The organism is Sphingomonas sp. BL-S-30 (genome assembly GCF_055521475.1).
In genome coordinates this window covers 1,134,485-1,356,728 of the sequence record NZ_CM145481.1, presented here as the reverse complement: position 1 = coordinate 1,356,728, position 222,244 = coordinate 1,134,485, and the positions used below count along the sequence as shown (strand labels likewise).

The following is a 222,244-nucleotide window of genomic DNA, read 5'->3' as shown; positions in this document are numbered from 1 at the left end:
TCGCCACCGCTGCGCTGCCGGCGCCGGTGCGCGCGGTCGATACGGCCGAGATCGCGCTCACGCCCGTCCTGGCCGAGGGCCGCTATGGCGAGATGGTCGCGCGCGCCAAGGACTATATCGTCGCCGGCGACATCTTCCAGGTCGTGCTCGCCCAGCGCTTCACCGCGCCCTTCGCGCTGCCCGCGTTCGAGCTCTACCGCGCGCTGCGCCGGATCAATCCGTCGCCCTTCCTCTATCATCTCGACCTGCCCGGCTTCGCGCTGACCGGCTCGAGTCCCGAGATCCTGGTGCGCGTGCGCGACGGCGAAGTCACCATCCGCCCGATCGCCGGCACCCGCCCGCGTGGACGTACGGCAGTCGAGGACGAGGCCAACCGCCAGAGCCTGCTCGCCGACCCCAAGGAGCGCGCCGAGCATCTCATGCTGCTCGACCTCGGCCGCAACGATGTCGGCCGGGTGGCGGAGGCAGGCTCGGTCAAGGTGACGGCGAGCTACACCACCGAGCTGTACAGCCATGTCATGCACATCGTGTCGAACGTGGTTGGGCGGCTCGACCAGAGCCACGACGCGCTCGACGCACTGTTCGCCGGCTTCCCCGCGGGCACGGTCAGCGGCGCGCCCAAGGTGCGCGCCTGCGGCGTGATCGCCGAACTGGAGCAGGAAGTGCGCGGCGCCTATGCCGGCGGCGTCGGCTATTTCTCGCCTGATGGATCGATGGACAGCTGCATCGTGCTGCGCACCGCGGTGGTCAAGGACGGCGTCATGCACGTCCAGGCCGGCGCCGGCATCGTCGCCGACAGCGACCCGGCCTATGAACAAAGGGAGTGCGAGGCCAAGGCCGGCGCGCTACTCGCGGCGGCACGCGAAGCGGTCGCGCAGGCATCGTCAGTGGGGTTCGGCCAATAACTCTTTTCATCCCTCCCCTTCAGGGGAGGGGCAAGGGGTGGGGCAGCCTTGATCGGGGCTCGACGCCCCGATCAAGGCTTCGGGCTTGGCGGGACGAGTTTTTCGGAGCGCGCAGACACGCGCACCTACCCCTTAACCCCTCCTTTTCGGCGAGGGGGAGGCTCAGGGAATTACGCTCTCCTGGCGCTTCTTCTCCGCGCGCTCGGCGGCGAATTGCTGATTCATCTTCAGCGCGCAGCCGGTCTGGCCACCCGATCCGACTGGCGAGCAGGTGTCGGGCAGACCGCCCGCCTCGCGCCCGACCTCATCGAGCGTCGCCGCGCGGTTGACCCAGCTGTTGGTCGCGGCGCTCTTCTTGGTCTCGCGCAGCGCCTTGGGGATTCGGTACGGCTCCTCCAGCGTGCTGCACACCACGACTTCGCCATCGACCGGCTTGGGGCAGGATTCGGCGCCGGTCAGCGTCACGTTGCGGATGCGCTCGGGCGGCTTGCCGGATTCGGCCTGCTGGTCCTGCGCATGCGCAACGCCCGAGAGCGACAGCAGAGCGGCGACGGCAATCATACGAAACATAAACGCGACCTCCTGGGCGGGCATCACTTCCACGCCTCGCTATTGCTCCGCCCTGAATGAAGCGGGAGCCGGCCCAAACCATGTCGGTATCGTGGCGTGGTTGCGCAAGCGCGCGCATCCTATATGGCGACGCGCATGATCCTCGTCATCGACAATTACGACAGCTTCACCTGGAACCTGGTCCATTATCTGATGGAGCTTGGCGCCGAAGTGAAAGTCGTGCGCAACGATTCCCTCACCGCCCGCGAGGCGATCGAGAGCAACGCGCAGGGCTTCCTGATCTCGCCCGGGCCCTGCACGCCGAACGAGGCGGGCATCAGCCTGGAACTCGTCGCGGCCTGCGCACAGGCCGAAAAGCCGTTGCTCGGCGTCTGCCTCGGCCATCAGGCGATCGGCCAGCATTTCGGCGGCCAGGTCGTGCGCGGCGGATTGATGCACGGCAAGACCTCGCCGGTGGTGCATGACGGCACTGGCCTGTTCGAAGGCCTGCCCTCGCCCTTCACCGCGACGCGCTATCACTCGCTGATCGTCGAGGACATTCCCGCCGACCTGATCGTCAACGCGACCGCCGACGACGGATCGGTGATGGGCTTCCGCCACGCGACCCTGCCGATCCACGGTGTGCAGTTCCACCCGGAAAGCATCGCGACCGAGCACGGCCATGCGCTGCTGGCGAATTTCGTGCGGCTCGCCGGTATCGATGTGAAGGCGCTGGCGTGAAGGCTGGAGGCGCTATCGCTCGCGGCGAAACTCTCCCCTCCCGCTTGCGGGAGGGGTCGGGGGAGAGCCTGTCCAATTCAGGGCGGCTTTCGGGGACATGCCCTCCCCTAACCCCTCCCGCAAGCGGGAGGGGAATATGACCCCTCTCCCCGATCCCACCACCCCTCTCTCCCACGAAAGCGCGGCACAAGCGTTCGCCGACATTCTCGACGCGAAGACCTCGGAAGAGGCCATCGCCGAATTCCTCATCGCGCTCAGCGACCGGGGCGAGACCAGTATTGAGATCGCCGAGGCCGCCAGGGCGCTCCGCGCCCGCATGATCCCGATCGACGCGCCGCACGGGGCGATCGACGTGTGCGGCACCGGCGGCGACGGCCACCACACGCTCAACGTCTCCACCGCCGTCTCGATCATCGTCGCGGCCTGCGGCGTACCCGTCGCCAAGCACGGCAACCGCGCCGCCTCGAGCAAGGCCGGCGCCGCCGATACGCTCGAGGCGCTTGGCCTCGACATGGAGCGCGCCGGCCTGAACGCCGAGGCGAGCTTGCGCGATATCGGTATCGCTTTCCTGTTCGCGGCGAACCATCATCCGGTGATGAAGCGCATCACCCCGATCCGTCGCCATATCGGCCGCCGCACCATCTTCAACCTGATGGGCCCGCTCTCCAATCCGGCACGCGTCACCCGCCAGCTGATCGGCATCGCCCGCCCCGATTACGCCGCGCCCTATGCCCAGGCGCTCGAACAGCTCGGTATCGAAGCTGCTCTGGTCGTCTCGGGCGAGGAAGGGCTGGACGAAGTCTCGGGCGCCGGTCCGACCGTCACGGTCAGCATCGGCAGCCTCTCGATGCCGGCCCGCATCGCCCCCGAGGACGCCGGCCTGCCCCGCCATGCCATCGCGGCGATCCGCGGCGGCGATCCCGAATACAACGCCGCGGCGCTGCGCCGCCTGCTCACCGGCGAGCAGGGCGGATATCGCGACGCCGTCCTCCTCAACGCGGCCGCCGCGCTGATGGTCGCGGACAAGGCCGCCGACCTGACCGAAGGCGCCGGCCTGGCCGCCGAAGCGATCGATTCCGGCGCGGCCCGGACCCTGCTCGATCGCTGGATCGCTTACCCATGACTGACATCCTCGAACGCATTCTCGAAACCAAGCGCGCCGAAGTCGCCGCGCGCAAGGCGACCATGCCGCTGTCGGAAATCGACGCGTGCATCGAGCGCCAGACCAAGCCGCGCGGCTTCCGCGCCGCGCTCGACGCCAGGGCGAAGACCGGCCACGCGCTGATCGCCGAAGTCAAGAAGGCCAGCCCCTCGAAAGGCCTGATCCGCGCCGATTTCGATCCTCCCGCCCATGCCCGTGCCTATGAGGCCGGTGGCGCGGTCTGCCTGTCGGTGCTGACCGACGAACCCTGGTTCCAGGGCGCGGATTCCTATCTTACCGCCGCGCGCGATGCGTGCAGCCTGCCGGTGCTGCGCAAGGACTTCATGGTCGATCCCTGGCAGGTCCCCGAATCCCGCGCGATCGGCGCGGACGCGATCTTGCTGATCATGGCCGCGCTCGACGACAGCCTGCTCGCCGAGATCGAGGCGAGCGCGCTCGAATGCGGCATGGACGTGCTGATCGAGGTGCACGATGCGAAAGAGCTCGAACGCGCGCTGAAACTCAAGTCGCGGCTGATCGGGGTCAACAACCGCAACCTGCGCGATTTCAGCGTTGATTTCGACAACACCTATCGCCTGATCGGCAAGGCGCCCGCCGACTGCACCTTCGTCGCCGAAAGCGGCCTCACCATCCGCGCCGATCTCGACCAGATGGCGGAGCACGGCGTGCACTGCTTCCTGATCGGCGAGGCGCTGATGCGCCAGCATGACGTCGAGGCAGCGACACGGGCGCTGGTGGGGTAACCTTACCTCCGTCATGCCGGACTTGTTCCGGCATCCATGTCTCCGCAAGAGCTGCGTTCGGTGCGTGTGCGGCACGATGGACCCCGGAACAAGTCCGGGGTGACGGTCAGTTTATAGGGCGAAGTGGGTGCATCAGGGCGAAAAGACCCGATTTTCCTTCCGTTCGTTTCGAGCGTAGTCGAGAAACAGGCGCTAGAAGGATTGGGACAGACAATCCCTCCCCCGTTCGGGCTGAGCTTGTCGAAGCCCTGTCCTTCCTTCCGTGGAAGAGAAGAGCAGCCCTTCGACAGGCTCAGGGCGAACGGGGAAGTGGGGCGCTCGCACGAAAAACGAAGGCCGGCCGTATGACGCTCACCCATCTCGATGAAACCGGCGCCGCCCATATGGTCGATGTCTCAGGCAAGCCCATCACCGCCCGCGAAGCCAGGGCCACCGGCCGCATCGACATGTCCCAGGAAGCCGCCAGCGCGATCCGCGACGGCACCGCGCTGAAGGGCGACGTCCTCGCTGTCGCCCGCGTCGCCGGTATCATGGCCGCCAAGCGCACCAGCGAGTTGATCCCGCTCTGCCACCCCCTGCCCCTCACCCGCGTCGCCATCGACCTCGCCGTGGACGAAACCGGCGTGACCGCCACCGCCACCGCCGCGACCGAAGGCAAGACCGGGGTGGAGATGGAAGCGCTCACCGCCGTCTCGGTCACGCTGCTGACGGTCTACGACATGGCCAAGGCGATCGACAAAGGCATGACGATCGGCGGCGTCCGCCTGCTGACCAAGACCGGCGGCAAATCGGGCGAGTGGAAAGCCTGACCTCTCCATCCGCGGCAAACACTAAAGCAATTGCCTAACTATCGACGCCGCGTTAGTTAGGCATATGCTTAACCAACACGATTCGCTCGATCTCGCCTTCAGCGCGCTCGCCGACCGCACCCGCCGGTCGATCGTCGAGCGGCTGTCGCGCGGTGAGGCCTCGGTCAGTGAGCTGGCCCGCCCGCTCGCCATGTCGCTGCCCGCGGTCATGCAGCATATCGCCCTGCTCGAAAGCTCTGGGCTGGTCAGGTCGGAGAAGATCGGCCGGGTGCGCACCTGCAGCCTCGATACCGCCGCGCTCGGCCACGCGGAGCAGTGGATCCAGCAGCGTCGCGCCGAATGGGATCACCGTCTCGATCGGCTTGGCGACTATCTCGGCACGCTCATGAACAAAGGAGAAGACCATGGCACAAAAGGCTGAAACGCTTGAGCCCCTGCGAATCTCGCGCGTCTATCCGGTGCCGCGCGCGCTCGCCTTCGAGGCGTGGAGCACGGCCGAGCATGTGAAGCAATGGTTCGCGCCGGCGGTGTTCATGGTCCCCGAGGCGACCGTCGACATGCGGGTCGGCGGCACCTTCGATGTCTGCATGCGCGGCCCCGACGGCACGGAGCATTGGTCGCGCGGCAGCGTTGCCGAACTCGTGCCAAACGAGCGGCTGGTGCTCGACATGCGCGCCGAGGGCGGGGACGGGAAGCTGCTGTTCAACGCCTGGACCGAGGTGACTTTCTCGGACGAGGCCGGCGGCACGCGGATCGACGTCGTGCAGACCTATGTCTTCGCCGACATGACCTTGGCGCCGATGATGGTCCAGGGCGCGCCGATGGGCTGGAGCCAGACGCTCGACAAGCTGGGCGAGGAACTCGCCCGCATGGCCGGCTGAGTAATTCCTGAGCCGCTGCCCGTCAGCCAAGGCCTGACGGCAGCTATTGGCCACCCTCCGTTCGTCCTGAGTAGGGGCTGAGTAGCCGAAGGCGTAGCGAAGACCCGTATCGAAGGACATGGCGTGAGGCCTGTCCTTCGATACGCCATTTCGACAAGCTCAATGGTTACTCAGGACGAACGGAAGATATAAAGGTGCTTAGCGGAACTTGCCGCTCACCGAGATACCGATGACGCGCGGTTCGTTGAACACCGCCGCCATATAATTCTCGATCACACCCTTCAGGTTCTTCTCGTTGGTGATGTTGCGCCCGAACAGCGCAACCTCATAGGCACCGCCCGGCGCGGAGTATCCGAGCTTCAGGCCGCCCTCGAACGTGCCGTCCGAATAGAACTCCTTGGTCTTGTAGAGCACGAAGTTCGTATAGCCCTGCAGGTTCCAGTCGGTCGCCACGAACACCTTGCCGCCATTGCCCAGCGGCACGTCGTAACGGCCGTTGAAGTTGACGGTATATTCCGGCGCGTTCGGCAGCGGCTGGCCGTCGATCTGGGCGAACACCGCCGGCGATCCGAACACCGGCACCGTGATCGTCGGGTTCTGCACGGTGCAGACCACCACGCCGTTCAGCGCGCAGACCTGCGCATAGACGCGCTTGTCCTTGATCTCGCTGTGCAGCAGGCTGAGGCCCAGGCCGAGGCTCAGGTTGGACGTGGGGCGGAACTCCGCCTCGGCTTCCAGGCCGTACGCCTTGGCCTTGTCCGCGTTGAACAGCACGCCATTGCCGTTGGAGTCGTTGCCGTTCAGCTGGATGTCGTCGACGGTGTAGGTGAAGGCCGTCGCGTTCAGGCTCAGCATGTTGTTGAACAGCCGGCTCTTGAAGCCAGCTTCCCAGGACAGGATCGTCTCGGAATTCGCCGTGGTGAAGTCCGAATTGAACACCGCCGAACGACCCTGGATGGTCGGGCCGCGGAAACCGCGCGCGACGCGGGCATAGAGGCTCACGTCCGGATTGACCTGGTAGAGCGCGCTGAAATCCCAGCTCGGCTGCGTGTCCTTCAACTCGACGAAGCGGCGGCCGGTATAGGTCACCGCGTTCGTCGCGCTGTTGGCGGTCTTCAGCAGCTGGGTGGTCTTCTTGTCCTCCGTCACGCGGCCGCCGGCGGTGAGGGTGAGGCTCGGCAGGATCTCGTAGCTGAGCTGGCCGAACGCCGCCCAGGAGGTGTTCACGTCATGCAACCGCACCCAGTTGTTCGGGTTGCGCGCGGCAGTGGTGAGGAAATAGGCGCGCTGGTAGAAATCGGTGATGTCGCGAGAATCGAAATACATGCCGCCGATCTGCCACTTGAAGCGGCTGTCGCCGTCGCTGGCGAGCCGGACTTCCTGGGTGAACTGATCGAGATTGCGCACATTGCCCTGCGACTCGCCGAAGCCGGTGCCGCCGAAATTGGCCGCTGCGCCGCCGTCCGTGTCGCCGCGGCTGAAGCCGGAGGTCGTCTCGTACGCGCTGATCGAGGTCAGCACGACGCCGCCGAAATCATAGGCGGCGCGAACCGACTCGCCATAGGTGGTGTAGGCTTGCGGATTGTTCATCGCTTCGTCGAACGCGACCTTGTCGCGCGGCTCGGCGTCGACGCTGTTCGAACCCTTCTTCAGCGCGGCGCGGTGGAACAGGGTGGAGGTGCCGTCATAATCGCGGGCATGCGCGGAGACGTTGACCGAGAAGCGGTCGCCCGGCGTGAACAGCAGCTGGAAACGAATGTCGCGCTCGTCGAAGCCGCCCATCGCGTCCTTCTTCGGCGAGACGGTGCCGTCGGCGCTGGTGCCGGTGAATGTGTTGTCGACCCAGTCGTCACGGTGCTGGTACAGCGCCGAGACACGGAACGCGAGCAGGTCCTTGACGATCGGGCCGCCAACGCCGGCGTCAGCGGTGATCGTGTTGTAGCTGCCATAGGAGAACTGACCGCGGCCCTCGAACTCCTGGGTCGGCTTGATCGTGTCGAACTTGATGATGCCCGCCGTGGTGTTGCGGCCGAACAGCGATCCCTGCGGCCCGCGCAGCACTTCGGTCTGCGCCACGTCGAACACCGGGTTCGACTTCAGCACGACATGCTCGAGCACGACATCGTCCTGGATGATCGATACCGGCTGCGACGCGCCGAGATAGAAATCGATATTGCCGAGGCCGCGGATGTAGAAGCGCGGGAAGATGCGGCCGGTCGTCGTCTCGGCATACAGGCCGGGCACGCGGCCGGAGAGCGAGAGGATGTCGTCGCCGCCGGTCTGGAAGGAGCGCAGCGAGTCACCGGTGAGCGCCGTGACCGACAGCGGCGTGTTCAGCAAGGTCTCGGGGCGCCGTTCCGCCGTCACCACGATGTCGTTCAGCCCGACCTCCGCCGACTCCTGCGCCACCGGCGCGGCGGCCTCCTGGGCGGAGGCCCCGGTCGAACAGAGCAGCGCGCTGATAGCGGCACCGAACAGGAGGGAAGATTTGGCAACGGTGGATCTGGACACGGGAAACCCCTTTTAATCTGAACAAGACGCGCGGCTTTTTCCGAACCGAGACGAACGTCACGGTCCCCCGAATCGTTATCGATTTCGCTGGACGAGCCCCACGGACCGGGCCCCTAGGCGCGGAATAAGACCGTGGAATGACAGAGTCATTTCCTAGATGGAACGATCTGGTCGATTCAATCCGGAAGTGATCCGTGCGAGCGCGGCGCCCCGGGCAGCCGGCGTTCTTTCTCATCGTAACCATGAATGGTGGCGGCTCGGCCTGCGCGGTACAGCGGAAAGCAACCGCTATTTCCCGCGTTTTTTCCGTCAAAATCGACCGATTTTCCGCTGTTATGCCGTAACAGGGAAACGCGACCTAACGCGCTGCGAACAGAGCGAAAAATCGCGCCGAAAATCCAACATTACAGCGGAAGAAAAAAGAAGATCGGAAACGGCGCTAAAATCGCGCGTCGTCGTGGGAATCAGTCGAGCTTGCGACCGGCGATCCAGACCTGCTCCAGGCTGTGCGTGTTGCGGATATCGGCCAGCGGATTGGCCCCGAGCACCAGCAGGTCGGCCTGGCGCCCGGGCCGCAAGGTGCCAACCATGTCGTCGATGTGCATCACCTTGGCCGCCCCGCCTGTCGCGGCGACCAGCACCTTCATCGGCGTCAGGCCGGCCTCGACCATCATCTGCATTTCAAGATGCTCGAAATAGCCCTGCCAGCGGCCGGTGGGGGCGCCGGTATCGGTGCCCATCGCGATCTGCACGCCGGCATCGGACAGCAGCTTGAGGTTGCGCTTGGCCTGTTCCAGCGCCGGCTTGATCGCCTGCGCGCTGGCGCTTGCCTTCACCTTGGCCTGGGCCTCGGGATCGAGCAGCGGGGCGAGCGGCGCGCGATAGGCCGCTTCCTTCGTGAAGAACGGATCGCTCGTGAAATCGGGAGTGGATTCATAGACGAACACGGAGAGGTCGCGCGTCAGGGTCGGGATATAGCCCACGCCGTTCGCCTTGATCGCGGCGATCAGCGCCGGGTCGGCATCGCGGTCGCGGATGCTGTGCGCGAGCAGGTCGGCGCCGGCATCGACCACGCCCTTGGTCTCGTCGGCAGTGAACATATGGACGGCGATGCGCAGCTTCTCTAGATGGGCCTGGTCGATCATCGCGCCATAGACGGCCGGGGTGCGGATCGGCGCATCGGGCGGCCCTTCCAGGCGGATCTTGATGATGTCGACACCGCGCGCGGCATTGGCCGTGACGGTCGCGCGCCCTTCCTCGGGCGTCTTCGCGGTGAGCACCGGCCCGGAGACGTAGAGCCGGGCCATGCCGGGGCCGTACGGCGCCGTGCGCAGCTCGTCGCGCAGCTTCACCGTCTCCACCCCGTCATCGCCCAGGCTGTAGACGGTGGTGACGCCGTAGCGGGCGTAGAGCGCCAACTGGTCGGTGAGCTGGGTGCGCGGCGGCACCGCCGACTTCGCATCGAAGAACAGATGGCCATGCGCGTTGACGATGCCGGGCATGATCGTCTTGCCCGTCACGTCGATCACCGTGGCGCCGGCGGGGACGCGGGTCCCCGCTTTGGTGCCGACCGCGACGATCTTGCCGTCGGTCACCACCACCACGCCGTTCGCGATCGGCGCCTTGCCGGTGCCGTCGATCACCCGGGCACCGGTAAAGGCGATCGTCTCGGCCTGGGCCGGCGCCAGTGCGACCAGCGACAAAACCCAGAGACCAAGCCCGCTCAACAACCGCATGCTCTTACCTCTTCGCAGCCAAAGCCGGAGCATAGCAGCGCGACCGCGCTTGGGTAGCGCGGTTCAGCCCTCCCCGCCGCCGAGCCGGCGTTTCCGCTCGAGGATGCGCACCACGCCGAAGATCATGAACAGCACGACCGGGATCAGCGCCACGACCTGGAAGGACCGCGTCGCCGCATAGGCCAGCACGTCGTTCAGCACCGGCCCCGGCTGAAGCGCGGCGAACGCCGCCTCGCCCCCTGCCCGCTCAAGCTTGGCCTTGTCGTAGATCGCACCGAGCTTGGGCAGCACCAGCTGGATCGCCATCGCGCCGGCAAAACCGACCAGCCCGATCGTCCAGGCCCCGCCGCGCGGATAACGATAGGCCACCGCCGCGATCATCGTCGGCCACATGAAGGCCACACCCACCGCCCATACCGTCGCCGCAACCAGCGCCGTCACCGGCGAGGACGCGACGCTCAGCAGGTACAGGCCCAGGCCGGCCGGTATGGTGCACAGCCACAACAGCCCCATGTCGGACACGCGGTGCGACAGGACGCCAGCGAAATGCCGCATCACGAACATGATCGCCGAGACATAGACGAGTAGCAGGATGCCCTTCATGCCCACCGTGTGCGTGAGCGCGACGTCCACCCAGGAACCCGGCGCCAGCTCGGCCGACGCCGTCAGGAACATGATCGCGAAGAATATCCAGAAGGTCGGGCGCTTGAACGGCACCGCGATCATCTCGCCGAACCCGACACCCAGCGCCGCGCTTTCGGTCGGCGGGAATTTCTGGGTGAGCGTCCACAGGCCGAAGGCGATGCCCGGCACCATGATCAGCGCGATGTCCCAGCGCCAGTCGAGCCCGATCTGCCCCACGCCGATGCTCGCCAGCCCGCCGACGACGATGCCCGCCGGCCACCAGGCGTGCAGCACGTTCAGCCGGTGAGTCTTGTCCGCCGGATAGAGCGCCGCGGTCATCGGGTTGATCGACGCCTCGGTGCAGCCCCAGCCCACGCCCGTCAGCGCCATGCCGAGCGTCACCAGCGTCCCGATGCCCGCGCCGCTGCCCATGCCGGGGGCGAGCACCATCAGCAGCGATCCGGCGACGAAGCTGCACGCCGCCAGCAACAGCACCCGCTTCGCCCCGATCACGTCGAGGAACGGGCTCAGCACCAGCAGCGAAAAGGCGAACCCGCTGAACGCCGCGCCGAGCGCGCCGCCGATCATCCGGCCCGAATTCGCTGGGTCGATCGGATCGAACACGGCCTGGCGGATCGCATCCGACGCGGCGGTGCGCATCGAAAAGGCGACCGCGGCGGTGAACAGCGCCAGCACGCAGATCCAGAACAGGGCAGTACGATTATAGGCGTCAGGCGCCGGTGCTTGCGTCATGCATCTTCCCCCGTGACATGGCCCATGGCCATGCGAAGCACCCCGCCGACTTGATCGCGGCCAGTCTGCTACCGAAGCGATTGCTATAACACTCGTTTGCAAGATGGTAGCGGTAACTGACACGCCTGCCGTCTCGACCCATGGCGCCCCGCCGGATAGGGATGCGGGATGATCTCCGTCACCGAAGCCCAGGCCCGCCTGTTCGCACTTGCCCCTCCCGTCGAGATGGAGACCGTGCCCCTGCGTGAGGCAGCCGGACGCTGGACCGCCCGCAACATACTCGCCCTGCGCACTCAACCTGCCAGCGACCTTTCGGCGATGGACGGCTATGCGATCCGCTTCGCCGACTTGCCCGGCCCCTTCACCCTGGCCGGCGAGAGCGCGGCCGGCCGGCCCTTCGCCGGCGAGGTCGGCACGATGGAGGCGGCGCGTATCTTCACTGGCGCCGCGATGCCCGCCGGCGCTGACACCGTGCTGGTGCAGGAGGAGGCAAGGCAGGAGGGCGACCTGATCCTCCTCACCGGCGAAGGGCCCGGCGCCTGGGGCAAGAACACGCGCCGCAAGGGCCTCGACTTCTCCACCGGCGACCTGCTCATCCCTCAGGGCGCGCGCCTCACCCCGGCCCGGATCGCGGTGGCGGCAACCGGCGGGCACGGCGCTCTCCCCGTCACCCGCCGCCTTCGTGTCGCGATCGTCGCGACCGGCGACGAGCTGGTCGTACCGGGCAGCGCGCTGACGGACGAAGTGCTGCCCGAGTCCAACGGCGCCATGCTGGCCGCGCTGCTCGCCGACCTGCCCGTCGAGGTGATCGACCTCGGCATCCTGCCCGACCGGCTCGATGTAACCACCGCTGCCTTTGCCGCGGTCGATGCCGACATCCTCGTCACCACCGGCGGCGCCTCGGTCGGCGACCACGATCTGGTCCGCCCGGCGCTCGCTGCCGCGGGCGGCAGCATCGATTTCTGGCGGATCGCGCTCCGCCCGGGCAAGCCGATGATGGCGGGCCGGCTCGGCGGCGCGGTGGTGCTCGGCCTGCCGGGCAACCCGGTTTCGGCCTTCGTCACCGCCTTCCTGTTCCTCCGCCCGCTGATCGCTATCATGGCGGGCGCGCCCGATCCGTTCCCGCGCACCGCCACCGCGATCCTCGGCGAGGACCTGCCGGCGAACGACCACCGCCAGGATTATCTGCGCGCCGCGATCCGCGACGGCCATGTCTTCGCCGCCGGCATTCAGGACAGTTCGATGCTGCTGACGCTCGCCCGCGCCGACTGCCTGATCGTCCGCGCGCCCAATGCACCGGCGCTCGGCGCCGGCGAGGTGGTGGAAATCCTTCCATTCGCTTGACACGGCACCGGAACATTGCATAAACGTTCCCAGTCTGTTCCGACGGAGGAATTGGGATGCTTACCCGCAAGCAGCACGAGCTGATCTGCTTCATCAACGACCGGCTCGAGGCGAGCGGCGTTTCGCCCTCGTTCGAGGAAATGAAGGAGGCGCTCGACCTCAAGTCCAAATCGGGCGTCCACCGCCTGATCAGCGCGCTGGAGGAACGCAAGTTCATCCGCCGCCTGCCCAACCGCGCCCGCGCGCTCGAAGTGCTGCGCATGCCGGAACGGCCCGAGGCAGTGCGCAAGGGCGCCGCTGCGGCCGCCGCGCCGACCGGCAATGTGAAGAAGCTCCCCGAGCCGGCGAACGACGTGATCGAGATTCCGCTGCACGGCCGGATCGCGGCCGGCGTGCCGATCGAGGCGTTCGAGGGCCAGTCGATGCTCGCGGTGCCCGCCGCATTGCTCGGCGGCGGCGAACATTATGCGCTCGAGGTCTCGGGTGACTCGATGGTCGATGCCGGCATCCTCGACGGCGATTATGCCCTGATCCGTCGCGCCGACACGGCGCGCGACGGCGAGATCGTCGTGGCGCTGATCGACGACAGCGAAGCGACGCTCAAATATTTCCGGAAGGAAGGCGCGATGATCCGCCTCGATCCGGCGAACCGCGCCTATGATCCGCAGCGTTATTCTCCACATCAGGTGCGCGTGCAGGGTAAGCTCGCCGGCCTGCTCCGCCGCTACGTCTGACCGGGACGGGCGCCGCCACCCGCCAGGGGTGGCGGTCGCCCGGCTGCAACACGGTGGTGACATGGCCGGTACGCAGCGTCACCGCGACACCACCGGTCTTGGCCAGCATGTCGCGGTCTAGCTTTAGCCAGCGCGGGCGGCAGCCATCGGGCAGCCAGCGCTCGCTGACCACGATATCGGCGGTGGCGCATGCCGCGATCAGCTCGCCCGCCGGCACCAGATAGGCGCTCCGCGTCGCGAGGATCCGCCAGCTCCGGCCGCCCGCCTTCTGCTCGACCAGACAGAGATCGCGGCTGCACCGCGCCTCTGGTTGATCGGCGAGGAACAGGGGCTCGCCGTCCACCCCGCTATTCTCCGCCAGCATGTCCGACGTGTAGTCGCCGACCCGATCACGCAGCAGCGCCAGCCCGCCCCGCGCCGTCCGGATCGCGACATGCCGTCCGTCGCCGGTGACGAGCAGGTCGGGCGTCGGCGTCGTCAGCGCCCAGGCAGCGCCCATCGCGAACGGCACGCCGCCGAGCCGCCGCCATCGCGTCCGCCACAAGGCGACCCACAGTCCGCCGAACGCCATCAGCCCGAAAGCCCCACCCGGCATCGCCGGTAGCGCCGCAACCGATCCGGGGATGCTCGCGGTGGCATGCGCGATCCACAGCAGCAGATCGAGCGACCGCGCCGTCAGCCACCACAAGGGCGCGCCAATCCCCGCCAGGTCGAACAATAGCGCCAGCGCTTCGAGCGGCATGACGATGAAGGTGGTCAGCGGGATCGCGACGATATTGGCGACCGCGCCGTAAATGCCCGCCTTGTGAAAATGGAACAGCGCGATCGGGATCAGCGACAGCTCGACCACCACGCCGGTCAGTAGCAGCGACAGAAGCGTGCGCCCGAGCTTCTGCCACCACGCCTGCTCGCGCGGCGCGAACCATGCCTTCACTCGCGGATGCTCGTGCAGCGCGACGATCGCCGCGACCGCCGCGAAGGAGAGCTGGAAACTCGGCCCGGCCAGCGCGTCGGGGAAGAGCAGCAGCACGATGAAGGCGCCGGCCGCGACCAGCCGCAGCGTAATCGCCTCGCGCCCCATCGCCATCGCGATCAGTACCAGCAGCGCCGCGACGCAGGATCGGACCGTCGGCACCTCGGCACCGGTCAGCCAGGTATAACCGATCGCCGCCACTGCACCCGCCCCGGCAGCGATCAGCGGCAGGCGGAAACGCAGCGCCAGCCACGGGCTGAGCGCGAGCAACCGCAACACCAATAGCATCACTGCGCCGACCACCGCAGTGATGTGCAGCCCGCTGACCGATAGGAGATGCGCCAGCCCCGACCGGCGCATCGCTTCGGCATCCTCCTCGGAGATGCCGCCCTGGTCCCCGGTCGCCAGCGCCGCCGCAATCGCCCCGCCGCCGCCCGGCGCGCTCGCCTGGATGTGTTTCGACAGCCTTTCGCGCAGGCCCGCACCGCTGGACGCACCCGGGCCGACGATGCTGACCGGCCCGAAGCCACGCCCGGTAGCGCCTATCCCATCGAACCAGGCGACACGCGCATAATCATACGCCCCCGGCACCGCAGGCTGGGGTGGCGGCATCAGCCGCGCGCCGAGCCGGATCGTCGCGCCCCGCGACAGCCCGGCCGGCACATCCGCCTCGGCGAGGTTGACGCGGACATGCTGCGGCAAGGTCGGCAGCGGCCGCGTGTCCTTGTGTCCGGGACGCGCCGGAACGGCCACGACACGAACCGGCGTCAACCGCAACCGCACCAGATCGCGCGACGGCAGCGGCTCGGCTCGTTCCACCCGCGCTTCGAAGGTCGCGATCACCGGACGGGCCAGCACCTGTCCGTCCGACCTCTCCGCCCGCCACCAGATCAGCGCCAGCCCCGCCGCCGCGAGCAGCGACCCCACCGCCACCACGCGCCCGGCCCGCCCGCCGCGCCCGATGGCGATCGCGAACAACGCCACGCCGGCCAGCGCGAGCAACAGCGTCCACCACCATGCCGGATCAGGCAACACGAGCCACGCGGCGATCCCCGCGCCGAACGACACCGGCACCCACAGGAAAAGCTGGTCGCGCTCGGCTTCGAGCCACAGCTCCAGACCTGCCTTGACCTTGCGCAACCGCTCGCCAGCCCCGATTTGAAGGAGCCGGGGTCGCGTGCTAGGGGCCTCGGCGGCTGTACTGGCCATCGATTTTCAAGTCTGGGAGCAAGCGCGTTTGGGCGCAAGGTCTGATACCGCGGCGGCCGATACCGGCACGCCCGACACATCCGCAGTGGTGACGCGCTTCGCGCCGTCGCCCACCGGCTATCTGCACATTGGCGGCGCGCGCACCGCGTTGTTCAACTGGCTGTTTGCGCGCCATCATGGCGGTAAGTTCCTGTTGCGCATCGAGGACACCGATCGCGCCCGCTCGACCCAGCCGGCGATCGACGCGATCCTCAGCTCGATGACATGGCTCGGTCTCGACTGGGACGGCGACACCGTCTTCCAGTTCGAGCGCGCCAAGCGTCACGCCGAGGTCGCCTATCAGATGGTCGAGCAGGGCAATGCCTATCGCTGCTACGCGACCGCCGACGAACTGACCGCACTGCGCGAGAGCCAGAAGGCCGCCGGCAAGCCGATGCGCTATGACGGCCGCTGGCGCGACCGTGATCCATCCAAGGCACCCGAGGGCGCGCCCTTCGTCGTGCGGCTGAAGGCACCCAAGGAAGGCGCGACGACGATCGTCGACCAGGTCCAGGGATCGGTCACCGTGCAGAATGAGGAGATCGACGATCTCGTCCTGCTGCGGTCCGACGGCACACCGACCTATATGCTCGCGGTCGTGGTCGACGATCACGACATGGGCGTGACTCACGTCATCCGCGGCGACGACCATCTCAACAATGCCTTCCGGCAGCTGCCGATCATCAAGGCGATGGGCTGGCCCGTGCCGGTCTACGCCCATATCCCGATGATCCACGGCAGCGACGGCGGAAAGATGTCGAAGCGCCACGGCGCGGTCGGGGTGGAATATTACCGCGACGAACTCGGCATCCTCCCCGAGGCGCTGAGCAACTACCTGCTCCGGCTCGGCTGGGGGCACGGCGACGACGAGATCATCAGCCGCGAGCAGGCGACCGAGTGGTTCGACCTGGCGGATGTCGGGAAATCACCAAGTCGGTTCGATTTGAAGAAACTCGAGAACCTGAACGGTCATTACATCCGCAGCGCCGACAATGCGCGACTGGCTGAGCTGGTGATCCCGCGACTCGGTTTCGAAATCAGCGAATCGCAGGCCGAATTGCTACAGCGCAGCATGGAGTCGTTGAAGCCCCGCGCGGCCAATCTCAATGAGCTTACGACCGGCACGGCCTTTCTTTTTCGCACGCGCCCACTGGAAATGGACGCGGATGCAGCATCGCTCGTCTCCGGCGACGCACCGGCGCTGCTGGCGCGTCTGCATGCCGCTCTTGACGCGGTTGCCAACTGGGATGCAGAGGCTCTCGAAGACGCGGTCCGCCGGGTCGCGGACGATGCGGGGGTGAAACTTGGGCAGGTCGCGCAGCCGTTGCGGGCAGTGCTGACCGGGCGCAAGACATCACCCGGGATTTTCGACGTGCTCGAGTTGCTCGGGCGCGACGAAAGCCTGGGCCGCATCGCCGACCGGATGACTGCCTGACGGGTCGAGAAAGGACATATCGATGAGCAACACCGCGAAGCTGGACGTGGCAGGAACTGCGCACGACTATGCGGTGATGTCTGGCAGTACCGGGCCCGACGTCATCGATATCCGCCGGCTCTATGCCGATACGGGCATGTTCACTTACGATCCCGGCTTCACCTCGACGGCGAGCTGCGATTCGGCGATCACCTATATCGACGGTGACGAGGGCGTGCTCCTCCACCGCGGTTATCCGATCGGCCAACTCGCCGAGCAGTCGAGCTTCATGGAAGTGTCCTATCTCCTCCTGAACGGCGAACTGCCGAACGCGAAGGAGCTCGAAGGCTTCAGCTATACGATCTCGCGCCACACCATGCTGCACGAACAGCTCGCGACCTTCTATCGCGGCTTCCGTCGCGACGCGCATCCGATGGCGATCATGTGCGGCATCGTCGGCGCGCTGTCCGCCTTCTATCACGATTCGGCCGACATCACCGATCCGCACCAGCGCATAATCGCCAGCCACCGGCTGATCGCGAAGATGCCGACGATCGCGGCGATGGCGTATAAATATTCGGTCGGCCAGCCCTTCCTCTACCCGGACAACAGCCTGTCCTACACCGGCAACTTTCTGCGCATGACCTTCGGCGTCCCGGCCGAGCCCTATGTGGTGAACCCGGTGGTGGAAAAGGCGCTCGACCGCATCTTCATCCTGCACGCCGATCATGAGCAGAACGCGTCGACCTCGACCGTCCGCCTCGCCGGCTCGTCGGGCGCGAACCCGTTCGCCTGCATCGCGGCCGGCATCGCCTGCCTGTGGGGCCCGGCGCATGGCGGCGCCAACGAGGCGGCGCTCAACATGCTGCGCGAGATCGGCACGGTCGATCGCATCCCGCATTATATCGAGCGCGCCAAGGACAAGAACGATCCGTTCCGCCTGATGGGCTTCGGCCACCGCGTCTACAAGAACTACGATCCGCGCGCGACGGTGATGCAGCAGACCGTACGCGAAGTGCTCGGCGCGCTGGGCGTCAACGATCCGGTGTTCGACGTGGCGCTCCACCTCGAGGAAATGGCGCTCAACGATCCATACTTCATCGAGAAGAAGCTGTTCCCGAACGTCGATTTCTATTCGGGCGTGATCCTGTCGGCGATCGGCTTCCCGACGACGATGTTCACCGCGCTCTTCGCCCTTGCCCGCACCGTCGGCTGGGTCGCGCAGTGGAACGAGATGATCTCCGATCCCGCGCAGAAGATCGGTCGCCCGCGTCAGCTCTATACCGGCCCGACGCAGCGCGATTACACGCCGGTCGCGAGCCGGTGATGCGCACCGCAGTCACCATCGGCGGCATCCTCGTGCTGCTGATGGGGCTGCTGTGGATCGGCCAGGGCACCGGCTACATCCAGTGGCCGGCGTCCAGCTTCATGATCGATCAGCGCATCTGGGCGCTGTGGGGCGCGTTGCTGGCGGTTGTCGGCATCGTGCTGATCCGGATCGGGCGGCGGTAGCAGCGACGCCCGATCATTCCCGATAGGGTAGCGTGAAGACGAACCGGGCGCCCTGCCCCGGCGCGCTGTCGACCGTCACGTCACCCCTCATGGCGCGCGCCAGCTTGCGGGCGATGTAGAGCCCCAGCCCGCTACCACCAGCCTCGCGTGAATCGACCCGTTCGAACTTCTCGAAGATGCGGGCCTGGTCCGCGACTGCGATACCCTTGCCCTGGTCCGCCACGCTCACGGCGGCGATGCCGTTCTCGTGCTCGACACGAATCCGCACCATGCCGTCGCGCGGCGAATAGCGCACCGCATTGCCGATAAGGTTGACCAGCACCTGCACCGCCCGGCGGAACTCGCCCGTCGCCGGCAGCATGTCCTGCGGAGCCGGCTTGTCGATGCGCACCTGCGCCGCGGACGCGCGCCCATCGAGCAGGGCCGCCGCCCGACGCGCGACGTCGGCAAGATCGAGGGCTTCCTTCGCGACGGTAAAATCGGGATGTTCGATCGCCCGCAGATCGACCAGGTCGTCGACCAGGCCCATCAGATGTCGGCCCGCGCTCGCGATATCCGCCGCATAAGTCGCATAATCCTGATGCAGCGGCCCATCCGACCGGGCGTTGATGCTGTCGGCATTGGCGATGATGCGGTCAAGCGGACCGCGCAGCGCCCGGTCAAGCCTCGCGGCAAGGGCTTCAGTCAGATCCTCTAATTGCGCGGAGTGCGGGACGGCAGCCGGTGCATCCTTGATCATGTGCGCGGCGCCGACGAAGCCGGCAAAGGCGCCGGCAACGTCCGTGCGCGCCGCCGCCAACAGCCGGACCGGCCGGCCAGTCGCGCGGATCGTCGCACGCTGATCATCGAGACGGCGGCGCATCGCCGGACCGTCCAGAATCGGGAACGCTTCCGCCCGATCATCGTCGAACGCGAACAGGCGGCTCAACGACTGGCCGAGCATCGACGCCGAATCGAAACCGTGCCTTACCCCGGCGCTGACTGGAAGGGAGGTGATGCGCAGCGCCGAATCCGTTTCCCATGTCCACTCGCCCGAACTGCGCAGGAAATCGCCATCGCGCTCGACCTGCATCGTGTCGGGACGCCAGGCGGCCCGGCTGCGCCAGCCAGTGATCCTCAGGCGCATGCCGGCCGCCTCGGGCTCAGCGCGGACCCATAGCTCGACATCGTCGTCACCGTCCGCGACGATTAGGCCACGCGAGACGAGGATGCCGAGACGCTGCGCGAGCCGCGCCAGCGTCGCGATCTGGGGGATCGCGACTGGCTGGCCGATCCCGCCGCCCGCGCGGCTGTTGAGGTCGATCAGCCGCTGGTCGGCCTCGACCAGCCGGCCGGCTCGATCGACCATCCCAAGCACGGGCGCCAGCACCGGATCGCTCACATGCAGGGCCGTGCCCTCCCCGCCGCCAGCGCACGCTGCGCGGCACGATAATCGGGCGGCAGCAACAACGGCGCGAGCGCCGCCAGCGCATGTGCCGATGATGTGGCAGCGATCGCGTCGAGCTGTTCGGCGAAGCGCTCGATATCGCGGCGGGGATCGGCTTCGCTCAGCGCGAGCCCGATCCGCGCAATCGATTCCCGATCGAGCTCCAAGGCACGCAACACCAGCCACAGGCGGTCGGCGCCTGGGTCGAGCAGTATCTCTCGCGCATCGGTGTAATTCAGGCCGAGCGCGTGGCCGATCAGCGCCACGACCAATGACAGGCGGCGGTCCAGCAGGGCGTCGATCAGCAGCCGGGCGCGTTCGTCGGCGCGTGTATCGAGGGCCGCGGCAAGGCGCATTGCCGCCACTTCGAGCCGACCGCCTTCATCATGAGAGGAGATGCTGCGTGTGGCAGCATCCACCAGCGCGCGGTCGAGTATCGCGAGATCGTCACCCGCCGCTTCGGCGAAATGCGCGCGGAGCGCGGCCGCCGTCCACCATGTCAGGCGATGGTGCAGCCCGGCGGGAAGGTCAGCACGCGCCGACGTCGTAACGGCGTCGCCATGACGGCGGTTCTCCGCGGCAAACAGTGCCATGGCCGCGGCGGCGACCACGCCGTCGGGATCCTGGGCCAAGCGGGCGAGCACGCTGAGGCCACCGTGGTTCTCCGGCGCGGTGACGGGCAAGCCGGCGGCAAGCACGTCCTGTCGCGCCCGGCCGACCAGCTCACGCATCAGCTCGGCATCGCGCAACAGGCCCGATGCGCTGAGCCTCTCCAGAACGAACGGATCGCCATGGGCCAACGCCTTGGAAAGCACCGGCGCCCCACGCGCGGCGAGCAGGCGGGCGGCATGATGGCCCACCAATTTCTCGACAGTGGTAACGAGCGCGCCGAGCATACCCGCCAGGGCCGAGCGCAATCGTTCGTCGAGCCGCGCTTCAGCGGGGAGGAAGAAATCGTTGATTGCGACCGCCAATCTTTCATCGGCGCAAAGCTCCACTGCCGCCTCGCGCGCGGCCGGCTGGCCAGCCCCCCAACGGGCGCCATCATCCATGTCGCCAACATCGCTCGACATGCGCCCCTGCTACGAAAACATCCTTAATATGACACTAAGGTTTTTCGCGAAGACCCTCAATGGCGGCGCCCAGTGTCGCAACGGCACAGATTCCCGCGACTAGGAGGGCAGCGAGCGGTTGCCCGATCGCGACCAGGGGAAGCATCAGCATCGGATAAGCGGCCGGGCTCGCCCACCAGCGGCGGCGAAGTCGCGCATTGCCGGCCCGTTCGGCCAGCCCCGCCGCCACGATCGCGCTGCTCGCCGCGATCAGACCGGCGGTCGAGCCCCGGCCCAGCAGCAGGGCAGACAGTGCCGGCACCGCCAGCATCGCGCCTTGCTGAACGCGTAGCTGGATCGCCTCGTCCCGCAAGGCCGAAGCGGTCATCCCCACCGCCAACGCGACCAGGGCGACGATCGACAGCCCCAAACCGGCGATCGACCATCCGAAAAAGAGCGCCGCGAATCCGGCGACCGCCAGAGTTAACGCCAGAGCAGTAACGGCGATGCTGGAAATATTCCGCGCTACCATATGCGGCAGGGCGAAGCGCGCCAGCGGTGCCAGCACGAACCGGTCGGCCCAGCGCGTCGGAGCGGGCGTCAGCGCCGACAGGATCACCTTGCCGCGTTCCGCCAACCGGCGCGAATCGCGTTCGATGCCATGCGCTTCACCTGCGGCACCGGCCGGCAGGCGAATCTGTGCCGGACCAGCCTGTGCCGCGACACGGAGCAGGGTCGACTGGAAATCATAGTCCTTCGGCATCGCCGCGACCTCGGCGATCCGTTTCGCATCGAGCAGCGCCATGCCGGCCCAGGCGGTCAGCGCGCCGACCCGTTCGAACGGTGCGCCACTACCCTGGTCGTCGATGACGAGCAACGCGTCCCCATGTTCGGCAGCCAGCGAAGCCACGACCTCTCCGGTCGTCATCACGCCATCGGCGACGACCAGCACCCGTGACAGAGGGTGCAGCTTCTCCGCCGCCTCGGTGGCGGTGCGAACGGCATCGACCGATGCGCCGCGCCGTCCGATCCGGTTGATCGCACCGAGCAGCTCGGGCGTAAGCCGGGCGATGACGAGGACGAGCTGCGACGCGCCCGCCGCGACGAGCAACCGCGCCTGGAATTCGATCAGGGTCAACCCGCCGAACGGCAAGGTCGCGGCAAGCGTACCGGGCCGGTCAACGGCATCCTCGGTCGCGAAAATCAGCCCGGCCAACATGCTGAGCTGTTAGGCTGAACCATCGCCATTGGCAAAGGTGACGATATTCAGAGGCATTTCGCCGCCTGGCGCAGGCGACGAAGCAGGCCTTCGTCCGGCGCGCGCGCCTCGGTCGCCTCGGACGCGATGTCCATCAGGGCAATGGCGCCGAAGCTCGCGGCGAGGCCCTTGAGACGTGCCGCAGCACGCCGCCATTCGTCATCACCTTCGGCGCTCTGGAGGGTGTCGAGACCGCGCCGGACACCGTCGAGAAAGGCTTCGCGAAGCTCAGCGATCAGCTGGGGCTCGTCGCCCACCGCGGCCGCCAGAGTCGCATCGATTGCACCAGGATCGTACGCCATGCCTGTGTTTCTACGCAGAAGCGCTTAAGACAAGGTTTCGCTATTCTCTTTCCGCAGGCAGAAATCGTGATAAACAGCTGATATGAACGGGGGTTCGCGCATCATCGATCTTCGACCAGGTACCGGTCCCAAAGCGCCTGCTGAAGCTGCGGCGTCACCGGACCCTGCCACGGTCGAAACGGTCGAGCCGCACCAGTATATCGATGACTATGACGACGAGCCGGCGCCGCAGCGCGTACGGTGGATCGTTCCCACGCTCGGCATTCTCGTCTCGCTCGGCTGGATCGCAGGCATGCTGTGGCTGGCGTGGCCGAGCCTGCAGCGCGCATTGCCGATCGAGCTGACCGGTTTCATCGCGGCCTTGTGCGTGCCCCCGGCGCTGATCGGCATCCTGATGTTGCTGGCGCTCCGGACCAGCACCGCCGAGGCGCGGCGCTTCGGCCGTACCGCCGAAGCCATGCGCGCCGAGGCGGCCAGCCTGGAACGCACGGTCGCGGCCTTGTGCAACGCGATCGACGCGAACCGGACCAGGCTCGCCGAGCAATCCTCCAGCCTGATGGCGATCGGCGACGGCGCGGCCGCAAAGCTGACCGGCATCGGGACCGGCATTGCCGAGCAGGTCGATCTGGCTGACGCTCAGGCGCGCAAGCTGGCCGCCGCCGCCGCCGCCGCGGAAAAAAGCCTCGCCATCTTGCTCGCCACCCTGCCCAAGGCGCATGACGAAACCGAGGACCTGACCAGGCTGCTCGAGCAGACGGGAATCTCCGCGGGCCGCCATGCCAGTGCGCTCGACGCCCAACTGGTCGCCCTGGCCGAACGGGGGCGGGAAGCAGACGCCGTCGCGGGCGGCGCGGCGCAGAGGCTTGGCGCACACATCACTCGCATGGAAGCGACCAGCGAGACGGCTGGCGCGCGCCTCGAGGCAGTCACCGGTGACATGTCAGCTGCGGTCGACGGGCTACTCGGCCGCACCGCGGGAGCGGTGGACGAAGCGCGCAAGGGTATTGCCGCGCAGGGCGAGGCGATGCTGGCGATGCTCGGCACCAACCAGGCAGCGCTTGACCGTGCCAGCCGGGACAGTGTCGAGGCGCTCGCGGCGCGCATCGGCACGATCGAACAGATCATCGACCGGATCGCGGCCCGTCTGGGCGAGCAGCGCGTCGCCAGCGAGATGGTGATTGGCGAACTCGACACCGGGCTGACGCGGGTCTCCCGCCAGCTCGACGCGCTTCACGCGCAGGGCGTCGACCGGACCGAGCATCTTTCCGCCTCGATCGGCGCGCTCGGCGGATCGGCCGATGCGATGACCGCTGCGCTGAAGACTGGCGATGCGATCGCGACCACGGCGATCGGCACGACCGAGCGGTTGCTGACGGCGCTCGATGCGGCGGCGCGCGAGATCGACGAGACATTGCCCGGCGCCCTGGCGCGGCTCGATGCGCGGATTTCCGACAGCCGGCGCATGGTCGGCGATGCGACGCCGGAATTGCTGGCGCTCGTCACCGCCGCCGAAAACACGCATGAAGCGGTCGCGGCAATTGCCCAGGCCATCGCCACGCAGCGCGACACGATCGACACGCTGTCCAACACGCTGATCGAGACGCTCGCCAGCGGCCGCGCCAGGGCGAATGCGCTCGGCGAAATGGTCGAGGAGACGATCGGCCAGACCCATCGCTTCGCCGACGAGGCCGCGCCGCGCCTGGTCGAAGCGCTGCTGCGAGTCCGCGACACCGCCAGCGCCGCGGCGGATCGCGCCCGCGAGACGCTCGCTTCGGTCATTCCCGAAGCGGCGATGGCGCTGGAAAATGCCAGCGTCGAGGCAATGCGGCGCGCATCCTCCATGGCCCTGGATCAGCAGATCGCCGCGATCATCGACGCCGGCGACGCGGCAGCCGAGTCGGCCCAACGCACGTCCGAGCGACTGACTCGCCAGATGCTGGCGATCGCCGAGTCGACTGCCACGGTGGAAAGCCGGATCGAGGAAGCTCGGATCGAACGCGAGGATGCCGACAAGGACAGCTTCGCCCGCCGGGTGTCGCTGCTGATCGAATCGCTCAACTCCGCGTCGATAGACATCACCAAGGCCTTCTCCGCCGAAGTGTCGGACAGCGCATGGTCGGCCTATCTCAAGGGCGATCGCGGTATCTTCACGCGGCGGGCGGTGCGGCTGCTCGATAGCGGCGAGACGCGGGAGATCAGCCGTCTCTATGAGGCGGACATGGCCTTTCGCGAGCAGGTGAACCGCTACATTCATGATTTCGAGGCGATGCTGCGCGCGATCCTGGTCCAGCGCGATGGGTCCCCGCTGGGTGTGACCTTGCTGTCGTCCGATATGGGCAAGCTCTATGTCGCCCTTGCCCAGGCGATCGAACGACTGAGAACCTAAGCCGTTACAGCGCGCGGCGGCCGAAGACCGGCCGGCGTGCGACAAGCGGGTTCGATTCGCGCTCGAGCAGTTCGAGGGTCTTGTCGAACAGCGGCCGGAGTTCGACCACCGACTGCAGCGCCTCATCGGGCGTATCGCGATTCTCGACGCAATCGCGCGCGATCGTCTCGATCCTCTCCGCCAGCGCGCCGAGCGGCTCTGCGCCGAACTGCCGGGACTCGCCCTTCAGCGTGTGGGCGGGCAGGACCATCGCGGCGGCGTTGCGAGACCGCATGGCAGTCTCGATCGCTCCGACCGACTTCACGCCGTCTTCCCGAAAATAGCCCAAAATCCGCACGAAGCCGGCACCAAGCTCGTTCCGAGCCCGCGAAAACACCATCCAGTCGACCAGGCGAGGATCGTCGAGCGACACCGCAATCTCCCACTTCGGGCCGCAAGGCCGCGAAGACATGCCCCGCTCTTATGCAAACGGGGTAAAGGATGCGTTGACGGGCGTGCCGGCAGTCGCACCGACACCGTTCAAACGGCCTTTACCGGTCGAACGGATTCTTGGGCGCGCGCAGCGTCAGCCGGACCGGCACCGCACCGAATCCGAGGTCGCGCCGGATGCCGTTGATCAGATACCGCTGATAGCTCGTCGGCAATTGATCGACGCGGGTACCGAACAGGACAAAACCGGGCGGGCGCGTCTTGGCCTGGGTCAGGTAGCGTAGTTTGATGCGCTTGCCGCCCGGCGCGGGCGGCGGATTGGCCTCGATCGCCTTTTCGAACCAGCGGTTGAGCTCGCCCGTGCCGATACGGCGCGACCAGGCTTCCCGCGTCTCGAACGCCACCTTGAGCAAGGTATCGATGCCCTTGCCGGTCGCCGCAGACACCGTCAGCACCGGGATGCCCTTCACCTGCGAAAGCCCTTCCTCCAGGGCGCCGCGGATGCCGTTGAACAGGCTGCTGGCATTTTCCGCCACGTCCCATTTGTTGATCGCGACGACCAGCGCACGCCCCTCCTGCAGCGCCGCGTCGGCGATGCGCAGGTCCTGCGCCTCGAGCCCGCGAGTCGCATCGAGCAGCAGCACGACCACTTCGGCGAAGTCGATCGCGTGAAGCGCGTCGGCGACCGACAGTTTTTCCAGCTTGTCCTGCACATTGGCGCGCTTGCGCATGCCCGCCGTGTCGATCAACCGAACGGCCCGGGCCTCGCCTTCCGGATCGTGCCAGGTCCAGTCGATCGCGATCGAATCGCGGGTGATCCCGGCCTCGGGACCAGTAATCAGCCGCTCCTCGCCGAGCATGCGGTTGATCAGCGTCGATTTGCCGGCATTGGGGCGGCCGATAATGGCGAGCTTCAGCGGCGCGTCGAGGCTCTCCTCATCAATCTCCTCGGCTACCGCTTCCGCGTCCTCCTCGGGCTCGACGTGCGGCAGCAGTGCCTCGAACAACTCGACCATGCCCTCACCATGCTCGGCGGAGAGCGCGACCGGATCCCCGAAGCCGAGCGACAGCGATTCGAGGATACCGTTTTCGCCGGCGCGGCCTTCGGCCTTGTTCGCGACCAGGATGACCGGGGTTTTCGATCCGCGCAGCCAGCGGGCGATCTCTTCGTCGAGCGGGACAAGGCCGACACGGGCGTCGATCAGGAACAGAGCAACATCGGCCTGGGCGACGGCGGCTTCGGTCTGCGCGCGCATGCGGCCGGGCAGCGAAGCGGCGTCCTGGTCCTCATAGCCAGCGGTGTCGATGACACGGAATTCCATGCCGACGAGGGTTGCATCACCCTCCCGGCGGTCGCGGGTCACGCCTGGGCGGTCGTCGACGAGCGCAAGCTTCTTGCCGACGAGACGGTTGAACAGAGTCGATTTGCCGACGTTGGGCCGGCCGATGATCGCGACCACGGGAAGATTGGGCATGGCGCGCCTTAGCGTGCCGCGCCGCATTCGTCACCCCGGAGTCGTACCGGGGTCACGAAGCGGTCGCCGTCGATCAGCGATACGCCGAGATCCGGCCCTTCTGATCGAGCACATAGAGCGTGGAATTCGCCACGATCGGCGGCAGGCTGTAGGATTTGCCGCCCTCGATTACCGCGCCGGGTTCGCCCGTGTCGGGCGAGGCCGACAGGATTTCGCCGCGCGAGTTGGTCAGGATCAGGCGGTTGCCGGCGAGAACCGGGCCATACCAGGTGACCGGATTCTTCTTTTTCTTCTCGCTGCCATAATGGCGGAGCTGCTGGATCCAGCGGACCTTGCCGGTCGCGCGGGCGAGGCAGACCAGCCGGGCATCGTCCGTGACGATGAACAGCCATTCACCCGCGACCCAGGGGGTCGAGATGCCGGCGAAATTCTGTTCCCAGATGCGCTGGCCCGAGACGATTTCCAGCGCGACCATGCGCCCACCCTGGCCGACGGCGAAGACGAGGCCGCGGTCGATGACCGGCGACGCGTCGATATCGGCAAGCGACGACACCGAGGTGGAGATGGTCGAACGCGACAGCGCGTCCTGCCACAGGGTGCGGCCATTCTCGTAGCGATAGGCGTTCAGTTCGCCGGAGGAGAAACCGGCAATGACCGTGCCCTGCCCCATCGCGGGCGCCGCGACGCCGAACACGCCCTGAGTCTCAAGCGAGCCGGACTGAGTCCAGACGACCTTGCCGTCGGTCTTGGTCAGCGCGAACAGCTGATTGTCCTGGCTCAGCACATAGAGATTGTCGTTGTCGATGGTCGGTGAGCCGCGCAGCGGGCCGCCCGGCTTGGCGCGCCACAGCTCGGCGCCGGTCGCGGCGTCGAGTGCCACCACGTCGCCGAGACCATCCGTCGCATAGACCTTGCCGTCATCGAAGCTGACACCGCCGCCGAAACGCGCGCTTTGGGTCTTCTTGTCGGTCTTGGCGATATTGGTGGTCCAGACCTTTGCGCCGGTATCCGCGGTGAAGGCATGGACATTGGCGTCCACGTCCATCGCATAAAGCCGGCCGCCGGCAACGACCGGTGGCGCGGCGAGCCGCTGGCGGTTGGAACCGCCATCGATCGAAGCGCTCCATGCACGCGACAGCGTGGCGCCGAGCGCAAGCTGCCCCATCGACTTGGAGGCATTGCCGCCTGGCTGCGCCCAGCTGTCATTGGCCTCTGGCGCGGGGAGAAGCACCTGCACGTCCGCCAGGCTCTTGTCGGAGGTGACTTCGCTCTCGGACATGAGGATCGGCACGCGATCACCCAGCACCGGAGTCTTCTTGCCGCCGCCCTTGAAAATGCCGCAGCCACTGAGCGCGAGGAGCGCGGCGCCGGCCAGCAGCACCCGGTTCTTGTACATCATTGCGCTTTCTTTTCCTCAACCGGGCCGACCGCGTCGACGCCCATGGTGCCCGCGAGCTGAACCGCGCGTTGACGGATCGTATCTGGCACCGTCTCGTCCCGGGCGATCTGCCCGAAGAGCGGTGCCGCGAGATCGGGCTTGTTCATTTGGAGATAGGCGGCACCGACGAGCTCGCCCGCGCTGCCGAACCAGGGATTACCCTTCACCGCAAGCGGCTTCAGCCGGTTGACGACGACATCGGGCTTCAACGTATCGAATTCAGCGGAGGTCTGGCGGATCAGCGCCAGGTCGCGCAGCGGCTGGCCGATCGAACTGTCGCCCGCGACCGCGGCGAACTTGGCGGCGGCACCCTTCAGGTCTTCCTTCTGCAGCAGCAGGTCGGCCTGGGTGAACAGCGCCATCGCGCGGTAGCCGGCGATCTTCGACCCGGCGAGCTCGACCAGGCCCTTCTCGGCGGTGCCGATCTTCTGCACGGCCAGATCGTCATAGACGGCCTGAAGCTTCTCGCCCTGCTCGCCCGCGACCTCGCCGCTGTGATGCTGCCAATAGAGGAAGCCGCCGAACGCCGCGAGGCCGGCGATGATCGCGACGATCAGCCAGCGGCCAAAGCGCGTCCACATGCTCGCGAGCTGATCGCGGCGAAGTTCCTCATCGACCTCACGCAGGAATGCTTCGTCGGTATTCGGCGTAACGGCCAAGGGATGCTCCATGTGGCGAAGGCTGGAAAGGCGCGGACCTTAGCGATGGCCGCGCACAAACGGAAGGGATCAATCCTTGGGGGCGTAGGTCTGCTCCGGACCCGGAAACGCGCGGGATCGGACGTCCGCCGCATAGGTTTCAACCGCGGCGGAAATACGGCCAGCCATGTCGTCGAACTTCTTCACGAAGCGTGCCGTGCGCTCGAACAGGCCGAGCATGTCCTCCGCCACGAGCACCTGCCCGTCGCATTCGGCCGAGGCGCCGATGCCGATGGTCGGGCAGGCGATTTTCCGGGTGATCTCGATCGCGATCGGCTCGACCACGCCCTCGATGACGATCGAGAAAGCGCCGGCATCGGCCACCGCGACGGCATCGGCAACGATCTTCGCCGCTTCCTCGGGCGTGCGGCCGCGCGCGCCATAGCCGCCGAGCACGTTGACCGCCTGCGGTGTGAGGCCGACATGACCCATCACCGGGATGCCGCGCTCGACGAGGAAGCGGACGGTCGGTGCCATCGCCTCGCCGCCTTCCATCTTCACACCGGCCGCGCCGGTCTGCTTGAGCAGCCAGGCCGCGCTCTCGAACGCCTTTTCGGGCGAGGCCTCATAGCTGCCGAACGGCATGTCGATGATCACGACCGCATGATAGCTGCCCCGCACCACCGCGGCGCCGTGCGCAGCCATCATCTCCAGCGTGACCGGCACCGTCGAGGGCAGGCCGTAGACGACCTGGCCGAGGCTGTCTCCGACCAGCAGCAGATCGCAATGCGGATCGAGCAGCTGCGCGGTGCGGACGGTATAGGCCGTCAGCATCACCAGCGGCGTGCCGCCCTTGGCCTTGCGCAGGGCCGGAATGGTGAGCCGCTTCATCGGCGCCGGCGTGGGATTCGCGCGGCTGGTCGAGGTGTCGATCGTGAAGGTCGTGGACATGGCCCCGCTGTTAGCGCCGCCGCCGATGGGACGCCAGCCACAGCGGGCATCCAGAATGCGGCAATGTTCCCATCACTTGACTCAATGTTAGATATATTTTACATTGAGTCGCATAAAGTTGACGTTGGAGGCCGTTATGGCGTTTCGGGAAAAGATGATGTGGGGGTCGGTCGCGGCGACGATCGTGATCTGGGGCTGGTATTTCCTGGGGTTCGTCCGGGCACTGGAGGGACCGAGTTTCGATGTCGGCGAGGAGGTGGGCCATTTCATCTTCGCGGTGGTCGCGCTGACCGTCGTGCAGATCGTGGCCGCGATCATACTCGCCATCCTGTCGCCAAAGGAAGCGAGCGCGCCGGCGGACGACCGCGAGCGGGAATTCGCGCTGCTCGCCTATCGCCCGGCCTTCGTCACGCTAAGCGCGCTGGTCGCGACACTCACCGTGGTCGCGCCGCTGACCATGGCGACCGCACCGGCCTGGCTGAACGGCAAGCCCGTCACGCTGGTGCCGATCGTGATCAGCAACGCGCTGCTCCTGGCGCTAGTCCTCGCCGAACTGGTGCGCGCCGGCACGCTATTGTTCCTGTATCGCCGGGGGAGCTGAGGCATGGCCAGCACCCCGATCGTGAACCAGATCCGCACGTTGCGCTTCATGGCCGGCGAGATGACTCAGGCCGATCTCGGCGCGCGGATCGGGATGACGCGGCAGACGATCGCCGCGATCGAAGCGGGCAAATATTCTCCGTCGCTCGAGGCGGCGTTCCGCATCGCGCGGGTGTTCGGCAAGCCGCTCGACGAGGTGTTCCAGTGGGAGGAGTGACGTCCTCCCACCGATATTGCCCTCAGGGGCGCAGATATTCCCGCTTCTTCGCGACGCCGGCGAACCAGATCGAGAAGATTCCGATGACGATGATCAGGATCGGGAAGGGCAGCACCGTCCCCGCGCCCTTCACCGCGATGATGTCCGTCGCGAGGAAGAGATAGCCGAACTGGATGACCGCCGCGACGAGCGAGACGATGAAGAGAATGCGCACCGCGCGCGAGCGCATCAGCAGGCCGATCGCGCCGAGCAGGCCGGTGAGCACCGCAAGCGCGAACACGACATTGTACCAGGCGGGCAGGCTTGCGTAGAGCTTGAGATCATAGTCAGTCGCGGGGCCCATCGCTTCAGCCCCGTGAATGAACTGCATATAGCAGGCATAGCAGCCGAGCGCGCTCCACAGCGCCAGCGCGCCGCCAACGACATAGTACCAAACAGGTGGCTGGTCGCCGTCCTCTGTCATGACCTTCTCCCCTCCAATGGTGAGAGGGAGAATCTGCGCCTTTCGAGGGAGAAAGGCAATGTTTAGCGCCGAATCGGACCTAGCTTTTCAGCGGATCTGGACGCCCTTCCAAAAGGCGAAGCGGCCCTTGATTTCAGCGGCGGCGGGCAACGGATCGGGATAGAACCAGACCGCGTCCGGATTGCGCTTTCCGTCCACCACGATCGACTTGTAATGCGCCTGTCCCTTCCATGGGCAGGTGGTGTGCGAAGGGCTGGCCTCGAGCAGATCGGCGTTGACGCTATCGGGCGGGAAATAGTGATTGCCCTCGACCACCACCGTGTCGTCGGATTCAGCGATGACGGCCCCGTTCCAGCATGCGGTCGGCATTGAGTGTCTCCCGGATTATCCAAGCCCTGCCGCATCATAGAGGTCCGGCTTGAAGCCGACCAGGAGCTTGCCACCGGTATCGAGCACGGGCCGCTTGATCATCGAAGGACTGGCCAGCATCAGCGCGATCGCCTTGTTCTCGCCGATATCGGCCTTGTCGGCATCGGGCAGCGCGCGGAAGGTCGTGCCGGCGCGGTTGAGCAGCACTTCCCACCCGACCTGCCCTGCCCAGCCGCGCAGCGTGGCCTCATCGATGCCGGCCTTTTTGTAATCATGGAAGTCATAGGCGATGCCGTGCGCGTCGAGCCAGGTCCAGGCCTTCTTCATCGTGTCACACGCACGGATGCCATAAATGGTTACAGTCATCTTGATCCTTCAGCTCTTGCGCCAATCAAGCGCCAATCGCACTCATCTACGCGCAATGATCGTATAGATGGGCCGAATACGATCTCCGTATTTGAAATTGCTCCACGACACCGAGCAATTCTTAAAACCCAGGATGCCCAGATATTCCTGCACAAGCAGGGGAGGCAACCGGAACCAGCCGTCGCTTATACCCTTTGGCTTCAGGCTGCGCGGCATAAACCGCGGATTTCTTTTGAAGTTGCTGGCGAACCTCCCAAAGGGAGAGAGATCGGCAACTATAATAGTCTCGCGGGTCAGGCTTGCAGCATTCTGCAACGCGAGAAACGGGTCTCTCAAATGGAGAAGTATGCTGCCGAAGACCGACACATCCACAGAGCCGATCGACGCGGGAATATCATAGACGACGCCATTTACCATCCGTGCCTTCGACTCAAAGGCTTCATGGCACAACCAATAGCCATTATTGATTTTACGAAGATGGTTCCGACGCTCGCTACGCGCCGCATCATTGTCATTTTCCGCAAATGGAACAATGTCCCAATCATAATTTTCGGAGAGATCGAACGACACGACCTCAGCACCCTGCTTCTCGATGTGAAAGCTCAGAATGCCCGAAGCGGCACCCACATCCAGGACACGCTTTCCCGAGAAATCAAAATGCCCAAGATAGTCGTCGATCGATCCACGCAGATCCCATTCACCGTTGATGGTGCCATAGCCCGGCACATCCATCGTATGATAAAAATAGCATTCATCCAGGGACTTTATCGATCGAGCATGGGCGTACGGGCCCGCGCCTGCCAGCCCCTCGCCGTGAGCGTTATCGTCAATCATCACACCCCCAAAGGACATCATCTTCATTCCGCCCGGCGGCCAAAGCGAGCACGCACCGCACTCGCCCCGCCCGCCCGTCATCCGAAAGCCGTCCGCCACCTATCCGCCAGAACCGGCATATGCCAGCGGCTCACGACCCTCATGCTCTCGAAAGACCTCAGGGATCGCTCCCGGTCCTCGACCGCGTGGAGCGACGCAACATGTTCAATCCTTCAGGAATTTGCCGAGCGTCACGACCTTTTGCCGTTCGAGCCCGAGCGCTTCGTAGAAACCGAGCGCGTCCTGATTGTCGTCGCGTACCATGAGCTGGATCTTGGGGGCGCCGCGGGCACGAAGCCAGGCCTCTGCGGCACCCATCAGAATGCGGCCGAGACCGTGGCGGCGATGGTCGGGCCCGACCGCGAGATAATAGACCCAGCCGCGATGTCCGTCGAAGCCGATCATCACCGAGCCGGAGAGAGGCCCCTGCCCCGTCACCAGCACGGTAGAGGTGGAACCGCCAAGCGCCTGAGTGAAATCGGCGTGAGGGTCGTTCCAGGGGCGGGTAAGACCACAGGCTTCCCATAAAGCGACGACGGCGGCGGCATCGTCGGGCATGGCCTCGCGCGGCGCGGTTTCGGGCAGATCGGGCATGGACGCGCTCTCGCCCAGCCGCGCGCGCTGCGCAAGATCGGTGGGGCAAGAACCCCGGTGCAACAATGAGAAACAAGCGATGCCCGTACACCGCCACGCCCTGTCTATGAGACTTTGCGCACCGTTTGAATCGAGGAAAACGACGCTCGCGGGCTGCAAAGTAATGGTGTTGGAGTCGGCGCCGGACCGGCAAGTCATCTCCGATTTATGCGACCCACCTGCGAAGGGGTCGGAATCGGACGGTACTTCGGCCCTGCGCGGCGCCGCAACTATAGGATAGAATCGGTGTTGGAGGACCAAGAAACACCCGACGAACATGCCGGCGCGATCATCCTGACGAATTCTCGCCGAATTCCGCGAGGGGTATCGGATTTTGTTGGAGCTGTAGTTGCGAGTACTCACGGTGCGAATCCTGTTCTTTCGTCTCGGTTTCCCGCGGATCGAGGGGTGAACCGTTTGAGTCGACCTCGGTGCGGAGAATCGCGCTGCCTTGAGTCGCTGCCCCTTTTGCCGGGTTCGCCGCGCGCGGGTTTCCGGGATGCCTTTGGCCTTGGTGTCGTATCTCTAAGCCATTCCGCGTTGGATTGAATCGGGGGCCGGACGTTGGAAATGTCAGCAGGGTCGCTGACATTTTCGGGTTGCGGTCATAGTATAAATATTATGTTATTATAGATAGTTAGACTCATGCAGAGTGCCGACCCGCGCGACGCCCGGCACGCTATGCGTGTTCGCCGGTTCCCTGATCTGCTGGCCGCGCCGCTGCTGCGGGAAAAGAAGAACGGATCACGCGAAGGCGCGAAGACGCGAAGCGTATGTCGGGGCGGATCGACATTCTGGAACGCGCCGCTGGAGGCGCGCCTATTTGTTCGCGCGGAGGCGCGGAGGCGCAGAGATCGTCTGACTGGGGCGCACGGGCGGGTAGTGACCACCAGCCTGTCCACGATATCTCCGCGCCTCTCTGCGCGAATCCTCCTTACTGTGCCCCTGCCGATGTGGGCGACGGCCCGCCCAAGTCTACTTCTCTCTTTGCGCCTTCGCGCCTTCGCGTCTTCGCGTCTTCGCGTGAATCCACCTTCGCGGTGTCGGATCGCGACGGCGCCCAGACGCGGAGCCAATCCACCGCTGGATGGTTCAGCAGGTGGCGGGACATCCCGACAGCCTAATTCCCGCCGCCAACCAGCGGTGCGATCTTCGGAGAAACATGGTGGACCTGACCGAGCGACGGGATCTTCGCGGCGGCCGCGCGTGCTGGGCGGCGGACGCCGGCAACACGCTGATTTCCGATGAGCTTCCCTCGGGCGAGATCGATATCGCAATCGTCGGCGCGGGCGTGATGGGGGCGATGCTGGCGGAACGGCTGTCCGGCGAGGGCCGGCGTGTGCTGCTGCTCGATCGCCGCCCGCCAGCGCATGGCAGCACGGCCGCCTCCACCGCGCTGGTGATGTGGGCCGCCGATGTGCCGCTGATCCGGCTGGCCGGGACCATCGGTGCGGCGGAAGCAGCGCGGCGCTGGCGGCGGGTGTTCGCGGCGGTGGAGCGGCTGGCAGCGCATATCGATGATGCGGGGATCGAGTGCGGGCGGATCGACCGGCCGGAGCTGTATCTGGCGGGGACCTTGCTCGACGAAGAAGCACTGAAGGCCGAGGGTGTGGCGCGGCGCGAAGCGGGCTTGCCGTCCGAGTATCTGGACGCAGCGGCGGTGGCGGCCCGGTTCGATATCGCGCCGCGGGCGGCGCTGATTTCGGCGGGGAGCTATGAGGTCGATCCGGTTCGGCTGACGCTCGGGTTGCTCGCGCGAGCCCGGACGCAAGGCGCTATGGCCTGTTTTCCGTTCGACGTGACGCGCATCGAGCAGGCAGGCAACGGATCCGTGTTGCATGAAGCGGACGGGCGGCGGATCGAAGCGCGGCAGGTTATCCTGGCGCCGGGCTATGAACGTGCGAGCTGGTTCCTGCCCGCTGCCTTCACGGTCGGGTCGAGCTACGCCATCGCGACCCCGCCGGGGCATGCACCGCTATGGCGGGAGAATGCGATGATCTGGGAAGCGTCCTCGCCCTATCTCTACACGCGGGCAACGGCCGATGGGCGGGTGATCGCCGGCGGCGAGGACGAGGATTTCGACGATGCGCGCCAACGCGATGCTCTGATCGAGGCCAAGGGCGGTACGATCCGCGCGAAACTGGCGGCGATGATCGCGGTCGAGGACGTAACGGTGGATTGCGTGTGGTCGGCAGCGTTCGGGTCGTCGCCGGACGGGCTGCCGGCGATCGGCGCCGCGCGCAACCATGACGGCCTGTGGCTGGCGAGCGGGTTCGGCGGAAACGGGGTGAGCTTTGCCGCGCTGGGGGCGGAGCTGATCGCGGCGGCGCTTGGCGGGACGGCCGATGCGGATGCCGGGTGTTTTGATCCCTATCGGTTTGGGTAATCGGCAAGATGCACCGCGGTTCGCTGTTTCGCATGTAGCCTTCCCCGGCGGAGGCCGGGGTCCAGTTGGGAATGGAAGAGAACGGGCGAAGCGCCCATTTTAACGGTCCCCCAACTGGACCCCGGCCTCCGCCGGGGAAGAACCATGGTGGGGCCGCCATCTAACCAAGCAATCCCTTCCGAAGGGCTTTCAGCGCTCGCCCGGCTTCGGCGGCATCCCGGCAAACGCCACAAGCGCCGGATCGAGCAGGTCCCAGGCAAGAGCGCGCGCTGCATAGGTCACGGCCTGGGGTTGGAAGCGGCCCGGATCGTCCAGGCCGGTGGCATGGATAGTGAACAGATCGGGCATGGCGCTGAAGGTCAGATACACCGGCGATCCGCAGGTAGCGCAGAAACCGTGCGTCTTCGCATTGCCGCTGTCGGCGACGATGCCCCAATGCGTGGCATCGCCCTTCAAGGCCACGTCAGCGCGCTGCGGGAAGGTGAGATAGGAACCGTGGCCGGTGCCGCTCTTGTGCTGGCAATCCCGGCATTGGCAATGGTTCTGGAAGATCGGTTCGGCGGCGATCTCGTAACGGATGGCGCCGCACGCGCATCCCCCGGTATAGGGCTCGCTCATTTTCTCTCTCTCTCTCTCTCTCTCTCTCTCTCTCTCTCTCGTTCTGCAGAGGGTTGGGGGCGTGATCGCGCCTTTTACGAGTCGAGCTCACCGGCGACCTGAACCATGTTGGGCACGACCTTCTTCCAGCCCTGGCTCATCTTGGAGAAGGCGCTTTCGTTCGTCGGCAGCACGAAGCCCGAATGGACCATGCGGACGCGGGTGCCGCCTTCGGCTGGCGAGAGCGTCCAGGTGACGACCGTGTCGAGCGGCGAACCATAGCCCGTGTTACCTTCGTGCCCGCCCTTCCAGGCGAAGGCGAGGCGCCGGTTCTCCACTACCTCCAGCACCTGACAGCGGATCACGCCGTCCCATTCGCCGGCGGGCGTGGTCTGGAAGGTGAAGCTGGTGCCCTCCACAGGCTGAAACCCGGTCGGCGCCATCAGCCAGCGTCCCATGACCGGGCCGTCGGTCAGCGTCTTCCAGATCGTTTCGGGGGCATGAGGAAACACCTCGTCGACGACGATGTCGCAGGTTTCGGCTGTCGATTCCGGGTTCGTCTGGGCAAGCTGGTTCATGGATCGATTTCCTTGAGCAGGGAGCGGAGGTCGGCGAAGCGGTCGCGCCAGAAGACGCCGTAATGGTCCATCCAGTCGACCAACGGCGCGAGGCCATCGGGTGTGGCGCGGTAATGGACGTTGCGCCCCTCGGGCCGCTCGGCGACGAGACCCGCCTGTTTGAGCGACTTGAGGTGCTGGGAAATGGCGCCCTGGGTGACGCCGCTTCCCCTGGTCAGTTCGGCAACGGTGATCTCTTTGGCGTTGACGACGCGCTCGAAGATGCCGCGCCTTGTGGGGTCGGCAAGGGTACGCATGACGGTGGTGATGGCGGCGGCTTCGAGCATGGGAAAATCATTAGCTTGCACTAATTGATTAGTCAATGCTAATGCATTAGCGCTCAGGGCGCTGGTGTCACCGGGGCGGTTCTCAGCGCCTTGAGCACGCCGTTCGTCACGGCGGCGGCAGGGCCGTCTCCGGTCAGCGCGACAGCGACGATCGTCTTGTCCGCGGGCGACCAGGCGAGCATCGCGCTGACGCCCGGAGCGCCGCCGGCATGGCCGAGCCACATGTCGGCACGGCCGCCATCGGTAACGTCGAGCACCATGACGCCGAGGCCGTACCAGGTGCCGGGATCGAACATCGGATAAAGCTCGCCGAACATCTGCTGCACCGTATCGGCGCGAAGCAGCCTGCCTTGCAGCAGCGCGCTCCAGAAGCGGACCATGTCGGCCGGGTCGCCGGCGATCGGACCACCCGCGCCAGCGCTTGAGGGATCGATCGGATCGCCGCTTGACAGCATCGGCGGGGCGACGTTCGGCGCAGGCTGGCCGGGGCGCAGGGCGATGATCGAGGCGAGACCGAGCGGCTTCACGATGCGTGCATCGATCGCATCAGGCAGTGGGCGGTGATCGACCGCTTCGACGATAACCGCGAGCAGATCATAGCCGCTGTTGGAATAGCGCCAGTTGGCGCCCGGGCAGAACATCGCGCCGTGGCGGCGGAGGATCGTCAGCATTTCTTCCGGCGGCAGATAATGCGGTCTGGCGTGGACGCGCAGATCCTCATTGGCGCTGAACAGGCCGCCGGTGTGAGCGAGCAGGTCGCGCACGGTGACGACATCACCGTTCGGCACGCCCTTGATCCAGCGCGAGGCGGGATCGTCGAGCGAGAGCTTGCCCTCCTCGACAAGCTGGAGGACGACCACCGCGACAAAGGCCTTGCCGGTACTGGCCCACCAGAGTCGCTTTCCGGCGGGCGCCTCGATGCGGGTCCAGAGCCCCTCCCCTGTGCGCCCGACCGCGATGCCGAGCGCCTGGGCCCTGGCGGCGGTGCGCATGGTATCGAACAGGCGGTCGAGTTGCGCGGTGGTGGCGGGCGCGAGCGGGGTTTCGGGAACGGTGCCTTCGAATGCGGGCGTGACAGCCGCGTGAAGAGGGCGGCCCTGCCAGACCTGGTGCGCGGCGCAGGTGACGGGCTCGTAATCCTTGGCGAGCGCGGGGCTCGCTATGATCGCCGCGGCCAGGACGCCCGCACCCCACCACATCAAACGCGCCATCAATCCGCCCCGTGATTCGACCCGGACGCGGGGTATCGGGCCGCTTCTGAACGGCGCCGAAACGGTTAGCGGACCAGTCTGCCGCCCTTCATGACGTGATCGACCTTTTCGAGCGCGCCGATATCGGCGAGCGGATCGGCTGCCACCGCGATCAGATCGGCATAATGGCCGGGCGAGACCGCGCCGACATCGGCCGACTTGCCCATCAGCGCGGCGGCGCTGGTCGTCGCGGACTGGATCGCCTGCATCGGGGTCATGCCGAAGCGGACCATGTAGCGGAATTGCCGTGCGTTCAGGCCGTGCGGATAGACGCCGGCGTCCGTGCCATAGGCGATCTTCACACCGGCGCGGACTGCCTTGCGGAAACCCTCGCGCTGGGCGTCGGTGGTCTCGGTGTTCTTGCGCAAGATCTCGGCGGGCCAGCCGTCGCGCTTGCCGACCTGATCGATAAAGTCGCCATTATAGATGTCCATCACCAGCCAGACGCCCTTCGCCTTGGCCAGCGCGATGCCTTCGTCGTCGATCAGCGAGGCATGTTCGATCGAGCGGACACCGGCGCGGATCGCCAGCTTGATGCCCTCGGCGCCGTGCGCGTGCGCGGTGGCGTAGCTATGGTTGCGGGCGGCCTCGGCGACGGCGGCGCGCATTTCCTCCTCGGTCAGTTCGGGCGCACCGGGCTCGGTACCGGCGGCGAGCACCGCGCCGGTCGCGATCAGCTTCAGGAAATCGGCTCCACCCTGGAACAGGCGGCGGGCCTTGACCGTCATGTCGGCAGGACCGGTGACCACGCCCATGCGCATGATCGCGGGAACCTCGACATCCGGCGCCATGCCGGTGACTTCGCCGCCGCCGCCCGGCACGGTGAGATAGGCGCCGGCCACACTCATGCGCGGGCCGTCCACCAGCCCGGTATCGATCGCGTTGCGCAGCGACACGTCGCCGAACGCGCGGAAAGTGCCGACGTCACGGACGCTGGTGAAGCCGGCGCCGAGCGTGTCGCGCGCATGTTTCGCGCCGAGCAGCGCGATGTCGGCGCCCGAATGGAGCAGCGGCTCGGCGACATTGGCCGATTGTTCGGTGTCGACGAGATGCGTGTGCATGTCGATCAGGCCGGGGAGAACGGTGAACGCGCTCCAGTCAGTCAATGGCGTGCCCGGCGGCGGCGGCGCCCAGGGCGTCACGGCGGTGACGCGGCCATCGTCGATGCGGATCAGCCGGTCAGTGAGGACCACGCTCTTTTCGGTGTCGACCAGTTTTCCGGCGCGAACGTAGAGGGTTTCCGCCAATAGGGGTGACGATGCCGTTATCAGGGCCGCCATCCCTAGGATGCGCGCGATCAGCCTGTACGCCATCATTCCCTCCCGCTCGTCGCCGGCAATTGTCTCTAGTTGTTGGACGCTCGTCAAACAGGAAATGACGAGATGAGCATGGAACTATCGGAGGCTAAACGCTATATGACCATCTAGTTGGTCAGGAGCGACATATGGACTCGATTAGTCTGGCGGATGCCAAGGCGCATTTGAGCGAACTCGTCGATCGCGTCGAAGCGGGGGATTCAATCGATATTACCCGGCGCGGCAGGCCGGTCGCGCGACTTACGGCCATTGTCAGATCGCGCAAACCGATCGACGCCGCGTTGCTGAACGCACTCACGGCGACCATGTCGCCACAGGCCGGGAGTGCGGTCGATCTGGTGCGGTCGATGCGCGACGGCGATCGCTATTGATGCTCTATATCGATACATCGCTGATCGTCGCGGCGCTTTCCAATGAGGCGATGACGCCGCCGGCGCAACGCTGGCTGGCGGAGCAGGATCCAGCGCTGCTCTCGATCAGCGACTGGACCATCACGGAAATATCCTCGGCCATGGCGATCAAACTGCGTACCAGGCAGATCGACCTGGAAGAGCGCGCGGCCGCGATGGCCATGTTCAACAAACTAAGCGCCGAGAGCTTCACGATTCTCGCGGTGACGGGCGGTCATTTCCGCGCGGCAGCCAGATTCGTCGACCAGTACCTGCTTGGCCTTCGCGCGGGTGACGCGCTCCACCTTGCGATTGCGGCGGAGCACGGCGCCACCATGCACACGCTCGACCAGCGGCTCGCCGAGGCTGGCCCCATGCTCGGCGTGCCCACGCAGCTGCTCGACGCCTGACGTCCGGCCTAATGTTTCGCCGGTTTGAGCGAGGCGAGCCCGGCGGCGAGATTCAGCATGTCGGTCTGAGTCATCGGCGCAACGACCGCCTTCATTGGTTCGGCCAGGGGGCCTGAGCGCGCACCGGAATGGAAGTCGTACAGCTGGCGCGCGATATAGCTGGGCGACTTGCCGGCGAGCGACGGGACCGCGTCGGTGCCGCCGAGATCGTCGCCATGACAGGCCGCACAGGCGGGAATGCCCCTGGCCTCGTCGCCCCGCGCCAGCGCCCTGCCGCGGGCGATGCTGCCGGGCGGTACATAAGCGAGGATCGGGACATGGGCATCGCGTTGCTCGAACCGATCGAGATCGGCGGGCGTTTCGACGATGCGGTCGCCCAGCGGCTCGGTGCCGCCACCGGGCACCAGGGTGAACAGCCAGCCCCTGGCGACGGTGCGCGGTACGGTGGCGGTTTCGATGACCGACACATGGGATCGCAAGGGCAGCTTCGCGAAATAGGCGGCGGCGCTGCGCACTTCCTCATCCGTCGCGGCCTTGCCGATATCCGCCATCCAGTCGGTGGGAAGACGATGCGGAACCGAGGACGTGCGTGCGCCACTTTTGAAATCGGCCATCTGCTGGACGATGTAGGATTCGGGCAAGCCGGCAAGCGGGGCGTTTTCGGGCCGGCCGTCGCCGCTCGGCAAGTGACAGAAACCGCAGGCACGCACGCCCGGCGCGCGGCCGTGCACGACCACTTCCGGCATCGCCGGATGATCGCCGGGATGCCAGTCCGGCACGGCGAACAGGTTGCGCAGATCCTTGCGCGCGAACGATATGGCGCTGCCGGGCACGCGCAGTTGCTCGTTCGCATCCTGTGGCGCCCGCGCGGTGGCCGGGACATTGCCGGGATAGGCCCAGTCGGGTGGTCCTTCCGGCGTATCGCTGGCCCCGGAGGTCGCCAGGGCGCAGGCGACCAACGCAAGGAGCAGCAAGACGTCGCGGCTCATATTCTGCATCGAAAGCCCCCTGCCCCAAGGGGACGGAATTAGGGCAAAGCGAGCCCGGCGGCAATCTCAGGTCAGCGCGGCGGCGGGAAGCATGTGCCCCGGTTCGCGGCTGATCCTCGCGAGCCGCGCGGTCCTCCGTGCGATCCTCACTCCTGCAATGAGGCACGCTGGTTTCACGGCCTGCATTTGACGACGAAAAAGATAGCACCGAAGTCCGATGCAATTCAACCGCTCAAAGTAACAATGTTTTATCGATATCCTTAAATTCGGTTGTAATGATTTTTCCAGATTCTCTCCGTCATCAATCGCATGTCATTGCTATTCAAATTGAGAAAATCGCCAATAACTGCTCAAAAGTCCCAAAACCGGAACATTTTGCAATATTGACTCCGAAAGATCGGCAATATTATCTGAAGAAAACTTGAGGAGCGATCCATGATCAGAAACGGCAAGGATATCGCCGACGGCACCGTCGTCTCGACCGAGGTGTGCATCGTCGGAACCGGCCCCGCCGGAATCACGGCGGCGTGGCACCTGCAACAGGCCGGGGTGAAGGTCACCCTGATCGAGGGAAGCCGCGATTATCGCACCGCCGGCATGAAGGCGAGCTGGCCGGACAAGACGCTGCTCTACCAGGGGCTGGCCGACGGCCTGTTCGCGACCAACGAACCCGAATTCCTGATCCAGCCCTATTTCGGGCAGACCAACAGCGCCTGGGAGCGCGAGCGTATCTATGGCGGTACGTCGGCGCATTGGGGCGGCCAGTCCCGCCCGCTCGATCCGATCGACTTCGAGAAGCGTCCCGGTTTCCCCGGCTGGCCGATCAGCCGCGCTGACCTCGATCCTTATTATGCGGAGGCGGCCGCCTTCTGCAAACTGCACAGCGCCGATTTCACGGCCAATTATTGGGCGAAGGTCCTGGGGGCCGATGTTCCCCTGCTCGCCGGTTTCGATACCGACATGTACCAGTTCATCGGCGCGAATTACCTGAATTTCGCGACAAGGACGTTCGACGGAATCACCATCGGGGAGAGCCCGGTCGACGTGATCCTCAACGCGAGCCTGCTCGACATCGATCACGCGCAAGGCAGCGTCAGCGCGCTGAGCGTGGCCAGCATGGACGATCAGATACCGCCGCAAAAGGCGACTCAGTTCACCATCAAGGCCGATGTCTTCGTGCTGGCGTGCGGTGCGGTCGACAATGCCCGCCGGCTGCTGCTTTCCAATGCTGGCAACGAGCATGATCAGGTCGGCCGTTATTTCCTGTGCCACCCGCTATCGGCCAGCAACGTCATCACCATCACCAAGCCCTATCTGACCGAAGCCCAGACCAGGCTGATGAACGGCGATACACTTTCCGGCGCCCGCCCGGTCCGGTGGCAGGACGAGAATGGCGTGACGGTCAATGGGCGATTTTCGCCAAGCGCGGACGAGCAGCGCGCACGGGGAATCGGCAGTTGCTGGTTCTGGGCCGGCAGCAGTCGTTATTATTTCGAAATGGCGCCGAACCCGGACAGCCGGGTCACGCTGGCCGATACCGTCGACCCGGTCTTCGGCCAGCAGCAGACTCATATCACCTGGCTGCTCAGCGACACGGACGAGGCGACCTACACCCAGTCGACCCAGATGTTCAAAGCCGCCGTCAACAGCCTGAACGGCGACGTCTATTTCCCGTCATGGCAAAGCGTGAAGAACCAGCTGATCGTCAACGGGCACCATATCGGCACGACACGCATGTCGTCCGACCCGACCCAGGGTGTGGTCGATGCCAATCTCAAGGTGCATTCGCTCGACAATCTGTATGTCGCCGGGTCGTCGGTGTTCGCATCGTCCGGAATCTCCAATCCCACCTTCTCGATCATCACCTTTTCGATCCGCCTGGCCGAGCATTTGTCCGGCGTGTTGGGCAAATAGGGACGCGACGTCGCGATCGTCAGCCTGTTCCGCCCACCGTCCTGCACGGTATGGCGGTTAAGGCAAAAGCGGTTCAGCCGGGAGACTCCGGAGGCTGTGGCGGAACAGGCGCTCTCCGCCCGGCCTACTCCTCGCACCGCCCGGACCGTCATCAGTCCCTTGCGCGATAGGCCTCCGGGATGACAAAGACCTCGTCGGCACGGGCATAGCCGCCGTCCCTGACCTCCTCGATCAGCACCATGGTGTGCGGCCGCGCTGCCTCGGAGAAATATTCGACGAGCATGGCAGTGGTGCGGTGGACGATCTCCTCCTTCTGCGCGCGGTTGAGCGCGGCTTCGGGTACCTTGAAATTGGCGAAGGGCATGGAATTTCTCCTGGTGATTATTCTCAGATCACGCCGCCATTGGCGCGGAGGATCTGGCCGTTGACCCAGCCGCCATCGGGGCCGGCAAGGAAAGCGACGACATGGGCGATGTCCTCGGGGGTGCCGAGCCGGCCGAATGGATTCGCCCGCGCGATCGTCGCGACCAGCTCGTCCGACTTGCCGGTCAGGAAAAGGTCAGTCGCCACCGGGCCGGGCGCGACGGCGTTCACCGAGATGCCGCGCGGCCCCAATTCCTTGGCGAGGATATGAGTCATCGCCTCGACCGCTGCCTTGGTCGCGGCATAGACGCCGTAGCCGGGCTGATAGAGACCGACCACGCTCGATGAGAAACTGATGATGCGCCCGCCGTCGCGAAGGCGCCGGGCGGCTTCGCGCATGCCGCGAAAGACGCCGGCGAGATTGGTCGCGACATGCCGGTCGAACACATCGTCTCCGGTATCAGCGATCGGCAGCACATCCATCGTGCCGGCATTGTTGACCAAGATATCGACGCCGCCGAATGCCTCGGTGGCGGCGTCGAACAGGGCGCGCGCTGCGGTGGAGTCGGAAATGTCGGCTCTGACGGCGATTGCACGCCCGCCCGCCTGCTCGATGGCGCTGACGACGTCGTCAGCGGCCGCAGCGTTGCTTGCATAATTCACGACGACAGCGGCGCCGTCAGCCGCCAGGCGTCTTGCGATGGCCGCGCCGATGCCTTTGGAGGCGCCGGTCACGATAGCGATCTTGTCCGATTGAGGCATGGAATTTCTCCTTCGGGCGAGAGATAGCGCTCGACATATCGTCGGATAATCCAGCAAATTGCGGAAACACTATCCGCTGAGGACGTACAAACATCATGGACCATCTCGACAGCCTCCGCCTGTTCATGCGCGTGGTCGAACGCGGCAGCTTCAGCGCCGCCGCGGCCGATCTCGGCGTCAAGCGCTCGACCGCGACCGATATGATCCGGCGCCTGGAGACCCGGTTGAACGCGCGGCTGCTCGACCGCACCACCCGGCACGTCGCGCCGACGCATGACGGGCAGGAATTCTACCAGCGCTGCGTCACCATCATCGCCGATATCGAGGATGCCGAGGCCGTGCTGCGCGACGCCGAGCCGCATGGCCTATTGAGGATCGAGGCACCCGCCCTGCTGACGCGCACCTTCCTGTTGCCCGGGCTCCCCGCCTTCCTGGATCGCCATCCGCGGATCGACCTGCAATTCGGCCAGACGGACCGGCTGGTCGACCTTATCCGCGAGGGTGTGGACTGTGCGATCCGCGTGGGAGACCTGGCCGATAGCGGGCTGGTGCGGCGTCGGCTCGGCGCGCTCGAGGAGGTGACGGTCGCCAGCCCCGGCTATCTCGCCCGACACGGCACGCCGCGCACGCTGGAAGATCTGGACGGCCACCAGATGGTCGGCTTCGTCTCGTCGCGAACGGGCGAGGTGATGCCGCTCGAATTCACCAGCGAAGGGCGGGTAAGAACGGTCCTGCTGCCCACTCGCGTGGCGGCCAACCATTCCGACACGACGGCCGACCTCGCGCGCCTGGGGTTCGGCCTGATCCAGGCGCCCCGTTACCGCTTCGCCAGCGACCTGGCGTCGGGAGCGCTCATCGAAGTCCTGCCCGACCATCCGCCGACGCCGACCGCCGTGTCCGCGCTCTTCGCGCAAAACCGGCAACTGTCACCGCGTCTCAGGGTATTTCTCGACTGGATAAGCGGAATCTTCCGCAGCGAGGATTTCCCGAATCACGCTCACTCAACGGTATCTTGACGCTCAATGGCTCGATGAACGAACCTAGAGTAGCTTGCATTAAATCAGAGCCACCACCACCCGTTCGTCCTGAGTAGCCATCGAGTAGCCGCGCAGCGGCGTATCGAGAGGGCGTATCGAAGGACAGGTTCCGCGCGACAACCTGTCCTTCGATACGGGCTCTCGATACGCCTTCGGCTACTCGATCCCTACTCAGGACGAACGGATCAGATTTAACAATCGCCGCTCTATTTTGATCGGTACGGCCCAAACCGCGTCGTGATCTCACGACGCCGATCAGTGTCGCTGAGGACATAGACCTCATATTGCTCGCCACCGGGTGCAACCCGGATCACGACATGGCCGCCATAGCTCTTGTAGATGCTGTCCATGACGGGGCCGATCACCAGGCGACTTTCCGCGCTCATCCCGGTGGAGAAGACATCCCGATCGCCCGGATAGAGGCCCTTCGACGCCATTCTGGTGACCACTTCCTCGCCCGGCTGCGGCGAGAGCCAGTTCTCCTGCACGATAACGCGTGGCGCCAGGTTTCGGAGGATATTCTCGTTCGTCGAATCCCGGTTCCCGTGGTGATCGAGCAACATCACGTCGACCGGTCCGACAACCGCGGATACCGGCGTCTCGATGTCGCGCCACCAGGGTTGGGTGTAGTTCGGTACGCCGGGGATATCGCCGCCCGAATAATAGGTGAACCGGCCATAGGAAAATCTCAGCACGTTGCTGAACGGATTCTCGTCGAAATGGCAATCCGAGACCGCGCCCTTGGGTATATAATGTTGCGTCTCGTCGCGTGCGCCAGTCCAGATAATGCCGTTGGACGCGATATTGCGGATGTGAAAGCTCGGGAATACCGACGCCTGCGCAAGCCGGATCTGGTCGAGCGCGCCCGGTTTCAGACCCGTCACCGCCTGGCCGTGGTCCATCCGATACCCGGTGAAGCTGAGGTAGTTCGCCAGCGACCGCTGATCGGAATCCTGAACGCCATCCACGCCCTTGACGCACTGCCGCAGGTCGACCGGATAGTCATAGGCCGGCGCGGCCCGATCGATGAGCGTGCCGATCGGAATCAGGTCGGCGACCTCGGTAATGCCAGCGAGCCGATAGGCGCCGGTCTTCGACATGGGCTTGCCGGGTGTGATCGTACCCAGATGATCCGTATGGAAATGCGTGATGAGTGCATAATCGAGCTTTGCCGCCTGTCCGGCCGGCGCGAACTGACGAATATAATCCGCGATCCAATAGGCAGCGGAATGTTCCCCGTCCGGGCGGGGCGGGAAGGCTTTCAGCGGGCGTACGCGCTCAACGAACGCCGGATCGGCTTCGCCTGCGTCGATCAGCAATGTCGTCCCGTCCGGGAAGACGAAATAGGTGGCATTGCCTCGCCCGGTGCTGATGTGATGAATGTCGAAATAGCCTTTCGACCACGCCGGAAGCATGTCTACCGCCGCACTGACGGCCGCGGATTTGCTCGACTGAGCGACAGCCGGCAAAGGTGTCAGGCACCCGAGGACAGTCGCCGCCAGCGCAGCGGACGTGCCGCATTCCGCGCCCGGTCGCTTCAGCTGTGCGGCAATGCGACCGAGCGACTTGCGAAGGCTTCGCGACTTCCTCATCCGATCATTCTCCCATCATCGCCTTGCTGTTGACGAAGCGTTCGGCAGCCGTCCTAGGCGAGATCAGCGCCCGCGCTCGCCGGCATCCGACCGCTCGAGCAATTCCAGCGTGACGCCATTGGTCCATCCAAACCCGATCTCGGTGCCGTATTCGCCCCCGCCCCCGGCGGTGCCGCGTTCGACATCGTATTTTTCGAGCAACTGACCGGTCTCGCGGTAATAAGCGTCGATCAGGCGCAGCCACCGCTCTGCGATGGTCCCGGCAAGCGCATCCAGGCCATAGGCGCGGAGGCCGGTTATCGCGACCCATTGCAGCGGCGCCCAGCCGTTCGGGGCATCCCATTGCTGACCTGTCCGTGTATCCGTCGTCACTAAACCGCCTGCCCGCAGCAACCGCCCGAGGGCATCGGCAATCGACGCCGCCCTCGCGGAAGGAGCGACACCGGTGAAGAGCGCGAACCCCAAGGCGGCGGTCAACATGTCATTGCAGGCGCCGAGGTCGAGGTCATAGTCGGCGTAGAAGCCGGTCCGGTCGTTCCAAAGGTGCCGGTCGAATGCGGTGGCGCGGTCGACCGCACGCTCTGCGAACGCTCGTGCGGTCGGAGCATCCCCAAGCGCTTCGGCCTCCGCGGCAATGGCGCGCTCGAGCCCGTAGATCAGGGCGTTCAGGTCGACCGGCAGCAGTCGCGTCGTGCGGATCGTTGCGAGCGTCGCGCGGTCGCCGAGCCAGCGCGAGCTGAAGTCCCACCCGCTTTCGGCCGCGGCGCGCAGATCGCGCCAGAGCTCTGCGGCGTCGCGATCGGGCGCCGCGCGCGCCAGTTCGACATCCTCGCGCCAGGACTCGTCGCGCGGCGCGGCGCGATCGTCCCAATAGCGATTGAGCAGCGCGCCATCGGCGAGCCGGACGATGCGGCGATGCGCGCCGGGTCCCTCCAGCATATCCTCGCCCGCCAGCCAGAAGGAGTGCTCGATCCGCATCCAGCCGAGGCGCTGGCGCCGCCCCTCCTCGCTCCTGTCCTTCGACAGGGCCGCCATCAGGTAGAAGACGGGCGGATGCGAGCGGCTGAGATAATAGCTGCGCGTGCCATTGGGGATGTGGCCGTAGCGGGTGAGCAGATCGCCAAAGATGGCGATCATGTCCTCGACCAGATCCTGGCGGCCCGACCGGGCGAGGCCGAGCATCGTGAAATAGCTGTCCCAATAATAGAGTTCGCGGAATCGCCCCCCTGGCACGACATGACGACGCGGCAGCGGGAGCAGCGATCCACCTTCGTCCGGCCGGTCAGCTTCGCGGGTCAGGCTAGGCCACAGCGCGACGATATGCTCGGCGAGGGGCAGGTCATCGGGAGGCTGCACGCAAGCCTCGATTCCCGGCAGGACGAAATTCGCGCGGACGAATGCGTCGAGCGCCGCATCATCCGGCTGGATTCGCGCCCAGTCCTCCAGGATTGCCTCCGCCGGGCGACGCGGAACCGCGTCGGCGAAGGTCTTGGAGTCGGGGAACAGCCCGCGCTCCTGTACGGCGGCGAACAAGGGTCCCCAGATTTCGGAAGGCGACGGCGTCACGCAGCGACTCCGCTATCCTGTCGGCGGCGGATGATGGGCAGGATCAGCGCGATCAGCCCCAGCGGCACGAGCGTGAAGTAGAAGGCGAGCGTGCCCGGCAGATGCTGGAACACCATACCGGTGATGAACGAGCCGATCGTCCCGCCCAGCGCGGAGAAGATCACGATCAGCCCCATCATCGCGGCGTGCCGGTGGCGAGGAAGCGCACTCAGCGCGACCGAGCAGAGCGTCGGGTAGATCGGCGCCAGGAAAAGGCCCAGCAGCGGAAAGAGATAGGCCGCGAGTGGCGCGTGGAACCAGTCGGTCGCGCCATTCGGGTGCCCGCCATGGGCAAGCGGCAGCGACAGCAGCACGAGCGCCGCAACGCAGGCGAGACATCCCAGCAGCGCAGGCAACCATGCGACACGCCGCAACACCACGCCTGAGGCCAGCCGTCCCACCGCCGAGGCGCCGACGAAGATACTCGCCAGCTGCACGCTCATCGCCGGCGGCAGGTGCAGCACTTCGTTGTTGAAGGTCGGCAGCCAGGTGCCGACGCTTTGTTCGACAAGCACGTAGAAGAACAGCCCGGCGAGGACCGCCACACTGGCGGGCAGGACGGCGAGCCGCGCCATTTCGCCCCAATGCGCACTTTCCGCGCCGGCGGGCGCGGCGGCGGCGCGTTCGTCGATCGGCGTCGCGATCCACACCAGCGACATCACCGCAAACGCCGCGCCCAGCGCCCAATAGATGCGCAGCCAGCCATTGCCGGTGTCGTCGAGCGCAATGAACCAGCCGAACAGCCATACGCCGGCCAGGATTCCGACCATGAACACGCCTTCGATGATGCCGGTGATGCTGGCATGGTCGTTGGAATCGCGCGCGAGCAGGCCGATCGTCGCATAGGTCGCGACCTTGGCGATCGCGAAGCTGAAGCCGATCGCCACGAACAGCGCCTGCATCATGAAGAAGCTGCCCGCGAACGAGACCACGAAGCATGTCAGCGCCATCAGCACCATCATGGCGGTCAGCGCGCGGCGGAAGCCGAACAGCGGCACCCGGGTCGCGACGAGGAAGGAGGCCGCCACCACGGTCAGATCCTTGCACGCCTCCAGCGTGGAGCCCATCGGCTTGGTCGCGTCGAAGTGCCGGATCGATTGCAGGATGACGATGCCCACGCTGTTCATCATCACGCCGAGCAGCGCGTAAGTGAGAGCGAGCGCGACGATGACACGGATGCGGTTCATTTCGGGCTTCCCTGGGCGAGGTGGCGATCGAAGAAGCCGGCGATCAGGCGGAACGCCTCGATGGATTCGGGCATGTCGGGCCACATGAAGAAGGCGTGCGGCAGGCCATCGAAGAGATAAAGCTCGGAGGGCACGCCGGCGGCCGCAAGACGACGATGCGCCAGGGTCAGCGTGCTCGCGGCGAAATCGCGGCCGCCGGCCAGCAGCAGAGTGGGCGGCATGGCGCGGGTCTCTGCATCGGACAGCAGCGGATAGGCGCGCGCGTCGCTCGGCGAAACGCCGGCCAGATAGGGGCTGACCGGCGGCACCATCACTGGCGCCTTGCCGGCAAATGGCCCTGAGAGGACGACGCTGTCGCCCGTATAAGGCGCCCCGGTGCTGCAGAAGGTGCCGATCGCGCCCGGGACGGGAAGCTTCGCCAGATGAAGGGAGGCGGTGGTCTGCGCGACCAGCGCACCGCCGGCCGAGCAGCCATAAAGGCCGATAGCCCCAGGTTGGTAGGTCTTCAGAAGCGCGCGATAGACCGACATCATGTCGTCCGACGCGGCCGGATAAGGATGTTCGGGCGCAAGGCGGTAGTCCACCGTCACCACGCGCACCCGCATCGTCGCCGCGATCGGGATCGCTTCGACCAGCGCGCCGCTGCCCGCGCCCCACAGGAACGCGCCGCCATGCGCATTGACCAGAACGCGGTCGCGATTGGCCGGGCTGATGCCTTCTGCCGGCTCGACCACGTCGACGGCGACGCCGCCGATCGTCTCTTGGCGGACAATCGTCCTGAAGCGCCGCCGCATCTCGGCAAGACGGTCGTCGTTGAAACGCTGGTAGAAAGCGCGCTGCTTCGGGATGTTTCCGGCGATGTCGGCGGGTGCCGTCGCCGCGTCCATGCGCTTGAGGACTGCCAGCGCTTCCGGGCTAAGCTGGTTCGACGGCGGCATGGTAAAGGCGGGCATCGCCACCTGCGCATCGACGATCGATGGTGCCGCGCCGGACGCGGCAACGGCGAACATCAGTCCCAGCCGGACACCTATCATCGACAACCCCTCCCCAGCCTGCGGGAGCGGATGCTCCTCGCGCCTTTCTTCACGCCTAGGTCGCCATGAAATGCATTTCAAGAAAATAGCTGTTCAGGTCTCGCGGATCACCATTTCCGTCGGGAGCAGGGTCGAACGCGCGCGCGCTCCATCGAGCTGCTGCATCAGTTTCTCGACCAGCAGGGCGCCTGCCACATCGGTCTTCTGATTGATCGTCGTTAGCGCCGGCGTGAAATGTGCGGCCGGCGGTATGTCATTGTAACCAACGAGAGAAAAATCGCGCGGCGCGGTCAGGCCGTGCTCGCGAAAGGCACCAATGGCCGCCATGGCCGCGGTGTCCGAAAAGGCGAAGACCGCGTCGGGGCGCGCGCCGCCAACGAGATAGGAGGAGACGGTCTGCGCGGTGGCGGTGAACGCCATCGACACGATCGGCAGGAACTCGACCGTAATGCCCTCGGCCGCGTCCGCCTCCTGGCAAAGTCCCTCATAGCGCAGCCGTAGTTCTTCATGACGAATGTCACCGAGAAACAGCCACCGCTTGCGGGCCCGCTCGCGGAAATATTTGCCCGCCAGCCGGCCGCCACGAATGTTGTCGCTCCCCACCGCGCAATAGCCCGAATCCTTACGCACCGCCCCCCATACGACCATCGGCACGCCACGCTGCGCCATCGTCCGTAGCATGGCGTCGCGCGTTCCCTGACCGAGGATGATGAAGCCGTCGGCGCCGCGGGCGCGGAAAAAATCTTCGAAGGCGCGTGCGTCATCGAGGCCGGGCGGCGACAGCAGCAATTCCTGGTCGCGGATCGACAGCGCCTCGGAAACGCCCGCAAGTAGCTCGAAGATAAAGGGATCGCCGATCGCGCCGTGCCGGTGCGAGGCGAAATCGAGCATCACCGCGACGGTGCCGGTACGCGCGTGGCGCAGCTTCTGCGCGTTGCGGTTGACGACATACCCCTGCTCTCGCGCTACCTGGAGCACGCGCGCGCGGGTTTCTTCGGTGACGAGCGGGCTGTCGCTGAGGACGCGCGAGACGGTCGGCATCGACACATTGGCGAGTCGTGCAATGTCCTGCATCGTCGGGCGTGCGGCGCGCGCGGCGCGCCCCGGCATTCTCGGCAGATCATCACTCATGGGGTAAGACCGTAGGCGAGCGCAGGAGGGTGTGGCAAGCCTGCAACATCTCCTTGCACTGCGCTCTTGAAATGCATTTCATAACGATTTAGCAAGCACCCCTGCCAAGGCAATCATGCCGGTTTATCCGCAAGGGGAGGATTCATGATCCGCACCGCTCTCTATATGCTCAGCGCAGCACCGCTCGCGCTTTCCGCCCAAATCGCTTACGCTCAGTCGGCGCCCGCCGTGCCCGCGGACACGGCAGCGCAGCCGGCGGATGAACCGGAACAGCAGGACATCGTCGTCGTCGGTACCGCCGGCGCCGGGACGCGGCGCCAGGACGCTGCCTTTGCCGTCACCACGCTTAGCAACGCTGCGATCACGCGCGCCGCGCCGACGAGCACGGCGGACCTGCTGCGCACCGTTCCGGGCGTGATGACCGAGAGCTCGGGTGGCCAGAATGGCGCGAACATCTTCGTCCGCGGCTATCCGGCGGGCGGCGACGCGCAGTTCGTGACGTTCCAGGTGGCGGGCGTGCCGATCTTCCCGCCAGCGACATTGTCGTTCCTCGAAAACTCGCAGCTCATCCGCCTCGACGAAACGGTCGAGCGCGTCGAGGCCGTGCGGGGCGGCACCGGGTCGCTCTTCTCGGCGGGACAGCCGGGTCTGACCGTCAACGTCGTGCCGCGCATCGGCGGCGATACGCTGAAGGGCTTCGCGAAATTCTCCATCACGGATTACGGCGACAAGCGCGGCGACGCCTGGGTCTCGGGACCGCTCGGCGGCGACACCAGCTTCATGGTGGGGGGCTATTATGCGCAGGGCCACGGCATCCGCGATCCGCGCTTCGATGCGGAAAAAGGCGGTCAGATCACCGCCAATATCCATCATGATTTCGATGGCCGCGGCTCGGTCGAGATCTATGGCCGTTATCTCAACGATCACGGCCAGTGGCTGCTGACGATCCCGGTCGTGCAGAACGGGAGCGAGATCAGCCAGTATCCGGGCTTCACCGGCAACAGCAACAGCCTGATCGGCCCGGAGACGAAGGTCGTCACCAACGTGGCAGGCCGCCGCATCGATCTGTCGCAGGGCCGCGGCGCCAAGGTTTTCAACACCGGCATCAATTTCGAATATGAGATCGCGGACGGACTGCGCGTGCGCGAGCGTACCGCCTATCTTGGCGGCAACGCCGACACCAACGGCCTCGTTCCCGTGGCGGCGCCTACGACCGCGGCGGCAATGGCGGCGACGTTGGGCGGCACTGGCTCGACTGTCGGCTCGCTGACCTACGCCAACGGTGGCGGCACAGTCTCGACCGGCGCCAGCACGCAGGTGATGCAGGCCGGCGTGTGGAGCGTCAAGAAGAAGATCTCGTCGTTCGTCACCGATTCCGCGCTCGAATGGAAGAGCGGGGGCAACACGCTGACCGGCGGGTTCTACTACGCCAACTACACGACGCGCGATAATTGGGCGCTTGGCAACAATGTCCTGCTGACGGCCACGCCCAATGCCCGCCTGCTCAGCCTGACGCTCGCCGACGGTCGGGTCGCGTCGAGCGCTACCGGCCTCAGCGGTGGCCAGGGCTTTCTCGTGGACGGCAGCTACACCGGCAACGATTACGCCTTCTACGCGGTGGACGAGTTCCAGATCACGCCGGAATTGCGCGTCGATGGCGGCCTCCGCTGGCAGCGCCACGAGGTGAGCGGTCAGGTCCGTACGCCCGGCGGCACCGTCAATGTCGATGGCAATCTGAACACGCTGTACGACAACGCCTCGAACGTGCTGGCGGTGGCGCCGCAGATCATCGACTATAGCGACTCGCAATGGTCCTGGACGGCAGGCGCCAATTACGATTTCTCCCGCAGTCTCGGCGTGTTCGCGCGGTACAGCCGCGGGCACAGCTTCCCCCAGTTCGACAATCTTCGCGGGCTGTCGGCGGCCCAGATCGCCAATCACACCGCCACGGCCGTCACGGCCAAGGTCGACACCTATGAGGGCGGCATCAAATTCTCCAGCCAGATGCTCAACCTGTACCTGACGGTGTTCCACAACAAGTTCGATGGGCTGGCCACCACGGGGATCGTCAACAACGTGCCGACCAGCTCAATCGGTGGCGCCAAGGCCACCGGCGTCGAGCTCGAAGGCATCGTGCGTCCGGTACAATGGTTCAGCGTTTCCGCATCCGGCACCTATCTGGACGGCACCTATCAGGACTTTTTCTCCAACAACGGTCTCAACGACGACACCGGCAACATGGTGCAGCGCCAGCCGCGCTGGGCCTGGCGCGTGACGCCGGCGGTCGACGTGAACGTCGCCGGGCTGAAGCCGTCGCTGTATGCGACGGTGCAATATACCGGCGACCGCTTCTCGGATCCCGACAACAAGCAGTTGCTGCCGCATTATTATCAGCTCGATGCCGGTGTGTCGGTCGAGGTGATGAACCGGGTGACCTTGCAGGTGACGGCCAACAACCTCACCAACGAGTTCGGCCTGACCGAGGGCAACCCGCGCGTCATCGGCTCGCAGGGCTCCGGCGTGGTGCTGGCGCGTCCGATCCTTGGCCGCTCGTTCCGCTTCAGCGCGGCGGTGAAATTCTGACCTGACCGGGCCCGCCTCCGGCCCCGCGCCGGAAGCGGGCTCAGCTCTCGCTTCCTCCTCGAGACGGAGACGCTGATGGACCGTCGCAATGTCCTGAAGGTGATCGCAGGCGCCGCCGCGGTTTCCGCGACACCGCTGCGCGCGACGGTTGCCGCGCCCTCCAGGCGCAACGTGTTGCTGCTGATCTCCGACGACCAGGGGCTGGACGCCGGCTGCTTCGGCGTCGATATCAAGACGCCGCGCATCGACCGGCTCGCGCGCGAAGGGACACGCTTTTCACAGGGCTATGCCACGGTATCGTCCTGCAGCCCCAGCCGGGCGTCGATCTATACCGGCCTCTATACGCATCAGAACGGCATGTACGGTCTGGAGCATGATGTGCATCACCAGTCGCTGTTGCCGGGCATCGAGACGCTGCCGGCGATGCTGAGCCGTGCCGGCTATGCAACCGCCCTGGTCGGCAAGAAGCATGTCGGCCCGGACGCCGCCTTCCCCTATGAGGCGGAACTGGTTCCGGAACGCGGCGGCATCCGCGACGTACACGAATTGTCGGTCGCCGCGGCGAGCTTCATCCGCTCGAGCGACGACCGGCCGTTCTTCGTGACCATCGGCTATAGCGACCCGCATCGTGCCGCGGTGGATTACGGCAACGATCGTCCCTGGCCGGATGTGAAGCCGGTCAGATACGATCCGGGCCGGGTTCCGATCCCGTCACATCTGCCCGATCTTCCCGCGGTCCGGCAGGATCTGGCGGCCTATTACGAGTCGGTCAGCCGTCTCGACAGCGGCATCGGCATGCTGCTCGACGATCTCGCCGCGATGGGCCGCGCCGACGATACGCTGGTGATCTTTCTGAGCGACAATGGCCGCCCCTTCCCTGGCGCCAAGACCAATCTTTACGATCCGGGCCTCCATCTGCCGCTGATCGTCCGCGCACCCGGCACGGACGCTTCGGTCAACGATGCGATGGTGAGCTGGGTCGATATCGCGCCGACCATCCTCGCCTGGACCGGTGCGCAAGGGCCCGGCTACGAACTCTCCGGCCAGTCGCTGCTGCCGCTGCTCGGCAAGTCGGGCGATGCGGCGCGCGACGCGGTGTTCGCCAGCCATGATTTTCACGAGATCAATCAATATTATCCCATGCGCGCGATCCGCACGCGCGATCACAGCTATATCCTCAATCTCGCGCACCCGCTCGATTACCCGATCGCGGGCGATGTCGCCGGATCGCCGAGCTGGCGCGCGATCATTGCCGACCCGTCGATCAGGCTGGGTAAGCGTACCCAGGCGTCGTATCTGAAAAGGCCGGCCGAAGAACTGTACGATCTGAAGCGTGATCCGGACGAACTGACGAACGTCGCGAACGATCCTGGCTACGCCTCGGTGCGGGCACAGCTCGCCGAGCGCCTGCGGGCGCGCCGGGCGGCGACCAAGGACCCCTGGCTCGCCGGCCAGACCGACCCGTACAGCCATGTCGGCAAGCCCGAATGAGCGAAGCGCCAGATCGTCGCGACCCCCCTGCTTTCGGGTAGCCTCGGGACGTTCGGACTCAATAGCTGGGCCGCGACCGCTCGCGACGCTCAAGCGCCAGGCGGGGTAAAGCCCGGACACCGACTATGGTCGCGGTTGGAATGAGCGCTAAAATCTGGAGGCTGGGTCGCAATGCGAGCCGCATGCGCTGCTCGGGAGAGTCCACCATGCTCGTCAGTGCCGTCTCCGTCTTTGCGCTGTTGATTGCCGTGCCGTCCACGGCCCCGGCAGAAACGCCGTCCGCAGTGGCCAGCGGGCCGGCGACGGTTTCGTTATGGCCAGGCGGCGCGCCAGGCTCCGAGCAGCGGTCGAGCGACCCGGAGATCGTCGAGAACACCTATGTGCGAAGCGTCCACAGCCCGTCCCTGACCGTGTTCCCCGCTGACCCGCGTCACGCCAATGGCGCGGCGGTCATCGTCGTGCCCGGCGGCGGGCATCGCATGCTGGTCTTCGTCAATGAGGGTGTCGGGCCGGCCAGGGCTCTCAACCGCTACGGCGTCACGACCTTCGTCCTGAAGTACCGCCTCGCGCGTGAGGCGGGATCGACCTATGCGATCGAGCGCGACGCCGCCGCCGACCTGCGCCGGGCGGTCCGCTGGGTCCGCGCCAACGCCGCTCAGTACGGCGTGGATCCCCGCCGCATCGGGGTGATGGGCTTTTCGGCCGGCGGCGAACTCGTCTCGCTGGTCGCCGACAATCCGGAGCCGCTCCAGCCGCCCTCGGCCGATCCGCTCGACGCGGTCAGCGCCCGACCCGATTTCCAGGTGCTGGTCTATCCGGGACCCTTGGGCATCCCCGCCCGCGCCGCGACCGGCGCCCCGCCAGCGTTCATCACGGCCGGCTCGCTCGACCAATGCTGCGCCGAGCCGGCCATGACGCTCTACGGCCAGCTTCGCAAAGCCGGCGTGTCCGCAGAACTGCATATGTTTGCCGACATGGACCACGGTTTCAACATCGCCGCCCATTCCGAGAGCCTGTCGATCCTGCACTGGCCCGACCGCTTGGCCGATTGGCTGAGTGACGGCGGCTGGCTGCACGAGCGCCCTCTGAAAGACCCGAAACCCTTCAGTCCCTGAATGAAATCATTCCCACTCGATTATTCCGTTCGGCGTAATGCATTGAAATGCCGAAAGAAAATTAATATCGTGCACATCACCGCCGCGAACAAGACCGACAAAATACTTTGGCTTTGATTTTATTGAATAATTTAGCCGAAAAAAATTTTTTGGCCTTCAGCCACATTCGCACGCCGCTTGGCGCCTTAGGAAGTGATCAACCTTGATCCGCTGACCGCTGGACGGAGCCTGAAACAGCGGTCCCCATCGAATATTGCATTGCGCAGAAAGATATCGTCACATTCCTCAGGGTGATGGGCGAGCGCGGCCGTATGCGCCCTCGCGATGGCGCGGCACTGGGCATTGCTGCGTGATCTCGGCGATCCGCTTTTATGGGTCGAGCGCTATCATGTAGCGACCTGGCTCGACTATGTCCGGCACAACCAGCGGTGCACCCACGCCGATGCGGACAACATCGCCCAACTGGCGACGCCGCACGAGGGACCAGTGCCTCCAGTCGTCCACCCCATTATCAAACGGCAAGCCGGATCACTGCCCTTCAGCCGAACGCCCGGATCGAGAGAGATGTCCTGATATGAATTAAGAACCTACTCTTTTTTGGGGACGGGCAACCTGAGCTTTGACGGAACCCGGTGTGGCGCCCAGGGCTGCCCGGAATAAAGACGTTATGCGCCCATCGCGACGATCGGGACGACCGCGCGGGCGATCTAGTTTTGACCGATGGTGACCAACACGGCAAAACCTTCTTCGTCCGGTGGCGGCGCCTAGAGACTGAAGATTTTGCCTGGATTCATCAGGTTTTTCGGATCAAGGGCGCGTTTCAACACACGCATCAGATCGACGGCGTCGCCAAGCTCCGCCACGAGCCAATCCTGCTTGCCGAGCCCTATCCCGTGCTCGCCGGTGCATGTGCCGTCCATGACCAGGGCGCGCTCGACGAGACGTCGATTGACGGCTTCGACCTCCGCGAACTCTCCCGGCTCATTCGGGTCGATCGAGAAGATGACGTGGAAATTGCCATCTCCCACATGACCCAGGATCGTCGCCGGCACAGGGCAGGCGTCGAGATCGGCCCGTGTCGCCAGGATGCAGTCGGGCAGCCGGCTGATCGGCACGCATACATCCGTCGTCCATCCCACGGCGTTGGACCGGACGTTGATCGCCGCATAATAGGCCTCGTGACGCGCCTTCCAGAGCCGGGCGCGCTCTTGCGGCCGGTCGGAGAATGCGAATGCGCCGCCGCCATTCGCTGCAGCGAGGCCGCGCACGATCTCGACCTGCTCGGCCACGCCGCCCGGCGAGCCGTGGAACTCGAAGAACAACGTCGTGACTTCGGGCAACCCGAGCTTCGACCAGGCGTTCACCGCCGCGATCTGCCGATCGTCCAGCAGTTCGACGCGAGCAAGCGGCACGCCGCTCTGGATCGACTGGACCACGGTATCGACCGCGCCCTGCAACGTGGCGAAACCGCACACCGCCGCCGAGATGGTCTCCGGGACGGGATGAAGCCTCAGCGTCACTTCCGTGATGATGCCGAGCGTACCTTCCGACCCCACGAAGAGACGGGTGAGGTCATATCCCGCCGCGGACTTGCGGGCACGACGCGCGGTCCGGATGACCTTGCCGTCCGCGGTGACGACGGTGAGCGACAGCACTGCCTCGCGCATGGTGCCATAACGGACAGCGTTGGTGCCGCTGGCCCGCGTAGCGGCCATTCCCCCGATCGTCGCATTGGCCCCGGGATCGATCGGGAAGAACAGACCGGTGTCACGCAGGTGGGCGTTAAGCTCCTCGCGGCGCACGCCGGCTTCGACCGTGCAGTCGAAATCCTCCGCGTTAACGGCGACGATGCGGTTCATCCGCGACAGGTCGATCGAAACACCGCCGTGGACGGGAAGCGCGTTGCCCTCGATCGAGGTGCCCGCGCCGAACGCGGTTACCGGCACGGCATGCTCAGCGCAGAGCTTTACGCAGTCGACGACATCCCCGGTGGTCCGCGCCACAATGACGACGTCGGGCAGCGCCTCCGCGAAATGCGCCTCGCTCCGCCCATACTGACGGCGCACGCTCTCGGAGAGAAGCGCGTCCTCCCCGAACCGCACCGCAATCGCGGCCAGAAATGACGAAGAAGGCGGCATGCGCGTTGCAACCGGGCTTATCGCGGGCAGCGTCATGGCCGATAATCCGTCGCTACGCTTTTGGCGTCGTGAGCCAGGGCGAAATTCAGGGCCGCGCATATCGCCGCGACCTGCGCCTCCACACACGTCTCAGCTGTCATGCCCGGGGCATCCGGGTAAACTTCGGTCGTCGACGTGAAGCGGGCTTCGGTGATGGATGTGCAAAGACAGAGTTCAGCCAGGGGATAGGCGATTACACCGTGCGCAATGACGGGCGAGCCGATGATCTTCCCTTCCCCATCCGGTGGCGCTATCCGCGTGATCTCCTCGACGGCGGCAATGATCGCGTGTTGAAAGGCGAGTTGCGGTTCGGCGGTGTCGGCGACCAGATAGAATCCATCGGGTATCGCCTCGGCTTCGAACGTCTTGCCGTCGCGCGCACTCAGCGCGGGTCGGAACTCGCTTTCATCGCTATCCGTCGTTTCGTGCAGATCGATGTGCAGAAGATAGTGGTCCGCCGTCGCGTTCACGAGCTTGATCAACGCCGTCGCTTCCCGCGATGGTCCTCCCCTTCGAAAGTTCCGGTTCGGATCGACAGCATCATAGTTCCAGCGGTTGATGCGTTCATAGCCCCAGGGACTGACGCAGGGGATCACCAGCAGATTGACCAAGCCGGAATACGCGCTGGCGTGATGCTCGAGAAATTCGAGTGCGCCCAGAACGCCGCTGGTTTCGTAACCATGGACCCCGCCCGTTACCAAAGCAGTGGGTAACGCGGGGTCGATCGGCTGGCTACGCAGCGCATACAGGTTGTACCTGTCCTCCGCGTAGTCGATCTTCCCATAGGCAATCTTCTTGAAGCGGTCCGCAAGCGCGTCGATGCGCGCCACGACATCTTCGTCATAGCTGCGCCGACGCGTTTGCCGAGCCCGCCACTGGGCACGTTCCTGCTCGCCCCAGGGCCGCCCGGCCGTGCCGATGGGATAGAAATCATTGGCCTTCATGCAGCCACCGCGACCTTCGCGTGAGCAATCCAGTCGTCGATCAGGATCTCAAGCACCGGCAGCGTCACGGCACCGGCCGCCATCAACGCGTCGTGAAAATCGCGGATCCGGAAATCGTCACCGAGAGCCGTCTCGGCGCGAGCCCGAAGTTCGCGAAACTTGAGATTGCCGAGTTGATAGGCGAGCGCCTGCCCGGGCAAACCAATATAACGATCGACCTCGGCCGTCAGCGTCTCCAGCGGCATCGCCATATTCTCCCGGAAGAAGGAAATCGCCTGATCGCGGCCCCATCCCCTGGAATGAATACCAGTGTCCAGCACCAACCGCACCGCGCGCCACATCTCCATCTCGAGACGGCCGTACCGCTTCTCCGGCGTGTCGTAGAAACCCATCTCTTCGCCCAATGCTTCGCAATATAGCGCCCAGCCTTCGAGACAGGCGGCATATTTCATCGCGCCGTAGCGGCGAAAGTCGGGGAGCTGATCCATCTCCTGGATCAGCGCGAGATGCATCAGATGGCCGGGCCAGGCCTCGTGCAGCGCCAATGGCAGATGCATGTAGCGCGGGCACTTGCCGGGAATCGAGGTGATCCAGTGGACACCCGCCGCGCTGCCATCGGCCGGATTGGGTTGGGCATAGGCCGGCGGCATGCGTTCGGCGACGGCGAGCGGAATGCTGCTCACGCCATAGCTGATGCGGGGTATCCGCCCGAAGAATTCGGGAATCCGCGCATCGATGCGTTTCGACAGGATCTCGATCTGCTCGCGCAATGCTTCCGCGCTTTCGGCAAATTGCCGGTTGTCGGTCTGCAGACGGTGACGAAAACCTTCGAGGTCGTCGGCAAAACCTGCATCGGTCGCGACGGCCAGCATCTCGTCTTTGAGACGCTCGACTTCCGCAAGCCCGGTCGCGTGGATGTCCGCCGGCGGCAGATCGATCGTGGTATATTGGTTGATATTGTACCGATAGAAGCGCTCTCCATCCACGTCGTCAGCGCCTGAAATGCTGTCGCGTGACGCCGGCAGCAGCGTCTCTTCGAGAAAGTCGGCATAGTCGAGGAATGCCGGGCGGACCACGTCCTCCACCAATGCACGCCCCTCGCCTGCCAGATCTGCCATCACGCCACCCCTGCCCGCGATGCGTCCGAGCGGACCATAAAAGGGATTCGCCTCCAGGTCGGCCGCCATCTGGCCGCGGACCTGCGCGATGGCGCGCTCCACCACGAGACGGGGATAGGACATTCCTTGCGCTACGCCCCGGGCCAGCGCGACCTGCACGGTCGCGAACGACGCCGGTGTTGCGACAAGCCGCGCCAGATACAGCCGCGCATCGGCTGCGGTGGCCAAGGCAGTGGCGTTGGCCCAGTAGATCAGCGTGAACTCCGGACCGAGCGGATAGATGGCCGGGCGCAGATGCGCCCCGCTTTCGACCAGCTCGACCAGAAGGCGAAGCTCATGGCCGAGCAGCAGATGCGTCGCCCGATCCTCGACTCCCAGCGATGCCGTCTCGATCGCCGCGAGCTCGACAAGGGCTTTCCGCGCCCAGTCGGCGCGCCGTTCATGGTCGATCGGCGCCTCGCGCATCAACTGCGTGGCTTCGGTCGCCACGCCCGCCGCGATCGCGTTGATCGGGAGCTCCTCGCATTGAAACGTCCAATAGCGCGCGGCCAGTCCGGCCAGGGCGGCGTTGATACCCATCTTCACTCTCCTATAAACGGCTAGCATTGCGGCGTGGCATGCGGTTCAAGCCGCCAGGGCAACCCCGGTGCGGCGCGGATCCGCACAGGCGCTGGCGAGCCCGTCCGCGGCGAGATGGACGCCTTCGTAGCTGCCGCTGTGATAATTCCAGGGGTTGACCAGCTCGGTCTTCAGCCCGCGTTTCCTGACCTCCGCCTGGATTTCCGGGGTGCCGCAATCCAGCTCCAGGAAGAACGCGTCCGGTGCCAGGCTGTCGCTGGTGTAGGTCGGTCCGCCGATGCGGGGTTGATGGACCGAGGTTTCGATGTCCATGCCGAAATCCAGGATATTGAGCGCGTTGGTGACGCAGTTCTGGATCAGGCCGACACTTGGCGACCCTGCCGCCAGGACCGGCCTGTCGTCCGCGTCGAAGATGATGTGCGGCGCGACATAGCATGTCCCGCGATCGCCTGGCTTGGGCATGTTGCGGAAGAAATGCACGCCCCCGGCCCACAGGTTCATGCCGTCCACGATCAGCCCGTTCGACCAGCCGTGCGACATCACCGAATGCAGTACCGTGGCGATATTACCCTCGCGATCGACCACGGTCAGATGGTTCGAACCCGGATACGCCTTCTTCGCCGGATCCACGCCCTTGGGATCGCGCATCTTCATCAGCTCGAAGCGCATCGCGGCATAGTCCTTGGAAAGGATGGTCTCCATTGGGAGCGGCCAGCTGTTTGGATCACCTTGCGCTGCGCCCTCGGAGAACACTTCCAGGCAGAAGCGCGCCAGCCAGTACATGGAGTCCGCGCTCTCGGTGGGCATGCCCCACTCCCTGAGCGGAATCTGCTCCACCAGATTCAGGATCTCGATGATGTGCGTGCCGCCCGTGTCGGGCGGAGGCGAGCCGGCGATCTTGTACCCGTGGTAGCGGCCCCAGGCAGGTTCCATCCAGCGCGTCTCGTAGCGATCGAAATCCTCCATCGTCAGGACGCCGCCGGCGCGCCTGACCGTCTCGACCACCTTCTCGGTGAAGGCCGAGCGGTAGAAATAGTCGACGCCGTCCGCGGCCATCCGCTCCAGCGTGTCGGCAAGCGCGTGGTTGACCAGCGGCTCGCCGGGGCCGCGGATCACCTTGTCGCGGAAATAGATATTCCGGCCTTCGTCGCTCAGCCCGATCTTGGGCGCCGCCTCGAACATCATGCCGTACAGGACCGGATAGATCGGGAACCCGTTGCGGGCGAGTTCGATCGCGGGCGCGGCCAACGCCTCCCGCGACTTGTTGGCAAAGCGCGCGCGCGACGCTTCCCAGGCCGACCAGAAGCCGGGGACCGCAACGCTCCGTCCGGTGCCCACGTCGGCAGCCGAGAAGCCGGGCAAGCCCGCGAGCGGCGCGTTCATGGAGCCGTTGACATATTGGGTCGCGCCCGTCGCCGCGTCGTAGTGCATCATGCTCAGCACCCCGAACGCCGTCGTCATATGCGGCTCGACGACGGTCTGGGCGAGCGCAGCCGCGAGAGCCGCATCGACGGCGTTCCCCCCGTCCCCGAGAATGTTCAGCGCGACCTGCGAGACGATCGGGTGCGACGAGACCACGATCCCGTTCCGGCCCGATGCCTTTTGCTTCCGGCCGGCCACCGCGGCCTTGCAAAGCCGCGCAATTTCATCCTGGTCGAACATGATCCTTAACTCCTTTGGGACAGGCCCAGATACTCGGCGAAAAACGCGAGAACTTCGGCGGATTGACGCGTCTGATCCTCCCTGCCGATGGCGCCGTGCCCGGCGCCGCTGCGCACCCGCAACAGGACCGGGAGCGCGCCCGCGCTCGCCTGCTGCATCCGCGCCGCGAGCTTGCGTCCATGCCATGGGGGACAGCGCGGATCGTTCGCGCCGCAATCGATCAGCATCGCGGGATAGCGTGTGCCATCCTCCACATTCTGATAGGGCGACCAGCCGTAGAGGATCTGCGCCATTCCAGGGTCCGACGGGGCGCCATAGTCGAGCGTCGCGGCCATCGAGAACGGATCGCGACACCGCGCCAGCGCGTCGGTGATCGGCGCCTCGGGGGAGCTGGCGCGGAACAGATCCGGCCGCTGGACAGCGGCCACCGCAGCCATCACCCCGCCATTGGATCCGCCGGTGACGCCGAGCTGCGACGGCGTCGTGATGCCCTGGGCGATCAGATCCTCCGCTATGGCATACAGATCGTTGAAACTGTTCTGCTTGTGCTGGAGGCGGCCCTGCTCCCACCAGGCCGATCCGAACTCGCCGCCGCCGCGCAAATGGCTGAGGACGAATATGCCGCCAGCCTCGACCCAGGCGGCCCACCGGTTCCCGAACCAGCCTGGGAGTACGGCCACGTTATAGCCGCCATAGCCAGTGACGATCGTCGGATGCGGCTTCGACAGGTCGAGGTCGCTGCGCGCGATGACGTGGTAGATGACCTCGGCGCCGTCCTGGCTGACCGCCTTGCGATCGACCACCTGCGCGTCGATCGTTCGTTCCGGCTTGCTGATCTGGGTGAGCTCGCGGGTCCTGACATTCGCCGAATACAGCGCCGGCGCCACGGACGGCGTCGCGAACAGGAAATCGATCCGCTCGCCTTGGCCGCGCAAGATCGTGTTGGTGACGTTGAAGAAGGAGAAATAGCTGCCCGTGCAATTGACGAGCCCTTTGCCCGGAAGCGCGATCTCGCCTTCCAGTTCGCCATGCCTGTCGAAGACGCGAAGACGCGAATAGGTATCGACATAATCGAGCACGACCGCGCGATCACCGACTGCGAGCACATTCGCCAGGACATCGGCGGATGGTGGAATGATCTCCTTCCACATCTCACGCTGGGCAGGCGCGGCAAGCGGGATCGACAGCATCCGTCCGCGCGGTGCGCCGTCATCGGTGATCGCGAAAAAGCGATCTCCCACGATATCGCCGCGAAAAATGCCCGGCACATCCTTCAGGAAAGGACGCCATTTACCGTCGCCATGCGTATCGAGGATGAACTCGGGTTTCGGGGCGAGATGGTTGACGAAAAGCAGGACATGACGCTTGTCGGCGGCGACGACGGGCCGGACGTAGAAATGGCTGGGTTCGACAGGTTCCAGCATCGCGTGCTTTGGATTGTCGACCATCACGCGATACAGCGTCTTTCCGGCTGCGATGTCCGCCGGATCCATGCTCATGTAGAAGAAACCGCTGTCGTCCGGCAGCCAGACGAAGGTGCTGAGTCGCTCGCTCGGCAGGCCTTCTGAAACTATCCTCCCGGTTTCGACCTCGACAAGTTGAACGATGGGCTTCTCGCGCCCGCCGGCAGTATGCGCGAAGACCGCCATCCTGCCGTCGTTCGACAGCGCATATCCCGCCATCTGCAGCGGTTCGTCCGCACGCATCGCGTTCAGGTCGACGACGCGCCGACCCGGGCCGACCGGCGAGTCCGAAAGCTCGACGACGGTAAGATCCTGCCCCTCGGGCACGAACCTGCGAACATAGTGACCGCCGGCAAAGGGAAAAATGACGATGTCCTCGCTGTCACCCATTGCATGAAGCGTTTCGAGGAACGCCTGGTAGCTTGGCAGACCCGAGAGATGCGAGCGGGCAAGCGCGTCCTGGGCGCTTTGCCAGTCGAGCACGTCGCGATCCGATTCTTCCAGCCAGCGAAACGGATCGGCATACCGGACCGTCCCCATGCCGAATTCGACCCCTTCCGGACGCGCCTCGGCGGGTGGGTAAACAAGTGTCTCCAAGGTCACTTCGCGGGATTCAGCGTATCCGCCCACACGGCGCGGACGCCTTCGGCGATGATGTCGGCGATCACGGAACTATGGTCCTTGCCGGGAAAGATCCGCGTCGTGACCTTGAGCGACGGATACTGACGCAGCAGCAGCGTCTCGGCCATCAGGACCGGCGCGCTGACGATCCCCCAGGCGGCGAGGCTGAGCTTCCCGATCTCCAGTTCCCCTGCGCCGAAAAAAACGTCTGCCTTCAGGTCCTCGTTGGCGGCGGCATAGTCGGTCTCGAGCCGGAAAGCCGCCCGGTCCGCAGCGTTGCTGGACGGACTGCCAATGATGTAGCGGCGAAACGCGCCGGGCCGCGCGAACAGGGCATAGCTGGCGAACATACCCCCGCCGGAATGGCCCAACAGGCCGTGATCGTCGCTCATGCGGTATGTCTGCGACAAGGAAGGCCTGACCTCGTCGACGAGGAAGGCCAGGAAATCGTCGGCCTGTTGCGCCCCACCTTCGGGCACGCCAAGCTTACGGAAATAGTCGCCACCCGGCCCATCGAACAGGATGGACTTTCCGGGAGGCGCAAAGTCGATCGAGCGCCGGCGGCCGAACTCGCTCGCGCCTGCGTCGCTGGTGCAGCCGACCCCGACAATGATCATCTCGGGGGCCAACCCACCGACCACGAGGGTGTTGAGCAAGCCTACCGCCAGATGGAGCAGGAACGGCCCGTCGGTCAGCCAGAGCACGGGATAGCTTTTTTCAGGCATGACACCATAGCTGGTGGGCAACGCGACCTGGACCTCATAGTCCCAATCGAACGCAGCCGTGCGCATCGCCACCGCGGGTTCGATCGACATGGTGCATCGGGCGCCGGGCCGTTGCCAATCGGGTACGGACACTTCCATGACTATGCCTCCGTTCGAGCGGCCGGTGCTGAAACGTCGAGCGGGTGATTCATTCCCGTGCTCTCACGAGCGGTACTCTCGAAGGGCTTCTCGACAAGCCGCATTAGCACGATGCAGGCAATCCACGCCGGCACGGTTATGCAGAGGCCACCCCAGAACAGGCTCCTTGGTCCAGCGTTGATGACGTCTCCCAAGAACGCGGATCCCGCGATGCCCAGCCCGACCGCTGGCCCGTTCGTCATTGCGCGAAGCGCCATGATCCGCGCCCTAACTTCGGGCGGCGCCAAATCCTGCAACAGGGTAACGCTCGAGGCCCCGGCGATCGTCGAAACGACGACCTGAATGCCGACGCACGCAAAGACTTGCCAAGGCGACGTCGCAAAGGGAACCAGGCTGATCAAGGGAAGCGAAACGAGCAGCGACACCCAGATGGCCCGTGGGGCCGCACGATAGCCAAGTCGCCGCTGCAGCAGACGCAACACGAAGTTGCCGGCGACGACCCCAATGATGCTCGCCACTGCGATGACCGAACCCAGCACCATGCCGATATGAGCGGGACCGAGTCCGAAGATTCGCGTGAGCGATACCGGTGTCCATGCCAGAATGCTCGTCACCCCGAGCGCGAAGAAGGTCATTCCGGCGAAGACGAAGCCAACCGATTTCATGTTGGCCTTCAGAAAAGGCAGGATGGGCGCCGCGACCAGCCTTGTGCGCGCGCTGACACCCTGCACCGGCCCAATCGGCAACAGGAACACCATCGCCACGAAGACCGGGAAAGGCGCCGCGGCCACCAGGAAGGCCAGGCGCCAGTCTTCTAGCCCGCCCAATGGCGCGGGGAGAGGCTTCAGCGCCTCAAGCAGCGCAAGCATTGCGCCGATCAGGATGAGGCCGCCCGCCATGCTCAGCGACACGGCGATATAGTAGATCATCGTCGCGGTTATTCGCGCCTTGCCGCGAAACAATTCCGGCAACATCGACATGAAGATCGGCGCAATGCCAGCCTCGGACACCGCCACCGCCGCGGAGGCGACGAACAAGCCCAAAAATCCTCCGGCGAGGCCGCAGGCGGCCGTTCCAAGGGCCCAACTGAGGATACAGGCCGCGAGTATCCAGCGCCGGTCATACCGGTCGGCCAACCAGGCGATGGGATAGGCGGCGATGACGGTAAACGCCGCGAAGCCAAGGCCCTGGATGAGACCGAGCTGCGTATTGCTGAGGCGCAGCGTGCCGCTCATCTCGGCGGCGACCAGTCCGAATACCTGACGGTCCACGATCGCATACAGCATCGTTGCAACCATGACCGCGAGGGCCAGCCATGCGCGAATATCCGATACTTGCCGAAGGGATGATCGTTGCATTGGCCAGTCCTTACTTCATCAGCAGTCGGTGGTGCGCAATCGCGCGAGCGCGCGCCACCGCTCGCTCCCTATCAGAACCCGGCCTTGAACCGCGCGCCGATGATCTGCGGCGCCGGCTCGATATCCTGGCGGATCGCGCCGACCGGACCCGGGATGATCGGGGTTTTCACGTCCAGCAGATTGCTGGCGAACACCGAGACCTCGAACTTCCCGAAATCCACCCCGAGTTGCGCATTGAGCAGGTCGCGCGAGCCGATCGCCACGTTTAATGCCGAACTGCGATTGATCAACGCGGAGCGTCCCGCATGCTGATAGTCCAGGCGGGCGAAACCCTGCGCGTCTCCGATCACCGGACGGCGATAGTCGATCGATCCCGACCAGCTCTCCCGCACCGCATAATCGACGGGGTCGCCGGGCCGATGCTCAGCGGTCGTGCCCTTATATTCAAGGTTGTTCCAACCATAGGTTGCGCTGAGCGTCAGCCCGGTCGCAGGACGCGCGCTCATCGAGATATCCGCACCCCAACCGTTCACGTCGCCGCCGTTCGTGATGTAACCGAAGGCAGCGCCGGTGGGGACGAACGAGCTCTGAACGTCCGTCCAGTCGGTATAGTAGACCGCCCCTTCCAGCGTCAGGCGACCGTCCAGCAATTGATGCTTGGTGCCGAACTCATAGGTCCACAGCTTGTCGGGATCATAGCTGGGCGGCCCGCCCGTGACCGACAGGTTGAAGCCGCCACTGCGGAAGCCCTTGGCGCCGCTGAGATAGACCATCGATGTGGGCGAGAGATGGTAGCTGATGTTCAGGCGCGGGTTTAAGCTGGAAAAGTCGCCGCTATTGAAGAGCTTCGTATTGGCACCGAAGCTGCGGTTTACGGTATCGAGCGTCCGCGTCTCATGGAAATAGCGAAGGCCGCCGGTGATCGTCAGCGTATCGGTTGCGTTGAAGGTCAATTCGCCGAACGTTGCCCAGGCCTTGGATTTGAAGATCGCGGTGATCGAGGTAATGTCGAGGGGTAGCGTGCCAGGCGTCGTGACGGTTCGCGACGTTCCCGTTCGGTCGAGTTGCCGGCCGTAGACCCCGACCGTCCAGTCGAACCTGCCGCCCGGCGCGGACGTCAGCCGAAGCTCGTCGCTCACCACGTCGATATTCGAGATCGATCCCAGACCGATGCCGGTAACATTGCAGGTGGCACACAAAATCGGCACGAACGGCACATAGGTGAAAGACTGATCCGTCACCGCATTGTTCTGGGCGTTCTGATACCCGAAGCTGTTGGTAAGAGAAGCCACTCCGAGATCCCAGTGGATCACGGCATTCACGAGATCGTAGTTCGGATTGTTCCGTTCCGCGACACGGGAGGAGGTTTTCCTGGCTTTACCGAAATTCTGGTAATCCTGCGTCTGGTCCTGATGGAGCGCCAGGATCGACAGCTCCAGATTGTCGGCGAATTTGGCCAGGAGCTTGCCACGCAGGGTGAAGATCGTGGCGTCGTTCACGTCCTTCCTGCCGGTGAGCGTGCTGTCGATCCAGCCGCCGGTATGTTCATAGCCCGCGACGAGGCGCACACCGAGCTGGTCCTTGGCCAGCGGCAGGTTGAGGACGCCGTTGACCCGCCAGGCGGTGTTGCCATCCTTCACCGATCCAATCTGGCTTTCAACACTTCCGCCGATCTGGTTCAGGTCCGGATCCGCGGTCAGGTAGCGGATCGTTCCGCCCATCGAGCCTTCGCCATAGAGCGTGCCCTGCGGACCGCGCAGCACCTCGACCTGCTTCATGTCGATGAGGCGCAGGTCGAGCGCCTGCGTCTGATCGTCGATGCTGATCGGCATCTCGTCGATATATTGGCCGAACGTCGGCAACCCGTTGGAGTTGGCCACGCCGCGTATCTGGATGCGCTGCTGTCCGGGACCCTGCTCGACGATCGACAGACCGGGGATGGAATATTGAAGGTCCTGCAAGCTGGCGGCCCCGCGCCGCGCGATTTCTTCGCCAGTAACGGCCGAGATCGCCAGCGGAACGTCGAGCAGGCGCTCTTCCCGCTTCTGCGCCGTCACGATGATATCATCCGCCTGGTCGACGCCTGGCGCTTCCTGCGCCTGCGCGCCAGCGGGAAGGAGCATTACTACCGCCGCTCCGAGGAGGAGCCGACTGCGCATCCGCGATAGATATTCGCAACCCCTTGTCATTTGCGTCCCTCCCAATATGAGCGCCGATGTCTGAGCGTATGATCCCCGATTACCGTGTCCGTGTTCGGTTGGTGCCGAGGCCGGTGGATCATGGATACATTCGCAAAGAGCGCCGGAGTGACTGCGGGCGACAGAAGTGCGCCCATAAGCGACATCGAGGGTTAGTCTATACTCGCCGCTAGCGCAGGGTGCGTATTTTGCCGGGCGATATCGCGAAACGCTTCCGGAAGCTGCGCGAGAAATGGCTGGTGCTGGTAAATCCGCAGGCAATGGCGATCATCACTCTCGACAAATCCGTCTCCCGCAGAAGCCGCATCGCCTTGTCGAGCCTGATCCGCAGATAATGCTCCCGGATGGAGGTGCGCATGTGGGTTTTGAACAACCTCTCGAGTTGACGCAGCGAAAGGCCCGCGACCGACGCCAGCGCATCGCGTTCAAGCGGCTCTTCGATATGGGCTTCCATCGCTTCGAGGGCAGTGACCAGTCCTGGATGCGACACCCGATAGCGCTGGCTGATGGCTGCCCTTTGCGCGCCCTCGGCAGGTCGTTTCTGAGTTCGAATGAACCAGTCGCTGACAAGCTGGGCCAGTTCCGGGCCGTGCGCGTCGGCAATCAATTCCGTGACAAGATCGAGGCCGGCGGTTCCGCCGGCACAGGTGATGCGGGTCCTGTCGATGACGAACAAACCACGCTCGAACGCGAGGTTCGGGAATTCTTCGACGAATGCCGGCTCATGTTCCCAATGGATCGTGCAGCGATGCCCGCCCAATATCCCCGCTCGAGCAAGCAGATAGCCCCCCCCAGAGACACCGCCGACGACGACTCCGCGCGCGGCGAGCCGGCGAAGAACGGCAAAGGTAGGGCGATGGTCGAACAACGCCGGATTGCCGCCGGCACAGACGAGCAGCATGTCGACATTCAGAGTGCCGTCGACGATCCCGTCGACCTGCATGGCGACGTCCGTCGAAGGCCGGACGGGCTGGCCGTCGATCGAATAATGCGACCACTCATATAGCGCGCGTCCCGACAGGCGATTTGCTGCGCGAAACGGCTCGATGAGCGACGCATAGGACATCAGCGCGAAGTCCTCGATCAAGAGAAACCCCACACGCATCGGACGATCTCGCTGACCCAAAGTGTCGCCGCTGGACCCGGCTTTGTCGCTGCTGTGCATCACCGGTTCGTCGATAAGATCAAAGATGGGTCAGAAGCAACCAGCGGGGATGAGGAGGGAAATGCGCTATTCTTGGTCGAGCCTGATAACGCAGTCCCTCGGCAGGCATCGTGGCTGGACCCGAGTCTGGGCCGACCGCCCCGTCCAATCCGAGTATGACATCGTCGTGGTGGGTGGCGGCGGGCACGGTCTCGCCACTGCTTATTATCTGGCGAAGAACCACGGCATCAAGCGTATCGCGGTGCTCGAAAAAGGCTGGATCGGCGGCGGCAATGTTGGCCGAAACACGACGATTATCCGGTCCAACTATCTGTTGGATGGCAATATCCCGTTTTACGAATGGTCGCTCCGGCTTTGGGAAAAGCTCGAGCAGGACCTTAACTATAACGTCATGGTAAGCCAGCGCGGCGTCCTGAACCTCTTCCATAATGACTCCCAGCGGGACGAGGCCGTCCGGCGCGGCAATGCGATGCGGTTGCACGGCGTGGATGCGGAATTGCTCGATCGCGATCGGGTCCGCCGAATGGCGCCGTTCCTGGATTTCGAAAATGCGCGTTTTCCCATCATGGGCGGCCTGTTGCAGCCTCGCGGCGGAACGGTCCGCCACGACGCGGTCGCCTGGGGCTATGCCAGGGCTGCTTCGGCGCTCGGAGTCGATATCATCCAGGAGTGCGAAGTGCTCGGGGTCGAACGCGACGCGTCGGGCGCGGCAGTTGCACTGGAAACGAGCCGCGGCCGGATCGGGGCCGGACGCATCGGCCTTGCCGTTGCCGGCAACAGCTCGAGGGTAGCCGCACTGGCCGGCCTGAAGCTCCCGATCGAAAGCCATGTGCTGCAGGCTTTCGTCTCCGAAGGCCTCAAACCCGTCATTCCGGGTGTCATCACCTATGGAGCTGGGCACTTCTATATCAGCCAGTCGGACAAGGGCGGGCTGGTATTCGGCGGCAATCTCGACGGCTATAACAGCTATGCCCAGCGCGGGCAGATGACCACCGTGGAAGATGTCTGCGAGAGCGGCATGGCGCTCATGCCGATGATCGGACGCGCACGCATTCTGCGCAGCTGGGGCGGAATCATGGACATGTCGATGGACGGTTCGCCGATCATCGATACGACGCCGGTGTCCAATCTCTTCCTGAATGCCGGCTGGTGCTATGGCGGGTTCAAGGCGACGCCCGCGAGCGGGTGGTGCTTCGCCCATCTTCTCGCGACCGGTTCGTCCCACGCGCTGGCGTCGGCCTATCGCCTCGACCGCTTCGCGACCGGCGCGCTCATCAACGAAAAGGGCGAAGGCGCCCAACCCAACCTTCACTGAGACGGGCGAAGATATGCGTATCGATTGTCCTTATTGCGGCCCGCGCGATTCCGGCGAGTTCGTCTATCGAGGGGATGCCAGGCCAAGCCGACCCCTCTCGTCGGATACCGAAGCGTTCGTGGATTATGTCTATCTGCGCGACAACGTCGCAGGGTCGATGGACGAGCATTGGTATCATCTCCACGGCTGCCGCCAGTGGCTGAGGGTGCGGCGCAATACGCTCTCGCACGAGATCGAATCGTCCGTTCTTGCACGGGAATGCGGCTGGTGAGCCGTCTTCCCAATGGCGGGCAGCTGGATCGGTCGCGTGCCCTGAACTTCACCTTTGACGGACGCGACCTTTCCGGTTTCGCGGGCGACACGCTGGCTTCGGCATTGGTGGCCAATGGCGTGAAACTGGTAGGCCGGTCTTTCAAATATCACCGGCCGAGAGGATTGCTGTCCGCCGGCTCGGAAGAGCCCAACGCGCTGGTGACCCTGCGTGAAGGGGCGTTCGCCGAGCCCAACACCCGGGCGACGCTGGTCGAATTGTTCGATGGCCTGCAGGCGAAAAGCCAGAACCGCTGGCCCAGCCTCCGCTTCGATATGCTGGCGCTCAACCAGGCGATCGCGCCGCTGCTGGTCGCCGGATTCTACTACAAGACCTTCATGTGGCCGGCCGCCTTCTGGGAGCGTGTCTACGAACCGTTGATCCGACGCGCGGCTGGCCTTGGGCAACTTTCCGCGCTTCCGGATCCCGATCATTATGATCGCGAGCATGGCTTTTGCGATCTGCTGGTTATTGGCGGCGGACCGGCAGGACTGGCCGCCGCGCTGGCCGCGGCGCGATCCGGCATACGCGTGATCCTCGCAAACGAGGACTTTCAGCTTGGCGGCCGCCTGCTGTCGGAGCAGCATCTGATCGCCGACATGCCAGGCAGCTTATGGGCTGGTGAGACTGCCCGTGAACTCGAAGCGATGCCGAACGTCCGGATCCTCAATCGCACCACGATAGTGGGCGCCTATGACGGCCGGGAATATATCGCGGTCGAACGGCTGGCCGATCACCGCGCGCGGCCGGAAGCCGGTCAGCCCCGGCAGCGACTGTGGAAGATCGTCACGCGCGAAGCGGTTCTCGCGTCGGGTGCCATCGAACGGCCGCTCGTCTTCGGGGGAAATGATCGGCCAGGCGTTATGCTGGCCTCCGCGGTATCGACCTATATCAACCGCTTCGCGGCGCTTCCGGGCAAGCGCGCGGTGGTTTTCACGACCGGGGACAGCGGCTGGCGCACGGCTGCCGACCTGATCGCCGCCGGCGCCGAGATCGCGGCGATCGCGGATGCCCGCGACGCGGTTCCGGCGGCAGCGCGCGCGCCGGTGTCCCGACAGGTTCCCACCTATCTCGGGGCACGCATCGGCGATGCCCATGGCGCACCGCTTCGTTCGGTCGATCTGTACGCCGGTAACACGCGGCATCGAATCCGCACCGATCTCCTGGCGATGGCGGGCGGCTGGAATCCGGCCATCGGGCTTGGTTCGAACCTGGGCTCGCGGCCGGTCTGGTCGGAAGCGCTGGACACGTTCGTGCTGGAAAAGGGGCCGCCGGGGCTCCGGGTAGCCGGCGCCGCGAACGGGCGATATTCGCTCGGCGAGGCCGTGCGCGACGGCTGGTCGAGCGGCATCGAAGCAGCCCGTGCGCTGGGCCGCACAATTCCCGCAATGCCCAATCTGGCGGCGAGCGACGATCCATGCTCCGCCCGGCCGCTATGGTACATCCCCGAGCGCCGCGGAAAGGCGTTCGTCGATTTTCAGAACGACGTGACCGACAAGGATCTCGACCTTGCCGTCCAGGAAGGCTTCACCTCCGTCGAGCATCTGAAGCGGTACACCACGCTTGGCATGGCCACCGATCAGGGAAAGACCAGCGGCGTCAACGGCCATGCGCTTCTCGCCCGGGCGACCGGCAGATCGCTGGCCGAGACCGGCACGATCTTGTCCCGCCCTCCGTGGCAGCCGGTCGCCATCGGTGTGCTCGCGGGCCATCACCGCGGTCGCGATTTCAGGCCGGAGCGCCTTACCCCCAGCCATCACTGGGCGACCGAACAAGGCGCCGTCTTCACGGATGCGGCTTTGTGGAAGCGCGCGCAGTGGTTTCCGAAGCCTGGTGACAAGAACTGGCGCGAGACGGTCGATCGCGAGGTACGGCTGACCAGGACCGGCGTTGGGGTTTGCGACGTCTCGACCCTTGGCAAGATCGACATCCACGGACCCGATGCAGGAACGCTTCTCGACCGGCTGTACACCGGCACCTTCTCGACCCTGGCCATCGGGCGCGCGCGTTACGGCCTGATGCTGCGCGAGGACGGGTTCGTCTTCGACGATGGTACGACGACCCGCTTTGCGACGGACCGCTATTATCTGACGACGACGACCGTGAATGCCGGCCGGGTCATGCAGCATATCGACTATGCGCGGCAGGTGCTGTGGCCGGAGCTCGACGTCCAGGTGATCTCGGTGACCGAGCAATGGGCGAGCTTCTCCATCGCCGGGCCCGCGTCACGCGCGCTGGTAGCGGATATGTTGCCCGGGTTCGACGTCTCCAACCAGTCATTCCCGCCGATGGCAGCCGCGGAACTCCTATGGGAAGGAATGGCGGCGCGACTGTTCCGGCTCTCTTTTTCCGGCGAGCTTGCCTACGAACTCTGCGTGCCGGCAAACGCGGGCGATGCCTTGATACGCCGGCTTTTCGAGTTGGGGGAGCGACATGGCATCACGCCCTACGGCACCGAGGCGCTCGGTGTGATGCGGATCGAGAAAGGACATGTGGCGGGCCCCGAGCTGAACGGGCAAACCACGGCCAAGGATCTGGGCGTGGCTCGGATGATGTCCACCAGGAAGGACTATATCGGCCGCCCCCTTTCGGGCCGCCCTGCCCTTGTGGACCCCGAACGCCCCGCGCTGGTCGGACTGATGCCTGTCGATCGAAGCCAGGCTTTCGTCAGTGGCGCGCGCCTGATCCCAGCCGGGCACCTCGCGACGGCTGCGAATGTCGAGGGGCATGTCACCTCAGTCGCCCATTCGCCGACGCTCGGCCACGGCATCGCCCTTGCGCTTCTCGCACGCGGACGGGACCGACATGGCGAACGGATCGTCGCGCACGATCCCTTGCGCAGCATGACCGTGGAAGCGGAGGTCTGCGATCCCGTGTTCTTCGATGCCGGGGGAGCGCGTGCCCGTGGGTGATGCCGTACGAATTACGGAGAAGCGGGACTTCTCCATGGCGGCGATCCTTGCGCGTCGTGGCGCAAGCGCGGCGATGATAAGCGACGTGCTGGCAGCCGATCTGCCGCTCGGCTCGAAGTGGATCGACTGCGGATCGCTGGTGATGATCGGCAGCGGGCCGGGAACCTGGCTGGCGCACCGGGAGCGCGATGGGGAAACTACTGGTTGGGTCGGTGACTTGCAGACGCGTCTCGCCGGCGTCGCCAGCGTATCCGATCAAAGCAGCGCCTATCGCATCTTCCGGATCGAGGGGCCCGGTGCGCGCACATTGTTGCAGCGCGGGGCGTCCGTCGATCTGGATGACTCGGCATTCCCGGCCGGCTCCGTCGCGTTCACCGCCATCGCGTATCTGGACGTCGTCATCCGGCGCCTCGACGAGGCGGATTGCTATGAACTGGCGGTCTTTCGCAGCTCCGCGGAGGGGTTTGTCCGTTGGCTCGAAGCTGCCGTCGACAGGCTCTGAAGGAAGCACTCGTGACGCAGATCGTCCTTGAGAACGCGCGGATTTTCGATGGCGCCTCGGCGGATTGTGCCGAGGGGATGTCCGTCGTGATCGAAAACGACATGATCCGCGAAATAACCGATCGTCCCGTCAAGTCTGAGGACGCGCATCGCATCGACATCGACGGCAAGACCCTGATGCCCGGGCTGATCGACCTGCATATCCATGCCTATTTTTCCGATCTCAACACGCAGGTGGTCGATCGGCGGGACGCGCCCTACCGCACCGCGCATGCTGCCAGGATGCTCGGCCATGCGCTCGACTGCGGCTTCACGACCGTGCGGGATATCGGCGGCGGAGATTACAGCCTCGCGTCCGCGATTGCCGACGGCCTGATCCGGAGCCCGAGATTCTTCTACGCTGGCAAGGTCCTGTCGATGACCGGCGGCCATGCCGACATGCGTTTGCCCGGCGAATCCCGGCACACGCATGGCTATTGCTCATGCGGATCGATGAACTTTGCCGGCGTGATCGTTGACGGCGTCGACGAGTGCCTGAAGGCGACGCGCGAGGAACTGCGCCGCGGCGCCCATTGCATCAAGATCATGGGATCGGGCGGCGTGATGTCCCCCACCGATCCGATCTGGATGAACCAGTTCTGCGAGGACGAAATCCGCACGATCGTCAGGGAATGCACGGAACGGCGCACCTATGTCGCCTCGCACTGCCACCCCGTCAGCGCGATCCGTCGTTCAATCGACTATGGCGTCCGCTGTATCGAGCATGCCACGCTGATCGACGCCGGAACCGCCGACTATGTCGCAACAAAGGGCGCCTATGTCGTGCCGACGATGGCGGTGATCTTCGCGACGATGGAGGTCGGCGCTCGCCTCGGCACGCCGCCGGAGAATCTGGAGAAGTTCAAGGTCGCGCATGAAATGGCCATCGCCGGGCTCGACCACATGCGCAACGCCGGCGTGAAAATGGGATACGGCACCGATCTGATGGGCCCCACCTACGACCAGCAGTGCCGCGAGTTCGAGTTGCGCGCCGAGGTGTTCACGCCGCTCGAAATGCTGCGCCAGGCTACGTCGGTGGGGGCGGAGATTCTCATGGAGGAAGGCAAACTCGGCTGTGTTCGACCCGGCGCGTACGCTGACCTGATCGTGGTCGACGGCGATCCATTGACCGACATAGGCCTCCTCACCGCCAATGGTCGCAACCTGGACCTGATCATGCGCAGCGGCGAGATCATCAAAAACAGGCTAGGCTAACGCACCAGCGGTACACCGGCGCCCAAGGAGCGGGATGCTCGGCCTCGGTCACAGGACGATGGTCTTGTTCCCGTCCTGGAAAGTCCGATGCTTGGTGTGCCGGCGGACCGCGCGCGAGAGGGGCTGTCGTACCCCTGACGGTATCGGCGGTTTTGGGGAGGACTAGCAGGTGGCACCGTCAGCGCGCCCGTCAATGCCGAGCGCTACTCTCGGATTGTCGTCGAATGTCTCTGTGCAGAACTGATTTTTAATCAGGTGCTTAGGTCGCATTCTGGCGTAGTCCCAGGCCCCTCTGGAGGGGCCTAAATCATTCCCACTCGATCGTGCCCGGCGGCTTCGACGTGTAGTCATAGGTCACGCGGTTGATGCCCTTCACTTCGTTCACGATGCGCGTCGCGACACGGGGGAGGAAGTCACCGGGGAACTGGAAGGCGACCGCGGTCATGCCGTCGGTCGAGGTGACCGCCCTGAGCGCCAGCACATTGTCATAGGTGCGGCCGTCGCCCATCACGCCGACGCTGCGCACCGGCAGCAGCACCGCAAAGGCCTGCCAGATCGCGTCATAGAGGCCCGCGTTGCGGATTTCCTCGAGATAGATGGCGTCGGCCTTGCGCAAGATGTCGCAGCGTTCCTTGGTGACCTCGCCGGGGATGCGGATGGCGAGGCCGGGGCCGGGGAACGGGTGCCGCCCGACGAAGATCTCCGGCAGGCCGAGCTCGCGGCCGAGCGCGCGGACTTCGTCCTTGAACAGTTCGCGCAGCGGCTCGACCAGCTTCATGTTCATGCGTTCGGGCAGGCCGCCGACATTGTGGTGGCTCTTGATCGTCACGGAAGGGCCGCCGGTAAAGCTGACGCTTTCGATCACATCGGGATAGAGCGTGCCCTGGGCGAGGAAATCCGCGCCGCCGATCTTGCGCGCTTCCTCCTCGAACAGGTCGATGAACGCGCCGCCGATGAACTTGCGCTTCTTTTCCGGATCAGTGAGGCCGGCAAGACCGCCCAGGAACTGCGCCTCCGCGTTCACATGGACCAGCGGGATGTTGTAATGGTTGCGGAACAGGGTGACGACCTGGTCCGCCTCGCCCGAGCGCATCAGGCCGTGATCGACGAACACGCAGGTCAGCTGCTCGCCGATCGCCTCGTGGATCAGCACCGCGGCGACCGCCGAATCGACGCCGCCGGACAGGCCGCAGATCACCTTGCCCTTGCCGACCTGCGCGCGGATATCGGCGATCTTGGCAGCGCGGAATTCCGCCATGGTCCATTCGCCGGACAGGCCGCAGACATGGCGGGCGAAGTTCGCGATCAGCTTCGCGCCGTCGGGGGTGTGCACCACCTCGGGGTGGAACTGCATCGCGTAATAGTGACGCTCGTCATCGGCGATGATCGCATAGGGCGCGCCCTTGCTGGCGGCGACGGGACGGAAGCCCGGGGCGAGCGCGGTGACCTTGTCGCCATGGCTCATCCAGACCTGGTGGTTCTCGCCCTCGCTCCACAGGCCGTCGAACAGCGCGCAAGCGTCGGTCACCTCGATCACGGCGCTACCGAACTCACCGCTGTCGCCCAGGGTGACGGTGCCGCCGAGCTGCGCCATCAGGACCTGCTGGCCGTAGCAGATGCCCATGATCGGCAAGCCGCTGTCGAGGATCTCCTGCGGGATACGCGGGCTGCCCTCTTCCAGCACGGAGGCCGGGCTGCCCGACAGGATCACGCCCTTGGGCTGCATCCGGGCAAAGGCCTCGGCGGCGGAATTGAAGGGGGCAATCTCGCTATAGACCCCCGCTTCACGCACGCGGCGCGCGATGAGCTGAGTCACCTGGCTGCCGAAATCGACGATGAGGATCGAGTCGCTGGGCTGTGTCATGCGGCCAGATAGCAGATGCGGCCCGGGGGGGAAGCCCCGCCGAGGCAGTAGCGCGGCGTTTAGTTCGCCGCGACCGCCGGGCCGTCGATCGTGACCTGCTCCACGCCGCGCTCGCCGACGCGGCAGGTGAAGTCGCGGTGCTCGGACGCAGTGTCGCGATAATCCTCGCGCAGGCCGAGCGTGCCGCGGATGATCCAGTCGGACGCGACCGCATCGACGATCGTCACCTTGTCGATCTTGGCGACGCGGGCGTAGCGGCGCCCTTCCGATTCGGCCGAGGAGACGCAGGCGTCGACCGCGGCTTCCTCGTCGGAGCGCGCGACCGAGACGGTGCGGTTGCCTTCCTCCGGCCCGATGACGGGCGTCGGCTCGACTTCCTCGGCCGCCTTCTTCTTGCCGACGCCCGACAGGATCGCGAACAGGCCGCCGGCGAGAACCGCGCCGAGCAGCACGTCGCCACCGTCGATCTTGTCGTGATCGCCACGATGCCGCGAACCATGGTGCTCCGCCTGGGCGGGAACTGAAGTGAGGCTCATCGCCACCAGCGCGGTGGCCGCGACTGCCTTGCCGAAAATCGTCATGTCCCGTCCCTTTCGATTCGATGACGTATCGATAGGTGAGTCGTGCTGTCCCGTCGATGAACCGCTTGTTTGGACAGCGGCCCCGCAACGTGCGAGGGGCCGCGGATGACGGATGACGGCAAGCTGGACGATATGGCGCGAGCCGGGTTCGAAGATCGAGTGGCGGCGGCGCAGGGCGACGGGCGGCAACTCGCCGATCTGGCGATGACCGCGAGCCGGATCGGCCTGGGTCCGCGCGTCTATGCACTGGCGCGCGAGGCGCAGGCGCTCGCGCCCGACGATGCCGATGTCGCGAGCAGCACCGGCGAGCTGATCGCGGGCGGCGTGCCCGGATGGCATTTCTACATGGTGCTCGACGAGGCCCGCAACAGAGCGTTCGAGGCAGCGATCAAGCGTGCGGTGACGCCGGAGAGCCGCGTGCTGGATATCGGCGCCGGGACCGGACTGCTCGCCATGATGGCCGCGCGGGCCGGAGCAGCCTCCGTGACGAGCTGCGAGATGAACCCGGCGATCGCCGACGCCGCAACCGAGATCGTGGCGCTGAACGGCTATGCCGACCGGGTGCGCGTCCTGTCGGCGCCATCGACCGCGATCGGACCCGAGGATCTCGGCGGCAAGGCGACGCTGATCGTCTCCGAAATCGTCTCCAACAATCTGCTGTCCGAGGACGTGCTGCCGACCATGGCGGACGCTGTCGAGCGGCTGCTGGCGCCGGGCGGCAAGATGATCCCCGAGGCCGGGCAGATCGTCGTCTCGCTGGCCGACTGGGACGGCTATGGGCGCGACGGGATGGAGGATGTCGCCGGGTTCGACATGCGGCCGTTCAACCGGCTGGAGCAGCGCCCCCTGCGGCTGAAGGTCGGCGATCGCGGAATCGAACTGCGCGGCGAACCCGCCGATCTGTTCGATTTCGATTTCACCACCGGCGGCCCCTGGCCGCACGAGCAGCGCAGCATCGACCTGGTCGCCGACGGCAATTACATCAACGGCGTGATCCAGTGGATCCGCCTGAAGGTGGACGCGAAGAGCAGCTATGAGAACCGGCCGAAGCCGGAGACCATGTCGAACTGGGCCGCGCTGTTCGTGCCGTTCGGCCGCGAGATCGTGCCGCCGGCGGGCACCATCATCCGCGTTTACGGCGCGCACGACCGGCACAGCGTGCGCATCTGGGTCGACGAGCAGATGATCGGAGCGGATCGCTAGAGCGGCGAGCGGTAAATCTGATCCTTTGGGATGGAGCAGCCGAAGGCGTATCGAGAGCCCGTATTGAAGGACAGGTGGTCGCGCGGAGCCTGTCCTTCGATACGCCCTCTCGATACGCCGCTACGCGGCACCTCGATGGCTACTCAGGACGAACGGGTGTTGGTGGCCGCGATTTAATGCAAGCTACTCTAGCCGCTCTCGTCATCTCCAAGCTGCAGCCTGGCAATGGTTCGACAATCGGAAAGAGCGCGCCGATCCAGGTCCGGCGAGGCGTGACATGCCAGATGCTGGATCATGGTTGAATCACTGCCGACGAGAAATGCGGGAGATATGGGACACCTAGGATGTCCCATATCTCCTGCCTGATGGCGTTAGATTTGATAATAATCGTTGTATATCAATAGATTATGGAATAGCCCTCGACGCCGACCAGCGCCTAATATGGGACACGCGAAAGCCGTCGAACGACTGGAAGGTGGCGCAAATGCAACTCCGCGTCCTCCTTTTGCTTCGCCGGTGAAGCGCTCTGCTGTGCTGTGGGAGAGAGGTCGCGCTTCCCGCTTTAGCGCGGCGAGCGTTAAATCTGATCCGTTCGTCCTGAGTAGGGATCGAGTAGCCGAAGGCGTATCGAGAGCCCGTATCGAAGGACAGGTTGTCGCGCGAAACCTGTCCTTCGATACGCCCTCTCGATACGCCGCTGCGCGGCTACTCGATGGCTACTCAGGACGAACGGGTGGTGGTGGCTCTGATTTAATGCAAGCTACTCTAGCGCGTCGCCTTCACCGTCATGCCGGTCCAGGCCGCGGCGAAGGCCCAGCTGTCGGCGGCCTCGGCGATCACCTTGTCGGTCGGTTTGCCGGAACCATGGCCGGCGCGCGTCTCGATGCGGATTAGATGGGGCTTGGGCCCGATCCGCGCGGCCTGGAGCGCGGCGGTGTATTTGAAGCTGTGCCCGGGAACGACGCGGTCGTCGGTGTCGGCGGTCGTCACCATGATCGCCGGGTAATCCTGCCCTTCCCCGATATTGTGATAGGGCGAATAAGCGCGGAGCACGCGGAAATCGGCTTCCTTCGAGGGGTAGCCATAATCGTCGACCCAGTAACGGCCCGCCGTGAAGCGATCGAAGCGCAGCATGTCCATCACGCCGACCTGCGGCAGCGCCGCGGCGAAGAGATCGGGGCGCTGATTGACCACCGCGCCGACCAGCAGGCCACCGTTCGAGCCGCCCTGGATGGCAAGCTTGTCCTTCGAGGTCAGGCCTTGCGCGATCAGGTCCTCGCCGGCCGCAATGAAGTCGTCGAACACATTCTGCTTGTGCGCGAGGCGTCCGCCATCGTGCCATGCCTTGCCGTACTCGCCGCCGCCGCGGATATTGGCGACCGCGAGCACCCCGCCCTGCTCGAGCCAGGCGATCCGGGTCGCGGAAAAGGCCGGGTTCATCGACACGTTGAAGCCGCCATAGGCGTAGAGCAACGTCGGCGCCGGGCCGGCCGGCGAATCCTTGCGGCGGACGATGAACATCGGGACCTTCGTGCCGTCCTTCGATGCGTAGAAGCGCTGTGACACGTCATACAGGCCGGGATCGAACGCCACCTTGGGTTTGGCCCAGGGCGTCGCGGCACCTGTCTTCAGGTCGTAGCGATAGATGGTGGTGGGCGTCGCGAAACTGGTGAAGGCGTAGAACAGCTCGTCATCGTCCGCAGCACCACTGGTGCCGGCAACGCTGCCGATGCCGGGGAGCGCGACGACGCCGTCAGGCGTGCCGTCCAGGGCGTAGCGCCGCAGCTCCGACTTCACATCGACCAGATAGGAGGCGACCAGCTTGCCGCCGACGATCCCGGCACCCTCCAGCACTGCCTTGTCCTCCGGCACCACTTCATGGATCGCGGGCGCGGCCTGGCGCACGTCCATCGAGACGATGCGCAGGCGCGGCGCATTCTTGTCTGTCGTCCAGTAGAAGGTCGCGCCCACATTGCCGGCGAGCGACCATTCATTCTCCAGCCCCTTTACGATCGTGCGCGGCGTCGCTGCCGGATCGGTCAGGTCGAGGATGGTGATCTCGTAACGATTGTCAGTGCCTTCGGTGGTGGTGATGACCAGCCATTTGCCGTCCTCGGTCACCTGGGCACCATGCCCGCGCTTCGGCGCATCGGGCGTGGCGTAGATCAGCCGGTCCGCCGACTGGGCAGCGCCGAGCTTGTGGAAATAGACCTGCTGGTTCTCGTTCAACGCCTGGAACTTGGCGCCCTCCGCCGGCGCGGCGAAGCGCGAATAATAGAAGCCGGAGCCGTCCTTCGCCCAGGACAGGTTGGAGAATTTGACCCATTCGACCGTGTCGACGGCAATGGCGCCGGTCGCGACGTCGAGGATCTTCACCGTGCGCCAGTCGGTCCCGCCGTCCTGCACCGAATAAAGGATGTGCGTGCCATCCTCGGACGGGACCCATTCGCCGAGCGCGGTCGCGCCGTCCTTTGCCCAGGCATTCGGGTCGATCAGGACCCGGCCGGCACCATCGAGGGAGTCGCGGACGTACAGCACCGCCTGGTTCTGCAGGCCGCTGTTGCGCATGTAGAAATAGCGCCCACCCTTCTTCACCGGCACGCCGAACCGCTCATAATCGAGCAGCTGCTTCATGCGTGCAGCGAAGATGTCGCGCCCCGGCAGGCTTGCGAGATAGGCGTTGGTCACCGCATTCTCGTCGGCGACCCATTTGGCCACCGCCGTATCGGTGCGCACGTCATTCTCGAGCCAGCGATAGGGATCGGCGACCTTCACGCCGAACTGCTCGTCCACCGTGTCGCCACGGGTCGTCTGGGGATAGATCATGCTGGGGGCCTTGGTCTGAGCGGCGGCGGGAGTGGCGAGAAGGGACAAGATCAGCGGCAAGGCGCGACGCATCAAGGGCTTCCGGACAAGAAAAAAGGAGCCGCACCGTATCAGGTGCGACTCCTTTCTCAACTGATCCTCCCCGAGCAAGCTCGGGGAGGAATTAAATTTACGCGGCCTGATCGTAATCCTCGTCGGTCTGCACCGGGCCCGAATCCTGGCCCTTGGCGCTGACGTCGCGATCGACGAACTCGATGATCGCCATCGGCGATGCGTCCGAGGCGCGGATGCCGGCCTTGATGATGCGGGTATAGCCACCGTTGCGATCGGCGTAGCGCGACGCCAGGACGTCGAACAGCTTCACCAGCTGCGCATCGTCGAGCAGACGGGCATGCGCCAGGCGGCGGTTCGAAAGGCCGCCCTTCTTGGCGAGCGTGATCAGCTTCTCGACATAGGGGCGAAGTTCCTTCGCCTTGGCGGTCGTGGTCAGGATCTGCTCATGCTTGATGAGCGACGCCGACATGTTGCGGAACAGGGCGGTGCGGTGGGCCGAGGTCCGCTGAAGCTTACGGCCGCCTACGCGATGGCGCATGATATCTTTCCTTCGTTCGTTAAGGGGCCGTTTGACGGAACCCCAGACCAGGCGAGGACGGTACGCTCGCCGATTAAACCGTCTCCCCGGCGAAGGCCGGGGCCGCTGTGTAACAAGGGAACCGGGTGCCACAAACCCAGCGGCCCCGGCCTCCGCCGGGGCGACGCCAGGTTTGTGGCGCGCCGCTTACCCCATGATTTCCTGCTCAAGCTTCTTGGCCATCTCTTCGATGTTCTCGGGCGGCCAGCCCGGGATTTCCATGCCGAGACGGAGACCCATGGACGACAGCACTTCCTTGATTTCGTTCAGCGACTTGCGGCCGAAATTCGGGGTGCGCAGCATCTCTGCTTCGGTCTTCTGGACCAGATCGCCGATATAGATGATGTTGTCGTTCTTGAGGCAGTTGGCCGAACGCACCGACAGTTCGAGCTCGTCGACCTTCTTGAGAAGGTAACGATTGATCTGCTGGGTATCGCCCGAAACCTCGCCGGCCGAAGACGGCGCGGCATGGCCGATCGGGGCCGACGGACGGACCGACGAATCGTCGAAATGGACGAACAGCGCGAGCTGGTCCTGCAGGATGCGGCCGGCATAGCCGACGGCGTCCTCAGGCGTGATCGTGCCGTCGGTCTCGATGGTGAGCGTCAGCTTGTCGTAATCGAGCTCCTGCCCGACGCGGGTGTTCTCGACCTTGTACGACACCTGGCGGACCGGCGAGTAGAGCGCATCGACCGGGATCAGGCCGATCGGGGCATCGGCCGGACGGTTCGCAACCGCCGCGACATAGCCCTTACCCACGTCAGCGGTCAGCTCCATGTTGAGCGTCGCGCCTTCGTCGAGATGGCAGATCACGAGATCGGGGTTCATCACTTCGATATCGCCCGACACCGCGATGTCGCCGGCCTTCACGTCGGCCGGGCCGGTCGCGGAGAGCTGGAGACGCTTCGGGCCTTCGCCCTGCATGCGCAGCGCGATCTGCTTCACGTTCAGGACGATGTCGGTCACGTCTTCACGCACGCCGGCGAGCGACGAGAATTCGTGGAGAACGTTCTCGATCTTGATCGAGGTAACGGCAGCACCCTGAAGCGACGACAGCAGCACGCGGCGCAGCGCGTTGCCGAGCGTCAGGCCGAAGCCACGCTCGAGCGGTTCGGCCACGAAGGTCGCCTTGCGCTTGGGATCGCCACCCGGCTTCTTCTCGAGGCCATTGGGCTTCTTCAGTTCCTGCCAGTTCTTAGCATTGACGGACACGGGCTTCCCCTTGGTTTTGGGCCTGAGCGGGGTAACTCAGACCATGTGGGAATCGTCCGCGCGGCGCGATCAACCGCGCGCGGACGAGACGAAATCAGACGCGGCGGCGCTTGGAGGGCCGGACGCCATTGTGCGGGATCGAGGTCACGTCGCGGATCGAAGTGATCTGGAAGCCGACCGCCTGCAGCGCGCGAAGCGCCGACTCGCGGCCCGAACCCGGACCCTTTACTTCCACTTCGAGCGTGCGGACGCCGTGCTCGGCGGCCTTCTTGCCGGCATCCTCGGCTGCGACCTGGGCCGCATACGGGGTCGACTTGCGGCTTCCCTTGAAGCCCATCATGCCGGCCGACGACCACGAGATCGCGTTGCCCTGGGCATCGGTGATCGTGATCATGGTGTTGTTGAAGCTGGCGTTCACGTGCGCGACGCCAGAGGTGATGTTCTTGCGCTCACGCCGCTTAATGCGCTGAGGTTCGCGTGCCATGTTGAAATCCTAACCCTGTAGCTGGAAGGCGAGCCGCCCCGAAAGGAACGGCTCAGCGCATCACTTCTTCTTGCCGGCGATCGGCTTGGCCTTGCCCTTGCGGGTGCGCGCATTGGTATGCGTGCGCTGGCCGCGGACCGGAAGGCCCTTGCGATGGCGAAGGCCGCGATAGCAGGCCAGATCCATCAGGCGCTTGATGTTCATCGCCGTCTGGCGACGAAGATCACCCTCGACCGTATAGTCGGCGTCGATCGCTTCGCGGATGTGCAGCACTTCCTGATCGGTCAGGTCCTGCACGCGGCGCTCAGGGGCGATGCCCAGCTTGGTGGTGATTTCCTTGGCCTTGGTATCGCCAATGCCGTGAATGTAGGTCAGCGCGATAACAACGCGCTTGTTGGTCGGGATGTTGACACCCGCAATACGAGCCATGAAATTTATTCTCCTGCTCCACAGGGCGTGCATGGCTGCAGCCGCCCCATCTCAACGCGTTAACATCCGAACGCAAGATAACGGCGTGCGCAAACATGCGCCGCCGGGACCCGGTGTTTCGGAATGATCGCCAAATAGGAGAGCGAGTCGCCCATGTCAAGCGCGACGCCCCCGATTCCCCGACTATCGACCGGTTCGTCGCGCGTCCTCCGCGGATCCTTTACGCCGGCAGAACGATCGCCGCAATCAGCCCTGGCGCATTATCGCCCAGCTCGAGCCGCCCGCCATGCAAGCGGGCGACCGCCTCGATCAGCGACAGACCAAGTCCGGCGCCGGGCGTGCTGCGCGCATTGTCCAGCCGGCCGAAGCGGCGCAGCGCCTGCTCGCGGTCCTCCGCGGCGATGCCGGGCCCACGATCCTCGACCTGGATTCGGACCTCACCCCCCTGCCCCGTCAGCCGCAAGGTCACCTCGCCACCCTGGGCGCCGTGGCGCAGCGCATTGTCGACCAGGTTGGCGATCGCCTGGGTCATCAACTCGCGGTGGAGGATCAGGCGCGGCGGATGAGTGTCGAGCACCGTCGCGAAGCGCAGGCCGGCATCCTCGGCCACGGGTGCGTAGAGTTCGGCGATCTCCTCGATCAACGCCGCGGGATCGATGCTGGCGAACCGATCGCGCGACACCGATTCCGACCGGCTGATCTCGATCAGCATGCTCAGCATGCGCATCACCAGATCGGTCTCGGTCAGGAGTCCGCCGAGCGCTGCCTCGCGCTGTGCCGGGTCGGCGAGCAGGACCGCGTTCTCGGTCTTGGTCCTGAGCCTGGCCAGCGGCGAGCGCAGATCATGCGCGAGGCTGTCGGTGACCAGCCGCAATTCGACCATCAGCCGCTCGACCTTGTCGAGCATCGCGTTGAGGCGGGTGGCAAGCCGGTCGAACGCATCCCCGCCGCCCGAGGCGCTGGCGACGCGGCGTGACAGGTCACCGCCGGCCACGCCCTCGATCACGTCGGCGACCCGGTTCAGGCGGCGTCCGACATAACGGGTCACGACCAGGCCACCGACGATGCCGAGCCCAAGCGACAACAGCATCGCAAGCAGCAATGCTCGTTCGATCCCGCGCTGCACCTGTTCCCAGTCGTCGAGCATCCGCCCGCTGATGAGGCGCAGGGCGCCGATCCGCCGCACCGAATAGCCGGCATCGCGCAACGACCAGGGCGGCGACGCGCCGATCCGGCCAATGCGGAAGTCGACCGACTCGGATGGAACGATCGTCGCGATTTCCGGGCCAATGCCCGCCACGCGCTTCCCCCGTCCGTCGATCACCGCGATGATCAGCGAGAGGTCGCCAGGGGCCCGCGCTTCCTCGATCGTCTGGTCGAGCGCGCGCAGCCCGCCCGCCCGCCAGACCGAGACGAGCGCATCGGCCTGTTCGGCGGTATCACGACGCAGCGAATCGATCGCGTCGTCATGTACCTGCCGCCAGATGAAGGTCACCAGGACGAGATTTGAAACAAGGGCCAGCGCGATCGCGAGCAACGCAATGCGCGCCGTGACCGACAGACGCCACATCAGGTGTCGGCCGAGAGCCGGTATCCCGCGCCGCGCACCGTGTGGAGAATCGGGGCGGCGAACCCTTCCTCGATCTTGCGGCGCAGCCGCCCGATATGGACGTCGACCACGTTCGATCCGGGATCGAAATGATAGTTCCAGATCTTTTCGAGCATCATCGTGCGCGTCACCACTTGCCCGGCATGGCGGGCGAGGAATTCGAGCAGGTTGAATTCGCGCGCGCCGAGCGCGATCGGCCGGCCGTCGCGCGCGACCGTGCGGGCGAGCAGGTCGATCTCCAGATCGCCGACGACAAGGCGAGTCGTCTGGTTTTCGCTGGCGACGCGATCGGCGCGGCGGAGCAGCGCCTCGATCCGCGCGGAAAGCTCCGCGAAGGAAAAGGGTTTGACGAGATAATCGTCAGCGCCGGCATGAAGCCCATCGACCCGGTCGTCGACCGTCGCCAGCGCGGACAGGATCAGGACGGGAGTACGGATGCCGGCCGCGCGGATCGCGCCGATCATCGCCAGGCCGTTCAGCCCGGGCAACATGCGGTCGGCAACGATCAGATCGAAAATGCCCTCGCTGGCGAGAAACAGGCCGTCGCGGCCGTCCCCACAGGTTTCGACGGCAAAACCGGCCTCTCCCAGCCCCTTGGCGAGATAGCCGGCCGTCGCGGCGTCGTCTTCGACGATCAGGATCTTGCGGGTCATCGGCGGCATTCCGGTCGGTGCCTTTCTGCCTTTACAGCAAAATTGGCCGGCGGAAAGCGAACCTTCCGCCGGCCACGACGCCCCCGGGAGTGCGGACGCCGATTCAAGGAGTTTGGTGCCCGGCGCGCTGGGCACGGACCCTGAGTAGCGGCCCGCCCCGCACCTGCCGATGACGGCGATGTGAAGAATTCGTCATGAAGCGCCGGCGAAGCGGCAAAGGCGCAAATCGCCCCTCCGTTCGTCCTGAGTAGACATTGAGCTTGTCGAAATGGCGTATCGAAGGAGAAGCCTCTCGCCATGTCCCTCGATACGGGTCTTCGATACGCCTTCGGCTACTCAGCCCCTACTCAGGACGAACGGAAGGGTTCAGCTTTGTCCGGCCCTAGCGCTGCGGGGCCGGCGCGGGCGGCGGTGGGGCCTCGGCGGCGGATTTCAGGTTCAGCACCTGCAGCGCCAGGACCTCGTCGACCTTGGGCGCAAGCGTATCGGCGCCGGCGCGGACATAGCCGCTGACGATATAGCTGAGCGTCAAGCGCGTGGCGTTCGCGCCTTCAGGGGCAAGCTTGAAGGTCAACGTACCGACCACCGCTTCGGCCTGGAGCGGCCCCAGCGCGCCCGACAGGCGGATCATCTGGGGCGGCTGGATATAGAGGATCCGGGCATGTTCGACGCTGCCCCGACGATCGGGGAAACGTTCGCAGAAGCAGCCGGTCGCCTGGCCGTCCATGTAGAGATTGGCCGCATTGTCGCTGTAGGTGTGTTCCTTGCTCCACCAGCGCTGGGGCGAGCGCAGCGTATCCCAGGCCCTGGCAATCGGCGCGTCGATCGTGACGACCTGGCTGATCTCCATCGTGGTCGGGGTGGCGGACACGACTTCGGCCGCGGCCGGGCCGGCAAACGACAGCGCGATGACGACGCCCAAAGGACCGAAAGGCTTCATCGACGCTCTCCCCCTGACCCGGCGCATCATATGCCCTGCGCCGGGAACGGCAAGCGACGCGGGCCTATTTCCCGTCGAGGATGGCCTCGATCGCCTGAGTCACCTGGTCGATATCCCCCATGCCGTCGACGCGCGACACCAGGCCGCGGGCCTCGTAGATCGGCAGGATCGGCGCGGTCTTGGCGCGATATTCGGCCATGCGGGTGCGCACGGTTTCCGCATTGTCGTCGGGACGGCGCTTGAACTCGGTCGAGCCGCACACATCGCAGACGCCCGGAACCCTGGGCTGCTTGTAATGATCGTGATAGCCCTCGCCGCACTTGGCGCAGGTGTAGCGACCGACGATGCGGTCGACGAGCGCCTCCTCATCGACGCTCAGCTCGATCACATGGTCGAGGGTCCGGCCGCGCTCACTCAGCAACGCGTCGAGCTGCTCGGCCTGGGCGGCGGTGCGGGGATAGCCGTCGAAGATCACGCCATTGGCCGTGTCGGGCATGTCGAGCCGTTCACCGATGATGCCCGAGACGATCTCGTCCGAGACGAGTTCCCCCGCCTCCATCACCGATTTGGCCTTGAGGCCAACCGGGCTGCCGGACTTCACCGCGGCGCGCAGCATGTCGCCGGTGGAAAGCTGGACCATGCCCCGATCGGCCATCAACCGGCTCGCCTGGGTGCCCTTGCCCGCGCCCGGCGGACCCAGGAGAATGATATTCAAGGCCGTTCCCCTCATTTCGATGTCACCCCTCTCAACGGAGGCGGCCACCCTTCAACTTGGCCTTCTTGATCAGATCGCCATATTGATGCGCGAGCAAGTGGCTCTGGATCTGAGTCACCGTATCCATCGTCACGTTGACGACGATCAGCAGGCTGGTGCCGCCGAGATAGAACGGGATGCTCAGCGCCGACACCAGATATTCGGGCAACAGGCAGATGATCGTCAGATAGGCAGCGCCGATCACGGTGATGCGCGTCAGCACATAATCGAAATAGGCCTCGGTGTTCTTGCCGGGACGGATGCCCGGAATGAAGCCGCCATAGCGCTTCAGATTGTCGGCGGTCTCCTCGGGATTGAACACCACGGCGGTGTAGAAGAACGAGAAGAAGATGATGCCGGCGCCGTAGAGCAGCATGTACACCAGCGATCCGTGCTGGAGATACTGGTTGAGGGTGATGACGATATCGCCCCAGGCGCTCTCGCCAGCGACGCGATTACCCGCGAACTGGGTGATGGTCAGCGGCATCAGCAGCAGCGACGAGGCGAAGATCGGAGGGATCACGCCCGCGGTGTTGATCTTCAGCGGCAGATGGCTGCGATCGGCCTGCATGCCGCGCTGGGTCTGGCGCTTGGGATACTGGATCAGGATGCGGCGCTGGGCGCGCTCCATGAAGCAGATGAACAGGATGAGCAGCACGACGGCAATGATGATGCCGATCAGGCGCACGGGATCGAGCGAGCCGGTACGACCGCCCTCGACCAGGTTGTAAAGCGTGGTCGGCAGGTTCGCGACGATGCCGGCCATGATGATCAGCGACATGCCGTTGCCGATGCCGCGGCTGGTGATCTGCTCACCGATCCACATCAGGAACATGGTGCCGCCGATCAGGCTGATCACCGCGCCGACCTGGAACATCAGGCCAGGATCGACCACCGCACCGCCGGCCTCGAAGCCGCGCGCGATGAAATAGCCCTGCACCGCGGTCAGACCGACCGTGCCGTAGCGGGTATATTGGTTGAGCCGCTTGCGCCCGCTCTCGCCTTCCTTCTTGATCGCGGCCAGCGTCGGCGACAGCGAGGTCGCGAGCTGAACGACGATCGATGCCGTGATATACGGCATGACGCCCAGCGCGATCAGGCTGGCGCGCTTCAGCGAGCCACCCGAAAAGGCATTGAAGAAGTCGAGCACGCCGCCATTGGTACGCTCGGCGAGCGCGACCAGCGCGGTCGGATCCATGCCCGGCAACGGGACATAGCTGAGCAGGCGAAAGATGATCAGCGCGCCGATCGTGAACCAGAGGCGCTTCTTGAGATCGGTCGCCTGGGAGAATTTCGACAGGCTGATGCCGGAGGCCATCGAATCGGCTGCGGATGCCATATTTATGATCGTCCCAAAAAAACATCGGGGGAAACAAAAGCGGCGGGAAACGTTTAACCGCCCCGCCGCTCATATAGGGGCCCGATCGGGCTTGTCTAAGGGCCTTTTGGTCCAATCGTCGCAATCGACGATCCGTGTTAGCCCGCCGCCGTGACGGCGGGCCAGAACCCTCAGGCCTTGCGCGCCTCGATCTTGGCGGCGCGAACCTTGCCCTTCTTGGCAGCGGCCTTCTCGGCTGCGGGCACGACGACGATGACATCGACCTTGCCGCCGGCCTTTTCGACCGCCTCGATCGCCCCCTTCGACGCGCCGGCAACGGTGAAGGTCAGCTTGGCCGAGAACTCGCCCTTGCCGAGCAGACGGACGCCGTCCTTGCCGCCACGCGCCAGGCCAGCGGCCTTGAGCGCTGCGTGGTCGAGCGAAGCACCGGCTTCGATCTTGCCTGCGTCGACCGCCTTCTGGATCGCGCCGAGGTTCACCTCGGCATAGTCCTTGGCGAAGATGTTGTTGAAGCCGCGCTTCGGCAGACGCATGTGGAGCGGCATCTGGCCGCCTTCGAAGCCGGCGATGGACACGCCCTCACGGCTCTTCTGGCCCTTGATGCCGCGGCCGCCGGTCTTGCCCTTGCCGGAACCGATACCACGGCCGACCCGCATACGGGACTTGCGGGCACCTGCATTGTCGCGGAGTTCGTTCAGTTTCATGTCGTGCACTCGCTTTCGCTTTTGTCGCGCTGATTAAAAAGGCTGAGGGCGGAACAGGTCGAACCTGCGTTCGAGCCGTTCCGCCCCTCACCCTCCCCTGACGGGGAGGATCATTGAGGTCAACCCTCGACCGATACCATGTGCGCGACCTTGCGGATCATGCCCCGAACCTCGGGGCTGTCCTGCAATTCGCGCGTCTTGTGCATCTTGTTGAGGCCGAGACCGATCAGCGTCGCGCGCTGATCCTTCTCGCGGCGGATCGGCGAACCCGTCTGGGTCACCTTGATCGTGCCGCCGGCGGCTTCTTTCTTCTTCGCCATCTGTCTTACTCCGCGATCGCTGCGGCGTCAGCCTCGGCGGCCTGCGAGCCACCACGGCCGAGCAGGTCGGCGATCTTCTTGCCGCGACGCTGCGCGACCGACTTCGGGCTGACCTGAGTGGTCAGCGCCTCGAAGGTCGCACGGATCATGTTGTACGGGTTCGACGTGCCGACCGACTTGGTCACCACATCGGCCACGCCCAGGCTCTCGAAGACGGCGCGCATCGGGCCGCCCGCGATGATGCCGGTGCCCTGCGGCGCCGAACGCACGGTCACGAGGCCGGCGCCGAAATGGCCCTTGCCGTCATGATGCAGCGTGCGACCCTCGCGGAGGGGAACGCGGACCATTGCCTTCTTGGCAGCAGCCGTCGCCTTGGAAATGGCTTCCGGCACTTCGCGCGCCTTGCCATGACCGAAGCCAACCCGGCCCTTGCCGTCGCCCACGACGACGAGCGCCGCGAAGCCGAAGCGCTTGCCGCCCTTCACCGTCTTCGAGACGCGGTTGATGTGGACCAGCTTCTCGATCAGCTCTTCGCCGCCATCGTCGGTCGCGCCGCGACGATCGTCGCGACGGCCACGATTGCCGTCACGGCCGCCACGGCCGCGATTGTCGCCCCCGCCCGGGCCGCCACGGCCACGGCCGCCACGCGGACCACGGCCCTGCGGCGCGTCCTGCGGAGCAGCTTCGCCGCCGGCAACGACGTCCGTCGTGTTGATTTCGTCGGCCATTCTTAGAACTCCAATCCGGCTTCACGCGCGGCTTCCGCCAGCGCCTTCACGCGACCGTGGAACAGGAAGCCCCCACGGTCGAACACGACCTTGGTGACGCCTGCCTGCTTCGCCGCTTCGGCGACGCGCTTGCCGACCAGGACGGCAGCATCGATGTTCGCGCCGGACGTGCCGCGCACGTCCTTCTCCAGGGTGGAGGCGGAAGCGACCGTCTTGCCCTGGGCGTCGTCGATCACCTGAGCATAGATGTGCTTGCCCGACCGGTGCACCGACAGCCGCGGACGGCCGGCAGCACGACCGCGGAGCGCGGTGCGATTGCGAAGACGGCGCTTCGCAAAGAGGGAGAGACCTTTGGTGCTCATTACTTCTTTTTCCCTTCCTTGCGGAAGATGAACTCACCGTCGTACTTGATGCCCTTGCCCTTATAGGGCTCCGGCTTACGCCACTGACGGATCTCCGCGGCCAGCTGACCGACCTTCTGCTTGTCGGTTCCCGAAATCTCGACGGTCGTGTTGTCCGGCGTCTTCACCTCGAGGCCTTCCGGCACGTCGATGTTGACGTCGTGGCTGTAGCCGAGCTTCAGGTTCAGCACCCGGCCCTTGGCGTCCGCACGATAACCCACGCCGTTGATCAGCAGCTTCTTGGTGAAGCCGTCCGACACGCCGGTGATCAGGTTCTGCACCAGGGTACGCTGCATGCCCCAAAAGGCGCGGGCGCGCTTGGTGTCGTTCGCCGGGTTCACCGAGATGCCGTCGTCCTCGAGGACGTAGCTGATCTCTTCGCGCAGCGGCATGGACAGGGTGCCCTTGGGGCCCTTGACGCTCAGCTGCTGGCCTTCGATCGTCGCGGTCGTACCGCTCGGGATCGCGACCGGCTTTTTACCGATGCGGCTCATCAGAATACCTCCGCCAGCACTTCGCCGCCGACATTCTGCTCGCGCGCTTCCGCGTCGGACAGAACGCCGCGAGGCGTCGAGACGATCGTGATGCCCAGGCCGTTCATGACGCGGGGCAGCTCGGTTGCGCCCGAATAGACGCGGCGACCGGGCTTCGAGACGCGCGCGACATGCTTGATCGCAGGCTGGCCCTCGAAATATTTCAGCTCGATGCGGATGCCCTTTGCGGGACCCATCTCTTCTTCGCTGTAGCCACGGATATAGCCCTCGCGCTGAAGCACGTCGAGCACACGGGCCCGCAGCTTGGACGCGGGCGACAGGACGGAGTCCTTGCGCGCGCGCTGGCCGTTGCGGATGCGGGTGAGCATATCACCCAGGGGATCGGTCAATGCCATCTCGTGATCCTTACCAGCTCGACTTCGTAACGCCCGGGATCAGGCCCTTGTTGGCCAGATCGCGCAGCTGAATACGGCAGAGGCGGAACTTGCGGTAATAAGCGCGGGGACGACCCGTCACCTCGCACCGGTTGCGGATGCGCGTCGGGTTACCGTTGCGCGGGATTTCCGCCATCTTCAGGCGAGCGATCAGGCGATCGCCGTCATCGAGCGAATTGTCCGCCGCGATCGCCTTCAGCTTCGCATAGGCGCCGGCGTATTTCTTCACCAGCAGCTTGCGACGCTCGTTCTTGTTCACAGAACTCTTCTTAGCCATCTTACGCTGCCTTCTTTTCTTCGTCGGCTTCGATCGGGAACGGGAAGCCGAACAGGCGGAGCAGCTCGCGCGCTTCGTCGTCGGTCTTCGCCGTGGTCGTCACGATCACGTCCATGCCGCGGATCTTGTCGACCTTGTCGTAGCTGATTTCCGGGAAGATCAGCTGCTCCTTCAGACCGCAGGCATAGTTGCCGCGACCATCGAAGCTCTTCGGGTTCAGCCCGCGGAAATCGCGAACGCGCGGCAGCGCGATCGTGATGAAGCGGTCGAGGAACTCGTACATGCGCTCGCGGCGAAGAGTGACCTTCACGCCGATCGGCATGCCTTCACGCAGCTTGAACTGCGCGATCGACTTCTTCGCCTTGGTGACGACGGGCTTCTGACCTGCGATCAGCTCCATCTCGCCAGCGGCCTGATCGACCTTCTTCTTGTCCTGCGTCGCTTCGCCAACGCCCATGTTCAGGACGATCTTGTCGAGGCGCGGAACCTCCATCACGTTCTTGTAACCGAACTTCTCGGTCATCGCCTTGACAATGCGATCCTCGTAGATCGCCTTCATCCGCGGCTTGTGCGCCGCCTTCTGATTTGCATCAGCCACTGATCGTCTCCCCGGACTTCACGGCCACGCGGACCTTCTTGCCGTCCTTGGTTTCAAAACGAACGCGCGTCGGCTTGCCGTCGGCGGTCACATGAGCGACCTTCGAGACGTGCAGCGGCGCTTCGGCGCGCTTCAGGCCGCCCTGGGGGTCGCCCTGGCTCGGCTTGGTGTGACGGATCGCGATGTTCACGCCCGACACGATGACCTTGCCGTCCTTGGGCAGGGCCTGGGTGACTTCACCGGTCTTGCCCTTGTCCTTGCCGGACAGGACGATGACGCGGTCACCCTTCTTGATCTTCGCAGCGGCCATTACAGAACCTCCGGCGCCAGGCTGATGATCTTCATGTGCTTGCGCGCACGCAGCTCGCGCACCACCGGGCCAAAGATACGGGTGCCGATCGGCTCCTCGTTCTTGTTGACCAGCACGGCCGCGTTCGAATCGAAGCGGATCACGGTGCCATCGGCGCGGCGAATGTCCTTCGCCGTACGCACGATGACGGCACGGTGCACGTCGCCCTTCTTCACGCGGGCACGGGGTGCCGCTTCCTTGATGCTGACGACGATGATGTCGCCAACGCCTGCCGTCCGGCGCTTGGACCCGCCAAGCACCTTGATGCACTGCACCCGCTTCGCGCCGCTGTTGTCAGCGACCTCGAGATTGGACTGCATCTGGATCATCGATCCGGTTCCTTCTCACATGGGGTCCGATTCCGACCGGACCCCGCCTAAAACTCGGCCTTAGCCGTCGATGGTTGCCCGCTCGGGGGTCGCGTGGGTGTTGACCCGCTCGATCACCTTCCAGGTCTTCAGCTTGGAGATCGGCGCGGTCTCTTCGATCCGCACGGTTTCGCCCTGCTTGAACTCGTTGCCCTCGTCATGGGCATGATACTTCTTCGTACGGCGGATGATCTTGCCGTAGAGCGGGTGCTTCACCTTACGCTCGACGTTCACCACCACCGTCTTGTCGGTCTTGTCCGAGACGATCACCCCGGTCAGCACGCGCTTCGGCATGTCTGTCTTCCTTACTTGGCTTCGGCCGAGCGCACGCGCTGGCTCTGCAGGGTCTTGATGCGAGCGATGTCGCGGCGGACCTCACGCACCCGGCTCGGCTTTTCGAGCTGGTTCGTGGCTGCCTGGAAACGGAGGTTGAACGCCTCGCGCTTCAGGTTGCCCAGCTCCTCGTCGAGCTGGTCCTCGGTCTTCGCCTTGAGGTCGGAGCGACGGGTGTCGATCTTGCTCATCTTATGCAACTCCCAGATGCGAGGTGTCGCCGAGACGGGCAACCACCTTCACCTTGATCGGCAGCTTCATCGCGGCGCGGCTGAACGCCACGGCTGCGATATCGCCAGGGACACCGTCCAGCTCGAACAGAATCCGGCCGGGCTTGACCCGGGCGGCCCAATATTCGGGCGAACCCTTGCCCTTGCCCATGCGGACTTCGGCGGGCTTCGACGTGACCGGAACGTCCGGGAACACGCGGATCCACAAACGCCCCTGGCGCTTGATGTGACGCGTGATCGCGCGGCGGGCCGCCTCGATCTGGCGTGCGGTGATCCGCTCCGGCTCCATCGCCTTCAGCCCGTAAGAGCCGAAGTTGAGGGTCGTGCCGCCCTTGGCATCGCCATGGATCCGGCCCTTGAAGGCCTTGCGGAACTTGGTTTTTTTCGGTTGCAGCATTGCTCTTGTTCCTTAGCGCGCCGGACGGACGCCGGAGGTTTGAGCCTCCATCATGATCCGGTCCTGCGCCATCGGGTCATGGCCCAGGATTTCGCCCTTGAAGATCCAGACCTTCACGCCGCACACGCCATAAGCGGTGTGTGCCTGCGCTTCGGCATAGTCGACGTTCGCGCGCAGCGTGTGCAGCGGAACCCGGCCTTCGCGGTACCATTCGGACCGGGCGATCTCCGCGCCGCCGAGACGGCCGCCGCAATTGATCCGGATACCCTCTGCGCCAAGGCGCATCGCCGACTGCACCGCGCGCTTCATCGCGCGGCGGAAAGCGATACGACGCTCGAGCTGATCGGCGATGCCCTGGGCGACGAGCTTGGCGTCGACTTCAGGCTTGCGGATCTCGACGATGTTCAGCGACACGTCGGACGAGGTCATCTTGCCGAGGAGACGGCGCAGCTTCTCGATGTCCGCACCCTTCTTGCCGATGATCACGCCGGGGCGCGCGGCATAGATGGAGACGCGGCACAGCTTGGCCGGACGCTCGATCACCACCTTGGAGATCGCGGCCTGGGGCAGCGTCTTCATGATGAAGGTGCGGATCTTCAGATCCTCGAGCAGGAGGCGGCCATAATCGGCGCCTTCCGCATACCAGCGGCTGTCCCAGGTACGGTTGATCTGGAGACGCAGACCGATCGGATTGCTCTTTTGACCCATTATGCTTCTTCCTGCTCGCGCACGACGATCCGTAGCCGCGAGAACGGCTTGAGGATGCGCGTCGACTTGCCACGACCGCGGGTCGCGAAACGCTTCATGACGATCGACTTGCCAACCGAGGCCTCCGAGACGACGAGCGCGTCGACGTCGAGATTGTGGTTGTTCTCCGCATTGGCGATCGCCGAGGCGAGAACCTTGCGGGCATCGACGGCCATCGCCTTGGTCGAGAAAGCGAGGATGTTCATCGCATCGCCGGCCTTCTTGTTGCGGATCAGCGCCGCGACGAGACCGAGCTTCTGAGCCGAGCCGCGAATCTGCGTACCGACCGAGAGAGCTTCCTTCTCACCGACCTTGCGGGGGGATTTTGCCTTCGACATCAGCGCTTGCCCTTCTTGTCGGCGGCATGGCCGGGGAAGTAGCGGGTCGGCGCGAACTCGCCGAGCTTCATCCCAACCATGTCCTCGTTGACGGACACGGGCACGAACTTGCGACCGTTATAAACGGTGAAGGTCAGGCCAACGAACTGCGGCAGGATCGTGGAGCGACGCGACCAGGTCTTGATCGGCGCACGCGCGTTGGTTTCCTGCGCGGTCTCTGCCTTCTTGAGCAGATGGAGGTCCACAAAGGGACCCTTCCAGACGGAACGAGCCATTGCGGTTAGCCCTTCTTCTTCGCGTGACGCGACCGGATGATCATCTTGTCGGTCGCCTTGTTGTGACGGGTGCGAGCACCCTTGGTCGGCTTGCCCCACGGGGTGACCGGATGACGGCCGCCCGAGGTCCGGCCTTCACCACCGCCGTGCGGATGGTCGACCGGGTTCTTGGCGACGCCGCGGGTCAGCGGGCGCTTGCCCAGCCAACGGTTGCGGCCGGCCTTGGCGAGGTTGGTGTTGCCGTTGTCCGGGTTGGACACCGCACCAACGGTCGCCATGCAGTTCGAGTGGATATAGCGCTGCTCGCCCGAGTTGAGGCGAACCATCACCATGCCCTTGTCGCGACCCACGACCTGCACATAGGTGCCGGCCGAACGTGCGAGCTGGCCACCCTTGCCGGGCTTCATCTCCACATTGTGGACGATCGTGCCGACCGGCATCTGGCCGAGTTCCATGGCATTGCCAGGCTTCACGTCGGTCTTCTTGCCGGCAACCACCTTGTCGCCGACGGCGAGGCGCTGCGGCGCGATGATGTAGGCAAGTTCCTCGTCCGGATACTTGATCAGGGCGATGAAGGCGGTGCGGTTGGGATCATATTCGATCCGCTCGACCGTGCCGTCCACGTCCCACTTGCGACGCTTGAAGTCGATCAGACGATAGCGCTGCTTGTGGCCGCCGGCGATGCCGCGCGAGGTCACATGGCCCTTGTTGTTGCGGCCGCCAGTCTTGCGCTTGCCTTCGGTCAGCGCCTTGATCGGGCCGCCCTTATGCAGACCGCTGCGGTCGACGAGGATAAGTCCGCGTCGTGCCGGGCTGGTCGGGTTGTAATGCTTGAGTGCCATTACTGGATTCCCGTCGTCACATCGATCGACTGACCATCAGCCAGCGTCACGATCGCCTTCTTCATGTCGGAGCGCGTGTAGGGCGTGCCCTTCCACTTCTTCGTCTTGCCCTTCTGGACGATCGTGTTGACCCCCAGGACCTTGACGTTGAACAGCGCCTCGACGGCCGCCTTGATCTCAGGCTTGGTCGCGTCGTTCGAAACCTTGAACACGACCGCGTTCTGCTCGCTGAGCAGGGTCGCCTTCTCGGTGATGTGCGGAGCGACGATCACGTCATAATGACGAATGTCGATCTCGGCTTTCTGCTTCTTAGCCATTGAAGCGCGCCTCCAGCTTTTCGACAGCGGAGCGCGTCAGCACCAGCGTGTCATGCTTCAGGATGTCGTAGACGTTCGCACCAGCGGCGGGCAGAACGTTGATCTGACGGAGGTTGCCGGCGGCGAGCGCGAAACTCGTCTCGACTGCATCACCGTCGATCACCAGCGCGGTCTTGCCGAAGCCGAGCTTCGCCAGGTCCGCGGTCAGCGCCTTGGTCTTGTTGTCCTTGACGGTCAGGCTGTCCATGACGATCAGCGAGCCGGCCTTGGCGTGGCTGCTGAGAGCCATGCGCAGACCAAGAGCGCGGATCTTCTTGTTCAGCGACGGATTGAAATCGCGAACCCGGGCGCCGTGCGCCTTACCGCCGCCGACGAAGGTCGGAGCGCGGCGATCGCCGTGACGCGCGGTACCGCCGCCCTTCTGGCGACCGAACTTCTTGCCGGTGCGGGCAACATCGGCGCGCTCACGCGTGCCGCGTGCGGTCGCACGACGCTTTTCGAGCTGCCAGGTGACGACGCGGTGCAGGATGTCGGCGCGCGGATCGAGGCCGAAGACCTCGTCGTTGAGCTCGATATCGCCGGCCTTCGCGGCAGCGTCGAAGGACTGAATAGTGACCTTCATGTTCAGCCCTCCTGGCCTTCGGTCGCTTCCACGGCCTGGACGTCTTCTGCAGGCGTCTCGGCGGGAGCGGTGTTGCTGTTCGCGGCGGCCTTCAGGCCGGCCGGGTACGGCGCATCGGCGTGACGGGCGACCTTGACGGCGTCCTTGACGAGCAGCCAGCCGCCCTTCGAGCCAGGCACGGAGCCCTTCACGAAGATCAGGCCGCGCTCGACGTCGGTCGATACGATTTCGAGATTCTGCTGGGTGCGGTTCTTGTCACCCATCTGACCGGCCATCTTCTTGTTCTTGAAGACCTTGCCCGGATCCTGGCGCTGACCGGTCGAACCGAGCGAACGGTGCGAGACGGACACGCCGTGAGTGGCGCGCAGACCGCCGAAGCCCCAACGCTTCATGCCGCCCGCGAAACCCTTACCCTGGGTGACGCCCTGGATGTCGACGATCTGGCCGGCAACATAATGGTCGGCCGAAATCTCGGCGCCCACTTCGAGCACAGCGTCGTCGGAGACGCGGAATTCGGCAACCTTCGCCTTCGGCTCGACTTCGGCCTTGCCGAAGTGGCCGCGCTGCGGCTTGGCGACATTCTTCGCCTTGGCGGTGCCAGCACCAAGCTGGACAGCGGTATAACCATCACGGTCGGCCTCGCGAACGGCCACTACCTGCAGATTTTCCAGTGCCAGGACGGTGACGGGCACATGGCGCCCATCGTCCTGGAACAAGCGGGTCATCCCCATTTTCTTCGCGATCACGCCAGTGCGCATGATCAATGCTCCTATTACAGAGGCCCGCCGGAACGATTTCCGACGGGCGTGTCAGCCCAAAATATAATGCGTGCCCCGTCCCGGGCTGGTGTTCCCGCGAGAGCGGGAACGTGACGGGGGACGCAAACCCCGGCAAGCCGGGCGGTATCCCTGTATTTGATCTCGCCAGTGGCGAAACCGAATCTCTTTTGGAGCGCGGCCTTTAGGCCAGCTTGATCTCCACGTCTACACCCGCGGCGAGATCGAGCTTCATCAGCGCGTCCACCGTCTGCGGGGTCGGCTGAACGATGTCCAGCATCCGCTTGTAGGTACGGACCTCGAACTGCTCACGCGACTTCTTGTCGATGTGCGGTCCGCGGTTCACCGTGAACTTCTCGATGCGCGTCGGGAGGGGAATGGGGCCGCGGATGAGTGCGCCAGTGCGGCGCGCCGTGTCGGCGATGTCGCCGGTGGCCTGATCGAGCACACGATGATCGAATGCCTTCAGACGAATCCGAATATTCTGCGTTTCCATAACCCTACCGATGCGAAAGAGCGGGTTGCCCGAGAGCAACCGAACCATTGTTCACTGAAATAGCAACCGCCCGACTCGCCACCGAAGAGGCGGCGAATCGGGCGGAGGCGCGTCTATATTACTTCGAGATGCCGCTGACAATCCCCGAACCAACGGTACGGCCACCCTCGCGGATGGTGAAGCGCTGGCCGACGTCCATGGCGATCGGCGCAATGAGCTTGACGCCCAGAGCGATGTTGTCGCCAGGCATGACCATCTCGGTGCCCTCGGGCAGCTCGACGGTGCCGGTCACGTCCGTGGTGCGGAAGTAGAACTGCGGACGATAGTTGGCGAAGAACGGCGTGTGACGGCCACCCTCGTCCTTCGACAGCACATACACTTCCGACTGGAAGTCGGTGTGCGGCTTGATCGAGCCCGGCTTGCAGAGAACCTGGCCACGCTCGACCTCTTCACGGCCGACGCCGCGGATCAGCGCACCGATGTTGTCGCCGGCCTGGCCCTGGTCGAGCAGCTTGCGGAACATTTCGACGCCCGTGACGGTGGTCTTGCGGACTGCCGGGTGGATGCCGACGATCTCGACTTCCTCGCCGACCTTCACAACGCCGGTCTCGACGCGGCCGGTGACGACGGTGCCGCGACCCGAGATCGAGAACACGTCCTCGATCGGCATCATGAACGGCTTGTCGAGCGGACGCTCGGGCTGCGGGAGGTACTCGTCGACTGCCTGCATCAGCTTGAGCACGGCATCATGGCCGATCTCGGGCTGCTTGTCGTCGAGCGCGCACACTGCCGAACCACGGATGACCGGGATGTTGTCGCCGTCGAAATCATACTTCGAGAGCAGCTCGCGGATTTCCATCTCGACCAGCTCGAGGATTTCCTCGTCGTCGACCAGATCGACCTTGTTCATGAACACGACCATCGTCGGCACGCCGACCTGACGGGCGAGCAGGATGTGCTCGCGGGTCTGCGGCATCGGGCCGTCGGTGGCGGACACGACCAGGATCGCGCCGTCCATCTGGGCGGCACCGGTGATCATGTTCTTCACATAATCGGCGTGGCCCGGGCAATCGACGTGCGCATAGTGGCGCGCGGTCGTCTCATACTCGACGTGAGCGGTCGAGATGGTGATGCCGCGCTCGCGCTCTTCGGGAGCCTTGTCGATGTTCGCGTAGCTCGTGAAGGTGGCGCCGCCGGTCTCGGCGAGCACCTTGGTGATCGCGGCCGTCAGCGACGTCTTGCCATGGTCGACGTGACCGATGGTGCCGATGTTGAGATGCGGCTTCGTCCGCTCAAACTTTGCTTTTGCCATTTTCGCCTCTTCTTATTCAAATTCCGGGGTCGCTGCGGAGCCGCGCGGACGCGGCCCTTTAGCGACTGATTTCAGATTATGCCAGCTTCGCCTTCACTTCTTCGGCGACGTTGGCAGGAACCTCGTCGTAATGCGAGAACTGCATCGTGTACTGCGCGCGGCCCTGGCTGAACGAGCGGAGCTGGTTCACGTAACCGAACATGTTCGCCAGCGGGACGATCGCCTCCACCGCAGTCGCGTTGCCGCGGCTGTCGGTGCCCTGGATCTGGCCACGACGGCTGTTCAGATCGCCGATCACGTCGCCGAGATAATCCTCCGGCGTCACGACCTCGACCTTCATGATCGGCTCGAGCAGCTTGATGCCCGACTTCTGGGCCGCTTCGCGCATGGCGCCACGGGCACAGATTTCGAACGCCAGCGCCGACGAGTCGACGTCATGATATTTGCCGTCGATCAGCTGAACCTCGAAATCGATGATCGGGAAGCCGATCAGCGATCCGGTCTCGGCCGTCTCGCGCATGCCCTTCTCGACCGACGGGATATATTCCTTCGGAACGTTACCGCCCTTGATCTGGTCGGAGAAGACGAAGCCAGAACCGCGCTCGCCGGGAATGACCTTGATCTTGATCTCGGCGAACTGACCCGAACCACCCGACTGCTTCTTGTGGGTGTAGCTCATCTCGATCGGCTTCGCGAGATATTCGCGATACGCCACCTGCGGCGCGCCGACATTTGCCTCGACCTTGAACTCGCGCTTCATGCGATCGACCAGGATCTCGAGATGGAGCTCGCCCATGCCCTTGATGATGGTCTGGCCGCTCTCGACATCGGACGTAACGCGGAACGAAGGATCCTCGCGAGCGAGACGATTGAGCGCGATGCCCATCTTCTCCTGGTCGGCCTTCGTCTTCGGCTCCACCGCGACCTCGATGACGGGGTCCGGGAATTCCATGCGCTCGAGGATGATCGGAGCGTTCTGCGCGCAGAGCGTGTCACCGGTCGTGGTATCCTTGAGGCCCGCGAGAGCGACGATGTCGCCTGCGAACGCTTCCTGGATGTCCTCGCGGCTGTTCGCATGCATCAGCAGCATGCGGCCAACCTTTTCCTTCTTGTCCTTCACCGAGTTGGTGACGATCGAAGCGGCGTCGAGCTTGCCCGAATAGATGCGCGCAAAGGTCAGCGTACCGACGAACGGATCGTTCATGATCTTGAACGCCAGCGCCGAGAACGGGGCATCGTCGGCCGGCGGACGCGTATCCGGCGTCACGCCGTCGAGCTTCAGACCCTCGACGTCCTTGATGTCCAGCGGCGACGGCAGATAGTCGACCACTGCGTCGAGCAGCGGCTGAACGCCCTTGTTCTTGAACGCGGAGCCGCAGAGCACCGGCACGAACGAGAAGTTCAGCGTGCCCTTGCGGATCAGCTTCTTCAAGGTCGCGACGTCAGGCTCGTTGCCCTCGAGATACTGCTCCATGATGTCGTCGTCCTGCTCGACGGCCATCTCGATCAGCTCGGAACGCGCGTTTGCAGCCAGGTCGGCCAGGTCGGCCGGGATGTCCTGATATTCGAACTTCGCGCCGAGCGACTCTTCGAGCCAGATGATCGCGCGGTTCTCGACCAGGTCGACCAGGCCCTTGAAGTCGCCTTCGAGGCCGATCGGCAGATAGAGGACGGCCGGACGCGCGCCGAGGCGGTCCTTGATCATCTGCACGCACATGTTGAAGTTCGCGCCGGTGCGGTCGAGCTTGTTGATGAAGCACATCCGCGGGACGTGATACTTCTCGGCCTGACGCCACACGGTCTCGGACTGCGGCTCGACACCGGCAACGCCGTCGAAGCATGCAACCGCGCCATCGAGCACGCGCAGCGAACGCTCGACTTCAATGGTGAAGTCGACGTGGCCGGGGGTGTCGATGATGTTGATGCGGTGATCGTTCCAGAAGCACGTCGTTGCGGCCGACGTGATCGTGATCCCGCGCTCCTGCTCCTGCTCCATCCAGTCCATCGTGGCGGTGCCCTCATGGACCTCGCCGATCTTGTAGGACTTGCCGGTGTAATAGAGGATGCGCTCGGTCGTCGTCGTCTTGCCGGCGTCGATGTGCGCCATGATGCCGATGTTGCGGTACATGTCGAGCGGATGGCTGCGGGCCATGATCGGATTTTCCTTAGCGATGTAGGAGGCCGGGGAACTCCCGGCCTCTCGACATATAGGTAGTGGAGATTACCAGCGGTAGTGGCTGAAGGCGCGGTTCGCTTCGGCCATACGATGGGTGTCTTCGCGCTTCTTCACCGCGTTGCCGCGGTTGTTGGCGGCATCCATCAGCTCGCCCGACAGGCGGGCCGACATGGTGTTCTCCGACCGCGCGCGCGCAGCGGAGATCAGCCAGCGGATGGCCAGCGCCTGGGCGCGCTCGGGGCGCACTTCGACGGGGACCTGATAGGTCGCACCACCGACGCGGCGCGAACGGACTTCGATGCCCGGCTTCACATTGGCGAGCGCCTCGTGAAACACGCCGATCGGATCCTTCTTCGCGCGCTGCTCGACGGTTGCGAGAGCACCATAGACGATCAGTTCGGCGACGGACTTCTTGCCGTCCAGCATGACGCTGTTCATGAACTTGGAGAGAACCTCATCCCCATACTGGGGATCAGGCAGGATGACCCGCTTTTCGGGACGACGACGACGTGCCATTTCAATTTCCTTCTAAACTTCAGCCCTGGGGGTCGGAAGCTCCAGCACCGGCTTTCGCAGGGTGGAGCCGACCGGCTTACTTCGGACGCTTAGCGCCGTACTTGGAACGCGACTGGCGGCGATCCTTCACACCCTGCGTATCGAGCACACCGCGGAGAACGTGATAGCGGACGCCGGGAAGGTCGCGAACGCGGCCGCCACGGATCAGCACCACGGAGTGCTCCTGGAGGTTGTGCCCCTCGCCGGGGATGTAGCTGATGACTTCGCGCTGGTTGGTCAGGCGGACCTTGGCAACCTTACGCAGAGCCGAGTTCGGCTTCTTCGGAGTCGTCGTATAGACGCGGGTGCAGACGCCGCGCTTCTGCGGGTTCTGCTCCATTGCAGGGACCTTGGACTTGGCCTTCTGCGGATCGCGGCCCTTGCGGACCAGCTGGTTGATCGTCGGCATGAATCTCTTCACCTTAGACTGTGGTTACTTTGCTGGAGCCATGACGCTCGGGAATACAAAAAGGACCGCTGGGTGGACTTTCGACCCCCCGGGCCCTGGAATGCATCCAGCAATGTTCAAGCTTGTCCCGACAGGTACGGTCCCGTCGGAGCAGCGGCGCCTATACAAGCCGACTCGGGGGTGGTCAATGGCGTGCGCCGGAACTCTTCCGATCGCGGTTCCCGCCGGGCGCGCGGTCGCCCGCAATATGACATTTCGAGAAGGCCGGATAGAATATTGAGCGGGCGCCGCGGCTATCCAGCGGCGGCGGCTGTGGTAACAGCGGCAGATGACTTACGACCTTCTCATCATCGGCGGCGGCATCAACGGCTGCGCGATCGCGCGCGAGGCATCGCTGCTCGGCCTCAAGGTGCTGCTGGTCGAGCGCGACGATCTGGCCGGGCATACCTCCTCCGCCTCGACCAAGCTGATTCATGGCGGGCTGCGCTATCTCGAATATTACGAATTCAAGCTGGTCGCCGAGGCGCTGCGCGAGCGCGAGCGGCTGATCCATGCCGCACCGCACATCATCCGCCCGCTGCTGTTTGTCCTGCCGCAGGAGAATTCGGTGCGGCCCTGGTGGATGATCCGGCTTGGCCTTTATCTCTACGACATGCTGGGCGGGAAGATGTCCCTGCCCCGCTCGCGCGGCCTGCGTGCCGGCGACACCGCCTATTCGGCACCGCTCAAGGGCGGCAACCATGGTTTCGTCTATTCCGACGCGTTCGTCGACGATGCCCGGCTCACCGTGCTCAACGCGGTCGATGCGGCCGACAATGGCGCGGAGATCGCTGTCGGCGTGGCGCTCGATTCGGCACGGCGCGCCGGCAATGTCTGGCGGGCGACCTTGTCCGACGGCCGCACTGTGGAGGCGCGGGCGATCGTCAACGCAGCCGGGCCCTGGGTCCACCGCATGCTCGACGATCTCGGCGTCAGCGCGAAGAGCGGGGTGCGGCTGGTCAAGGGCAGCCATATCGTGGTGCCGAAACTCTATGAGGGCGAGCACGCCTATATCCTGCAGCTGCGCGACCGCCGCATCGTCTTCGCCATTCCCTATCAGGGCGACTTCACCGAGATCGGCACGACCGACATCCCGGTCGACCGTCCCGAGGACGCGACGATCAGCGCGGAGGAAATCGCCTATCTGTGCGACGCGGCCAATACCCATTTCGTGAAGCAGATCGCGCCCGCCGATGTGACATCGACCTGGTCCGGCGTCCGGCCGCTCTATGACGACGGCGCCAGCGAAGCGAAGGCCGTCACGCGCGACTATGTGCTCGAGCTCGACACTGAAGGCCCTGCCCTGCTCAGCGTGTTCGGCGGCAAGATCACCACGGCGCGGCACCTTGCCGAGGAAGCGATGGGCAAGCTGGCCAAGCCGCTCGGCCTGACCGTTCATCCGGCGACACGGGCACGTGTCTTTCCGGGCGGCGCCATTCCCGACTTCGCGCTGTTCCTCGCGCAGGTCCGCACGACCTGGCCTTTCCTCGGCGAAGCGCGCTCCGAGCGCATGGCGCATGCCTATGGCACGATGCTGGCCGAGATGCTGGACGGCGTGACTGACGAAGCCGGCATGGGCGCGGATCTCGGCGGCGGCCTGACCGAGATCGAGGCGCGCTGGATGAAGACCCGCGAATGGGCGCGTACGCCCGAGGATGCGCTGACGCGCCGGAGCAAGATCGGCCTGCACCTGACCGATGCCGAGCGCGCCACCTTCGCCGACCGCTGGAACGCGCTCAGCTGAGAAAGCTCGCCAGCGCGTTCGGGTGGATCGCCCAGCCCGCGAAGCCGGCAACGCCCATCAGCAACCCGAACCCGCCAAAGCCCCAGGCCGCGACCAGCAGCCACCGCGTCTCGGCCAGCGCGGCGACCGCCGCCAGCGACACCGCGATCGAGATGAGCGCGTCGCACATGTCGAACTGGTCGTCATGCAGGTTGAGCGCATCATATTGCGCGTCGTCCGCTTCGGCCTTCGCCTTGAGCCGCGGCGTCTCCGCGGCATATTTCGCTGCCTCGGCATCCATCGAGACCAGGGCCGTGCGCGCCGCGACGGAGGGCGTCGCTCCGGCGATCACCGCGATCTCGGCCTTGGCCGTCTCGACGATATGCGCCTTGGTCTTCGTCGCCTGATATTCCGACCAGGTATCGATCGCATCGCTCTTCGCGAGCTGCATCGCCTGGACCAGATTGTCGTCCTTGATGTTCGCCACCGCCATGAACACCGAGAGGATGACCACCGTCATCGCCACCAGTCGATTCAGCGTGCGGTCACGGCCGCCCTCGGGGAGATCATCCTCCATGCACTATCCTTCGTCATGAACATTCTCCCGGGAGCGCGAGAGTGGTGAGCGTGCCGGCCGCGCGCAATAGGGGCCCGGCCATTTTTGACGTAAGGGGCCGGGATACTCTAGCGGAGCCGGCATGGCCCCTCTTCGCGTTACCGCCCTATATCGTTTCGCCCGCTTTCCGGACCCGTCCGCGCTGCGCGATCCGCTCGCGCGCCTGTGCGACGAGAACGGCATCAAGGGCACGATCCTGCTGGCGAAGGAAGGCATCAACGGCACCATCGCCGGCGCGCCCGATGCGATCGAGCGCGTGCTCGACCATATCCGCGCCCTGCCCGGCTGCGCGGATATCGAGGTGAAGGACAGCCATGCGGAGAAGATGCCGTTCCACCGCATGAAAGTGCGCCTCAAGCGCGAGATCGTGACGATGGGCGAGCCCGATATCGATCCGCTGGAAGAGGTCGGCCATTATGTCCCGCCGGCGGAATGGAACGCGCTGATCGAGGCGCCCGGCACGATCCTGATCGATACCCGCAACGATTATGAGGTCGCGATCGGCACCTTCTCCGGCGCGATCGATCCGAAGACTCACAGCTTTCGCGATTTCCCCGCCTGGTTCCGCGCGCACCGCGACGAGTTCGCCGCCGCGCCGAAGATCGCGATGTTCTGCACCGGCGGCATCCGCTGCGAAAAGGCCACTGCCTTTCTCAAGGCGGAGGGACTCGAGGAGGTCTATCACCTCGAAGGCGGGATCCTGAAATATCTCGAAGAGGTGCCGGCCGAGCAGAGCCGCTGGGAAGGGGAATGTTTCGTGTTCGACCAGCGCGTCGCGGTGAAGCACGGGTTGGAGCTCGGCACGCACGCGCTCTGCCACGCCTGCCGCATGCCGGTGAGCCCGGAGGACCAGGCTTCCCCGCTTTATGTCGAGGGCGTCAGCTGCCCCGCCTGCCACGATTCCCGCAACGACGAACAGCGCGCGAGCTATGCCGAACGCCACCGCCAGGAACGCCTCGCCGAGGCGCGCGGCGAAGTCCATGTCGGCCGGCGCTTCCCGGACGACGGCGGCGCAAAATAAATTTCCGGACGCTGTCGAATCCGCTGCCCGTCGCCCGTCTCCGCTATACGATCGCAGGCCGCGATCGCTGATGGAGGACAAACCGATGCAGTACATACTCCTGGTCTATGAGGACGAGACGGTTTACGGCGACGAGCGTGACAACCCGGCCATGACGGAGATCATGCAGCGTCACATGGCGTTCGGCACCGAGCTCGGGGCGCGGCGCAAGGGTGGCGCCGGCCTGATGCCGACCAGCATGGCGACCACCGTGGTCACCCGCTCGGGCACGCAGACCATCCATGACGGCCCCTTCGCCGAGACCAAGGAGCAACTCGGCGGCTTCTACATCGTCGACGCGCCCGATCTGGATGCAGCGATCGCGATGGCGAAGAAACTCCCGGTCTATACGGACGGGTCGATCGAGATCCGGCCGGTGCTCGGCGGGAGCGATTGACCAGGGCGCTGGACCGGGCCGCGCGCGATCACGGCGCGCGCGTTCGCGCCGCGCTCGCGGCCCGGTTCCGCGATCTCGATATCGCCGAGGAAGCCTTTGCCGAGGCCTGCGCCCGGGCGGTGACGGCCTGGGCGACCGAGACTCCGCGCGATCCGGCCGCATGGCTCTACCGCGTCGCCGAGCGCGCCGCGCTCGATATGGTGCGGCGGCGCGCGGTGCGATCGGGCGCCACGCCGCCCGATCCCGAACCGCCGCCCAGCCCGGAGGAGGACATGATGGCCGACACCAGGCTGATCCCGGACGAGCGGCTCAAGCTGATCTTCGTCTGCTGCCATCCGGCGATCCACCCCGAGGCGCGCGCGGCCCTGACGCTCAAGCTGGTCTGCGGCCTGTCGACGCCCGAGATCGCCCGCGCCTTCCTCCTGCCCGAATCGACCTTGGCGCAGCGGCTGGTGCGCGCGAAGAACAAGATCGCCGGCGCTGGCGTACCCTTCGAGGTGCCCGGTCCCGATGCGTGGCCGGACCGGCTCGACGCAGTGCTGAGCACGATCGAGATCGCTTATGCCAAGGCACATGAGGATGGCGGCGGCAGCGGCCGCCACGCGGGCTATGCGCAGGAGATGCTGGGCATCACCGCCACGCTCGCCGCGCTGGCGCCGAACGAGCCCGAGGTGCTGGCGCTGGCGGCGACGGTCCGCTTCGCCGAGGCGCGCCGGCCGGCGCGGGTGGACGCCGCTGGAACGATGGTACCGCTCGACCGGCAGGATCCGGCGGCATGGGACAAGGCGCTGATCGCCGAGGCCCGGCCCTATCTCGCCCGCGCGCTTTCCGCCGGGCCACCGGGCAGGCGTACCCTGCAGGCGCTGATCCATGCGGAATGGTGCGCGCGGCTGTCGCTGGACCAGCGGGCGCCGTGGCGATCAGTGCTCGTCCTCTACGACGCGCTGCTCGCCCTGCGCGACGATGCGATCACCCGGCTCAACCGCGCCGTGGCGCTTGCCGAGATCGCCGGGCCGGAAACCGCGCTGGAGGAAGTCGATGCGCTGGACGCGCCGGGGCTGGCGGATTTCCTGCCCTATCACGCGGTGCGCGCCGATCTGCTTGCGAAGCTCGGGCTGACCGACGCGGCGCGAGAGGCTTATGACGCGGCCCTGAAGCTGGGTCCGGAACGCGCCGAGCGGCTGTGGCTGGAAGGTCGGCGCGCCGCGCTGTGAGGCCCTACCCCTTCATCTGCCGCGCGACCGCCTTCATCGTCGCCTTGCCATAAGGCGGCTTGAGCCCGGCGATCTTCGCCACGTCGAGCTTGACCTGCTTGTAGACGCTCTTGGCGTGGCTGAACGTGCGGAATCCATCGAGCCCGTGATAGGCGCCCATGCCCGATGGCCCGACCCCGCCGAACGGCAGATCCTCCATGCTGATATGGAAGATCACGTCGTCGAGCGTCACGCCGCCCGCGATCGTGCGGTCGAGCACCTGCCGCCGCTCCGCCTCGTCGCTGCCGAAATAATAGAGACCGAGCGGCCGGTCGCGACGATTCACCTGGGCGATCGCGTCGCCGATCCCGTCATAGCGGCGCACCGGCAGGATCGGTCCGAAAATCTCCTCCTGCATCACCGCCATGTCGTCGGTCACGTCGGTCACGATGTGCAGCGGCATCTTCCGCGCATTGGAGGCGCCGAAATCCTCGTTCGCCGGGTTGATCGCCTCGACCTTCGCGCCCTTCGCCCGCGCATCGTCGAGCAACCCCTCGAGCCGCGCAAAATGCCGGTCGTTGATCACCGAGGTATAATCCGGATTGGCGAGCAGAGTCGGATACATCGCCGAGGCCGAGGCCTTCAGCCCGCGCACTACCTCAGCCTCCTGTGCTGCCTCGACCAGCATGTAATCCGGCGCGAGGCAGATCTGGCCGGCGTTCAGCATCTTGCCCAGCGCCACCCGCTCGGTCGCCTTGGCGAGGTCGGCCGACTTGCCGATGATCACCGGCGATTTGCCGCCTAGTTCCAGCGTCACTGGCGTCAGATTGTCCGCCGCGGCATGGAGGATATGCTTGCCCACTGCGGTCGCGCCGGTGAAGATCAGGTGATCGAACGGGAGTTCCGCAAACGCCTTGCCGACATCCGGCCCGCCCGACACGAAGGCGAGTTCGTCAGCCGCGAAATAATCGCCCACCACTTCCTCGAACAGCTCGGCGACGCGCGGGGTATATTCGCTCGTCTTCACCATCGCCCGGTTGCCCGCCGCGAGCACCCCGGCGAGCGGCGACATGACGAGATTGACCGGGAAATTCCACGGCGCGATCACCCCGACCACGCCCTTGGGCTGATATTCGATCCACGCTTTCGCGCCGAGCAGGCCAAGCGGGAACAGCACCGGGCGCTTTTCCGGGCGCGCCCATTTCTCAACCGATTTGAGCGCATGGTTGATTGGCGCGATCGAACTGGCGATGTCGGTCAGCATCGATTGCTCGCGGCTGCGATGGCCGAAATCCTCGCTCAGCGCGTCGCAGAACTTCGCGGCATTGTCGCTGATCATTGCCGCGGCGCGCTTCAGCCGGTCCTTGCGGACGGCGATCGACACCGGCAGTTCGGCCATGAACGCCGCGCGCTGCTGCGTGAGGATTTCCTGCATTGTCGCCATCGTCTCTCTCCCCTGCCCGCCCTTCGGCGTGGCGTTATGCAGCGCAGCCGATCAGGCCGGCCACCGGCACCACCACGCTGTCCTGTCCCGTCCGGTCGATCCTGAGCGTCGCCTCCGGCACCGAGGCGCCGTCCTTCAAATCGCCGCGCGTCACGATCGACATGGTCACCACCGCGGTCACGTCGCCCGCCTGGTACTGAGTCGTGCCGGCAAAGCCGAATCCGCCGGGATCATGCTGCTCGGTGCGCGGCAGATCGGTCACCGTGCCGCCGATCGACAGGCGGAGCTGCGCCGGATCGGCGCCCGCCATCGCGACCAGCGCGCGGCTGCCGGTCGCAGTCCACAGGAACGCGGCGCAACCGGTCTTGGGCAGTGCCTGAGTCGGGATCGCACCGATCGGCAGGCCGTCGATCGCGGCCGGCGGCGGAGTCTGGGCGGAAGCGGCGCCGGCGAGAAACAGCGGCAGGATCGCGAAAAACCTCATCCCGCCGATCCTAACAGGAACAGCCAGGCCGGGTAAGCGGCGATCGCAAGCAGCGCGCCGAACGGCATCCGGTCGTCGAGTTTCGCTGCCCGCCCGCGCACCATCCCGACCAGCACAAAGGCAAGCCCGGTCAGCGCCGCGAGCAGCAACACCGCCGGCAACATGCGCCAGCCGAGCCACAATCCGATCGCACCGAGCAGCTTGGGATCGCCCCCGCCCAGCCCCTCCCGGCCGCGGAGCCGCTTGTAGGAAAAGCCGATCAGCCACAACGATCCGAACCCCGCAACCCCACCGATCAGCCGTTCGGTCAGCACCGGCTCGACCCCGGCGACTCCCGCCGCCAGCCCGGCCAGCGCCAATGTGAGGGTCAACCGATCGGGCAACCAGAAATCGGTCACGTCCAGCGCCGCCAGCGTCAGCAACAGCCAGCCGAACACCGCTCCGGCCAAGGCGACAGGCCCCGGCACGACCAGCCCGGCGATCGCGCCGATGCCGAGCGCGGCAAGCTCGATCTGCCAGTGCAGCGGATCGATCGGCGCGCCGCAATGCCGGCACCGCCCCCGCGCCAGCGCGGCGCTGACCAGCGGAATCAGGTCGCGCGGCCCCAGCACCGCGTCGCACCCGTCGCAATGCGAGCGCCCTTTCAGCACTGACCGGTCCTGTGGCCAGCGAATCACGATCGTGGCGAGGAAGCTGCCGATCACTGCGCCCAGCACCCCGAGCGCGACCGGCCACAGCCAGGACTCAGCCATTGGGCTTCTTGCGGATCAGGTACCGATACACGCCGACCATGTTGATCCCGAACAGCACGACATTCTGCGTGCCGAGCGCGAAGTCCTTGGTCAGCACCGATCCGGAAATCCACGCTATCGACGAGGCGAGGAACAGGACGAACCCCCAGCCCGTCACCTTCCGCCCCAGATCCAGCGAGACCATGGCCGCGGCGATCATCCCGCTGCCCGAAGCGAACCATTTGAGCGCGGTGGTGAGCGTGTCTTCCATCGTCCGGCGATACCCGCCCGCGCCTCCCGCGTCATGCCCAAGTTGGTACGTCGAATCTTTACGACGAATCCTTCTGCTTCGCTCTCGCCAAAACTTGCCGTTTACGATAAGGTAAGCCCATGCCCGACCCCCAATATGCCTCGCATAGCTATGCCATCGCGATCGATGCCGCCGACATCGATTTCATGGGGCATGTGAACAATGCGAGCTATCTGAAATGGGTTCAGGAAGCCGTGATCAACCATTGGCAGCGTTTCGCGCCTGCCGATGCCGTCGCCGCGCATCTCTGGGTCGCGCTCAAGCATGAGATCACTTATCGCCGGCCGACCTTTCTCGACGACGACGTCATCGCCACCGTTCTGCTCGAAAAGGTGCACGGCGCGCGCGCCTTTTACGAGACGGTGATCAAGCGCGGCGAGGAAGTGCTCGCCGAGGTCAAGTCGAGCTGGTGCTGCATCGATGCCGAGACGCTGCGTCCGGCACGCATCGCGCAGAATGTGATCGAGCGCTTCTTCAAGGACTGACGCGGGCACTTTGGCGCTAAAACCTTGTCCTTCCCCGGCGCAGGCCGGGTCCAGGTGAAAAGGTGGATGTAGCAGCGCGAGACGGCCATCATCATCGTCTCCCAACTGGACCCCGGCCTTCGCCGGGGAAGGCGCTAAACTTTGTCGAACACCGTAACCGCCGCCCTGCAAAACTGCAGTGCCGGGCTGCCTCACGGCGGTTTGTATTCGATCGCCCAGGCGCCTAGATCGCGGCCACCCCTCCCAACCGGAGCTCAAGCATGTCCGCCGATCCGATCGTCATCCTGTCCTATGCCCGCACGCCGATGGGCAGCTTCCAGGGATCGCTCTCCGGCGCGACTGCGACCGAGCTGGGCGCGACCGCGGTCGGCGGCGCGGTCGAGCGTGCGGGGCTTTCGGGCGAGGCGATCGAGCGCATCTATATGGGCTGCGTGCTGTCCGCCGGCCTCGGCCAGGCACCGGCGCGCCAGGCGGCGCTGAAGGCCGGCCTGCCGAACCATATCGAGGCGACGACGGTCAACAAGATGTGCGGATCGGGCATGCAGGCGGCGATCATGGCGTCCGACGCGCTGGCGGCGGGCTCCGCCGACCTGATCGTCGCGGGCGGCATGGAGAGCATGACCAATGCGCCTTATCTCTCGATGCGGCACCGCGGCGGGGCGCGCATCGGCCATGACCGGCTGATGGACCATATGTATCTCGATGGCCTCGAGGATGCCTATGAGCCCGGCAAGCTGATGGGCAATTTCGCCGAGGATAGCGCCGCCGAATATCAGTTCACGCGCGCCCAGATGGACGATTTCGCCATCGCCTCGCTCGAGCGCGCGCAGAAGGCGCAGCAGTCGGGCGCGTTCGACCGGGAGATCGTGCCGATCGAGATCGCCGGTCGCAAGGGCCCGACCCAGGTCACGCTCGACGAGCAGCCAGCCAAGGGCGACGCCTCGAAGATCCCGACGCTCAAACCCGCCTTCTCGAAGGATGGCACGATCACCGCCGCCAATGCTTCCTCGATCTCGGACGGCGCGGCCGCCCTGGTGCTGACCCGTGCCTCGATCGCGGAGAAGCTCGGCCTCGACCCGATCGCCCGCATCGTCGCGCACGGCGCCCATGCGCATGCTCCGGCGCTGTTCACAACCGCCCCGGTCTTCGCGATGCGCAAGACGCTGGAAAAGGCCGGCTGGTCGGCGGAAGAGGTCGACCTGTTCGAGGTCAACGAGGCCTTTGCCGTCGTGGCGATGATCGCGATGCGCGACCTCGGCATCAGCCATGACCGCCTCAACATTCACGGCGGCGCCTGCGCGCTCGGCCACCCGATCGGCGCTTCGGGCGCACGCGTCCTCGCGACTCTGCTTTCGGCCCTGCAGACGACCGGCGGCAAGCGCGGCATGGCCTCGCTCTGCATCGGCGGCGGCGAGGCCACGGCGATGGCCGTGGAGCTGATGAACTAGGGTCTGAGAACTACAGCTTCTCCCGTTCGTGCCGAGTAGCTCCGCAGGAGCGTATCGAGGCACCGATTCGGGCGGCAGCGCCTGTTGGAGAATCCGCGGCCGCGCGGCGCCCTAAAGCTCCAGCCGATAATAGCGGCTGAAATCCGTATCGGTATAATCCGCGAACGGCCCGCAGGCCATGAACCCCGCCCGTTCGTACAACGCCCTGGCCGGCGCGAAGGGCGCGTTCGATCCGGTCTCCAGGCTCAGCCACTTGTAACCGCGCGCCCTGCCCTCCGCGATCAGATGGTCGAGCATCGCCGCCGCCACGCCCTTGCGCAGGTGCGCGGGGGTGGTCCGCATCGACTTCAGCTCGCCATGATCGGCATCGAGCGCCTTCAGCGCACCGAGGCCGAGCAGATGCTCGCCCTCCCAGGCCGACCACAGCGAGACCGCCGGATCGCGCAACCCCGTCAGGTCCAGCGCGAAGACGCTTCCAGGCGGCGAATTCTCGAAGGCGGCGCGCAGATGGAATTCGAGCAGGGCGATGACGTCCGGATGAGTCAGGTCGTCGCGAACGATCCGCATGTCCCGAATCAGCCCAGCGTCTCGTCCGGCGTCACGCCCCAGAGATGGTTCGCCTCGACATACCCCCCCTGCCCGCGCACGTCGAAATAGCACCAGCCCCGCGCGCATTTGCTGACCCGGCCGACCACGCCGGGCTCGGCCCGCCACACCACCCGGCCACCATAGCGCGGCGTGTCGCGCAATTCGGCGATGGTGCCGGTAACCAGCCCGGTGCGGGTGTCGCTGATCAGCGTGCCCATCATCCAGCCCTGGGTACCGCTCGGATCCTCGATCTTCACCCAGGCGCCGCGATCATAGCGGTCGATCACCTTCACCGGCAGGTCGGCACGCTGATAGAGCCAGCTGGCCGGATAGGTCTTGCCCGGACCGGTGCGCATCCGCGCCTTGCTGGCGGAGATGGAAGCGAAATAGGGCGTCTTCTTCTCCACCGACGCGGCGAGGGCAGGCGCAATGGCAGCTACGGCGACGCTTGCCGCGGCTGCTGCGAGCACGATGGTCGGTCCGAAACGCATAACTGGCCTTCTCTTGACGAGATTTCGTTTACCCCGTTCGGCACGCACGCTTCAACCACCGTTGACGGAGACAAAAGCCTTCGCCAAGCGAGTCTCATGGCCGAAACAAGACGCGTCCCGAACCCGAAGGTAATCGTCACCCGCGAACTCGCCGATCTGGTGATGGAGCGGATGGAGCAGTTGTTCGACACGACGCACAACCGCGGCGACGTTCCGATGAACCGTGCGCGGCTGGCCGAGGCGATGGCCGATTGCGACGTCTTCGTGCCGACCGTGACCGATACGATCGACGCCGCGCTGATCGAAGGCGCGGGCGACCGGCTCAAGCTGATCGCCAATTTCGGCGCCGGCGTGAATCATATCGATCTGAAAGCGGCGCGCGCGCGCGGCATCGTCGTCACCAACACACCAGGCGTGCTGACCGAGGATACCGCCGACATCACCATGGCACTGATCCTCTCGGTGCCGCGCCGCCTCGCCGAGGGCGAGCGGCTGGTACGCGACGGCCATTGGAAGGGCTGGGCGCCGAGCGGGATGCTGGGGCACCGGATCGGCGGCAAGGCGCTGGGCATCGCCGGCATGGGCCGCATCGGCCGGGCGGTCGCCAGGCGGGCCCAGGCCTTCGGCCTGTCGATCCACTATCACAACCGCCACCGCCTGCCCGAAGCGGTCGAGGCGGAATTCGGCGCGACCTGGCACGATTCGCTCGATGGCATGCTCGGGGCGATCGATATCCTGACGATCCACACGCCGCGCAATGCCGATAGCGAGAACATGATCGACGCACGGCGGCTCGCCCTGATGCGGCCGACCGCCTGCATCGTGAACACCGCGCGCGGCGGCATCGTCGACGAGGACGCGCTGATCGACGCGCTGGAGCATGGCCGGCTCGCCGGTGCCGGTCTCGACGTGTGGAAATTCGAGCCACAGATCGATCCGCGCATGCTGGCACTGCCCAATGTCATGCTGATCCCGCATATGGGTTCCGCCACCTATGAAGGCCGGATGGCGATGGGCGAGAAAGTGATCGCCAATATCCGCATGTGGGCCGACGGCCACCGGCCGCCCGACCAGGTGCTCGAGGGCTGGGTATAACGGAGCGACAATGAGGCGGGCACTTGCGCTCACCGCCGGCGTACTGGCTGCGGCGATCCTGCTCTTCGTCGCATTCGAGGGATATGCGCTGATCCGCGCCAATGCTCGCACCCCGACGATCATCGCCGAGAATGCGCAGCGAGAGGTGAAACTCGGCGATATCGGCAAGCGCCGCCTGACGATGCTGTTGCGAGTGGAGGACCCAGGCTTCTTCCACCATCGCGGCGTCGATTTCTCGACGCCTGGCCAGGGCGCGACTACGATGACCCAATCGCTGGTCAAGCGCCTCTACTTCGACGGCGGCTTCAAGCCGGGCTTCGCCAAGATCGAGCAGAGCCTCATCGCCCGCTTCGTGTTCGATCCGACGGTGAGCAAGCGCGACCAACTCGAGATATTCCTGAACAAGGCAAGTTTCGGCAGCGTTCACGGCCGCCCGGTGATCGGCTTTGCCGATGCGGCCCGCACTTTCTACCCAAGCACTTTCCATCAGACCGACGGCGCGTTGAGCGATCGACAGTATCTGGCGTTGGTCGCGATGCTGATGGCGCCAAACGCCCTAGATCCGGTACGTCACCCACATGAGAATGCGGAGCGGGTCGACCGGATCATGGCGATGCTTGCGGGAAAGTGCCGGCCGCGCGACCTACGTGACGTCAGTTATCGGGATTGCGCGGCGATCAGTTCTTGAGCTTCCAGCCGCTCCGCAGCAGGCGGTAGCAGAGGATCGCGAGCGCCACGTCGAGCGCCAGGATGATGATGCTGCCCAGCATCACCGGCGAGTCGGCCGTGCCGAGAAAGCCGTAGCGAAAGCCCGAGATGACATAGAAGAACGGGTTCACATGGCTGAACACCCGGAACGCGGGCGCGAGGTGATCGACCGAGTAGAAGGTGCCGGAGAGCAGGGTCAGCGGCGCGATGAAGAAATTCTGCACCGCGGCGGCATGATCGAACTTCTCCGCCCAGATCGAGGTGAGGATGCCGATCAGCGCGAGGAACACCGATCCGAGCAGCCCGAACCACAGGATCGCGACGGGATGGCTCGGCGTGACATGCACGCCCGGCCACAGCGCCATCGCCAGCCACACCGTCAATCCAACGCAAAAGGCGCGGGTCACCGCGCCGCCGATCATCGCGACCAGCAATTCGGCGGTCGACAGCGGCGGCATCAGGTAATCGACGATCGTCCCCTGGATCTTGCCGACCAGCAGCGAGAAGCTCGCATTGGCGAAGCTGTTCTGCAGCATGCCCATCACGATCAGCCCCGGCGCGATGAAATCGGCGAAGGGAACATCGACTCCGCCGACATGAACCGGGCGCTTTCCGCCCGTCGCGACGGTGAAAATGATCAAAAACAGCAGGGTCGTGATCGCCGGCGCCCATACCGTTTGAAGCTGCACCTTGAAGAAACGGCGCACCTCCTTGATATAGAGCGTTCGAAGACCGCCCCAATTGACGTTTCTGATCACGGGAACGCCGGGGGCGTTCATCACCGCCGACTGGATTTCGCCGATTGGGGGCTGGCTGCTCATCGCGGACGCGCTAATAGCTGCCGCCGCCGCCCGCAACCCGGCAATGCGATTTGAGGAATAAAGATGGCCTGGACCGACGAGCGAATCGATACGCTGAGGAAGATGTGGGAAGCTGGCCAGACCGCCAGCCAGATTGCGGAAGAACTGGGTGGCGTCAGCCGCAACGCCGTGATCGGCAAGGCGCATCGCCTTGGCCTGCAGTCACGCCCCTCGCCGGTGAAGCCGAACGAGCCCGACAAGGCGACCGCGGCTGCATCGACCGCCGCCGCCGCGCCGCAGGCCAAGCCAGCGCCGCCCAAGGCGCCCGAGCGCGCGCCTCAGCCGGCCCCCGCTCCCGCGCCGATCGCCGCCAAGGTCGAGATCGACGAAGAGGATGAGGACGACGACGGCGACACCGACGCCCCCGTCGTCGCGGCGCCCGCCGCGCCGCAGCCGATCATGCGCTCGGTGGGCCCCGGCGGCTTCCTCCGCCAGGCACCGGGCGAGCAGCAAGCACCCATTACCCCGGCCCCGCCGCGCCGCCTCGTGCCGGCCAAGCCGTCGGCCGACATGGCGGGCAAGACCACCCTGCTCGATCTCAATGACAAGATCTGCAAATGGCCGCTCGGCCATCCGGGCGAGCCCGACTTCCATTTCTGCGGCGACAAGGTGAACCCGGGCTTCCCTTATTGCGTCGCGCATTGCGGCCATGCCTATCAGGCGCAACTCCCGCGCCGCGATCGCCGCCCGCCGCCGCCCCTTCCCTTCGGCGGCCCGCGGGTCCGCTGATTCAAACCCCTCTCCTCTCGTGGGAGAGGGGACAGGACCACCCTTCTCCCGGCGGGAGAAGCATTCTTGCGCTCCTGACTCACCGGACCCTATAGCTCTTCCATGGCCGAAGACCTTTTCGCTTCCTCATCCAAAGCAACCGCCGATTACAACGCCTCCTCGATCGAGGTGCTGGAGGGGCTCGAGCCCGTCCGGCGGCGGCCCGGCATGTATGTCGGCGGCACCGACGAACGCGCGCTGCACCATCTCGCCGCGGAGGTGCTCGACAATGCCATGGACGAGGCGGTCGCGGGCCATGCGACGCGGATCGAGGTCACGCTCGAGCCCGGCAACCGGCTGACCATCGTCGACAATGGCCGCGGCATGCCGGTCGATCCGCATCCGAAATTCCCGGACAAGTCGGCGCTCGAAGTGATCATGTCGATGCTGCATTCCGGCGGCAAGTTCGAGGGCAAGGCGTACAGCACGGCAGGCGGCCTCCACGGCGTCGGCGTCAGCGTGGTCAACGCGCTCTCGTCGGACACGGTTATCGAGGTCGCGCGGAACAAGGAGCTGTACCGCCAGCGTTTCTCGCGCGGCATCACGCTCGGCCCGCTCGAATCGCTGGGCGGCACGCCCAACCGGCGCGGCACCTCGGTCAGCTTCGTGCCCGACGAGCAGATCTTCGGGCCCGAACTGCACTTCAAGCCGGCTCGCCTCTACAAGCTCGCCCGTTCCAAGGCCTATCTCTTCGCCGGGGTCGAGATCCGCTGGAAATGTGCGCCGGAGCTGATCGGCGACGATACCCCGCCCGAGGCGGTGTTCCAGTTTCCCGGCGGACTGGCCGATCATCTGCGTGAGCAGATCAACGGGCGCGAATGCGCGACCGCGGATTTCTTCACTGGCAGCCAGGAATTCGCAGAGGGCAAGGGTCGCGTCGAATGGGCGGTCGCCTGGCCGTTATGGAGCGACGGCAGCTATAGCTGGTACTGTAACACCATCCCGACTCCCGATGGCGGCACGCACGAGGCGGGCCTGCGCGCGGCGCTGGTGAAGGGCATTCGCGGCTTCGGCGAGCTGGTCGGACAGAAGAAGGCCAAGGAGATCGCGGCCGAGGATGTGATGACCGGCAGCGAGCTGATGCTCTCGGTCTTCATCCGCGATCCGCAATTCCAGAGCCAGACCAAGGACCGGCTGACCTCGCCCGAAGCCGCCCTGCTCGTCGAAAAGGCGATGCGCGACCATTTCGATCATTTCCTCGGCAACAATATGGAGCGCGGCAAGGCGCTGCTCGGTTATGTGCTGGAGCGGATGGACGAGCGCCTGCGTCGCAAGCAGGAGCGCGAGGTCAAGCGCAAGACCGCGACCTCGGCGCGCAAACTGCGACTTCCGGGAAAGCTCACCGACTGCTCCGCGGATGATCCGACGGGCACCGAGATTTTCATCGTCGAGGGCGATTCGGCCGGCGGTTCGGCCAAGCAGGCGCGCGACCGCAAGACCCAGGCGATCCTGCCGATCCGCGGCAAGATCCTGAACGTCGCCTCCGCCACCTCGGCCAAGATCCTCGCCAATCAGGAAATTGCCGACCTGATCCAGGCGCTGGGCTGCGGTACGCGCAAGGACTGCATCCCCGACAATCTGCGCTATGAGCGCATCGTCATCATGACCGACGCCGACGTGGACGGGGCGCATATCGCGACCCTGCTGATGACCTTCTTCTTCCAGGAGATGCCGGAACTGGTCCGGCGCGGGCACCTCTATCTCGCCCAGCCGCCGCTCTACCGCCTGACCGCCGGCACGAAGAGCCTCTACGCGATGGACGACGCCCACCGCGCATCGATCGAGGCGAACGAGTTCAAGGGCAAGAAGGTCGATGTCGCGCGCTTCAAGGGCCTTGGCGAGATGAACCCGATGCAGCTCCGCGAGACGACGATGGACCCCAAGACCCGCGGCATGCTGCGCATCACCCTACCCCAGGAATATGAGGAGCGCGCGGTGGTGAAGGATCTGGTCGACCGGCTGATGGGCAACAACCCGGCGCACCGCTTCGCCTTCATCCAGGAAAATGCCGCGCGCATGGACGAGGACGCGATCGACGCCTGATCCAGACAGTCCTCCCTTTGTATCCACCCGGATCGGGCGTAACAGTCCGGCGACACAGTTAGGATCCGCCAATGCATCGATTGCTCGCCGTCGCCTTTCTCCTGATCATGGCCCCTGCCGCCGCACAGACCGTGCCGCCCGCGACCACGGTCGTCGCAGACCCCGCGCTCGATACCCGCGCGAAGGATGTGGTCGCGATCCTCGGCGGCAAGGGCGACTATGACGCGGTATTCACGGCCGCCTTCCGGACCGCCGTGCCCAAGGACCAGTTCGATACGGTGACCGCACAGCTCGTCGCCGCCTCGGGCCCGGTGACGGGCGTCGAGAAGCTGACCCCGGTCACGCCGCTGAGTGGAACGCTGCTGATCGGCTTCGAACGTGGAATCGCTACGATGCAGATCGCGCTGGACCCCGCCGCGCCGCACCAGATCGCGGGACTGCGCGTAACCGGCGTCACTGCCCGCTAGCCCCCAATCCAGCTCGTCCGGCCTCGCCCGTGGGCGATGCGCGATCAGTCCTTCATGCGTTGCTGATGATAGCGCGTGCGCAGCGCTATCGCCGCGAGCATGTTGAGCACGCCCAGCGCGAGCGCCGCCATGGGGATGGCCGACGGCATCTGCGGCGCCCATTTGCTGCGGGCGATGGCCAGCAGCGCGCCTAGCAGTGCAAAGGCCACGCCGGTGTAGCGCAACGGACTGGCGACATTCCGCAACTCGCGCCGATAGGCGGCGCGCTGAACGGGGTCGGTCAGGTCGGGCTTGCTCATCTGTTTGTCCACTCCTCGGCGAGCATGCCCCAGATGAAGCTGTCGCGGACGCCGATATGCGTCTCCCATTCGCCGCGCAGCCGCCCTTCCAACGTGAAGCCGAGCCGGATCAGCAAGCCGTTGGAGCCGGCATTGTCCGGATCCGTGTCAGCCATCACGCGGCGATGCCCTTCCTCCACGAACAGCAGGTCGAGCAGCCGGCTGACGGCTTCGCGCGCATAGCCATGGCCCCAGTGGCGACGCAGGATCATATAGCCGATCTCGCTGACCCCGGCACGCCTGGCGCCGGCGGCGAGCGTGCCGGTCACCTCGCCGGTCCCGGCCAGAGTGATCGTCCAGCCGCGCCAGTCGGCTTTGTCATCGCGTGGCGCGAGATAGGCGCGCGTCTCTTCCAGATCGGCGTGCGGCGCGCTGGACCAGTATCGCATGACCGTCTCGTCACGATAGGCCTCGTGCAGCGCCTCGGCGTCCCCGGCGCCTTGCGGGCGCATCGCCAGACGGTCGCTCGAGAACGTCTCGCTCACGCCGTCAGCGCGTCGACCAGCGAGCGCACCTTCTTCTGGCGCCATTGCGGCAGGGGCGCGACGATCCAGTAGCCGAGCGCGGATGGCCGGGCATCGCCGATGATGACCACCCGCCCCGAAGCCAGGTCCGCCGCCGCCAGCAGCTCGGGCACGGTCGCCCGGCCCAGCCCCTGCGCCGCGGCGTCGATCGCGAGGCCGGCATCGCCGACTCGCACGAGCGAGACGTCGGGGTCGTTGAGACAGCCCGGCCAGGAGATGCGCGTATCGATGCCGCCGCCGGGCCGCTCGATCGTGACCATGCCCTCGGATTCGAGCGCTTCGCCCTCATGCTCGCCCGGGCCGTCGCCCCAGCGGATCGCCAGATCGAGATTCGCCTCGGTGAAGTCGACATCGTCGTCGGCGGAGACCAGCACGAAGCGAAGCTCACCATCGGCGCGCGCTATCTCGGCGAGGCGCGGCATCAGCCATTTCTCGGTCAGGTCGCGCGGGGCGGCGATGGTCAGCGACTTGGAGGTCTGCCCGGCCTGCATGGCGCGGACGGCTTCCTCGAACTGGAGGAAGCCGTGGCGGAGCGCGGCAAGGCCCGCCTCACCCTCGGGCGTGAGTTCCAGGCCCTTGGTGGTGCGGCGGAACAGGACGACGCCGAGCGTGTCCTCCAGCGCGCGGATCTGCTGGCCGACCGCCGCCGGCGTGACGGCAAGCTCATCGGCGGCGCGGGTGAAGGACAGATGCCGCGCGGCGGCGTCGAGCACGCGCAGGCCGTTGAGGGGAAGATGAGTCCGCTTCACGCGCCCACCGCCGGCGCGAGGAGCGCGAATTTGGGGATATCGACCTCGAACGCCGATCCGTCCTCGCCGATCATGTGATAGCTGCCCTGCATCGATCCGGTCGGCGTCGCCAGCGGGCAACCCGAGACATAGTCGAAGCTGCCGCCCGGCGCGATCAGCGGCTGCTCGCCGACCACGCCCTCGCCCTCGACGGTGTGGCGCGCGCCGCGGCCGTCCGTGATGATCCAGTGGCGGGTCAGCAGTTGCACCGCCATCGGCCCCTCATTCTCCAGCCGGACATGATAGGCCCAGAACCAGCGGCCGCGGCCCGGCTCCGATTGCTCGGGCAGATAACTGACCGAGACGCGCACGATCACGCCGCGCGTTTCCGCCACATTGGGGAAAAGCGCCTTCACAGCCCCACCGCCCGCAGCGCGCCATCGAGATCCTCGATCACGTCCTGCGGATCCTCCAGGCCGACATTGAGGCGCAGCATGCCCTCGGTGACGCCCATCTCCAGTCTCTTCTCCTCCGCCACGCCCGAATGAGTGGTCGAGGCAGGATGAGTCATCAGCGAGCGCGAGTCGCCGATATTGTTAGAGATATCCACCAGGGTGAGCGCATCTAGCAGGCCGTGCGCCTGTTCGCGCCCCTCGACCTCGAACGCGAAGATCGGGCCGCACGCGTCCATCTGCGCCATGGCGAGATTGTGCTGCGGATGGCTCGGCAATCCGGGATGGAGGATGCGCGGCACCCGCGCCTCCAGGAATTGCCCCACCTTCAGGCTGTTCTCGCTCTGGCGGCGGATGCGCAGGTCGAGCGTCTCCAGGCCCTTCAGCACCACCCAGGCATTGAACGCGCTTAGCGTCGGCCCCGTGTTGCGGGTGAAGGGCAGCAGCGTGTTGTTGATGAAATCCTCGCTCCCGCAGACGGCGCCGGCAAGCACACGGCCCTGCCCGTCCATCATCTTGGTCGCCGAATAGGCAGTGACGTCCGCGCCGAATTCCATCGGCCGCTGCAGCGCGGGCGTGGCGAAGGCATTGTCGACGACGCTGACGATGCCGTGCGCGCGGGCAATGTCGCAGACCGCCTTCAGGTCGACGACGTCCATCGTCGGATTGGCCGGCGTTTCGAAGAAGAAGACCTTGGTCTCGGCCCGGACCGCGTCGGCGAATTGCTGCGGATCGCGTGCGTCGACAATGGTTACCCCGATGCCGAACTTCGGCAGCAAGGTGTCGGTGAGCCAGCGGCACGAGCCGAACGCGGCGCGACCCGCGACGATATGGTCGCCGGTCTGGAGCTGGCAGAGCAGCACCGCGGTCATCGCTGCCATGCCGGTCGTCATCGACCGGCACGCCTCGGCGCCTTCGAGCAACGCGATGCGCTCCTCGAGCATCTGCACCGTGGGGTTCTGCAACCTCGAATAGGTCATGCCGACCTGTTCGCCCGCGAAGCGCGCCGCGGCGTCGCCGGCGCAGTCATAGGCATAGCCCGAGGTCAGGAAGAGCGCTTCCGAGGTCTCGCCCCATTCGGAGCGCGCGGTCCCGCCGCGCACGGCCTGGGTGGCGGGGCGCCAGTTGCTGGTGATCGAGCGGTCTTGTCCGGTACGGCGTTTCATGCGGGACGCTTTGCCGGGACGGATTGCCCTGCGTCAATGGGCGACTCTTGAAAGGACGCTGCCGAAGTGGGAATGGCACGGTAATGACCACCGAGTCGCAGCCCCGCCCGTACCGCGCCGCCGCGATCATCGGCTTTGTCGCGCAGTTGCTGTTCAGCTTCCGACTCACCACGCCGCACAAGCTGGTGTTCGACGAAACGCATTATGTCGCGGCCGCTCGCGTCCTGCTGCAGTTGAGCGGCCCGTCGAACATCGAACATCCCTTGCTGGGCAAGGAACTGATCGCGCTCGGCATGCTGATCTTCGGCGACAACAGCCTGGGCTGGCGGATCATGTCGACCTATGCGGCGACCGCGGTGGTGCTCGGCATCTTCGCGATCCTGTGGATGCTGTTCGGCCGGGTGCGTACGGCGACGATGGGCGCGCTGTTCGTACTGCTCAACATCACCGTGTTCATCCAGGCGCGGATCGGGATGCTGGACGGCTTCATGGCCGCGTTCGTCGTCACGGGCATCGCCGCCCTGCTCTGGGCGATGCGGGCACCGCCCGGAAAGACCTGGCCGCGCTGGATTCTCGGATCGGTGCTGCTTGGCCTGGCGGTGGGCACCAAATGGGCGGCGGTGCCCTATATCGCCTATGCGGCGGTCGCGCTTGTCGCGATCAGGCTGCGCGACGCGCGCGCGCGCAGGCGATCGATCTATGCCGCGCTCAATCCGGGCGACCAGACCTATTGGCCCGGCCTGCCCGTTGTGCCCGCGCTGTTCGCGCTCGGTGTGGTGAGTGTCGCGGTCTACAGCCTCACCTTCCTCCCGGCCTTCTTCTATTCGCAGTTCCCCCTGACGGCCGATGGCTTCATCAAGTTCCAGATGCAGATGTACGCCTCGCAGACCCAGGTCCTGCCGCCGCACACCTATCAGTCCAGCTGGCCGACCTGGCCGCTGATGATCCGGCCGATCTGGTATCTGTACGAGTCGGTCGACGGGGCGGTGCGCGGCATCCTGCTGGTCGGCAACCCGGCGATCCTGTGGGGCGGCCTGATCGCCGTGGGCGCCTGCCTCTACGCATGGCAGCGCGACGGATCGGCGAGGATGCTCGCCGTCGCGGCGCTGTGGATCACTTCCTACGCCATCTGGTCCATCATCCCCAAGTCCTTGGGTTTCTTCTATTATTATTACCTGTCGAGCATCTTCCTGGCGCTGCCGCTGGCTGCTGCGTTCGACCGGTTCGGCAAAGGGCGTTATGCGCATTGGGATGAGGGCTTTCTCCTGCTCGCCTTTTGCCTGTTCGTCTATTTCTACCCGATCATCGCGGCGATGCCGTTGAGTGATCCGCAGGATTTCAGGTACTGGATGTGGTTCCCGACATGGCCTTGAGGCCGGCGGAGCAGTAGTCGGCACCCGCCCGATATAGGCGACATTCAGACTCTTTGCCCGCGCTGCATTGGGCGACCGTAAACTATCAGGGCGACGTTAGAATCGACCCGGTCAGCGACCGTTCAGCGGCATATTGCCAGGTTCGACCCGGATGCCGAGGGGGAAGTATCATGCGGGTGGTGCTGATCGTAGCGGGTGTGGTGATGATAAGCGCCTGTTCGACATACCGACGTCCCAGCCCCGGTGATCCACCCCATCCGCGAACCGAGGCATCGACGCGCAAAGAACCGCGCCAGTCAAAGCTGGAGCGCTGGACCGATCGACAGCGCGACTGCGAAGTCGGCAATCGAAAGAAGCAGCGGCGCTGCATCATGCGCTATCCCGACGAATAGAGAGCGCGGCCTCAATAGCGCCCCCAGGTGAAGCGCGAGGACAGCGCATAGTTCCACACCGCGCCGACCAGGATACCGGCCAGCGCGGAGAAGGCCCAGGTATCCGACCGCGCGTCGTAGAGGAAGGCCGCGACGCCGACATTGGCGATCGCGCCGACCGAGCAGACCGCGCAGAACGACACCCAGCCCTCGAACAGCTGCTTGGCGCCCTTCAGGCGGCTGTCGCGATAGGTCAGCGCGTTGTTGAGGAAGAAGTTGAAAGTCATCGCCACGCTGGTTGCAATGATCGTCGACACCAGGAAGCCGACATGCAGCTCCTTGAACAGCGGCCCGAGCACCAGGAAATGCACGCCCGCGCCGAGCGCCCCGATCGCCGCGAACATGGCGAAGCGCACCGGCACGACCCGCCCGAACATGCGGTCGTAGATCGCGATCAGATATTCCATCGCGACGACGTGATCGAGCTTGCTCTCCCCCTCGGTGCGCAGGCGGAAGGTGTAGGGCAGCTCGACGAACTTCAGCGGCCGCGGATTGGCGGTCATGATGTCGAGCAGGATCTTGAAGCCGATCGCCGACAGATGCGGTGACGCCTCGCGCACGATCTGCGTGCGGATCATGAAGAAGCCGCTCATCGGATCGTTGAGATCGGCCTTCAACACCTGGCGCGAGAGCTTCGTGGCGAAGGCCGATTTGGCGACCCGGTCATGATCCCAGTCGCCGGTGCCGCCACCCTCGACGAAGCGCGAGCCGATTACGAGATCGAGGGTTTCGTCCTGCAGCAGGCGGTCGAGCATGGCCGGCAGGATCGTCTCGTCATGCTGCATGTCGCCGTCGATCACCGCGACGATCGGCGCGGCGGTGGCCGACATGCCCTCGATACAGGCCGAGGAAAGCCCGCGCCGGCCGATCCGCTGGATCACGCGGACGCGCCGATCGAGCCGGGCGATCTGGCGCGCGACGCCGGCCGTGCCGTCCGGACTGTTGTCGTCGACGAAGATCGCCTCCCACTCGCGGCCCCGGAGCGCGGCGTCGAGCCTGGCGATGAGCAGCGGCACGTTGCCCGCCTCGTTGAAGGTCGGGATGACGATCGCGAGATCGAGCAACGGACCGGTCATGCAAGCGCCGCCAGCACTGCGTCGGCCATGCCGCGGGTCGACAGCGTTCCGCCGAGATCAGCGGTGCGCGCGCCGTTCGCCAAGGCCGTGGCGACGGCGGCCTCGATCCGGTCGGCGGGCTCGGGCATGTTGAGCGAGAAGCGCAGCATCATCGCCGCCGAGAGGATCGCCGCGGCCGGGTTGGCCTTGCCCTGCCCCGCAATGTCCGGCGCGCTGCCATGGATCGGCTCGTACAGGCCCTTGCCCTGCGCATCGAGCGCGGCGGAGGGCAGCAGGCCGATCGAGCCGACACACATGCTCGCCAGATCGGAGAGGATGTCGCCGAACAGATTGCCCGTCACGATCACGTCGAACTGGCCCGGATCGCGCACCAGCTGCATTGCCGCATTGTCCACCAACATGTGAGTCAGCGTGACGTCCGGATATTGCGCCGATGTTTCGATCACGACATCGCGCCACAATTGCGACGTTTCCAGCACATTGGCCTTGTCGATCGAGCAGAGCTTGCCGCGCCGGCGCTGGGCGGCCTGGAAACCGGAATGGGCGATGCGCGAGACCTCGCTCTCGTCATAGCTCATGATGTCATAGCCTTCGCGCAGCCCGGCCGCGGTGGTGCGCATGGCCTTTTCGCCGAAATAGACGTCGCCGTTGAGCTCGCGCAGGATCAGCAGGTCGATCCGGCGGGCGATCTCCGGGCGGAGCGAGGACGCGTCCTCGAGCCCCGGGAAGAGCTTGGCGGGGCGCAGATTGGCGAACAGCGTCAGTTCCTTGCGCAGGCCGAGGATCGCCTGTTCCGGACGCAGGCCCCGTTCGAGATTGTCGCAGGTCGGATCGCCGACCGAGCCGAACAGGATGGCGTCGGCGCGCTTCGCGAGATCGAGCGTCTCGGGCGGGAGCGGATGGCCGGTGCTGTGATAGGCGATGCCGCCGACCAGCCCTTCCTCGAACGACAGGCCGAGATCGAGCGCCTCCAGCACGCGACGTGCCTCCGCGGTGACTTCGGGGCCGATGCCGTCTCCGGGCAGGATCGCGATCAAGGGCATTCAGACGTCCTCCAATAGTTCCGTTCGTGTCGGGTAGCGACCGATGCTTCGGCGCGAGCGCGCCCTTGCCTCAGGCGCGGGGACTCACGCAACCGCCCTTTTCAACCGGTCGATCAGCCGCGCGCGCGCCGCGAGGGTCTCGGCGCGGCGATCGGTCAGGACATCGCTCTCCAGCGCCTCCCCGGTGACGCGCAGCGCGGTGAGGATGTCGGGCCAGGCCGCCTCGCCGCCGGTGCGCAGGATGTCGGGCAGGTCATCGGGCTCGAGCCCATAGCCGAGCTCGGCGAGGAGCAGCAGCTCGTAGCGGGCGAGCGCGACCGCCCAGCCGCGCGCGGCGGGCGCCGCCTCGATCGCGCCGATCACCCCGCCCAGCGCCGCGTGGAGCCGCGGATAGGGCTGCGCCTCGGGCAAGGCCGTCGCGGTCAGCGCCGTCACCCATTCGAGCGCGGCGGCCGGCAGCGGCTCGGCGAACAGCGGCGCGCGGCTGCGGATGAGCTCGACCGTGAGGCCGGCGAGCTGATCCTCGGTGCGGGCGCGCCATTCGCCCAGGATGAGGTTCGCCGGCTGCAGGATGGGGCGAATGGCGCGCGAGCGGCCGCCGCGGACATAACCTGCTTGCAGTCCGTGCGCCGCGGTGAGCGCACGGACGATCGCGCCGTGCTCGCCATGCTGGCGGATCGCGAGGACCAGGGCTTCGGCGCGCAGATGCATCGCAGCGCTGTAGGCGTCCGGGCCCGGTCAGGGGAGGACCAAATCACGGCACGATGCCGTATTTGGCATAGGTGCGGTCGATCTGCGGCGTCATCATGCGCGCGGCGGCGAGATCGCCCTCGCTGGCCTTGGCATCGCCCATGCGCTTGCGCACCACGCCGCGCATATACATGCTAGCCGGCAGGCCCGGTTCGAGATCGAGCGCGGCGTTGAGATCGCTCAGCGCATCCTCGAAGCGGTTCATGCGGAAATAGACCATCGCCCGGCTGTCCAGGATCGATTCGGGCGCGTCGCTCAGCTCGATCGCCTTGGTGCAGTCCTTCAGCGCCGTATCCAACATCACATTCAGCGTGCCCTTCACCCAGCAGCGCGCGTTGAGCAGCACCGGGCTGCCCGGAGTCGCGGCGATCGCGGCGTCGATCGTGGCGATGGCGCCGTCCTTGTCGCCGCTGTCGCCCAGGATCTCGGCCTTGGCGGCCATGAAATTGGGCTTGTCCTTGCCGCCTTCGTCGATGCGCTGATCGAGCAGGGTCAGTGCCTGATCCTTCTTGCCATTGTCGGCGAGCAGGGAGGCGAGCTGGTTGATCGCAGCACCCGAGGCTGGATCGACCTTGCGCGCTGCGGTGACGTCGTCGAGCGCCTTCGCCTTGTCGCCGGTCGCTTCGTAGAGGCGCGCGCGCCACAGATAGAAATCGACGCTGGGATCGATCGCGATGGCGCGGGTCAGGTCCTCGATCGCCGCGCCGCGATCATAGATGCGCTCCAGGAACCAGGCGCGGTTGCGATAAGGCTCGGCCTTGTCGGGCTCGTCGGCGATGCCCTGCTTGTACTGCGCCAGGATCGGATCGAAGCGCTTGGCCTTCTTGCCCTCGGCGACGATCTGCCAGGGGGCGGCATAATTGGCGGGGGCGACGACGCGCAGCAGATGCTGCTTCGCCTGGTCGAGCCGCTGGCGTTCGGCGCCGATGTCGGCGACCGCGATCTCCGCGCCGGTCGACATCAGATCGTCCTCGGTGGTGACCCAGCCATTGGCCAGCGTCGTCGTGCGTTGCAGCTTGTTGCCGGCCAGCGTCGCGGACAGGGTCTGGTTGCCTTCGAGCGTGAAGCCAGTGCCGCCATCGGGCAGGCGGATCTTCGTGCGGATCACGAAATGATGCGGATCCTCGGTCGCGACCGGGATGTCGCGCCAGGCCGGGCGAGTCCGGTCGGGCTGGAAATTGAGCTGGGTGACGGCGCGATCGAGCGCGTCGCGATAGCGTTCATTCTCCTTGCTCCAGTCGGGATAGGCGACGCCCGCCGCGTTGAGCGTGGCGGTGCCGGCGGCATCGTCGAAACTGATGCTACGCGACATGACGGTGGGATTGTCGAGATAGGGCCCGATCATCTTGCCGGCCATCTCGGTCAGCTGATCCTTGCTCGCCTGGAGCGAGCCGGCGCGGAACAGCTCGGCGAGCTGGCCGCGCACGGTGATCGCGGCGCGGAACGGCGCGGGGAAATTGACCCCGGCGGTCTCGTCCAGCTCGATCTCGGCGCGCAGCTCGGGCCGGGCGCCGGGACGGAGCGGCACCGGGATCAGCCCCGAGCCCGCCACACGTACGGGCAGGACGAAGCGGAAGGGCGGCGCGTCGTGCAGATCCTCCAGCCGCGCGCCGCCATCGGTGCCGTCGAGCCACAAGGCCTCGCCCGCCACGGTCGCGCGGACAAAGACATGGTCGAAGGCGCCGGGGGTCGGCAGGCGATCCTGCAGCAGATCGCCGAGCTGGCTGCTCGCCAGCACCGGCTCCGCCTCGATGCCCAGTTCGTGCAGGATGGTCAGCAGCAGCAAGGTCTTGGCCTTGCAGTCGCCATAACGCAGGTTCCAGGTCTGGGTCGGCGTCTGGGGCACGTAATTGCCGCCATCCATGCCCTTGAACAGATAGCGCACCTTGCCCTGCACCAGCTGGAGCGCGAGCGCGGTGCGCTTGAGCGGATCGGTCTCGGCGGCCTTGATCTTCGCGATCTCGGCGGCGAGCGGGCTGCCCGCCGCGACGAGGCCGTCAGTCGCGTAGAGCGGCGCCATTACCTTCGAGATGGTGTTCCAGCTGTCGAAGCTGGTCGCCTCGAGCATCGGCGGGCGGCGGAAGCGCGCGGGCGCGTCCGCGGGCATCTCGGCCTGCTTGGCCAAAGGCAGCGCGATGGTCAGCTCGCGATAGCCGCCGGCGGTGGTCAGCACGGGCTGGGCGGCGCCGATATTGGCCTTCCAGTGGATGTCGACATCCTGCGGCCAGATCAGCCGGCTGCGGGCGAACTGGATGCGCAGCGGCTCGGTGGGGAGCAGGGCGAAGGCCTGGACATTGCCCTTGAGCGTCGCGTCCTTCTCGGTGATCGAATAGCTCAGGTGCAGCACGTCGCCAACGCGCAGGCCTTCGACCGCCATGGTCGCGGTCAAGGTGCCGCTCAGCATGCGCTGCTCGAGCTGCTCCTCGCGGCGCAGCACCGAGAACCGCTCCCCGGCGGCGAGCAGATCGATATGCTCGGTGCCGCGGATGATCTCGGCGCGGTGGACGATCAGGTCGCCCTTGTCCGGCGACCATTGCAGCTTCACCGTGCCGAGCGAATCCAGAATCTGGGTCGAGCCGACACGCGCCGCGGTTTCGACATAGGCAGTGACCTGCCCGTCCTTCAGCCGCTGCTGATTGTCGAGGATGAGATAGACGGGGGAATCGTCCTTGACGGCGGCCGGGTCGATCGACGGGGCGGGCTTCACCCAATCCGGCATCGGGGCGTAAAGCGGCTTGTCGCCCGCATGCGCGACGGAGCCGGCTGCGAGCAGCGTGGCGAAGAAGATAGGCCGAACCATGATATTACCCCTTGTGCCCCGCGACTCTAGCGCGGCGCGCCGAGGCGACAAGCGGGGGCGAAAAGGATTTTTGGCGCGGGGATTCGGTGCCGGGCGGCTCGTCGCCGGGGAGCGGCGGGGCCTGTGCGACTGGCCGATGGCGGGAAGCATGAAGAGCGCCGCCTGAACGACGGGGGACGATGGCGCCCTTCCCTGTGGCTCAAGAACAGCGACAGTAAAAGCGGGCGGTGCGGCCGGAAAGGCGGCAGTAAAACACCTATTATGCCAGGACACGTCGACCCCGATTTTTTCGGATGCCTGCCTGATGGCGCAAGACAAGCAGCAGAAGAGCCGGTGCGCCGGCGCGGTGCGTGGGAAATCTGGCAGTCCTCGGCGCGCAGAACCCGGATCGAGTAGGTCACCTATAGTTGCCGATTTATGAGAACCGGTCACAGGGACTCGCGGTGGTCGCGCGGCGCTGGACGCGAGGTACATGAATTGCGATGGTGTCTTGCGCGCGCCGTGTTTCGGCGGGATGGCGCCGGCGCGCGGGGCCGCCATGACGCTGCGGGACGATCGGGCATAGTGCAGCGCGGCTTCGATGGGCGGCAATGGCGGCTTCATGCGACGGTCCTCCTCGGCGGTGACGCTGGCATCGCTGGCGAGAATATTGAATCGACCTCGCGTCCCCGGGGGCCAGGCAGGGCCTTGAAGGCGAGGCGCAGGCGGGAGCTCATGCGCCTGCGGCGCCATTATCGCCGCCCTTCTCGAAACATTTGTGAAGAAAGCCGGATTCGCCTAGCGGGATGGCGCAAGAAACATCGTCGACTGAGCAACATCTATGTCGAACCTGAAGATGGATTTCCGCCAGCCCCCTGCCCGGCTGGCCGATCATTTCTCGTTCTTCTACCATTTCGAGCAGGACGATGATCGTTTCGAGGGCGTCGACCGCGCCGATTATGCGCAGTTCCGCTTCATCCTGCGCGGCGACAACGCACGCTATCGCTTTATCGACGGCACCGAGCAGGCGATGCCGGACATCTATGTGCTGGGCCCCACCACCGGATCCTCGAGCCTGAGCTGCGACGGCGCGGCCGAGGCGATCGGCGTCGGGCTGATGCCGCTTGGCTGGGCGGCGCTGGTGCCGATGGACGCCTCGGCGGCGGCGAACCGGTTGTTCGACGCGAAGGACCTGTTCGGCCCCATCGTGACCGAGGTGTATGGGAAACTGCGCGCCACGCAGGATTTCGATGCGCGCGTCGCGATCCTGGAGGAGATGCTGGTCACGCTGATGACGCGGCAGAAACCGGGATATCAGGCATTCGTGGGCAAGGTGAACGCATGGCTCGCCAGCGCCATCGCGCCCGACATCGACGATCTGGTCGACCTGACCGGCCTGTCGCTGCGGCAGGTCCAGCGCGGCTGCAAACGCTATTTCGGATCGCCGCCCAAGGTGCTGGCCCGCAAATACCGGGCGCTACGCGCGGCGGTGGCGATGACGCACCGCGACCCCGATCTGGACGAGCTGCTGGTCGACGGGTTCTACGACCAGTCGCATGTGACGCGGGAAATCAAGCATTTCACGGGGATGACGCCGCGGGCCTTTGCGGAGAATCCGACGGAGCTGAACCGGGAGATTGCCAAGCGGATTGCGCTGGAGCGGGGGAATCCGATCCGGCGGAGTGGGGTGATTACTTGAGGTGGGTTGGGTGCTCAATCTGCGGGCGGAATTACATGGGTAATCGCGGGAGCGAGACGCCCATGTAATTCCACTCAACTTCTCCTCGGTCCTGTGCTTCTAGCATTGCAATGGGCTATGGTCATGCCGACAGCGGTAGGGCAGCGGCAATGACGGAACGACGTTCACCGGCGAAGCAATGGCAATTCTATGAACGCCGCACGGGCGCTTCAAAAGAACGTGCGCTGGAGCGCCTGAACACCCTCGACCAGATCGAAGCGCTAGTCGATGCGGGCATGACCAAGTCCAGCGCGGTCAACGAGATCGCGAACGCCACCGGTACAGGCGCATCGACGATCTGGAGTTGGTTAGCTGCTGTCCAGGGGATCAGCCGGCATGACCGGCTTGCCTATCTTGTGCCCGCATTCCGGGGTGGCGGGCGTCGCGCCGAGATTGACCAAGACCTTTATCGTGCGGTTGCCCGAGAGTATCTGCGTCCTGAACAGCCGAGCTGGGCCGCCTGTGTACTACGGGTCAGAGACCAGGCCGCCGCACGCGGCGTCGCCTTGCCGCACGCGCGGACGCTTTGGCGGCGTCTGCACTGCCAGTATGGTACGGCAAAGATCGCGATGCTGCGCGGAGAGCACATGCCCCTCGGGCCAAGCTCTCGGTTGCCCGCGAATGACTAGTGGGCATATGTTGAACACGAACGATTACCACATCCCAGAATTTCTGCGGCTTGCTTAGGCGTGAGGCGAAAGGGCCGGCAGCCGACGAAATCAGAAATATAGCGACTGCGCATTCACGCCCGAAAGACGGAAGATCGGTTTTTTCGTTTGGATAGGCAATTAAGTACACCTTTGCCGTGGCGCCTTGCGCAGGCCAAACAATTGAATCAGCGCGACGAGCGGCGGTTCGGCTTCAGAAACGGTCCAGCCGAGTGATGACCTTCTCGCAACTTCGTCGGCTAAATTCCGGCGGCTCGGAGTTTTGTGAGCAATGAAACGGGATCGCAGTCGAACAATATCAACGGGAACATGTCGTCAGCCAACTTATAGCGGCGCTCGGTTTTTGCTTTTTTAACCGCCGAGTTGCTGCCACCGGGAATCGCGCCGAGGATGTCGACGTGATGCTGCTTACCTCTGTCGTCAGTTGCGTAAACACCGAACCACCTCGCAATATCGTCAGAATATCCCCGAAGAGCGGCAACGCCGATTACCACCGCCCCTACGAGGGTTCGGCTTTCACTTCCCTTTGTTAAAAGATCTTCGATCGTGCTCAGAACCTCGATGTCGGATGCTCCTTGGCGCACCACGCTTAACCCCATCGAATATATCGCGGTCAGGCGACCGGTAAGGATTGTTGACGTCGCTTCCGAATAATCATCAGGCGAGGTCAAAATTCTCGCAACGATTTCATCGTCCCGTACACCCGGTCCTTCCACCTCGGTTAAAGACCATGGTTCACACGCGAACGCTGGGAAAGCGCTATCTAAGCGGTGCGCGCGCTCAATTGCCGGCTCCGCCTCTAGGACAGCCCGACACTGTTCGGCAGACATTATGCGGTGCGAGCGGCGATGTAGCTGATAAGCTCCTCAGGCAGCGTCGAGCCGTCAAATGACACGTCCTCATCTGATGGGCCGCCCTCGCCAATAAAAAAGTAGTCGATCGCGTCGACCGCAGTCACCACCACTTCGCCTTTAAGGGGCGAACCATAGGCAAACATGGGGTGCCCGTCTGCGGTGAGGGTCACCTGCGGCACGCGGTGTACCGACAGTAGGCTAAAAATTTTACTCGCCACGTCGATCACGGCGGGATCAGGGGCGGAGCCGCCTTCTGCATCCCAATTGTCTTCCCAGCCCTTGAAAACCCGAAGCCGATCAAGGCCGGCCAACTCGGGCGAGTCAATCAAGAAGAACGTCAGGGGCTGCTTTAACGACGAGTATCCCGACTTTCGGACCTCTGCGGGTCGCGCAAACCATAGCAGCGTCTGGGTCCCGCTGATCGTGCGCCATGGCTCATCGAGCGCCGGCGAACTCATCGGTGCCGTCAGACTTTGATGAAGGGGAACATATGCGTCCATATCAGGCACCCAATGATATCGTTGCTGCGGCGTCTCGCGTCAAGATGCTGCGTAATCGTTTTTTTAGAGCGATGTGTAGAGCGTCCAAACCCGCCATGACGCCTGATGGGTCGGAAAGCTCCGCTGCTCTCGCCGACTCGAGATTAATAAGCTGCTCTGCCTCATGAGTTCGGATTGTGATCGTCCTACGAACGCCGACAGGCCCAGTAGAATCACCAACGGTCACATCAACATTCACTAGTCGCCGCGCGGTCTCAGTTTCATTTTCGAACCAACCTGAATGGCAGTGGAAAGGAGATCGTCGGCTAAATGCCTTACGAGTAATAAAATCCGATCCTCGATCTAGAACCTGCTGCACGTCGGAAGGCCCTTCGTTAACAGCAAAAAAGAAATCTATATAATCAAGCGCAATTGACTGGACCTGTGAGGCCTGAGCCAAAATAGGAAGCGATTTATTTAACAGAAGCGAAAACTGCTCTCTAAAGGCTGCCCAGCGCGTGTAGATGCTCGTTTCGAACCGGATGGCCTCGGTGCTGATGGTAAGAGATTGGACGATATTAGCACCCTGTACCTTCTGAAAAGCCGTGCCCACTTGAGCGACGTTCTCCCCAGGTACGACTCCTCCGGGTTGAATCTGAAACGAGATCGTGTTCACCGCTTCTTCTTTCACAAGCCCGAAGCCCATCGCGTCTGCGCGAACGGCCTCAACCAAACGCTTCACGACGAAAGATGGGACTGACTCGGAGAACGTCACGATAGCGGCGGCGCTTTGGATAGCGTGAGCCGGGTTATTTGTACGCCATTGAAAGAGATTTGCGTGCGCTGCCTGAGCGCTGCTGGGAGGCGTGCTCACGGATGCGTCTCCCATACAAATGAATGGCCGATCATTGTCTCTTTCTACCCCCGCGCCCCTTTGACATCCGCCGCCAGAGCACGCAACACCTCGTTAACCGGCAGAAGTTTCCGGATACCTAAAGACGGCGGGTGTTAGACAGGAATACGCGACGCGAAACACCTGCCAACCCCTACCAACGCAGTCCCCCCCTTGATGGGCTCGTCCAATGAGCGGGCCGCAGATGGATATGCAGCGCACCGGCGAACATTTGAATCGAGCTCACCGTTGACCATAGTCGGCTTCGGAAAAGGCGGGACGCCGGACTAGCCGAGCGCATTGAAACCTCAAACCGATCGCAGGACGCCTCCCCCTTTCACTCCGGGATAACGGTGACAGCGCATTCAGCCCAGCAGGCAGGCCGGAGCGGCGGCGCCTGGCCGAGTAATTAAAGGCGCCGTCACCGCAATCCCGCCCACAGCCAAGAGCCCTGTTTCGCCTTCTAAACAATCCTCGATAACCGTTGGATCGACTTCCGAATTCCAATTTCGTGTGCGAAACAATCCGCACTGGCGAGAGGATAAGATCATGGTCGCGAAGGGTATCGATTATTATCTTTATTCGGCTTCGGAAGATCTCCGTACCGATCTGGCCGTGCCGAAGGTTCATCGCTCACACGGCCCCGAGGCGAATTTCAAGCACAACAACTTCCACGTCCAGTCGGGCAACATCCCCGATCCGCTCAACTATACCGGCAGGCTGGAATGGGTCACGACCGATCGCGGCAAGGAGATGATCAGGCATTGGCAGAACATCAGCTCGCTCGACGGCAATCTCTACACCGGCACGATGCACAATATGTTCAACTCGCCGCCGCGGATCGGCAATCCGACCGTGTGCTGGGGCCTCTACGACGCGGGAGCGGGCGTGATCTCGGGGATGACCAACCAGCATCAGTTCTACGTCTATGCGACGCGCGATCAGCGCCGCTGGATGGGCGATCTCGCGAAGCGCAATCCGCGCGTCGCGCGCGGGCCCTTCGCCCGGTTCGCGCTGCCCGGTTCGCATGATGCCGGCATGTTCGACATGCGCGCGGTGCGGAAGGTGGTGCACAATCCCGCGTTCGTCCTCGCGCTCGGCGCGGCGATGGGCGTGGCCGCCGCCGCGCTCGGGCCGCGCGCCATCGCCAATCTCGCGATGACGCAGAAGGACAATATCCGCACGCAGCTGGACATCGGTACCCGTTATTTCGATTTTCGCCCCGGCTGGATGCATCCCGCGATCCGCCCGTTCTTCGGGAACACGCTCTACCACCAGCACGGACTGGTCCCCGGCTATCCCTATGTGGATTTCCTGGTGGATGTGCTGCGCTGGCTCGACGCCAATCCCGGCGAGATCGTGGTGGTCAACCCGAACACCCAGGGCTTCGCCGCCGATGCGATGGCGCCGACTGCCCAGGCCGTGCGGGACGCGCTCACTACCGCGATCGACAGGATCAACCCGGCCCCGCGGATCGCCATCGGCAGGTCCGCCGATCTCGTCAGGAGCTACGATGCGCTGATCCGCGACAATACCCGCCTGATCTTCGCAAACGAGATCGAGAACGGGTCGCGCTTCTACAACAGCTGGAGCGGGGCCTATGCCACGTTGAAGCCCGCCCCGATCATCAAGGCGTTTGAAGGCATGAGGCGCGACATGCCGGCGGGTGCCAACCATGTCGTGATGCAGATGCAGGCGACGGCGACCAAGATCGGTGCGGTCGTCGCGGCGTCGGTCGTCACGTCGAGCGACGCCTCCTCGCCCCTGCTCGCGACCAAGGCGGTGATGGATACGGCGACCAATCCCTGGCTGCGCGAGCATGCCGCCAAGCGGCTGTCGCCGGATCACCTGCTGGTGTTCCTCAACGACTTCGTCGACAATTGCATGGTCGAGACCGCGATCATGGTAACGGAGCAGCGCGCGCGCGATTGAGCGCGGCGGCCGGGCGTGCGCTTCTGCTCGGGTCGGGCGTCTCCTCATGGGCGGGGCAATCGCCTATGAGCGCACGGCCTTTCGTTCGGCTCCTGGCGGAGAGGAAGAGATGTTCACGCGAAGACGCGAAGACGCGAAGGTTTAGAGTAGCTTGCATTACCTCAGAGCCACCAGCACCCGTTCGTCCTGAGTAGCCATCGATACGCGCCTGCGGCGCTAATCGGGCTCACTCGGCACGAACGGGTGAAGGTAACGTCATCTCGCTCCAGTAGCCTGTCCGAGATACGCAGTTCGCTCGATCGCGTTCAACCATCTTCGCGCCTTCGCGCCTTCGCGTGAACTCGTTCTTCCGCGCCTTTCCACCTCGCATCGCTTCAACTGCGATCGCCCTGCCTCATGGGAGGGATTTTGCCGGTCCTCGACCACGTACTGGCCAAGCGCCTCATCTTCGCCGTCTGCTTTCCTGGCGGGGCGCAGTGGGTGGGGTCTTACCTGCATTTGCTACACGGTTTTCTCGCACGACGAGACGCAGCGGACGCGGCCCGATGGACCCCGGAACAAGTCCGGGGTGACGCTAAGGGGTGGTGCGACGCGCACTCACACCGATCGCCTTCTACCCCCAGTAAAAAACACTCACTCACGCGAGAACGAGTATTGCATTCCGCCCTGCCCGGGTTCATGATCCTGCCATAGCGCCGATAAGTGCGTATTCATGGGGGGATGTCGGAATGATCCGGTCAATTCTGTTGGGCAGTGTTGCGTCTCTGGCATGGATGTCCGCGGCGGCGGCGCAGACGGCGCCTCCCGCGCCGAGCCAGGAGCCCAGCGGCGGTGACAGGGACAGCGTCGATCGGGACATCGTCGTCACCGGATCGCGCATCGCCAATAACGGTTTCCAGCAGCCGACCCCCGTCACCGTGCTGGGCCAGGCGGAGATCGGGCGGCAGGCGCCCGTCACGATCGCCGATTATCTCAACAAGATGCCGTCGTTCGGCGGCACCACCTCCGCCAAGAACCCGGCGATCAACGTCGCGGGCGGCGGCATCGAATTCGTCAATCTGCGCAACCTGGGCGTGACGCGCACGCTCGTCCTGCTCGACAATCGCCGCGTGGTCGAGGCGACCACGACGGGCGGGGTGGACACCGTCACCCTGCCGCTCAACCTGATCAAGCGAGTCGAAGTGGTGACGGGCGGCGCCTCCGCCGCCTGGGGATCGGACGCGGTCGCCGGCGTGGTGAACTTCGTGCTCGACCGCGACTATCAGGGCCTCGGCGTCAACATCGACAGCGGCGTGACGGAGCGGGGGGACAGTGGCTATGTCAAGGCGACCGTCACCGCGGGAACGAGTTTCGCGGACGGCAAGGGGCATGTCGTCGCCGAGTTCGATTATGCCAACACGCCGCGCGGCGTCGACCTGAAGGATCGCAGCTTCTTCCGCAGCCGGGCGGTGGTGAACAACCCGGCCTATACCGCGACCAACGGCCAGCCGAGGCAGATCACCGTCAGCGGCACCGCGCCGTCCAACGTGTCGCCGGGGGGCGTCATCACCTCGGGTCCGCTCAGGGGAATCCAGTTCGTCGGGCCGAGCGGCACACCGGTGCCATATAATTTCGGGACCCAGTCCGGCCTGGTGCAATATGGCGGGGATATCGACAACACCGTCGGGCAGAACCGCGCGATTTCAACCGCGCTGAACTATGCGAATGCCTTTGCGCATGTCGATTACGAGATCACGCCCAACATCACGGCCTATGTCGAGGGGTTCTACGGCAAGTCCAATTACAACGAGAATGGCTATCTCTATTATCTGCGGCAGGGGAATCTGCCGATCAGCGTGGACAATGCCTATCTCGACCCGACGATCCGGTCGCGGCTGCTCGCGCAGGGACAGACGGGCTTCAACCTGGGCAAGGACACGGTCGATTTCGGCCCCCCGACATCGCACAACACGCGCGACGTGTGGCGGGGCGTGGTCGGCCTGAACGGCACGATCGGCGACAGCTGGAAATGGCATGGCTATTACACGCATGGCGACGTCACCGCGAAGCTCTATGCCTATAACGACACGATCATTGCCAAATTCATCGAGGCGGTGGATGCGGTGCGCAACCCGGCCACGGGCGCGATCGTCTGCCGGTCGACGCTGACCAACCCGAACAATGGCTGCGCGCCGCTCAACGTGTTCGGGGTCGGCGTCGCCTCGCCCGCCGCGATCGCCTATACGCACGGCACGGCGTATCAGCGCTCGAACGTGCAGCTCGACGTGGCCTCGTTCGACGCGACGGGCACACTGTTCAGCCTGCCCGCCGGCGACGTCTCGATCGCGTTCGGCGGCGATTACATCAAGAACAAGGCCTCCTCCACGCAGGACGCGCTGGCGCTGGCGCGGCAATATGCGGTGCAGAATTTCCAGCCCTTTTCCGGCCAGCGGGACGTGAAGGAAGGGTTTTTCGAGACGGTGATCCCGCTGCTCAAGGACCTGCCGCTCGCCCAGAAGCTGGAGTTCAACGGCGCAGTGCGGCTGACCGATTACAGCACCAGCGGCAATGTGGTGACGTGGAAGGTCGGGCTGTCCGACCAGCTGACCGACGATCTGCGCGTTCGCGGCACCATCTCCCGCGACATCCGCGCGCCGACGCTGAACGATCTGTTCTCGGGCGGCATCCTCACGCAGCAGCCAGTGCTCGACCCGTTCACGCAGAAGACCTATCCGCAATATACCAATGCGCGCGGCAACCCCGCGCTGCGGCCGGAACAGGGCAGCACGCTGACCGCCGGGGTGATCTACAGCCCCAGCTTCCTCAGGGGGCTCACGCTGTCGGTCGATTATTACCGGATCTCGCTGAAGGGCGCGATCACGTCGATCAGCGCGGCGCAGGAGCTGCAATATTGCTTCAGCGGGCAGGACCAATATTGCCAATATATCCACCGCGACAGCACCCAGGCGATCACCTCGATCGACACGGTGCCGATCAACGCCGCGAGCCTCAGGACGCAAGGGTGGGACTTCGAGGTGGATTACCGGCACGCCGTGGGCGCCGGCCGGTTCGAGCTGCGCGCGCTGGCGAATTACGTGCCCGTCTTCCGCCAGGTCGACGCGCTGGGCAACGTGACCAATTTCGCGGGGCAGATCGGCGATCTCAACCCGGGCGAGCCGAAGCTTCGGGCCAATATCACCACGATGTACGAGCAGGGGCCGTACTCGCTGGCGCTCAACGCGCACATCCTGGGCGCGGCGAAGCTCCAGAACAACTGGGTGAGCGGCGTCGATGTGGATGACAATTCAGTGCCGAGCTACGCGACGTTCGACCTGACCGGCATGGTGACCGTCAATGTCGGCAGCCGGTCGTTCAAGCTGACCCTGGGCATCGACAATCTGTTCGACCGGGACCCGATCGACATTCCGGTGATTCCGGCGACGGTGCAATATTCGGCGCCGGGGCTTGGCGGGCGGTTCGACCTGTACGACCCGCTCGGGCGGCGGTTCCGGGTCGGGGTGCGGACCAAATTCTAGGGGGTTTTCGCGTGCCCCCTCCCCGTTCGCCCTGAGCTTGTCGAAGGGCTGTTCTTTCTTCCGCGGAAGGGAAGAGCAGGGCTTCGACAACCCCGGATCAAGTCCGGGGCCGAACGGGAAAGGGTGAATCCGCCCAGCCAAATCTCGCCCCCAACTGGACCCCGGCCTTCGCCGGGGAAGCAGGAAGAAGGGCAGGCGCTATTCCGGCCTGCCGCCCTCGCAGATCGCGATGAAGCCGGCGGCCATGAACTTCGCCATGCGCTGTTTCACCGCGGCGAAATCGTCCGAGCGGTTGAGGCCGTTGGAGAGCTTGTCGATGCGGCCGGTGCGCGCGAGCGTGAGCATCAGCGCGCCGGTGACGAAATGATAGCCCCAGAAGATGTCGGTATCCGCGCAGCCCGGCAGCGCGCGGCGCAGCAGGCCGATCAGGCGGAGCACGACCGGATCGAAATGCGCATCCATCAGCTCGGCGCCCCAGTGCGGCGTGTTGGCGACCTGGGCGCCGAGCTTGGCATAGTTGCGCCAGCCCTCGTCGCCCTGGATGTACAGGTCGAGATCGGTGTCGAGAAAGGCGTGCAGCGCGCCCTCGACGGTGGGGGCATCGCCTGCCGCCTGCTCATAGGCATCGAGCGCCTGCATCCGCCGCTCGCTGGTGACGACCGCACGGCGGGCGAAGACCGCGTCGAACAGCGCCTTCTTGTCGGCATAATAGTAATTGAGCAACGTGTTGTGGACGCCGACCTGCTTCGCCACGTCCTTGAGCGTGACGCCATACAGGCCGTGCTCCGCGAACAGCGCCTCGGCCGCGTCGAGGATCTGTTCGGTCGTCGCGGCGCGCTGTTCCGCCTTGCGCGACTGGCGACGGGGTTCGGCTGCCTTGTTCACATCGTCCGCCTTCCAGCTTGCCCGGGGGGACGTCAAGGCAAAGATGACCGCAGGCCATAGCCCCGACGCGCCCTTCCGCCTGGGCAAGGAGACCCCAGGACCCCCGGAAAGAATATTCGCTATCGTTATAGTGAGTGTTTGACATCGCAAAGCGGGAAGTGCCAGATCCGCGCAATCGACGGGAATGGTCGGCAAAAAGGAGAGGTTCATGCGGATCGCCATGCCATGCGCGGGATCGGGCTCTGACGGAACGATGCGCGGCTGGTCCGCATGGGGGATCGCGGCGATCGCGGCGACCCTGATGAGCGCCACCCCCGCCGGTGCGGCGCCGCTGCCGGCGACCGACACGCCCGATTATGCCAGTCCCGCGGCATGGCTGTGCCGCCCCGATCAGGCCGGCGACGCGTGCAGCCGCTCCGATCAGGACGCCGTGGTCCTGCAGGCCGACGGGTCGACCAAGATCGAGCGCTTTCGCGCCGACCCGCGGGCGCCGGTCGACTGCTTCTATGTCTATCCCACCGTCTCGCGCGACCCGGGCGGCAACGCGACGATGAAGGTCGCGCCGGAATATGTCGCGGTGGTGAATCAGCAATTCGCCCGGTTCGGCGCGGTGTGCCGGCGCTATGCGCCGCTGTACCGGCAGGTGACGCTCGCGGCGCTCCACGCCAATATCCGCGGCGCGCCGATCCCGACCGACCGGCAGATGGGCTATGACGATGTGAAGCGCGCCTGGGACCATTATCTCGCCAACGACAATCATGGCCGGCCCGTGGTGCTGATCGGCCACTCGCAGGGATCGAGCGTGCTGGCCCAGCTGGTCAGGAACGAGATCGACGGCAAGCCGGTGCAGGCCCGGATCCTGTCGGTGATCCTGGCCGGATACCGGTTGCAGGTGCCGGTGGGCAAGGATGTCGGCGGCGATTTCAAGGCGATCCCGCTATGCCGCGCCATGGGGCAGACGGGCTGCGCGATCAATTTCGCCTCGTTCCGCGCCGACAGCCCGCCACCGGCCGAGGCCCGGACGTTCGGCGCCTCGGCGGGTCCCGGCCTGGAGGCGGCATGCGTTAACCCGGCGGCGCTGGCCGGCGGTTCGGCGCCGCTGCATGCCTATCTCGGCGCAGGGGCCGAGATGGTGACCGCCAGCGGCGAGCAGCAGGGCCCATGGACCACCCCGCCCAAGCCGATCACCGAACCGTTCGTCGAAGTGCCGGGCCTGCTCAGTGCGGAGTGCCGCAACGACGGGACCCACAATTATCTCGCGGTCGCCATCCATCCCGATCCGGCGGGCAAGCGCACGAACGTGATCGTGGGGGACGTCGTGATCGACGGGCGCAAGCTGCCGGACTGGGGGTTGCACCGGATCGACGTCAACCTGACCATGGGCAATCTGGTCGACGTCGTCCGCGCGCAGGCCAAGAGCTATCTTGCCGGGAAGCGATAGAGCAAAACCTGGTTGGCTGGAGTCACCTCTCCCCGTTCGCCCTGAGCTTGCCGGGCCGAAGGCGAGCGAAGCTCAACGGCTGTTCTTTCTTCCCAGGAAGAGAAGAGCAGGGCTTCGACAGGCTCAGCCCGAACGGAGGTAGTGGATCAATTCCGGCCGGGAAAGCCAATCCTACCGTCCGTGGTAGAAATCATAGACCTGCCGCGCCACCAGCGCCGAGACGCCGGGCGCCTTTTGCAGATCCTCCAGGCTCGCATTGCGCACCGCCCGGCCCGTGCCGAAATGCATCAGCAGCGCCTTTTTCCGCGCCGGGCCGATGCCGGGGACTTCGTCGAGCGGGCTCGCGCCGATGGCCTTGGCGCGTTTCGCGCGGTGGGCGCCGATCGCGAAGCGGTGGACTTCGTCGCGCAGGCGCTGGAGGTAGAACAGAACCGGCGCGTTGGTGGGCAGGGTCAGCTCGCGGCCGTCCATCAGGTGGAACACCTCGCGGCCCTCGCGCCCATGGTCCGGCCCCTTGGCGACGCCGACCAGGCAGACATCCTCGATGCCGAGTTCCTCCAGCACGCCCTTCGCCGCGTTGAGCTGGCCGCGGCCGCCGTCGATCAGCACCAGATCGGGCCATTCGCCTGAATCCCGATCCGGATCCTCGGCCTGGGCGCGGGCGAAGCGGCGGGCGAAGACTTCGCGCATCATGCCGAAATCGTCGCCGGGGATGGTCTTTGCATCCTTGATGTTGAACTTGCGATACTGGCCCTTGCGGAAACCCTCCGGCCCGGCGACGACCATCGCGCCAAGCGCGTTGGTGCCCTGGATATGGCTGTTATCGTAGATCTCGATCCGATCGGGCGGCTCGGCCAGGTCGAACAGGTCGGCGACCTCGCGCAGCAGCTTGGCCTGAGTGGTGCTTTCGGCGAGGCGGCGGTCGAGCGCTTCCTCGGCGTTGCGCTTCGCCTGGTCGAGCAGGCGGCGGCGGGTACCGCGCTGGGGGATGGAGATGGCGACCTTCGCCCCTGCCCGCTCGGCGAACGCCTCCTGCAGCAGCTCGGTCTCTTCCAGCTCGCGATCGACGAAGATAATGCGCGGCGGCGGGACCTCCTCGTAGAATTGGGTGAGGAAGCTCGCCAGCACCTCCGCCTCCGGCACGTCGTTGGTGTGGGCGGGGAAGAAGCTGCGATGGCCCCAGTTCTGCCCGCCGCGGATGAAGAAGGCCTGGATGCCCATCACGCCGTTCTTGTTGGCGAGCGCGAAGATGTCGGCGTCCCCCACCCCTTCCGCGTTGATCGCCTGGCTGCCCTGGATGAAGGTGAGCGCCTTCAGCCGATCGCGGATGATCGCGGCCAGCTCGAAATCCATATTTTCCGCGGCTGCCTGCATCTGGCCGCCGAGCTTGGTCTGCACCTGAGTCGATTTGCCGGCGAGGAAGGCCTTGGCGTCGCCGATCAGATCGCCATAGTCCTCCTGCGAGATGCGGCCGACGCACGGCGCCGAGCAGCGCTTGATCTGGTAGAGCAGGCAGGGCCGGTCGCGCGTGCGGAAGAAGCTGTCGGTGCAGGAGCGGAGCAGGAACAGCTTCTGCAGCGCGTTGAGCGTGTTGTTGACGCTGCCGGCGCTGGCGAAGGGGCCGTAATAATTGCCCTTGGCCCGCCTGGCGCCGCGGTGCTTCTGGATGCGCGGAAAATCATGATCGGCGCGCAGCAGGATGAAGGGGAAGCTTTTGTCGTCGCGCAGCAGGACATTGTAGGCCGGGCGATAGCGCTTGATCAGCTGCGCCTCGAGCAGCAGCGCCTCCGCCTCGTTGTTGGTGGTGACGATGGTCATCGAGCGCGTCTGCGCGACCATGCGCTGGAGGCGTTTGGGCAGGCGATCGACCTGGGTGTAGTTGTTGACGCGGCTCTTCAGCGCGCGGGCCTTGCCGATATAGAGCACGTCGCCCTTGGCATCCTGCATGCGGTAGACGCCGGGGCGGGCGGGGAGCGTCTGCAGCACGTTGCGGATCGCGGCCACGCCAGCTTCAAGATCGGGCGCGTCCGATCCGCGCACGGTGAAGGTGGATTTCTCTTCGTTGAAGCGATCGGGGGCATTGGGGGTCGACATCGTTCCCCCAGTTAGGACTCCGGGGCGCGCGCAACAACGGGTATATCGTGCGGGGAAACACATAGCCCCTCCCCTTCAGGGGAGGGGTTGGGGTGGGGCTTATCCGGAAGTGCTTGTCTCGGTGAGACTCCCCACCCCCAACCCCTCCCCTGAAGGGGAGGGGCTTAGACAAGGAGGACCTGGACATGCAGATCAGGGGCAAGACGGCGGTGGTGACCGGGGGCAGCGATGGGATCGGGCTGGAGATCGCGAGGCACCTGAAGGAAGCGGGTGCCGAGGTGATCGTGGTCGGGCGTGACCGCGGGCGGCTGGCGTCCGCGCTGGCGGAAGGGTTCGACACGATCACCGCCGACCTGTCGGATGCCGCGGGGTGCGATGCTTTGGTGGCAGAACTGGCCAAGCGGCCGGTCGATATAGTGGTCAACAATGCCGGCATGGGCGCGACCTTTCAGGTCGGGGTGCCGTTCGACCTGGCTGAGATCGACCGCTGCATCTTCCTCAATCTCAATGCGCCGATCCGACTGATCGCGGGCCTGCTCGACGGGCTGCGGGCGCGGCCGGAGGCGATGATCGTCAACGTCACCTCGGGGCTGGCGATTGCGCCCAGTGGGAAAGGCCCGGTCTATTGCGGGACCAAGGCGGGGTTGCGGAGCTTCACCATGGCGTTGCGGGCGCAATTGGCGGGCACGCGGGTGCATGTGATGGAGGCGCTGCCGCCGGTGGTCGAAACGCGCATGACCGAGGAGAACAGGCACCGGAAGATGCCGGCGCCGGAATGCGGGCGGCAGATCGTGGCGGCGATGGCGCGCGGGCGGGAGCAGGCGAATGTCGGCATGACCGCGGTGCTGAACGCGGTGTACAATGTGTCACCCGCCATCGCACGGCGGGTGATGATCCGGTATTGACGCTTATTTGATCGCAGCGAGATCGGCCTTGGCCTTGGCCATCATCTCATCGGTGATAGCGCCCTGAGCCAGCGGCTGAAGTGCGTTGAGCGACAGAGCCTTGAACTGATCATAGGCGGGATGGGAAAGCATCTCGGGAAAATCGGCGGCCAGCACGGCCTTGCCGGCGGGGTCGGCGGCAATGGTCTCCACCGGGGTATCGAGCGTGAATTTCGCGGCGGGCGCGGCATCCGCGGTCGCTGCCGGCGCGGCGGCCGGGGCAGCCGGTGCCGCAGGGGCGTTCTGCGCCAGGGCAGGCGCCGCCGTCATCACGAACAGGGCGGCGGTAAAGGCGGCAAGCTTCATGGGGCGGTCTCTCCAAGGATGCAGGCACGCGACTCGGTGCCACACACCCGGTGTAGCCGGGATCGATAAGGCGTGAAATGACGGCGGCACTGCCCAAGACGGAAATTCGGCCGGCGATACCCGGCGCCGATCAATCCTCCTTGTCGTCCGGCGTGAGCGCATCGTTGATCTGCGCGAGCAAGCCGCCGCTACGCGCCTTGCTCGATGCACGCGCCAATGCGCGATCGACCTTGTCCTGATCGGCCGGCGACAGCTCAGCCATCTTCTTCTGCTGGGTGTCGTTCAGCATCGCCGCGCGGCAGCTTTGCTCAAGACCCTGATCGGCGACATCGAAGCATCGGTTCAGCGTGACGACGAGCATCTCGGCCTGTTTGGTCGCCATATAGATGGCGATATATTGCGGCAGAAACGCCTCGTCATCGTTGAAGCGGCGCTTTGCCTCGGCGATGACCGCCAGCGCCTTGGGATAATTGGCCATCCGCACGAGCAGATCGACATGGGCCTGGAAGCCCTGCAAATTCTGCTCGAGATAAGGATCGCGCAATATGATCGGCGCGGGCGCCGGCGCGGCCGGTTTGGGTGCGGGTTTCCTGCCCTTGCGGGGCGGCGCCTTTACCGGGACGGCGGCGTTGCCCGGCAAGCGTTCGGCAGTGGTATAGGCCTGGTCCGCACCGCGAAGATCGCCCTGAATCATCAGGATCTTCGCGCTGAGATTGCTGATCAGGGGTGTCGGGCCGTACCGCGTCGTGAGTGCGGGCTGCAAATCCAGCCTGGCCTGCGCAGCATTGCCCTTGATGACGCTGGCAAGCGCCCGTGTATAGGCCCCGACGGCTATGTCGGCATCCCGATATTCGGGCGTCGCGCGCAGCGACTTCAAAAAGGCCAGCGACGGCGGTTTTTCCGCCGCGTCGCCATAGGCGAGCTTGTAATATTTGCGGAGGCCGTCGATCCGTTTCTCCGACGGGCGGTGCTGTGCCAGGTATTTCTTCTTGGTCTCCTTCAGCGCCACGACCATCGCGTTGCTGGCGAGATCCTTGACCCAGGATGTCAGCGTGTCGCCGACATTCTTCGACCCGCCGAGCGAGCCCAGCGTCTGCAGGCCCGTTTTCTTGGCATAATCGCCGGTCGTGGCGGCGATCGTGTCGAACATCGTGATCGACTCCTTGTCGTCGTTTCCGATGATCTCGAGGGCATCGAGCGCGCCGCTATAAGGATAACCGGCTGCGACCGCGAAATCGACGCCGGCGACGTCGGCCTTGTCCTCGTCGCCGCGGCTGAAAAACGCGTCGGTCAGCGACAAGGCGCCTTCAAGCTGGCGGCTGCGCGCCCAGATGGAGTCGCTCATCGCAACGGCTTCCTTGTCGGTCACCTCGTAGAGCCGCAGCTTGTTGCCGCTGGTATCGACCCGCTGTTGCGACAGCGTCGTTGCCATATCGACGGCACCGACGATCTGGCCGATCCCCCTCGACCGCTTCTTGGCGCGCGCCTCACGGGCGAAATGCGCCATGGCGAGATGGCTGAATTCGTGCGCCAGCAACCACACCACCTGCCCGTCGCTCCTGGCGCGGGACAGGACGCCGAACGGGACGACGATGACATTGTCGGCGAAGCTTTGCGGAACGAAACTGTTGGTGCCGACGATGCGCACCTTCACCGGCCCGACCGGCCGATACGGCCAGAATGGACGAAACGTGTCGATCAGCGCCGCGAGTTGCGCTTCGGTCGCCGGCATCGACAGGCCGGTGCCATATAGCTGGCCGCGATTGACCGATTGCGCCGCGAGCAACCCCTCCTTGCTGCCGGACGTCGCAATCGCTGCGTCGTTCTTCGCGAGATCGTCGGCGTCGACCCTGGTCTTCAGGAACGGGCCCTTCTTGCCGCTCTCGGTGAAGCCGCACATGCCCGGCAGACATTGCGGCATGGCCCGGGTCTCCGCGACCGGTGACAGCACGAGGCCAAGCGCCGCGGCAGCGGCAGAGATGCGGCACGATGTCCGCCCGACGTTTCGCAGCATCGCGTTCATTGCTGGATGCAGAGCCCGTCATCCTCTCCGGCACCCTTTCGCACGCCGCCCGGTTTGGCGCCGCCGAGGCGATCCCCGGTCTCGCGCCTGGTGACATCTCCGTCCGCGCAATATTTCATGGTGTGTCGCACGTCCGCCGGACGAAGATAGACGGCACGCCCGTTGATCATCACCTTGAGATAGCCGAATTCATTCGTACCGCTGATGTCGAGTGGCGGCGGCGGCAGTTCCGCAGCGGTCAACCTGCCCGTCGACGCCCCCTGTTCGTCAAACGTCGTCAGCGGGTTTACCTTGTACGCCGTCACCTGGGGTCCGCCGCCGGCGGCGGCGAGGAGTGCGATCAGGATCAACGACATTGCTATCCCCCACCTTCGCCGGCCCCGCAGCAGCAGAACCGGATGATTTCAGCCCCGGAAACAAGAGAATCACCGCACGGGAAACATCCAGCCTGTTCCAAATCGGCGCAAGCAAAATCCCCATGATGTTGAAGAATTCCAATACTATCACGATAGACAATGCCGCCAGATTGAACCTGTCCGGAAGAACGCTGACCTGGCGTGTCAAAATATAGAGTATCAGGACCATGTAGACGATCGCCGCGGCGAGGAAGGTCGCCCCCTCGACCATCAGCCGGACCGACCCTTCGGCGTCGTCAGGCTTGCCGAACAGACGCTGCCGCGCGACGACCGCGCCGCCGAACAACAGCATCAGGAACGCGCCGATGGCGTTGGTGACATCCTGATCCGAAAGCGTGAATGGCGGAAACATCTGGCGCGCCACGCGCGGATAGGCGGCGCCTCGTTCGATCAGATTGTCGAGCGCCATCGCGTGGTAAAAGACGCCCGGCAACTGGCCGTGCGGGCCCGCCGAGACATAGTCGTTGCTGTCCCTGGTCGACATGCCGATCAGCACGATCTTCCCGGCCAGTGCCGATTGCCGGAAGGCAGCGAGTTGCGCTGGATCGTCCTTGCCGAGCCGCAGCAGGCCATAGCTCACGCTATGCTGATAGGCGCAGGCAGCCTGAGGTTCGATCCTGAGACCAGAGAACAAGGCCTGCATGAAGGCGCGGAAGGTCCCCCCGCGACTGGGATCGGCGACACGGCAGCGACTGCCGGTGGTACCGTGCGCAAGCGAATCGACCTGGTTGGTGAACCGGTCCTGCTTGCCGACACCCCAGATCACCTCGACGGGCGTCTCGAACGCGGTCGACCAGCGCCAATCGTCCAGCCACGCGGCCCCGGTCCGTTTCGCTTCCTCCGGTGCCGGCGCGATCGAGGGGTCGTCCTTGCACCCATTCGTCGCGCAATAGGCGGCGTACAGCATCGCGGCGGGGTGCAAGGTGAAAGGCCGGTTTTCTCGCTGGGCGGCTTCGACCGGAAACACCAGCGGATAGCGCCGGTCATTGACCATGATCGGCACCGAGATCGCGATCGTCGCCAGCGCCGCCGCGCCCGGTTTCTCGACCGCGGCACGCTTGTCTTTCGGATCGACCGCGCTGGCGATCATGACGGGTGTGCCGCCTCGTTTCAGGATGCAATGGAGCTTGGCGAGCTCGCTCTTCAGGCAGCCCTTGTCATCCTTCCAGCCCTTTGGCCCATCATAGCGGGTGATGTCGGCAATGCCGCGCAGCATGCAGCGGAAGGGCGATGCGACCTGAGCATATTCCAGCGTGGCGCCGAGCCGGCCGGGGCAGGTGACAGGCGCCCCGGCAAAATCGAGCAGCTCGGCCTGGGTCATCCCGTCCGGGGCGAAATCGCCGAGTAGAAGGTCGATGAACATCGCCTCCGGTTTGCCATGCGCCCTCAGGCGCCCATCCGGCCCGTTATCGCCTTCCGCAACGGTGCGAAATATCTCGAGCAGGTGGATCGAATCCGGCGAGGCGTCCGACGGCGCCGCTGCCTGCATTCCCTGTTCGTCAAGCTCGACCACCGTGATGGCATTCCGCCCGACCTCCGAGCGGTCGCCATAATGATCCGCATAGATACGCTGCCAGACGTCGTGACTGCGCAGGTCGCCCCATTCGGCGATGCCGAACGGGTTGATCAGGAGGATCAGCAGAAACAGGAGCGCGCGCGTGACCGCATGCCGCGCGGCGATCGCGGCGAAACGCCCCCATTTAACCCAATCGATTCGCATGAGCCCCCCGGCAATCCGGAGAGGCTAATCACGGCAGCCAGCCTTGTCGAATCGGTTACCGCACCGAAATGGAGCTAGTTGAGGCGCCCGAGCCCGGCGATGGTCTGATCGATCAGCGGCTTGTCGGCGCTGGCGTCATGCTTCTCCGCGATGATCGCGGCGGCGGCGCGAGTGGCGGCATCGGCCGCCGTGGCGCGAACCTCGGCGATCGCGGCGCGCTCGGCCGCGGCGATCTTGTCCTCGGCCATCTTGCGGCGGCGGGCGACGAGATCGGCGGAGTCGCTTTCCGCCTTGGCGATCATCTGCTTCGCTTCGGCTTCGGCGTGCGCGATGATCGCGGCGGCATCGCCGGCGCTCGCCGCGTTGCGCGCCTTGGCTTCGGCAAGCTGCGCCTCGGCTTCGGTGCGGAGGCGCGTGGCCTCTTCGAGCTGCGTGCGGATCGTGGCGATCCGCGCGTCCAGCATGCCGGCGATCATCGCCGGCACCTTCTTCCAGAGGATCAGGCCGATGACGACCAGCATCGACAGTGCGACGAAGCCGGGCGCCGAAATGCCCAGCGCCGTGGGCTCGTGATGCAGCTCGGTCGTGCCGGTCGCTGCCGTCATGCTCTGATGATGCGCGTCAGCCATGCGCCAGTTCCGCCTTCACTTGCTGTTCGATCGCCGAACGATCGACCGCCACGCCCGAAAGCTTGGCGACGATGGCCTGCACCGCATCCACGGTCGCCGTCTCGATTTCGGCCATGGCCGTGGTCTTGGCGGTGCCGATGCGGGCGGTGGCGGTGACGAGTTCTTCGGCCATGGCCGTATCGCCCGCCTTCACCTTGGTCTCGGCCGTGGCCGACGCCTTGGCCTTGGCCTCCGTCACCGCGCGCAGGGCCTGGGACCGGGCCGAGTCCAGCCCAGTCTGATACTCAAGCTCCGACGCGCGGGCGGCGGCATTCGCGGCCTCCGCCGCGGCGAGGTCTCCGCCGATACGGGCGTTACGATCGTCGATCGTGCGCTCGATCTTAGGGACCATCGCCTTGCCGATCCCGAAATAGATCAGGGCAAATACGATCGCGAGCCAGAACAGCTGCGACGCGTAGATCTCTGGAATTTGGGATAGCTGCGGCATTGAGGTCGCTCTTCGCTTACTTGACGACGAAGAGGATGAGGATCGCGACGACGAACGCGATCAGGCCGAGCAGCTCGGATGCCGCGAAGCCGATGAACAGGCGGCCCTGCTGGCCGTCTGCTGCGCCCGGATTGCGCAGCGCGCCTTCGAGGAACGAGCCGAACACGTTGCCCACGCCGAGCGCGGCCATGCCGACGCCGATCGCCGCGAGGCCGGCACCGATGTACATTGCACCAAGATCAGTCATGATAAGCTCCCTAAAAATACGGTATTAAACGATAAAGTCGAATGACTTAGTGCAGGTGCACCGCGTCGTTGAGGTAAAGCGAGGTCAGCAGCGCGAAGACATAGGCCTGGATCGCGCACACCAGCAACTCGAGCGCGCTGACGCCGACGATCATCAGAAAGCTGAGCACGGTGACGATGAAGCCGATCGGGCTGCCGTCGAGGCTCGCGTTCAAGCCCTGCACCACGAAGCTGCCGAACACTTCGAGCAGGATGTGGCCGGCGGTCATCGCGACGAACAGTCGCAGACCAAGGCTGAACGGGCGCACCATGAACGACACGAACTCGACCGGGATGATGACGGGCATCAGCCAGCCGGGCGCGCCGTGCGGCACGAACAGCGAGAAGAAGTGGAGGCCATGCTTCCAGAAACCGACCGCGAGCACGATGCCGAACGACAGGAACGCCAGCACCGCGGTGACGGTGATGTGGCTGGTCACGGCGAAGGTGTGCAGCCCCGGCACGATCGCCAGCGGCAGCACGCCGACCAGGTTCGCGAACAGGATGAACATGAAGATCGAGAAGATATAGGGCGCGAACTTCTTGCCTTCCGGCCCGATGTTCACCTGCATCATGTTGTCGATGAAGCCGACGACCGATTCAGCCGCGACCTGCCAGCGGGTCGGAACCAGCTGACGCTTCATGCCGCCCCACATGAACAGGAACAGCAGCGCGAACACGACGACCATGAACAGCGCCGAGTTGGTGAAGGACACGTCATATCCGAACAGCTCGAGATGCCGGCCGAGCACAGGCTCGACCAGGAACTGTTCCATCGGGTCAATTTTACCGGCCACGATCGCCTTACCCTTGTGCGTTGCTGTCGGAAGCGACGGTCATTCCGCGCGCTCCTTCGAGATCTTGAAGATGTTGCGGAACGCCGCGACGACGGCCAGCACGAGCAGGATCAGCAACAGCCAGGGGCTGGTGCCGAGCCACTTGTCGAGCAGCCAGCCGATGAGGCCGCCACCGATCGGCGCGCCGATCAGCTCGGCCAGCACGCGCGAGCCCTGCGAATAGCCCTTGGCGGGCTTCGCCGCAGGGTTCCCGGCAGTACGCGCCTCTTCGACCGCTCGCGCATTGGCGATACGGCTTTCAAGGTCATCGTTCTGGCGGTCGTCGGCCAACGCGAAAGCATCCTGATAAGAAAACGCCGCCGGGCTTGCGCACGGCGACGGAAAACATGGGGCGAGCCCCCGTTGCGGCGCCCGTTTAGAAAAGGGGTCGGCTTGAGTCAACCTTAACCGGGCGTTGCCCGACGGTGACATTGCGGTGCCTTTGACGGGCAGGTTCCGGCCGCCATTCCGGGGCCTTGCGCGGAGCCGAATCACGCTCACCGGATCGGCCGCTTCTCCAGCTTGCGCGCCAGCGTCCGCCGATGCATGCCGAGCCGGCGCGCGGTCTCCGAGATGTTGAACCCGGTCTCGGCGAGCATCTCGTTGATCCGTTCCCATTCGAGCGTCTTGATCGAGGTCGGCCGGTTGGTGAGCGGCGCCTCCGCGTCCCCATCCCCCCTGGCGAACGCCGCCTCGATATCGTCGGTGTTCGACGGCTTCACCAGATAATGGCAGGCGCCCAGCTTGATCGCCTCCACCGCGGTCGCGATGCTGGCGAAGCCGGTCAGCACGACGATCAGCATCGCCGGATCGTGCGCGTGCAGCCGGGCGACACAGGGCAGGCCCGATGCGGTGCCGAGCTTGAGGTCGACCACCGCATAGCCCGGACGTTCGGTCTCGAGCAGTGCGTCGAGCTCGGTGGGGCTGGTCGCGACGCTGACATGGTAGCCGCGCCGCTCGAAGGATCGCTGCAGGGTGCGGGCGAAGGTGGCGTCGTCCTCCACGATGACGAGGGTGCGGGCCTGGTCCATCTAGCCTCCTGCAGGTGCCGACGAGATCATCGGAAGAACGAGCCGCACTTCCGCCCCACCCGCGATGTTACGCGCCTCCAGCCGGCCACCGAGGCGGCGCGCGACATTGGCGGCGAGGAACAGGCCGAGCCCGTGCCCTGCCCCCTTGGTCGACTGGTAGAGCTTACCCAATGTGGCCAGATCCCGAGGCGCGAAGCCGGGGCCGTGATCGCGCACCACGATCGCGAGCATGTCGCCCTCCACCTCGGCTTCGAGCACCACGCCACGGGACGATGCCTCGGCCGCATTGTCGAGCAGGTTCCATACTGCCTGGCGCAGCGCAGGCTCGACCACGATCACGGCGCCGCCGGCCGTGGCTGGATCGCACACAAAGGGAACCTCGGCATGGATCTCGGCCCAGGCATCGCCCACGCGGGCGATGAAGGCGCCTGCCGCCATGCTCTCCAGCGGCTCGCTGCGTGGCTGGCCGGCGGAATGGAGGATATCCGAGACGATCGACTTGCAGCGCTGCACCTCGGCCTGCATCTCGGCGACTTCCGCGGCGAGCGCCGGGCTGCGCGCGATCGCCGGCATACGGCGCCAGTCGGCCAGGATGACCGACAGCGAGCCAAGCGGCGTCCCCAGTTCATGCGCGGCGCCCGACGCGAACAGGCCCATGCGCACGATGCCCTCCTCTTCCGCGGCGCGGTGGCGCAGATCGGCGAGATAGGCCTCGCGCGCCCGGAGGTTCCGGCTGATCCGGGTGATCAGCTGCACGAGCAGTGCGGCGACGAGCACGAAGCTGATCCAGCGGCCGATCGCGAACAGATCGGCGCTTTCGGCGATCAGCCCGCCGGGGAGCGCCAGCGGCACGAAGCGCAGGGTCAGCAGCCCGTAGCTCAGGCCGGTGGCCACGACGAGGATCGCCGCCAGCATGGGCGTCAGCAGGATCGCGCCAAGCACTACCTGGAGCAGATAGAGCGAGATGAAGGGATTGGCCGCGCCCCCGCTGAGATAGAGCTGGAAGGTGAGCGTGCCCATGTCGAGCAGCAGCGCCAGCATGATCTCGATGTCGCGCACGCGGTGCCGCCGCAGCGCGACCGAGGCGACGAGATTCGCCAGCCCGAGCGCCAGCGCAGCACCGAGCATCCAGCCGAGCGGGAGCGCCACGCCGAAGCCGAAATGCACGACCAGGATGGTCACGGTCTGGCCCGCCACCGCGATCCAGCGCAGCTGAGTGAGCTGGCGCATATTGTCCGCGGTGGCGTTCTCGGGCGAGGTGCCGCCGGGCACGGCGGACCGGCCGACCATCAGGGCGAGGAGCGGCGTGTCCATCACGCGGCCTCACGCCCGCGCAACAGAAGGCGGATCGCGGCGATGCACAGCCCGGCCAGGGCGAACCAGGTCAGCGCATAGACGAGATGGCTGTTGCGGAACCGGACGACGGTCAACCCGCCAACGGGATAGCCGCCGGGATTGAGGGCGGCATCTGCATCGATGAAGAAGGGCGCGACTGGCCCGAGGTGCCGCGCCCCGGCGATCGCCGCCACGTCACGCGAATACCAGCGGTTTCCCGCCGGATCGTTGCTGCGCAGGAAAGCGCCGCGCGGCTCGGTCATGCGCAGCAGGCCGGTGACGGTCACCGGCCCCTGCACCTGCCCGGCGGCGCGACGGGACGGATGGCGCACGCTCTCCGGGACGAACCCGCGATTGACCAGCACGATGCCCTGCGCCGTACGCAAGGGTGTGAGCACCCAGAAGCCGGCGCCGCGTTCGGTCACTGCCTGCACCAGCGCCTCGGCGCCGTGGTCGAAGACGCCGCGCGCGCGGACATGGCGATAGGCATCGGTCCCCTCGGCCACCCTGCCCCATTCGCCCGGCAGTGGCAGGCCCGCGGGCGGCGCGTGGACGCGCGCCTCGACGCGCGCGATCAGGTCGAGCTTCCAGCTGCGCCGCTCGATCTGCCATATGCCGAGGGCCGCGAAACCGATCGCCCCGAACAGGGCGAGACCGAGGAGGAGCAGGCGGCTCAGGGCTGGTTGCTCATCTCCGGCCCGTTCATCGGCATCATGTTCGCGTTGAGATGATGCATGATCCACAGCGACCCGCTGATGCAGATGAGGATCAGCACGGCCGTGAAGATATAGGCCATCAGGGTCCAGCCGCCCTCGACGCGCGGATTGACGTGGAGGAAGCAGACGGTGTGCACCAGGATCTGCGCGAAGGCGGCGACGATGATCACCGCCGCGGTCGCCTGGGGATTGCCGAGCGCGCCGGTCATCACCAGCCAGAAGGGCAAGGCCGTCAGCACCACCGACAGCAGGAAGCCGACCAGATAGGCACGGCGCGAACCGTGCGCGTGGGAAGCGTCAGCACTCATTGCACGGCCCCGAGCAGATAGACGAAGGTGAAGACGCCGATCCAGACGACGTCGAGGAAGTGCCAGAACATGCTGAGGCACATCAGCCGCTTCTGGTTTTCCGGATGCAGGCCGCGCTGGCCGAGCTGGAACAGCATCACGCCGATCCACAGGATGCCGAAGCTGACATGCAGGCCGTGAGTCGAGACCAGGGTGAAGAAGGCCGACAGGAAGGCGCTGCGTTGCGGCGTGGCGCCCTCGGCGATCAGATTGCCGAACTCGTAGAGCTCGACGCCGACAAAGGACGCGCCGAGCAGCGCGGTGACGATCAGCCACAGCCGGGTGCCGCCGAGCTTGCCCTGCTGCATCGCGATCATCGCGAAGCCATAGGTGATCGACGAGACGAGCAGGATCGCAGTGTTGAGCGCGACCAGCGGCAGCTCGAACAGCTCGCGCTGAGTCGGTCCGCCGGCATAGCTGGTGCTCAGCACGCCATAGGTCGCGAACAGCGTCGCGAAGATGAGCGCGTCGCTCATCAGGTAGATCCAGAAACCCAGCAGCGTGCTGCCCGCGGCAGGCTCATGGCCATGGTCACCGTCATGGCCGTGGCCGTCTTCCTCGATCAGGTAGAAGGTCGGGGTGCGGCCATCGGCATCGGCAAGCGTCGTCGTGCTCATGATCAGGCTCCCGCCGCGAGCAGCGCGGTGCGCTCGCCCTCGGTTTGCGCGACCTCATCGGCGGGGATGTAATAATCGCGGTTGTAGTTGAAGGTATGGCCGATCGCGACGACGAACAGGCCGACCAGGCTGACCGCGGCCAGCCACCAGATATACCACACCATCGCAAAGCCGAGCACGAGCGCCAAGCCGGACAGGATGACCCCGGCCCCGGTGTTGCGCGGCATGTGGATCGGGCGGAAACCACTCACCGGGCGCTCCGCGCCGCGTTCCTTCATGTCGTACCAGGCGTCGAGATCGTGCGCGATCGGGGTGAAGGCGTAATTATAGGCCGGCGGCGGCGACGAGGTCGACCATTCCAGGGTGCGGCCGTCCCAGGGATCGCCCGTGAAGTCGCGCAGCTTGTCGCGGTTCTTGATGCTCACCGCGATCTGGATGACGAAGGCGAGGATGCCGATCAGGATGATGACCGCGCCGATCGCGGCGATGACGAACCAGATCTGCAGGCTCGCATCATCGAAGTGGCGCACGCGGCGCGTCGTGCCCATCAGGCCGACGATGTAGATCGGCGTCCACGCGACCCAATAGCCGATCACCCAGCCCCAGAAGGTCACCTTGCCCCAGAAGCGGTCGAGCCGGAACCCGAAGGCCTTGGGAAACCAATATTCCATGCCGGCGAACAGGCCGAACACCACGCCGCCGATGATGACGTTGTGGAAGTGCGCGACCAGGAACAACGAGTTGTGCAGCACGAAGTCGGCGGGCGGCACGGCGAGCAGCACGCCGGTCATGCCGCCGACCACGAAGGTCAGCATGAAGGCGACCACCCACATCATCGGCAGCTCGAAGCGGATCCGGCCGCGATACATGGTGAAGAGCCAGTTGAAGATCTTCGCGCCCGTCGGGATCGAGATCACCATGGTGGCGATGCCGAAGAAGCTGTTGACGCTGGCGCCCGAGCCCATGGTGAAGAAGTGGTGGAGCCACACCAGATAGCTCAGGATGGTGATCACCACCGTGGCATAGACCATCGACGAATAGCCGAAGAGGCGCTTGCCGGTGAAGGTCGAGGTGATTTCGGAATAGATGCCGAACACCGGCAGGACCAGGACGTACACCTCGGGGTGGCCCCAGATCCACACCAGGTTCCAGTACATCATCGGGTTGCCGCCGAGATCGTTGGTGAAGAAATTGGTGCCGGCATAGCGATCGAGCATCAGCAGCGCGAAGGCGCCGGTCAGCACCGGGAAGATCGCGATGGCGAGCACGTTGCTGCACAGAGCGGTCCAGCAGAACACCGGCATCTTCATCATCGTCATGCCCGGCGCGCGCATCTTGATGATCGTGGTGACCATGTTGATCGCGGACAGAGTCGTGCCGACGCCCGCTATCTGCAATGCCCAGAGATAATAATCCGGCCCCGTATCGGGACTGTTCTGCAGGTTGGTCACGGGCACGTAATTGAGCCAGCCGCCGCGCGAGAATTCGCCGACGAACAGCGAGACCATGACGAGCAGCGCGCCCGCGACGGTGAGCCAGAAGCTGAGATTGTTGAGGAAGGGAAAGGACACGTCGCGTGCGCCGATCTGGAGCGGCATGACGAAATTGACCAGGCCGACGATCAGCGGGATCGCCACGAAGAAGATCATGATCGTCCCGTGCGCGGAGAAGATCTGGTCGTAATGATGCGCGGGCAAATAGCCCTGGTTCGCACCGAAGGCGACGGCCTGCTGCGCGCGCATCATCAGTGCATCGGCGAAGCCGCGCAGCAGCATGATGATGCCGAGGATCATGTACATGACCCCGATCTTCTTGTGGTCGACGCTGGTCAGCCATTCGCGCCACAGCCAGCCCCACAGGCGGTATTTCGTCACCGCCGCCAGGATGCCGACGCCGATCAGAACGACGGCGATGAAGGTCACGAGCAGGATCGGCTCGTGGAGCGGGAAGGATTCGAGGGTGAGGCGGCCAAAGATCGTGCGCGCCAGGCTTTCGGTGAACATTTAACGCTCCTGGTGCGAATGCGGGGCGGGGCTGGCCTGCGCGCCGGGCGGCGGGGTGAGGCTCTCGCCGCTGCCCTTCTCGCCGTCCTGCTTGAACAGCGCGCCTTCGGCCTTGCCCTGGTCAGTGCGCGGCGCGGCGTGGCCGCCCTTTCCGGCAAGCCGCATCATGTCGCTCATGCACGGCGTGCCCGGCTTGACGCAGCGATTGTAGATGCGGTCGAACAAAGTCGCGTCGACGCCACCGAAATAGAGTGGCGGCACCTTTTCGCTCGGGCGCTCCAGCAAAAGAAAGCTGCTGGTGTCGAGCGTGCGGCCGCTCGCCTTGACCCGCGCGACCCAGGCGTCGAACCTGCCCTTGTCGACGCCGTAGAGCTTGAAGCGCATGTCGGAAAAGCCGGCGCCGCTGTAATTGGCGGACATGCCCTCATAGCTGCCCGGCTTGTTGAGCACCGCGTGGAGCGTGCTGCGCATGCCCGGCATGGTGTAGATCATGCCGGCCAGCGTCGGCGCGTAGAAGGTGTTCATCATGTTGGTCGACGTCATGTCGAACCGCACCTGGCGATCGACCGGCAGCGCCAGCTCGTTGACCGTCGCGATGCCCTGTTCCGGATAGATGAACAGCCATTTCCAGTCGAGCGAGACGACCTGGATGACCAGCGGCTTTTCCTTCGGATCGACCGGCCTGCCCACCGTCACCCGGTCGAGCGGCCGGAACGGATCGAGCAGGTGCGTGCTCCACCAGGTCAGCGCGCCGAGGCAGATGATGATGAGCAGCGGCGCCGACCAGATGACCAGTTCCAGCGAGGTTGAATGGTCGAAATGCGGATCATAAGTCGCGTCCTTGTTGGACGCGCGGTAGCGCCAGGCGAACACGATGATCAGCGCGATCACGGGAATGATGATGACCAGCATCAGCGCCGTCGAGATATAGATGATGTCGCGCTGCTGCAGGGCGATGTCGCCCGCAGGGTTGAGCACGGCGCGGTCGCAGGCCGAAACCAGCGCGACGAGCGGCATCAGGATGAGCGTTGGCACGAGTCGTCGACTCGCCGGCGTTGGGTGTTCGCGCATGGTCATCGCCTATCCCGACAGGTCTGGATGCCGACATTGGACATTTTGTCCGATACCCTCGCGAGCTTTTTATCGTGCAAGGCGTGTTGTAAAGTGGAATCCTGCCATCAGGCTGTGGAGCGAAGCGCCATGACTGCACCGATCGCTGCGTCGACCTCGACGCCCCTCGAGCGCGACGCGCGCCTGATCACGGCACGCGAACGCAAGATCGCGCCCGGCGAGATCGCGATCGGCGTGATCGTCGGCCGCACCAGCGAGTTCTTCGACTTCTTCGTCTATGCCATCGCTTCGGTCCTGGTGTTCCCCTCGCTGGTCTTCCCCTTTGTCGATGCGCTGACCGGCACGATGTATTCCTTCGCGCTGTTCGCGCTGGCGTTCATCGCCCGGCCGATCGGCTCGCTGATCTTCATGGCGATCGACCGCAACTACGGTCGCGGGGTGAAGCTGACGATCGCGCTGTTCCTGCTCGGCGGCTCGACCATGTCGATCGCCTTCCTGCCCAGCTATAATGACGTCGGCATCGTCGCGGTCTGGCTGCTCGCGCTGTTCCGGCTCGGCCAGGGCGCGGCACTGGGTGGCGCGTGGGATGGGCTGCCGTCCCTGCTGTCGCTCAACGCGCCCCGGGATCGCCGCGGCTGGTATGCGATGATCCCGCAGCTAGGCGCGCCGCTCGGCCTGATCGTCGCGGCCGGCCTGTTCGCCTTTTTCCTCGCGACCCTGACCACCGCCGACTTTCTGAGCTGGGGCTGGCGTTATCCCTTCTTCGTCGCCTTCGCGATCAACGTGGTCGCGCTGTTCGCCCGCCTGCGCATCGTCGCCACGCCGGACTTCGAGCATCTGTTCGAGAGCCGCGAACTGCAGCCCGCGCCGATCGGCGAGACGCTGCGCGAGGAAGGCCGCACCGTCCTGCTAGGCGCCTTCGCGCCGCTGGCGAGCTTCGCGCTGTTCCACCTGGTGACGGTGTTCCCCCTGTCCTGGGTCGTGCTCTACACCGGCGAGGGCACGGTTCGCTTCCTGCTGATCGAGATGATCGGCGCGGGCGTCGGCGTGTTGTCGATGCTCGCCTCGGGCATCATCGCCGACCGGGTGGGGCGCCGCGCGGTGCTGGGCGTCTCCGCGGTGCTGATCGGCGCCTATAGCGGCTTCGCCCCGCAACTGCTCAACGCGGGCGGCTTTGGCGAGACGCTGTACATGCTGGGCGGGTTCGTGCTGCTCGGCCTTGCCTTCGGCCAGTCCTCGGGCGTGGTAAACGGCAGCTTCTCGCGCGAGCGCCGCTATACCGGCGCGGCGCTCACCGCCAATCTCGCCTGGCTGATCGGCGCCGGCTTCGCGCCGCTGGTCGCGCTGACCCTGGCGAGCCGGTTCGGCCTGTGGTCAGTGGGCGTGTACCTGCTGTCCGGCGCGGTCTGCACGCTGGCCGCGCTCGGCATCAACAAGGAATGGGCGCGTCCGGGAGACTGATCGGCGACGCCGGAGATCAGACGCAGCGGGAATCGCGTTCCGGCGGGCCGGCGCCGCGGGTCGCCCAGATACCGCCCGGCGTCTTGTACTTCTCGCCCGGCGCGGTCTTCAGGATCAGGTTGCAGCCGCTGACGAACGCCATCTGCTCCACCGTCGCGCCCGACGCGGCGCTCTCGGTATATTTCGCCTTGCGCTGGATGTTGATGCTGTTGACCAGAGTGCGCAGATCCGGGGTGCCGGCACCGACGATGCCGAGATAGCCGTCGGGCTGCTCACCCACCTGGCCGGCCGCGCGCGCCGCCTGATAGGCGGGGTCGCGCTGCGCATAGGCCGCCGTGGCAAGGCCCGCGACCCCAACGGCCGCCGCGATCGTCATCAGCTTCATCATCTTCTTCATCAGAAAATTCCCGGATTCTGCTGGATCAACGCCTTCGCCTCGCCGTCGAGCCGATAGACGACTTCCTGAGTCACGTTGATGTTGAGGTTGATCTCGATCGGCTTGTCCGGCGCGGTCACGTTGACGCAACCGGTGGTTGCGGCGGTGGCGCCCAGGGCCATGATCGAAAGCATTCTCTTCATCCCGTACCTCGTCGGTCTCCACTCTCGTTTCGTCAATCCTGTTTCGGTCATGGCAGTTTCTCGCTTTCGGCAGGCTGAATGGGCTGGATCGCGGGCGGAGTTTCCTCGGGCGGCTTGCCGCGCTTGCGCTGCTCCTCGAGCAGGGCGGGCAGGTTGCGCTGCACCAGGCGTTTCGGGTCGTAGAAGGACGCGGTCGCATCGATCAGGCCGCGAAAGGGTGCCTTGATCCGCACGTTGAAGATGAACGGCAGCTTCTGCAGCCGGTCGAGGATGAAGTTGCGCTTCGCCCCTTCGCCCTGGCCGACGCCTTCGAAGCGCACCTCAGTGATCATCTCGCCCGCGAGCGGACCGTTCATCACCAGCTCGAGGCTGCGATAGCGCAGCGATTTGAGCGCCTGGAAGGCGAGATTGCCCCAGAAACCGACATCCTTCTGGCTGACCTCGCCGACATAAGCGATCGTGCCGCCGCCGGGGCGCACCGTCAGCCGGCCATGCTCTATCCGCCCACCCTGTTCGTCGAAGACCATCGGCAAGGTGCCGTCGAACACGCCGGTCGCGTTGAGGTTCTTGAAATCGAACTGCTGGAGGAACTGGCCGGCATCCATGCCGGTGACGGTGAAGGTCATGCGGCGCTCGATGCTCTGGCCGAAATCGAGCATGGTCGGCTCGAGCACCAGCGACCCGCCGGCAAAGGGCCAGCGCCCTTCCTCGATCTGGACTCGCGTGCCGGCGAGCAGCCGGTAGCGGATGGTGCCGTCATTGACCGCGATGCCGGGATTGATCGTCTTGATCGTCGCGATCTGGCCCGGCGCGCTCTCCAGGTTGAGCAGATCGGTGAAGCGGATCTCGCCGGCGATGCTGGTGACCGGTCCCACGGCGGCGGCGAGATCGGTGCCGGGGGTGCGGAACACGCCGTCACTCGTCACCCCGGCCTGGTTCCAGCGAATATGGCCTTCGCCCGAGACGGTGCCGACCACATTCTGGATCACGCCCTTGGTCAGCGACGTCAGCTGTTCGGGCCGAAACGCCTCGCCAAAGGTGATACCGGGGACGGTCAGGTCGGCATGGCCGCTGCCGTTCGACAGATCATGCTCGATCGCGACGCCGCTGACGAAGACCTGTTTTTCGGGCGTGCTCAGCCGACCGGTGGCGGTGATCCGGTTGTCGGCGAGACGGAGCGCCACGTCGCTGCCGGCGAGCGGCTCGAAGCGCGGCTGCGGATCGGCATCGGCAACCTTGAGCGTACCGCCGGTCAGGTCGAGCACGCCCTTGGCGAAGGTCCAGCGCCCCTGCGCTTCCGACATCAGCAGCGGCACATTGGCGATGCGCCCCGAACCGCCCTCGATCGTGCCGGCCATGGTGCCCCCGGACAAGCCGCCCTCGACTCGCGCGAAGGAGAGTTGGGTGACGCGGTCGGGCGCGCCGATCCGGACATCGACATGGCGAAGATCGGCGCGGGTATCGTGCAGCCGGAGCAGGAGGCTGGCGGCGGACAGCGTAAGCGGCGAACTGCCGATCGCGCCCGACAAGCGCAGCGCGCCGGACTGGACACCGCCGCCGATGCGACCGCCGTCGAGACGCAACATTGCGCCGTCGACCGGGCATAAAGTCGCGGATGTCTGCCCCAGCCTGAAACTCGACAGGGCAAGCGCACCGACCGACAGCGGCGCGCAGGTGCGATTGATCTGGAGCCGGTCGCGCCCGTCCCACAGGCCGTTCACCGGCAGGACGAGATTGTCGATGCGCCCGTCGGCGAGCGGCCCCGACAGAGTGACGCGCGTCGCGATACGGGTCGTGCCGCTTGGCGTCGCGGCGAAGCTGACCGGCGTCAGCGCGAGGCGGGCATTGCCGGCAGCATAGGGCTGCATGGTCGCGGTGCCGCTCACTGGCCCGCCCGCCACCGCCTGCGCGACGCGGATCGTGGCGGTCGGGAGGTTCCCGCCGCCCAGATCGACCGAGCCGTCGAACCGTACGCCCCCACCCGGCCAGGCATAGCCAATGCCTTCTCCACCGGCGATCGTCGCCCAGGCGCCGGAGGCGCTTGCGAGCTGGAGACGCGAGACCCTGGCCTGGCCGCGTCCGCCGTCGAGCGAAACGGCGATATCGGCATCGAGATCGGCGGACTGCGCCGCGGCCACCGCGGCGTCGACTGCCTTGTGGACCAGCGGCCCCACCGGCGTGCCCGCGCCCTTGTCGCGATAGGTGGCCAGCCGGGCCCGCATCAGCTTGCCCAGCAGGGCATGGCGGGCACCGGCCTTGCCCTCGAACGCGATGCCCGCCGTGCCGAACCGGTAGGTCCCGGTGAGCGTGGTCGAATCGGCGGCAATACCCCGAGACGCGGCAATGCCCGACACAAGGTCGAGCTTGCCGGCCGTGCCGTCCGCCTTGCCGGCGAAATCGATCGTGCCGGTGAGGGTGTGGAGCTCGGCGGACGGATGGCGAATCTTCGCCACAGAGAGCTTCGCGTCCCCGCGCCAGCCGTCCAGCGCCTGCTCCAGCGTCACCGAGATGTCGGCGCCGGCATCGCTCAGCACGGCACCCGCGCAATCGAGCTTCCCGGCATGGACCGGCCCGCGCAAGGTCGGGCGCGCCGAGGCGATACGCACCGCCAGCACCGCCGTCGCGGGGCCGCTGACGCAGCCGCCGAGATCGAGCCGTTCGGTGATGGCCGCGACCTGACCGGCAAAACCGTCATTCAGCTTGCCCTGCCCGCTCAGCTTGATGCCGATCACGCCCTGCGGCGCGACCAGCCTGATCCGTGCATCCTGCACATCGGCAAAGAGCGCGGGCAGCGCGAAAGGCTTGCCCGAAGGCGCTGGCATCAGCTTGTCGAGCGCGCCGAGCGACAGCTTGCCGTCGATCAGCCGCGCGTTCATCCGGACATGGCCCGCACGGATCGCGGTGACGGTGGCGCCGGACAGGCCGACGCTGGTGCGCAGCTCGATCCAGTCAGCGACGAGATCGGGATGCGCCGGATCCCCGATCGATACGTTGGTCAGGCGCTGGCGGTTGAGGCCGAGATCGGCGATCTTGTAGCGCGCAGGCACGCCATAGCCCGTGAGCGCCTTGTCGATATAGCTCGAGGCGATCGGCTTGCGCTGATTCCAGAGCGCGATCAGCCCGCCGAGCAGGACCAGCGCCACGACAAGCACGACCCGGCGCACCCGCCGCCAGCGGGGCTTATCCTCGATCGCTTCGTCCAGACTCAGCTCGCCACTCCCGGTTGCGGCACAAGGGCACGCGCTCTTCAGCATAGGGCACGCCCAGGCACGTGCAATTGCGCGTGGCCACCCGGTCTCCAATTCCCGAACCCCGATGAGCGTTCCCGAAAGGGAAAATGGCAGCCGTGCCCGACCGTATCCTACCCCCGACGGCGCTACCGGTGTCCGCTCGAAACGACCCTGTAGACGGCGGAGCGGCCGTCCGACCAGACCGGTGCCAGATCGGCGGCCTGAACCCGTCCGACCGGAAAGCCGATCGTCCAGACATAGCCAAACGTCCCTCGATCGAAATCGCGGATCGCACGACCCAGGCCAGGGCTCCCCGGCACCGTCGGCGGATAGACGAGCTGAGACGGATCCCGATCATAAGGGGCCGCGGCCGGGTGCAGGGGACGGACAAGTTGTTGCCCCGCCAGCGACCATTGTTCGTTGGTGAAGACGCGTCGGCGCGCAATCGCGATCCCGGCAATATGGCTCAGTCGCGGATTGTTCCAATTGTCCGCCGCCGGCTCGTCGACCAGCACCAGCACCGCCGCCCCTTCCGGAAACAACGGCACCGCGCGCAACGCCTCTTCCTGGCGCTGGGCGAAAAGATCGAGCGCGATCGTCGAGGTGGCGGTCCTCACCAGAAAGAAGGCCGCCGCCGCGAGCGCCAGCCGGCCCGCAAGCCGGTCTGCCCTTGGGCCTATCCTGATCGCGAGGACGGCCACCGCCACGGTGGCGGGCAGCACGCGCATATCGACGCAGGATGCCCCTGCATAGAAAGCGGGCAACAGAATGAAGGCGACTCCGCCAAGCAGGGCGGGCGCCGCCAACACCGGCGAGAAGGACAGAGCGCGCGAGCGAAGGGCAAGCGCCAGGAGAAGATAAAGCAAACCGGCGCCGAGAATATCGTAGAGCTGCCACCGTTCGCGAAGCAGCGACATTGCCCAGAACAGCTTCAACGGCCAATCGAACCAGTCGCCGGTCGCCCCGGTCAGCCGGTTTTCGCCAGCCGCGACCGTCAACAGCACAGGCAGCGCCATCGGAACACACATCAACGCCGCATGGGAACCGGCACGCCATGGGTTGAGGCCCGCGCGCCGTCGCAACGCCCATTCCGCCCCGAACACGAACAAGCCCAGCATTGCCCAACCAAAGGAATGGCTGACCCAGACCAGCGCGGAAATAGGCACGAACAGGACCAGCCGCGTCCAAGGCCGCGCCCTGTGCGCCAGCCTGATCCAGAGGGCGAGACCAGCCAGCGCCAGCGCTGAAGCGAGCGAGAAGTTCACAAAGCCCGACTGGAACGGAAAGGCATAAGCGAGCGGGAACGCAAAGGCAGCCGTCGGCGGCGGCCTGCCATGTACCTCCCGCGCAAGCCACAGCATCGCGGCGACCGTCAGCATCGGGATGGTCAGCACGACCAGCTTCGTCGCTGGCTCAAGCCCCATGACGGGGGCCAAAGCGAGCACTATTCCGTCCACACCGAGATTGCCGACCAGGGCCCAATGAACCGCATAATGCTGCGCAAGCGGCAATGACCCAGCCTCCGCCATGATCCGGAAACGACCGATATGGCCGGGCAGATCGGTCAAAGGCGGGATGGCCGGCATCAGCAACGGCAATGCCGTGAGCAGAATAGCGAAGGTCGCCGCTGTGCGACTCTCCCACCAGCGCCGGTCCCGGTCGGTAAGCTGCGTCGGAGAATCTTCCGATACGGAACGCCGATCAATCGCGAGGTTCATTCCACGGACCTGAACCGACCGGCATCAAATACTCGCTTCATGGGATTTTCGCTCGCAGGCCGTGCAGGACGCAGGAACCACGGTTGCAGCCCGACTATAAGGGAACACGTAACAGGCGTCGCGGGATGCGCAATTGCGCGTGCCCATCGCTGCCCCTAGTCTCGGACAAAGGATGAGCGTTCCCGACAATGACAATAGCGGCCACCGTGCCCGCCTGCGCCAGCGGCTGAGCGAGGGCGGATCGGACGCGCTGCTCGATCATGAGCTGATCGAATATCTGCTCGCGCTGGCTATTCCGAGACGCGACACCAAGCCGCTGGCCAAGGCCTTGCTCGCCGAATTCGGCGGGATGGGCGGGCTGCTGACGGCCGACCATGAAGCGCTCGGGCGCGTGAAGGGCATGGGCGAAACGTCGGTCGCGGCGGTCAAGGTAGCGCATGCCATCGCGCTTCGCCTGCTGCGCGCCGAGGTGGCGGCGCGGCCGGTGCTGTCCAACTGGCAGGCGCTGCTCGATTATCTTCGCGCCGACATGGCCCACCATATCCATGAGCGGGTGCGGGTGCTTCACCTCAACACCAGGAACATGCTGATCCGCGACGAGCTGATGAGCGAGGGGTCGATCGACGAAGCGGCGGTCTATGTCCGCGAAGTGATCAAGCGGGCGATGGACCTGGGATCGGCGGCGCTTATCCTGGTCCACAACCATCCAAGCGGCGATCCTACGCCGAGCCGGGCCGATATCGAGATCACGCGCAACATGGTGGAGGGCGGGAAGCGCATGGGCATTACCGTGCACGACCATATCATCATGGGCACGAGCGGTCATTCCAGCCTGCGGGCGCTGGGGTTGATGTAGGGCGAAGGGACAAAGTCGACCGGCGTCACCCCCTCACTCCCGTCACCCCGGGCTTGTCCCCGGGGTCCATCGTTCCGGAAAACGCAACGCCGGGTGCGTACGAGGAAACATGGATGCCGGAACAAGTCCGGCATGACGGTGGAACGGGTCGCTCTCTGCTTCCCTCTCAGCTTTTGAGGAACGCCAAGGGGCGGTCGATTGACGTCGCGATTCCTGCCCGGATAGCCTTGCCTGTCTGAAATCATGGGCCACATGCCATGCGCCGTCGCGATCTCCTGAAAGCGCTCGGCGCTGTCGCCCTTGCGCCGCTGTTCGGGACGCTCGACGCCCTTGCGGCGCCTGCACGCGGGCTGGTGAAGATCACCGCGATCAAGGCGATGCGGCTGAAGGAGGGGCAGACCCTCATCAGGATCGAGACCGATGCCGGGATCAGCGGCTATGGCGAGTGCGGCGCGGACGGGCCGACGGCGCGGTCAGTGATCGCGGCCTATAATGGCGGGGGCCGCCTTCCGCATCTCGGGCTGATCGGCAAGGACCCGCTGGCCATCCAGGTCCATTTCCACAACATGTTCTATGCCTATGAGCAGCGCGGTCGGGCGATCCGCGTGCTGAGCGGCATCGACATGGCCTTGTGGGACCTGGCGGGCAAGATCCTGAACCAGCCCGTATCGAAGCTGCTCGGTGGCAATTTCCGCGAGGAGATCGATCTTTATTCGCACTGCCCGGGCGGCAATTATCTCGACAAGGCAGAATGGCGCGACCGGGTGCAGCAACTCGCGGCCGACCCATGGGGGTTCCAGGCGTACAAGGTCGACACGCATCACGTGCTCGGCGTGCCGATGCAGCAATATACGCCGTCGCTGGGCCCGCAGGATTTCCGCAGGATGGAGCGCGCCTATGCGTTGGCGCGCGAGGCGTTCGGCGACGACATCGACATCCTGGTCCATTGCCATTGCGAGTTCGACGTGCCGAGCGCCATCGGCATCGCGCGGGCGGTGGAGCCGATCCGTCCGCTCTATTTCGAGGATCCGCTCGCCCCGGCCTGGTCGGAAGGGTGGAACGCGCTGCGCCGCGCGACCAAGGTGCCGATCATGACCGGCGAGAATATGGAGCTGGCGGAATTTGCCGTGCCGTTCCTGGAGAATCAGGCCGTCGACATCTTCCAGCCCGACATCATCAATTCGGGCGGCATCACCGGTACGAGGATGATCGCGGAGATGGCGGCGCGCTACCGCATCCCGGTCGCGCTGCACAATGTCAGCGGGCTGCTGCTCAACATGGCGTCGCAGCAATTGGCAGCGGCCTTGTTCAACTGCCCGCGGATCGAATGCTCGCGCCGCGCGGTCGATTTCAAATGGGCGAAGGCGAACCCGCTGGTCATTAAGGGCGGGCACATGGCGGTGTCGCACGAGCCTGGGCTCGGGCTCGATATGGACGAGGCGTATCTGCGCGCGAACCTTGCGCCGGGCGAGCCGTGGTGGGGATGATCGGCCGAAACGGCGAACGGCCGCCGGGCCCGAAGGTCCGACGGCCGCCCCGGAGGGACTGCGCGTCCCGCTAGGTAGCTTTACGAGCCCTTGGTCAGGAACCCGGTGAGCTCGGTTTTCGACAGCGACTTGCTCTTGTCGGTGTCGGCGCTGGCAAAGGCCTGGTTGACCCAGGTCTTGGTCGCAGCGCTCTCCGCCTTGGTCGTCGGATCGCTCGCCGTCTTCAGCGCGACCATCCACGAACTGAACTCGGTCTCGTTGAGCGACCCGTTCGAGTCCTTGTCATAGGTCGGGAACTCGGTGCTCACCACCTGAGCGATCTGGGCGGCGCTGGTGGCCGGCTGGGACGCGGTCTGGACCGGCGCCGCGGCAGGTTCAGCAGGGGCCGGCGTAGCCTGGGCGGTCTGAGCGGGCGCCGCCGCCGGATCGACCGGGGTCTGTTGCGGCGTGGTCTGCGCGGTCTGGTCCGTCACCGGCGCAACCGGGCTCATCGCCTGGTCGACGGGCGAGGCCGTCTCGGGTGCCGTAGCATCGGGTGCGGCCGGAGTCGCCTCAGGCGCAGTCTGCACCGGTGCGGTCTGAGTAGTCGGCGCCGTCTGGGTATCGGCAGGCTTATCCTGTGCCAGAACAGGGACAGAAATCGTCATGGCGCTGGCAAGAAGAATATATTTCAACATGTGCTCTCTCCGTTGGTGTTACTTCAAGATACATAAGCCGGTCAATTTCCCGTTGACCAAGACTTGAAGATAAAACCCCTCAGCGACCGAGATAGTTCATTTTTTCTCGATTTGAAGCTTCGCCTCGTCCCTGCTAACGCGCGGCTCATCGCGAGTCCGTTCAGGATTCGCGACGAACAGAAACCGGAATTTCAGGAACCGTTGCCATGGTGCCACGCTACTCACGCCCCGACATGGTCGCCATCTGGACGCCCGAAGCCCGATTCCGCATCTGGTTCGAGATCGAAGCGCACGCGACGGACGCGCTCGCCGAATTGGGCGTAGTCCCCAAGGAAGCCGCGAAGGCGATCTGGGAGAAGGGCGCGTTCGAGGTAGACCGGATCGACGAGATCGAGCGTGAGACCAAGCATGACGTGATCGCCTTCCTGACCAACGTCGCCGAGCATGTCGGGCCCGAGGCGCGCTTCATGCATCAGGGCATGACCTCGTCCGACGTGCTCGACACCTGCCTCGCAGTGCAGCTGGCGCGCGCGAGCGACATATTGATCGCCGATATCGACGCGCTGCTGGTGGTGCTGAAGCGCCGCGCGATCGAGCACAAGATGACCCCGACGATCGGGCGCAGCCACGGCATCCATGCCGAGCCGGTGACGTTCGGCCTCAAGCTCGCCCAGGCTTATGCCGAGTTCGACCGCAACCGCGCGCGGCTCGTCGCGGCGCGCGCCGATATCGCGACCTGCGCGATTTCGGGCGCGGTCGGGACCTTCGCCAATATCGATCCGTTCGTGGAAAGCTATGTCGCCGAGAAGCTGGGGCTGAGCGTCGAGCCGGTCTCGACTCAGGTCATCCCGCGCGACCGGCATGCGATGTTCTTCGCGACCTTGGGCGTGATCGCCAGTTCGATCGAGCGGCTCGCGACCGAGATCCGCCATCTGCAGCGCACCGAAGTGCTGGAGGCGGAGGAATATTTCTCGCCAGGACAGAAGGGCTCGTCGGCGATGCCGCACAAGCGCAATCCGGTGCTGACCGAGAACCTCACCGGCCTGGCGCGCATGGTGCGCGGTTATGTGACGCCGGCGCTGGAGAATGTCGCGCTGTGGCACGAGCGCGACATCAGCCATTCGTCGGTCGAGCGCTATATCGGGCCCGACGCGACGATCACGCTCGACTTTGCACTGGCCCGGCTCACCGGCGTGATGGACAAGCTCCTCGTCTACCCGGCGCGGATGGAGAAGAACCTCAACAAGATGGGCGGGCTCGTCCATTCGCAGCGCGTGCTGCTGGCGCTGACTCAGGCGGGGGTGAGCCGCGAGGACGCCTATCGCCTGGTCCAGCGCAATGCGATGAAGGTGTGGGAATCGGATGGCGAGCTCTCGCTGCTCGAGCTGCTCAAGGCCGATCCCGAGGTGACCGCGGCGCTCTCGCCCGCGGAGATCGAGGACAAGTTCGACCTCGGCTATCATCTGAAGCATGTCGACACGATCTTCGCCCGGGTGTTCGGGACTGGTGGTTAAAGCCCGATTTTCACTGATCGGGCGGCGAAGCGTGTCGATTCGTCGATGAAGCGATTGCAAATGCTGCAACTGCGAAGGCGCGTAACAATATTGCGAGAGTCCGCAACAATCTCCACATAGGGCCTAGCCGGACTTTTCCGGCATCGGAGACCCTACCATGCGCTTCTTTGAAACCGTGGTCAGCACCATGCTGACGTTCACGGCTCTTGCGCTGGTGGTCGAGGTCGTAAGCCTCTGATCCATCGGCCCGCCCACCCCTTGTCTAAAGGGGTGGCTAGGCCGGCGGGATGGCCGACCAGCTCAATCCTTCCATGATATAGGTGGCGTAGTGGAAGTCGCGGATCACCGCGATCCGATCCCCGCGCCAATCGAGCAGCACGACAAAAATGGGTGGACCTGACTCGTCCCCACGCTTCCGGATCAGCAATGCCGGACGCCCCTCCGCGATGCCCACACTTGCCCGCCAGTCCGGCAGCGCAGCGTAGCGCGTGAAATAAATCGACACGTCGCGCGCACCGGACAGCGTCGTCCGATTGGCGAGATCCAGCTTCACATCCTCGGCCAGCAAGGCGCGCAGGGCATCCCAGTCATGGGCGTTGAAGCGGTCGGCATAGGCGCGAAGGCGCGCGCGCTCGGCAGGCGCGATGACCGCCGATATTTCCGCTTGTTGCGCAAGCGCGCGCAGCCTGACCCGCCCGCGATGAAGCGCTGCTTTGACCGCTGGGACCGTCATGCCGAGAATCGCCGCGGTTTCGGCGAGCGAGTGACCCAGCACATCGACGAGCGCCACGGCCGATCGCTGTGCCGGCACGAGATGGAGGAAGCTGCCCAGCCCGGCCTCCACCGCGATCCGCCGGTCGGCCTCTTCGGTCGACGCATCGTCCGAGACGGCAAGAGCATCGCGCGCCTCCTGCCGCCGCCTGCGGCGTAGCGCATCGAGCGCGGTATTGTGGACGATGCGGAAGATCCAGGCGTCGGGCTCGGCCACCTGCGCGCCGGCGCCGAGTGCTTCGGCTGCCTTGGCGAGCGCATCCTGGACGACGTCCTCGCCATCAAAGGCCGACCCCATCATACGCGCGGCATAACGGTGCAGCCGCGGCCGCATCTCACCCAGCCAGTCGTTCAACCGGTCCGTCACACGCACCTCCACTTTTCCTCTAGCCCAGGGACGCCGCGGGAGACGCAAAGGATTCGGGTGAGGATTCTTTTTCGACCGCCGAATCCTTTGCGGGGTCGGCACCGTCTCATCCTCCGACGCGATGCCGCGTCGATAAGGAACCCACATCATGCAGAGAGTGACGCTGGTACGCTATGCGACCAAAGCCGAGACGTCGGACGAGAATGAACGGCTGGCGCGCGCCGTGTTCGACGAGGTACGCGCCAACGCGCCCGATAAGGTGGGCTATGCCCTGTTCCGCGACGGGGACGAATTTATCCACCTGTTCGTCAATCTGGCCGACGAGAGCGCCGATGCGGTGACCGGACTGCCGTCTTTCCAGGCCTATCAGACCGATCTGGCGTCGCGCTGCGCCACGCCGGTCGTGCCGGTGCGGTTGGCGGTCGAACTGGTCGACAGTTTCGGGATTGGTTGATCGCACAGGCCCTCCCCTGACCCCTCCCGCAAGCGGGAGGGGTATTCATAGGGTCAGCCGAGCGCGCTCTTCACTTTCTTGAAGAAGCTCGTGGTCTGCGGGTTTTCCTCGCCGGTTTCGGTGGCGCGGAACTGTTCGAGGAGTTCGCGCTGCCTGGCCGACAGCTTGGTCGGTGTCTCGACCTCGACCCTGATCACCAGGTCGCCACGCCCGCGGCCCTGCAGCACGGGCATGCCCGCGCCGCGCTGGCGCAGCTCGCGGCCGCTCTGGGTGCCGGCCGGGATCTTGATCGTGTGGCGCTCGCCGTCCGGCCCGGGGATGCGGATCTCGCCGCCCAGCGAGGCGGTGGTGAAGCTGATCGGCGCGCGGGCGAACAGGGTCGTGCCCTCGCGCTCGAACAGCGCGTGCCGCTGCACGTGCAGGAAGATGTAGAGATCGCCCGGAGGCGCCCCGCGCGCGCCGGCCTCGCCCTCGCCGGTCAGGCGCACACGCGTGCCCTCGTCGACGCCAGGCGGGATATTGACGGTGAGCGTCTTGGTCTTTTCGACCCGGCCCTCGCCGCGACAGGCGCTGCACGGGTCGGAGATGACCTGGCCCGCGCCGTGACAGCTCGGGCAGGTCCGCTCGACCACGAAGAAACCCTGCTGGGCGCGCACCTTGCCGTGCCCGGCACAGGTGCCGCAGGCCTTGGCGCTGGTGCCGGGATTGGCGCCGGTGCCCTTGCACGAATCGCAGGACGCCGACACGTCGACGGTGATATCGGTCGACTTACCGCGGAACGCGTCCTCGAGCGTGATCTCCATGTCGTAGCGCAGATCGGCGCCGCGCCGCGCGCCGCGCGGGGCGCGCCCGCCACCGCCCATGAACTCGCCGAAGATATTTTCGAAGATGTCGCTGAACGCGCCGAAATCCTGCGCGCCCGCACCGGCGCCGCCACCGCCATTGCGGAACGCGGCATGGCCGAAACGATCATAGGCCGCGCGTTTCTGCGGGTCCTTGAGGCAATCATAAGCCTCGCTGATCGCCTTGAACCTGGACTCGCTGTCCTTGCACCCGTCATTCTTGTCGGGGTGATATTTCATGGCGAGCTTGCGATAGGATGCCTTCAGCGTGGCATCGTCCGCTGTGCGCTCGCATTCGAGCAATTCGTAGAAATCGACTTCGGTGGTCATCTTGGGCCCCCGCCCTCCCCGCTATCCCTGCTCATCGCAGGAATAACGGGGGGAACGCAACAAGTTACGCCTTGGTATCGTCGACTTCCGAGAATTCGGCGTCGACCACGTCCTCGGCAGGAGCTTCCTGCGCCGCATCGGCGGCAGGCGAAGCTTCGGACTGGGCCTGCTTCTCGTAGATCGCCTGGCCGAGCTTCATCGCAACCTGCTGCAGGGCATTGGCCTGCTCGCGCATCGCTTCGGGATCGCCGCCCTCGACCGCCGTCTTGGCCGTGGCCACCGCCGCCTCGATCTCGGCCTTGAGCGACGCGTCGACCTTGTCGCCATTGTCGGCGAGCTGGCGCTCGGTGGTGTGGATAAGGCTGTCGAGCGTGTTCTTAGCCTCGGCTGCCTCACGGCGCTTCTTGTCCTCCTCGGCGAACTGCTCGGCATCGCGGACCATCTGGTCGATGTCGCGATCCGACAGGCCACCCGAGGCCTGGATGCGGATCTGCTGCTCCTTGCCGGTGCCCTTGTCCTTGGCGGACACGTTGACGATGCCGTTGGCGTCGATGTCGAAGGTGACCTCGATCTGCGGCACGCCGCGCGGCGCCGGCGGGATACCGACCAGGTCGAACTGGCCGAGGATCTTGTTGTCGGCGGCCATCTCGCGCTCACCCTGGAAGACGCGGATCGTCACGGCCTGCTGATTGTCGTCAGCGGTCGAATAGGTCTGCGACTTCTTGGTCGGGATGGTGGTGTTGCGGTCGATCATGCGAGTGAACACGCCACCCAGCGTCTCGATGCCCAGCGACAGCGGAGTCACGTCGAGCAGCAGCACGTCCTTGACGTCGCCCTGCAGCACGCCGGCCTGGATCGCGGCGCCCATGGCGACAACCTCGTCCGGGTTGACGCCCGAATGCGGTTCCTTGCCGAAGAAATCCTTCACGACCTGGCGCACCTTGGGCATGCGGGTCATGCCGCCCACCAGGACGACCTCCGCAATATCGGCCGCCTTGAGGCCGGCATCGGCCAGCGCCTTGCGGCACGGCTCGAGCGTGCGCTGGATCAGATCCTCGACCAGCCGCTCCAGATCGGCGCGGGTGATCGTCTTCACCAGATGCTTCGGACCATTCTGGTCAGCAGTGATGAAGGGCAGGTTGACCTCGGTCGTCGCGGCGGACGACAGCTCGATTTTCGCCTTCTCGGCCGCTTCCTTCAGCCGCTGCAGCGCCAGCTTGTCCTTGGTCAGGTCAATGCCTTCGGCCTTTTTGAAGTCTTCGGCCAGGAAGCGCAGGATCTTGTCGTCGAAATCCTCGCCGCCGAGGAAGGTGTCGCCGTTCGTGGCCTTCACCTCGAACACGCCGTCGCCGATCTCGAGCACCGAGATGTCGAAGGTGCCGCCACCAAGGTCATACACCGCGATGGTCTTGCCGTCCTGCTTGTCGAGGCCATAGGCCAGCGCCGCTGCGGTCGGCTCGTTGATGATGCGCAGCACTTCGAGGCCGGCGATCTGGCCGGCGTCCTTGGTCGCCTGGCGCTGCGCGTCGTTGAAATACGCAGGAACGGTCACGACCGCCTGAGTCACCGTCTCGCCGAGATAGGCCTCGGCGGTTTCCTTCATCTTCTGCAACGTGAAGGCGGAGATCTGCGCCGGCGAATAATCCTTGCCGCCGGCCTTGACCCACGCGTCGCCATTCGGGCCCTTGACGATGTGGTACGGAACCAGCTCGGTGTCCTTCTTGGTCACCGGATCGTCGAAGCGGCGGCCGATCAGGCGCTTCACCGCGAAAATCGTATTCTCGGGATTGGTCACCGCCTGGCGCTTGGCCGGCTGACCGATCAGCCGCTCGCCATCCTTGGCGAACGCGACGATCGAGGGCGTGGTGCGCGCCCCTTCCGCATTCTCAATGACCTTGGGCTTGCCGCCTTCCATCACGGAAACGCAGCTGTTGGTCGTGCCCAGATCGATACCGATTACTTTAGCCATGGTCCTCTTCGGCCCCCGTCTTCAAAAAAAATTGCCTCTCGACCGCGCCCCCTGACTGGGCGACGCGGCACTTACTGCTGGCGATATAGGGGGGCTTTCGCTTGCCGCAAGATTTTCGACTCCCTAGAGGCCGGACAACATTCCCGAAGCGGGAGAATATGATGCGTATCCCTGCCCTCCTTGGTGTCCTGCTGGCGCTTGCCGGCTGCGAGAGTCCCAACGAAATCCATGTTACCAAGGCCTGGGTGAGGCTCGCCGCGGTGCCGCGCGGTCCGGCGGCGGCGTATTTCACGCTGCACGGCGGCCCGGCCGACGCGACTCTGGTCAGCGTGACCAGCGACGTCTCGATCCGCGCCGAGATGCATGAATCGATGCAGACCGGGTCGATGGCCTCGATGAAGCCGATCCAGCAGGTCGCGCTGCCCGCGGGCGGCGAGGTCGCCTTCGCGCCGGGCGGCAAGCATGTGATGCTGTTCGATCTGAACCCCGGTATCAGGCCGGGCGCGCCGGTGCCCTTGCTGTTCACCTTCGCCGACGGCCAGCGCGTCACCTACAAGGCCACCGCGGTCGGTGCCGGCGAGGCTTCGCCGGGGAGTTGAGCGCCGACCGCTCCGGCCGCCCGCTGACCGCGGGCGAGATCGCGCTGGCGCGAAGCGTGTTCGGCGACGCGATCGATTATGCCCAAGTGCGAATCACCCGGCGCAAATGGGCGTTCTTCCAGCCGCGCGAAACGGTGATGGCCCCGACCGGATCGATCCATTTCCACCCCGGGGGCAGCCGCTACCGCGACGATTTCGCCGCCGGGTCGCTCGACGACCAGGGGCTGTTCATCCATGAGATGACTCATGTCTGGCAACACCAGAAGGGCATCAGCCTGCCGATCAGGCGACACCCCTTTTGCCGGTACGACTATGCGATCCGGCCCGGCCTGCCGCTGCGCCGTTACGGCATCGAGCAACAGGCGGAAATCGTTCGCCACGCCTTCCTGTTGCGCCGGGGAGCGCGGGTGATCGGCGCCCCGGCACTGGCGCGGTACGAGGAGATATTGCCGTTCGGCACCGCGCTGGAGCGGGCCTGACCTATTTTTTCCCGGGCGCAGCGGGGCGAAGCGCCCGGATGCCGAGTTCGATCGCGCCGAGCGGCCCGGCATGGTTGCCGAGCGCGGCGGGCACGACATAAGCCTCGATCGGGTCGAGACCGGGGGCCGCGACATAGCCGCCCAGGCTCGCGACCAGTTTCTCGCGGATGCGCGGGAAAAGATGGGGCGTGCCGACCATCACGCCGCCCCCCATCACGATCCGGCGCGGGATGCCGGTGAGCACGAGCGTGTGCGCGAGCTGGGCCAGCGCATGGGCGACGCCGTCCCATACCGGATCGTCCGCGGCGAGCTGCTCCGCGGCCTTCCCTGCCCGCGCCCGGATCGCCGGTCCCGATGCGAGACCCTCGAGACAGTCGCCGTGAAAGGGACAGATGCCGGGCCAGCCATCACCGGACAACCGTACCGGACGGATATGGCCGAGCTCGGGATGAAACAGGCCGTTCGTGGTTTCGCCGCCCATCACCAGCCCGATGCCGATCCCGGTGCCGACGGTGACATAGGCATGGTCGGCGACGTCCCGCGCGGCACCCCAGCGCCCCTCGGCCAGTGCCGCCCCGGCTACGTCGCTGTTGAAACCCAGCGGTACGTCCGCGTGGCGCGCGAGGCGCCGGCCGACATCAGTGTTCGACCAGCCGGCCTTGGTCGTCGCGGTGATGAAGCCGTAGTTCGCCGCCAACGGATCGATCGAGACCGGGCCGAAGCTGGCGATGCCCAGTGCCCGATAGCCCGACCAGCGGCCAAGCACTGCCTCGACCGCCGCGAGCGTTTCGTCCGGCGTGGTCGTGGAGATGCGGACCTCGTCGCGGATATCGTCCGGGCCGGAGCCGAGCACGCAGATACATTTGGTGCCGCCAAGTTCGATGCCGGCGATCAGGGGACTGGTCATGCCGATGCTATCCGCTGAGCGCCCGAATACTGTCAATCGTACGTCAATGCGCTGACCGGCACATTCTTGCGACAAATGGAGTCTAGGGCTCCGACAGTGATTCGAGTTGGAGTGACCATGCGGCGTATCGGCATCCTGTTCCTGTTGGCCTCGGCCAGTGTCCCGGCCCTGGCGACAGCGCAGGAGACGACGAACCCGACGCCTGCCGCCCCGGCGGCGGCGCAGAGCGACGACCAGGGCGACCCCGACGAGCCCGACATCATCGTGCGGGGGCAGCGCAACCTGCCCGGCGCGGTGATCGGCGACATCCAGCCCGAGGAACAGCTCAGCCCGGCCGACATCCGATCCTATGGGGTGAGCTCGCTTTCCGACCTGCTCAACGAGCTGACCCCACAGACGACTAGCGGACGCGGCAGCGGCGGGGCGCCCGTGGTGTTACTGAACGGCAAGCGGATCTCCGGCTTCTCCGAGATCCGCGACATCCCGACCGAGGCGATCGCGCGCGTCGACATCCTGCCCGAGGAAGTCGCACTCAAATATGGCTATCGCGCCGACCAGAAGGTGGTGAACATCGTGCTGCGCCGCCGCTTTCGCGCGACCACGGTGGAACTGGCCGACCGGGTGCCGACGGCGGGCGGTCGCAACGATGCGCAAGGCGAGCTCGACCTGCTCCACATCCGCGGCGACGGCCGCTTCAACATGCATCTCGAATATGAGGCGCAGTCGGGGCTGACCGAGAATGAGCGCGATATCATCGATCCTGACCCCTATCGTAGCCTGCTTGCCTCGAGCCGCGATTTCAGTGCGAACACCATTTATGCGCGGCCGATCGGCAAGGTCTCGGCGACGATCAACGGGCGGCTGGAATATACCGACAGCCTGCGCGCCAACGGCCTGCCCGATGGCGTGACCGACCCGACGCTCGACGGAGTCCTGCCGCTGCAACAGCGTAACTCCACGCTGACTGCGCATCTTGGCACCACGTGGAATGGCTCGATCAGTCCCAAATGGCGCTGGTCCGTCACCGGCAATTACGATCGCAGCGAGACCAAGACCTTCAGCGAGACGGGCGTCGACATTTCCGGCTCCGAGGTCGGCGCGCGCCCAGCCAACCGGGCTTATGGCGTCTCCAACGAGGCGGGCGTCGACGCGCTGCTCAACGGCCCGCTGTTCAAACTGCCGGCGGGCGATGTCTCGACCAGCATCAAGCTCGGCGCGGATACCAGCGGCTTCGATTCGCGATCGTATCGCGCAACCGGAAACCAGACCGGCTCCGTCTCGCGCGATACCGTCAACGGCCAGGTCAACATCGATATCCCGATCGCGAGCAAGACCAACGGCTTCCTGCCGTTCCTCGGCAGGCTTTCGGCCAATTTCAACCTGGCCGAGGACCATCTTTCCGACTTCGGCACGCTGCAGACGCTCGGTTATGGCGCGAACTGGATTCCGGTCGAGGCGGTGCGCTTCATCGTCTCGCACACCGACCAGGAACAGGCACCGAGCGCCCAGCAGCTCGGCAATCCAGTGATCACCACGCCGAACGTGCGCGTGTTCGACTATGTGCAGGGCACGACCGTCGACATCACCTCGCTGACCGGCGGCAACGCCAATCTGCTCGCCAGCAACAATCATGTGACCAAGATCGGCCTGACCCTGAAGCCGTGGTCGCAAACCGACCTGAGCCTCACCGCCAACTACGTGACCAGCCGCACCGACGATCCGATCGCGGCCTTCCCGAGCGCGACGGCCGCCATCGAGGCGGCGTTCCCGAGCCGCTTCACCCGCGACGCATCGGGTCAGCTCACCCGGATCGACATGCGGCCGATCAACTTCGCCGAGAGCAGCCGGTCACAGCTGCGCTGGGGCATCAACTTCTCCAAACCGATCAAATCGAAGGTGCAGAAGGAGCTCGAGGCATTCCGCGCGGGCACCGGGCCGAACCCGTTCGCCGGACTTCAGCCGCCAGGCGGATTCAGGCGACGGAATCAGGATGGTGCGAACACCACGCCCGACGGCAGCGCGCGCAACGGCGGCACGCCGGCGGGCGAGGCCCCGGCCGGGCAGCAGGGCGGCAACCCGCCCGGAGCACCCGGCGCTGGCCCCGGGGGCGGCGACGGCGGCCCACGCGCGGGCGGTTTCGGCGGGCGCGGCCCCGGCGGCGGCGGTTTTGGCGGGCGTGGCGGCGGATTCGCCGGCGGCGGCCAGGGCGGCGGGCGGCTGAACTTCGCGCTCTACCACACCTGGCATTTCAAGGAGGAAGTGCTGGTCCAGAATGGCGGGCCGCGGCTCGACCTGCTCAATGGCGATGCGACTGGCGGCAGCGGCGGCCAGTCGCGGCACGAGTTCGAGGCGCAGGCGGGCTACACCAACAACGGCATCGGTTTCCGCCTGTCGGGCAATTACCGCACCGGTACCGAGGTCAATGGCGGTACGGCGGCCGCGCCGGAACGACTGAACTTTTCGGGACTCGGCACGCTTGACCTGAGGCTGTTCGCCGATTTCGGCCAGCGGCTCGACCTGATCAAGAAGCATCCCTGGCTGCGCGGCACCCGCCTGACGATCGGGGTGACCAACATCTTCGACGGCAAGCAGCGCGTGACCGATGCCGCCGGGATCACGCCGGTCAGCTATCAGCCCGATTATCTCGATCCGCTGGGGCGGAGCGTGCGGGTCAGCATCCGGAAGCTGTTCTTCTGAGGGTTTGACGTGGCCGGGGGAGACTTCCCGGCCACGTCCCCTCCCTGTCTCAGAAATCCTGTCTCAGAAATTGACCCGGAAGGTCGCCCCTGCCGTGCGGGGCGTGCCGAGCTGGCCGGCATAGGCAAAGGGCGAAGTGCCGACGATCGCGGTGGTCGACAGGTTCTGGAAGTATTTCTTGTCGAACGCGTTGTTGACCCAGGCCGACACGTCGAACTGCCCATCGCGGAAGGACGTACCGACGCGGAAGTTGAACAGGGCATAGGGGTCGATCCGGCTATAGGGCCCGGCATCGGCGGTGCCGAACGTGCTGGAGCGATAGCTGAACTGGCCGATCGCATAGGGTCGCACGCCGTTCGCGAGCTGGACATGATAGTCGATCGACGCATTGGCGACCCATTCCGGCGCCTGGAACAGAGGCTTGCCGGTGAGATCGCACACGCCGGTGACTCCGACCGGGCACGGCGCATTGGCGTAGCTCTTGTACTTGGCGTCGTTGTACGAGCCATTGGCGTCGATCGTCAGATTGTTGGTCACCTTCAGCGACGCATCCACTTCGACGCCACGCGCCCGCACGTCGCCGACATTGGCGAGATAGGAGCGGTTGCCGTTGGTGGGCACGATGTTCGCCTGAAGCCCGGACAGATCGGTCGAGAAGGCGCTGAGGTTGAAGGTCAGGCGCCGGTCGAAGAACTGGGTCTTCAGGCCGATCTCCCAATTCTTCACGTCCTCGGGCTCCAGGACCAGCGGCGTTCCCGCCGAGACGGCGGCGTTGAGGTTCAGGCCCGACCCCTTGTAGCCGGTCGAATAGGACCCATAGACCAGCACATCGGGCGCGATCTTGTAGGCGATGCTGGCGAGGTACGAGACATTGTCGCCCGTCACCGACGTATTGTAGTGGAAGGGGATCGAGGTCGCCGGATTGGGGGTGCCCACGGTCGAGGTATCAGACCGGCCCCAACGCTTGTCGTGCGTGTAGCGGATGCCGGCGGTGAGCGTCAGCCGATCCGTGACCGAGTAGTTCGCCTGGCCGAACACCGCGACGCTGTCGACCGTGGTGCGGACGTCGTCGAGATATTGCGAGCCGGGGGCGATGTTGATCGCCGCCGCCGCCGGGTTCGCGAGCCGGGCATAGGTGGTGTAGAAATTGCTCGCGTCCGTGCCGAACTGGTTGAGGATGAAATGATCGCGCAGCACCTGGTGGAACAGGTAACCGCCGACCTGCCAGGTGAATCGCCCGGGTTGTGAGGCAAGGCGGATTTCCTGCGAGAACTGATCGTCCTTGGTCTGGGCGACATTGACCTGGATGACGTCGAGCGGCGTGCCGTCGCTGTCCTGCAGCGGCGCGAAGTGCCAATAGCGCCACGCGCTGATCGACGTCAGCGTGACCGGGCCGAGATCCCAATCGGCCTGCAGCGACACGCCCTTCTGGTCGGTCTTCATGTTCTGAAGCGAATTGTTCTGGGTGTAGTCGAGGCTCCGCTTCGGCACGTACCCGAGCGCGGCGAGCGCCTGGAGCGTGCGGCCGGTGGTCGCGCTGAGGCTTGCGGGCAGGACCAGCTTGGTCGCGCTGACGCAGCAGGTATCGTCCTCGATAGAATAATCGCCGATCAGCCGCAGGGTGAAGTTGCTGGCGGGCGTGGCGAGAAGCTGGACGCGCGCACCGCTGCGCCCGACGCTGTTCGCGTTCACCCCGGTCTTGATATTGTCGAGCACGCCGTCGCGGTGAGTGTTGAATCCCGTGACGCGGAAAGCGAGCAGTCCATCGATGATCGGGCCGGTCACGCTCACGCGCTCCTGGTTGTAATTATACGTGCCGCCGGAGATTTCCGCCGTGCCCTTGAACTCGAACTCAGGTCCGCGCGTGGTGATGTTGAGCACGCCGGCCGAATTGTTGCGCCCGAACAACGTCCCCTGCGGGCCGCGCAGCACCTCGACCCGGTCGACATCGATCAGGTCCGACAGCGCCATGCCGGGACGGCCGAGATAGACCCCGTCGATATAGACGCCGACCGAAGTATCGAGCCCGTCCGACGCGGAGGAAACGCCGATGCCGCGAATACCGATCGAGGAATTGCGCGGATTGGAATTATAGGCGGTCAGGCTGGGCGTCTGGAACTGGACGTCCGTCAGCGTATAGCCGCCCTTGCGCTCCAGCGTCTCGCCCGAGACCACCGACAGGGCGATCGGCACGTCCTGCGCGCGCTCCGAGGTGCGGCGCGCCGTGACCACCACATCGGCGCCCTCATCGGGGATGGTGGAGGGATCGGGCGCAGCCGCAGCGGCCACCGCTGCCCCTGCCTTCGCGACGGCATCCTCCCCCTCCGGCCCCGCGCCGTGCGCGAAGGCCGGCTGGGCGAGCCCCATGCCCGCGATGATCGATGACAGCAGAAGTGACTGGCGGAACGTGTTCATGATGGCCTCCCTTGCCCCGGTAAATCGTCGATCGACGGGTCGCGGCCGCCCCTCTCCGGACGGCTCTGAACGAGGCCGGCCATCTCTCGACGCCATGCTTCGCTGCATGCCGCGGGACGGCCCGATCCGCCCCAGATCGAAGGCGCAAGGCTGATTCTTAATTCCTACTGAGTCAATGGGAATTGATTCTTCTGTGGCTCGAAGTTTTTCTAAAGGCGCCCCGCTTCACCAGTCGCCCCGGCGATTTTCTGTCGATCATATCCATTATGTATCAGCATCTTATCCTGGTATTCTGCCCTAACAGACGGCGCGCGCGAACGCGCGAACCATCGAGCGGTTCCCCACTTTAATTCCCATCAATAAGATATGGATTCTACGACGAAGGAAAGATATCCTACGTTCGCCGATCGGCCGCCCGCAGGCAGTCTTCGGTTTCAACTCTTCGTTCGGGAACCCGCAGATGCCGACCATTGGAAATCTAGACGTCAGCCGTCAGGGCTTTGGAGCGATGGGGCTGTCGCATGTCTACGGGCAGGCCGACGACGCCAGTTCGATCAAGACGCTGCACCGCGCGATCGACCTTGGGGTCACTTTTTTCGACACCGCCACGGGCTATGGCCCGGGGCATAATGAAGAGTTGCTGGGCAAGGCGATCAGGGATCGGCGCGACGGCCTCGTCATCGCCAGCAAGTTCGTGCCCCGCCCGAATGGCGGCGGCGTCGCGGTGCCGGCGGTCAAGGCGCGCGACGCGGTCGAGGCGAGCCTGACCCGGCTGGGCCTCGACCATATCGACCTGTATTACTTGCACCGCGTCGACCCCGACATCCCCATCGAGGAATCGATCGGCGACCTCGCCCGGCTGGTCGATGAGGGCAAGATCGGCGGCGTCGGCGTGTCGGAGGCATCGGCCGACGGCGTGCGCCGCGCACATGCGACTCATTCCCTGACCGCCTTGCAGAGCGAATATTCGCTATGGACCCGCGACGTCGAGGTCGAGATCCTGCCGACCGTCCGCGAACTGGGGATCGGTTTCGTCGCCTATAGCCCGCTGGGGCGCGGCTTCCTGGCGGGCGCGGAGATCAGCGATCCCGACGATCGACGCCGGCACCATCCCCGATTCCAGCCCGACGCGGTCGCCGCGAACAGCCTGCGCCGCGCGACGATCGAGCAGGTCGCCAAGCGCGTCGGGGCGACGGTGGCGCAGGTGAGCCTGGCCTGGGTGCTGTCCAAGGACGTCGTGCCGATCCCCGGCACGCGGCACATCAACCATCTCGAGGCCAATTGGGCGGCCAATCATCTCGAGCTCGATCCCGAATCGCTCGTCGCGCTCGAAGCGGCGTTCCCCCGGGGCGCGACCACCGGCGCCCGCTACCCGGCCGAGGCGCTCCGACTTGTCCCGCCCGAGCCCGTTGCCGCCTGAACGAACAGCTGAAGGAGCCGCCATGAACGCCGTCACCGCACTTCGCCCCGAAACCAACCGCGACCGCTTCACCTATGACCATATCACCGTGGAGGCGGTGACGCCGACGATCGGCGCCGAGATTTCCGGCGTCGACCTGCGCGAGCCGATCACGCCCGAGATCGCCGCCGACATCCAGCGCGCGCTGCACGACTGGCGCGTCGTGTTCTTCCGCGAGCAGGACATCAGCAACGACCAGATGAAGGCGTTCGGCCGGGCGTTCGGCCCGCTGACGCCGGCACATCCGATCGCGGAAGGGCTGCTCGACCATCCGGAAATCTGGGAACGATCGGTCGCCGAATATCGCGCCCGGCACGAACGCAACACCACCCTGCCCCCCGGCCGCGAGCCGCCGCGCGATTACAAGGGATGGCATATCGACATCACCTTCGTCGCGAACCCGAACCGCTATTCGATCCTGCACGGCGTCGAAATCCCGCCTTATGGGGGCGACACGCTCTTCGCCAATCTGGTGGCCGCCTATGAAGGCCTGTCGGCGCCGATCCGTACGTTGATCGACGGATTGCAGGCAGTCCACCGCACCACGGATTATGATGGCGGCACCCGCGAGCCACGCCGTGATGGCCGCACCAAGGGCCCGTTCGTCGCGCTCCACCCACTGGTCCGGATTCATCCCGAGACGGGCGAGAAGCTGCTGTTCCTCAACCCGGGCACGATCAGCCATATCGTCGGATTGAAGGAGCCGGAGAGCAAGGCGCTGCTCGACCTGCTCTTCTATGAGGTCACCCGACCCGAATATCAGGTCCGGTTCCACTGGCGGCCCAAATCGCTCGTGGTGTGGGACAATCAGGCGACGGCCCATGCCGGGCCGATCGACTATGCCCATTTCGACCTGGCGCGCGCGGTGCGCCGCATCACCGTCGCGGGCGAACTGACCCGCGGGCCCGACGGCTTCGTCTCGCAGCAGCTCGAGGGCGCGCTGTTCAACGTGCTCGGCTGATGCCGGTCGCGGCCAGATCGAAGCCATGGGGCTTTATCGCTCTGGCCGCGTTCGTCGCGGTCACGATCGGCCTGCTGGTGCTGTTCGCACCCAACCGACAGGCCAAGGCGGCGGGTGGACTGGCGCTGTCGGCGCCCCTGCCCGACACCGTGCCGGACGGCACGCTGCTGACGGTCGGCGATCCCGTGACGGAATGGGTGGTCCACCATAATGGCTGGGACAAGGACCTGCCGTTCCGGATCAAATGGGTGCAGATCACCGGCGGGCCCGACGTGACCGAGGCGTTCCACGCCAAGGCGCTCGATGTCGGCCTGGGCGCGAACGTGCCGCCGATCCATGCGACCTGGGTCGGCCTGCCGGTCAAGATCATTGCCACCGCCTATCGACACGACCCGCTGAACCACCCCGCCTTCGTGCTGGGGATCGCGCCAAAGGCCAATATCCGCACGATCGCCGATCTGCGCGGCAAGAGGATCGCGATCAGCCCGAGCCAGGTGCAGGGGCAGATCGTCCTCCAGACCTTGAAGAGCGCGGGCATCGCCAAGAGCGAAGTCACTCTGGTCGAGCTGCCGTCCAATATCGGCGGCGACGTCTATACCAGTGCGCTGGCCAGCGACGCGGTCGACATGGCGCCGATCGGCGGCGGGATCGTCGCGGAGCGCTATCTGCGCAAATATGGCGATGACGGCGCCACTGTCCTGAAGCATCCCGATTTCCGCGACGATCCCGTCTTCGCCTATGTACCGGTCGAGGTCCTGGAACACCCGGCCAAGGCCGCCGCGCTCAAGCAGTTCGTTGTCTTGTGGGGCCGGGCATGGGCGTGGCGCCAGACTCATCCGGAGGAGCTGGCGCGCGGCTATTATGTCGGCGAGCAGGGGCTGAAGCTGGAGGATGCGCGGCTGATCGTCACTGCGGCGGGCAGGCCCGACATCCCGGCCGAATGGACCGACGCGATCCGGTATCAGCAGGCCTCGATCGACATCCTGGCGCCTGAGCTGGGCAATCCACGCTTCGAGGCCGGCACGCTGTTCGACCGCCGTTTCGAAAAGCTCGCCGCTGACGGCTTCTCCGCAGCCAGTTCCAAATGACCGGAGGTGTCATGAACGCTCCCTTCCCCCAATTGGTGGTCGCGCCGCCCAAGCATTTCGCCCCGGCGCAGGTCGCGCGAAGCCAGCAATCGGGGGTGCGCCGGCTGGGCCTCGGCGCACCGCTCGCCTGGGGCTGGATCCTCGGGCCCGGGCTGCTGCTGCTCTACTGGTCCGTGCTGTCGGCGACCGGATGGCTTGACCCTCGGGTGCTGCCGGCGCCCTGGACCGCGGTCGAGACGGCGATCGAGCTGATCCGCGACGGGCGTCTTCAGGATAATCTCGCCGTGTCGGCCTGGCGCGCGGGACAGGGGCTGGTGTTCGGCACGACCGTCGGGGTCGTGCTTGCCCTGCTGTCCGGCCTGACCCTACTCGGCGGCTATGTGATTGATGGGCTGGTGCAGCTGAAACGCGGCATCCCGGTGCTCGCGCTGATCCCGTTCATGGTGCTGTGGTTCGGCGTCGGCGAAGGCATGAAGGTGACGGTCATTGCCGTCACGGTGTTCGCGCCGGTCTATATCCAGACGCACACTGCATTGCGGGCCATCGACCTGAAGCAGGTCGAGCTGGCCGAGACGCTTGAACTGAGCCGATGGGGCTTCATCCGCCATGTCGTGCTGCCCGGCGCGCTGCCGGGCCTGCTGACCGGCCTGCGCTTCGGCGTGACCGCGTCATGGCTGGCGCTGGTTGTCGTCGAGCAGCTCAATGCGACGAGCGGGATCGGCTATATGATCACGCTCGCGCGCAACTATGCGCAGACCGACATCATGCTGGTCGGGCTGGTCGTCTACGCGCTGCTCGGCCTGACCTCGGACGCCGCGGTGCGGCTGATCCAGCAGCGCGCGCTGCGCTGGCGCCGGACGCTCGCGTCGTGAGCGCCGTCGTGCAGGTCCGCGGGCTCGTTCGCCGCTTCACCCGGAAAGGCGTGCTCGAAGGCATCGATCTCGACATCGCCGCCGGCGAGTTCGTCGCGCTGCTCGGCCGCAGCGGATCGGGCAAGAGCACCCTGCTGCGCGCGCTCGCCGGGCTGGATCACGAAGCGGAAGGAACGGGCACGATCCTGGTGCCGGAACGCTTGTCGGTCGTGTTCCAGGACGCGCGGCTGCTGCCGTGGAAGCGCGTGCTCGACAATGTCCTGCTTGGGTTGACGGGCGCGGACCGGCGCGCGCGCGGGCTGAAGGCGCTCGACGAAGTCGGGCTGGCCGGGCGCGAGAATAGCTGGCCGTACGAGCTTTCCGGTGGCGAACAGCAGCGCGTGGCGCTGGCGCGGTCGCTGGTGCGCGGACCGGCGTTGCTGCTGGCCGACGAGCCGTTCGGCGCGCTCGATGCGCTGACGCGAATCCGCATGCACGCGCTGCTCCGGCGCCTGTCCGAAGTCTATAATCCCGCGGTCCTGCTCGTCACGCATGACGTCGACGAGGCGATCGAACTGTCCGACCGGGTGGTCGTGCTCGACGATGGCAAGATCGTCGCCGACATCCGCGTCGCCCTCCCACTCGATGGCGTGGCCCGGCGCGAACGGACCGCCGCGCTTCAGCACGAGCTGCTCGGCCTGCTCGGCGTCGCGGTCGATGCCGCCACCTCTCCCTATGCCCGCAGCGAAAGGATTCCCGCATGAGCACCGATCGGAAACTTCGTCTCGGCGCCTTTCTCCAGGCGACCGGCCATCACGTCTCCGCCTGGCTGCATCCCGACACCGATGCGGATGCGGGGCACAATCTGGAGCATTACAGGAATCTCGCGCGCACCGCGGAGCGCGGCAAGTTCGACCTGGTGTTCGTGGCCGACAGCCCTGGCGGCTATGCCGATTTCACCGACGAGGCGACCTTTCGCCAGAACGCCAAGGCAGCGCATTTCGAGCCGGTAACGCTCTGGGCGGCATTGTCGCAGGTGACCGAGCGCGTCGGTTTCGTCGCCACCTCCACCACCACATATGAAGACCCCTATACCACGGCGCGGAAATTCGCCTCGCTCGACTGGATCACCGGCGGACGCGCGGCATGGAACGTCGTCACCACCGGCGCCGACGTGTCGGCCAATTTCAGCCGCACCGAGCATCTCGAGCATTCGAAGCGCTACGAACGCGCCGAGGAATATATCGATGTCGTGAAGGGCCTGTGGGACAGTTACGAGGACGATGCGTTCGTGCGCGATCGCGCGTCCGGCGTCTTCCTCGATACGGAGAAATTCCATGTGCTCGGCCATCAGGGCGAGCATTTCCAGGTCCGCGGGCCGCTCAATATCGGGCGTCCGCCGCAGGGCTATCCGGTGATCGTCCAGGCCGGCGCGTCCGAGCCGGGCCGGGAACTGGCGGCGCGGACGGCCGAAGTGATTTTTACCGCCAATCTGCTGCTGGAGGATGCACAGGAATTTTACGGCGATGTGAAGGCGCGGCTCGGCAAATATGGCCGACGGCGCGAGGATCTGCTGGTGATGCCGGGCATCTTCGCGGTGCTGGGCGGTACCGAGACCGAGGCGCAGGCAAAGTACGAAGAGCTGCAGTCGCTGGTACACCCGGCGATCGCCTGGGGCATTTTGAACCGGCATTATCAGGGCGTCGACCTGTCGAGCTATACGCTCGACGATGTCGCGCCGCCGCTGCCCAACGACACCAATGGCAGCAAGAGCCGGCTGAAGCTGGTCTCGGACCTAGTCGAGCGCGAGCGGCCGACCTTGCGCCAGCTCTATCGCCAGGTCTCGACCGCGCGCGGCCATCTGACCACGGTCGGCACGCCCGAGCAGGTCGCCGACCTGATCCAGACCTGGTTCGAGACCGGCGCGGCTGACGGCTTCAACGTGATGCCGCCGATCCTGCCGACCGGGCTAACCGATTTCGTCGATCAGGTCGTGCCGATCCTTCAGCGCCGCGGGCTGTTCCGCGAGGAGTATGAGGGCAAGACGTTGCGTGAGAATCTCGGGCTCAGGCGGCCGGTGAACAGCTTCGCAGGGCGCGCGGCTGCCGTGGCGGAGGCATCGTGAGCGAGGCACTTCAGGCGCGCTATCGCCATGACGGCGGCGCAGCGATCCACCGCAACCCCGCGATCGACCTGCTGATTGGGCATCGATCGGTGCGAGCCTATCTGCCCGACCCGCTGCCCGAGGGCACGATCGAGACCCTGGTTGCCGCAGCGCAATCGGCCGCATCCTCCTCCAACCTTCAGGTGTGGAGCGTGGTCGCGGTGCAGGACCCCGAACGCAAGGCGCGGCTGGCGGCGCTGGCCGGATCGCAGAAGCATATCGTCGAGGCGCCCTTGCTGCTCGTGTGGCTGATCGATTTCGACCGGCTGACTCAATTGGCGACCGCGCGCGGCGTGCCGGCCGAGGCGCTCGACTATACCGAAACCTTCCTGCTCGGATCGGTGGACACGTCGCTGGCGGCGCAGAATGCGGTGGTCGCGCTGGAATCGCTGGGGCTGGGATCGGTCTATATCGGCGGGATCCGCAACCGGCCTGCCGAGGTCGCGGCGGAACTCGACCTGCCGCCGCGGATGTTCCCGCTGTTCGGCCTGGTGGTCGGCGTGCCGGATCCGGCACGCCCGGCCTCGATCAAACCGCGCCTGCCGCAATCGTCCGTGCTGTTCCATGAGACCTATGCCTGGACCGACCGGCAGCATGACGGCGCGCATGCCTATGACGAGCGCCTGCGCAGCTTTCAGCGCGAGCAGGGCATGGCGGAGCGCGGCTGGACCGAATTGGCCGGGGAACGGACGCGCGGGCCGGACTCGATGGCGGGGCGGCATGTACTGCGGACGGTGCTGGGTGAGCTGGGTTTCGCGCTGCGATAACACTCGAGCAAGGCGATCGCGCTTTCGCCTGCTCTCCATCTGTGTTAGCCGAATAACACAGATGGAGGCAATTCTTGGCCATTCGACGCGCGCGGCATGAATTCTGGGGTTCCGGGCCGGCCTATCGCGAAGCCGCCGGTTTCACCTTCCACCGCCTCGACGCGACGGCGCCCGAGGAAGAGGTGGAAACCCATAGTCATGACGAAGCACATTTCGTGCTCGTGCTGGGCGGGCGGTACATGTCCTCCGCCAAAGGGGCGCCGATAGCGTCGTCCACGCCGCTGCTGCTGTTCAATCCGGCGGGCACCACGCACCGCGACCGCTTCTATCGCGGCCAGGGCAGTTTCCTCGCGGTGTCGGGCGGCCCGGCGAACGACGAGGGACAGGCGATCACGGTGCTCGATCCCTATGCGATCTGGACCGCGCATCGCCTTGCGCGGGAGCTGGAGGACGCCACGCTGCCGGCACTCGGCCTCGACGGGCGGGCGCATCAGCTTGTCGCGAGCGTTATGCCATCGACTTCGGACGAAGCGCCCGACTCCGCGGAACCGCCATCCTGGCTGCGCCGGGCGTTCGAGATGAGTTTCACCGCCAACGATAGCGAGCTGAGCGTCGCCGACATGGCGACCGAGGCGGGTGTGCATCCGGTGCATCTCGCCCGGGTGTTCAAACGCTATCTCGGCTGCTCGCCCGGCGAATATCTGCGCGGACGGCGGCTGGAGCGCGCGGCGGCGATGCTCGGGGCACCGCACGCGTCGCTAGCCGATGTCGCCTGCGCCACCGGTTTTGCCGACCAGGCACATTTCAGCCGCGCCTTCCGGTCGGCCTTTCGCAGCACGCCGCTGGCTTGGCGTCGCGAGCGCGATGTTGCGCGGATACAAGACTGAGGTGCTGCGATCCATGCAGGGATCGGCGACCCTTTCTGTCCGGAACCCGTCATGCGTATCATCAAGACCATTGCCTCGACCATGATCCTCACCGCCCTGCTGGCCACCCCGGCGCTCGCCGACCCCGCCGATTCCGGCAAGGCGAGCGCGCTGGCCGGCCTGTGGCAAGCGAAGAAGCAGTTCGGCCCGGACGTGCGCGGCGAACTCACTCTTGTCCGCGACGGCACGACATGGCGTGCGCAGATCGCCGGCCGCGATGCGATCGCCACCCTGGACGGAAATACCCTCACCTTCTCGCTGGCGAACGGCGAAGGCAGTTTCCGGGGCAGGCTGATTGACGGCGGCAAGCGCATTCGCGGCCATTGGCTCCAGCAACGCACCGTGACGAGCGGCACCGCCTATCTGACCCCGGTCGAGCTGGTCGCACGGGGAGCGGGCCAGTGGCGTGGTGAGGTCCGACCGCTGGACGACAGCTTCACGCTATATCTCAAGATCGATGCCCATCCCGATGGCAGCGCGCGCGTCTTCCTGCGCAATCCGGATCGCAATATCGGCCGGTCCGTCGACCTGCAGCACATCACGCGGGACGGGGACAAGATTACGCTACTCGGCAAGCCCGGCGGCGCGGACAAGGAAGTGCAGATCTCCAGCGGCAGCTACGACGCCGAGAATGAGATACTCTTGGTCTTCATCCCGGGGCGCGGTGGTACCTATGATTTCGAGCGGGCGGGCGAGGAGAGCGATTTCCATCCCCGGCCGGGCAAGGCGCCCTATGCCTATCGCCCGCCGCTGGTCCGGGACGATGGCTGGCCGGTGGCGACGCTCGGCGCCGTGGGCATGTCGGTGCCGACGATCGAGCGCTTCGTGCAGATGGTGATCGATACGCCGATCGATTCGGTCCACGCGCAGGACATCCACAGCGTGCTGATCGCGCGGCACGGCAAGCTCGTGCTCGAAGAATATTTCCACGGGCAGGATGGCAGCCAGCTGCACGACACGAGATCGGCGGCGAAGAGCCTGATCGCGGTGATGATCGGCGCGGCGATTCAGGATGGTGCGAAACTGAGTCCTGCCACGCCGGTCTACAGCCTGATGAACGGGGGCACCTTCCCCACTGGCCTGGAGCCGCGCAAACGCGCGATGACGCTCGAGCATCTGCTGACCATGTCGTCGGGTCTGCATTGCGACGATCGCGATCCGAAGGCGCCGGGCAACGAGGATGTGATGCAGAACCAGGACGCGCAGCCCGACTGGTATCGCTATGCGCTCGACCTGCCCATGGCCTCGGCGCCGGGCGAGGCCGCGATCTATTGCAGCACCAACCCGAACCTTACGGGCGGCGTTCTGGCCAGGGCGACCGGCGTGCGGCTGGAGGACAGTTTCGACCGGCTGATCGCCCGGCCGCTGCAGTTCGGCCGCTACGCCCTCAACGTCCAGCCGACCGGCGAGCCCTATATGGGCGGCGGCGCGCAGTTCATGCCACGCGACTTCATGAAGCTCGGCCAGATGATGCTCGACGGCGGGACCTGGCACGGAAAGCGCATCGTGAGCGCTGACTGGGCGAAGCGTTCCACTGCCCCGATCCGCGAGATGCGCGGGCTTCATTACGGCTATTTCTGGTGGGGCATCGACCTTCCTTACAAGGGCAGGACGCTGCCGGCGTATTATGCCGCGGGCAATGGCGGGCAGGTGGTGATGGTCGTGCCCGCGCTCGATCTCGTCGTCGCGATCTTCGGTGGCAATTACAGCGACAAGGTGATGTACCTGCCGCAGGAGATCTACACGCCCCGATATATCCTGCCGGCAATCGAATAAGCGCCCGATTTCACGTCATTTCCCGTTCGCTTTCGCGCGCTCTTCACGGCAGGATAGGACAATCGCTGCCGGGAGGATGTGATGGATCGAGTACGCAAGATCGCATGGGGCTATTTCGCCGGCTTCATCGCGGTGGTCGCGATCGGCTATGTGCCGGGCTTCCATGACGCGGACGGCAATCTCTTCGGGCTGTTCAAGCTCGATCTCTACGACGACAGCCTGCACCTTGCCTCCGGCATCTGGGCCGGTGTTGCCGCATGGCTCTCCTACCGGGCGTCGCGCGGCTATTTCCGGCTGTTCGGGCCGCTCTATTTTCTCGACGGCGTGCTCGGCCTGATCACCGGCAGCGGTTATCTCGACGGGGGCATCTTCCTCTACGGGCCGCTCGACCTGTCGCTGACGATCCGGTTCTTCGCCAACCTGCCGCATCTGCTGATCGGCGGATTCGCGATCTATACGGGCTATGTCCTCGCGCGGCGGCCTGCCGCGGCGGCATGAAACGGCGCTGGAAGATCGCGATCGGTATCGGCGGCGTGGTGGCCGCGACGATCCTGATTCCGATGGCCTATATCGAGGTCGGTTGCCGGTCGCCGATCGCCGGGTTCGACCCGGGCGCCCCGTACAAGCCGATCCTGTCGCCCGCCGAGCGGCGGCCCGAGGCGCGGACCTTCCTGACCTATCCCGAATGGCACATCGTCTATTCGGCGGAGAGCTATGGCCGGCATCTGACCGCGGGCCAGCGACCGAGCAGCTATGCGTTCGGCAGCGATATCGGCGGTTTCTGGTCGAGCTATTGCGCGCTCAACCGCGCGACGGCGGACGGCGATGCGGGCGACGCCAAGATGATGATCTACACGATCGGCATCAGCTATACCGTCGAGATGCTGGTCAAGGCGGCCTATGAGCGGCTGATCGGACAATTCTTCGAATGGACCGGCGGCTGGCGCAGTGCCGACGACCGTTACGCGGCCGGCGTTCAGCGCGAATATGGCTGGTTCATGCACGAGACGCCCTGGTACAAATTCCCGTTCGGCAGGGCGTTGAGCGGGGAATGGCGGACGGCGGACAGCAGGAACCGGCTCCGGCATTATGAGCGCCGCTTTGCGCTCAGCGCCGAATATGGCGTGAAGGCGGGCTATGCGAAACTGATCGGATCGGCGGCGGGCGCGACGATGGACCCGGCGGCGCCCACGCTGCGGTTCGTGGCGACGGGCACGCCGGCGGCGATCCGGGCGATCGACCCGCGCCTCAAGCCGATCCGCGCGGCGGGCGGAATGACGGTGGTCGAGGCGCCGCGTTATGCGCAATTCACCGATCTGCTGGGCAAGCTCGCCGCCTCGCGGATCGGGATCGTCGAGATTTCCGGCAATGACGACGTCCTGGTCACTATCCTTGCTCCCGCCTCGGCCGGGCCGAAGCCGGAGGAAGGTACCGTGCTCATTTCCCAACCGCTGGCCGATCGGCCCGGCTGGAGCCGCTATGGCATCTCGACCAGGGTCCCGAAGCTGCTCGCGCTGCTGCGCGCGATCAAGGCGCGCGGCGGGACGGTCGAGCATGTGTATGATTATTAGGGCTGAAGCGAACCGGATATTTCGGGGCCCCGTTAAACAAAGCCTCCTTGTGTCCCCGCGAAGGCGGGGACCCAGTCTGGGCTCCCGCCTTCGCGGGAGCACAACGGGTAGCTTCGCGCGGCCATGACACCGTGGCTGTAAGCACTCCCAGAAACCTGCTCCGCATCGCGGCGAAGGTCGCGCTGGTGCTGGGCGGCTGGACGGTGATCATGCTCGCCATGCCCTTTGTCGGGCCGGCGCGGCAGGTCGCGGTGGTCGGGGACCGGGCGCGGGCACTCCGCGCCATCGCCGCCGCGGGCGGGAGGGTGGTGGAGGTGCGCGACGGGGCCATCCTGGCCCGGTCCGACAGGCCCGGTTTCGTCGCCGCGCTCTATCGCAACGGCGCGCGGCTGGTGATCGAGGGGCGGATCGGCGCGGGCTGCTTCAGCCCCGCGACAAAGGCGGGCTGAACGCCGGCGCGTAGCGCGCATACCAGCTGTTGCTGAACAGCCCGTCCGGATCCCAGCGCCGCTTCTCCGCGAAAAAGGCGCCGATCTGCGGATAGGAGCGCTGGAGCTGCGCCGGCGTATAGTGAAGCTGATAGGGCAGGAAGAAGCGCCCGCCCTGCTTCACCGTCAGGTCGATCAGGTCGCTGGTCAGCTTCGCCATCGCCTTCGTGCCCTCGGCATCGGTCTTCTGGTTGAGATACAGCACAACCGAGAAGGCGGGCGCGGGCGCATAGCTCAGCGCATTGCTTTCGGTGTCGACCGCGCGGATCGAAGCATTGACCAGGTTCGCATGCTGTTGCTGGAATAGTGTGCGCATCGCATCGATGAACGGGACGATCCGGTCGCGCGGGATGAAATATTCGTGGAGGATGTCGGTCTCGGCCGGCAAGGCGTTGCGCAGATAGGCGACGCTGTCGTGCATCGGATCGTTGCGCGAGACGAGGCACGCCTCCCCATCCCCCATCGCCTGGGCGCGAGTGATGGTGCAGGTCTCCAGCCGGTGCTCGATATGTTTTTCGGACCACCATTTGGCCGAGGCGAAGAAGCTGCTGCGCTTGGCGAGATTGACGGTGAGGCGGCGCAACCTGGTCGAGCTCACCTCGGTCAGCGGCGCGCGGGTGAGGTTCTGGTCTTCCGATACCTTGCGGTAGCTATACACCAAAGCCTCGCGCAGCAGCGAGCCGGGCGCGGTCGAGAGATGGGTGTAGGTCAGTCCGACCGCCGGATCGGCCTCGAGCGTTGTGAAGGTCTTTGGAAACGCGCGATAGTCGATCATCGCGCGTTCGGAGCGGTAGACATCGTTGGGCACGACATCGAGCACCGCCGAGAGCAGCACGCCGAACAGGCCATAACCGCCGACGATATGGCTGAACAGATCGGGATTCTCGGCGCGGGACGCGGTGACGATCCGGCCGTCCGCCAGCATCACGCGCAGGCTGCGGATCGAGCGCATCACTGCCCCCGCCCGGTGGTCCATGCCGTGCGCGTTGACGGAGATCGAGCCGCCGACGGTGAAGATGTCGGTCGATTGCATCGCCTTGACCGCGAAGCGCGGATGGATCGCCTTCTGGATATCGTGCCAGGTCGCGCCGGCCCCCACCGTGACCGTCTGCGTCGCCGGGTCGAGCGCGATGCGGTTCAGGCCCTTCATGTCGAGCACCACTCCGCCACGGCGAAAGGCATGGCCGCCCATGCTGTGCTTCATGCCTGCGGGCGAAACGGTTAGGCCATGCGCGCGGGCATAGGCGATCGCGCCGGCCACGTCCTGCTCGCGCCGTACCGCGACCACGCCCGCCACCGGGGTGCGGCTGAGGCAGCTCGCGTCGTTGACAGTGCCGCCGCGCTGCGCCCAGGTCGGCTCGGGGACGTTGGCCGCATTGCCCTTCAGCGCGGGAAGCGGTGGCAGGATATCCCCGCAATCCTTGGCGCCGACCGGGTCGGCGGCAAGCGGCAGCGCGTAGAAGGTCGCGCTCGCCGCGATCAACGCGATCACCGAAACACCGATCAACAACTTTTTGCGTTTCATGGTGATTCCTCGATGCGGCGTGCCGGAGGATAGCGGTTCGGATGGCGCCTGCAACGCGCTTCGCAGCCAGGACAAGATCGGGAAATCCGGCTAGCGGCGGTTTCATCGACAGCGACGAACGGGATTCCCCATGGCGGACTACGACTATTGCACCGTGGACGTGTTCACGGACCGGCGTTTCGGCGGCAATCCGCTCGCGGTGTTCCCCGCCGCCGCCGGACTCGACACCGCCACCATGCAGGCGCTCGCGGCCGAGATGAATTACAGCGAGACTTCGTTCGTCTTGCCGCCGGCCGACCCGGCCAATACGGCGCAGGTCCGCATCTTCAACCGGACGGCGGAGATGCCCTTTGCCGGCCACCCCAATGTCGGGACGGCCTATGTCCTGGCGCAACTCGGGCTGGCGACGGGGCCGATCTTGCGGTTCGAGGAGATTGCCGGACTGGTCGAGGTTCGCCTGACGGGCGACAGCGGCACGGAGATCGATGCGCCGCAGCCGCTGAGCCTGAAGGGCGACTTGCCGACGGCGGAGATCGCCGCGTGTCTTTCCCTGCCCAGGGAAGCGATCGTGCTGACGGAGCATCCGCCGACCCGCGCGACCGTCGGCGTCGATTTCGTGATCGTCGCGGCCGAGCCGGAAGCGCTGGCCAAAGCCATACCCGATATCGCCGCCTATCGGCGCCTGGCCGATGCACGGCCCGAGCTTGAGGGTCGGCTGTCCATCTTCCTCTATGCGCTGTCCGGTGCGGGGGTGCGCGCGCGGATGTTCGCGCCCCTCGCCGGCACCTGGGAGGACCCGGCGACGGGCAGCGCCAATGCCACGCTGGCGGCGCTCCGCCTGTCGCTCTCCGGCGAGGAGACGCTTGCCTATGAGGCGGTGCAGGGCGTCGAGATGGGGCGGGAAAGCCGGCTGTCGCTGCGCGCCTGGCGTGCCGACGACGGCATACGCGCCAGCGTCTGCGGGCGCTGCGTCAGTGTGTTCCGCGGGAAGGTGTCGTTGTAGCGCGATAGGCCGGCGCCCTCCCCTTCTGCCTCCCCGGCGGAGGCCGGGGCCCAGTTGGAACGGTTGATGTAACGGCGCGCAACGCCAACCATAATCGTCCCCCAACTGGACCCCGGCCTTCGCCGGGGAAGCAGTGGGTTGGCGGACGAGTCCCTCTATTCGACGGTCACCGATTTCGCGAGATTACGCGGCTGGTCGACATCCGTGCCCTTGGCCACCGCCACATGATAGGCGAGCAATTGCACCGGCACCGCATAGACCAACGGCGCGATCAGCGGGTGGACCTTGGGCATGGTGATGGTTGCCATGCACCCCTCGCCGGCCGCGGCGACACCGTCATAGTCCGAGATCAGCACGACCTTGCCACCGCGCGCCTGTACTTCCTGCATGTTCGACACGGTCTTCTCGAACAACGGGCCCGACGGGGCGATCACGATCACCGGTACATTTTCGTCGATCAGCGCGATCGGGCCGTGCTTCATCTCGCCTGCGGCATAGCCTTCGGCATGGATGTAGCTGATTTCCTTGAGCTTCAGCGCGCCTTCCAGCGCGAGTGGATAATCCGTGCCGCGCCCCAGATAGAGCACGTCGCGCGCACCAGCGATGACATGCGCCATGGCCTCGATCGACTCGTCATAGGCGAGCGCCCCATTCAGCGCAGCGGGCGCTTCGGCAAGATGCTTGACGATCGCCTTCTCGGCCGCCGCATCGAGCTTGCCCTTTGCGCGCGCCAGATTGGCGGCGAACGCGGCAAGCACCGCGAGCTGGCAGGTAAAGGCCTTGGTCGAGGCCACGCCGATCTCCGGCCCGGCGTGAGTCGGCAGCAACAGGTCGGCCTCGCGCGCCATCGAACTGGTCGGCACGTTGACGACCACCGCGATCGTCTGCCCTTCGGCCCGGGCGTGACGCAGCGCCGCGAGCGTATCCGCCGTCTCGCCCGACTGGCTGATGAAGAGGGCAAGGCCGCCCTCCTCCATCACCGGTTCGCGGTAGCGGAATTCCGATGCGACATCGAGATCGACCGGCACGCGCGCGAACTGCTCGAACCAGTATTTGGCGACCATGCCGGCGTAGAAGCTGGTGCCGCAGGCGACGATGGTGACTCGCTTGATCGTGCTCAGGTCGAATTCCGGGATCGGCAGCGTGACCCGCTCCTCCATGCGCTGGAGATAGGAGCGCAGGGTCTGGGCGACGACGATCGGCTGCTCGTAAATCTCCTTGAGCATGTAATGCCGGTGGTTGCCCTTGGACACGAGCTCGCCGGTGACGCCCGAAATGGTGATGGGCCGCTCCACCGCCTCATTGTCGCGGTCGTAGATTTGCGCGCCCTCGCGCGTGATGACGACCCAGTCGCCTTCCTCGAGATAGGAGATGCGCTGCGTGAGCGGCGCGAGCGCGAGCGCGTCGGACCCAAGATAGGTCTCCCCGTCGCCATAGCCCACGACGAGCGGCGAGCCGAGGCGCGCGCCGATCAGCAGTTCGGGATGCTGGCGGAACAGGATGGCGAGCGCAAAGGCGCCGTGCAGCCGCGGCAGCACTTCGGCGACCGCCTCGGCCGGCTTCATCCCGTTTTCGACCTTCTCGCTGACCAGATGGGCGACGACTTCGGTATCCGTCTCGCTGTCGAAATGGCGGCCCCGCGCGATCAGCTCGTCGCGCAGCGCCTTGAAATTCTCGATGATGCCGTTGTGGACCAGCGCAACTTCGTTCGTCGCGTGTGGATGCGCGTTGTTGGTGGTCGGCCCGCCATGCGTCGCCCAGCGGGTATGCGCGATGCCGGTCCGGCCCGGCAGCGGTTCCTCGGCCAGTACATTCACGAGATTGACCAGCTTGCCCGAGGCGCGGCGGCGATCGATCACGCCGTCATGCACGGTCGCGATGCCGGCTGAATCATAGCCGCGATATTCGAGCCGCTTGAGCCCGTCGAGGAGCCGGTCCGTGACCGCGTCCTTGCCGACGATTCCGACGATTCCGCACATAGAGAGTACCTTTAGACAGAGCTCAGTTCGCGAAGTTGGTGTCGACGAACGTCCATGTAAATATCAGCGGGTCGGGCTCGCTGCCGTTCGCCGCGACAAAAGCAGGCCGCCCCTTTTCCCAGATCCGGTGGATTTCATCCGGCATCGTCTCGGGGAACTCCATTTCCGCCTCGACGATCTCCAGCCAGGTGCCGGGCCGCTGGTAGATTTCCTGCAGCTTCGGCTCCATCGCCGTCATCATGGATTGCGATGCGGGGTCGAGCGCGCCGATCGCCTCGAGCACATAGCAATCGAGCAGCTTCAGAAAGGGTTTGCCGGCATAACGATCGCTCATGTCTTCGCGGCTTTGCGCGCGGCCATCGCCTCGCGGAATCGCTTCGCCCGGCCCGGCCGGGCCTCCTGTTTCGCGCGCGCGACCACCAGCGCATCGGCCTCGACATCCGCGGTGATGACCGATCCGGCACCGACCATCGCGCCGGCGCCGATCGTCACCGGGGCGACCAGCGCGCTGTTCGATCCGATGAACGCGCCCTCGCCGATGATGGTCTTGTACTTGAAATAGCCGTCATAATTGCAAGTGATCGTGCCCGCCCCGATGTTCGCGCCCGCGCCGATCTCGGCATCGCCGAGATAGGTCAGGTGGCTGGCCTTCGCGCCGGCGCCGAGCACCGCCTTCTTCATCTCGACGAAATTGCCGACCTTCGACTTCTCGCCCATCACCGCACCGGGGCGCAGGCGGGCGAACGGGCCGACCTCGGCTTTGGGCCCTACGGTCGCGCCCTCGATATGGCTGAAGCCGTGGATCGTGGCGCCATCGGCGATGCTGGTGCCGGGGCCGAAAAACACATTGGGTTCGATCACCACATCGCGGCCGATCCGCGTGTCATAGGCGAACCATACCGTCTCGGGCGCGATCAGGGTCGCGCCTTCGGCCATGGCGCGCGCGCGGCGGCTATGCTGCCAGCTCGCCTCGACCGCGGCCAGCTCGCCCCGGCTGTTGACGCCGGCCACCTCGGCCGCATCCGTCTCGATTACCGCCGAGGCGCGCCCATCCTCGGCTGCGAGCATCACGATATCGGGCAGATAGAATTCGCCCGCGGCATTGTCGTTGCCGACCAGAGCGAGCAGCGCGAACAGATCCTCCCCGCGCACGGCCATCAGCCCGGAATTGCACAAGGTCTCGGCGCGCTCCACGGGGGTCGCGTCCTTATACTCGACCATCTTCTCGATGCGGCCATCGCCATCGGCGATCACCCGGCCATAAGCGGCCGGATCGGCGGGGCGGAAGCCGAGCACCACCGTCGCCGGCTGATCGGCGCCGTGCAGGCGTTCGAGCATCCGCGCCATCGTCGCAGTGGTGACGAGCGGCACGTCGCCATAGAGGATCAGGATATCGCCGGCGAAACCCCCTATCGCTTCCTCGGCCTGATGCACGGCATGGCCGGTGCCGAGCTGCTCGCCCTGCACCACGGTCATCACGCCGAGCGGCGAAACCGCTGCCTCGACCTGCTCGCGGCCGGCACCGGTCACCACCACGGTGCGGCCGGGCTTCAGCGCCGACACGCTGTCGATCAGGTGCAGCAGCATGGGCCGCCCGGCGATCGGATGGAGCACCTTGTGCAGGTCGGATTTCATGCGCGTGCCCTTGCCGGCGGCAAGGATGATGGCAGCGATGGGTCGATTGGTCACGGTACCTGAACCCTATTCCGTCGAGCCGGAACGAAAAAACGGCATTACCCGGCCGGCCCTGCCATGATTGTCTTGCCAATTCCATAGTGCCGCTGGCAGGCGCGGCTGCCATGACGAAGTTTTCATTCGATATCGTCGGTTTCGACCTGGACGGAACCTTCCTGGACACGATCGGCGATCTGCGCGCGGCGGTGAACCATACGCTGGCCGCGGCCGGGCGAGAGCCGCTGACCATCGAACAGGTCAAGCCGATGATCGGCGCCGGCGCGAAGATCATGCTGGAGCGAACGCTGGCGGCAACCGGCGGGTGCAGCGAGGAGGAGTTCCGCCACCTCTACAAGCTGCTGCTCGCTTATTACGAAGCGCATATCGCGGTGGAGAGCCGCCCCTTCCCCGGTGCGGTCGAGGCGATCGAGGCATTGCGGGCGATGGGCGTGAAGACCGCCATCGTCACCAACAAGTTCGAAGGCTTAGCGGAAAAGCTGCTGAGCGAACTCGGCCTGCGCGACCGCTTCGATACGCTGATCGGCGGCGACACCATGGGCAAGGGCTTCGCCAAGCCACACCGCGCTCCGATCGACGAGATGATCCGGCGCCACGGCGGCGGCCGTGCGGCGTTTGTCGGCGATACGAGCTACGACATCCAGGCAGCGAAAAATGCCGGGGTGCCGGGCATTGCGGTCAGCTTCGGTTTCCTGCTGGGACCTGTGGAGGATCTGGGTGCGGATGCGATCATCGACAGCTATGCGGACCTGATTCCCACGCTTGAAAGGATGGCTCGTTGATCGATCGCGAAATGCTGGCCCGGCTGGCCTTTTGGGGGGCGTTGCTGTTCGCGGTGGTCATGGCGGTATTGCCCAAACCGCCGCACACACCGATCGATCAGTTCGGCGACAAGTTCGAACATATGCTGGCCTTCGGCACGCTCGCCGCGCTCGCCGCTGCCGGCTATCTCCAGACGCCGCTGTTGCGGATCGCCGAACGCCTGTCCTTCTTCGGCGCGATGATCGAGCTGGTGCAATCGATCCCGGCGCTGCACCGCGATTGCGACATCAAGGACTGGATCGCGGATACCATGATCGTCATCCTGGTGCTCCTTCTCGCAGCACCCGTCCGACGCGCCATCGCCAAGCGGAATCACCAGATTTTTCCGCTATAGCCCGAGACATTTCCTCGAGCCGCTTCGCGTTTTCAAACCGGCTTCCGCCTGCCCAATCGTGGCTCCGTGCCCGCCAGAAGGCGGCCGATATTCGCCCGGTGACGCCAGATGACGTACGCCGCGCCTGTCGCCACCAGAAGAATATAGGCCACCGGCTGGTGAAACACCTGCATGAGGACGAATGCGGCAAGTGCCGCCAGGATTGAGCTCAGCGACACAATCCGCGACAGCGCCAGCACGACGGCGAAGACGATCGCCGCACCAAGCCCTACTTGCCATGAAATGGCCAGCAGCACGCCAAGGCCAGTCGCCGCCGACTTGCCACCGGTAAAGCGGATGAAGATTGACCGGCTGTGTCCGACAATGGCGAACAGCGCCACGGCCATGATCGCCCAGGGCAGCCACGCGCTCATGTCGATAACGGGCGGCTTGGCGGCCATGACCGCCGACAACGAATAGAACCAATAGCCAAAGGCGACGGCGGCGAAGCCCTTGAGCAGGTCGATCACCAACGCGGCCAGGGCCGGCGCTTTGCCCAGGGTTCGCAGGACATTCGTGGCACCCGTCGATCCGGAACCATGTTCTCGAATATCGATGCCCCGAAGCAGCTTCCCCAGCCAATATCCCGTAGGAATCGCGCCGCACAAATAGGCGACCACGCCTGCGAGAAGATTGTAGGCGATCCAGGCTGCCATGCAGAGTCCTCCGTGTCCCAACCGGTTTATACCAGCTTCGTACCCTACGATACGGCATCCGGGCCGGCCGATTCCACACCGTCCACGCTTTCCCGACAGGATTGAGTCACGCCGGTATTGCGCCCACATCTCTCAGCTGGCCGCCAAGAGCACAGGGGAGTTTGAGATGACGGATCGAAGCCTGCGCCTCGCGCTGGAGCGCCATTGGGAGGCTTCGGACGCCGGCGATTTCGAGGCCGAGCACGATATCTATCACGAAGACGCGGTGCTGCATTATCCCCAATCGGGCGAGCGCATTCGCGGTCGGCGCAATATCCGGGAGAGCCGGTATCTTCAGCCGAACAGGAAACGATTCACCGTCAACCGGATCGTCGGCGACGGGGATCTATGGGTTACGGAATTCATGCTCAGCTATGATGGCATTCCCTCCTATGCCGTCAGTATCATGGAGTTCGACAAGGGCCTGGTCGCCCGGGAAACGCAATATTTCGCCGACCCCTTCGAACCCGCGGCGTCGCGTGCCCATCTCGTCGATCCGGCTGCTCCGGCACACCTTCCTGATCGCCGCAGTGACGCATGACCCGGACTATCAGCCCGGCCTTCGCATCAAGCCGAGGCCCGTTGGAACTACGAGCCTTGTCCGATGTGTCCCGCCGGTTTCGCCTCCAGCGGTATCGATGCCCGAATACGGAATTTACTGTCGTCGATCTCGTCCATCCGAACCGGCCCGAGCATCCTGTATCCATCGGCACTGAGGGTGGCCGCGAGCCCGCCGAGCAACAGCTCCTCCCGCTTTTTCACATCGTCATCGCCGGTCGGAGGCGGAATCGTTGCCGTCAGCGCGCACTCGTCGACGCTGCATCCCAGCGCCACATCCAAAAGCCTGGGATAGGCCTGGCGCACATGCGCGACCGCTATCTCGCGCGCCGCGGGAAGATCTGGCCCATGCGCCTGAACTGCCCTTGATGACGGCGCGGCAATGCCGGGCGCCGGAGTCGGCGCCTGGACCACGACGACACCTTCGGGCGCCGGCGCCCGGCTGGTCTCGAAAGCCTGTCGGACGCACCAGAAGACCGCAACCGCGAGCACGGCCGCGATCAGCCCATATCCAGGCAACCATCCCCGCTTCGACTTCTCGTTGTCCTGTGGCATGCGAACTCCGGTGGAGCCTGGACGGATCCGCCCCGCGCCGGATCCAGCGCGGGGCGAACCAGGTTAGCAGATGGTCGATCCGGACGGGCAGCCCGGGGAATCGGTGCCGGAATCGAGGTTGGGATTGAACCCCGGCGTGATGCTCGTGTTTAACGCAGCCGCCAGGACGCCTGAGAAGCGGGACTCCTTGTTGTCGAAATTCGTGCCGGCGAAATTAAAGTTCGACACGGTGTCGCGGACGCTGATCGAGGGATAGCCCTTCCAGCTCACCAGCGGCTGGATCACCCAGCTGCCCGTGCCGTTCTCGGGCGGCTCGTCGCCATTATCGGTCTTGGAGAAGCGCCAGAGATGGGAAAAGCCCCAGGTCTCGTAATGATAGACCATCTTGACGTGCTGGCCGCTGGAATCGCTGACGAAGCGCAGCTGGCCGCCGCTCGTGGCGCGGGTGTCCCACCCGCCATGATCGCCGCGCGTGACACCCACCACGGTGCTGCCGGTGCCCTGGTCGGTGGTCCAGACGATAACCGATTCCCAATCATAGGCGTGCGAAAAGTCCGACTGCCAGAAATAGCTGTAGACACGCGCGCAAAAGCCGTTGTTGCAGCGGCTTCGCGAATACACGTTGCTCTGGCTGAGGTAATTGGCGTTGCGGCACGACGCCGGCGGCCGGGTGGCGTAGGTGGAAGCGCCCGCGCTGATGCCGCCCGAACTGTTGACGGCCGAAACGTTGAAGCAGACGTCCGTATCGAAATCGACCGCGGGCTGAAACCGCTTGTCCAGCGCCGTTGCCAGTGCCGGCAGCGGCGCGACCGGCGCCGGCCATCCCTGCGCCAGTGCCGATCCGGCGTTCAGCAGCATGAAAGCCCCGATGGCTGCGCCCAACCAGGCCCGAACCGGCGAGGCAGCGATGCGCCCTCGCGACCTTTTGTCATGCGATCCGCATGCCGTTTGAAATAGGCTTCCCATACAATCTCCCGTTGCAGAAAGGTGATACGCACACCGCACGCACTCACTTCCGCGGTCGAAAATGTCGCGGAAGGCGAGTCTGGAAATTCTCATGGTCGCTGGGCACCGGCACCGCGCGTCCTCACAGGAGAAGACGGAAAAGCGCGACGATCCGGACAGAGATTTCTCGCGCGGCGCGGCATGTCGCGCCGCCGGCGAGTCAGGTTACGGCCGCGCCCCGGCCGGCAGGCCCCGCTGTTCTAGCGCGAAACGCAGATCGGCAACCGCGCGCGTGCAATGCTTCTCGATCGCGGCGCGACTCATCTCCAGGTCGGCGGCGATGATCGCGATCGGCATGTCGTCCAACCGGCGGCGCAGAAAGATTTCGCGGCGCAGCGGCGGCATCGCGCGCAACGCCTGGACGAGAATCGTCACCCGCTGCCGGTAATCGAGCACCGAATCCGCGCGCGGATAGTCGCAAGCAATCGTATCGCACAGCGCCGCCGAGGGCGGTGCCGCGCGCATGCGGCGAAAATGATCATGCATCAGGTTGCGCGCGATCGCGTAACACAGCGCCGCCACGTTCGCGACCGATCGGCGCTCGGCATAGACATAATAGCGCAGATAGGTTTCCTGGACGATGTCCTCGCGCGCATCCTGGTCGCGCAGGCGATTTCCGATGAAGCGGCTCAGCCCCTCGCGCAGCGCGATCTCTTCACTGAGCGCGACGTTACGGCGTCGAAAGGAGGGGATCTCGTTCATCGGATCGCGTCTCGCGCAAAGCGCGGCTTGGGCGGCATCGCTGATAGCTGCATTGCCGCGTCCCTCCGGGCGCGAGTCGTCGCCGCGCCGTGAGTGAGGTAAGCCTGCCCGGTGAAAGCTGGATGACGCCAACATGACCGCGCCGCCATCGCGCATGACCGAATGACGCGGCGAGCAAGGCTGGCCGGGCCGGAGAGGAATGGGTAGAGGAGCGACAATGCTCACCGGGTTCGGCCATCGTACAGTCACTGCCATCGTCATCGCCATCGTCGCGGCGGGCGCGGTGTTGTTGATCTCGTCGGACGTCCCGGCGACGCTCGTCACCCTGGTCGGCGGCATCGCCGCCGCATTGCTCGCGGCCGGCGCGGGCGACGAAACGACCGAGGCATCGAACGCCAAGACCGACCCGACGGCCCCCGCAGTGCCGGAGATCATCGAGGTGATCGAGGCGGTCGTCGAGCCGGTGCTGATCATCAACCAGGGCCGCGTCACTCATGCGAACATGTCGGCGCGTGCGCTGCTTGGCGGACATATCGTGGGCGAGGATGTACGCCTTGCGATCCGTCATCCTGCCGCCGCGGAACGGCTTGCCGGCCCGGCCGGCAGCGTGCCGCAGGGACCGATCGACCTGGTCGGGCTCGGCACGCTCGATCAGCGTTGGCAAATGCATGTCGGGCGCGCCGCGGGCGGCCAGCGCATCGTCCATCTGATCGACCAGACGGGAAATTATGCCGCCGAGCGCATGCGCGTCGATTTCGTCGCCAATGCCAGCCACGAACTTCGCACGCCACTCGCCTCGATCCTCGGCTATATCGAAACCCTCGAGGAAGAGGCCGGCGCCGACAGGGCCGTGCGCAGCCGCTTCCTGAAGATCATGTTCGACGAATCGCGGCGGATGCAGCGGCTGGTCGAGGATCTGATCTCGCTCAGCCGGATCGAGGCGGAGAAATACCGGCTGCCGGACAGCGCGGTCGACCTGCGCGATCTGATCGGCGAAGTGCGGACTGAACTGCTCGACGCGCGCGATGCGCGCGGCAACGAGATCGTGGCGGATATCGCCGCGGACGTGCCGGCCGTCGCCGGCGACCGCGCGCAGCTGAGCCAGGTGCTCCACAATCTGATCGGCAATGCGATCAAATATGGCCGGCCCGGCGCACCGGTGTCGGTCCGGCTGTGGCGCGACCAGACGGGCATGGTGCGGATCAGCGTGGCCGATGAAGGCGACGGCATCGCGCCCGAGCATATCCCCCGGCTGACCGAACGATTCTACCGGGTCGACGCCGGGCGCAGCCGCGCGGCGGGCGGCACCGGCCTGGGTCTGGCGATCGTCAAGCATATCGTCGAGCGGCATCGCGGACGCCTCGATATCGCCAGTATCGTCGGCAAGGGCACTACCGTGACCGTGCTGCTTCCCGCTCACGGAGCGGGTGTCATCAAACGGTAACGCAACTGTCACACAGGCGCGTTGATCGCGCTGCTAGCGCGACTCAGGAATTGCTCCCGAGGAAACGCTCCACGTGACACGGACCACCCTGATTCTCGCTCTCAGCGCGCTCGCCCTCTCGGCCTGTGAGGACCAGGCGAATGGCGGCGGCGCGGGTTCGCGCGATCAGATCAGGGCGGTGGGATCGTCGACCGTCTTTCCCTTCACCACCCTGGTGGCCGAGCAATTCATCAACTCGAGCCCCAACGCCCGGACGCCGGTGATCGAATCGACCGGCACGGGCGCGGGCATGAAGCTGTTCTGCGCCGGCATCGGCGCCGCGCATCCCGATATCGAGGCGGCATCACGCCGCATGAAGGCGTCCGAATATGCGACCTGCAAGGCGAACGGTGCCGGCGACCTGCTGGAAATCCAGGTCGGGCTCGACGGCATCGCCTTTGCCGAGGCAAACAATGGCCCCAAATTCCAGCTGACCCCGGTCGACCTGTTCAAGGCGATGGCGGCCAGCCCGATGGGAGCGAAGAACAGCGCGCGCACCTGGCGCGAGGTGAATCCGGCGCTGCCGGCGACGCCGATCCAGATCTACGGTCCGCCCGCAACCAGCGGCACGCGCGATGCGCTGACCGAGCTGATCCTCAACAAGGGCTGCGAAACCGCGATACCCGCGATGAAGCCGCTGAAAGAGACGGACAAGGACGCTTACGACAAGGTCTGCAGCCGGGTGCGCGAGGACGGCGCCTATATCGATGCCGGCGAGAACGACAATCTGATCGTCCAGAAGCTGCAGTCCAACCCGAGCGCGATCGGCATCTTCGGCTATTCCTATCTCGAGGAAAATCGCGACGAGGTGAACGGCGTGCCGCTGAACGGCATCGAACCGACCTATGAGACGATCGCGCAGGATCGCTATCCCGGATCGCGTCCGTTGTTCCTGTACGTCAAGAAGGCGCACCTCAACGCGATCCCCGGCCTGCGCCGCTTCCTCGTCGAATATTCGAAGCTGTGGAACCCGAGCGGACCACTGGTGAGGCGCGGGCTGATTGCCTCCCCGCCAGAGGTTCGCGCGCAATCGGTATCGATCATCAAGCACGAGACTCTGCTCGACCCGAGCAAGCTCCACTAGATGTCGGCCCTTGCCCTTCTTTTCCTGATCGCCGGGCTGGGGCTGATCGGCTGGCTGACCGCGCGCGTCCGCGCCGTGAGCTTCCGGCGCGACAGCAGCGCGCGGTTCAGTTCGCTGCCGTCGCATCATGGCACCTATGTCGCGATGTGGACGGTGCTGCCGGCCGCCCTGTTTCTCGCGATCTGGTCGTCGGTGTCCCCGGCGCTCGTCACTGACGCGGTGCTGGAAACGCCCGCCGCGGCGCAATTGCCGGCCAACCGGTTCGAGCGCGCGTCGGTCCTGTCCGAGGCGCGCAATCTCGCCGCCGGGCGGAGCTTCGGTACCTTCAACCCGCTCTCGCAAACGCTCGCGCCGGCCTATGCCTCGGCGCAGAAGCGTTATGACTGGATCGGCAGCGCCGCCGCCCTGCTGCTGGCGTTCGCGGCAGGCGCCTGGGCCTTTACGCGCATTCGCCCGGCCTTTCGCGCGCGGACCCAGATCGAGCGGGTGGTGATGGTGCTGCTGCTCGCCGCATCGCTGATCGCGATCCTGACGACGCTCGGCATCGTCGCGTCGCTGCTGTTCGAATCGGCGCGCTTCTTCCGCATGGTGCCGATCGGCGATTTCCTGTTCGGCACGCACTGGAGCCCGCAGGTGATCCCGGCCAACGATCCCGGCTCGGCGCTCGGCGCGGTGCCCTTGTTCTGGGGCACTTTCTTCATCGGCGCGGTGATCGCGATGATCGTTGCGATCCCGTTCGGGCTGATGAGCGCGATCTATCTGACTCAATATGCCGCGCCGCGCGTGCGCGCCTGGATGAAGCCGACCCTCGAGATCCTGGCGGGCGTGCCGACCGTCGTTTACGGCTATTTCGCCGCGTTGACCGTGGCGCCCGCGGTGCGCGATCTCGCCGTGTCGCTCGGCGTGACCTGGGCGTCGTCGGAAAGCGCGCTCGCTGCCGGTCTGGTGATGGGGGTGATGATCATCCCCTTCGTCTCCTCCATGGCCGACGATTCGATCGCGGCCGTGCCCTCCTCGATGCGCGACGGCAGCCTCGCCATGGGCGCGACCTCGTCCGAGACGATCCGCCGGGTGCTGTTGCCCGCCGCGCTGCCCGGCGTTGTCGGCGGCGTCCTGCTTGCGGTCAGCCGGGCGATCGGCGAGACGATGATCGTGGTGATGGCCGCCTCGGGCGTCGCCACCATGACGCTCAACCCCTTCGCCAGCGCGACGACCGTGACCAAGCAGATCGTCGACCTGCTGACCGGCGAGGCCGAGTTCGACAGCCCCAAGACGCTCGCCGCCTTTGCGCTGGGACTGACGCTATTCATCGTGACGCTGTTGCTCAACATCGTCGCGCTCACGGTCGTGAAACGGTATCGGGAGGCCTATGAATGAATAGTCTCCAGCCCGAAAAGGCACCGACCGACTGGCGTGCCGAGGCAATGCAGCGCCGCATCCGCCGCCGCTATCGGTCCGAACGCCGGTTCAAGCTGCTCGGGCTCGCGGCCGTGCTGCTGTCGGCGGGCTTCCTCGTCTTCCTGCTCGCCACGATGCTGGCGAATGGCATTGGCGGCTTCAGCCGCACCGAGATCAAGCTGCCGGTCGACTTTCCCAAAGCCGGCCTGACGCTTGATGCGACGCGGCTGTCGGGTCCGGGTGCCGACCTGGCGCTGGCCGGGGCCGGCATTCAGGGCGCGACCGATGGCGCGGCGATCGCCGCCTTCGGCAAGGACGGCGACCGGCTGATCTCCGACGGCGCATGGTTGAGTGTCCGCGCCGCAGTGAAGGCCGATCCGACGCTGCTGCGCGGCCGGGCGACGATCGCGGTGCCCGCCTCGGACGCGATCGACATCGCCGCCAAGGGTGAAGGATTCCCCGAGGCCGAGGCGCAGGTGGCGAAGCTGAAGGCGGCCGGTGTGCTGACCACCGGCTTCAACCTGTCCTTCCTGCGCGAAGCGGATTCGACCGACCCGACCATGGTCGGCATCTGGGGCGCGCTGAAGGGATCGATCTACACGATGATCGTCACCCTGTTGCTGGCCTTCCCGATCGGCGTGCTCTCCGCGCTCTATCTCGAGGAATATGCGCCGCAGAATCGCTGGACCGACCTGATCGAAGTCTCGATCAACAACCTTGCGGCGGTGCCGTCGATCATCTTCGGCCTGCTTAGCCTGGCAGTGTTCCTCAACACCTTCCATCTGCCGCGCTCGGCGGCGATGGTCGGGGGCCTCACGCTTGCGCTGATGACGATGCCGGTGATCGTCATCGCCGGGCGCAACGCGATCAAGAGCGTGCCGCCCTCGATCCGCGATGCCGCGCTCGCGGTCGGCGCCTCGCCGGTGCAGGTGGTGTTCCACCATGTGCTGCCGCTCGCTTTGCCCGGCATCCTGACCGGCACGATCATCGGCATGGCGCGCGCGCTCGGCGAGACCGCGCCGCTGCTGATGATCGGCATGCGCGCCTTCATCGCTTCCCCGCCCGACCGGCTGACCGATCCCGCGACGGTGCTGCCGGTGCAGATCTTCCTCTGGTCCGATCAGGTCAATCGCGGTTTCGTCGAGAAGACCAGCGCGGCGATCATCGTGCTGCTCGTCTTCCTGCTCGCGATGAACGGCGTCGCGATCTACCTCCGCAACAAATTCGAGACCCGCTGGTAATGACTCAACATCTCAAGATGACGGCCAACCACGTCAACGTCTTCTACGGCAAGAAGCAGGCGATCAACGACGTGTCGATCGACATCGACCAGGATCTCGTGACGGCGTTCATCGGCCCGTCGGGCTGCGGCAAATCGACCTTCCTGCGCACGCTCAACCGGATGAATGACACCGTCGCCAGCGCGAAGGTGACCGGCGACATCCGGCTTGACGGCGAGGACATCTATGCGCCCGAAATGGACGTGGTGCAGCTTCGCGCCCGGGTCGGCATGGTGTTCCAGAAACCCAACCCCTTCCCCAAGTCGATCTTCGAGAATGTGGCCTATGGCCCGCGCATCCACGGCCTCGCATCGAACAAGAGCCAGCTTACCGGCATCGTCGAGCAGTCGCTGAAGCGCGCCGGCCTGTGGGAGGAAGTGAAGGACCGGCTGCAGGACAGCGGCACGGCGCTATCGGGCGGCCAGCAGCAGCGGCTGTGCATCGCCCGCGCCATCGCCGTCGACCCAGAAGTGATCCTGATGGACGAGCCCTGCTCGGCGCTCGATCCGATCGCCACCGCCAAGATCGAGGAGCTGATCCACGAATTGAAGGGCCGCTACGCCATCGTGATCGTGACGCACAACATGCAGCAGGCGGCGCGCGTGTCGCAGCGCACGGCGTTTTTCCATCTCGGCACGCTGATCGAATATGGTGCGACGTCCGACATCTTCACCAACCCGCGCGAGGAGCGCACCAGGGACTATATCACCGGCCGGTACGGCTGAGCCACGGGACATATTCAGTGAGCGAACATACGGTAAAGGCTTTCGACGACGATATCGGGCAGCTCCGCGGCCTGATCGCGGAGATGGGCGGGCTCGCCGAACAGGCGATCGGCTCGGCGATCGAGGCGCTGCAGCGGCACGACCTGGAAGGCGCCGCGAAGATCGTCGCCGACGACAAGAAGATCGACGCGCTGGAAATGCAGGTCGAGCAGCTTGCCGTGCGCATCATTGCGCTGCGCGCGCCGATGGCGGTCGACCTGCGCGAGGTAGTCGCGGCGCTGAAGATTGCCGGCGTGGTCGAGCGGATCGGCGATTACGCCAAGAACATCGCCAAGCGCGTGCCGCTGATCGACAGCCATGGCGAGATCGAGCCGCTATCGGTGCTGCCGGCGATGGCCACGCTCGCCGCCGCCCTCGTCCATGACGTGCTCGACGCCTTTGCCGCGCGCGATGCCGAGGCTGCGGTCTCGGTGTGCGAGCGCGACAAGGCAGTCGACGATTTCTACAACAGTCTCTTCCGGGTGCTCGTGACGCACATGATGGAGAACCCGAAGACGATCGGCCAGGTCGCCCACCTGCTGTTCATTGCCAAGAATCTGGAGCGTGTCGGCGACCACGCGACCAATGTTGCCGAAATGGTATATTATGCCGCAACGGGCACGCACATGGCCGAGCGTGACCGCGCGACGATCGAAACGATCTGAAGGAGCAAGACCGATGGCCCGAGCGAAAATGCTGCTGGTAGAGGATGATGCGGCGCTTGCCGAACTCCTGATCTATCATTTCAAGCGCGAGGATTTCGAGGTCAAGCAGACCCCGGATGGCGAGGAAGCCCTGCTGCTCGCCAAGGAACAGACCCCCGATATCGTGCTGCTCGACTGGATGGTCGAGGGGCTTTCGGGGATCGAAGTGTGCCGCCGCCTGCGCCGCATGCCCGAGACGGCGAACGTGCCGATCATCATGCTCACCGCACGCGGCGAGGAAGAGGATCGTGTGCGCGGGCTCGAGACCGGCGCCGACGATTATGTGACCAAGCCCTTCTCGCCGCGCGAGCTGGTGGCGCGGGTCGGCGCGGTGCTGCGCCGCGTGCGGCCGGCGCTGGCGGGCGAGCAGCTCACCTATGGTGATGTCGAGATGGACACGGTCGGCCACAAGGTCCGCCGCGCGGGCGAAGTCGTGCCGCTCGGCCCGACCGAGTTCCGCCTGCTCAAGCATTTCCTCGAGCATCCGGGCTGGGTCTTCTCGCGCGAGCGCCTGCTCGATGCGGTGTGGGGGCATGATTCGGACATCGAATCGCGCACTGTCGACGTGCACATCCGCCGCCTGCGCAAGGCGATTAATGGGACGAACCGTCCGGATATTATCCGGACCGTCCGGTCTGCCGGCTACGCACTGGATTCGGGGGCCTAGGCCAGCGTCGAATCGGGTGCGAAACAGTGGAGCCATGCGCCCGCCCGCGCGTTTGGGGCGGGCGTGGGCGACAGCCTGCGCTTGAAAATGCAGGAGACAGTGATGAAACTCATGCTCTTGGCCGCTCTTGCGGTCGCAATGCCGGCGGTGGCGCAGGAAACGCCCGCCCCGCAGACGGCAGCCACCACCGATGCGGCGACGACACCCGATCCGGTCGGCGGCTATCAGCCCAGCCAGCCGGCATTGTCGGGCACGCCGCAGCCGGGCGTGAAGCCGACCTTCGTCCAGGCGCCTTCGCCCGACCAGGCCTTCCCCGCGCCCCCGCCGCTGGCGAAATACCCGATCTGCAAGCGCGGCCAGTTCGACAAGTGCATGCAGCGCGGCGGACGCTGATATGTCGGGCGGGCGCTAGGAAGCGCCCGCCACCACTTGCCTTGACGGTGCGATAGAATAGGAAGCGCTCCATCATCTTTGGGAGCGCCCGCATGACCATCAGTTTCAAGGACCGTGTCGCGATCGTCACCGGCGCAGGCGGCGGCCTGGGCCGCGCCTATGCGCTCGAACTGGCGAAGCGCGGCGCAAAGGTCGTCGTCAACGATCTGGGCGGGTCGCGCGACGGCACCGGCCATTCCGACGCAGCGCTGAAGGTCGTCGCCGAGATCGAGGCGGCCGGCGGCGAAGCCATGTCCGATGGCGGCAGCGTCACCGAATATGATCACATGGTCGAACTCGTCGCCAAGACGAAGGAGAAATGGGGCGGCGTCCACGTCCTGCTCAACAATGCCGGCGTGCTGCGCGACAAGAGCTTCGCGAAGATGGAGCCGGCCGATTTCAAGTTCGTCGTCGACGTCCACCTGATCGGTTCCGCCAATGTCACCAAGGCCGTGTGGGAGACGATGCGCGAGCAGAATTACGGCCGCATCCTGATGACCGCCTCGTCAACCGGACTGTACGGCAATTTCGGCCAGACCAATTACGGCGCCGCCAAGCTCGGCCTCGCCGGCTTCGCCAAGACGCTTTATCTCGAAGGCGCCAAGAACAACATCAAGGTCAACACGATCGCCCCGACCGCAGGCACGCGCATGACCGAGGACCTGTTTCCGCCCGAGGCCTTCCAGGCCTTCGCCCCGGAAAAGGTCGTTCCCGCCGCGCTCTATCTCGTGTCCGAGGATGCGCCGACCAACATGATCGTCGGCGCGGGCGCGGGCGTGTTCCAGGCGGCCTATGTCACCCTGACCCAGGGCAAGCTGCTGACCGGCGACGAGCTCAGCCCCGAAGGCATCGCGGCGCACTGGAGCGAGATCGTCGATCGCACCGGCGAGATGACCCCGCAATCCGGTGGCGAACAGGCCATGTCGATCCTGAGGAAGCTTCAGGGCGGCTGAGCTGTAGCACTGTATTGCCATGGCAATACACTCGTGATATTCCTCCCGCAACAACAGGAGGAATGCCATGTACAGCGAGAGCGATCTTGATGACGCGGTAGCGGCGGGGGCCATCTCCCGCGAAGCTGCCGCGGCCCTGCGCAGCCATGTCGCCCGGAGCCATTCGGCACCGGCGGTGGACGAGGAGCATTTCAAGCTTCTCAGCGGGTTCAACGACATCTTCGTCGCCATCGCGGTCGGGCTCGTGCTCGTCGCGCTGGCCTGGATCGGTCAGTCGGTCTTCAAGCCGCTCGCCGGCGCACTCGTTGCCATCGCCGCGTGGGGGCTCGCGGAATATTTCACCCGGCAGCGCCGCATGGCCCTGCCCAGCATCCTGCTGCTGATCGCCTTTGTCGGCGGCGTCGCCGCGACCCTGATCGGCGTCATGGTGGAAATCGACCCGGACCTCTCGGACCGTACCAATGCAGTGATCGGCGCCGGCATCGGCCTGGTCGCCGCCGGCGCGGCATGGGTGCACTGGAAGCGCTTCATGGTGCCGATCACCGTCGCGGCCGGCGCGGCCGCCCTGGTCGCGGTCGCGGTGGCGCTGACACTCGCGGCGATTCCGGCGGCGAAGGACGCGATCTATCCGATCCTGCTCGCCGGCGGCCTTGCCGTGTTCGCGCTCGCAATGTGGTGGGACATGTCGGACCGGGAGCGCCGCACGCGCCGCTCGGACGTCGCCTTCTGGCTGCATCTCGCCGCTGCACCGCTGATCGCGCATCCGGTGTTCCACATGCTCGGCGTGTTCAACGAGACCATCACGCTCGACATCGCGGCGATCGTGCTCGTGCTCTACCTCGTCTTCGCCTTCGTCGCGCTCGCGGTCGACCGTCGCGCGCTGCTGGTCTCCAGCCTCGCCTATGTCCTGTACGCGATGTACTCGCTGTTCCTTACGGCGGGCGCGGTAGAACTGGCCTGGGCCTTCACCGCGCTGGTGATCGGCTCGGCGCTGCTGACGCTCTCCGCCTTCTGGCACCCGATGCGCCGGCTCGTCGTCGGCACGCTGGGCAGCCTGAGTGAAAAACTTCCGCCAGTCGGGGCAATGGCCACCGCCTGACGCAAGAACCTGCCAAGCCAAACTGCCCCCGGCAGCCCTTGGGCCGCCGGGGTTCTTTTTTACAGATCCACGAGCTTCATCAGCCGGCGCTCCAGCGGTGCCAGCACGGGCGCGAGTTCGTGCCCGCGCTTCAAGACGACACCCGCTTCGTTGACCAGCGACCACATGCCCTGGCGGTTGCGCTGGGCGGGATGTTTCTGGATGCGGTATTCCGGCCGCTCGGCCGCGCGGCGGAAGGCAGCGAAGATCGCGGCGTCGCTGCCCAGTTCGATCGCATAGTCGCGCCAATGGCCGGCGGCGACCATCCGGCCATAGAGATCGAGGATACGAGTGAGTTCGAGGCGTTCGAAGCCGACCTGGCCGGCGCGTCCCTGCGGCAGCGGAAAAGGGGTTACCGTCCCCATCAGGCCTTTGCGCCCTGCCCGTCAGGCACGATCGCGCACGTTCTTGCGCTTGGGTTCGGACTCGGCGAGCAGCGCATCGAGCCGCTTGCGCATGGTCTCCAGTTCGCAGCGCAGCAGTTCCAGCTTTTGGGTCTGCGGATCGAACATGTCCTTGCACGGCGTGCCGTAAGCGAGGAATTCCTGCGGTTTCTGCCCGCCCTCGATCATCGTCGCGCGCGCGGGGATCCCGACCATGACCGCGCCTTCGGCCACGTCGCGCGTGACCACCGCGTTCGCGCCGATGCGCGAGCCGCGGCCAACGGTGATCGGCCCGAGCACCTGAGCGCCAGATCCGATGATCGCGCCCTCCATGATGGTCGGATGGCGCTTGCCCGCAACGCCATTGTCGGGGCTGGTGCCGCCCAGCGTGACGCATTGATAGATGGTGACGTTGTCGCCGATCTCCGCCGTCTCGCCGATCACGACGAAGCCGTGATCGATGAAGAAATTGCGCCCGATCTTCGCGCCTGGATGGATGTCGATCGCGGTGAAGGCGCGCGAGAAATGATTCACCAGCCGGGCGAGGAAATAGAATCGCGCGCCATACAGGCGATGCGCGACGCGGTGCCAGGCAAGCGCCCACACGCCCGGATAGGTCAGAATTTCCAGTCGAGACCGAGGCGCGGGATCGCGCGCCTTGATCGAATCGAGATAGGCGATCAATCGCTCCATCATCTCGCGTCCCCTTTGCAGCGCCCGTATCTAGGCGCTCAATACGGCGAATTAAAGGACCGGACTGCCGCTAACTTTCGAGGCATAAACCCTATCTTGCTTGTAGGATTTGGCAGGAACGGCGAATTCGGCGCAAATCGGTCGGAGAGTTTGCCCTGATGTTCGACGTAACGCTCGCGACCGTGGAAACCGTGCTGCCCTATATCGCGGTCGGCTTTGCCGCGCAGATGGTCGACGGGGCATTGGGCATGGCCTTTGGCGTGATCAACAACACGCTGCTGGTGAGCTTTCTCGGCGTACCCCCCGCGCTCGCCTCCGCCAGCGTGCATGCGGTGGAGACCTTCACCACCGCGGCATCGGGCGCGAGCCATATCTTCCACAAGAACGTCAACTGGAAGCTGTTCCGCCGCCTCGTCATCCCCGGCGTCATCGGCGGGGCGCTCGGCGCCTATGTGCTGAGCAATGTCGATGCCGCGGTCGCGAAGCCGTTCGTGATGGCCTATCTCGCCTCGATCGGCCTGTACCTGCTCTTTCGTGCCTGGCGTGGCCGGGTCGAGCCGCGCGAGCCGAAGATCATCGAGCCGCTCGGCCTGGTCGGCGGCTTCCTCGATGCGGCGGGCGGCGGCGGCTGGGGGCCGGTGGTGACGTCCAACCTGCTGGTTCAGGGCGCGAGCCCGCGCAGCACGATCGGCACGGTCAACACATCGGAATTCTTCCTGACCGCGACCATCTCCGCGACGTTCATCGCGACCATGGGGTTCGCGGCCTTCACCTTGCAGACGGTGGGCCTGCTGATCGGCGGGCTGATCGCGGCGCCGTTCGGCGGGCTGCTGGCGAAGCGGGTACCGGCACGGCTGCTGATGGCAATGGTCGGCGGACTGCTGACGGTGACCAGCGCCTATACGATCTGGGCGGCGGTGATGAAGTAACTTCTTGCTCCCCTCCCCTTCAGGGGAGGGGCTTTATAGGGAAGTCAGTTCACTGCTGCATGCACGGTCGCGACCGCCGTCATCACCGCGCCGATACGCACGGCGGTCTGGATCGCC

At 65.4% G+C, this 222,244-nt stretch carries 219 protein-coding genes and 2 pseudogenes (2 of these 221 cut by a window edge); 84 read left to right on the top strand and 137 right to left on the bottom strand.

Going from position 1 to position 222,244, the window contains the following annotated elements; translation table 11 throughout:
• Nucleotides 1–905: the 3' portion of an anthranilate synthase component I gene (gene trpE / locus ACZ1I5_RS06310; protein ID WP_465172860.1), read on the top strand. Its footprint begins 595 nt before the window's first position; 905 of the gene's 1,500 nt are visible here — the last part of the coding sequence; the start codon falls outside the window, past its left edge; its stop codon occupies nt 903–905.
• A 162-nt stretch (nt 906–1,067) separates the two neighbouring features.
• Here the strand turns inward: trpE and ACZ1I5_RS06305 are convergent, their stop codons facing one another.
• Nucleotides 1,068–1,475: a hypothetical protein gene (locus ACZ1I5_RS06305; RefSeq protein WP_465172859.1), complete on the bottom strand. Its 408-nt coding sequence runs from the start codon at nt 1,473–1,475 to the stop codon at nt 1,068–1,070.
• A 135-nt stretch (nt 1,476–1,610) separates the two neighbouring features.
• Between ACZ1I5_RS06305 and ACZ1I5_RS06300 the strand changes: the two genes are divergently transcribed.
• The 6 genes from ACZ1I5_RS06300 (at nt 1,611) to ACZ1I5_RS06275 (ending at nt 5,790) form a co-directional block, all read left to right on the top strand.
• On the top strand, nt 1,611–2,195 hold the full coding sequence (locus ACZ1I5_RS06300; protein ID WP_465172858.1) for an anthranilate synthase component II: 585 nt from the start codon (nt 1,611–1,613) through the stop codon (nt 2,193–2,195).
• 136 nt (nt 2,196–2,331) lie between these two features.
• The gene (gene trpD / locus ACZ1I5_RS06295; RefSeq protein WP_465172857.1) at nt 2,332–3,318 is read left to right on the top strand and encodes an anthranilate phosphoribosyltransferase; all 987 of its coding nucleotides are present in this window, start codon (nt 2,332–2,334) and stop codon (nt 3,316–3,318) included.
• Complete coding sequence (gene trpC / locus ACZ1I5_RS06290) at nt 3,315–4,100, top strand: indole-3-glycerol phosphate synthase TrpC (protein ID WP_465172856.1); 786 nt, start codon at nt 3,315–3,317, stop codon at nt 4,098–4,100. Before trpD ends, trpC begins: the two co-directional genes overlap by 4 nt.
• 344 nt (nt 4,101–4,444) lie before the next feature.
• Entirely contained in the window at nt 4,445–4,909 is a 465-nt protein-coding gene (gene moaC, locus ACZ1I5_RS06285; protein WP_465172855.1) for a cyclic pyranopterin monophosphate synthase MoaC, read from the top strand.
• A gap of 64 nt (nt 4,910–4,973) precedes the next feature.
• Nucleotides 4,974–5,330 (top strand): ArsR/SmtB family transcription factor, encoded by a 357-nt coding sequence (locus tag ACZ1I5_RS06280; protein ID WP_465172854.1) that lies wholly within the window; start codon nt 4,974–4,976, stop codon nt 5,328–5,330.
• Nucleotides 5,314–5,790 (top strand): SRPBCC family protein, encoded by a 477-nt coding sequence (locus ACZ1I5_RS06275; protein WP_465172853.1) that lies wholly within the window; start codon nt 5,314–5,316, stop codon nt 5,788–5,790. Before ACZ1I5_RS06280 ends, ACZ1I5_RS06275 begins: the two co-directional genes overlap by 17 nt.
• Before the next feature lie 198 nt (nt 5,791–5,988).
• On the opposite strand, the gene ACZ1I5_RS06270 is transcribed toward ACZ1I5_RS06275, so the two are convergent.
• From ACZ1I5_RS06270 to ACZ1I5_RS06260, 3 genes are all read right to left on the bottom strand, one after another.
• Nucleotides 5,989–8,301 (bottom strand): TonB-dependent receptor, encoded by a 2,313-nt coding sequence (locus ACZ1I5_RS06270; RefSeq protein ID WP_465172852.1) that lies wholly within the window; start codon nt 8,299–8,301, stop codon nt 5,989–5,991.
• A gap of 464 nt (nt 8,302–8,765) precedes the next feature.
• Nucleotides 8,766–10,037 carry an amidohydrolase family protein gene (locus ACZ1I5_RS06265; protein ID WP_465172851.1) on the bottom strand — a complete coding sequence of 424 codons (1,272 nt, stop codon included), beginning with the start codon at nt 10,035–10,037 and terminating at the stop codon, nt 8,766–8,768.
• 63 nt (nt 10,038–10,100) lie between these two features.
• A complete protein-coding gene (locus tag ACZ1I5_RS06260) occupies nt 10,101–11,414 on the bottom strand; it encodes an MFS transporter (protein ID WP_465172850.1) in 1,314 nt (437 codons plus the stop codon).
• Between the two features lie 168 nt (nt 11,415–11,582).
• Between ACZ1I5_RS06260 and ACZ1I5_RS06255 the strand changes: the two genes are divergently transcribed.
• Entirely contained in the window at nt 11,583–12,758 is a 1,176-nt protein-coding gene (locus tag ACZ1I5_RS06255; protein WP_465172849.1) for a molybdopterin molybdotransferase MoeA, read from the top strand.
• Between the two features lie 56 nt (nt 12,759–12,814).
• A complete protein-coding gene (gene lexA / locus ACZ1I5_RS06250) occupies nt 12,815–13,492 on the top strand; it encodes a transcriptional repressor LexA (RefSeq protein ID WP_465172848.1) in 678 nt (225 codons plus the stop codon).
• A gap of 4 nt (nt 13,493–13,496) precedes the next feature.
• On the opposite strand, the pseudogene ACZ1I5_RS06245 reads toward lexA, so the two are convergent.
• Nucleotides 13,497–15,674 (bottom strand): annotated as a pseudogene (locus ACZ1I5_RS06245) (ComEC/Rec2 family competence protein); the annotation flags it as partial.
• Between the two features lie 28 nt (nt 15,675–15,702).
• On the opposite strand from ACZ1I5_RS06245, the gene gltX reads away from it, so the two are divergent.
• Genes gltX through ACZ1I5_RS06230 form a run of 3 tightly spaced genes read left to right on the top strand, consistent with a single transcriptional unit; the run spans nt 15,703 to nt 18,639 of the window.
• Complete coding sequence (gltX, locus tag ACZ1I5_RS06240) at nt 15,703–17,148, top strand: glutamate--tRNA ligase (protein WP_465172847.1); 1,446 nt, start codon at nt 15,703–15,705, stop codon at nt 17,146–17,148.
• A 22-nt stretch (nt 17,149–17,170) separates the two neighbouring features.
• Nucleotides 17,171–18,454: a citrate synthase gene (locus tag ACZ1I5_RS06235; protein WP_465172846.1), complete on the top strand. Its 1,284-nt coding sequence runs from the start codon at nt 17,171–17,173 to the stop codon at nt 18,452–18,454.
• A complete protein-coding gene (locus ACZ1I5_RS06230) occupies nt 18,454–18,639 on the top strand; it encodes a hypothetical protein (protein ID WP_465172845.1) in 186 nt (61 codons plus the stop codon). Before ACZ1I5_RS06235 ends, ACZ1I5_RS06230 begins: the two co-directional genes overlap by 1 nt.
• A 13-nt stretch (nt 18,640–18,652) precedes the next feature.
• On the opposite strand, the gene ACZ1I5_RS06225 is transcribed toward ACZ1I5_RS06230, so the two are convergent.
• The 4 genes from ACZ1I5_RS06225 to ACZ1I5_RS06210 are packed head-to-tail and all read right to left on the bottom strand — an operon-like array spanning nt 18,653 to nt 22,677.
• On the bottom strand, nt 18,653–20,026 hold the full coding sequence (locus ACZ1I5_RS06225) for a sensor histidine kinase (RefSeq protein ID WP_465173904.1): 1,374 nt from the start codon (nt 20,024–20,026) through the stop codon (nt 18,653–18,655).
• Nucleotides 20,017–21,117, bottom strand: coding sequence for a DUF2336 domain-containing protein (locus tag ACZ1I5_RS06220; RefSeq protein WP_465172844.1), 1,101 nt, complete (start codon nt 21,115–21,117; stop codon nt 20,017–20,019). The genes ACZ1I5_RS06225 and ACZ1I5_RS06220 overlap by 10 nt, the downstream gene beginning before the upstream one ends.
• Before the next feature lie 55 nt (nt 21,118–21,172).
• Complete coding sequence (locus ACZ1I5_RS06215) at nt 21,173–22,336, bottom strand: hypothetical protein (protein WP_465172843.1); 1,164 nt, start codon at nt 22,334–22,336, stop codon at nt 21,173–21,175.
• A gap of 47 nt (nt 22,337–22,383) precedes the next feature.
• On the bottom strand, nt 22,384–22,677 hold the full coding sequence (locus tag ACZ1I5_RS06210) for an Hpt domain-containing protein (RefSeq protein ID WP_465172842.1): 294 nt from the start codon (nt 22,675–22,677) through the stop codon (nt 22,384–22,386).
• Nucleotides 22,678–22,759: 82 nt separating this feature from the next.
• On the opposite strand from ACZ1I5_RS06210, the gene ACZ1I5_RS06205 reads away from it, so the two are divergent.
• Nucleotides 22,760–25,063 (top strand): coiled-coil domain-containing protein, encoded by a 2,304-nt coding sequence (locus ACZ1I5_RS06205; protein WP_465172841.1) that lies wholly within the window; start codon nt 22,760–22,762, stop codon nt 25,061–25,063.
• A gap of 4 nt (nt 25,064–25,067) precedes the next feature.
• Here the strand turns inward: ACZ1I5_RS06205 and ACZ1I5_RS06200 are convergent, their stop codons facing one another.
• The 5 genes from ACZ1I5_RS06200 to panB form a co-directional block, all read right to left on the bottom strand.
• Complete coding sequence (locus tag ACZ1I5_RS06200) at nt 25,068–25,514, bottom strand: Hpt domain-containing protein (RefSeq protein WP_465172840.1); 447 nt, start codon at nt 25,512–25,514, stop codon at nt 25,068–25,070.
• Between the two features lie 79 nt (nt 25,515–25,593).
• A complete protein-coding gene (gene der, locus ACZ1I5_RS06195; RefSeq protein ID WP_465172839.1) occupies nt 25,594–26,967 on the bottom strand; it encodes a ribosome biogenesis GTPase Der in 1,374 nt (457 codons plus the stop codon).
• Between the two features lie 73 nt (nt 26,968–27,040).
• Nucleotides 27,041–28,366, bottom strand: a complete 1,326-nt coding sequence (locus ACZ1I5_RS06190; RefSeq protein WP_465172838.1) for an outer membrane protein assembly factor BamB family protein — start codon at nt 28,364–28,366, stop codon at nt 27,041–27,043.
• Complete coding sequence (locus ACZ1I5_RS06185; RefSeq protein WP_465172837.1) at nt 28,363–29,064, bottom strand: tetratricopeptide repeat protein; 702 nt, start codon at nt 29,062–29,064, stop codon at nt 28,363–28,365. The genes ACZ1I5_RS06190 and ACZ1I5_RS06185 overlap by 4 nt, the downstream gene beginning before the upstream one ends.
• A gap of 69 nt (nt 29,065–29,133) precedes the next feature.
• A complete protein-coding gene (panB, locus tag ACZ1I5_RS06180; protein WP_465172836.1) occupies nt 29,134–29,994 on the bottom strand; it encodes a 3-methyl-2-oxobutanoate hydroxymethyltransferase in 861 nt (286 codons plus the stop codon).
• Nucleotides 29,995–30,130: 136 nt separating this feature from the next.
• Between panB and ACZ1I5_RS06175 the strand changes: the two genes are divergently transcribed.
• Both ACZ1I5_RS06175 and ACZ1I5_RS06170 read left to right on the top strand, forming a co-directional pair.
• Nucleotides 30,131–30,595 (top strand): hypothetical protein, encoded by a 465-nt coding sequence (locus ACZ1I5_RS06175; protein ID WP_465172835.1) that lies wholly within the window; start codon nt 30,131–30,133, stop codon nt 30,593–30,595.
• Nucleotides 30,596–30,598: 3 nt separating this feature from the next.
• On the top strand, nt 30,599–30,811 hold the full coding sequence (locus tag ACZ1I5_RS06170; protein ID WP_465172834.1) for a helix-turn-helix transcriptional regulator: 213 nt from the start codon (nt 30,599–30,601) through the stop codon (nt 30,809–30,811).
• Between the two features lie 22 nt (nt 30,812–30,833).
• Here ACZ1I5_RS06170 and ACZ1I5_RS06165 read toward each other — a convergent pair whose 3' ends face one another.
• From ACZ1I5_RS06165 to ACZ1I5_RS06145, 5 genes are all read right to left on the bottom strand, one after another.
• Nucleotides 30,834–31,274, bottom strand: a complete 441-nt coding sequence (locus ACZ1I5_RS06165; RefSeq protein ID WP_465172833.1) for a hypothetical protein — start codon at nt 31,272–31,274, stop codon at nt 30,834–30,836.
• Between the two features lie 87 nt (nt 31,275–31,361).
• Entirely contained in the window at nt 31,362–31,643 is a 282-nt protein-coding gene (locus ACZ1I5_RS06160; protein WP_465172832.1) for a DUF427 domain-containing protein, read from the bottom strand.
• A 15-nt stretch (nt 31,644–31,658) separates the two neighbouring features.
• Nucleotides 31,659–32,009 (bottom strand): arsenate reductase, encoded by a 351-nt coding sequence (locus ACZ1I5_RS06155; protein ID WP_465172831.1) that lies wholly within the window; start codon nt 32,007–32,009, stop codon nt 31,659–31,661.
• A gap of 42 nt (nt 32,010–32,051) precedes the next feature.
• The gene (locus ACZ1I5_RS06150) at nt 32,052–32,942 is read right to left on the bottom strand and encodes a class I SAM-dependent methyltransferase (RefSeq protein ID WP_465172830.1); all 891 of its coding nucleotides are present in this window, start codon (nt 32,940–32,942) and stop codon (nt 32,052–32,054) included.
• Between the two features lie 105 nt (nt 32,943–33,047).
• Nucleotides 33,048–33,476 (bottom strand): GNAT family acetyltransferase, encoded by a 429-nt coding sequence (locus ACZ1I5_RS06145; protein WP_465172829.1) that lies wholly within the window; start codon nt 33,474–33,476, stop codon nt 33,048–33,050.
• A gap of 1,201 nt (nt 33,477–34,677) precedes the next feature.
• On the opposite strand from ACZ1I5_RS06145, the gene ACZ1I5_RS06140 reads away from it, so the two are divergent.
• Nucleotides 34,678–35,901 (top strand): NAD(P)/FAD-dependent oxidoreductase, encoded by a 1,224-nt coding sequence (locus ACZ1I5_RS06140; RefSeq protein WP_465172828.1) that lies wholly within the window; start codon nt 34,678–34,680, stop codon nt 35,899–35,901.
• Between the two features lie 189 nt (nt 35,902–36,090).
• Here ACZ1I5_RS06140 and ACZ1I5_RS06135 read toward each other — a convergent pair whose 3' ends face one another.
• The 5 genes from ACZ1I5_RS06135 to ACZ1I5_RS06115 form a co-directional block, all read right to left on the bottom strand.
• The gene (locus ACZ1I5_RS06135; RefSeq protein ID WP_465172827.1) at nt 36,091–36,519 is read right to left on the bottom strand and encodes a GFA family protein; all 429 of its coding nucleotides are present in this window, start codon (nt 36,517–36,519) and stop codon (nt 36,091–36,093) included.
• A 74-nt stretch (nt 36,520–36,593) separates the two neighbouring features.
• Entirely contained in the window at nt 36,594–37,076 is a 483-nt protein-coding gene (locus ACZ1I5_RS06130; protein WP_465172826.1) for an SRPBCC family protein, read from the bottom strand.
• Nucleotides 37,073–37,402: an ArsR/SmtB family transcription factor gene (locus ACZ1I5_RS06125; RefSeq protein WP_465172825.1), complete on the bottom strand. Its 330-nt coding sequence runs from the start codon at nt 37,400–37,402 to the stop codon at nt 37,073–37,075. The genes ACZ1I5_RS06130 and ACZ1I5_RS06125 overlap by 4 nt, the downstream gene beginning before the upstream one ends.
• 53 nt (nt 37,403–37,455) lie before the next feature.
• Nucleotides 37,456–38,613, bottom strand: coding sequence for a serine hydrolase domain-containing protein (locus ACZ1I5_RS06120; protein WP_465172824.1), 1,158 nt, complete (start codon nt 38,611–38,613; stop codon nt 37,456–37,458).
• Between the two features lie 65 nt (nt 38,614–38,678).
• Nucleotides 38,679–39,968: a Xaa-Pro dipeptidase gene (locus ACZ1I5_RS06115; protein ID WP_465172823.1), complete on the bottom strand. Its 1,290-nt coding sequence runs from the start codon at nt 39,966–39,968 to the stop codon at nt 38,679–38,681.
• Nucleotides 39,969–40,096: 128 nt separating this feature from the next.
• Here ACZ1I5_RS06115 and ACZ1I5_RS06110 point away from each other — a divergent pair, with 128 nt between their 5' ends.
• Nucleotides 40,097–40,339: a type II toxin-antitoxin system Phd/YefM family antitoxin gene (locus ACZ1I5_RS06110; RefSeq protein WP_465172822.1), complete on the top strand. Its 243-nt coding sequence runs from the start codon at nt 40,097–40,099 to the stop codon at nt 40,337–40,339.
• Complete coding sequence (locus ACZ1I5_RS06105; protein WP_465172821.1) at nt 40,339–40,767, top strand: type II toxin-antitoxin system VapC family toxin; 429 nt, start codon at nt 40,339–40,341, stop codon at nt 40,765–40,767. Before ACZ1I5_RS06110 ends, ACZ1I5_RS06105 begins: the two co-directional genes overlap by 1 nt.
• Nucleotides 40,768–40,775: 8 nt before the next feature.
• On the opposite strand, the gene ACZ1I5_RS06100 is transcribed toward ACZ1I5_RS06105, so the two are convergent.
• On the bottom strand, nt 40,776–41,756 hold the full coding sequence (locus tag ACZ1I5_RS06100) for a c-type cytochrome (protein WP_465172820.1): 981 nt from the start codon (nt 41,754–41,756) through the stop codon (nt 40,776–40,778).
• Between the two features lie 435 nt (nt 41,757–42,191).
• On the opposite strand from ACZ1I5_RS06100, the gene ACZ1I5_RS06095 reads away from it, so the two are divergent.
• Nucleotides 42,192–43,670 (top strand): GMC oxidoreductase, encoded by a 1,479-nt coding sequence (locus ACZ1I5_RS06095; protein WP_465172819.1) that lies wholly within the window; start codon nt 42,192–42,194, stop codon nt 43,668–43,670.
• Nucleotides 43,671–43,821: 151 nt separating this feature from the next.
• On the opposite strand, the gene ACZ1I5_RS06090 is transcribed toward ACZ1I5_RS06095, so the two are convergent.
• Nucleotides 43,822–44,034, bottom strand: coding sequence for a tautomerase family protein (locus tag ACZ1I5_RS06090; protein WP_465172818.1), 213 nt, complete (start codon nt 44,032–44,034; stop codon nt 43,822–43,824).
• A 23-nt stretch (nt 44,035–44,057) separates the two neighbouring features.
• Entirely contained in the window at nt 44,058–44,795 is a 738-nt protein-coding gene (locus ACZ1I5_RS06085) for an SDR family oxidoreductase (RefSeq protein ID WP_465172817.1), read from the bottom strand.
• A 95-nt stretch (nt 44,796–44,890) separates the two neighbouring features.
• Here ACZ1I5_RS06085 and ACZ1I5_RS06080 point away from each other — a divergent pair, with 95 nt between their 5' ends.
• A complete protein-coding gene (locus tag ACZ1I5_RS06080) occupies nt 44,891–45,811 on the top strand; it encodes a LysR family transcriptional regulator (protein WP_465172816.1) in 921 nt (306 codons plus the stop codon).
• 227 nt (nt 45,812–46,038) lie between these two features.
• On the opposite strand, the gene ACZ1I5_RS06075 is transcribed toward ACZ1I5_RS06080, so the two are convergent.
• From ACZ1I5_RS06075 to ACZ1I5_RS06055, 5 genes are all read right to left on the bottom strand, one after another.
• Nucleotides 46,039–47,247, bottom strand: coding sequence for a ComEC/Rec2 family competence protein (locus tag ACZ1I5_RS06075; protein ID WP_465172815.1), 1,209 nt, complete (start codon nt 47,245–47,247; stop codon nt 46,039–46,041).
• Between the two features lie 240 nt (nt 47,248–47,487).
• Nucleotides 47,488–48,990: an alpha,alpha-trehalase TreA gene (gene treA, locus ACZ1I5_RS06070; protein WP_465172814.1), complete on the bottom strand. Its 1,503-nt coding sequence runs from the start codon at nt 48,988–48,990 to the stop codon at nt 47,488–47,490.
• A complete protein-coding gene (locus ACZ1I5_RS06065; RefSeq protein WP_465172813.1) occupies nt 48,987–50,216 on the bottom strand; it encodes an MFS transporter in 1,230 nt (409 codons plus the stop codon). The genes treA and ACZ1I5_RS06065 overlap by 4 nt, the downstream gene beginning before the upstream one ends.
• A complete protein-coding gene (locus ACZ1I5_RS06060) occupies nt 50,213–51,250 on the bottom strand; it encodes an alpha/beta hydrolase (protein ID WP_465172812.1) in 1,038 nt (345 codons plus the stop codon). Before ACZ1I5_RS06060 ends, ACZ1I5_RS06065 begins: the two co-directional genes overlap by 4 nt.
• 93 nt (nt 51,251–51,343) lie before the next feature.
• Nucleotides 51,344–52,381, bottom strand: coding sequence for a LacI family DNA-binding transcriptional regulator (locus ACZ1I5_RS06055; protein ID WP_465172811.1), 1,038 nt, complete (start codon nt 52,379–52,381; stop codon nt 51,344–51,346).
• A 144-nt stretch (nt 52,382–52,525) separates the two neighbouring features.
• On the opposite strand from ACZ1I5_RS06055, the gene ACZ1I5_RS06050 reads away from it, so the two are divergent.
• The 4 genes and pseudogenes from ACZ1I5_RS06050 to ACZ1I5_RS06035 all read left to right on the top strand — a co-directional run.
• Nucleotides 52,526–54,964 carry a TonB-dependent receptor gene (locus ACZ1I5_RS06050; RefSeq protein WP_465172810.1) on the top strand — a complete coding sequence of 813 codons (2,439 nt, stop codon included), beginning with the start codon at nt 52,526–52,528 and terminating at the stop codon, nt 54,962–54,964.
• A 75-nt stretch (nt 54,965–55,039) separates the two neighbouring features.
• Nucleotides 55,040–56,455: a sulfatase family protein gene (locus tag ACZ1I5_RS06045; protein WP_465172809.1), complete on the top strand. Its 1,416-nt coding sequence runs from the start codon at nt 55,040–55,042 to the stop codon at nt 56,453–56,455.
• Nucleotides 56,456–56,661: 206 nt separating this feature from the next.
• On the top strand, nt 56,662–57,570 hold the full coding sequence (locus ACZ1I5_RS06040) for an alpha/beta hydrolase (RefSeq protein ID WP_465172808.1): 909 nt from the start codon (nt 56,662–56,664) through the stop codon (nt 57,568–57,570).
• A gap of 218 nt (nt 57,571–57,788) precedes the next feature.
• A pseudogene (locus tag ACZ1I5_RS06035) lies at nt 57,789–58,143 on the top strand (MFS transporter); the annotation flags it as partial.
• 191 nt (nt 58,144–58,334) lie between these two features.
• On the opposite strand, the gene ACZ1I5_RS06030 reads toward ACZ1I5_RS06035, so the two are convergent.
• The 9 genes from ACZ1I5_RS06030 to ACZ1I5_RS05990 all read right to left on the bottom strand — a co-directional run bounded on the left by ACZ1I5_RS06030 (nt 58,335) and on the right by ACZ1I5_RS05990 (nt 71,658).
• Nucleotides 58,335–59,744: an FAD-binding oxidoreductase gene (locus ACZ1I5_RS06030; protein WP_465172807.1), complete on the bottom strand. Its 1,410-nt coding sequence runs from the start codon at nt 59,742–59,744 to the stop codon at nt 58,335–58,337.
• A complete protein-coding gene (locus ACZ1I5_RS06025; protein WP_465172806.1) occupies nt 59,741–60,691 on the bottom strand; it encodes a M14 family metallopeptidase in 951 nt (316 codons plus the stop codon). Before ACZ1I5_RS06025 ends, ACZ1I5_RS06030 begins: the two co-directional genes overlap by 4 nt.
• Nucleotides 60,688–62,388 (bottom strand): DUF885 domain-containing protein, encoded by a 1,701-nt coding sequence (locus ACZ1I5_RS06020; protein WP_465172805.1) that lies wholly within the window; start codon nt 62,386–62,388, stop codon nt 60,688–60,690. Before ACZ1I5_RS06020 ends, ACZ1I5_RS06025 begins: the two co-directional genes overlap by 4 nt.
• 45 nt (nt 62,389–62,433) lie before the next feature.
• On the bottom strand, nt 62,434–64,050 hold the full coding sequence (locus ACZ1I5_RS06015; protein WP_465172804.1) for a gamma-glutamyltransferase: 1,617 nt from the start codon (nt 64,048–64,050) through the stop codon (nt 62,434–62,436).
• Between the two features lie 5 nt (nt 64,051–64,055).
• Nucleotides 64,056–66,053, bottom strand: a complete 1,998-nt coding sequence (locus ACZ1I5_RS06010) for a prolyl oligopeptidase family serine peptidase (protein WP_465172803.1) — start codon at nt 66,051–66,053, stop codon at nt 64,056–64,058.
• 59 nt (nt 66,054–66,112) lie between these two features.
• Entirely contained in the window at nt 66,113–66,949 is an 837-nt protein-coding gene (locus ACZ1I5_RS06005) for an alpha/beta hydrolase (RefSeq protein WP_465172802.1), read from the bottom strand.
• Nucleotides 66,950–66,999: 50 nt separating this feature from the next.
• Complete coding sequence (locus tag ACZ1I5_RS06000) at nt 67,000–68,355, bottom strand: MFS transporter (RefSeq protein WP_465172801.1); 1,356 nt, start codon at nt 68,353–68,355, stop codon at nt 67,000–67,002.
• A gap of 71 nt (nt 68,356–68,426) precedes the next feature.
• A complete protein-coding gene (locus ACZ1I5_RS05995; protein WP_465172800.1) occupies nt 68,427–70,478 on the bottom strand; it encodes a TonB-dependent receptor in 2,052 nt (683 codons plus the stop codon).
• 244 nt (nt 70,479–70,722) lie between these two features.
• Nucleotides 70,723–71,658 carry a GlxA family transcriptional regulator gene (locus ACZ1I5_RS05990; RefSeq protein ID WP_465173903.1) on the bottom strand — a complete coding sequence of 312 codons (936 nt, stop codon included), beginning with the start codon at nt 71,656–71,658 and terminating at the stop codon, nt 70,723–70,725.
• A 121-nt stretch (nt 71,659–71,779) separates the two neighbouring features.
• On the opposite strand from ACZ1I5_RS05990, the gene ACZ1I5_RS05985 reads away from it, so the two are divergent.
• Genes ACZ1I5_RS05985 through ACZ1I5_RS05965 form a run of 5 tightly spaced genes read left to right on the top strand, consistent with a single transcriptional unit; the run spans nt 71,780 to nt 78,010 of the window.
• Nucleotides 71,780–73,033: a sarcosine oxidase subunit beta family protein gene (locus ACZ1I5_RS05985; RefSeq protein WP_465173902.1), complete on the top strand. Its 1,254-nt coding sequence runs from the start codon at nt 71,780–71,782 to the stop codon at nt 73,031–73,033.
• A 13-nt stretch (nt 73,034–73,046) separates the two neighbouring features.
• Complete coding sequence (locus ACZ1I5_RS05980; RefSeq protein WP_465172799.1) at nt 73,047–73,304, top strand: sarcosine oxidase subunit delta; 258 nt, start codon at nt 73,047–73,049, stop codon at nt 73,302–73,304.
• Nucleotides 73,292–76,255: a sarcosine oxidase subunit alpha family protein gene (locus tag ACZ1I5_RS05975; RefSeq protein ID WP_465172798.1), complete on the top strand. Its 2,964-nt coding sequence runs from the start codon at nt 73,292–73,294 to the stop codon at nt 76,253–76,255. Before ACZ1I5_RS05980 ends, ACZ1I5_RS05975 begins: the two co-directional genes overlap by 13 nt.
• Before the next feature lie 34 nt (nt 76,256–76,289).
• On the top strand, nt 76,290–76,757 hold the full coding sequence (locus ACZ1I5_RS05970) for a sarcosine oxidase subunit gamma (protein WP_465172797.1): 468 nt from the start codon (nt 76,290–76,292) through the stop codon (nt 76,755–76,757).
• 11 nt (nt 76,758–76,768) lie between these two features.
• Complete coding sequence (locus ACZ1I5_RS05965) at nt 76,769–78,010, top strand: metal-dependent hydrolase family protein (protein WP_465172796.1); 1,242 nt, start codon at nt 76,769–76,771, stop codon at nt 78,008–78,010.
• A gap of 307 nt (nt 78,011–78,317) precedes the next feature.
• Here ACZ1I5_RS05965 and guaA read toward each other — a convergent pair whose 3' ends face one another.
• Together guaA and ACZ1I5_RS05955 are read right to left on the bottom strand one after the other, a co-directional pair.
• Nucleotides 78,318–79,874 carry a glutamine-hydrolyzing GMP synthase gene (gene guaA / locus ACZ1I5_RS05960; RefSeq protein ID WP_465172795.1) on the bottom strand — a complete coding sequence of 519 codons (1,557 nt, stop codon included), beginning with the start codon at nt 79,872–79,874 and terminating at the stop codon, nt 78,318–78,320.
• A 59-nt stretch (nt 79,875–79,933) separates the two neighbouring features.
• The gene (locus ACZ1I5_RS05955; RefSeq protein WP_465172794.1) at nt 79,934–80,455 is read right to left on the bottom strand and encodes a hypothetical protein; all 522 of its coding nucleotides are present in this window, start codon (nt 80,453–80,455) and stop codon (nt 79,934–79,936) included.
• Between the two features lie 105 nt (nt 80,456–80,560).
• Between ACZ1I5_RS05955 and ACZ1I5_RS05950 the strand changes: the two genes are divergently transcribed.
• On the top strand, nt 80,561–81,658 hold the full coding sequence (locus ACZ1I5_RS05950) for a 50S ribosomal protein L11 methyltransferase (protein ID WP_465172793.1): 1,098 nt from the start codon (nt 80,561–80,563) through the stop codon (nt 81,656–81,658).
• Nucleotides 81,659–82,423: 765 nt separating this feature from the next.
• Here the strand turns inward: ACZ1I5_RS05950 and ACZ1I5_RS05945 are convergent.
• The 35 genes from ACZ1I5_RS05945 to rpsL form a co-directional block, all read right to left on the bottom strand.
• Nucleotides 82,424–84,556: a prolyl oligopeptidase family serine peptidase gene (locus ACZ1I5_RS05945; protein ID WP_465172792.1), complete on the bottom strand. Its 2,133-nt coding sequence runs from the start codon at nt 84,554–84,556 to the stop codon at nt 82,424–82,426.
• Nucleotides 84,557–84,653: 97 nt separating this feature from the next.
• Nucleotides 84,654–85,076 carry a 50S ribosomal protein L17 gene (rplQ, locus tag ACZ1I5_RS05940; RefSeq protein ID WP_465172791.1) on the bottom strand — a complete coding sequence of 141 codons (423 nt, stop codon included), beginning with the start codon at nt 85,074–85,076 and terminating at the stop codon, nt 84,654–84,656.
• A gap of 186 nt (nt 85,077–85,262) precedes the next feature.
• Nucleotides 85,263–86,327 (bottom strand): DNA-directed RNA polymerase subunit alpha, encoded by a 1,065-nt coding sequence (locus tag ACZ1I5_RS05935; RefSeq protein ID WP_465172790.1) that lies wholly within the window; start codon nt 86,325–86,327, stop codon nt 85,263–85,265.
• Between the two features lie 94 nt (nt 86,328–86,421).
• The gene (gene rpsK, locus ACZ1I5_RS05930) at nt 86,422–86,811 is read right to left on the bottom strand and encodes a 30S ribosomal protein S11 (RefSeq protein WP_034161671.1); all 390 of its coding nucleotides are present in this window, start codon (nt 86,809–86,811) and stop codon (nt 86,422–86,424) included.
• A gap of 60 nt (nt 86,812–86,871) precedes the next feature.
• Nucleotides 86,872–87,240, bottom strand: a complete 369-nt coding sequence (rpsM, locus tag ACZ1I5_RS05925; protein ID WP_465172789.1) for a 30S ribosomal protein S13 — start codon at nt 87,238–87,240, stop codon at nt 86,872–86,874.
• A 220-nt stretch (nt 87,241–87,460) separates the two neighbouring features.
• Nucleotides 87,461–88,810 carry a sensor histidine kinase gene (locus ACZ1I5_RS05920; RefSeq protein ID WP_465172788.1) on the bottom strand — a complete coding sequence of 450 codons (1,350 nt, stop codon included), beginning with the start codon at nt 88,808–88,810 and terminating at the stop codon, nt 87,461–87,463.
• Nucleotides 88,810–89,502: a winged helix-turn-helix domain-containing protein gene (locus tag ACZ1I5_RS05915; protein WP_465172787.1), complete on the bottom strand. Its 693-nt coding sequence runs from the start codon at nt 89,500–89,502 to the stop codon at nt 88,810–88,812. The genes ACZ1I5_RS05920 and ACZ1I5_RS05915 overlap by 1 nt, the downstream gene beginning before the upstream one ends.
• A 382-nt stretch (nt 89,503–89,884) precedes the next feature.
• On the bottom strand, nt 89,885–90,442 hold the full coding sequence (locus ACZ1I5_RS05910) for an SRPBCC family protein (protein ID WP_465172786.1): 558 nt from the start codon (nt 90,440–90,442) through the stop codon (nt 89,885–89,887).
• Between the two features lie 64 nt (nt 90,443–90,506).
• On the bottom strand, nt 90,507–91,157 hold the full coding sequence (locus ACZ1I5_RS05905; protein WP_465172785.1) for an adenylate kinase: 651 nt from the start codon (nt 91,155–91,157) through the stop codon (nt 90,507–90,509).
• 31 nt (nt 91,158–91,188) lie between these two features.
• Complete coding sequence (gene secY / locus ACZ1I5_RS05900) at nt 91,189–92,535, bottom strand: preprotein translocase subunit SecY (RefSeq protein ID WP_465172784.1); 1,347 nt, start codon at nt 92,533–92,535, stop codon at nt 91,189–91,191.
• 170 nt (nt 92,536–92,705) lie between these two features.
• Nucleotides 92,706–93,239: a 50S ribosomal protein L15 gene (rplO, locus tag ACZ1I5_RS05895; protein ID WP_465172783.1), complete on the bottom strand. Its 534-nt coding sequence runs from the start codon at nt 93,237–93,239 to the stop codon at nt 92,706–92,708.
• 119 nt (nt 93,240–93,358) lie between these two features.
• Complete coding sequence (gene rpmD / locus ACZ1I5_RS05890) at nt 93,359–93,559, bottom strand: 50S ribosomal protein L30 (RefSeq protein ID WP_272626183.1); 201 nt, start codon at nt 93,557–93,559, stop codon at nt 93,359–93,361.
• A 5-nt stretch (nt 93,560–93,564) separates the two neighbouring features.
• The gene (gene rpsE, locus ACZ1I5_RS05885) at nt 93,565–94,287 is read right to left on the bottom strand and encodes a 30S ribosomal protein S5 (protein ID WP_465172782.1); all 723 of its coding nucleotides are present in this window, start codon (nt 94,285–94,287) and stop codon (nt 93,565–93,567) included.
• 2 nt (nt 94,288–94,289) lie between these two features.
• Complete coding sequence (gene rplR, locus ACZ1I5_RS05880) at nt 94,290–94,649, bottom strand: 50S ribosomal protein L18 (protein ID WP_465172781.1); 360 nt, start codon at nt 94,647–94,649, stop codon at nt 94,290–94,292.
• On the bottom strand, nt 94,649–95,182 hold the full coding sequence (rplF, locus tag ACZ1I5_RS05875; RefSeq protein ID WP_465172780.1) for a 50S ribosomal protein L6: 534 nt from the start codon (nt 95,180–95,182) through the stop codon (nt 94,649–94,651). Before rplF ends, rplR begins: the two co-directional genes overlap by 1 nt.
• Complete coding sequence (gene rpsH, locus ACZ1I5_RS05870; RefSeq protein WP_272626176.1) at nt 95,182–95,577, bottom strand: 30S ribosomal protein S8; 396 nt, start codon at nt 95,575–95,577, stop codon at nt 95,182–95,184. The genes rplF and rpsH overlap by 1 nt, the downstream gene beginning before the upstream one ends.
• A 10-nt stretch (nt 95,578–95,587) precedes the next feature.
• On the bottom strand, nt 95,588–95,893 hold the full coding sequence (gene rpsN / locus ACZ1I5_RS05865) for a 30S ribosomal protein S14 (RefSeq protein ID WP_372852027.1): 306 nt from the start codon (nt 95,891–95,893) through the stop codon (nt 95,588–95,590).
• A 1-nt stretch (nt 95,894) separates the two neighbouring features.
• A complete protein-coding gene (gene rplE, locus ACZ1I5_RS05860) occupies nt 95,895–96,452 on the bottom strand; it encodes a 50S ribosomal protein L5 (protein ID WP_465173901.1) in 558 nt (185 codons plus the stop codon).
• 31 nt (nt 96,453–96,483) lie between these two features.
• On the bottom strand, nt 96,484–96,801 hold the full coding sequence (gene rplX / locus ACZ1I5_RS05855) for a 50S ribosomal protein L24 (RefSeq protein ID WP_301085640.1): 318 nt from the start codon (nt 96,799–96,801) through the stop codon (nt 96,484–96,486).
• On the bottom strand, nt 96,801–97,169 hold the full coding sequence (rplN, locus tag ACZ1I5_RS05850; RefSeq protein WP_332716285.1) for a 50S ribosomal protein L14: 369 nt from the start codon (nt 97,167–97,169) through the stop codon (nt 96,801–96,803). The genes rplX and rplN overlap by 1 nt, the downstream gene beginning before the upstream one ends.
• A gap of 60 nt (nt 97,170–97,229) precedes the next feature.
• Nucleotides 97,230–97,502 (bottom strand): 30S ribosomal protein S17, encoded by a 273-nt coding sequence (gene rpsQ / locus ACZ1I5_RS05845; protein ID WP_372852031.1) that lies wholly within the window; start codon nt 97,500–97,502, stop codon nt 97,230–97,232.
• Nucleotides 97,503–97,513: 11 nt separating this feature from the next.
• A complete protein-coding gene (rpmC, locus tag ACZ1I5_RS05840) occupies nt 97,514–97,732 on the bottom strand; it encodes a 50S ribosomal protein L29 (protein WP_465172779.1) in 219 nt (72 codons plus the stop codon).
• Between the two features lies 1 nt (nt 97,733).
• Nucleotides 97,734–98,168 carry a 50S ribosomal protein L16 gene (rplP, locus tag ACZ1I5_RS05835; RefSeq protein ID WP_272626165.1) on the bottom strand — a complete coding sequence of 145 codons (435 nt, stop codon included), beginning with the start codon at nt 98,166–98,168 and terminating at the stop codon, nt 97,734–97,736.
• Nucleotides 98,169–98,180: 12 nt separating this feature from the next.
• The gene (gene rpsC, locus ACZ1I5_RS05830) at nt 98,181–98,876 is read right to left on the bottom strand and encodes a 30S ribosomal protein S3 (protein ID WP_372852037.1); all 696 of its coding nucleotides are present in this window, start codon (nt 98,874–98,876) and stop codon (nt 98,181–98,183) included.
• Nucleotides 98,876–99,253: a 50S ribosomal protein L22 gene (gene rplV / locus ACZ1I5_RS05825; RefSeq protein WP_272626161.1), complete on the bottom strand. Its 378-nt coding sequence runs from the start codon at nt 99,251–99,253 to the stop codon at nt 98,876–98,878. Before rplV ends, rpsC begins: the two co-directional genes overlap by 1 nt.
• The gene (gene rpsS, locus ACZ1I5_RS05820; protein ID WP_034161646.1) at nt 99,253–99,528 is read right to left on the bottom strand and encodes a 30S ribosomal protein S19; all 276 of its coding nucleotides are present in this window, start codon (nt 99,526–99,528) and stop codon (nt 99,253–99,255) included. Before rpsS ends, rplV begins: the two co-directional genes overlap by 1 nt.
• A 5-nt stretch (nt 99,529–99,533) precedes the next feature.
• Nucleotides 99,534–100,370 (bottom strand): 50S ribosomal protein L2, encoded by an 837-nt coding sequence (rplB, locus tag ACZ1I5_RS05815; protein ID WP_272626159.1) that lies wholly within the window; start codon nt 100,368–100,370, stop codon nt 99,534–99,536.
• On the bottom strand, nt 100,370–100,687 hold the full coding sequence (locus tag ACZ1I5_RS05810) for a 50S ribosomal protein L23 (RefSeq protein WP_465172778.1): 318 nt from the start codon (nt 100,685–100,687) through the stop codon (nt 100,370–100,372). The genes rplB and ACZ1I5_RS05810 overlap by 1 nt, the downstream gene beginning before the upstream one ends.
• Complete coding sequence (gene rplD, locus ACZ1I5_RS05805) at nt 100,680–101,309, bottom strand: 50S ribosomal protein L4 (protein ID WP_465172777.1); 630 nt, start codon at nt 101,307–101,309, stop codon at nt 100,680–100,682. The genes ACZ1I5_RS05810 and rplD overlap by 8 nt, the downstream gene beginning before the upstream one ends.
• Nucleotides 101,310–101,311: 2 nt before the next feature.
• Complete coding sequence (rplC, locus tag ACZ1I5_RS05800) at nt 101,312–102,067, bottom strand: 50S ribosomal protein L3 (RefSeq protein ID WP_465172776.1); 756 nt, start codon at nt 102,065–102,067, stop codon at nt 101,312–101,314.
• Nucleotides 102,068–102,269: 202 nt separating this feature from the next.
• Complete coding sequence (gene rpsJ / locus ACZ1I5_RS05795) at nt 102,270–102,581, bottom strand: 30S ribosomal protein S10 (protein WP_034161642.1); 312 nt, start codon at nt 102,579–102,581, stop codon at nt 102,270–102,272.
• A 118-nt stretch (nt 102,582–102,699) separates the two neighbouring features.
• Nucleotides 102,700–103,893, bottom strand: coding sequence for an elongation factor Tu (gene tuf / locus ACZ1I5_RS05790; RefSeq protein ID WP_343890830.1), 1,194 nt, complete (start codon nt 103,891–103,893; stop codon nt 102,700–102,702).
• A gap of 76 nt (nt 103,894–103,969) precedes the next feature.
• A complete protein-coding gene (gene fusA, locus ACZ1I5_RS05785; RefSeq protein ID WP_465172775.1) occupies nt 103,970–106,045 on the bottom strand; it encodes an elongation factor G in 2,076 nt (691 codons plus the stop codon).
• 69 nt (nt 106,046–106,114) lie between these two features.
• Nucleotides 106,115–106,585, bottom strand: a complete 471-nt coding sequence (gene rpsG / locus ACZ1I5_RS05780; protein WP_272626145.1) for a 30S ribosomal protein S7 — start codon at nt 106,583–106,585, stop codon at nt 106,115–106,117.
• 76 nt (nt 106,586–106,661) lie between these two features.
• A complete protein-coding gene (gene rpsL / locus ACZ1I5_RS05775; RefSeq protein WP_019516007.1) occupies nt 106,662–107,033 on the bottom strand; it encodes a 30S ribosomal protein S12 in 372 nt (123 codons plus the stop codon).
• 328 nt (nt 107,034–107,361) lie between these two features.
• Here rpsL and glpD point away from each other — a divergent pair, with 328 nt between their 5' ends.
• Nucleotides 107,362–108,816, top strand: a complete 1,455-nt coding sequence (gene glpD / locus ACZ1I5_RS05770; RefSeq protein WP_465172774.1) for a glycerol-3-phosphate dehydrogenase — start codon at nt 107,362–107,364, stop codon at nt 108,814–108,816.
• Here the strand turns inward: glpD and ACZ1I5_RS05765 are convergent.
• Entirely contained in the window at nt 108,809–109,372 is a 564-nt protein-coding gene (locus ACZ1I5_RS05765; RefSeq protein WP_465172773.1) for a DUF4337 domain-containing protein, read from the bottom strand. The genes glpD and ACZ1I5_RS05765 overlap by 8 nt on opposite strands.
• A 121-nt stretch (nt 109,373–109,493) precedes the next feature.
• On the opposite strand from ACZ1I5_RS05765, the gene trhO reads away from it, so the two are divergent.
• From trhO to ACZ1I5_RS05750, 3 genes are all read left to right on the top strand, one after another.
• On the top strand, nt 109,494–110,432 hold the full coding sequence (gene trhO, locus ACZ1I5_RS05760) for an oxygen-dependent tRNA uridine(34) hydroxylase TrhO (protein WP_465172772.1): 939 nt from the start codon (nt 109,494–109,496) through the stop codon (nt 110,430–110,432).
• 85 nt (nt 110,433–110,517) lie between these two features.
• Nucleotides 110,518–110,868, top strand: a complete 351-nt coding sequence (locus ACZ1I5_RS05755; RefSeq protein WP_465172771.1) for a YciI family protein — start codon at nt 110,518–110,520, stop codon at nt 110,866–110,868.
• Entirely contained in the window at nt 110,865–112,082 is a 1,218-nt protein-coding gene (locus ACZ1I5_RS05750) for an RNA polymerase sigma factor (RefSeq protein WP_465172770.1), read from the top strand. The genes ACZ1I5_RS05755 and ACZ1I5_RS05750 overlap by 4 nt, the downstream gene beginning before the upstream one ends.
• 4 nt (nt 112,083–112,086) lie before the next feature.
• Here ACZ1I5_RS05750 and ACZ1I5_RS05745 read toward each other — a convergent pair whose 3' ends face one another.
• The 4 genes from ACZ1I5_RS05745 to ACZ1I5_RS05730 are packed head-to-tail and all read right to left on the bottom strand — an operon-like array spanning nt 112,087 to nt 114,991.
• Nucleotides 112,087–113,505 carry a coniferyl aldehyde dehydrogenase gene (locus ACZ1I5_RS05745; protein WP_465172769.1) on the bottom strand — a complete coding sequence of 473 codons (1,419 nt, stop codon included), beginning with the start codon at nt 113,503–113,505 and terminating at the stop codon, nt 112,087–112,089.
• Between the two features lie 34 nt (nt 113,506–113,539).
• Nucleotides 113,540–113,989, bottom strand: coding sequence for a hypothetical protein (locus ACZ1I5_RS05740; RefSeq protein WP_465172768.1), 450 nt, complete (start codon nt 113,987–113,989; stop codon nt 113,540–113,542).
• The gene (locus ACZ1I5_RS05735) at nt 113,986–114,741 is read right to left on the bottom strand and encodes a prepilin peptidase (RefSeq protein WP_465172767.1); all 756 of its coding nucleotides are present in this window, start codon (nt 114,739–114,741) and stop codon (nt 113,986–113,988) included. The genes ACZ1I5_RS05740 and ACZ1I5_RS05735 overlap by 4 nt, the downstream gene beginning before the upstream one ends.
• Nucleotides 114,734–114,991, bottom strand: coding sequence for a hypothetical protein (locus ACZ1I5_RS05730; protein WP_465172766.1), 258 nt, complete (start codon nt 114,989–114,991; stop codon nt 114,734–114,736). The genes ACZ1I5_RS05735 and ACZ1I5_RS05730 overlap by 8 nt, the downstream gene beginning before the upstream one ends.
• A 119-nt stretch (nt 114,992–115,110) precedes the next feature.
• On the opposite strand from ACZ1I5_RS05730, the gene ACZ1I5_RS05725 reads away from it, so the two are divergent.
• A complete protein-coding gene (locus tag ACZ1I5_RS05725) occupies nt 115,111–115,515 on the top strand; it encodes an acyl-CoA thioesterase (protein ID WP_465172765.1) in 405 nt (134 codons plus the stop codon).
• Nucleotides 115,516–115,775: 260 nt separating this feature from the next.
• Complete coding sequence (locus tag ACZ1I5_RS05720) at nt 115,776–116,963, top strand: acetyl-CoA C-acyltransferase (protein WP_465172764.1); 1,188 nt, start codon at nt 115,776–115,778, stop codon at nt 116,961–116,963.
• A gap of 111 nt (nt 116,964–117,074) precedes the next feature.
• Here the strand turns inward: ACZ1I5_RS05720 and ACZ1I5_RS05715 are convergent, their stop codons facing one another.
• The gene (locus ACZ1I5_RS05715) at nt 117,075–117,530 is read right to left on the bottom strand and encodes a GNAT family N-acetyltransferase (protein ID WP_465172763.1); all 456 of its coding nucleotides are present in this window, start codon (nt 117,528–117,530) and stop codon (nt 117,075–117,077) included.
• A gap of 8 nt (nt 117,531–117,538) precedes the next feature.
• Nucleotides 117,539–118,042 carry an SH3 domain-containing protein gene (locus ACZ1I5_RS05710; RefSeq protein WP_465172762.1) on the bottom strand — a complete coding sequence of 168 codons (504 nt, stop codon included), beginning with the start codon at nt 118,040–118,042 and terminating at the stop codon, nt 117,539–117,541.
• 96 nt (nt 118,043–118,138) lie between these two features.
• Between ACZ1I5_RS05710 and ACZ1I5_RS05705 the strand changes: the two genes are divergently transcribed.
• Nucleotides 118,139–119,137 (top strand): 2-hydroxyacid dehydrogenase, encoded by a 999-nt coding sequence (locus tag ACZ1I5_RS05705; RefSeq protein WP_465172761.1) that lies wholly within the window; start codon nt 118,139–118,141, stop codon nt 119,135–119,137.
• A gap of 10 nt (nt 119,138–119,147) precedes the next feature.
• Nucleotides 119,148–119,825, top strand: a complete 678-nt coding sequence (locus ACZ1I5_RS05700; RefSeq protein WP_465172760.1) for a transglycosylase domain-containing protein — start codon at nt 119,148–119,150, stop codon at nt 119,823–119,825.
• Here the strand turns inward: ACZ1I5_RS05700 and ACZ1I5_RS05695 are convergent.
• A complete protein-coding gene (locus tag ACZ1I5_RS05695; protein ID WP_465172759.1) occupies nt 119,815–120,666 on the bottom strand; it encodes an ABC transporter permease in 852 nt (283 codons plus the stop codon). The two genes, ACZ1I5_RS05700 and ACZ1I5_RS05695, sit on opposite strands and share 11 nt — an antisense overlap.
• Before the next feature lie 63 nt (nt 120,667–120,729).
• Here ACZ1I5_RS05695 and ACZ1I5_RS05690 point away from each other — a divergent pair, with 63 nt between their 5' ends.
• From ACZ1I5_RS05690 to ACZ1I5_RS05680, 3 genes are all read left to right on the top strand, one after another.
• The gene (locus tag ACZ1I5_RS05690) at nt 120,730–121,434 is read left to right on the top strand and encodes a GcrA family cell cycle regulator (protein ID WP_465172758.1); all 705 of its coding nucleotides are present in this window, start codon (nt 120,730–120,732) and stop codon (nt 121,432–121,434) included.
• A 102-nt stretch (nt 121,435–121,536) separates the two neighbouring features.
• Nucleotides 121,537–123,516, top strand: coding sequence for a DNA topoisomerase IV subunit B (gene parE / locus ACZ1I5_RS05685; RefSeq protein ID WP_465172757.1), 1,980 nt, complete (start codon nt 121,537–121,539; stop codon nt 123,514–123,516).
• Nucleotides 123,517–123,587: 71 nt separating this feature from the next.
• On the top strand, nt 123,588–123,983 hold the full coding sequence (locus ACZ1I5_RS05680; RefSeq protein ID WP_465172756.1) for a hypothetical protein: 396 nt from the start codon (nt 123,588–123,590) through the stop codon (nt 123,981–123,983).
• A gap of 44 nt (nt 123,984–124,027) precedes the next feature.
• Here ACZ1I5_RS05680 and ACZ1I5_RS05675 read toward each other — a convergent pair whose 3' ends face one another.
• The 5 genes from ACZ1I5_RS05675 to ACZ1I5_RS05655 are packed head-to-tail and all read right to left on the bottom strand — an operon-like array spanning nt 124,028 to nt 127,191.
• A complete protein-coding gene (locus ACZ1I5_RS05675) occupies nt 124,028–124,282 on the bottom strand; it encodes a hypothetical protein (RefSeq protein ID WP_465172755.1) in 255 nt (84 codons plus the stop codon).
• Complete coding sequence (locus tag ACZ1I5_RS05670; RefSeq protein ID WP_465172754.1) at nt 124,279–124,806, bottom strand: GNAT family N-acetyltransferase; 528 nt, start codon at nt 124,804–124,806, stop codon at nt 124,279–124,281. The genes ACZ1I5_RS05675 and ACZ1I5_RS05670 overlap by 4 nt, the downstream gene beginning before the upstream one ends.
• Nucleotides 124,803–125,594, bottom strand: coding sequence for a LysR family transcriptional regulator (locus tag ACZ1I5_RS05665; RefSeq protein ID WP_465172753.1), 792 nt, complete (start codon nt 125,592–125,594; stop codon nt 124,803–124,805). Before ACZ1I5_RS05665 ends, ACZ1I5_RS05670 begins: the two co-directional genes overlap by 4 nt.
• Nucleotides 125,591–125,989 (bottom strand): Co2+/Mg2+ efflux protein ApaG, encoded by a 399-nt coding sequence (gene apaG / locus ACZ1I5_RS05660; protein WP_465172752.1) that lies wholly within the window; start codon nt 125,987–125,989, stop codon nt 125,591–125,593. Before apaG ends, ACZ1I5_RS05665 begins: the two co-directional genes overlap by 4 nt.
• Nucleotides 125,986–127,191, bottom strand: a complete 1,206-nt coding sequence (locus ACZ1I5_RS05655; RefSeq protein WP_465172751.1) for a trans-sulfuration enzyme family protein — start codon at nt 127,189–127,191, stop codon at nt 125,986–125,988. The genes apaG and ACZ1I5_RS05655 overlap by 4 nt, the downstream gene beginning before the upstream one ends.
• Nucleotides 127,192–127,274: 83 nt before the next feature.
• Between ACZ1I5_RS05655 and ACZ1I5_RS05650 the strand changes: the two genes are divergently transcribed.
• Both ACZ1I5_RS05650 and ACZ1I5_RS05645 read left to right on the top strand, forming a co-directional pair.
• Complete coding sequence (locus tag ACZ1I5_RS05650) at nt 127,275–128,564, top strand: phospholipid carrier-dependent glycosyltransferase (RefSeq protein WP_465172750.1); 1,290 nt, start codon at nt 127,275–127,277, stop codon at nt 128,562–128,564.
• Between the two features lie 170 nt (nt 128,565–128,734).
• Nucleotides 128,735–128,956 (top strand): hypothetical protein, encoded by a 222-nt coding sequence (locus ACZ1I5_RS05645; RefSeq protein ID WP_465172749.1) that lies wholly within the window; start codon nt 128,735–128,737, stop codon nt 128,954–128,956.
• A gap of 11 nt (nt 128,957–128,967) precedes the next feature.
• Here the strand turns inward: ACZ1I5_RS05645 and ACZ1I5_RS05640 are convergent, their stop codons facing one another.
• From ACZ1I5_RS05640 to ACZ1I5_RS05625, 4 genes are all read right to left on the bottom strand, one after another.
• Nucleotides 128,968–130,071 carry a glycosyltransferase family 2 protein gene (locus tag ACZ1I5_RS05640; RefSeq protein ID WP_465172748.1) on the bottom strand — a complete coding sequence of 368 codons (1,104 nt, stop codon included), beginning with the start codon at nt 130,069–130,071 and terminating at the stop codon, nt 128,968–128,970.
• Nucleotides 130,068–131,114, bottom strand: a complete 1,047-nt coding sequence (gene leuB / locus ACZ1I5_RS05635) for a 3-isopropylmalate dehydrogenase (RefSeq protein WP_465172747.1) — start codon at nt 131,112–131,114, stop codon at nt 130,068–130,070. Before leuB ends, ACZ1I5_RS05640 begins: the two co-directional genes overlap by 4 nt.
• A gap of 84 nt (nt 131,115–131,198) precedes the next feature.
• Nucleotides 131,199–131,825 carry a DNA repair protein RecO gene (recO, locus tag ACZ1I5_RS05630; protein ID WP_465172746.1) on the bottom strand — a complete coding sequence of 209 codons (627 nt, stop codon included), beginning with the start codon at nt 131,823–131,825 and terminating at the stop codon, nt 131,199–131,201.
• A gap of 43 nt (nt 131,826–131,868) precedes the next feature.
• Complete coding sequence (locus tag ACZ1I5_RS05625) at nt 131,869–134,664, bottom strand: DUF3857 domain-containing protein (RefSeq protein ID WP_465172745.1); 2,796 nt, start codon at nt 134,662–134,664, stop codon at nt 131,869–131,871.
• A gap of 820 nt (nt 134,665–135,484) precedes the next feature.
• Here ACZ1I5_RS05625 and ACZ1I5_RS05620 point away from each other — a divergent pair.
• Together ACZ1I5_RS05620 and ACZ1I5_RS05615 are read left to right on the top strand one after the other, a co-directional pair.
• Nucleotides 135,485–136,342 carry a helix-turn-helix domain-containing protein gene (locus ACZ1I5_RS05620; RefSeq protein WP_465172744.1) on the top strand — a complete coding sequence of 286 codons (858 nt, stop codon included), beginning with the start codon at nt 135,485–135,487 and terminating at the stop codon, nt 136,340–136,342.
• Nucleotides 136,343–136,491: 149 nt separating this feature from the next.
• Nucleotides 136,492–137,010, top strand: a complete 519-nt coding sequence (locus ACZ1I5_RS05615) for a DNA-binding domain-containing protein (protein ID WP_465172743.1) — start codon at nt 136,492–136,494, stop codon at nt 137,008–137,010.
• 278 nt (nt 137,011–137,288) lie between these two features.
• On the opposite strand, the gene ACZ1I5_RS05610 is transcribed toward ACZ1I5_RS05615, so the two are convergent.
• Genes ACZ1I5_RS05610 through ACZ1I5_RS05600 form a run of 3 tightly spaced genes read right to left on the bottom strand, consistent with a single transcriptional unit; the run spans nt 137,289 to nt 139,256 of the window.
• Nucleotides 137,289–137,879, bottom strand: a complete 591-nt coding sequence (locus ACZ1I5_RS05610; RefSeq protein ID WP_465172742.1) for a hypothetical protein — start codon at nt 137,877–137,879, stop codon at nt 137,289–137,291.
• Complete coding sequence (locus tag ACZ1I5_RS05605) at nt 137,879–138,361, bottom strand: hypothetical protein (protein ID WP_465172741.1); 483 nt, start codon at nt 138,359–138,361, stop codon at nt 137,879–137,881. Before ACZ1I5_RS05605 ends, ACZ1I5_RS05610 begins: the two co-directional genes overlap by 1 nt.
• Nucleotides 138,362–138,404: 43 nt before the next feature.
• A complete protein-coding gene (locus ACZ1I5_RS05600; RefSeq protein WP_465172740.1) occupies nt 138,405–139,256 on the bottom strand; it encodes a TIGR04255 family protein in 852 nt (283 codons plus the stop codon).
• A 567-nt stretch (nt 139,257–139,823) separates the two neighbouring features.
• Between ACZ1I5_RS05600 and ACZ1I5_RS05595 the strand changes: the two genes are divergently transcribed.
• Nucleotides 139,824–141,206, top strand: coding sequence for a PI-PLC domain-containing protein (locus tag ACZ1I5_RS05595; RefSeq protein WP_465172739.1), 1,383 nt, complete (start codon nt 139,824–139,826; stop codon nt 141,204–141,206).
• Nucleotides 141,207–141,934: 728 nt separating this feature from the next.
• Nucleotides 141,935–144,721 carry a TonB-dependent receptor domain-containing protein gene (locus ACZ1I5_RS05590; protein ID WP_465172738.1) on the top strand — a complete coding sequence of 929 codons (2,787 nt, stop codon included), beginning with the start codon at nt 141,935–141,937 and terminating at the stop codon, nt 144,719–144,721.
• Between the two features lie 198 nt (nt 144,722–144,919).
• Here the strand turns inward: ACZ1I5_RS05590 and ACZ1I5_RS05585 are convergent, their stop codons facing one another.
• Nucleotides 144,920–145,642 (bottom strand): TetR/AcrR family transcriptional regulator, encoded by a 723-nt coding sequence (locus ACZ1I5_RS05585; RefSeq protein WP_465172737.1) that lies wholly within the window; start codon nt 145,640–145,642, stop codon nt 144,920–144,922.
• 172 nt (nt 145,643–145,814) lie between these two features.
• On the opposite strand from ACZ1I5_RS05585, the gene ACZ1I5_RS05580 reads away from it, so the two are divergent.
• Entirely contained in the window at nt 145,815–147,047 is a 1,233-nt protein-coding gene (locus ACZ1I5_RS05580) for a DUF3089 domain-containing protein (protein WP_465172736.1), read from the top strand.
• Between the two features lie 171 nt (nt 147,048–147,218).
• Here ACZ1I5_RS05580 and uvrC read toward each other — a convergent pair whose 3' ends face one another.
• Complete coding sequence (gene uvrC / locus ACZ1I5_RS05575) at nt 147,219–149,141, bottom strand: excinuclease ABC subunit UvrC (protein WP_465172735.1); 1,923 nt, start codon at nt 149,139–149,141, stop codon at nt 147,219–147,221.
• 185 nt (nt 149,142–149,326) lie between these two features.
• Between uvrC and ACZ1I5_RS05570 the strand changes: the two genes are divergently transcribed.
• Complete coding sequence (locus ACZ1I5_RS05570) at nt 149,327–150,046, top strand: SDR family oxidoreductase (RefSeq protein WP_465172734.1); 720 nt, start codon at nt 149,327–149,329, stop codon at nt 150,044–150,046.
• Nucleotides 150,047–150,049: 3 nt separating this feature from the next.
• On the opposite strand, the gene ACZ1I5_RS05565 is transcribed toward ACZ1I5_RS05570, so the two are convergent.
• The 16 genes from ACZ1I5_RS05565 to cyoA all read right to left on the bottom strand — a co-directional run bounded on the left by ACZ1I5_RS05565 (nt 150,050) and on the right by cyoA (nt 163,853).
• Complete coding sequence (locus ACZ1I5_RS05565; RefSeq protein WP_465172733.1) at nt 150,050–150,391, bottom strand: hypothetical protein; 342 nt, start codon at nt 150,389–150,391, stop codon at nt 150,050–150,052.
• Between the two features lie 130 nt (nt 150,392–150,521).
• The gene (locus ACZ1I5_RS05560; protein ID WP_465172732.1) at nt 150,522–152,414 is read right to left on the bottom strand and encodes a M48 family metalloprotease; all 1,893 of its coding nucleotides are present in this window, start codon (nt 152,412–152,414) and stop codon (nt 150,522–150,524) included.
• A complete protein-coding gene (locus tag ACZ1I5_RS05555; protein ID WP_465172731.1) occupies nt 152,411–152,770 on the bottom strand; it encodes a hypothetical protein in 360 nt (119 codons plus the stop codon). Before ACZ1I5_RS05555 ends, ACZ1I5_RS05560 begins: the two co-directional genes overlap by 4 nt.
• Nucleotides 152,682–154,550, bottom strand: coding sequence for a CHASE2 domain-containing protein (locus ACZ1I5_RS05550; protein ID WP_465172730.1), 1,869 nt, complete (start codon nt 154,548–154,550; stop codon nt 152,682–152,684). The genes ACZ1I5_RS05555 and ACZ1I5_RS05550 overlap by 89 nt, the downstream gene beginning before the upstream one ends.
• 74 nt (nt 154,551–154,624) lie before the next feature.
• Nucleotides 154,625–155,179, bottom strand: a complete 555-nt coding sequence (locus ACZ1I5_RS05545) for a F0F1 ATP synthase subunit B family protein (RefSeq protein WP_465172729.1) — start codon at nt 155,177–155,179, stop codon at nt 154,625–154,627.
• Complete coding sequence (locus ACZ1I5_RS05540; RefSeq protein ID WP_465172728.1) at nt 155,172–155,666, bottom strand: F0F1 ATP synthase subunit B family protein; 495 nt, start codon at nt 155,664–155,666, stop codon at nt 155,172–155,174. Before ACZ1I5_RS05540 ends, ACZ1I5_RS05545 begins: the two co-directional genes overlap by 8 nt.
• Nucleotides 155,667–155,682: 16 nt before the next feature.
• Nucleotides 155,683–155,895 (bottom strand): F0F1 ATP synthase subunit C, encoded by a 213-nt coding sequence (locus ACZ1I5_RS05535; protein WP_055777096.1) that lies wholly within the window; start codon nt 155,893–155,895, stop codon nt 155,683–155,685.
• A 64-nt stretch (nt 155,896–155,959) separates the two neighbouring features.
• A complete protein-coding gene (locus tag ACZ1I5_RS05530; protein WP_465173900.1) occupies nt 155,960–156,727 on the bottom strand; it encodes a F0F1 ATP synthase subunit A in 768 nt (255 codons plus the stop codon).
• Nucleotides 156,728–156,787: 60 nt separating this feature from the next.
• Entirely contained in the window at nt 156,788–157,078 is a 291-nt protein-coding gene (locus ACZ1I5_RS05525; protein WP_465172727.1) for an AtpZ/AtpI family protein, read from the bottom strand.
• Nucleotides 157,079–157,284: 206 nt separating this feature from the next.
• Nucleotides 157,285–157,818, bottom strand: coding sequence for a response regulator transcription factor (locus tag ACZ1I5_RS05520; protein WP_465172726.1), 534 nt, complete (start codon nt 157,816–157,818; stop codon nt 157,285–157,287).
• A complete protein-coding gene (locus ACZ1I5_RS05515) occupies nt 157,819–159,132 on the bottom strand; it encodes an ATP-binding protein (protein ID WP_465172725.1) in 1,314 nt (437 codons plus the stop codon). It lies immediately after the preceding gene.
• Nucleotides 159,132–159,830 (bottom strand): SURF1 family protein, encoded by a 699-nt coding sequence (locus tag ACZ1I5_RS05510; protein ID WP_465173899.1) that lies wholly within the window; start codon nt 159,828–159,830, stop codon nt 159,132–159,134. Before ACZ1I5_RS05510 ends, ACZ1I5_RS05515 begins: the two co-directional genes overlap by 1 nt.
• Nucleotides 159,827–160,177 (bottom strand): cytochrome o ubiquinol oxidase subunit IV, encoded by a 351-nt coding sequence (cyoD, locus tag ACZ1I5_RS05505; protein ID WP_465172724.1) that lies wholly within the window; start codon nt 160,175–160,177, stop codon nt 159,827–159,829. Before cyoD ends, ACZ1I5_RS05510 begins: the two co-directional genes overlap by 4 nt.
• A complete protein-coding gene (gene cyoC, locus ACZ1I5_RS05500; RefSeq protein WP_465172723.1) occupies nt 160,174–160,833 on the bottom strand; it encodes a cytochrome o ubiquinol oxidase subunit III in 660 nt (219 codons plus the stop codon). The genes cyoD and cyoC overlap by 4 nt, the downstream gene beginning before the upstream one ends.
• A 2-nt stretch (nt 160,834–160,835) precedes the next feature.
• Nucleotides 160,836–162,836: a cytochrome o ubiquinol oxidase subunit I gene (gene cyoB / locus ACZ1I5_RS05495; RefSeq protein ID WP_465172722.1), complete on the bottom strand. Its 2,001-nt coding sequence runs from the start codon at nt 162,834–162,836 to the stop codon at nt 160,836–160,838.
• Nucleotides 162,837–163,853, bottom strand: coding sequence for a ubiquinol oxidase subunit II (gene cyoA / locus ACZ1I5_RS05490; RefSeq protein ID WP_465173898.1), 1,017 nt, complete (start codon nt 163,851–163,853; stop codon nt 162,837–162,839).
• 183 nt (nt 163,854–164,036) lie between these two features.
• On the opposite strand from cyoA, the gene ACZ1I5_RS05485 reads away from it, so the two are divergent.
• The gene (locus ACZ1I5_RS05485; protein ID WP_465172721.1) at nt 164,037–165,368 is read left to right on the top strand and encodes an MFS transporter; all 1,332 of its coding nucleotides are present in this window, start codon (nt 164,037–164,039) and stop codon (nt 165,366–165,368) included.
• Between the two features lie 16 nt (nt 165,369–165,384).
• Here the strand turns inward: ACZ1I5_RS05485 and ACZ1I5_RS05480 are convergent, their stop codons facing one another.
• From ACZ1I5_RS05480 to ACZ1I5_RS05465, 4 genes are all read right to left on the bottom strand, one after another.
• A complete protein-coding gene (locus ACZ1I5_RS05480) occupies nt 165,385–165,756 on the bottom strand; it encodes a YdbL family probable chaperone protein (RefSeq protein ID WP_465173897.1) in 372 nt (123 codons plus the stop codon).
• Between the two features lie 8 nt (nt 165,757–165,764).
• Nucleotides 165,765–165,947, bottom strand: a complete 183-nt coding sequence (locus tag ACZ1I5_RS05475) for a YnbE family lipoprotein (RefSeq protein ID WP_465172720.1) — start codon at nt 165,945–165,947, stop codon at nt 165,765–165,767.
• Between the two features lie 47 nt (nt 165,948–165,994).
• On the bottom strand, nt 165,995–169,201 hold the full coding sequence (locus ACZ1I5_RS05470; protein ID WP_465172719.1) for an intermembrane phospholipid transport YdbH family protein: 3,207 nt from the start codon (nt 169,199–169,201) through the stop codon (nt 165,995–165,997).
• A gap of 122 nt (nt 169,202–169,323) precedes the next feature.
• Entirely contained in the window at nt 169,324–170,895 is a 1,572-nt protein-coding gene (locus tag ACZ1I5_RS05465; RefSeq protein ID WP_465172718.1) for a hypothetical protein, read from the bottom strand.
• 172 nt (nt 170,896–171,067) lie between these two features.
• Here ACZ1I5_RS05465 and radC point away from each other — a divergent pair, with 172 nt between their 5' ends.
• Together radC and ACZ1I5_RS05455 are read left to right on the top strand one after the other, a co-directional pair.
• A complete protein-coding gene (gene radC / locus ACZ1I5_RS05460; protein WP_465172717.1) occupies nt 171,068–171,751 on the top strand; it encodes a RadC family protein in 684 nt (227 codons plus the stop codon).
• 257 nt (nt 171,752–172,008) lie between these two features.
• On the top strand, nt 172,009–173,238 hold the full coding sequence (locus tag ACZ1I5_RS05455; protein WP_465172716.1) for a mandelate racemase/muconate lactonizing enzyme family protein: 1,230 nt from the start codon (nt 172,009–172,011) through the stop codon (nt 173,236–173,238).
• 80 nt (nt 173,239–173,318) lie between these two features.
• Here the strand turns inward: ACZ1I5_RS05455 and ACZ1I5_RS05450 are convergent, their stop codons facing one another.
• On the bottom strand, nt 173,319–173,807 hold the full coding sequence (locus tag ACZ1I5_RS05450) for an EF-hand domain-containing protein (RefSeq protein WP_465172715.1): 489 nt from the start codon (nt 173,805–173,807) through the stop codon (nt 173,319–173,321).
• 314 nt (nt 173,808–174,121) lie between these two features.
• Here ACZ1I5_RS05450 and purB point away from each other — a divergent pair, with 314 nt between their 5' ends.
• Nucleotides 174,122–175,429, top strand: coding sequence for an adenylosuccinate lyase (gene purB, locus ACZ1I5_RS05445; protein ID WP_465172714.1), 1,308 nt, complete (start codon nt 174,122–174,124; stop codon nt 175,427–175,429).
• A 274-nt stretch (nt 175,430–175,703) separates the two neighbouring features.
• Here the strand turns inward: purB and ACZ1I5_RS05440 are convergent, their stop codons facing one another.
• A complete protein-coding gene (locus tag ACZ1I5_RS05440) occupies nt 175,704–176,573 on the bottom strand; it encodes a sigma-70 family RNA polymerase sigma factor (RefSeq protein ID WP_465172713.1) in 870 nt (289 codons plus the stop codon).
• Nucleotides 176,574–176,715: 142 nt separating this feature from the next.
• On the opposite strand from ACZ1I5_RS05440, the gene ACZ1I5_RS05435 reads away from it, so the two are divergent.
• On the top strand, nt 176,716–177,021 hold the full coding sequence (locus ACZ1I5_RS05435) for a hypothetical protein (RefSeq protein WP_465172712.1): 306 nt from the start codon (nt 176,716–176,718) through the stop codon (nt 177,019–177,021).
• A gap of 53 nt (nt 177,022–177,074) precedes the next feature.
• On the opposite strand, the gene dnaJ is transcribed toward ACZ1I5_RS05435, so the two are convergent.
• Both dnaJ and dnaK read right to left on the bottom strand, forming a co-directional pair.
• Nucleotides 177,075–178,193 carry a molecular chaperone DnaJ gene (dnaJ, locus tag ACZ1I5_RS05430; protein ID WP_465172711.1) on the bottom strand — a complete coding sequence of 373 codons (1,119 nt, stop codon included), beginning with the start codon at nt 178,191–178,193 and terminating at the stop codon, nt 177,075–177,077.
• 64 nt (nt 178,194–178,257) lie between these two features.
• Entirely contained in the window at nt 178,258–180,162 is a 1,905-nt protein-coding gene (gene dnaK, locus ACZ1I5_RS05425; protein WP_465172710.1) for a molecular chaperone DnaK, read from the bottom strand.
• Between the two features lie 161 nt (nt 180,163–180,323).
• Between dnaK and ACZ1I5_RS05420 the strand changes: the two genes are divergently transcribed.
• Together ACZ1I5_RS05420 and ACZ1I5_RS05415 are read left to right on the top strand one after the other, a co-directional pair.
• A complete protein-coding gene (locus ACZ1I5_RS05420) occupies nt 180,324–180,761 on the top strand; it encodes a copper chaperone PCu(A)C (RefSeq protein WP_465172709.1) in 438 nt (145 codons plus the stop codon).
• On the top strand, nt 180,758–181,240 hold the full coding sequence (locus ACZ1I5_RS05415; RefSeq protein WP_465172708.1) for a vgr related protein: 483 nt from the start codon (nt 180,758–180,760) through the stop codon (nt 181,238–181,240). Before ACZ1I5_RS05420 ends, ACZ1I5_RS05415 begins: the two co-directional genes overlap by 4 nt.
• Nucleotide 181,241: 1 nt before the next feature.
• Here ACZ1I5_RS05415 and ACZ1I5_RS05410 read toward each other — a convergent pair whose 3' ends face one another.
• A complete protein-coding gene (locus ACZ1I5_RS05410; RefSeq protein ID WP_465172707.1) occupies nt 181,242–182,147 on the bottom strand; it encodes an ROK family protein in 906 nt (301 codons plus the stop codon).
• A gap of 117 nt (nt 182,148–182,264) precedes the next feature.
• On the opposite strand from ACZ1I5_RS05410, the gene ACZ1I5_RS05405 reads away from it, so the two are divergent.
• Nucleotides 182,265–184,844, top strand: coding sequence for a TonB-dependent receptor (locus ACZ1I5_RS05405; protein ID WP_465172706.1), 2,580 nt, complete (start codon nt 182,265–182,267; stop codon nt 184,842–184,844).
• 63 nt (nt 184,845–184,907) lie between these two features.
• Here the strand turns inward: ACZ1I5_RS05405 and ACZ1I5_RS05400 are convergent, their stop codons facing one another.
• Nucleotides 184,908–187,259: a TonB-dependent receptor gene (locus tag ACZ1I5_RS05400; RefSeq protein ID WP_465172705.1), complete on the bottom strand. Its 2,352-nt coding sequence runs from the start codon at nt 187,257–187,259 to the stop codon at nt 184,908–184,910.
• A gap of 460 nt (nt 187,260–187,719) precedes the next feature.
• On the opposite strand from ACZ1I5_RS05400, the gene ACZ1I5_RS05395 reads away from it, so the two are divergent.
• From ACZ1I5_RS05395 to ACZ1I5_RS05340, 12 genes are all read left to right on the top strand, one after another.
• On the top strand, nt 187,720–188,679 hold the full coding sequence (locus ACZ1I5_RS05395) for an aldo/keto reductase (RefSeq protein WP_465172704.1): 960 nt from the start codon (nt 187,720–187,722) through the stop codon (nt 188,677–188,679).
• Between the two features lie 22 nt (nt 188,680–188,701).
• Nucleotides 188,702–189,679, top strand: a complete 978-nt coding sequence (locus tag ACZ1I5_RS05390; protein WP_465172703.1) for a TauD/TfdA dioxygenase family protein — start codon at nt 188,702–188,704, stop codon at nt 189,677–189,679.
• Nucleotides 189,679–190,767: an ABC transporter substrate-binding protein gene (locus ACZ1I5_RS05385; RefSeq protein WP_465172702.1), complete on the top strand. Its 1,089-nt coding sequence runs from the start codon at nt 189,679–189,681 to the stop codon at nt 190,765–190,767. Before ACZ1I5_RS05390 ends, ACZ1I5_RS05385 begins: the two co-directional genes overlap by 1 nt.
• A gap of 11 nt (nt 190,768–190,778) precedes the next feature.
• The gene (locus ACZ1I5_RS05380) at nt 190,779–191,639 is read left to right on the top strand and encodes an ABC transporter permease (RefSeq protein WP_465172701.1); all 861 of its coding nucleotides are present in this window, start codon (nt 190,779–190,781) and stop codon (nt 191,637–191,639) included.
• Complete coding sequence (locus ACZ1I5_RS05375) at nt 191,636–192,382, top strand: ABC transporter ATP-binding protein (RefSeq protein WP_465172700.1); 747 nt, start codon at nt 191,636–191,638, stop codon at nt 192,380–192,382. Before ACZ1I5_RS05380 ends, ACZ1I5_RS05375 begins: the two co-directional genes overlap by 4 nt.
• On the top strand, nt 192,379–193,743 hold the full coding sequence (locus ACZ1I5_RS05370; protein ID WP_465172699.1) for an LLM class flavin-dependent oxidoreductase: 1,365 nt from the start codon (nt 192,379–192,381) through the stop codon (nt 193,741–193,743). The genes ACZ1I5_RS05375 and ACZ1I5_RS05370 overlap by 4 nt, the downstream gene beginning before the upstream one ends.
• Complete coding sequence (locus tag ACZ1I5_RS05365) at nt 193,740–194,549, top strand: NADPH-dependent oxidoreductase (RefSeq protein WP_465172698.1); 810 nt, start codon at nt 193,740–193,742, stop codon at nt 194,547–194,549. The genes ACZ1I5_RS05370 and ACZ1I5_RS05365 overlap by 4 nt, the downstream gene beginning before the upstream one ends.
• Nucleotides 194,550–194,623: 74 nt before the next feature.
• Nucleotides 194,624–195,436, top strand: coding sequence for a helix-turn-helix transcriptional regulator (locus ACZ1I5_RS05360; RefSeq protein WP_465172697.1), 813 nt, complete (start codon nt 194,624–194,626; stop codon nt 195,434–195,436).
• A gap of 51 nt (nt 195,437–195,487) precedes the next feature.
• Nucleotides 195,488–197,251, top strand: coding sequence for a serine hydrolase domain-containing protein (locus tag ACZ1I5_RS05355; RefSeq protein ID WP_465172696.1), 1,764 nt, complete (start codon nt 195,488–195,490; stop codon nt 197,249–197,251).
• A gap of 81 nt (nt 197,252–197,332) precedes the next feature.
• On the top strand, nt 197,333–197,749 hold the full coding sequence (locus ACZ1I5_RS05350) for a DUF4383 domain-containing protein (RefSeq protein WP_465172695.1): 417 nt from the start codon (nt 197,333–197,335) through the stop codon (nt 197,747–197,749).
• On the top strand, nt 197,746–198,822 hold the full coding sequence (locus ACZ1I5_RS05345) for a hypothetical protein (protein WP_465172694.1): 1,077 nt from the start codon (nt 197,746–197,748) through the stop codon (nt 198,820–198,822). Before ACZ1I5_RS05350 ends, ACZ1I5_RS05345 begins: the two co-directional genes overlap by 4 nt.
• A gap of 131 nt (nt 198,823–198,953) precedes the next feature.
• A complete protein-coding gene (locus ACZ1I5_RS05340) occupies nt 198,954–199,271 on the top strand; it encodes a hypothetical protein (RefSeq protein ID WP_465172693.1) in 318 nt (105 codons plus the stop codon).
• On the opposite strand, the gene ACZ1I5_RS05335 is transcribed toward ACZ1I5_RS05340, so the two are convergent.
• Nucleotides 199,246–200,835, bottom strand: a complete 1,590-nt coding sequence (locus ACZ1I5_RS05335; protein WP_465172692.1) for an FAD-binding oxidoreductase — start codon at nt 200,833–200,835, stop codon at nt 199,246–199,248. The genes ACZ1I5_RS05340 and ACZ1I5_RS05335 overlap by 26 nt on opposite strands.
• A gap of 130 nt (nt 200,836–200,965) precedes the next feature.
• Between ACZ1I5_RS05335 and ACZ1I5_RS05330 the strand changes: the two genes are divergently transcribed.
• On the top strand, nt 200,966–201,838 hold the full coding sequence (locus ACZ1I5_RS05330; RefSeq protein WP_465172691.1) for a PhzF family phenazine biosynthesis protein: 873 nt from the start codon (nt 200,966–200,968) through the stop codon (nt 201,836–201,838).
• A 155-nt stretch (nt 201,839–201,993) separates the two neighbouring features.
• Here ACZ1I5_RS05330 and glmS read toward each other — a convergent pair whose 3' ends face one another.
• Genes glmS through glmU form a run of 3 tightly spaced genes read right to left on the bottom strand, consistent with a single transcriptional unit; the run spans nt 201,994 to nt 205,506 of the window.
• Complete coding sequence (glmS, locus tag ACZ1I5_RS05325; RefSeq protein WP_465172690.1) at nt 201,994–203,817, bottom strand: glutamine--fructose-6-phosphate transaminase (isomerizing); 1,824 nt, start codon at nt 203,815–203,817, stop codon at nt 201,994–201,996.
• Between the two features lie 22 nt (nt 203,818–203,839).
• Nucleotides 203,840–204,151 (bottom strand): hypothetical protein, encoded by a 312-nt coding sequence (locus ACZ1I5_RS05320; RefSeq protein WP_465172689.1) that lies wholly within the window; start codon nt 204,149–204,151, stop codon nt 203,840–203,842.
• Complete coding sequence (gene glmU, locus ACZ1I5_RS05315) at nt 204,148–205,506, bottom strand: bifunctional UDP-N-acetylglucosamine diphosphorylase/glucosamine-1-phosphate N-acetyltransferase GlmU (protein ID WP_465172688.1); 1,359 nt, start codon at nt 205,504–205,506, stop codon at nt 204,148–204,150. The genes ACZ1I5_RS05320 and glmU overlap by 4 nt, the downstream gene beginning before the upstream one ends.
• 110 nt (nt 205,507–205,616) lie before the next feature.
• Between glmU and ACZ1I5_RS05310 the strand changes: the two genes are divergently transcribed.
• A complete protein-coding gene (locus ACZ1I5_RS05310) occupies nt 205,617–206,291 on the top strand; it encodes an HAD-IA family hydrolase (protein WP_465172687.1) in 675 nt (224 codons plus the stop codon).
• Nucleotides 206,288–206,665 carry a hypothetical protein gene (locus ACZ1I5_RS05305; RefSeq protein WP_465172686.1) on the top strand — a complete coding sequence of 126 codons (378 nt, stop codon included), beginning with the start codon at nt 206,288–206,290 and terminating at the stop codon, nt 206,663–206,665. The genes ACZ1I5_RS05310 and ACZ1I5_RS05305 overlap by 4 nt, the downstream gene beginning before the upstream one ends.
• Before the next feature lie 32 nt (nt 206,666–206,697).
• Here ACZ1I5_RS05305 and plsY read toward each other — a convergent pair whose 3' ends face one another.
• Entirely contained in the window at nt 206,698–207,360 is a 663-nt protein-coding gene (plsY, locus tag ACZ1I5_RS05300; RefSeq protein WP_465172685.1) for a glycerol-3-phosphate 1-O-acyltransferase PlsY, read from the bottom strand.
• 166 nt (nt 207,361–207,526) lie between these two features.
• Between plsY and ACZ1I5_RS05295 the strand changes: the two genes are divergently transcribed.
• Nucleotides 207,527–207,940 (top strand): nuclear transport factor 2 family protein, encoded by a 414-nt coding sequence (locus tag ACZ1I5_RS05295; protein WP_465172684.1) that lies wholly within the window; start codon nt 207,527–207,529, stop codon nt 207,938–207,940.
• Between the two features lie 47 nt (nt 207,941–207,987).
• On the opposite strand, the gene ACZ1I5_RS05290 is transcribed toward ACZ1I5_RS05295, so the two are convergent.
• The 3 genes from ACZ1I5_RS05290 to ACZ1I5_RS05280 form a co-directional block, all read right to left on the bottom strand.
• Nucleotides 207,988–208,512, bottom strand: a complete 525-nt coding sequence (locus ACZ1I5_RS05290; protein ID WP_465172683.1) for a hypothetical protein — start codon at nt 208,510–208,512, stop codon at nt 207,988–207,990.
• A 63-nt stretch (nt 208,513–208,575) separates the two neighbouring features.
• Nucleotides 208,576–209,370 (bottom strand): NPP1 family protein, encoded by a 795-nt coding sequence (locus ACZ1I5_RS05285; RefSeq protein ID WP_465172682.1) that lies wholly within the window; start codon nt 209,368–209,370, stop codon nt 208,576–208,578.
• A 312-nt stretch (nt 209,371–209,682) separates the two neighbouring features.
• Nucleotides 209,683–210,219 (bottom strand): RNA polymerase sigma factor, encoded by a 537-nt coding sequence (locus tag ACZ1I5_RS05280; protein ID WP_465172681.1) that lies wholly within the window; start codon nt 210,217–210,219, stop codon nt 209,683–209,685.
• Between the two features lie 217 nt (nt 210,220–210,436).
• Between ACZ1I5_RS05280 and ACZ1I5_RS05275 the strand changes: the two genes are divergently transcribed.
• From ACZ1I5_RS05275 to ACZ1I5_RS05230, 10 genes are all read left to right on the top strand, one after another.
• Nucleotides 210,437–211,663 (top strand): ATP-binding protein, encoded by a 1,227-nt coding sequence (locus ACZ1I5_RS05275; RefSeq protein WP_465172680.1) that lies wholly within the window; start codon nt 210,437–210,439, stop codon nt 211,661–211,663.
• Nucleotides 211,664–211,736: 73 nt separating this feature from the next.
• Complete coding sequence (locus ACZ1I5_RS05270) at nt 211,737–212,786, top strand: substrate-binding domain-containing protein (protein WP_465172679.1); 1,050 nt, start codon at nt 211,737–211,739, stop codon at nt 212,784–212,786.
• A complete protein-coding gene (gene pstC, locus ACZ1I5_RS05265) occupies nt 212,787–214,163 on the top strand; it encodes a phosphate ABC transporter permease subunit PstC (RefSeq protein WP_465172678.1) in 1,377 nt (458 codons plus the stop codon).
• Nucleotides 214,160–215,425 carry a phosphate ABC transporter permease PstA gene (gene pstA, locus ACZ1I5_RS05260; protein WP_465172677.1) on the top strand — a complete coding sequence of 422 codons (1,266 nt, stop codon included), beginning with the start codon at nt 214,160–214,162 and terminating at the stop codon, nt 215,423–215,425. The genes pstC and pstA overlap by 4 nt, the downstream gene beginning before the upstream one ends.
• Nucleotides 215,425–216,189: a phosphate ABC transporter ATP-binding protein PstB gene (pstB, locus tag ACZ1I5_RS05255; protein WP_465172676.1), complete on the top strand. Its 765-nt coding sequence runs from the start codon at nt 215,425–215,427 to the stop codon at nt 216,187–216,189. Before pstA ends, pstB begins: the two co-directional genes overlap by 1 nt.
• A gap of 17 nt (nt 216,190–216,206) precedes the next feature.
• The gene (phoU, locus tag ACZ1I5_RS05250; protein ID WP_465172675.1) at nt 216,207–216,893 is read left to right on the top strand and encodes a phosphate signaling complex protein PhoU; all 687 of its coding nucleotides are present in this window, start codon (nt 216,207–216,209) and stop codon (nt 216,891–216,893) included.
• 13 nt (nt 216,894–216,906) lie between these two features.
• Nucleotides 216,907–217,599 (top strand): phosphate regulon transcriptional regulator PhoB, encoded by a 693-nt coding sequence (gene phoB / locus ACZ1I5_RS05245; protein WP_372852268.1) that lies wholly within the window; start codon nt 216,907–216,909, stop codon nt 217,597–217,599.
• A 102-nt stretch (nt 217,600–217,701) separates the two neighbouring features.
• The gene (locus tag ACZ1I5_RS05240; protein WP_465172674.1) at nt 217,702–217,992 is read left to right on the top strand and encodes a hypothetical protein; all 291 of its coding nucleotides are present in this window, start codon (nt 217,702–217,704) and stop codon (nt 217,990–217,992) included.
• A 92-nt stretch (nt 217,993–218,084) separates the two neighbouring features.
• Nucleotides 218,085–218,984, top strand: a complete 900-nt coding sequence (locus ACZ1I5_RS05235) for an SDR family NAD(P)-dependent oxidoreductase (RefSeq protein ID WP_465172673.1) — start codon at nt 218,085–218,087, stop codon at nt 218,982–218,984.
• Nucleotides 218,985–219,051: 67 nt separating this feature from the next.
• Nucleotides 219,052–220,083 (top strand): hypothetical protein, encoded by a 1,032-nt coding sequence (locus ACZ1I5_RS05230; protein ID WP_465172672.1) that lies wholly within the window; start codon nt 219,052–219,054, stop codon nt 220,081–220,083.
• A gap of 59 nt (nt 220,084–220,142) precedes the next feature.
• On the opposite strand, the gene ACZ1I5_RS05225 is transcribed toward ACZ1I5_RS05230, so the two are convergent.
• Nucleotides 220,143–220,487 (bottom strand): DUF2794 domain-containing protein, encoded by a 345-nt coding sequence (locus ACZ1I5_RS05225; protein WP_465172671.1) that lies wholly within the window; start codon nt 220,485–220,487, stop codon nt 220,143–220,145.
• A 21-nt stretch (nt 220,488–220,508) separates the two neighbouring features.
• Entirely contained in the window at nt 220,509–221,201 is a 693-nt protein-coding gene (gene epsC / locus ACZ1I5_RS05220) for a serine O-acetyltransferase EpsC (protein ID WP_465172670.1), read from the bottom strand.
• Between the two features lie 155 nt (nt 221,202–221,356).
• On the opposite strand from epsC, the gene ACZ1I5_RS05215 reads away from it, so the two are divergent.
• On the top strand, nt 221,357–222,127 hold the full coding sequence (locus tag ACZ1I5_RS05215; protein ID WP_465172669.1) for a sulfite exporter TauE/SafE family protein: 771 nt from the start codon (nt 221,357–221,359) through the stop codon (nt 222,125–222,127).
• A gap of 44 nt (nt 222,128–222,171) precedes the next feature.
• Here ACZ1I5_RS05215 and ahpD read toward each other — a convergent pair whose 3' ends face one another.
• Nucleotides 222,172–222,244: the 3' end of an alkylhydroperoxidase, AhpD family gene (gene ahpD, locus ACZ1I5_RS05210; protein ID WP_465172668.1), read on the bottom strand. Its footprint extends 449 nt past the window's final position; the window shows 73 of its 522 coding nt (coding positions 450–522); its start codon lies off the right edge, out of view; its stop codon occupies nt 222,172–222,174.

What these genes read in the sequence shown, in the direction of transcription:
- ACZ1I5_RS06305 (WP_465172859.1), bottom strand. Translation starts at nt 1,475, where the DNA reads ATGTTTCGTATGATTGCCGTCGCCGCTCTGCTGTCGCTCTCGGGCGTT.
- ACZ1I5_RS06300 (WP_465172858.1), top strand. Translation starts at nt 1,611, where the DNA reads ATGATCCTCGTCATCGACAATTACGACAGCTTCACCTGGAACCTGGTC.
- trpD (WP_465172857.1), top strand. Translation starts at nt 2,332, where the DNA reads ATGACCCCTCTCCCCGATCCCACCACCCCTCTCTCCCACGAAAGCGCG.
- trpC (WP_465172856.1), top strand. Translation starts at nt 3,315, where the DNA reads ATGACTGACATCCTCGAACGCATTCTCGAAACCAAGCGCGCCGAAGTC.
- moaC (WP_465172855.1), top strand. Translation starts at nt 4,445, where the DNA reads ATGACGCTCACCCATCTCGATGAAACCGGCGCCGCCCATATGGTCGAT.
- ACZ1I5_RS06280 (WP_465172854.1), top strand. Translation starts at nt 4,974, where the DNA reads ATGCTTAACCAACACGATTCGCTCGATCTCGCCTTCAGCGCGCTCGCC.
- ACZ1I5_RS06275 (WP_465172853.1), top strand. Translation starts at nt 5,314, where the DNA reads ATGGCACAAAAGGCTGAAACGCTTGAGCCCCTGCGAATCTCGCGCGTC.
- ACZ1I5_RS06265 (WP_465172851.1), bottom strand. Translation starts at nt 10,037, where the DNA reads ATGCGGTTGTTGAGCGGGCTTGGTCTCTGGGTTTTGTCGCTGGTCGCA.
- ACZ1I5_RS06260 (WP_465172850.1), bottom strand. Translation starts at nt 11,414, where the DNA reads ATGACGCAAGCACCGGCGCCTGACGCCTATAATCGTACTGCCCTGTTC.
- ACZ1I5_RS06255 (WP_465172849.1), top strand. Translation starts at nt 11,583, where the DNA reads ATGATCTCCGTCACCGAAGCCCAGGCCCGCCTGTTCGCACTTGCCCCT.
- lexA (WP_465172848.1), top strand. Translation starts at nt 12,815, where the DNA reads ATGCTTACCCGCAAGCAGCACGAGCTGATCTGCTTCATCAACGACCGG.
- ACZ1I5_RS06235 (WP_465172846.1), top strand. Translation starts at nt 17,171, where the DNA reads ATGAGCAACACCGCGAAGCTGGACGTGGCAGGAACTGCGCACGACTAT.
- ACZ1I5_RS06230 (WP_465172845.1), top strand. Translation starts at nt 18,454, where the DNA reads ATGCGCACCGCAGTCACCATCGGCGGCATCCTCGTGCTGCTGATGGGG.
- ACZ1I5_RS06220 (WP_465172844.1), bottom strand. Translation starts at nt 21,117, where the DNA reads ATGGATGATGGCGCCCGTTGGGGGGCTGGCCAGCCGGCCGCGCGCGAG.
- ACZ1I5_RS06215 (WP_465172843.1), bottom strand. Translation starts at nt 22,336, where the DNA reads ATGTTGGCCGGGCTGATTTTCGCGACCGAGGATGCCGTTGACCGGCCC.
- ACZ1I5_RS06210 (WP_465172842.1), bottom strand. Translation starts at nt 22,677, where the DNA reads ATGGCGTACGATCCTGGTGCAATCGATGCGACTCTGGCGGCCGCGGTG.
- ACZ1I5_RS06205 (WP_465172841.1), top strand. Translation starts at nt 22,760, where the DNA reads ATGAACGGGGGTTCGCGCATCATCGATCTTCGACCAGGTACCGGTCCC.
- ACZ1I5_RS06200 (WP_465172840.1), bottom strand. Translation starts at nt 25,514, where the DNA reads ATGTCTTCGCGGCCTTGCGGCCCGAAGTGGGAGATTGCGGTGTCGCTC.
- der (WP_465172839.1), bottom strand. Translation starts at nt 26,967, where the DNA reads ATGCCCAATCTTCCCGTGGTCGCGATCATCGGCCGGCCCAACGTCGGC.
- ACZ1I5_RS06190 (WP_465172838.1), bottom strand. Translation starts at nt 28,366, where the DNA reads ATGATGTACAAGAACCGGGTGCTGCTGGCCGGCGCCGCGCTCCTCGCG.
- panB (WP_465172836.1), bottom strand. Translation starts at nt 29,994, where the DNA reads ATGTCCACGACCTTCACGATCGACACCTCGACCAGCCGCGCGAATCCC.
- ACZ1I5_RS06175 (WP_465172835.1), top strand. Translation starts at nt 30,131, where the DNA reads ATGGCGTTTCGGGAAAAGATGATGTGGGGGTCGGTCGCGGCGACGATC.
- ACZ1I5_RS06170 (WP_465172834.1), top strand. Translation starts at nt 30,599, where the DNA reads ATGGCCAGCACCCCGATCGTGAACCAGATCCGCACGTTGCGCTTCATG.
- ACZ1I5_RS06165 (WP_465172833.1), bottom strand. Translation starts at nt 31,274, where the DNA reads ATGACAGAGGACGGCGACCAGCCACCTGTTTGGTACTATGTCGTTGGC.
- ACZ1I5_RS06160 (WP_465172832.1), bottom strand. Translation starts at nt 31,643, where the DNA reads ATGCCGACCGCATGCTGGAACGGGGCCGTCATCGCTGAATCCGACGAC.
- ACZ1I5_RS06155 (WP_465172831.1), bottom strand. Translation starts at nt 32,009, where the DNA reads ATGACTGTAACCATTTATGGCATCCGTGCGTGTGACACGATGAAGAAG.
- ACZ1I5_RS06145 (WP_465172829.1), bottom strand. Translation starts at nt 33,476, where the DNA reads ATGCCCGATCTGCCCGAAACCGCGCCGCGCGAGGCCATGCCCGACGAT.
- ACZ1I5_RS06140 (WP_465172828.1), top strand. Translation starts at nt 34,678, where the DNA reads ATGGTGGACCTGACCGAGCGACGGGATCTTCGCGGCGGCCGCGCGTGC.
- ACZ1I5_RS06135 (WP_465172827.1), bottom strand. Translation starts at nt 36,519, where the DNA reads ATGAGCGAGCCCTATACCGGGGGATGCGCGTGCGGCGCCATCCGTTAC.
- ACZ1I5_RS06130 (WP_465172826.1), bottom strand. Translation starts at nt 37,076, where the DNA reads ATGAACCAGCTTGCCCAGACGAACCCGGAATCGACAGCCGAAACCTGC.
- ACZ1I5_RS06125 (WP_465172825.1), bottom strand. Translation starts at nt 37,402, where the DNA reads ATGCTCGAAGCCGCCGCCATCACCACCGTCATGCGTACCCTTGCCGAC.
- ACZ1I5_RS06120 (WP_465172824.1), bottom strand. Translation starts at nt 38,613, where the DNA reads ATGGCGCGTTTGATGTGGTGGGGTGCGGGCGTCCTGGCCGCGGCGATC.
- ACZ1I5_RS06115 (WP_465172823.1), bottom strand. Translation starts at nt 39,968, where the DNA reads ATGATGGCGTACAGGCTGATCGCGCGCATCCTAGGGATGGCGGCCCTG.
- ACZ1I5_RS06110 (WP_465172822.1), top strand. Translation starts at nt 40,097, where the DNA reads ATGGACTCGATTAGTCTGGCGGATGCCAAGGCGCATTTGAGCGAACTC.
- ACZ1I5_RS06105 (WP_465172821.1), top strand. Translation starts at nt 40,339, where the DNA reads ATGCTCTATATCGATACATCGCTGATCGTCGCGGCGCTTTCCAATGAG.
- ACZ1I5_RS06100 (WP_465172820.1), bottom strand. Translation starts at nt 41,756, where the DNA reads ATGAGCCGCGACGTCTTGCTGCTCCTTGCGTTGGTCGCCTGCGCCCTG.
- ACZ1I5_RS06095 (WP_465172819.1), top strand. Translation starts at nt 42,192, where the DNA reads ATGATCAGAAACGGCAAGGATATCGCCGACGGCACCGTCGTCTCGACC.
- ACZ1I5_RS06090 (WP_465172818.1), bottom strand. Translation starts at nt 44,034, where the DNA reads ATGCCCTTCGCCAATTTCAAGGTACCCGAAGCCGCGCTCAACCGCGCG.
- ACZ1I5_RS06085 (WP_465172817.1), bottom strand. Translation starts at nt 44,795, where the DNA reads ATGCCTCAATCGGACAAGATCGCTATCGTGACCGGCGCCTCCAAAGGC.
- ACZ1I5_RS06080 (WP_465172816.1), top strand. Translation starts at nt 44,891, where the DNA reads ATGGACCATCTCGACAGCCTCCGCCTGTTCATGCGCGTGGTCGAACGC.
- ACZ1I5_RS06075 (WP_465172815.1), bottom strand. Translation starts at nt 47,247, where the DNA reads ATGCTTCCGGCGTGGTCGAAAGGCTATTTCGACATTCATCACATCAGC.
- ACZ1I5_RS06065 (WP_465172813.1), bottom strand. Translation starts at nt 50,216, where the DNA reads ATGAACCGCATCCGTGTCATCGTCGCGCTCGCTCTCACTTACGCGCTG.
- ACZ1I5_RS06060 (WP_465172812.1), bottom strand. Translation starts at nt 51,250, where the DNA reads ATGATAGGTGTCCGGCTGGGACTGATGTTCGCCGTTGCCGCGTCCGGC.
- ACZ1I5_RS06055 (WP_465172811.1), bottom strand. Translation starts at nt 52,381, where the DNA reads ATGAGTGATGATCTGCCGAGAATGCCGGGGCGCGCCGCGCGCGCCGCA.
- ACZ1I5_RS06050 (WP_465172810.1), top strand. Translation starts at nt 52,526, where the DNA reads ATGATCCGCACCGCTCTCTATATGCTCAGCGCAGCACCGCTCGCGCTT.
- ACZ1I5_RS06045 (WP_465172809.1), top strand. Translation starts at nt 55,040, where the DNA reads ATGGACCGTCGCAATGTCCTGAAGGTGATCGCAGGCGCCGCCGCGGTT.
- ACZ1I5_RS06040 (WP_465172808.1), top strand. Translation starts at nt 56,662, where the DNA reads ATGCTCGTCAGTGCCGTCTCCGTCTTTGCGCTGTTGATTGCCGTGCCG.
- ACZ1I5_RS06030 (WP_465172807.1), bottom strand. Translation starts at nt 59,744, where the DNA reads ATGACGCTGCCCGCGATAAGCCCGGTTGCAACGCGCATGCCGCCTTCT.
- ACZ1I5_RS06025 (WP_465172806.1), bottom strand. Translation starts at nt 60,691, where the DNA reads ATGAAGGCCAATGATTTCTATCCCATCGGCACGGCCGGGCGGCCCTGG.
- ACZ1I5_RS06020 (WP_465172805.1), bottom strand. Translation starts at nt 62,388, where the DNA reads ATGGGTATCAACGCCGCCCTGGCCGGACTGGCCGCGCGCTATTGGACG.
- ACZ1I5_RS06015 (WP_465172804.1), bottom strand. Translation starts at nt 64,050, where the DNA reads ATGTTCGACCAGGATGAAATTGCGCGGCTTTGCAAGGCCGCGGTGGCC.
- ACZ1I5_RS06010 (WP_465172803.1), bottom strand. Translation starts at nt 66,053, where the DNA reads ATGGGGACGGTCCGGTATGCCGATCCGTTTCGCTGGCTGGAAGAATCG.
- ACZ1I5_RS06005 (WP_465172802.1), bottom strand. Translation starts at nt 66,949, where the DNA reads ATGTCGATCGAACCCGCGGTGGCGATGCGCACGGCTGCGTTCGATTGG.
- ACZ1I5_RS06000 (WP_465172801.1), bottom strand. Translation starts at nt 68,355, where the DNA reads ATGCAACGATCATCCCTTCGGCAAGTATCGGATATTCGCGCATGGCTG.
- ACZ1I5_RS05995 (WP_465172800.1), bottom strand. Translation starts at nt 70,478, where the DNA reads ATGCTCCTTCCCGCTGGCGCGCAGGCGCAGGAAGCGCCAGGCGTCGAC.
- ACZ1I5_RS05990 (WP_465173903.1), bottom strand. Translation starts at nt 71,658, where the DNA reads ATGCGTGTGGGGTTTCTCTTGATCGAGGACTTCGCGCTGATGTCCTAT.
- ACZ1I5_RS05985 (WP_465173902.1), top strand. Translation starts at nt 71,780, where the DNA reads ATGCGCTATTCTTGGTCGAGCCTGATAACGCAGTCCCTCGGCAGGCAT.
- ACZ1I5_RS05980 (WP_465172799.1), top strand. Translation starts at nt 73,047, where the DNA reads ATGCGTATCGATTGTCCTTATTGCGGCCCGCGCGATTCCGGCGAGTTC.
- ACZ1I5_RS05975 (WP_465172798.1), top strand. Translation starts at nt 73,292, where the DNA reads ATGCGGCTGGTGAGCCGTCTTCCCAATGGCGGGCAGCTGGATCGGTCG.
- ACZ1I5_RS05970 (WP_465172797.1), top strand. Translation starts at nt 76,290, where the DNA reads ATGGCGGCGATCCTTGCGCGTCGTGGCGCAAGCGCGGCGATGATAAGC.
- guaA (WP_465172795.1), bottom strand. Translation starts at nt 79,874, where the DNA reads ATGACACAGCCCAGCGACTCGATCCTCATCGTCGATTTCGGCAGCCAG.
- ACZ1I5_RS05955 (WP_465172794.1), bottom strand. Translation starts at nt 80,455, where the DNA reads ATGACGATTTTCGGCAAGGCAGTCGCGGCCACCGCGCTGGTGGCGATG.
- ACZ1I5_RS05950 (WP_465172793.1), top strand. Translation starts at nt 80,561, where the DNA reads ATGACGGATGACGGCAAGCTGGACGATATGGCGCGAGCCGGGTTCGAA.
- ACZ1I5_RS05945 (WP_465172792.1), bottom strand. Translation starts at nt 84,556, where the DNA reads ATGCGTCGCGCCTTGCCGCTGATCTTGTCCCTTCTCGCCACTCCCGCC.
- rplQ (WP_465172791.1), bottom strand. Translation starts at nt 85,076, where the DNA reads ATGCGCCATCGCGTAGGCGGCCGTAAGCTTCAGCGGACCTCGGCCCAC.
- rpsK (WP_034161671.1), bottom strand. Translation starts at nt 86,811, where the DNA reads ATGGCACGCGAACCTCAGCGCATTAAGCGGCGTGAGCGCAAGAACATC.
- rpsM (WP_465172789.1), bottom strand. Translation starts at nt 87,240, where the DNA reads ATGGCTCGTATTGCGGGTGTCAACATCCCGACCAACAAGCGCGTTGTT.
- ACZ1I5_RS05920 (WP_465172788.1), bottom strand. Translation starts at nt 88,810, where the DNA reads ATGTGGCGTCTGTCGGTCACGGCGCGCATTGCGTTGCTCGCGATCGCG.
- ACZ1I5_RS05915 (WP_465172787.1), bottom strand. Translation starts at nt 89,502, where the DNA reads ATGACCCGCAAGATCCTGATCGTCGAAGACGACGCCGCGACGGCCGGC.
- ACZ1I5_RS05910 (WP_465172786.1), bottom strand. Translation starts at nt 90,442, where the DNA reads ATGAAGCCTTTCGGTCCTTTGGGCGTCGTCATCGCGCTGTCGTTTGCC.
- secY (WP_465172784.1), bottom strand. Translation starts at nt 92,535, where the DNA reads ATGGCATCCGCAGCCGATTCGATGGCCTCCGGCATCAGCCTGTCGAAA.
- rplO (WP_465172783.1), bottom strand. Translation starts at nt 93,239, where the DNA reads ATGAAACTGAACGAACTCCGCGACAATGCAGGTGCCCGCAAGTCCCGT.
- rpmD (WP_272626183.1), bottom strand. Translation starts at nt 93,559, where the DNA reads ATGGCGAAGAAGAAAGAAGCCGCCGGCGGCACGATCAAGGTGACCCAG.
- rpsE (WP_465172782.1), bottom strand. Translation starts at nt 94,287, where the DNA reads ATGGCCGACGAAATCAACACGACGGACGTCGTTGCCGGCGGCGAAGCT.
- rplR (WP_465172781.1), bottom strand. Translation starts at nt 94,649, where the DNA reads ATGAGCACCAAAGGTCTCTCCCTCTTTGCGAAGCGCCGTCTTCGCAAT.
- rplF (WP_465172780.1), bottom strand. Translation starts at nt 95,182, where the DNA reads ATGAGCCGCATCGGTAAAAAGCCGGTCGCGATCCCGAGCGGTACGACC.
- rpsH (WP_272626176.1), bottom strand. Translation starts at nt 95,577, where the DNA reads ATGGCATTGACCGATCCCCTGGGTGATATGCTCACCCGCATCCGCAAC.
- rpsN (WP_372852027.1), bottom strand. Translation starts at nt 95,893, where the DNA reads ATGGCTAAGAAGAGTTCTGTGAACAAGAACGAGCGTCGCAAGCTGCTG.
- rplE (WP_465173901.1), bottom strand. Translation starts at nt 96,452, where the DNA reads ATGAAGGCGATCTACGAGGATCGCATTGTCAAGGCGATGACCGAGAAG.
- rplX (WP_301085640.1), bottom strand. Translation starts at nt 96,801, where the DNA reads ATGGCCGCTGCGAAGATCAAGAAGGGTGACCGCGTCATCGTCCTGTCC.
- rplN (WP_332716285.1), bottom strand. Translation starts at nt 97,169, where the DNA reads ATGATCCAGATGCAGTCCAATCTCGAGGTCGCTGACAACAGCGGCGCG.
- rpsQ (WP_372852031.1), bottom strand. Translation starts at nt 97,502, where the DNA reads ATGCCGAAGCGCGTGCTGACCGGGGTGATCGTCTCGGACAAGACCGAC.
- rpmC (WP_465172779.1), bottom strand. Translation starts at nt 97,732, where the DNA reads ATGAGCAAGATCGACACCCGTCGCTCCGACCTCAAGGCGAAGACCGAG.
- rplP (WP_272626165.1), bottom strand. Translation starts at nt 98,168, where the DNA reads ATGCTGCAACCGAAAAAAACCAAGTTCCGCAAGGCCTTCAAGGGCCGG.
- rpsC (WP_372852037.1), bottom strand. Translation starts at nt 98,876, where the DNA reads ATGGGTCAAAAGAGCAATCCGATCGGTCTGCGTCTCCAGATCAACCGT.
- rplV (WP_272626161.1), bottom strand. Translation starts at nt 99,253, where the DNA reads ATGTCGAAGGCAAAATCCCCCCGCAAGGTCGGTGAGAAGGAAGCTCTC.
- rpsS (WP_034161646.1), bottom strand. Translation starts at nt 99,528, where the DNA reads ATGGCTCGTTCCGTCTGGAAGGGTCCCTTTGTGGACCTCCATCTGCTC.
- rplB (WP_272626159.1), bottom strand. Translation starts at nt 100,370, where the DNA reads ATGGCACTCAAGCATTACAACCCGACCAGCCCGGCACGACGCGGACTT.
- ACZ1I5_RS05810 (WP_465172778.1), bottom strand. Translation starts at nt 100,687, where the DNA reads ATGGCTAAGAAGCAGAAAGCCGAGATCGACATTCGTCATTATGACGTG.
- rplD (WP_465172777.1), bottom strand. Translation starts at nt 101,309, where the DNA reads ATGAAGGTCACTATTCAGTCCTTCGACGCTGCCGCGAAGGCCGGCGAT.
- rplC (WP_465172776.1), bottom strand. Translation starts at nt 102,067, where the DNA reads ATGCGCACTGGCGTGATCGCGAAGAAAATGGGGATGACCCGCTTGTTC.
- rpsJ (WP_034161642.1), bottom strand. Translation starts at nt 102,581, where the DNA reads ATGGAAACGCAGAATATTCGGATTCGTCTGAAGGCATTCGATCATCGT.
- tuf (WP_343890830.1), bottom strand. Translation starts at nt 103,893, where the DNA reads ATGGCAAAAGCAAAGTTTGAGCGGACGAAGCCGCATCTCAACATCGGC.
- fusA (WP_465172775.1), bottom strand. Translation starts at nt 106,045, where the DNA reads ATGGCCCGCAGCCATCCGCTCGACATGTACCGCAACATCGGCATCATG.
- rpsG (WP_272626145.1), bottom strand. Translation starts at nt 106,585, where the DNA reads ATGGCACGTCGTCGTCGTCCCGAAAAGCGGGTCATCCTGCCTGATCCC.
- rpsL (WP_019516007.1), bottom strand. Translation starts at nt 107,033, where the DNA reads ATGCCGACGATCAACCAGCTGGTCCGCAAGGGCCGCGATCCGCAGAAG.
- glpD (WP_465172774.1), top strand. Translation starts at nt 107,362, where the DNA reads ATGACTTACGACCTTCTCATCATCGGCGGCGGCATCAACGGCTGCGCG.
- ACZ1I5_RS05765 (WP_465172773.1), bottom strand. Translation starts at nt 109,372, where the DNA reads ATGGAGGATGATCTCCCCGAGGGCGGCCGTGACCGCACGCTGAATCGA.
- trhO (WP_465172772.1), top strand. Translation starts at nt 109,494, where the DNA reads ATGGCCCCTCTTCGCGTTACCGCCCTATATCGTTTCGCCCGCTTTCCG.
- ACZ1I5_RS05755 (WP_465172771.1), top strand. Translation starts at nt 110,518, where the DNA reads ATGCAGTACATACTCCTGGTCTATGAGGACGAGACGGTTTACGGCGAC.
- ACZ1I5_RS05745 (WP_465172769.1), bottom strand. Translation starts at nt 113,505, where the DNA reads ATGGCGACAATGCAGGAAATCCTCACGCAGCAGCGCGCGGCGTTCATG.
- ACZ1I5_RS05740 (WP_465172768.1), bottom strand. Translation starts at nt 113,989, where the DNA reads ATGAGGTTTTTCGCGATCCTGCCGCTGTTTCTCGCCGGCGCCGCTTCC.
- ACZ1I5_RS05735 (WP_465172767.1), bottom strand. Translation starts at nt 114,741, where the DNA reads ATGGCTGAGTCCTGGCTGTGGCCGGTCGCGCTCGGGGTGCTGGGCGCA.
- ACZ1I5_RS05730 (WP_465172766.1), bottom strand. Translation starts at nt 114,991, where the DNA reads ATGGAAGACACGCTCACCACCGCGCTCAAATGGTTCGCTTCGGGCAGC.
- ACZ1I5_RS05725 (WP_465172765.1), top strand. Translation starts at nt 115,111, where the DNA reads ATGCCCGACCCCCAATATGCCTCGCATAGCTATGCCATCGCGATCGAT.
- ACZ1I5_RS05720 (WP_465172764.1), top strand. Translation starts at nt 115,776, where the DNA reads ATGTCCGCCGATCCGATCGTCATCCTGTCCTATGCCCGCACGCCGATG.
- ACZ1I5_RS05715 (WP_465172763.1), bottom strand. Translation starts at nt 117,530, where the DNA reads ATGCGGATCGTTCGCGACGACCTGACTCATCCGGACGTCATCGCCCTG.
- ACZ1I5_RS05710 (WP_465172762.1), bottom strand. Translation starts at nt 118,042, where the DNA reads ATGCGTTTCGGACCGACCATCGTGCTCGCAGCAGCCGCGGCAAGCGTC.
- ACZ1I5_RS05705 (WP_465172761.1), top strand. Translation starts at nt 118,139, where the DNA reads ATGGCCGAAACAAGACGCGTCCCGAACCCGAAGGTAATCGTCACCCGC.
- ACZ1I5_RS05700 (WP_465172760.1), top strand. Translation starts at nt 119,148, where the DNA reads ATGAGGCGGGCACTTGCGCTCACCGCCGGCGTACTGGCTGCGGCGATC.
- ACZ1I5_RS05695 (WP_465172759.1), bottom strand. Translation starts at nt 120,666, where the DNA reads ATGAGCAGCCAGCCCCCAATCGGCGAAATCCAGTCGGCGGTGATGAAC.
- ACZ1I5_RS05690 (WP_465172758.1), top strand. Translation starts at nt 120,730, where the DNA reads ATGGCCTGGACCGACGAGCGAATCGATACGCTGAGGAAGATGTGGGAA.
- parE (WP_465172757.1), top strand. Translation starts at nt 121,537, where the DNA reads ATGGCCGAAGACCTTTTCGCTTCCTCATCCAAAGCAACCGCCGATTAC.
- ACZ1I5_RS05680 (WP_465172756.1), top strand. Translation starts at nt 123,588, where the DNA reads ATGCATCGATTGCTCGCCGTCGCCTTTCTCCTGATCATGGCCCCTGCC.
- ACZ1I5_RS05675 (WP_465172755.1), bottom strand. Translation starts at nt 124,282, where the DNA reads ATGAGCAAGCCCGACCTGACCGACCCCGTTCAGCGCGCCGCCTATCGG.
- ACZ1I5_RS05655 (WP_465172751.1), bottom strand. Translation starts at nt 127,191, where the DNA reads ATGAAACGCCGTACCGGACAAGACCGCTCGATCACCAGCAACTGGCGC.
- ACZ1I5_RS05650 (WP_465172750.1), top strand. Translation starts at nt 127,275, where the DNA reads ATGACCACCGAGTCGCAGCCCCGCCCGTACCGCGCCGCCGCGATCATC.
- ACZ1I5_RS05645 (WP_465172749.1), top strand. Translation starts at nt 128,735, where the DNA reads ATGCGGGTGGTGCTGATCGTAGCGGGTGTGGTGATGATAAGCGCCTGT.
- ACZ1I5_RS05640 (WP_465172748.1), bottom strand. Translation starts at nt 130,071, where the DNA reads ATGACCGGTCCGTTGCTCGATCTCGCGATCGTCATCCCGACCTTCAAC.
- leuB (WP_465172747.1), bottom strand. Translation starts at nt 131,114, where the DNA reads ATGCCCTTGATCGCGATCCTGCCCGGAGACGGCATCGGCCCCGAAGTC.
- recO (WP_465172746.1), bottom strand. Translation starts at nt 131,825, where the DNA reads ATGCATCTGCGCGCCGAAGCCCTGGTCCTCGCGATCCGCCAGCATGGC.
- ACZ1I5_RS05625 (WP_465172745.1), bottom strand. Translation starts at nt 134,664, where the DNA reads ATGGTTCGGCCTATCTTCTTCGCCACGCTGCTCGCAGCCGGCTCCGTC.
- ACZ1I5_RS05620 (WP_465172744.1), top strand. Translation starts at nt 135,485, where the DNA reads ATGTCGAACCTGAAGATGGATTTCCGCCAGCCCCCTGCCCGGCTGGCC.
- ACZ1I5_RS05615 (WP_465172743.1), top strand. Translation starts at nt 136,492, where the DNA reads ATGACGGAACGACGTTCACCGGCGAAGCAATGGCAATTCTATGAACGC.
- ACZ1I5_RS05610 (WP_465172742.1), bottom strand. Translation starts at nt 137,879, where the DNA reads ATGTCTGCCGAACAGTGTCGGGCTGTCCTAGAGGCGGAGCCGGCAATT.
- ACZ1I5_RS05605 (WP_465172741.1), bottom strand. Translation starts at nt 138,361, where the DNA reads ATGAGTTCGCCGGCGCTCGATGAGCCATGGCGCACGATCAGCGGGACC.
- ACZ1I5_RS05595 (WP_465172739.1), top strand. Translation starts at nt 139,824, where the DNA reads ATGGTCGCGAAGGGTATCGATTATTATCTTTATTCGGCTTCGGAAGAT.
- ACZ1I5_RS05590 (WP_465172738.1), top strand. Translation starts at nt 141,935, where the DNA reads ATGATCCGGTCAATTCTGTTGGGCAGTGTTGCGTCTCTGGCATGGATG.
- ACZ1I5_RS05580 (WP_465172736.1), top strand. Translation starts at nt 145,815, where the DNA reads ATGCGGATCGCCATGCCATGCGCGGGATCGGGCTCTGACGGAACGATG.
- uvrC (WP_465172735.1), bottom strand. Translation starts at nt 149,141, where the DNA reads ATGTCGACCCCCAATGCCCCCGATCGCTTCAACGAAGAGAAATCCACC.
- ACZ1I5_RS05570 (WP_465172734.1), top strand. Translation starts at nt 149,327, where the DNA reads ATGCAGATCAGGGGCAAGACGGCGGTGGTGACCGGGGGCAGCGATGGG.
- ACZ1I5_RS05565 (WP_465172733.1), bottom strand. Translation starts at nt 150,391, where the DNA reads ATGAAGCTTGCCGCCTTTACCGCCGCCCTGTTCGTGATGACGGCGGCG.
- ACZ1I5_RS05560 (WP_465172732.1), bottom strand. Translation starts at nt 152,414, where the DNA reads ATGAACGCGATGCTGCGAAACGTCGGGCGGACATCGTGCCGCATCTCT.
- ACZ1I5_RS05555 (WP_465172731.1), bottom strand. Translation starts at nt 152,770, where the DNA reads ATGTCGTTGATCCTGATCGCACTCCTCGCCGCCGCCGGCGGCGGACCC.
- ACZ1I5_RS05550 (WP_465172730.1), bottom strand. Translation starts at nt 154,550, where the DNA reads ATGCGAATCGATTGGGTTAAATGGGGGCGTTTCGCCGCGATCGCCGCG.
- ACZ1I5_RS05545 (WP_465172729.1), bottom strand. Translation starts at nt 155,179, where the DNA reads ATGGCTGACGCGCATCATCAGAGCATGACGGCAGCGACCGGCACGACC.
- ACZ1I5_RS05540 (WP_465172728.1), bottom strand. Translation starts at nt 155,666, where the DNA reads ATGCCGCAGCTATCCCAAATTCCAGAGATCTACGCGTCGCAGCTGTTC.
- ACZ1I5_RS05535 (WP_055777096.1), bottom strand. Translation starts at nt 155,895, where the DNA reads ATGTACATCGGTGCCGGCCTCGCGGCGATCGGCGTCGGCATGGCCGCG.
- ACZ1I5_RS05530 (WP_465173900.1), bottom strand. Translation starts at nt 156,727, where the DNA reads ATGGAACAGTTCCTGGTCGAGCCTGTGCTCGGCCGGCATCTCGAGCTG.
- ACZ1I5_RS05520 (WP_465172726.1), bottom strand. Translation starts at nt 157,818, where the DNA reads ATGGACCAGGCCCGCACCCTCGTCATCGTGGAGGACGACGCCACCTTC.
- ACZ1I5_RS05515 (WP_465172725.1), bottom strand. Translation starts at nt 159,132, where the DNA reads ATGGACACGCCGCTCCTCGCCCTGATGGTCGGCCGGTCCGCCGTGCCC.
- cyoD (WP_465172724.1), bottom strand. Translation starts at nt 160,177, where the DNA reads ATGAGTGCTGACGCTTCCCACGCGCACGGTTCGCGCCGTGCCTATCTG.
- cyoC (WP_465172723.1), bottom strand. Translation starts at nt 160,833, where the DNA reads ATGAGCACGACGACGCTTGCCGATGCCGATGGCCGCACCCCGACCTTC.
- cyoB (WP_465172722.1), bottom strand. Translation starts at nt 162,836, where the DNA reads ATGTTCACCGAAAGCCTGGCGCGCACGATCTTTGGCCGCCTCACCCTC.
- cyoA (WP_465173898.1), bottom strand. Translation starts at nt 163,853, where the DNA reads ATGCCGCTCGTCGCGCTGGTTTCGGCCTGCGACCGCGCCGTGCTCAAC.
- ACZ1I5_RS05485 (WP_465172721.1), top strand. Translation starts at nt 164,037, where the DNA reads ATGACTGCACCGATCGCTGCGTCGACCTCGACGCCCCTCGAGCGCGAC.
- ACZ1I5_RS05480 (WP_465173897.1), bottom strand. Translation starts at nt 165,756, where the DNA reads ATGATGAAGCTGATGACGATCGCGGCGGCCGTTGGGGTCGCGGGCCTT.
- ACZ1I5_RS05475 (WP_465172720.1), bottom strand. Translation starts at nt 165,947, where the DNA reads ATGAAGAGAATGCTTTCGATCATGGCCCTGGGCGCCACCGCCGCAACC.
- ACZ1I5_RS05470 (WP_465172719.1), bottom strand. Translation starts at nt 169,201, where the DNA reads ATGCTGAAGAGCGCGTGCCCTTGTGCCGCAACCGGGAGTGGCGAGCTG.
- ACZ1I5_RS05465 (WP_465172718.1), bottom strand. Translation starts at nt 170,895, where the DNA reads ATGAACCTCGCGATTGATCGGCGTTCCGTATCGGAAGATTCTCCGACG.
- radC (WP_465172717.1), top strand. Translation starts at nt 171,068, where the DNA reads ATGAGCGTTCCCGACAATGACAATAGCGGCCACCGTGCCCGCCTGCGC.
- ACZ1I5_RS05455 (WP_465172716.1), top strand. Translation starts at nt 172,009, where the DNA reads ATGCGCCGTCGCGATCTCCTGAAAGCGCTCGGCGCTGTCGCCCTTGCG.
- purB (WP_465172714.1), top strand. Translation starts at nt 174,122, where the DNA reads ATGGTGCCACGCTACTCACGCCCCGACATGGTCGCCATCTGGACGCCC.
- ACZ1I5_RS05435 (WP_465172712.1), top strand. Translation starts at nt 176,716, where the DNA reads ATGCAGAGAGTGACGCTGGTACGCTATGCGACCAAAGCCGAGACGTCG.
- dnaJ (WP_465172711.1), bottom strand. Translation starts at nt 178,193, where the DNA reads ATGACCACCGAAGTCGATTTCTACGAATTGCTCGAATGCGAGCGCACA.
- dnaK (WP_465172710.1), bottom strand. Translation starts at nt 180,162, where the DNA reads ATGGCTAAAGTAATCGGTATCGATCTGGGCACGACCAACAGCTGCGTT.
- ACZ1I5_RS05420 (WP_465172709.1), top strand. Translation starts at nt 180,324, where the DNA reads ATGCGTATCCCTGCCCTCCTTGGTGTCCTGCTGGCGCTTGCCGGCTGC.
- ACZ1I5_RS05410 (WP_465172707.1), bottom strand. Translation starts at nt 182,147, where the DNA reads ATGACCAGTCCCCTGATCGCCGGCATCGAACTTGGCGGCACCAAATGT.
- ACZ1I5_RS05405 (WP_465172706.1), top strand. Translation starts at nt 182,265, where the DNA reads ATGCGGCGTATCGGCATCCTGTTCCTGTTGGCCTCGGCCAGTGTCCCG.
- ACZ1I5_RS05400 (WP_465172705.1), bottom strand. Translation starts at nt 187,259, where the DNA reads ATGAACACGTTCCGCCAGTCACTTCTGCTGTCATCGATCATCGCGGGC.
- ACZ1I5_RS05395 (WP_465172704.1), top strand. Translation starts at nt 187,720, where the DNA reads ATGCCGACCATTGGAAATCTAGACGTCAGCCGTCAGGGCTTTGGAGCG.
- ACZ1I5_RS05390 (WP_465172703.1), top strand. Translation starts at nt 188,702, where the DNA reads ATGAACGCCGTCACCGCACTTCGCCCCGAAACCAACCGCGACCGCTTC.
- ACZ1I5_RS05385 (WP_465172702.1), top strand. Translation starts at nt 189,679, where the DNA reads ATGCCGGTCGCGGCCAGATCGAAGCCATGGGGCTTTATCGCTCTGGCC.
- ACZ1I5_RS05380 (WP_465172701.1), top strand. Translation starts at nt 190,779, where the DNA reads ATGAACGCTCCCTTCCCCCAATTGGTGGTCGCGCCGCCCAAGCATTTC.
- ACZ1I5_RS05370 (WP_465172699.1), top strand. Translation starts at nt 192,379, where the DNA reads ATGAGCACCGATCGGAAACTTCGTCTCGGCGCCTTTCTCCAGGCGACC.
- ACZ1I5_RS05355 (WP_465172696.1), top strand. Translation starts at nt 195,488, where the DNA reads ATGCGTATCATCAAGACCATTGCCTCGACCATGATCCTCACCGCCCTG.
- ACZ1I5_RS05350 (WP_465172695.1), top strand. Translation starts at nt 197,333, where the DNA reads ATGGATCGAGTACGCAAGATCGCATGGGGCTATTTCGCCGGCTTCATC.
- ACZ1I5_RS05345 (WP_465172694.1), top strand. Translation starts at nt 197,746, where the DNA reads ATGAAACGGCGCTGGAAGATCGCGATCGGTATCGGCGGCGTGGTGGCC.
- ACZ1I5_RS05335 (WP_465172692.1), bottom strand. Translation starts at nt 200,835, where the DNA reads ATGAAACGCAAAAAGTTGTTGATCGGTGTTTCGGTGATCGCGTTGATC.
- ACZ1I5_RS05330 (WP_465172691.1), top strand. Translation starts at nt 200,966, where the DNA reads ATGGCGGACTACGACTATTGCACCGTGGACGTGTTCACGGACCGGCGT.
- glmS (WP_465172690.1), bottom strand. Translation starts at nt 203,817, where the DNA reads ATGTGCGGAATCGTCGGAATCGTCGGCAAGGACGCGGTCACGGACCGG.
- ACZ1I5_RS05320 (WP_465172689.1), bottom strand. Translation starts at nt 204,151, where the DNA reads ATGAGCGATCGTTATGCCGGCAAACCCTTTCTGAAGCTGCTCGATTGC.
- ACZ1I5_RS05310 (WP_465172687.1), top strand. Translation starts at nt 205,617, where the DNA reads ATGACGAAGTTTTCATTCGATATCGTCGGTTTCGACCTGGACGGAACC.
- plsY (WP_465172685.1), bottom strand. Translation starts at nt 207,360, where the DNA reads ATGGCAGCCTGGATCGCCTACAATCTTCTCGCAGGCGTGGTCGCCTAT.
- ACZ1I5_RS05295 (WP_465172684.1), top strand. Translation starts at nt 207,527, where the DNA reads ATGACGGATCGAAGCCTGCGCCTCGCGCTGGAGCGCCATTGGGAGGCT.
- ACZ1I5_RS05290 (WP_465172683.1), bottom strand. Translation starts at nt 208,512, where the DNA reads ATGCCACAGGACAACGAGAAGTCGAAGCGGGGATGGTTGCCTGGATAT.
- ACZ1I5_RS05285 (WP_465172682.1), bottom strand. Translation starts at nt 209,370, where the DNA reads ATGCTGCTGAACGCCGGATCGGCACTGGCGCAGGGATGGCCGGCGCCG.
- ACZ1I5_RS05280 (WP_465172681.1), bottom strand. Translation starts at nt 210,219, where the DNA reads ATGAACGAGATCCCCTCCTTTCGACGCCGTAACGTCGCGCTCAGTGAA.
- ACZ1I5_RS05275 (WP_465172680.1), top strand. Translation starts at nt 210,437, where the DNA reads ATGCTCACCGGGTTCGGCCATCGTACAGTCACTGCCATCGTCATCGCC.
- pstC (WP_465172678.1), top strand. Translation starts at nt 212,787, where the DNA reads ATGTCGGCCCTTGCCCTTCTTTTCCTGATCGCCGGGCTGGGGCTGATC.
- pstA (WP_465172677.1), top strand. Translation starts at nt 214,160, where the DNA reads ATGAATAGTCTCCAGCCCGAAAAGGCACCGACCGACTGGCGTGCCGAG.
- pstB (WP_465172676.1), top strand. Translation starts at nt 215,425, where the DNA reads ATGACTCAACATCTCAAGATGACGGCCAACCACGTCAACGTCTTCTAC.
- phoB (WP_372852268.1), top strand. Translation starts at nt 216,907, where the DNA reads ATGGCCCGAGCGAAAATGCTGCTGGTAGAGGATGATGCGGCGCTTGCC.
- ACZ1I5_RS05240 (WP_465172674.1), top strand. Translation starts at nt 217,702, where the DNA reads ATGAAACTCATGCTCTTGGCCGCTCTTGCGGTCGCAATGCCGGCGGTG.
- ACZ1I5_RS05235 (WP_465172673.1), top strand. Translation starts at nt 218,085, where the DNA reads ATGACCATCAGTTTCAAGGACCGTGTCGCGATCGTCACCGGCGCAGGC.
- ACZ1I5_RS05230 (WP_465172672.1), top strand. Translation starts at nt 219,052, where the DNA reads ATGTACAGCGAGAGCGATCTTGATGACGCGGTAGCGGCGGGGGCCATC.
- ACZ1I5_RS05225 (WP_465172671.1), bottom strand. Translation starts at nt 220,487, where the DNA reads ATGGGGACGGTAACCCCTTTTCCGCTGCCGCAGGGACGCGCCGGCCAG.
- epsC (WP_465172670.1), bottom strand. Translation starts at nt 221,201, where the DNA reads ATGATGGAGCGATTGATCGCCTATCTCGATTCGATCAAGGCGCGCGAT.
- ACZ1I5_RS05215 (WP_465172669.1), top strand. Translation starts at nt 221,357, where the DNA reads ATGTTCGACGTAACGCTCGCGACCGTGGAAACCGTGCTGCCCTATATC.